We start from the raw sequence: 192756 nt of genomic DNA on the forward strand, positions 1-192756 counted from the left end.
GCGCTTCGGAGAGTCCGGCCGCCGTCCAGCGGTCGGACAGGTCGGCCCCCAGCCCTTCCATCGTGAGCATGAGCGCGTCCTCGGGGCGGTCGGCGTCCAGGACGGACGCCGGGGGCAGCAGCGGCCCCGCCGGCCCGGGGTCCTCGATGCCCTGGGCGAAGGTCGCCAGCAGTACGTCGGTGAGCCGTACGCGGGCTTCGAAGTCGGCGGCACTGACGTCCGAACGGTGCAGGGGTTCGGGGAGCGCCGGCCGCCTCGCACGGGGGGCGGCGGCGAACGCGGCGAGCCAGGCGCTCACCGCCCCGGGGTCGTCCGCCTCGACGCCGTCCGCCCGCATCAGCGAGGCGTACCAGCGGGGCCAGGTGAGTCTGCGGGGATCGCCGTGGGCCTCCGTGAACACCGGTACGGCTTCCTCCACCGCGGCGAGGACGCGCGCATGGCGCTTGGCGTTCAGGCGGCCCGCCGCGCGCACCCGGTCGGCCAGCGCCGTGAGCACCGAGGGGAGAGCGGCGGCCTCGTCGGGGCTCGCCCACAGCAGCAGCGGCAGGTCCTCGGCGAGCACCCGGCGCACCAGATCGGGCGTCGGCTCGGGCACACCCGCACGGCGGTCGGCGCCGTGCAGCGCCAGCAGGGTCAGCACCGCGTCGGCGGGGCGGGGCGGGAGGACGGTCCCCCGCTCGCTCTCCGCCCAGGCGAGGAATGCGTCGAGGCCGGTGTTCAGGACAGTGGTACGGGTCACCCGGGGAGCGTAAGGGGGTTCACCGGGACTGCGGGCCGGCTTGTGCGGAGAATGGCCCGATCGGGCGAGGGGCCGCCTCCGCCGTGACACCGCCTGCCGAGGAGGGGGACGGCCCGACCGGAGCCGGGGAAGGGCGGGGACGTCCACCGCCCCGGGGAGCACCGCCCCGGGGAGCACCGCCCCGGGGAGCACCGCCCCGGGGAGCACCGCCCCGGGAGGTGCCGCCGTGTCGGCGTGCACCTCCCGGCGACGGCTGCCGCGGACCCCGCTCGGGTCCGCGGCCCGCCGGTCGAGGGCCGTCCCCCTCTACCGGACTACCGGGGTTGTCAGGCCTGCGCGGCGATCCGCGCGAGGCGCTGGGCCTGGCTCCGGGTGGAGCGGGCGATGGCGTCCTCGTCGGCCTTCAGCAGCCGGCCGTTCTCCACGACCGGCTCACCGCCGACGAGGGAGAGCGTGACCGGGGCGGCCGCGCCGAGGACGAGGGCGGCCACCGGGTCGGCGATGGAGGCGTGGGCGAGGGTGTCCAGCTTCCAGAGGACCAGGTCGGCGAGCTTTCCCTGCTCCAGGGAGCCGATCTGCGAGGCGCGGCCGAGGACCCGGGCGCCGCCGTACGTACCCAGCCGGAGCGCCTGACGTGCGGTCAGCGCGGCTTCCCTGTGCCGGGGGTCGAGGCGGTTGACCAGCAGTGCGTTGCGCAGTTCGGTGTGCAGTTCACCGGACTCGTTGGAGGCGGTGCCGTCGACGCCGAGGCCGACCGGGACACCGGCCCTCAGCATGTCGGGGACGCGGGCGATCCCGGCGCCGAGGCGGGCGTTGGACGAGGGGCAGTGGGCGACACCGGTCCTCGTCCGGGCGAACGCCTCGACATCGGAGTCGTTCATATGGACGCAGTGCGCCATCCACACGTCCTCGCCGAGCCAGCCGGTGGACTCGAAGTACCGGGTGGGGCCCATACCGAAGAGCTCGTGGCAGAACTTCTCCTCCTCCACGGTCTCACTGCCGTGGGTGTGCAGGCGCACGCCCTTGCGGCGGGCCAGTTCGGCGCCTTGCCTGAGCAGTTCGGTGGAGACCGAGAAGGGGGAGCAGGGTGCGACGGCGATCTGCGTCATCGCGTCGAAGGAGGCGTCGTGGTGCCTGTCGATGGTCTCCTCGGTGGCGGCCAGGGCGCCGTCGAGGGTCTCGACGGCGAAGTCCGGTGGCAGGCCGCCGTCCTTCCGGCTGCGGTCCATCGAACCCCGGGCCAGTGTGAAGCGGACGCCCATCTCGGACGCGGCCCGGATGATGGCGCCGGAGAGGTCGCCTGAGCCCTTCGGGAAGACGTAGTGGTGGTCCATCGCGGTGGTGACCCCGCCGCGGGCCATCATCGCCAGTGAGCCCTGTGCCGCGGAGTACGCCATCTGCTCGTCGATGCGGGCCCAGGTCGGGTAGAGCGCGACCAGCCAGTCGAACAGGTTGTGGTCCGTGGCGAGGCCGCGGGTGATCCACTGGTAGAAGTGGTGGTGCGTGTTGACCAGGCCGGGGGTGGCGAGGTGGCCGGAGGCGTCGACGCGGCGGGCGACGTTGTCCAGGTTCCCGGGGGCCTTGCCGGGGCCGACCGACTCGATGCGGTTGCCGGTGACGACGATGTGCCCGGAGGCGTACTCGGTGTCGCCTGCGTCCACGGTCGCGATCGCGCAGTTCTCGATGACGGTGCGCGGGGCTGCTGCCGGTGCTGCCATGGCGGTGCGTCCTTTGTCTCTCAGTGGCGGTACGGGCACGGCAGGACCCTGGAGGATTTGAGTGCCACGGCCGGGGGCCGTGGGTGCCGAGAAGGTGGGCGGGCGCAGTGGACGGGCGGAGTCGGCGGACGGCGTCTGCGGGCGGGGTGGACGGCGTGTGCGGGCGGGCCCGTCCTTTGTGCACGTGTTGTCAAGGAAACCACCTGTTCCCGCGTGTCCGGCCGTGTCCCCGGCGCCCGGTCACCGGGGACGGACGGCGCCGCGGCCGGTCCGGTGGGGCGGCCCGGGGCAGGAGACCGCGGCGGCGCTCGAACGAACGGTCAGAGGTTGGTCAGATCGGCCGGGATCCGCGCCTCGGCGCCGTCCCGCAGGATCGTCGCCTCGATGAGTCCGTACGGCCGGTCGGCGGCGAGGTAGACCTCGTTGTCGTTCTTGAGCCCGAAGGGCTCGAGGTCGACGAGGAAGTGGTGCTTGTTCGGGAGGGAGAAGCGGACCTCGTCGATCTCGGTGCGGTGATTGATGATCCGCGCACCCATCTGGTAGAGGGTCTGCTGCAGCGAGAGGGAGTAGGTCTCGGCGAAGGCCTGCAGCATGTGCTTCCTGACGTGCTCGTAGGACTTCTCCCAGTGGGGCGCCCTCTGCTCGTCGTCGGTCCAGTTGAACCGCCAGCGGCCGGAGACCTCCGTGGCGAGGATGCGGTCGTGCGCCTCCCGCAGGGTGGTGTACCGGTCCTTGACGTAGCCCCAGAACTCGGAGTTGGTCGAGTTCATCACGACCAGGTCCTTCAGCCCCGAGACGACCTCCCACGACTCCCCGTCGTAGGTGATCTGGGTGAGGCGGGTCTCCTGGCCCTTGCGGACGAAGGAGTGCCTGACCTCGTCGGCGCCGATGAACCTGGAGTTGGCGTCGGAGGCCGCGATGCGCTCCCAGGCGTACTCCTCGATCCGGATGCGCGCGCGGTGGATCGGCTCCTGGGAGGTCACGAAGTGGCGGGCGAGGTGGATGCCGAACTGCTCGGCGGAGTCGATCCCGTACTCCTTGGCGAACGCGTACACCGTGTTCTTGGTGGTGTCGGTCGGCAGGACGTTGGCGTTCGAACCGGAGTAGTGGACGTCGTCCATGTCGCCCGAGAGCGCGACCGAGACGTTGAGGTCCTTGATGTGGTGGGTCTCGCCGTCCCGGGTGATCCTCACGACGCGGTTCTCGGCCTTGCCGTACTGGTTCTGTCCCAGGAGTACGGGGCGGCCGGGTCGGGATGTGGCTGTCATTGTCTGCTAGCTCCCTCGGTAAACGGAGTAGCCGAACGGGTTGAGCAGCAGCGGTACGTGGAAGTGCTCGCCCGGCACGACGGCGAACGTGATCGCCACCTCCGGGAAGAACGCACCGCTGTCCCGATTCGCGGGGGCGTCCTGCTGGGCCTCGGCTTGCTTCTTCGCGAAGTACGGCCCGGTCTCGAAGTCGAGCCGCACATGGGTGGTGCCCTCCGGCAGCGCCGGCAGGTCCTTGCACCGGCCGTCCGCGTCGGTCGCCGATCCGCCGAGCGCCGTCCACTCGCCCCCGGAACCCGCGCGGGCCGACAGGGACACGGCGACGCCCTCGGCTGGCCGGCCGGCACTGGTGTCCAGGATGTGGGTGGACACCGACGCCGTGCTCTCGCTGCTCATACGCTCTCTTCCTCCACGAGACGGGTCAGCCGGATCCGGTTGATCTTCCCCAGTTCGGTGCGGACGGTCTCCCACTCCTGCTCGGGCGAGTGGTCGATCCGCGCGCGGACGGCGTCCCTCATCTGCTCACCGGTGCGGCCGGTGGCGCAGATCAGGAACACATGGCCGAACTTCTCCTGGTAGGCCAGGTTGAGTTCGAGCATCTCGGCCTTGAGCTCATGGGAGGCACCGGCCATCCCGCTCTGCTCGCGGGAGGAGACCGGGTCCCCGGGCTTCGGCCTGCCGATCGGCGGATGCCCCGCCATCGCTTCGGCCAGGTCGCCGGCGGTCAGCTCCGCCATGGCGGCGTCGCCGGCGGCCAGAAGGGCCTCGACGGTGGCGTAGGGGCGCCGGGACAGCAGTGCGCTGCCCCACGCCCTGCTGGCGCACACCTCGTGCAGCCTGGACCGCGCCTCGCTGTCCGTCGAGGTGTTGAACCGGGTGAGGCCCGGAACGGAAGTCGAAGACACGGGATCCTCCGCGGCTGTTCTGCGTGGTGCGTCGGACGGGCTGCGGACAGCTAACGCCTTCCCACGACAACCCGTCAACAGTTTGTTGAATATTTGTGGGAGGACGGCCGCCTGCCCGGTATGCGGACAGCCCGTGGACGGGGCACGGCCCGGACCGCCCCGGACGCGCCGGGCGCGGTCGGGGAAGCCGGTCGGGCAGGGTCAGCCGGGGCGGTCACCGGCTCTCTTTCCGGATGCGTCGCTCCGCCGTGCGGGTGAACCTGGGGAAAGCCAGGCTATTGAACACAAGGGAGAACACGATGATCCAGATGTTGCACGAGAAGGGCATGCGCAGCGAGCACGCCTACACCGCGGCATTCGTCTCCATCGGCCTGTCGATACTGGCCTGGACGGCATCCCGCCGGGCCGAGCCGGGCGCCGGCGTCGACCGCGCGGACCGCTGGGGCATCTTCGTCGGCGAATGGGCGCCCACGTTCTTCGGCCTCGGCCTCGCCCTCTCCCACTACGAGCAGCACGACGGCACCCTCGTCGCCGGTGTCCACGACATCCGCAAGGCGCAGTCGTCGGCCAAGGCGAAAGCGAAGGGGAAGGAGCAGGAGGCCATGTGACCCACGCGCGCGAACGCCCGCCCCGGTCAGGGATGGCACAGGGGCGGGCGCTCCCGTGCGCACGGACGCGGTGCGCGGGTGCGGCCGGGCCGACCGGTCTCCGCGGCCCCTCCCCCGGGCGCCTTGAGCCGGTCGGGCCGCTTCCCTCCACCCTGTCCCCTTTCAGAGGCCTTTCTCACGGTTCAGATAGTTGTAGACGGTGAACCGGCTGACGCCGAGCGCCTGGGCCACGGTCTCCACCCCATGCCGTACGGAGAAGGCGCCGCGCGCCTCCAGCGTCCGCACGACCGACTGCTTCGCCCTTCGGTCGAGCGACGGCAGCGGCATGCCGTGACGCCGCTCCATCGCGGCCAGGATGTGGTCAAGCGAGTCCGAGAGCTGCGGCAGCCGCACGGCCAGCACCTCGTCCCCCTCCCAGGACAGGACGACATCGTCCGGCTGCGCCTGGTCGGGAGGGAGGATCTCCGCCCCCATCGCGTCCACCAGCGGCCTGACGGCGCCGACCAGGGGATGCTCGCCGGGCCCGGTCACCTCTCCCCCTCCCGACGCCCGCGCCCGTCCCCGCTCCCGTGCGCGTCCCCGCTCCCGTTCCCGCTCCCGTGCGCGTTTCCGCGCCCGTGCCCGTGCTCGGTGGCGACTCCCCCGCCCGCCACCGCCGCGCCGTCCGCCACGGCTCCGCCGTGGACGGCTGCCCCGGGGTCGCGCTCCCCCATCACGTTGACCTGCAGCGACACCCGGGTGGCACCCGCGCCGAGGGCTCGGCGCAGCAGCGATTCGACCGCGGCGAGCACGGCGTCCGCCCCGCCCTCGGCGGTGTTGCCGAAGGGGCCGACGTCCACGGCGTCGAGGTCGGCGGCCTGGAGGACCTCGCGGGCCACCAGCGCATGAGCCGGGGCCTCATCGAGGTCGAAGGGTTCCGTCGTGAACTCCACTCGCAATCGCATGGCCCCACGGTAAGCCCGCCGGCACGGGCGCCCGCCGGGCGGTACGGGGAAATCCGGCGCCCGCGCGGGCCTGGACCGCGCGCCTCCCACGGCGAGCCGGCCGGCGGCGGCCGGACGCCCCGCGGAGTGGCCCGGCGGCAGGACGTCCGGGTCTTGACAGCCCTCCCCCACCAGAGGCAATCTTCCATTACGCAGAAATAATTTTCCGTAATACGGAAGGTGCATTCCCTCATGGGATACCCGGACCAGCGCTTCGCTGTGAACCTCTCGATCCTCTTCACCGAGCTCCCGCTGCTGGAGCGCCCGGCGGCCGCAGCCGCGGCGGGGTTCTCCGCGGTCGAGCTGTGGTGGCCCTGGACCGACAGCCCCGAGCCCGGGCAGAGCGAGCTGGACGACCTGAGGAAGGCGCTTGGGGACTCCGGCACCCGGCTGGTGGGCCTGAACTTCTACGCCGGCCGGCTGCCGGGCCCGGACCGCGGCGCGCTCTCCGTACCCGGCGAGGAGTCGGACCGCTTCCGCGCCAACATCGACGTGGCCGCGGACTTCGCCTCATCCGTCGGCTGCAAGGCACTCAACGCCCTCTACGGAAACCGCGCCGAGGGCGTGGACCCGGCCGTACAGGACGAACTCGCCCTCCAGAACCTGGTGGCGGCGGCGCGCGCGGCCGACCGGGTGGGCGCGATCCTGCTGATCGAGGCCCTGAACGAAGCGGAGTCCCCGCTCTACCCGCTGGTGAGCGCACCCGCCGCCATCGAGGTGGTGGACAGGGTCAACGCCGTCACGGGCCTCGGCAACGCCAGGTTCCTGCTCGACATCTACCACCTGTCGATGAACGGCGAGGACATCGCCGCCGTCATCGACGCCCACACAGCGAAGACCGGACATGTGCAGATCGCGGACAACCCCGGGCGCGGCGCGCCGGGCACCGGCGCGCTGCCGCTCGAGGACCTGCTCGACCGGCTGAGGGAGGCCGGTTACGACGGCTGGATCGGCCTGGAGTACAAGCCCGGCGACCGTCCGAGTGCCCGGTCCTTCGACTGGCTCCCGGAGACCGCCCGGCCCGCGCGCTGAGGCCGGTCCCACCGTCCGCCGGCACCCCTTCGCACCACCGCTCCGAGAGAGGCAACCCCATGAGCACCCCCGCAGACTCCTCCCACACCTCCCGCGCCTCCCGCACCTCTCGCACCTCTCGCACCTCCCGCGCCGATCTGCCGACGATCGCGTGGATCGGCCTCGGCATCATGGGCTCGCCCATGTCCGAGAACCTGATCAAGGTGGGCTACCAGGTGACCGGCTACACCCTGGAGCAGGAGAAGCTGGAGCGCCTCACGGCCGCCGGCGGCACCGCCGCCGCGTCGATCGCCGAGGCCGTCACGGACGCCGATGTCGTGATCACCATGGTTCCCGCCTCACCCCAGGTGGAGGCCGTCGCATACGGGCCGGACGGCATCCTGGAGAACGCGAAGCGGGGCGCCCTGCTGATCGACATGTCCTCGATCACCCCGCACACCTCCGTCGAACTGGCGAAGAACGCCGCCGGCAAGGGGATACGCGTGCTGGACGCCCCCGTCTCCGGTGGTGAGGCCGGCGCCGTCGAAGCGGTCTTGTCGATCATGGTCGGCGGCGAGCAGGACGCCTTCGACGAGGCCGCCCCCATCCTGGAGGCACTGGGCAAGACGATCGTCCTGTGCGGCCCGCACGGCTCCGGCCAGACGGTGAAGGCCGCGAACCAGCTGATCGTCGCCGTCAACATCCAGGCCTGCGCCGAGGCCGTCGTCTTCCTCGAGAAGTCCGGTGTGGACCTGCGGGCGGCCCTGGACGTCCTCAACGGCGGACTCGCCGGCTCCACCGTCCTGACCCGCAAGAAGGGCAACTTCCTCGACCGCGACTTCAGGCCGGGCTTCCGGATCGACCTCCACCACAAGGACATGGGCATCGTCACCGACGCCGCCCGCGACGTCGGGGCCGCCCTGCCGGTCGGGGCCGTCGTCGCCCAGCTGGTCGCCTCCCTGCGCACCCAGGGCGATGGAGGCCTGGACCACTCGGCGCTGCTCCGCGCGGTCGAGCGCCTGTCCGGCTCGCCGGTCGCCTGACGCGGCCCCGCCCCCCGTCCACCGGATCGGTTCCCCCCCATCGGCGCCCGGGCCCGTGCGTACCACGCGCCCGTCCCGCAGCCGCCCCGCACCTGCACGGGTGTCCGCGGCGGGCGCCCACGGCGGACGAGCACCCCGCCCGATCCCACGGCACCCCACCCCGGGTCGCCGTCGCCCCCCAAGCGTCCGGGCCGCTGCTGCGCCGACACCTGTCCTGTCGCGCCCAGGCGCAGCCGCGGCCCGGACCCACACCCCAGACTTCAACAAACTGTTGACGATGTCTCGGGCACGTACTTACCCTCCTGACACCTCAGCAGCTCCCGCACGGAAGGCCGCTCTCCCACCCATGACGCAGCGCGTGCTTACGACCGAGTCCGGCGCCCCGGTCGCCGACAACCAGAACTCCGCCACCGCCGGCGTCGGTGGCCCTCTCCTGCTCCAGGACCAGCACCTGCTGGAGAAGCTCGCCCGGTTCAACCGCGAGCGCATCCCGGAGCGGGTCGTCCACGCGCGCGGCTCCGGCGCGTACGGCCACTTCGAGGTGACCGACGACGTCACCGGGTTCACCCGGGCCGCCTTCCTGGACACGGTGGGCAAGCGCACCGAGGTCTTCCTGCGGTTCTCCACCGTGGCGGACTCGCTCGGCGGCGCGGACGCCGTCCGCGACCCGCGGGGCTTCGCGGTGAAGTTCTACACGCAGGAGGGCAACTACGACCTCGTCGGCAACAACACCCCGGTGTTCTTCGTCAAGGACCCGATAAAGTTCCCCGACTTCATCCACTCCCAGAAGCGCGACCCGTTCACCGGCAGGCAGGAGCCGGACAACGTCTGGGACTTCTGGGCCCACGCGCCGGAGGCCACACACCAGATCACCTGGCTGATGGGCGACCGGGGCATCCCGGCCTCGTACCGCCACATGAACGGCTACGGATCCCACACCTACCAGTGGACCAACGCCGAGGGCGAGGCCTTCTTCGTCAAGTACCACTTCAAGACCAACCAGGGCATCCGCTGCCTGAGCAGCGAGCAGGCCGCGGAAGTCGCGGGCAGCGACCCCGACTCCCACCAGACGGACCTGCTGCAGGCCATCGAGCGGGGCGTCAACCCGTCCTGGACGCTCTATGTGCAGATCATGCCCGCGGCCGAGGCGGCCGACTACCGCTTCAACCCGTTCGACCTCACCAAGGTGTGGCCGCACGCCGACCACCCGCTGCGGCGCGTCGGCCGGCTGGTCCTCGACCGCAACCCCGACAACGTCTTCGCCGAGGTCGAGCAGGCGGCGTTCTCACCGAACAACTTCGTGCCGGGCATCGGGCCCTCACCGGACAAGATGCTCCAGGGCCGCCTGTTCGCCTACGCGGACGCCCACCGCTACCGTCTCGGCGTCAACCACACCCAGCTCGCGGTGAACGCGCCGAAGGCCGTCCCCGGCGGCGCCGACAACCACGGCCGCGACGGCTTGATGGCCGCCCGCAACGGCTCCCGCCACGACAAGAACTACGAGCCGAACTCGTACGGGGGCCCGGTGCAGACGAACGCCGCCCTGTCGGCGCCGCTGGCCCTGCACGGCCACACCGGCACGCACGCCGCACCGGCACACGCCAAGGACGACGACTTCCACCAGGCCGGTGAGCTCTACCGCCTGATGTCCGAGGAGGAGAAGTCGCGCCTGGTCGCGAACATCGCCGGCGGACTCTCCCAGGTCACCCGCGACGACGTGATCGAACGGAATCTCGCCCACTTCCACGCCGCCGACCCGGGCTACGGCAAGCGCGTGGAGGAGGCGGTCCGCGCCCTGCGCGAGGGCTGAGCCGGCCGGGCCCGTACACGCTGAGCGCACGGGTCACCGTGTCCCGCCGAAGCCCTCCCCCACGGTCAGGGTGACCAGGCCCTCCGGCGCGTCGGAGCTCTCCGTGACGGTGCTCCCGGGCACCCGGGAGGCGAGGGCCCTCGCCTCCCGGGCGAGCCCGGCGGGGTGGACGACCGACGTCCCCGCGCCCACCACCGCAGCGCTCCCGGTTCCGGTTCCGGTTCCGGTTCCGGTTCCGGTTCCGGTTCCGGCAATGGTGAATCCGTAAGCGGCAAGCGTTCCGGCGATCTCCTCGGCGAGGCCTGGCGTGCCGGTGCGGTCGAGCACCCGTACGCGGACGGTGCCGGCGTAGAGGGGGTTCCGGCCGGCGGCTGCGACGCTCTCCTCGCGGACCTCCCTGTCCCGGGCGAGCGACAGGAACAGTTCGGCGGCCTCCGGGTACTGCCAGACGACGTTCGCCGTGTCGGACGGCACGTCCATGCCGCGGGGGTAGTTGGGTACGGTCACCAACGTCAGCCGGCCGGGTGGGATCGCCTTGAGCCGGGACACGAGACCGTACAGGGGACGGATCCCCGCGAGTGCCTCGTCGGTGGTGAGGGACTCGGTGGCGGACTCCAGCAGTCCGTACAGCGCGCCGGGGCTGGTCAGCTTCTCCTTGGCCCGGTCGGCGAGGGCCCGCAGGAACTCCTGCTGCCGGCCGATGCGGCCGAGGTCGGAGCCGTCACCGACACCGTAGCGGGCGCGCACGTAGCCCAGAGCGCCCTCGCCCCGCACGGTCTGGCAACCGGCGGGGATGTCGAGGCGTGCCTTCTCGTCGCGGATGGCCGCCGTGGGGCACACCGTCATCCCGTCGAGGGCGTCGACCATCCTCTTGAGCCCCTGGAAGTCGACCGACAGGAAGTGGTCGATGCGCAGCCCGGTGTTGCGCTCGACCGTCTTGACCGCGCAGGCGGCGGCCTTCGCGACCTCACCGCCGGCGCCGCCGATCGCGAACGCTTCGTTGATCTTGGCGTGGTGGGGTCCGGAGACGGTGCCGTCGCCGCGCTCGCAGGCGGGCACCCGCACCCACGAGTCCCGGGGGAAGGAGACCACGGTCGCCCACTGCCGGTTCGCGGCGAGGTGAAGGACCATCAGCGTGTCGGAGTGCATGGCGGTGTGGCCGCTGCCGTACCCGGCGTTGGCCCCGGCCCGGGAGTCGGAACCCGTCACGAGGATGTTCTTCGAGCCGGGGCTCATCCTCGGCGGCCGGTCGTCGCCGATCCCGGCGTCCACGTCCGCGGCGTGGATGTTGCCCCGCAGGTCCCGGTAGACCCAGAATCCGGCGGCGGCGGCGACGGCGAGGAGCGCAGCGAGCACGGAGACGGCCCTCGGCGCCTTCCGGCCGCGCCGGGGCGGCCGGGCCCGCCCTTCGGCCACGCCCCGGGCCGGGGCCTCCTCCGGGCTCCACCGGTCCGCCACCTGGTCCGTCGGGGTTCTCGCCGGGTGCCGCGGTGCCTTCGCCGGGTGCCGTCCGGGCGCATCGCTCACGTCGAAGTTCCTCCACTGCCCGGGTGGGTCGGCGCGCGCCCCCGTCGGCGATCGCTCTCGGCGGGACGGCAGGTGCCAGCACTCTACTTCCGGGTGTGCGCCGTCGAGCCGCGACGACACCCTGACCCGCGTACCGGGGTGGAGCCCGGACGACGCGGTCTGCTTCGCCGTCAGCCCCCGCGGCGCGCTTCCCCCTCTGCCTCTCCACCGCACGCCTCCGACCTGCACATGCCCGCCCGCGGTACGGACCGGCACCCCTGCCGCGCCGTCGCCGGGAGCGGCTCGCCCGGCAGGGCGGGGCATCCTGGCGGCACCCGCGTCAAGGAGCCGTCAAGATTGCCGCAGTACGGCAATGACAGATGGGCGGCGCGGAGGGGACCATAGGGCCCTCGGGGTGGAATTCAGAGGGCAGGAGACTTGCCGGTATGGGTCTGTTTCTCGGTCTCGGCATCGCGGGCATCGTCCTGCTGGCGCTGTCACTGGTCTTCGACGGGGTACTGGAAGGCGCACTCGACGGTGTGCTGGACGGCCTGTTCGACGGCTGGCTGTCGCTTCCGGTGATCGCGGGGTTCGTCTCCATGCTCGGCTTCACCGGCGCGATCGTGCTGGGGACGACAGACCTGGGAACGACCGCGGCGACGGCGGCGGGCGTCCTCGCCGGCCTGCTCGCCGCCCGGCTGACCTGGTGGCTGAGCAGCAGTCTGATGCGGGACCGGGCCGCCACGGCTCCGCGGGACGCGGACCTCCTCGGTACCGGAGGGTCCGTGGTGACGGCGATCCCGGCCGACGGCTACGGCGAAGTGCTGCTCCGGGTGGCCGGCCAGCCCGTGAAGTACGCCGCCAGGTCCGCCACGCCCATGGAGCGGGGCGCGGAGATCTGGGTGGAGGCCGCCCTGTCCGCCACCTCCGTCCTCGTCCGGCCCGTCGAGCGCTGAAACGATTCGCCGCGACACTCTTCCACTTGATCCGCTTGATCCGCTTGATCCGCTTGATCCACTCGATCCACTCGATCTGCCGCCCCCAGGGAGGCAGGGGGGAGCACCATGAACCCAGTTGTCATCGCCGTGGTGGGAGTCGTCGTACTCCTCGTCCTGCTGGCCCTCGTCGTCGTCACGCGCTACAAGGTCGCGGGCCCCAGCGAGGCGTTCATCATCACGGGTCGGCGAGGGAAGAAGGCGACCGATCCCGACACCGGGCGGATCTTCACCGACAACAGCGGCCAGAAGGTCGTCGTCGGCGGCGGCGTGTTCGTCGTGCCGTTCGTCCAGCAGAGGTTCACGCTGGACCTCTCCAGCCGGCACATCCCCGTGGCCGTGCGGGGAGCGGTCACGCTGCGCGGCGTCAAGGCCCACCTCGAGGGCGTGGCGATCGTCAAGGTGGGCGGCACCGAGGACTCGATCCGAGCCGCCGCCCAGCGCTTCCTGGTCCAGCAGGAAGGGATCGTCGGCTTCACTCAGGAAGTGCTCTCCGGCGCGCTGCGCTCCATCGTCGGCCGGATGTCGGTCGAGGACATCATCCGGGACCGGGCCGCGTTCGCCGGCCAGGTCGCCGAGGAGGCCGAGGCCAGCCTCTCCGGACAGGGCCTGGTGCTGGACGCCTTCCAGATCCAGGACATCACCACCGAAGGCTCCTATCTCGAGGACCTGGGGCGCCCGGAGGCGGCGCGGGCGAAGCAGGAGGCGGACATCGCGGAGGCGGTGGCCCGGCGGGCGTCGGAGCAGGCGCGGCTGAAGGCCGAGGAGGAGATCGCCGTCGCGCAGCGGACGTTCGCCCTCAAGCAGGCCGAGATCAAGGCGGAGACGGACGAGGCAGCCGCGAAAGCCGCCGCCGCCGGACCGCTCGCCGAGGCCGACCGGCAGCAGGAGATCCTGAGCCAGCAGGAGAAGGTCGCGGAGCGCCGGGCGGCACTGACGGACAGGGAACTCGACACCCAGGTCCGCAAGCCCGCCGACGCGGCCCGCTACCAGGCCGAACAGGAGGCCGAGGCACGTCGCGTCGCCCTGGTGAAGCAGGCCGAGGCGGACGCCCAGCGGGCCCGGCTGACCGGTGAGGGCGAGAAGGCGCACCGTGCGGCGCTGGCCGAGGCGGTCCGTATCGAGGGCGAGGCGGATGCCGCCGCCATCGCCGCCAAGGGGGCGGCCGAGGCCGACGCCATGCACAAGAAGGCGGACGCCTTCGAGCGGTACGGCGACGCGGCGGTCCTGCAGATGCTCGTCGAGGTACTGCCGCAGGTGGTCGGCAAGGCCGCCGAACCGCTGGGCGCGATCGACAAGATGACCGTCATCTCCACCGACGGTGCCGGAAAGCTGCCGCGGGCCGTCGCGGACAACGTCGCCCAGGGGCTGGAGCTGCTGGGTTCCACGACAGGTGTGGACCTCGCCGAGGTACTGCGAGGCATCACGCAGAAGGGCGCCAAGCGGGAGGCCGGCGGCACCGCGGAGAACGGGGCGGTCGAGATCACCGGCTAGTGGTGCGCACGGCGCGCCTGCCTGGCAGGCCCGGGGAGAACCGGCAGGACTGCGCGGGGACGGGTCAAGACCGGGCAAGGCGGGCATAGGGGCCGGGCAGGACGGCAGGGCCGGGGACCGCTACGCTCCCCGGCCCTGCCCGTCGGCGGTCGAGGCCCGGGTTGGTCGTACCCGCCGGGGGATCGTTGCCCCGGTTGGTCGTGGCCCGGGTCGCGGTCTCCGTGCTGGTCGCGGTCCCGCGAACGCGACCCGCACGCGGTGGCTCGCGGGATGCGGTCCACCGGAACCACGGACGCGGGGAACACGGGTGGCGCGGCCGCGGCGATGTCCGGGGAGCCGGGCCCTCCAGGGCGACCAACCGCAGCGGGCCCGGCCCACCAGCGGTGGCACCTCCGAGCACGGCGAGCCACGGCCGCAGGACGTTCGGCTGCACGGCGTCCGGCGCCGGTGTGGCACGGACGGCTGGTACGGCTCGCACCACGCCCGGCCGCCCGCCGGCACCGCGCTCAGCCCCGAGGCGCCTGGCGGTCCACGAGCACCACGACCAACGCGCCCGCGAGCAACGCCCAGGCCACCGCTGCGGGGCCGGCGTGCCGCCAGCCGACGAGGCCGAGGGCGGCCGCCGTCATCGCTCCCGCGGTGACGGCCCGGGCGTTGGAGACGAACGCCCACCGGGCACGGGTGCCTCCAGGGTGCCGCAGCTCCGCCAGGGCGGCCCTGATCACGAGTACGGCGGCCACGATGGCGACGGTCAGGAGCGAGGCGGTGCCGTCCACACGGTCCCTCCCGGAATCTGTCCGTCCATCGGCCCGTCCATCGGTCCGTCCCTGAGCCCGTCCCTTAGCCCGTCGGTGTCGTGGAGGGACAACGTGCCGCCGGGCAGGGCCGGTTCCCGCATCCGCACCGCCCGCCCGCCCGCTGCCGCCCCTCCCGGATATCTTCCGGGCGCTTGCTACCGCGTCCGGTGCCCCAGCAGTTCGGCCAGGCCGCGGCGGGTGGCGGCGACGACCACCCGGTCTCCGGGGCGCAGCAGGTGTCCGGGGTGGAGGTCGAAGAGCAGACCGCTGGTGTGTTCCGCCCCGTCGTCGGGCGGGGCGGCGGACAGGTCCGGGCGCCGGTCGCCCGGTGCCGCCATGTCGAGGGCGAGCACCCGCCACATGCCCGGACGGAGGGCTTCGGCGATGGTGCGGCCTTCCAGTTGCGGCAGTTCGGCCACGTCGAGCGCGGCGAAGAGCAGCACCCTGCGCTCGACGGAGATGGCCCCGAGCACCTGACGGCCCATCATGGCGCTGGCGAAGGCGGGTGCGGAGAGCGAGGTCACGCTTCTGCTGCGCGTCAGCGCCCCCGGGTGCGCGGCACGCAGTGTCCGGTAGACGGCGGTGGCGAAGTCGTCGTCGTAGAGCCGGAGCGCCACGCGGAGGTGGGAGGCGACCGAGCGGGCGTAGAGGGCGGCTTCCAGGTTGGTGGTGTCGGAGCTGGTGAGGGCGAGCAGGGCGTGGGCCCGGTGGATTCTGGCCGCCTCCAGTACCCCCTCCTGGGTGACGTCACCGATGATCACGGGGACGCGCAGCCGGCGGGCGAGTGCCACTCCCCGGGCCTCGGGGTCGTTCTCGACGCAGACGACGGGGATGCCGATTTCGCGCAGCCGGCCGAGGACGCGGGTTCCGATCTTCCCCAGGCCCAGCAGGACGACATGAGCGGCCAGACCGCGTGGCGGCCGGCGCAGGGCGGTCGCGGAGCGGAAGGAGCTGAGCGCCTCCAGCACGGCGGCGACGAGCAGGGGCAGCAGGAGCAGTCCCACGAGACCCGTCAGCAACTGCAGGATCTGGCGGTCGGTTTGCCCGCCGACCTCGGGGTCGTTGATGGCGAACAGGTCGAGCAGCGTGATGTACGCGGCGTGCAGCGGGTCGCCGCCGCCGGTGAGCCAGCTCGCGACGGCCAGGGCCGCCACGGCCGTGGCCACGCCCGCGAACGACCAGCGCACACGGCGGGAGAACAGCTCCCGGAAGGGCAGCGCGGGACCGCTCAGCCGGCTGACCGGCCGCTCTTCCGGTCCGGTGACGGCTTCGAGCACGATCCGTCCCCGGCGGGACGCGGCGGCGACGGCTCGGTCGTTCGGCAGCAGGAGCGGTCCCGCGGAGCCGCTGTCCTCGGACCCCTCCACACCGCCCGGGTCACTGCTGGTGGAGGACAGCAGCGCCAGGGTGCACAGGCCCGGTTCGGCGGCCCCACCGGGCCCCGGCGGGGGCCGCTCGGCTGCGCGCAGGAGCAGCCCGTCGGCCTGGACGATCTTGCTGGTGCCGGTCACCGCGGTGGCGGCGAGCGCGGGAGCGGCGGTGTCGGCGTCCGACAGCACGGTCGTGGACGAGTCGATGTCGTCAGCCGCCATGCCGGGTACGGCGAGGACGGCGGCCTGGTCGAGCAGTTCCTCGATGTGCTGGCCGAGCTTGCGGTTGTAGAGGCGGATGACCAGGCGCAGCCGGGGGTTCAGCCGGCGGGCGGTGAGTGCGGCGCGGATGTTGGTCTCGTCGTTCTCGTGCACCAGGGCGAGTGCCTGGGCGGTCTCCACGCCCGCCTGCCGGAGGGCGTCGTCGTCCGGGTCGTCACTCTCCAGGACGGGCATCTCGTTCTGCCGTCCGTCTCCGCCGTCGGCGGCCGCGCGGCTCCCACCCGTGCGGACGATGCCTGCCGACACCCGGCCGAGGAGGGCGAGGGCCCGGCCGCCCGAGGGAGCGCCCGCGTTCGGTGGAAGGCCGGGGGACGGGCGGCTGGGCGGTACGAGGAGTGTGACCTGCTGGCGGTAGACGTCGCGGAGTTCGGCGGCGAGGCGATGGGCGAGCGCGTCGTCGCCGCTGACGAGCATGTGGCCCGCGGCGGGCCGCAGTTGCCGGGGAATGGGATGCACATGCCGTACATTGCCGTGTTCCGCCCACGCGGCGCACCTCGACCCGGCCCCGGGAGTGGCCGGTCGGCCGCCACGCCGCAGCCGTTGCGGCTGCGGCCGTCCGGCGGGGCCCGGAAGCGGCCGCTCGGCGGCCCCTCGGTGCGGCGCGGCCCGGTGAACCGGCCCGGCGGGGGCCGTCACCGCGCCGACCGGCACGGCGCCGCCCGCGCGGCGGGAACCCGCGGCCGCGCCCGGGGGAACTGCGCGGCCGTACCGGAGACTCCGTCGCCCGACGGCAGGCGGGCAGCCCGAGGACCGCTCACGCGCCCAAGCGCCCGCCGGGTAGGGGGCCCGGAAGGGCAGCCGGTGCGCGGCGGGTCTCCCCGCCGGACGCCGACGCGGGCGCGGACGCCGACGCGTGCGCCGGCGCCGACGCGGGGGTGGTTCGGCGCCGCGGCGGACCTCCCTCGCGGTGCGGAGGGGGCCGGAGAGCGGTGTCAGCTCCCGAGCGGGAGGATCGCGGTCGGTGCGTGGCCGGGCTCGGTCGCGGCCTCCTCGAACTCGGTGACGTCGCCGATGTCCGCGGTCCGGCTCATCGCGATGTTCGTGATCCGCTCCAGGATCACCTCGACGACGACCGGAACCCGGTGCTCGGCGGCGAGCCCCCGCGCCTGGTCGAAGGCCGCCCCCAGTTCGCCCGGGTCGGTGACGCGGATCGCCTTGCACCCCAGGCCCTCGGCGACCTTGACGTGGTCCACTCCGTAGATGCCCAGCTCCGGGGAGTTGAGGTTCTCGAACTCCAGGTTGACCTGGAAGTCGATGTCGAGGCCGAGCTGCGCCTGACGGATCAGGCCGAGGTAGGAGTTGTTCACGAGGACGTGGACGTACGGGATCCGGTGCTGAGCGCCGACCGCCAGTTCCTCGATCAGGAACTGGAAGTCGTAGTCGCCGGAGAGGGCGACCACCGGCGTGTCCGGATCGGCCGTGGCCGCGCCCAGCGCCGCCGGGATGGTCCAGCCGAGCGGGCCCGCCTGGCCGCAGTTGATCCAGTGGCGCGGCCGGTAGACGTGCAGCAGCTGGGCGCCGGCGATCTGGGAGAGGCCGATGGTGGTGACATAGCGCGTCTCGGGCCCGAAGGCCTTGTTCATCTCCTCGTAGACGCGCTGCGGTTTGACGGGGATGTCGTCGAAGTGCGTACGGCGCTGCAGGGTGGCCTTGCGCTGCTGTGTGGAGGCGGCCCAGGCGGATCGGTCGGGCAGCCGTCCGGCCGCCTTCAGTTCCCCGGCGACCTCGACGAAGAGCTCCAGCGCGGCCCTGGCGTCCGAGGTGATGCCGTAGTCGGGGGCGAAGATCCTGCCGATCTGGGTGGGCTCGATGTCGACGTGGACGAACTTCCGGCCGCGGGTGTAGACGTCGAGCCGGTAGCCGGTGTGGCGGTTGGCCCAGCGGTTGCCGATGCCGAGGACGAGGTCGGACTCCAGGAAGTTGGCGTTGCCGTAGCGGTGGGAGGTCTGGAGGCCGACCATGCCGGCGTTGAGTTCGTGGTCGTCCGGGATGGTGCCCCAGCCCATCAGGGTGGGGATGACCGGTGTGCCGGTGATCTCGGCGAACTCGACCAGCAGGTCGGAGGCGTCGGCGTTGACGACGCCCCCGCCGGAGACGATCAGCGGGCGTTCGGCCTCCAGGAGGAGGGAAAGGGCCTTCTCGATCTGGGCGCGGGTCGCGGTGGGCTTGAAGACCTGCAGCGGCTCGTAGGTCTCGGGGTCGAACTCGATCTCGGTGAGCTGGACGTCGACCGGCAGGTCGATGAGGACCGGGCCGGGGCGGCCGGAGCGCATCAGATGGAACGCCTGCTGGAAGACGCCGGGGAGCTGCGCGGCCTCCAGGACGGTCGTGGCGGCCTTGGTGACCGGCCTGGCGATCGAGGCGATGTCGACGGCCTGGAAGTCCTCCTTGTGGATCACGTTGGTCGGTGCCTGACCGGTGATGCACAGGATCGGAATCGAGTCACCGATGGCGGAGTACAGCCCGGTGATCATGTCGGTGCCCGCGGGGCCCGACGTGCCGACGCAGACACCGATGTTGCCCGGCTTGGCGCGGGTGTAGCCCTCGGCCATGTGGGAGGCGCCCTCGACGTGGCGGGCGAGGGTGTGGGCGATGCCGCCACCCTCCTTGAGGGCCTTGTAGAACGGGTTGATCGCCGCGCCCGGCACACCGAACGCCTGGCTGGCGCCTTCACGCTTGAGGATCTCAACAGCCGCTCGGGCGGCGGTCATACGGGGCATGGAGTGCTCCTGCTTCGGCCTGGCGGATCGGGCTCTGTCGCGCCACCTGAGAGCGTCGATTCCGTGCTGGTTCCCTGATCCTCTTCCGCAATTCCCCCAATTTTCCGCATCACGGAAGAAGTTTTCTGCTATTCGGAACGAATGTAAGTGGAGCACCGGAAGGCGTCAAGGGAGGGGCGGGCCGCCGATGGCCGAACTCCCTCCCCCAGTCGTCGCGGTTGGTGGACGATGGACGTCAGGCGCGCCCGGAAGCGCCGGAGGGGGACGGACATGACAGATCACGTACCGGTGCGCTGTCCGGTGTGCCGCCGCGCGCACACCTTCGCTTCGCCCGTCTATCCCTGTGCCTGCGGCGCACCGCTCGCCCCGCCCCTGCTCCAGGGGGCTCCCGCCGAACCGATCCGCCACCGCACCTGGACCGACGACTGGGTCACCGTGCGCTGCCCGGCGTGCGGGCGGCAGGACCAGTGGCCGCAGCCGGAGCTCGGTTGCCCCTGCGGCACGGTGCTGCGGATCCCGGTGCGGCCGGTGACCGCGATGCCGGAGACCTCGGCCGGTGCGGCGGCCCACCGGAGCACCGCCACCGCGGCGGGCGCCGAGGGCTCCCTCGCGCCCTCCGGTACCGGCCCGCCGGGCGGGGCGGGCGCACCCGGCTCGGCCCCGTTCGATCAGCGGGACCCCGGCCCGGCCGATCCGGCCGCGGCGGCGGAGGACGCCCTGCCGCTCTACGGCCCCGGCGGGCCGGAGGAGGACCGCCCCTTCTCCGTGCCGGCGCCCGCGTCCGCCCGTCCCGACTTCCGCCCGACCCCGATCCGCACGGCACGCGACGCGGTGACCGCCGCGGCGCGGTATCTGCGCTGGCTGGGCTTCCAGGAGATCGTCCAGCCCGAGGAACGGACCGCGTCCGGGGTCGATCTGCGCGCCCTGGGCCTGGTCGCCCAGGTCGACCCCACCACCCGGCCCGTCACGCTGCGCGCCGTGGAGTGCCTCTGGCTGAGCGGACTGAGTTCCTCCGCCAGCAGCGTCCTCTTCTCCCTCGCCGGCTACTCGGCCGACGCCCGTGCGCGGGCGGACGGCCTCGGGGTCCCGCTGTTCGCCATGGACCTGACGGGCGCGGTCGAGCCGGTGAACGGCCCGGCCAAGGACCTGGCCTCCACCGGCGCCTGACGCCGACGGGCACCCCGAGAGGCCTGCCATCGGCGGCGGACCCCGAGGGCCGCCCTGCGGCCGCAGGGGCCCTGTGCGGCGTGGTGCCGGACAGGGCGGCCGCGTGGCCCATGGGAGCCACGGACAGCGCGGGAAGCACCGGACGGCGGCCGTCCGGCCGGGTCGTGCGCCATACTCCCCCTATGCGCATACGGTCGGCCGAAGCATGCGAGCTGCCGCTCCTCCAGGACATCGAACGAGCCGCCGGTGAGTCCTTCCGCTCCCTCGGCATGGCCGCGGTCGCGGACGACGATCCCCCGCCGCTCGACGAACTGGAGCGGTACCGGAGGTCCGGCGGACTCTGGGTGGCGGATGCGGGTGACGGCCGGCCCGTGGCGTATCTGCTCACCGAACCCGTGGACGGCGCTGCCCACATTGAGCAGCTGTCCGTCCATCCGGACTTCGCGCGGCGGGGACTCGGCCGGGAGCTGATCGGCCATCTGGAGGCGGCGGCCAGGGCCAGGGGCCTGAGCGCGCTGACCCTGACCACGTTCACCGACGTGCCCTGGAACGCGCCCTACTACTCCCGACTCGGCTTCCGGACCCTCGGCGAGGACGAACTCACCGAGGGGCTGCGGAGCATCCTGAAGGCGGAGGCAGCACACGGGCTCGACCGCTGGCCCCGTATCTGCATGCGCTACCCGCTCTGACCCGGCCGGTCACCGCGGCCCCGGGTGACCGGCCGGCCTGCCTTCGGACGGGAAGCGGGGGTGCCGTGCCTGCGACCGGCGCCGAGCCCTCCGCGAGCACGATGCCGGGATGCGGCACGGCGGACCCCGGCGGACCCCGGCGGGCCGGGCGCCGGCCCGCCGGCCGGGAACCGCCGGGCTCAGGGCCGGAGCACCGCCTCCGGCGGCGGTGGCGTCCGGGGCGGCATCAGCCGCCACCCGTCGGGGTCAGGCGCCCCTCAGCCGACCCCCCGGTCGCTGCCGGCCCAGTACGGGTCCCTCAGCCTGAATTTCTGGATCTTGCCCGTCGCCGTCCGCGGGATCGCGTCCCGGAACTCCACACTGGTCGGCGCCTTGTACCCCGCCATCCGCTCCTTGCAGTACGCGATGATCTCCGCCTCGCTCACCACCGCGCCCTCGGCCGGCACCACCAGTGCCTTGACCGTCTCGCCCCACTTCTCATCCGGCACCCCGATGACCGCGACCTCCGCCACCGCCGGATGGCTGAAAACGGTGTCCTCCACCTCGATCGACGACACGTTCTCCCCACCGGTGATGATCACGTCCTTCTTCCTGTCGGAGATCGTCAGATGCCCGTCCCCGACATCGATCGAACCGCCGTCCCCGGTGCGGAACCAGCCGTCCTGCAGCGCCGCCGCCGTCTCCTCCGGCTTCTCCCAGTAGCCGTCCAGGACCACGTTCGACCGGGCCAGTACCTCGCCGGAGTCCGCGACGCGCAGGTTCACACCGAGCGCGGGCAGCCCCGCCCGCGACAGTCTGCGGGCCCGCTCCCCGGCCGGCAGCTCCCCGTCCTCGGGCCGTGCGCGGTTGAACGTCAGCAGCGGCGAGGTCTCCGTCAGACCGTAGATCTGCGTGAACTCCCAGCCCAGTTCCTCCTCCACCCGCTGGATCATCCGGCTGGGCGGGGGCGCGCCGGCACACACGATCCGTACACGGCCACGCCCCGGAACTCCGCCCTGCCAGTCCTTCGCCGCGTCCAGCACCGCGTTCCACACCGCAGGGGCGCCGCACATCAGCGTCACGCCGTGCTCGTCCACCCGCCGCAGGATCTCGGCTCCTTCGACCTTGCGGAGCACCACCTGCTTCACACCGAGCCCCGCCATCACGAACGGCATGCCCCAACCGTTGCAGTGGAACATCGGCAGCGTGTGCATATACACGTCCCTCTCCCACACCCGCGTGTGCAGACCGAAGGTCAGGCCGTTCACCCAGATGTTGCGGTGCGTGAGCTGGACCCCCTTGGGGCGGGCCGTCGTTCCGGAGGTGTAGTTGATCGTCGCGGTGGCGTCCTCGTCGGGATTCGACCAGGGGCGCGGCTCCACACCGAACCGCATCAGCTCGTTCTCCGTCTGCTCCCCCAGCACGAACCGGTGGTCCGTCCTGACGCACTCCGCCGGCTCCCGCACCTCGGGGTCGACCAGCAGTACCGAGGCACCGCTCTGCCGCACCACATACGCGATCTCCTCGGCCTTCAGACGGAAGTTGACGGGCACGCAGATCCGACCGCTCATCGGCACCGCGAACAGCAACTCCAGCAGACGGGCAGAGTTGTGGCTGACCACCGCCACCCGCTCGCCCTCCCCCACCCCCAGCGCGTCCAGGCCCGCCTGCCAGGCCCGTACCCGCTCGCCCAGCCGCCCGTACGTCGACACCGGTACCGGCGGCGCGGGCTGGCTCGGCTCGTCGATCACTGCGGGACTGGCGGCGAAGCCCAGCACCGCCCGGTCCAGGAAGTCCGCAATCGTCATCGGAACGCGCATCGCTCTCCCCTGCTCCTCTGTAGGACAACGTGGTGGCTACCCGCGGCTGCCGGTGCCGACCCCGACGATCCCGGCCGGGCTCCGGCGCGGCGGGAGTCCCTCGGCCCGGTCCCCGGTCGGCCGTCGAGGCCAGCCGGGCACGCAGCCTGCCGGTGCGCCTGCCCGGGATCGGCTGCCTGCCGGTGTGCATTCCCGGGATCAGCCGCCCGAAGCGGGGCGGCGGCCGCGCTTCTCACGGGGCGGGCCCTGTCCGCCGCGAAGCCGGGGTCCTCGACCGCGACGGCGGCCGTACCGCAGGGCCCTTGGCCACGGCACCCGCTCGCACACGGTGATGCCTCTTGACCCTGCTGTGAGGAGAAGCGGGTGGGGAGCCCTGGCACGAGCGCGCTCCCCTCTCGAGGCGTGGATGACCGGGAGAGACCGGAACCGCACTCTCCGCGCAGCGGGCCTGCGTACAGACCGGCACCCCGCGCGGGACCGGCCGCCTTGCGGTCGGCGGCCCCAGGCGAGACCGCGCCCTGCTGCCGGTGACACCCGCCCGGGGGCGCCTGCGGCCTCGCCGCCGTCATGCCGCCGCCGCTGAGCCCCGATATCCTGCCCGTGCCGATCCCCAGGGGATGCACACGGCGTGGACGCGGGTACAGGGATGTGCACGCGAAAGGCGCGGCGTGCGCCTCGCTCGCACGGGAGGTGACCCAGGATGCCCCGACGGAGCCGTTCCACCCCGGCCTCGAAGCGGACCTCCTGGCGCCGCCGCGTCTCCCCGCCCGCCGCGCCGCCCGGGCCTGCGGAGCCCTCGGCGCCCGCCCCGCCCGAGCAGCCCCGCACCGGGCGGGAACAGCGCAGCATCGTGCAGGCGGCGCTCTACCGCGACGGCCGCAGGGTGTCGTCGCCGGCGTCGCTCGCGGAGACCTTCCGCCTGCTCGGGGAGGATCCGGCCGGTATGGCGTGGATCGGCCTCCACCGGCCGACCGAGGCGGAGCTGCGGGCCCTGGCGGAGGAGTTCGACCTGCACCAGCTGGCCGTCGAGGACGCCATGGAGGCGCACCAGCGGTCCAAGCTGGAGCGGTACGGGGAGACCCTCTTCGTCGTGCTCCGCGCCGCCCGCTACCTCGACGCCCCGGAGGAAGTCGACTTCGGCGAGCTGCACGTCTTCGTCGGCCGCGACTTCGTGATCACGGTCCGCCATGGGGCGGCCCCCGACCTCTCGGCAGTCCGCCGCCGCATGGAGGCCGACCCCGAGCTGCTCGCCCTGGGCCCCGAGGCGGTGCTCTACGCGATCCTCGACGCGGTCGTGGACGGATACGCGCCCGTCGTCGCCGGTGTGCAGAACGACATCGACGAGATCGAGACGCAGGTCTTCGGCGGCGATCCGGCGGTGTCGCGCCGTATCTACGAACTCTCGCGGGAGATGGTCGAGTTCCAGCGCGCCACCCGGCCGCTGGTCGGCATGCTGCACGGCCTGATGGCGGGCTTCGCCAAGTACGGCACGGAGGAGGAGCTCCAGCGGTACCTCCGCGACGTCGCCGACCATGTCACCCACATCAGTGAGCGCGTCGACGGCTTCCGGCAGGCGCTGGCGGACATCCTGACGGTGAACGCGACCCTGGTGACACAGCAGCAGAACGCCGAGATGCGGGCACTGGCGGAGGCGGGCTTCGAGCAGAACGAGGAGGTCAAGAAGATCTCCGCCTGGGCTGCCATCCTCTTCGCCCCCACACTGGTGGGAACCATCTACGGCATGAACTTCGTGAACATGCCCGAGCTGCACTGGGGGTTCGGCTACCCCTTCGCGATCCTGCTGATGGCGGCGGTGTGCGTGACCCTCTACCTCGTCTTCAAGCGGCGGGGCTGGCTGTAGGGGGTCGGGCCGGACACGCCGACCGGATGCGCGTCCGCGGACGGCGCTCTCCCTACCGCGCCGCGCGCCGGCGGTTCAGCGGTCGATGGGCTGGAAGCCGCGCAGCCGGAGGCTGTTGCCCACCACGAAGACCGAGGAGAAGGCCATCGCCGCCCCCGCGACCATCGGGTTGAGCAGACCGGCCGCGGCCAGCGGCAGGGCGGCGACGTTGTAGGCGAAGGCCCAGAAGAGATTGGCCCGGATGGTGCCCAGCGTCCTGCGGGAGAGGCGGATGGCGTCCGCCGCGGCGTTCAGGTCACCGCGCACCAGCGTGAGGTCGCCGGCCTCGATCGCGGCGTCCGCGCCCGTTCCCATCGCCAGCCCCAGGTCGGCCTGGGCGAGTGCGGCGGCGTCGTTGACGCCGTCCCCGACCATGGCGACCGAACGGCCCTCCTCCTGCAGGCGCTTGACGGCATCGACCTTGTCCTGCGGCATGACCTCGGCGATCACGTACTGGGGTGCGATGCCCACCTCGGCGGCGACCGCTTCGGCGACCGCCCTGTTGTCGCCGGTCAGCAGGATCGGGGTCAGGCCGAGGGCGCGCAGGCGCCCGACCGCCTCCGGGCTGGTCTCCTTGACGGCGTCGGCGACCTCCAGGACCGCGCGGGCCTCGCCGTCCCAGGCGACGGCGATGGCGGTGCGCCCGGCCGCCTCGGCCTCGGCCTTGGCGCGCCGCAGATCCCCGGGCAGCAAGACGGCCCGTTCGGCGAGCAGCTTCTCGCGTCCGACCAGGACCGCGTGGCCCTCGACGACGCCGGTGACGCCGAGGCCGGCGATGTTCGCGAAGTCCTCGGGAGCGGGGAGCGCTCCGACGCGGGCGGCGGCGCCGGAGGCGACGGCCCGGGCGACGGGGTGCTCGGAGGAGTGCTCCAGGGCGCCCGCGAGGCGCAGGACCTCGTCCTCGCCGGTGTCATCGGCGGTGTGCACGGCGAGCAGGGCCATACGGCCGGTGGTGACCGTTCCGGTCTTGTCCAGGACGATCGTGTCGATCTTGCGCGTCGTCTCCAGGACCTCGGGGCCCTTGATCAGGATGCCGAGCTGGGCGCCGCGCCCGGTGCCGACCATGAGCGCGGTGGGGGTGGCCAGGCCCAGGGCGCACGGGCAGGCGATGATCAGCACGGCGACCGCGGCGGTGAAGGCGGCGGTCAGGCCGGCGCCGCTGCCGAGCCAGAACCCGAGGGTGCCGAGCGCCAGGGCGATCACGACCGGGACGAAGACGGCGGAGATCCTGTCGGCGAGCCGCTGGGCGGCGGCCTTGCCGTTCTGCGCGTCCTCCACCAGCTTGGCCATGCGGGCCAGCTGGGTGTCGGCTCCGACCCGGGTGGCCTCGACGACCAGACGGCCGCCGGCGTTCAGCGTGGCCCCGGTGACGGCATCCCCGGTGCCGACCTCGACCGGCACGGACTCACCGGTGAGCATGGAGGCGTCCACGGCGGACGAGCCCTCGACGACCACACCGTCGGTGGCGATCTTCTCTCCGGGGCGGACGAGGAACCGGTCGCCGGCCCTCAGGTCGCCGACGGGGACGAGCTCTTCGCGTCCGTCGTGCAGGAGGGTGACCTCCTTGGCTCCCAGCTCCAGCAGCGCCTTCAGCGCCGCTCCAGCCTTCCGCTTCGACCGGGCCTCGAAGTAGCGGCCGGCCAGGACGAAGGCGGTGACGCCCGCCGCGACCTCCAGGTAGATGTTCCCCGCGCCGTCGGCACGGGCGATGGTCAGCTCGAAGGGGTGGGTCATGCCGGGCGTTCCGGCAGTGCCGAAGAACAACGCCCACAGGGACCAGAGGAACGCCGCCGACGTGCCGACGGAGATCAGCGTGTCCATCGTGGCGGCGCCGTGCTTGGCGTTGGTCCAGGCGGCCTTGTGGAAGGGCCGGGCGGCGTACGTCACCACGGGTGCCGCAAGCGTGAGCGAGAGCCACTGCCAGTACGTGAACTGGAGCGCCGGGATCATGGCCATCGCGATGACGGGGACGGCGAGCGCGACCGCGGCGGTCAGCCGCCGGCGCAGGTGCAGCAGCTCGTCGCTCTCCTCCTGCGCGGTGCCGCTGCCGGTGTCCGGCTCGGTGCGTATGGGGAGCGGTTCGGGTTCGGGCTCGCGTGCGGTGTAGCCGGTGGCCTCGACGGTGGCTATCAGGTCGGAGACGGCGACGTCCTCGCGGAAGGCGACCCTGGCCTTCTCGGTGGCGTAGTTGACGGTGGCCTCGACCCCGTCCATGCGGTTGAGCTTCTTCTCGATCCGGGCGGCGCACGAGGCACAGGTCATGCCTCCGATGGCGAGTTCGACCTCGGCGCCGGGCGTGGTGGTGGTCATGTCTGCTCCTCGGAGCTCACGGATGCGGTCTGCGCTGGCGGAGGGGCTGGGCCGGTCGGGCGGGGCGGTTCGGCAGAGGCTTGCGCATCAGGCGGCCATGCGGCCGGTGACGTCGTATCCGGCCTCGCCGGCGGTCTCGGCCGTCAGCGCGTCGAGCGCGTCGCCGGGCTCGGCTGCGGTCGTCGCCGCAGCCGAGCCGGTGCCCCCGGCCAGGGCGCCGGCCCCGGCATCGACCGCCGCGACCCCGTCCAGGCCGCACACCAGGCCGCCCACCGCCTTGACGGCGACGCCCTGGCAGCGGGCACCGCCGACGCCACCGGCCCGGTAGGGGGTCGTGGCCTCCGCGGCGGTGTGACGGCTTCCGCCAGGGGTGCAGCAGGTCGACACGGGGGATCCTCCACAGCCGCCGATCGATACCCCTCCAGGGTATTAACAACGACTCCATGTATACCCCCTACCCGTATCCGCCGCAAGAGTGATCCGACGTGATCCACACCCCCTAGGGGTATGTTGAACTGCATCGATCACACGGCGAGCGGTCGCGAGACGAGGAGCCGGCCAGGTGCACCGGACTGCGGATCCCTCTGCGGTCATGCGGGCACGCGGTCAGGCGGTCATCCGGTCAGGCGGTCATCCGGTCATCCAGGAAGCGCGAGCAGCATCAGGGGCGTGGTGGTCGGCCGGGACGATCCGCCGTCGGGTTCGACGGTGAGTCCGAGGGCGGTGGCGTTGCCGATGTCACCCTCGATGGCCACGGCGCCGTCGTGTTCCAGCAGTCCGGCCGGGTGCATGGTGCCCTGGTCGTCGTACCAGAGCTGGTAGGTCCTCCCCGGCGCGGGCCTGGGGAGGCCGGTGCCGACGAACACCGCCCTGCCCAGCTGCCTGGACGCGACGACCGCGGTGGACGCGCCGTTCGTCGTGCGGCCCCGGACCGTGCGGGCGTCGGGGGCGGACATGACCGAGGTCAGGTCTTCGAGTTGCCGGGCTGCCTGCCGCGCCTGCCGCTGCGACTCGGTGCTCTGCCGGTACTGCCAGGCCGCGACGCCGGCGAGGGCCGCGCCGGCGACGAGGCTTGCGGCGACGAGGAGCGAGCCGCTCCTGCGGATTCGCGAGAAGATCGATGTGACGGGCCGGGCCGTCGCGGGCACGTGCGGGGGGATCTGGCGCACGGAGTCGATGCCGTGCAGCACCGATTCCCTCATGCCGCGCGGGGCGGGGGTACGCACCGCTGCGGCGAGGCGGTCGGCGGTGGCGGAGAACCCGGCCACCTCGTCCCGGCACGGCGCGCAGCGCGCGAGGTGGGCGTCGACCGCGCCGTGTTCGTCGGGTGGAAGCGCGTCGAGGGCGTAGGCGCCGGTGAGGCTGTGCAGTCCCTCGTGGGGCTCCTTGCGGAGTTCCCTGTGGAATCCCTCGCGGACCCTCATGCGGTCACCCCCATGCAGTCGCGAAGCCGGATGAGTCCGTCCCGCATGCGTGTCTTGACCGTCGGAAGCGGCGTGCCGAGGGTCTGGGCCACTTCCCGGTAGGTCAGCCCCTGGTAGTAGGCGAGCGTGACGGCCTGCCGCTGGATGTCGGTGAGCTGCTTCATACAGCGGCGCACCTGCTGGCTCTGCAGTCGGCTCTCCACGCGCTCGGCGACATCGTCGTAGGGGCGTTGCCGGTCGCGTACGGCGTGATCGTGGTCGCGGTGGGCGGCGGCTTCGGCCGAGCGGACCCGGTCCACGGCACGGCGGTGGGCGAGCATCGTGGCCCAGGCGTGGACACTGCCCTTGCCCGGGTCGTAGCGCGTAGCCCGCCGCCAGAGGTCGATCATGACCTCCTGTGCGACCTCTTCGGACTGGGCCCGATCGCGTACGATCTTGAGGACGATTCCGAACACGGTGTCGACGACGGCGTCGTAGAGGGCCGTGAAGGCTTCCTTGTCACCGCACGCGACGCGCCGCATGACCTCGTCCAGTCGCGGTTCGGCCGAGTGCGGCGTGCCGGAAGAAGCGGGTTCACTCAACGGGGTTCCCTCACATCGCTGTCGGGTTGCCTCGGGGCGGGCAACTCTCGTGTCCGGCGCCATACTTCCCCGGCACGCCGGCCCTTTGACGACACATCAGCAGGCATGCACCGCTCTCTGCGCCGTACTTCCGGGCGGCGTCGCGCCTCCTCGTCCCTCCTTCGCCACGGCCGGTTCCGCGGATGGGTGAACCCCGGCTCGGCGGGGGCAGGCCGGGTTCGGCGTACGTCCGGGCACCGGGCACCGGCCGTCGGCGGGGCCTTCGCGCTCGCGCCGGCCGGCACAGCCGTGAAGCGGTCCCCGGCCGCGGCCCGCACCGGGCGGCTGCGTGTGCCGACGGCGCCGGGGCCGGGGGCGCCGGGTCCCAGGACACCGGGCCCAAGCCGAGGGGCGAGTCGCCGCGAAGTACGGGTGTGACCGACAACCGGGCCTTCAACCGTGCCCTTCTCCTGTGCGGGGCCCTGGCGGGCGCCGGCGGCCTGCTGGCCGCGTTCTGCTCGCTGGCGGTGGCGGAAGCCGTGGCGGCGCTCACCCGGACGGAGGCCGGGCCCGTCGTCGCGGTCGGGGGAGCGTCGATCGACCTCACCCCGGCGCCTGTGAAGGACTGGGCGGTCCGCAGCTTCGGCACCAAGGACAAGCTGGTGCTGCAGGCGGGCATCCTCTCGGTGCTCGCGCTGTCCGCCGCGGCCCTCGGCCTGCTCGCCCTGCGCCGTCGGCTGGCCGGTGCGCTCGGAGTCCTGGCCTTCGGTGTGATCGGGGCGCTTGCCGCGCTCGGGCGCCCGGATTCGGCGTCGTGGACCGACGCCCTGCCGTCGGTCGCCGGGGCACTCGCGGGTGCCGCGGTGCTCTACGTCCTGGCCGGCCGCCTCCCCAGCCCCGGCAGGGCGGTGACATCGCATGGGCCGGACGGCTGGGACCGCCGCGGCTTTCTGCTCGCCGCGACGGCGGCCGCCGTCGGCTCCGCCGGAGTGGGGGCGCTGGGCCGGGGGCTGACCGCGGCCCGGACCGGTGACGCTGCCGGATCGCGCGCGGCCGTCACCCTGCCGGCTCCCGGGTCGCCGGCCCCCGCCATCGCCTCCCGTGCCGCTCTGCGCCTCCCGGGCCTGCCGCCGTTCACCACCCCGGCCAAGGACTTCTACCGTGTCGACACCGCGCTCGTGGTACCCAGGGTCGACGCCACGGCATGGCGCCTCAGGATCCACGGCGAAGGCGTCACCCGCCCGCTCACCCTCACCTTCCGGGACCTGCTGGAGGGCGATCTGATCGAGCGCGACATCACCTTGGCATGTGTGTCCAACGAGGTCGGCGGGCCCTATGTCGGCACCGGGCGCTGGATCGGCGTACGCCTGGCGGACCTGCTGCGGCGGGCAGGAGTGCGGCCACCGTCACGCGGGGGCCCTGCGGATCAGCTGGTGGCCCGGTCCGTCGACGGCATGACCCTCGGCACCCCCGTGGAGGACGTCATGGACGGCCGGGACGCCATGCTCGCCGTCGGGATGAACGGCGAACCGCTGCCCTTCGACCACGGCTTCCCGGTCCGCATGGTCGTCCCCGGCCTCTACGGGTACGTCTCCGCCTGCAAGTGGGTCGAGGACATCGAACTCACCACCTTCGACGCCTACGACGCCTACTGGGTGAAGCGGAAGTGGGCCCGCAGGGCTCCCGTCAAGACGCAGTCCCGCATCGACACCCCCAAGCCCTTCGCGCGCCCGGCACCGGGCACCGTCATGATCGCCGGGGTCGCCTGGGCCCAGCACCGGGGCATCGACCGGGTGGACGTACGAGTCGACGACGGCCCATGGCGGCCGGCCGACCTGGCGGCCGAACACACCACCGACACCTGGCGCCAGTGGTCCCTCGCCTGGGAGGCGACGCCCGGCACCCACACCCTCACCGTCCGCGCCACCGACCGCACCGGTGAGACCCAGACGGAACAGCGCGCCCGCACCGTCCCCGACGGCGCCACCGGCCGGCACAGCGTCGTCGTGACCGTCACCCGGCCTTCCGGCACACGGTGACGACGCGCCCAGCGGGGCGATCCGCACACCAGCCCTCGAACTCCCGTCGGAGCGCGCACCAAAGGGTGACTTCTCCACGGCCGCGGTCGTCCGCCAATCCGCTCGGGGCCGCGCCCCGAATCCCGAGTGTGACGATCAAACGGGCGACTTCACGAGGCGCCGGCCGATGCCCCTTCACCCGCCTCGGACGCGCCCGTGCAGGGACCCCCCGCGGACCTGACGAGTTGAACACCGCCAGGTGACCCCGGCCTCGCCTCCCCGCGCAGACCCCCCACACCACATGACCGCTACCCAGAGCAGCGGACCGAACACGATGGAGAACACGATGAACGCCTTCCGCTTCCGCCGTACCGCCGCCGCCGTCGCTGCGGCGGCCGTGCTGCCGCTGGTGCTGACCGCGTGCGGGGAAAGCGACTCCCCGACCTCGGCGGCGGGCAAGAGCACGGCCGAGCCGGCCGGCGAGCGGTCGGATCCCGCCGCGGACGACGCCGCTCCGGGCACCGGCGGGCCGTTCGGGCCGGCCTGTGCGTCGATCCCGAAGGAAGGCGCCGGCTCCTTCACCGGCATGGCGGCGGACCCGGTGGCCACCGCCGCCTCCAACAACCCGGCCCTGTCCACTCTGGTCACCGCGGTGAAGAAGGCCGGGCTGGTCGACACCCTCAACAGCGCCCAGAACATCACCGTGTTCGCGCCCACCGACGACGCCTTCGCCAAACTCCCCAAGGCCGACCTGGACAAGGTCCTCGCCGACAAGGACGCGCTGAGCGACCTCCTCACGTACCACGTGGTCGGCCGGAAGCTCACCCCGCAGCAGCTTGAGAACGGCAGCTACGAGACGCTGCAGAAGTCGAAGCTCACCACCGAGGGCTCCGGCGAGGACTACACCGTCAACAGCAGTTCGAAGGTCGTCTGCGGCAACGTCCCCACCGCCAACGCCACCGTCTACCTCGTCGACACGGTCCTGATGCCCACGTCCTGAACGGCCCGGCCGGTCCGCTGCCCGGCACGGCGGCACCCCGGTACCGGGCAGCGGACCGGCACGGCGGCCGGCACGGCGGCGGGGCGCCCCACACGAAGTGGGCCGCCCCGCCGCCGTGGGCGACGAGCACACGACGAGGAACGCCGCCCGCCCCGTGCGGACGGCACCAGCGCTCCGGGCTCAGACGCCGGTGAGGGTGATCGCCAGGTCCGTGATGTTCAGCGGGAACTGGCCGAGGGACGTGGCCTGGCCGGTGAAGACGTTGATGCTGTACAGCGAGGGAGTGGCCGCACCGTACGGGGTGAGGGTGGCGAAGGCGGTGTTGTCCACCGTCTTCCCGCCGGACAGGGTGCTGTAGATGTCCATGCCGGCGTTGATCCCGACGTCGATGCCGAGGCTGCCGGTGGCGGCGAGCGTGCCGTTGTTCGCCGGGGACTGGAGGACGACCTGGTCGCTGCTCGTGTTGATGTCGACCAGCGTGGTCCCGGTGGCCGCGTTGAGGTCGTTGTTGGTGTACGCGGCAGCCGAGACGCCCTTGGTCGTGCCCTCGACGGGCGGGGTGGTGAGGTTGACATCCTGGATGGTGCTGTGGTCGTTGAGGTTGTGCCGCAGGTTCTGGCCGTTGTCGCTGATCACGCGCAGTCGGTCGGCCGCCGGGTTGAAGTCGACACCGAAGTTGGCGCCGTGCAGCGCGTACTGGAGCTGGGACACCTTGGTGACCACGACATCCGCGGTGGCCGGCGGGGTCTTGATCGTGTAGATGCCGCCTTTGTCGCCGACGCCGTACATCAGGCCGTTCTGCACCCGGAAGTCGATCCCGATCAGGCGGGTGTCGCCGCTGAGGCCGGTGACGACCCGGACCCAGTCGAGCACTTGCGGCCGATCGGTCGTGAACGTGGCCATCAGGGTGCCGTCGCCGCTGATCCCGAAGGCGCGCAGGCCGGGCCCTGCCGTGGAGGCGGGAGCGGCCGAGCCGGCGCCCGCCGTGCCGAGGACGAACGCCGCCGACGTGACCACGGCCGCGACCGACACCATGACGCGCTTTCCCGCGCCTGTTCTCATCGGAGTCTTCCTCCCGTTGCGGAGAGCGCCGTTCAGGGCGCCTGACTGACCATCCCGTGTCCACTGCATGCGCTGATGACCGCGGTTACTCCGGGATTCGTCCGAAATGACTCGGGAGGCGGTCCTCCCGAAGTCGTTCACGCGGTTCCCATTAAGGCCGCATCACGACTTCTCCACAAGCAGAAGCGTTGACGAGTACGCCCACCCCCGGGAAGTTTGCGCACTGTCACAAAAGCCGAGACGAACACCCGCCGCCGCTTTGCGCGGAGTGATGAAGGCCGTCCGGATCCCCTCTGTCGGACCTTGGTCCCGCATGCCATGCTTGCGCCCATGGGGAGCCTCTTCGCCCATCTGGCCCGGCAGGCGCCTGCCAACGCCCGTCGTGAGGTGGAGACGTACACACGGGAGATCCCGGAGTTCCGGTTCCTCGACAAGGACCCGGAGGCGCGGTCCAGGACGCTGGAGCACGCGCTCTGGCTCCGCCAACGCACCATCGAACTGTCGCCGAACAAAACGGGGTTGACCGACGACGATCTCAGCCGCATCGCATCGATGGGGGAACTGCGGGCAGGTGCGGGGATGTCGATCGAGGCCCGGCAGAGGGTGCTCCATGTGCACACGGCCCTGATGCTGCGTGAGATCACCGAGGCGACCGAGGCCGAGCGCGGCGGAGGTGTCGAAGAACTCATCGGCGTGCTGGCCTGGTTCGCCCCGCAGAGCGAACGCGGTATCAGCGCCTACCGCCAGGGGTTCCTGCGCGTATTGCGCCGTCGGCTTCCGTATATCGAGCGGGTCGCCCTACTGGCCCGGGCACTGCTGAACGGGGACCCGATTTCGGCGGAACTCGCAGCGGCCGTCGACATGGAGCTCCCGGAACGCTGCGCCGTGACGGTGTTCCGCCTTCCCGACCCTCCCACCGCAGGCCGTTTCCCCGAAGACGAGATCGGGGTGCTGGTGAAAAACCACCGGGTGCCCGTCGTCTGGGGACCGGAGGGCCGCGACGGAGGCGGGGAGCTGGTCGCCCTGCTGCCCCTGTTCTCCGGAGCCACTGCGGGGGAGGGCGCACCCCCGCACCCGGTCCCCGGCCCTCTGCCCGATCCCGCCCCCGACCACCTGCCGGACGTCGTACAGGACTTCGCCCGCGCCCTCGGCCGCCCCTGCGCCGTCGGCACGGCCACCGCGCCACTGCCGGAGCTGTCCGACGCTCTGGACCGCGCCCGGCGGATCAGCCGGGCGGCCCCACTGCACCGGGCGCCCTCCCGGCTGCGGCCGCACACCCTGGCCGATGTCTTCGTCGAACTCGCCGTGGCGGACGTGCCGTTCGTGGACGACTGGATCCGTACGGTGGCTCGCCGGCTGGAAACCGGCCCCGACCTCCTCGGCACCCTCGACGCGTACTACGGCCACGACATGCACCGCGGCGCCACGGCGAGCGCGCTCAACGTCCACACCCGCACCCTGGACTACCGTCTGCGCCGGGTCCGCGAACTCACGGGCATCGACCCCGGCTCGACCCGTGGCGTGCGCACGCTCAGCGCCGTCGTCACCCGGCGCGTGTCGGGAGCGTGGCGCTGATCGCGGCCGGCACATGCCGGGCAGCCGGGCTATGGCGGCGACCTCGTGGACGCACCACCCGGCACAGCAGCCGCACCCCCGCGGCCGCAGCACCCTGCGCGGTCGCCATGTCCCGCTCAGTCACCGCACCCCGCAGCCGACCGCACCGGGAGCAACCGGACGCTCCATGGCCGCCGCCGGCCCACCCGCCCCCGCCGGCCGGACCGCCGGACCGCCGGGGCCGGGGCAGCCCCGGGCGCGCACGCTCCTGGGTGACCCGGTGACGCCTTCGGGTAGGCGTGCCGCATCCGTGGTCCGCGTTTCGCGGGAACATCAGGGAAGGCAGCTGAGGCAGCTCAGGCAGGCAAGACAGGGAAGGCCCCGGGGACCCGGGCAAAACGCCAGGTGACCGGCGGGAGGATGATCGCCAGTGCGCACACTGTCCCTGACCCGTTCCACCCGCCGAGCGGTCCCGTGGCGGGCGGTGATGCTGGTGCTGGCGGTCGGGCAGCTGGTGAGTCCCCTCTTCAGCCGGCTCTACGGCGGTGAGTTCACGACCGCCGGCCGTTCCGGTGAACCGCCCATCGTCCCCGTCGGCTGGGCGTTCTCCGTCTGGACCCTGGTGGAGCTGCTGTGTCTCGCCTACGCCGTCTGGGCCCTGCCCGGGCACCGCCCCGACCCGGACGTGCGGAACCGGCTGGCTGTGCCGCTGTCGGTGGTCTTCGCCGGGTTCAGCTGCTGGCTCGTCGCGGCGGAGGTCGCCCCGGTGTGGGGGACGGTGGCGGTGTTCGCCGTCATGGTCGCGGGCTTGCTCCGGGCCATGTCCGTCGCTCTGGACCACCGGAGCGGGATCGCGGGCTGGGGGCCCGTCCCGCGGGGCCTTCTCTGGTGGATGCTCGGGGTGTACGCGGGATGGTCGAGCATCGCGGTCTGGGTGAACCTCACCACCGCCGTGGCCGGATCCGGCGCCCCCGTCGACGGGGCGGCGGGGGTGGCCGGTCAGTTCGCGGTGCTCGCCGGCGCCACGGCCACGGCTGTCGCCGTCGTCCGGTGGACACAGGGGCTGCTTCCCTACGCCCTCGCCGCGGGGTGGGGTCTGCTGACCGCCGCACTGGGGGCGCTGGGTGCCGGGCAGCCCGTGCTGGCCGGCACCGCCGCCGCCGGCCTGGCCGTTGTGGCCGCGTCGACGGTGTGGACGCGCGGCCGGCGCACTCCCGTGCGCAGGTCATCAGTCGGCTGATCCGTCGGGAGTTCGCGGTGCGGGGACACCCCGGCCTGCCCGGTGCCCGTCGAAGGAAGCCGGAGCCAGGAGGACGGGGCCAGGGGGACGGGGACGGGGCCAGGGGGACGGGCCAGGGGGCCCAGCGCCCGGCCGAGAGGTCCAGGCGAACGAGTCAAGCGGCCCGGCGGTCGGGCCAGGCGCCCCGGGAGACCGGCCGGGGGCCGAGCAGGCCCGGGACCCGGCCCGTCCCCCGGGCCCGGCGCGCTCAGGTGCCCCTGTCCGGCGACCGGGGCGCCGGGGTGGCCGGTTCGCCCTCACTCCAGCGGTGTGCCCACCCGCAGCCGGTTGCCGTCGGGGTCGCGGAGTTCCACCTCGCGCGCCCGCGGCGCGGTGGTCACCGACGCCCCGAACTCGCCTGCGACGGCGTCGACGTCACCCACCCGCAGGTACACCAGCGTGCCGGGGCCGGCGTCGCCCGTGTGCTCGGAGAGGAACAGCTTCACGGGGCCCCGCGCGATCTCCGTGAAGGCCGGGAGGCCCGGCTCGGAGCGGTGCTCCCCCTGCTTGGCGAACCCGAGGCGCTCGTACCAGGAGACCGCGGCGGCGGCGTCGGCGACCCGGAGGACGGGAACCGCCTCCGCGTCCGCTTCCCCTGGCTCCCCCGCCTCCTGCGCCTTTCCGCCCGGGCCCGGCAGTGACGGCGTGCTCGCGGCGGGCCGCGCCGACGGCGCCCGCCCGGAGGAACCGCCGGACGCACTGCCGGCGGCACCGTCGGCAGCACTGTCAGCAGCGCTGTCGGCGCCGCCGGCCATCGGCCGGTCGACGGTGCGCAGCAGATATGTGTCCATGATCCACCCGTGACGGGCACGGGCTTCGGCGCGCAGTCGGCTGATGCGACCGGCGACGTCCGGCAGCGGGCCGGAGACCAGGATCTCGTCGGGCGTGCCCACATACGCGCCCCAGTAGATCCACACGCCGTCGTCGGCGACCTCGGTGAAGGCTTCGCCCGCGTCCAGCATCACGACCACGTCGGCGTCGTCGAGGCCCTCCTCGCGGAGTCTTCGCGCCGGGGTGATGCGGACAGGGCGCCCGACCTGGTTCAGCGTGATGCGGTGCCGTGCTGCCAGCGCGGACACACTGCTGACGCCGGGGACGACCTCGGTGTCGAATGCCACGGTGCCCCGCTCCTCGATCTCGGCCAGGATGCCCAGAGTGCTGTCGTACAGGGCCGGATCACCCCACACCAGGAACGCGCCGGTCCGTCCCGGCCCCAGCTCGTCCCGGATCAGCCGTTCGTACAGGTCGGCCCGCCGGCTGCGCCAGTCGTGGACCGCGGCCGTGTACCCGCTGCGGCCTTCCCTCGCCCGGTCGCGCCAGGGGTCCTCCGCCTCGACCACCCGGAAGGGCGGGCTGGCGTGCTCGTCGAGCATGCGGCGCCGCAGATCCGTGAGCGAGGACTTCTCCGGGCCCTTGCCGAGGACGAAGAAGACATCGGCGCGGCTGATGGCCTTCACCGCCGCGAGCGTCAGATGGTCCGGGTCTCCGGCGCCGATGCCGATGACGAGGAGGCGTCGGGGGTCCGTGTTCATTCGGGGTGGCCTTCTGGACGGGGGACCGGATACGGACGGCCGGGGCCCGCCCCCGCCGTCCGCGGCGGCGGGCCCCGGCCGCGACGCACTCGGTCGGCGGTGGGTGGACTTCGGTGGCCGTTTCTCCGTGCACGCGGTCGTGCCTTTCTCCGCCTTCCTTCTGCTCGGCTCCCCTCGGGGCGTCTTCGTTCCGGTTGACATCCCTCGGGTCGGCTTCGTTCGGGTCGGCGGCGGCGAACGCGGCGCGAAAGACTCGGCGCTCGAAGCGTACGCCCTGGGTGAGGGTGGTCCCGAAGGCGGATCGGCCTCTCCTGCACCACTGCTGCCGGGGCGCGAGGGGGTGGGGTCCTCACCCGTCCCCGCCCCGGGGGCCGGCCGGTCGTCACTCGAAGTGGCTCGGTCTGCCGTCGCGCCGCACCAGCCGCCCGAGTCGCTCGGCTCTGGCCCGGGGCATCAGGCTCCACGTGCCGTCCGGCCGGTGCAGGGCCGCGGAGTGCCAGGGGGTGGTCCACACGTCGGAGGCGTCCAGGAGGCGGATGCCGAACTTGGCCGCCCCGACGGCCTGGGGGTGGATGGACAGCCGTACCGAACCCGGATGGTGTTCCGCGATCAGCTCGCCCCAGGCCCGGCTGCGCTGGATGACCCCGTACGCCCGGCGGCGGCACTCGCGCTGGAGGGCGGAGCGGGTCCCGGTGAAGTCGGCCGTGTCGTCGACGAGGAAGCGTGTGATGCCCCGGTAGAGCGCGAGGGTGTGCTCGTCGGCACGGACCTCGGCCCGCAGTGCGTCGAGGCCGGGGGCATAGCGGTCGTGCACATAGGCGCGTTTCGCCGAGTGGGGCAGGTCGCCGAGTACGTCCCTGAGGTCGAAGACGGACAGGTGGTGCAGGCCGAGTTCGTCGATCAGCCGACTGAGTTCGTCCGAGTAGGCGTCTATGTGCTCGTCGGGCACACGGATGAGGTCGCCGAAGACATGGCCGTCGGAGCAGATGACGACGCGCGCTCCGGGTGCGTGGATCTCCTCGATGCGGGCGCACAGGGAGTTCAGGAATGCGAGGGAGAGCCGCTCCCCCTGGTCCGGAAGGTGGCCGAGGACCTTGTCCGGGTTCGGCGACTTGCAGGGGAAGCCGGGCAGGGTGAGGACGACGGGATCGTCGCGGCGCACGAACGCGCCGATCTGGTGGAGCTGGTGGGGAAAGGCCTCGGGGGGTGCCGCCCGGTCGTCTGCCGTGCGGTGGTGGGGCAGGAGCAGCTTGAGGACCGCGATCCCCACGGATTCGGCGGTCTCCGTGATCCGTGTGGTCCCCGTGATCCCGGCGGTCTCCGTGGTCTCCGTGGTCTCCGTGGTCTCCGTGATCCCGGCGGTCTCCGTGGTCACGACGGTCTCCGTGGTCACGACGGTCTCCGTGGTCACGACGGTCTCTGCGGTAGGGGCTTCGGCTGCTGTCGTCAGCGGCATTGGGGGCCTCCGTGGGGTCGGGCATGGCGGCATGGCGCCTCGGCGGGTGGCCGGGCGCGGATGTTCGGCCGGTATGTGTCGCTTCCACCGCGGACCGGGCGCGGACGTCCGATCGGCGGTGTATCGGTTCCGCCGTGTATCGGTTCCGCCGCGGACCCGTTCCGCCGCGGACCGGGCCCCGCCGCTCAGCCGGGCCCGGTCGGTGGTGTCAGGGGTCAGGCGCGCCGGTCGTAGCCGACGGGCAGGTGGTTGGTGCCGCGGCCGAGGACGGCCGGGATCCACTGGATGTCCTCGTCCGGAACGGCGAGGTGCAGGCCCGGCAGCCGGGTCAGGAGGGTGTCCAGGGCGATGCGCAGTTCGGCGCGGGCGAGTGCGGCACCGGGGCAGAAGTGGATGCCGTGGCCGAAGGCCAGGTGCGGGTTGGGGCTGCGTTCCAGGTCGAGTTCGTCGGGCCGCTCGAAGCGCCGGGGGTCGCGGTTGGCGGCGCACAGGGAGACGATCACGGAGTCCCCGGCCGGGACCGCGGTGCCGTGCAGTTCGCTGTCCTCGGCGAAGAAGCGCCAGGTGGTGAGTTCGAAGGCGCTGTCGTAGCGGAGGAGTTCGTCTACGGCCTGGGGCAGCAGGCCGGGTTCGTCGCGCAGCCGGTCGAGCTCGTGGGGGTGGCGGAAGAGGGCGATGAGGGCGGTGGTGATCTGGTTGGTGACCGGCTCCTGTCCGGCGACGAGGAGCTGGAAGATCATGGAGTCCAGTTCCTCCTGGGACAGCTCGCCGTCGTCGCGGGCGGCGACGAGGCGGCTGAGGAGATCGTCGTCCCGGTGGCCGCGCTTGTGGGCGACGACCTCGGCGATATAGCTCTGCAGTCCGTGCAGCCGGGCCTCGTACACGGGCCGGGCCGGGTCGGTGGGGCCGACCGGCTGGACGACCTTGCCCCAGTCGCGGTCGAAGCGGGCGGCCAGTTCGGGTGGCAGCCCGATGACTTCGGCGAGGACCCGGAAGGGGAAGTGCGCGGCGAAGCCGGCGACGAGGTCGGCAGGACCGGTCTCGGGCAGGGCGTCGACGAGGGCGTCGGCGAGTTCCCGGAGGCGTGGCAGCAGGCTCTCGACGCGGCGCGGGGCGAAGGCGTCGGTGACGTAGCGCCGCATCCGGGTGTGCTGGGGCGGGTCCTGGTGGAGGAGGTGCACCTGGAGCTGCGAGTGCTGGGGTTCGGGCATGATCGACGCCCGGGCGCGCCAGCGGTCGTTGCCCCGGTCGTGGTTCTTGCCGAGGCGTTCGTCGTTGAGCGCCTGGTGGGCGGCCTCGTAGCCGGTGACGAGCCAGGCGTGCACCCCGCTGGGGAAGACCACCCGGTGGACCGGTCCGGCCTCGCGCATCCGCTCGTAGAGCGGGTAGGGGTCGCTCTTGTACGGGCAGCCCGTCAGCGGGACCGGCTCGGGAAGGGAGTCGACGTCGTCCCCGATGGGAGGCGTCTCGTGAAGGGTCATGATGCACTCCTCAGAGGGCGAGTTCGGGGCGGTGGTGGTCCAGCCACAGGGCGAGGTCGACGACGCGTTCGAGACGGAGCCGGTGCCCCCACGGGAGCCGGTCCGGCGGGCTGTCCAGGGAGGGCTTGATGAGGGGCTCGTCCGCCAGGGCGCGGACCCGCGGGTCGGACAGCGCGTCCCGGGCCAGGTCCTGGAGCCCGCGGTTGTAGTCGGGGTGGTGGGTGGCCGGGTAGTGGTTCTTGGGCCGGTGCAGCACCGAGTCCGGGGCGAGCCCGGTTCCCGCGGCACGCAGCAGGCTCTTCTCCCGGCCGTCGAAGCTCTTCAGCGCCCAGGTGGTGTTGAAGGCGTACTCGACCAGGCGGTGGTCGCAGTACGGGACCCGGACCTCCAGCCCCCGTGCCATGCTGAGGCGGTCCTTGCGGTGCAGCAGCTGGCGCAGCCAGCGGGTCAGGGACAGGTGCTGCATCTCGCGCTGCCGGTGCTCGGTCGCGGTCTCACCGTCGGCATGCGGCACCGCCGCCAGGGCGTCGGCATAGGTGTCGTCACGGAACTCGGCTATGCGCAGGTCGAGTTCGGGATTGAGGGGCATCGCGGCCTCGTCGCCGGTGACCAGCAGCCAGGGGAAGGTCGCGGCGGCCAGGGCCTTGGGGTTGTGGAACCAGGGGTATCCGCCGAACACCTCGTCCGCGGCCTCGCCGGACAGGGCGACGGTCGAGTGCTCGCGGATCCTGCCGAACAGCAGGTACAGCGAGGTGTCCATGTCCCCGACGCCGATGGGCGAGTCCCGGGCCGCGACGACGGCCCTGCGGTGGTCGAGGTCGAGCAGCGAGCGCGGGTCGAGGACGACGGTGCTGTGGTCGGTGCCGATGTACTCCCCGGCCTCGGTGGCGAACGGGGTGTCGTGGCCGGTGCGCAGCACGTCGCCGGTGAACTGCTCGGCCTGGTCGCTGTAGTCCACCGCGTACGAGCGGATCCGCGCGTCCGGGCCCTCCCGCCTGCGGAGTTCGCCGGCGAGCAGTGCGGTGAGCACCGTGGAGTCGATCCCGCCGGACAGCAGGCTGCACAGCGGGACGTCGGCCTCCAGCTGGCTGTGCGCGGCGGTGCAGACGAGGTCGCGGACGCGTTCGGCGGTGGTGTCGCGGTCGTCGCCGTGGGGGCGGGCCGCCAGCTGCCAGTAGCGGCGTTCGCGGATGCCGGCGCGGTCCAGGGCGAGGACGCCGCCCGGCTCGACCTCGCGCACGCCCGACCACACTGTGGGGCCGGTGTTGAAGAGCAGGCTGTACGCCTCGCGCAGCCCGTCCGCGTCCACCCGGGGGCGGATCTCGGGATGCGCGAACAGCGCCTTGGGCTCCGAGGCGAAGGCCAGCCCGCCGTCGACGGCGGCCCAGTAGAGCGGCTTCACGCCGAGGCGGTCGCGGACCAGGAGGAGCCGCCGGGCACGTTCGTCCCATACCGCGAAGGCGAACATGCCGTCGAGGTGCTCCGCGACGTCCTCACCCCACTGGAGGCAGGCCCGGAGCACCACCTCGGTGTCGCTGCGGGTGCGGAAGTGGTGCCCGAGGCTCCTCAGTTCGGCGCGCAGCTCGTGGTGGTTGTAGACCTCCCCGCTGTAGCTGAGGACGGCGGCCGGCTCGTCGGGCCGGTCGGTCATCGGCTGTACTCCGCCGGCCGGGTCGATGACGGCGAGGCGGCGGTGGCCGATGGCCGCGTACTCGCCCAGCCAGACGCCGCCCGCGTCGGGGCCGCGGGGGGTGAGGGTGGCCGTCATGGCCTCGATGACGGGGGCGTGTTCGCGGGCGTCATGGTGGAAGGACACCCAGCCGGTGATTCCGCACACGGGCAGTCTCCTCGGTCAGTTGGGGGCGGCGGTGGCCGCGTTCGTCGTGGCCGCCACGTCGGCATGGCGGCGTGCGGGCAGCAGGAGCAGGGGTACGGAGAGGCAGGCGGCAGCGGCGGCCAGACCCAGGCCGGCCCGGGCGCCGTGGCCCGCTCCTGCGAGGCCCCAGACGGCGGTGGCGAGGGCGGGGCCGAGTGTGAAGCCGAGGCTGCGGGCGAGCTGGACGGTCGAGCCGACGGTCGCGACCCGCTCCGGTGGCGCCGTCCCCATCACCAGGGCCTGTGTGGGGCCGCCGTTGAGTCCCATGCCGGCGCCGGCGAGCGCCAGGCGCCAGGCCACGTCCACCGGGGACCAGTCTTCGCCGACCGGGACCAGCAGCAGCAGCCCGCAGGCGGTGACCGCTGCTCCGGCGACCGCGACCGGCCTGGCGCCGTAGCGGTCGGCGAGGCGTCCTCCGAGCGGTCCTGCCAGGCCCATGCCGAGCGGGAAGGCGAGGACGGTCAGGCCGGTGGTGGTGGCGCTGACGCCGTTGTCGCGTTGGAGGTGGAGGGCGATGACATAGGTCATCGCGGCGAAGCCGGTCGCCAGTGCCAGCACCGCCCCGTGCGCCGCCGGGAGTCCGGGCACGCGCAGCACTCCGCTCACCGGCCGGCCGCCCCCGCCGCGCAGCCACAGCCACAGCGCGGGCGCCGCGGCCGCGATGAGCACCAGCCAGCGGGAGTCGTCCGCCGCCAGGGTCAGCGCCACGAGCAGGATCGTTACGCCGGTGGCGACGAGCGAGGCGTGCAGCAGTGCCCGGGGACGGGGCAGTTGCAGCCCGCTGTCGCGGGGCATCGCCCTCCAGGCGACGACCAGCGCCAGCAGACAGAAAGGGATCTTGACGAGGAAGACGGCGCGCCAGCCCAGGCCGTCCAGCAGCAGTCCGCCGATGGCGGGCCCGGTCACGGCGCCGAGCGGGCCGAGTGTGGCGGGCACGCTCATCGCCCGGCCGCGGAGTTCGGGGCGTACCGAGCCGAGGGCGAGGACGGGCATCAGCACGAACAGGACCGCACCGAAGACGCCCTGGGCCAGCCGGGCCGTGACGAGGAGGCCGGCCCAGGGGGCCGCCGCGGCCAGGGCGCTGCACAGGGCGAACCCGGCGGTGGCGGCGAGCACCGCGGAGCGCCGGCCGGCGCCGTCCAGCCACCGGCCGGCGGGAAGCAGCAGCGCCACGACGGGAAGCTGGTAGCCCAGCACGACCCACTGGGCCGTCGCTGCGGACACCCCGAGGTCCCGGGAGATCTCCGCCAGGGCCACGTTGACGATGCTCATGTCGAGCATGGCCACGAACGACAGCAGTCCCGCCACGGCCACCAGGAGCCAGCGGTCCTGGCCGCCGGGGCGGCCGAGGCCGCCGGGTATGCGTCCGGGCCCCGGGGAGCCTCCGCTGTGGTGCGTCACCCTTCCGCCCTTCCCCTGTCGGACGGCCGCCGGACGGCGGCCTCGTCCCACATGTCGGTACCGCCGGTGGATGAGTTCCCGGCCATTTCCGGGAACCGTGTGCGGACGCCTGGGTGTTGCTCCCGGCGGCCCCGGTCCGCGCGTCAGACCTGATCACCGCCCGCCACGGCCCCGTCCCGGCCGGGACGGACCGGCCGGTCCGTCCCGGCCTGCGCGTCACCCCCGGAGCCGGGAACCCCGCGGTCCCCTGGGCCGACGACTGGGGTGACAGCTGAACATGGATGGTGCGCCCTTGCCGCGTGAGCCCTCTCCCGCGTCGGCGCTGAACATCCGCCCCCGTGCATCCGTACGCCGGTGAGAGGGTTCACCGGCATCGAGGAGTGATCATGTCCCAGAAGCACTACAACGTCACCGGTATGAGCTGCGGGCACTGCGTGGCGAGCATCACCGAGGAGGTCCGCGAGGTGGCCGGGGTGAGCGAGGTCGTGGTGGATCTCGCCGCGAACACCGTCACCGTGCACGGCACCGGCCTCGACGACGAACGGCTGCGGGCCGCCATCGTCGAGGCCGGCTACGAGGTCGGCGATCCGGTGCCCGCCTGATCCTGCGCGCGCCGCACAGACGAGGGGCGGGACGCCGGGGAACCGCCCGGCGTCCCGCCCCTCGTCTGTGCGGGCCGGACCGCCCCGCCCCTCGCCACCCGCCCGGCACGGCACCGCGGCGAGGGCAGGGGAGACAAGGCGGGAGAACGCGGGAGAAGGCAGGGGAGGGCAGGGGAGGGCAGGGGAGGGCAGGAGAAGGCAAAGGAAGGGGAGACAAGGGGAGGCAAGGGGAGGGAAGTGCGGGGGCACCGCACGGCACCGCCGCCCGGACCCCGTCATCCGGCCGGGTTGGCCTCCAGTGCGGGAGCCGTCCTGCCACCGGCCGGCGTCCGGTGGTCGAAGGCGATGAGCGGGTCGCCGGTGAGGGGGTGGTCGACCACGGCGGCCCGGACGCCGAACACCTCGGCCATCAGCTCGGGTGTGACCACCTCGCGCGGCGGCCCCGACGCCACCACGGTTCCCTCCTGCAGCACATGCAGCCGGTCGCACACGGACGCGGCGGCGTTGAGGTCGTGCAGCGACACCAGCGTGGTGCGGCGCTGCGCCCGCAGCAGGGCGAGCAGCTCCACCTGGTGCCGGACGTCGAGGTGGTTGGTCGGCTCGTCGAGCACCAGGACGTCCGGGTCCTGGGCGAACGCACGGGCCAGCAGCACCCGTTGCCGCTCGCCTCCGGACAGTGCGGTGAAGCGCCGTCCGGCGGCCTCCGCCATGCCCACGTCCGCCAGGGCGCGGGCGGCGATGTCCCGGTCGGCGGCGTTGTCCCCGGTGAACGCCCGCTTGTACGGCGTACGCCCCATCGCCACCACCTCCCGGACGGTCAGCTCGAACTCGCTTCCGCGCTCCTGCGGCAGCGCCGCCACATGGCGTGCCGAGCGGGCCGGGGACAGCTCACGGATGTCGGTCCCGGCCAGCAGCACCCGCCCCGCGACGGGACGCAGGTGCCGGTAGACGGTGCGCAGCAGGGTGGACTTCCCGCTGCCGTTCGGGCCGACCAGACCGGTGATCTCCCCTTCGGCGGCGACCAGGCAGGCACCGGAGACGACCGTCCGGCCCGCGTAGGCGATGTGCAGGTCCTCGATGTCGATCCTCAACTACCGCTCCCCAGGCGTCGGTCCAGCAGATACAGCAGTGCCGGGGCTCCGATGAGCGAGGTCACCACACCGACCGGCAGTTCCTGGGTGTCCATCGCCGTACGGCACACGATGTCCACCACCACCAGCAGCAGCGCGCCGAAGAGGGCGGAGACCGGCAGCAGCCGGCGGTGGTCGCCGCCGACGACGAGACGGCAGGCGTGCGGCACCATCAGGGCGACGAAGGCGATGGCACCGGACACGGCGACGAGCACCCCGGTGAGCACGCTGGTCACCGTGAACAGTTCCCGGCGCAGCCTCGTGACGTCGACGCCGAGCCCGGCCGCGGTCTCGTCGCCCATCAGCAGGGCGTTGAGTCCGCGGCCGCGGGCGTGGAGCCAGAGCAGCGCGGCGGGCACCGCGACGGCGGGCACCGCGAGCACCGGCCAGCTCGCCCCGCTGAGACTGCCCATGAGCCAGAACAGCACGCTGTGGGTCTGCTGTTCGTCGCCGGTCTGCAGCACCAGGTAGCTGGTGAAGCCGGACAGGAACTGCCCGATCGCCACACCGGCCAGCACCAGCCGCAGCGGCGCGAACCCGCCGCCCCGCCGGGCCACCGTCCACACCAGGGCGAACGTACCCAGTGCGCCGAGGAACGCGGCACCGGACAGCCCGAGGCCCAGCGCCCCCCCGGCGCCAAGACCCAGCACGATCGCGGCGACGGCGCCCAGCGAGGCCCCGTTGGAGATGCCCAGCAGATACGGGTCGGCCAGCGGGTTGCGGACGAGCGCCTGCACCGCCGTCCCGACGAGGCCGAGCCCGGCGCCGACGAGCGCGGCGAGCAGCGCGCGGGGCACCCGCAGCTGCCAGACGATCAGATCGTCCGTGCCGGGCCTCGGCGGCTCGCCGGTCAGCCTTCTGCCCACCACACTCCACACCTCCGAGGGCGGGATGGACGTGGAGCCCCAGGAGACGGCCGCCGTCAGGGCGGCCAGCAGTGCCAGGCCGAGGACGGCCGCGACCAGCCCTGCGGGCACGGTCCGCGCCTCGCCTGGCGTCTTCGCCGCCGCACGGCGGGGCGCGGACAGCGTGTCCAGCACGGCTACTTGACCTTGTCCGGGTGGACCGCCCTGGCGATGTCCTGGACCGTGGTGGCGTTCTCCACCCCCGCGATGGTGGTGCGCTCGGAGCCGATGCGCAGGAAGTTGCCCTCCTTCACGGCCTTCAGGCCCCTGGTGGCGGGGTTGTCCTCGAGCCATTGCTGCGCCTCGTCGAACGCCTTCTCGTCGGCGGCCTCGCTGCCCCGGTCGCGCACGCCGAGCTGGATCCAGTCCGGGTTCCTGGACACCACGTCCTCCCAGCTGACCTGCTTGAAGTCGCCGTCGCAGTCGGCGAACACATTGCGGGCGCCCGCCAGGGTGATCACCGCGTTGGCGACCTGGCGGTTGCACACGGCGATCGGCTGCTTGGTGCCCGCGTCGAAGTCGAAGAAGAAGTACGTCGGCCGGGCGTCCTCCGCGATTCCTCCGACCGCCTTCTGCACGCCGTCGACCTTCTCCTTCATCCCGGCGACGAGTTCCCGGGCCTTCGCGCTCGTGCCGGTGACGTCTCCGAGGGAGCTGATGTCGTCCTGGACGGCGGACAGGTCCGTCGACGGCCCCTTGCCCATCGGAGCGCACGCCGTGGACTTGAGGTAGACGTGCTTGATCCCGGCGGCCTCGAACTCCTCCTCGGTCGGCGCGTCGCCCATGCCGCCGCCCATGCCGGCCATCGAGGCGAAGGTGTCGATGTACAGGTCGGCGCCGGAGCCGAGGAGCTTCTCCTTGGGGATGACCGTCTTGCTGAGCACCTCGACCTGCTGCGCCCGGGCGTCCAGGTCGCCGGGCAGCGCACCCTTGGAGGGGGGGAACCCGGTGCCTATCACCTGGTCGCCCGCTCCCAGGCGGAGCAGGATCTCCAGGCTGGAGGCGTTGCTGGTGACGATCTTCCCCGGGGCCTCGGTGAAGGTGGTCCCGGCGCCCATGCAGTCGGTGACGGTCACCGGGAAGCCGCCGGAAGCCGCGGACTTCTCCGTGCCCTTGTCCTCGGTGTCCTTTCCGCCACCGCAACCGGCAGCGAGCAGGCCGAGCACCGCGGCCGCTGTACCACACCACGCACGAGAACGCATGAAAGTCTCCAGAGTTCACTTGACACAGGGGTGAGACTCCGCCACCCGGTCCACTAGTCGCGGCGGGTGCCGGATGAGTTCCCGGGGCTCCGGGGTGTTCCGTCCCGGGCGGTTGCGGGCGCCCCTCCGGCCCGCAATGCCCCGCACCCACTGCGCCGCAGCCCGCCCGGGCACGGGGACGCCCCGGCACCGCAGGATCCGCCCCCTCCGGTCCACTCGCAGGAGCCGGTTCATCCGGCTTCTACCGCCCATCTGGCACATACGGCTTGTGCGGCACATCCGGTGTATCCGGTGTATCCGATACGGGGAACCCCCCTGCGTGATCGCACACATGGACGCCCCACACCCCTGACGCCGCACGCTCCGTCTGCCCGCAGGTGCCGGTCCTGCGGGCGGACGGAGCCGCATTCCGGCAGGGCAGGCGCCCGTCGGTGTGCGCCGCGCGGTACAGCCGCCCGCACGGCGCAGACCGCGCCTCGCCGCGGCCCGCTCGCGCGCCCCCGTGGCCCCCGCGGTCCCCGGCGAGGTGCGGTGCCGGGCCCGGCTCCGGTCCCGGATCCGGTTCCGGCCGAGACCGGGTGCCGTTACGTTCGGCCAGGACCGGGACCGGGACCCGGCCGGGTCAGGCCGCCAGTGCGGGCACCGCCGGCTCCTCCGCTTCGGTCAGCAGTTCCACGAGCGTCGCGCGTGCGCGGGCCACACGGGAGCGCACCGTCCCGACCGGGCAGCCGCTCAGCTCGGCCACCTCCGCGTAGGGCAGCCCGAGCATCTGGGTGAGGACGAACGCCTCCCGCCGCTCCCGCGGCAGGCACGCCAGCAACTCGAGCAGTGCGACGCCCTCGTCGAAACCGGGCAGGTCGCTCGGCTGGGCGAGTTCGACCGCCAGTTGCCAGTCCGGTACGTCGTGCAGTCTGGGCCGCGCGGCCGCGTACCGGTAGCTGTCGATCACCGCTCGGCGAGCGATGGACAGCAGCCAGGCGCGGGCCGAGGACCGCCCCTCGAAGCGGTGCAGGCTGCCGAGCGCGCGCAGGAACGTGTCCTGTGCGAGGTCGTCGGCCGACTGCGGATCGCCGCACAGATAGGCGACATAGCGCAGGACGTCGCGGTGCAGGGCGCGGACGAAGCGCTCCTCGGCGTCGGCGTCACCGGCGCGGGCGGCAAGCGCCCAGGAAGTGATCGACTCGTCGGCCGACGGGGCCTTCGCCGTCGCGTCACCGGTAGCGGGCAGGGCAGAAGAGATCACCTGGTGTCCCTCTCGGGTCGTCCGGGACCGGACCGGGGCCCGAGGCCGCACGGTCCGCCACCCGGTGTGTGGAGGTCCGGCCGTCCGGCGCCGGCGGAAGGTACCCCCGCTCGGGCCGGTGCACGGCCGTGCCCGAGGGGCGATTCGGGCCGCCTCGGGATTCCGGCTGCCGTCAGGCGGCAGCTGACCCCACGGGCGGCCCTCGGGAGACGATCACGTACACCAGGGCGAGGAGCCGCGACATCCGGGAGGGTCGGCGCCGGCCCCGCAACCGCGGACGGTGCGGCGGCGCCGGCAACGCGAGCAGCAGTCTCAGCGGCGCGGTCAACCAGCCGGCGACCGCGCGGAGGATGCGGAACGCGGCTCGTTCGCCATGGGCGAGCCACAGGCCCGTGAGCAGTGCCGCCAGCAGATGGGCGGCGAACATGCCCAGCGAGGAGGAGTCTGCGGACAGCACATTCAGATGGTGCAGGGGCATGGTGTGGCCCATATCGGCCAGATCACCCGCGGAGGGCGCACCGACCGACGCCATATGCCCGGCAGTGCCGGCATATGCGCCGTGCCCATGGTGCATCGCCATACCGCCCATGGCGCCCGTATGGGCCTGTTCCGCAACTCCGGAACCCGCGATGTGGTGGTGGCCCGCCACGGCGGCCGTCGCCCCGGACTGGGCCAGGGAGAACACCGTGTGCAGCGCCGTCTGCACGGCGACCACCACGGCAACGACCGGCAGCAGTCCCCGCTCACGCCCTGCCAGGCCCCAGCCAAGCCCGGCGGTTGCGACGAACCCGCCGAACAGCGCCGACGACGGTACGGGCTCCCCGGACATGACGGCGTGCCCGAGGGCGGCGAGCAGCACGCACACGGCCGCGAACACCGCGGCCCGTACCGTACGAGAACACCACCCGGCAGTCATGGCGCCTCATCCTCGCATCCTGACGCTCGTCGTCGTGCATGGGTACGCATCCGACCCCGGTCACCGACTCAAACCGGATCATGTGATCCACACCACAGTCGCGTACCGGAGGCGTCGGCCGCCCACATCGACGAATACCACGGGGAGTTGGAGTCCGGGCAGACCGCCGCGCTCGCCGCTCGGCCCGCCCGCCGTCCGGCCCACCACGTGACCGCAGGCCGGAGAGCGCCGGAAAGCCGCGGGCAGGGGAGCCGGGAGCCGGGAGCGGGGGCCCCGACAAACCGTCGGCCACCCGGCAGGGCGCATCCGCACACCACCCATGCCTCGGCACCGCCGGCAACGCCGACACCGTCGGCACCGTCGGCACCGCACCACTGGCGGTCGCCTCGCACCGTGTCCTGGCGGGGTCCGGCCGGAGCCGCGTGCCGACCGCCGGAAAGGGACCGCGGAGGTCAGAGGGAGGAGGAGACCGGGCGGACCACCACGGCGACGGTGCTGACCGGCCCCCGATGCTCGAACCGCAGGGTGAACGGCACGATGTCGCCGGGCTGGAGGCCATCCTTCGGCAGCAGGGTGAGACTCACCCCGTGGGGAGACATGGACAGTTCGCCGCCTGCCGGAACAGCCGTCGACGCCACCGAGTCCCGGTACGCCCCGCCCGCCTCGGTGACGCGATGGCGGGTCAGCGTGATCTCCCCCAGGGCGGACGGCGAGGTGGCTCCGGTCAACCGGTCACCGGAACCGCCGGAGTTGGCGATGTCGAAATACGCCGCGGTCTCCCGGCCGTCCCCGTACGGCAGATAGACCCGCCCCGGCACCACGTCGATCCGGGCCGGGGAGCCGGCGTGGCCCGTGCCGACCCAGGTGGTGAGACCGCCCAGGGCGATGGCGGACGCGGCGAGCGGCGCAAGCACGGCCGGCAACGCGTCGACGAGCCGGCGCCTCCTCTTCGCCGCCTTCCCCTGCCGGGCCGCCTCCTCCTGCTGCGGAGGCGTCCCCTCCCGTGCGGCCTTGCCGCCCTCAGCCGGCTTCCCCCTCATCGCCTCGTCCACCGTGCCCACCGTCTCGTCCGCCCTGTCCGCCGCGTCGTCCACCGTCTCGTCCGCCCTGTCCGCCGCGTCCGTCATCGCCTGCGGCCCTTCGCCTTCGACGGCTGCCAGGCGCGCAGACGCAGACTGTTGCCGACCACGAGGAGCGAACTCACCGACATGGCCACCGCCGCGAGCATCGGATTGAGCAGCCCCACCAGGGCGAGTGGCACGGTCACGGCGTTGTACCCGAAGGCCCACACCAGATTGGCCCGGATCGTGCCCAGGGTGCGCCCGGCCAACCGCACGGCGTCCGCGAGGGCCTCGATGTCACCGCGCACCAGGGTCACATCGGCCGCCCCGATCGCCGCGTCGGTACCGCTTCCCATGGCGATTCCGAGGTCCGCCCCGGCCAGCGCGGCGGCGTCGTTGATCCCGTCGCCGACCACCGCGACCCGTCTGCCCTCCTCCCGCAGCCGCCGCACCAGCGCGGCCTTGCCCTCGGGGGTGCACCGGGCGTGCACGGTCTCGATGCCCAGTTCCGCCGCGACACTGCGCGCCGGCGCCTCCCGGTCGCCGGTGGCGAGCACCGGTTCCACGCCCAGCCGCCGCAGCCTCTCCACGGCACGGAAGCTCCCGGCCCGCACCACGTCACCGACCTCGACGAGGGCCTCGGGCCTTCCGTCCACGCGGACCAGGACCGGGGTGTGGGTGGTGCTCCCCGCCGTCAGCAGCGCCTCGGCCAGCGGCTCGGGCAGTTCACCGTCGGGCGCCACCACCTCGACCAGTCGGCCGTCGACCCGGCCCCGTACTCCCCGTCCGGCCACGGCCGTGAAACCGCCCACCTCGGGCAGCGGCCGTTCGGGCGCCGCCCTGCGCGCATACGAGACGACCGCCCGGCCCAGTGGATGCTCCGAGCCCTGTTCGACGGCGCCGGCCAGCCGGAGCACCTCTTCGAGCCCCAGCCCGTCCGCGGCGATCGTCACACGGGCGACGGTCATCCGCCCGGTGGTGAGCGTGCCGGTCTTGTCCAGGACGACGGTGTCGACGTGCCGCAGGCCCTCCAGCGCCCTGGGCCCGCCGACCAGGACGCCCAGTTGCGCTCCGCGGCCGGTCGCCGCCATCAGCGCGGTCGGTGTCGCGAGCCCGAGTGCGCAGGGGCAGGCCACGACGAGGACCGCCACGCTCGCGGTGACGGCGGCCTGCGGATCGGCGCCCGCCCCGAGCCAGAAGCCGAGGGCGGTGACCGCGAGGGAGAGGACGACCGGCACGAACACGCCCGACACCGAGTCGGCCAGCCGCTGCGCCCTGGCCTTGCCCGCCTGGGCGTCGGTGACCATGCGGGTGATCCTGGCGAGCCGGGTGTCGGCTCCGACGGCCGTGGCCCGCACCAGCAGCAGCCCGCCCGCGTTGACCGCGCCGCCCACCACGGGCGAGCCCGGTCCGATCTCGACCGGCTCGCTTTCCCCCGTGACAAGCGCCAGGTCCACCGCCGAGCTGCCCTCGACCACCTCGCCGTCGGTGGCGACGCGCTCCCCTGGACGCACCACGAAGACCTGTCCGACCCGCAGCTCCTCGATCGGGACCAGTCGTTCGCCGGTGCCGTCCCGGACCGAGACCTCCTTGACGGCGAGCCTGGCCAGGGACCGCAGCGCGGCTCCGGTTCCGCGACGGGCCCGCGCCTCGAGGAACCGCCCCGCCATGACGAAGAGGGGCACCCCGACGGCCGCCTCGAGATACAGGTGTGCCGTACCGTCCGAGGCCGCCGGCAGCAGGGTGAACGGCATGGTCATGCCCGGCTCTCCCGCGCCGCCGAGGAAGAGCGCGTACACCGACCACGAGAAGGACGCGACCACTCCCAGCGACACCAGGGTGTCCATGGTGGCGGCGGAGTGCCGCAGTCCGCGCAGTGCCCGGACGTGGAAGGGCCAGGCGCCCCACAGGGCGACCGGCGCCGCGAGCGCGAAGCACAGCCACTGCCAGTTGCGGAACTGCCAGGCCGGCACCATCGACAGCACGAGCACCGGCACCGCGAGGAGTGCGGTGACCACCAGTCGGTCGCGCTCCCGCCGCGTGTCCTCGCTCTCCTCGTCCGCTTCCCGCGGTTCCCCCTTCTCCTGCGGTTCGGGCGGCGCCGGGAGTGCGGCCGTGTAGCCGGCACCCTCGACCGCGGCGACCAGTTCGGCCGGCCCGACCGCGGGCGGATGGCTCACCCGGGCCGTGCCCGTGGCCAGGTTGACGGTCGCCGTGACGCCGTCGAGCCTGCCGAGGCGCTTCTCGACACGCCGTACACAGGCCGCGCAGGTCATTCCGCCCACGGTCAGATCCGTGGTGACGAGTGCCTCGGCCGCGGTGCCCATCAGTGGCCCACCCCGCCGCCGTGCCCCGTACCGCCGTGTGCCCCTTCGCCGTCGGCGCCACCACCGGACGGGGTGGCGTGCATGCCCGGGGCCACGGGACCCACGCGCTCCCCGAGCGCGTGGGAGCCCGCGAAGACCAGGGCCAGCAGCAGGAGGAAGCCGCACAGCGCGGGCGGCGGCAGCGTCTTTCGAAGCGCCGTCTTCACCCCGGGCGCTGCCTGTCGGGAGTCGTCCATCACCGGGTCCCTCTGTCGCGTACGAACGGCCTGATCGGGTGGGTACGGGGACGGTCCGGTCCACCGTACGCTCCAGGTGTCGTACCCAGGGGGGGTAGGGTTCCCGGAGCTGTCGCGTGACATGGGTCACACAGAAGACCCTCCTCCCGGATCCGATACTGACGGAACATCAGGATCTGGGCCGGGCCGGACGCGCCCGTGCCTCCCGGGGACCGGCTCAGCACCGGGCACCCCCCTTTGACCAGGCGGATTCCGGCCGTTCCCGCCTCCCGGATCCACCCACGGAGCGCAGGCGGTGGCGGCAGCTACCGGGCAGCGGCGCACCCGAATCGCGCAGCGGGCGCCGACCGCCGGTGCGGACAGGCTTCACGGGGCGCCGCACAGGGTATCCCGGGGGCAGTCCATGCGGCCGCCGGCGGGAGACCCGTCGGTGCACCGCACTCCTGGAGGTGGAAAGCATGACCGACATCAGCGGGCTGGAGCCCGTTGCGGCGTTCTGCGGGAAGTGCGACTGCGGCTGCCCCCAGCTGTTCGTCGACCCGGGCGCCCCGGTGGAGCGCCGCGTCGTGCTGACCGACGACTTCGGCCAGCGCGTGCAGATGAGCGCCGACCAGTTCTCCTCACTGGTCGACGACGCCAAGAACGGCAAACTCGACGGGATCGCCCTGTCCTGACGACCACGGCCCACCGGCCCGGAGCCCGGAGCGCGCATCGGCCCGCCCCGGGCTCCGGCCGCTCCGCCCCGCACCCGTCGCACCCGTTGCGGCCGTTGCGGCCGTTGCGGCGCCGGGTCGCGCGACCCGGCGCGGGAGCGCCGCACGGCCGGCGGCACACGCCGGAGCGGTGTCGCGCTGCCGGTGCGCTCCGCCCGCCGTCGGCGGCTCCAGGCCCTGCGGACGGCCGGGGCCGCCGGACCACCGGCCCGCCGGCACTCCGAACAGCGGGACCGCCAGACCGCCAGACCGCCGAACCGCCGAACTGCCGAACCGCCAGATCATCGAACAGCAGGACCACCGAACTACCGGACCACCGAACCCCCGTTCTGTGATGTGGCACACATCCCCTCGGCCGCCAACGACCGCCGGACACCGCGGGCGACACGGCAGGCCGTCGGCAACCGGCTGCGCACAGACCGCGGATGTCCCCGCTCCCGGCAGTGAGGAGATCGGAGCACCCGGTTCCGCACACACATGCGGTGTCGGTACCTTGTGCGGGTGCGCGGACCGGGAAGCTGGCTGAGGCGGACCGGAAGCGGTCTGCTCTGCGCCTGTGCCTCCCTCCTGGTGGGCACCGCGGCACACGCCGCGGCCGGCGGCCGGCTTCCTGACGCGGGCGCTCTGCTGGCGGTCTTCGGTGTCCTGACGGTCCTCGGCACCGCTCTCGCGGGCCCGCGGCGCAGGTTCGACGCCGCCGTGCTGTCGCTCGGCGCGGTCCAGTTCGCCCTGCACATCGTCTTCCCTCTGCTGTCCTCCCGGCCCCTCTCGCCCGCCTCGCCCGCCTCGCCCGCCCCGCACAGCCGGCACGCGGGCGCGGGCACGTTCCCCGGGGCACGCGGCATACCGCACGGCCCTGTCCCGAGCGGCGGTCCGGCAGCCGGAACGGACTCGCCCCAAGGGGCGCTCGGCAGCGGTCTCGCGTCCGCCGACGCGGCCGGTCATTCCCTCACCACCGCGATGACGGCGGGCCATGCGCTGGCGACCCTCGGCACGGCGCTGTGCCTGGTGTTCGGGGAGCGACTGCTCCGCCGGCTCCGGGCGCTGCTGTGGTCCGGGCTCCGCCACCACTGCGCGGAATCGTTTCCGCTGCCGGCTCACCCCGCCTCCCCGGTTCCGGCGGCGGACGAACACCGCCTCCGGACGGGGGCGCTCACCCGCTGCCATCCACGGCGCGGTCCTCCCCTCCTCGCTCCGGCCTGACCGCCGACGTCCCCGGCGGTCACGGCGCACCGCCCCGGGGCGGGTTCGCAAGCCTTCGGCCCACGACCCGGGTCCACAGCCCTCGGTTCGCAGCCTCCCCGTTCGCCACCGGACGCGCCGTACCCCGGCGCGCAGCACTTGGGGATCCCACACATGACATCAACCGTCCACAGACAGCCGCAGGACGACGACCAGCGGCCCGCCGCACCGGAACCGGGCGCCACCGGGCGCTCCTGGCAGGGCGTCCGCGCCCTGCTGGTCCGCATGCACTTCTACGCCGGGGTCTTCGTCGCCCCGTTCCTCTTCGTGGCCGCCCTGACGGGCCTGCTCTACACCCTCACCCCGCAGCTCGACCAGCTCGTCTACGGCGACAAACTGACCGTCGGGCAGGTCGGTGAGGCCCGGCGGCCGCTCGCCGAGCAGATCGCGGCAGCCCGGTCCGCGCACCCCGAGGGCACGCTGGCCTCGGTGACCACCCCGTCCGGGCCGGAGGACACCACCCGCGTGGTGCTGTCGGTGCCCGAGTTGGCCGACAGGCAGCGCACCGTCTTCGTGGACCCCTACACCGCGGAGGTGCAGGGCGAGCTGACCACCTGGTGGGGTTCGACTCCGCTCACGACCTGGCTCGACGACGTGCACCGCAACCTCCACCTGGGGGAGACCGGGCGCCTGTACTCGGAGATCGCCGCCAGCTGGCTGTGGGTGGTCGTCGCCGGCGGTCTCGTCCTGTGGCTGGGCCGCAGCCGGGGCCTGCGCGCGAAGTCGGTCCGCGGTGTGCTGCTGCCCGACCGGACGGCCCGGGGCGTGCGCCGCACCCGAAGCCGGCACGCGGCGGCCGGCGTGTGGCTGGCGATCGCCCTGTTCTTCCTCAGCGCCACCGGCCTGACCTGGTCCCAGTACGCGGGCGAGCGCTTCGGACGCCTCCTCGACGCGGCGAAGGGACACGCACCGGAACTCGACACCCTTCTGCCCGGCGCCACTCCGCCCGCGGAGGACGAGCACGCCGGACATGCCGGCCACGGTGGAGCCGCGGCCGGCGCCGAGGAAGCCGACGCCGACCCGGGGGACTTCGACGCGGCGCTCAGGGTGGCCCGTCAGGCGGGGCTGGGCGGCACCGTCGACATCACGCCGCCCGCGGACGCGTCCGGCGCCTGGGTGGTGGCCCAGGGCGACAACGTCTGGCCCGTCCACTACGACCAGGTCGCGGTCGACGTCGACCAGGGCGAGGTCACGGCCCAGGCCCGGTGGGGTGACTACCCGCTCCTCGCGAAGCTCAGCAAGCTGGGCGTCCAGGGACACATGGGAGTCCTCTTCGGCATCGTCAACCAGATCGTGCTCGCCGCCGTCGCGATCGGCCTGATGGTGATGATCGTCTTGGGGTACCGCATGTGGTGGCAGCGGCGCCCCACCCGGTCGGACCGCAGTGCGCCGTTCGGAAGGGCGCCCGCCCGCGGCGCCTGGCGCCGGCTTCCCCTTCCGGTGCTGATCGTCGGCGTCCCGGCCGCCGTGGCCCTCGGATGGGCGCTGCCGCTGCTGGGTGTGACGCTGCTCGGGTTCGTCGTCGTGGACATCGCGGTGGGTCTCGTGCGGAGGCGCCGGACGGCGTGACCGCCGGGGGAGGGCGGGGCGGCCGTGTCCTCCCCCGGCCGGGCCCCGCGGCCCGTGCACCCGTACTCCCGGGGCCACCCGCGCACCCGCGCACTCGGCGCCCCTCCTCGGCGCGGCACCCCTTCGCCCCGCGGAGACCGGGCGGAGCAGCCGGCCGCCGCCCCGCCCGGGAGGGCGGGGCGGCGGCCGGCGGCGCGCACGGATCAGACGAGCGCGTCGGGGGCCGGGCCCACCAGTTCCTCCAGCACGTCCTCCATGGTGACGAACCCGATGACCGTGCCCTTGGAGCCGGTGACGGCGGCGAGATGGGTGCCGGCGCCCCGCATGGCCGTCAGGGTGTCGTCCAGGGGGGAGTCGATGGCGACCTTGATGATGGGGTGGAGGGCCGTCCGCGGGAACGGCTTCGTGCGGTCGGCTGCGCCGAGGGCGTCCTTGATGTGGAGATAGCCCAGGATCGCGCCGCCCTCCGCGACCACCGGGAGACGGGAGAACCGGTTGGCGACGGAAGCCCGCTCCAGCCCCTGGGGGGTGATGCCGGCGTCGACGGTGAGCATCTTGTTGAGCGGCACCATCGCCTCGCCGACCGGCCGGGTGCCCAGCTCCAGCGCATCCTGCAGCCGCTGGCCGTCCTCCGGCTCCAGGAGTCCGGCCTCGCTGGAGTCCTTGACCAGGCGGGCCAGCTCGTCGTCGGTGAAGACCGAGGCCACCTCGTCCTTCGGCTCGACCCGCAGCAGACGGAGCAGGGTGTTGGCGAAGGCGTTGATGCCGAAGATCACCGGTCGCAGTGCCCGGGTCAGCGCCACCAGCGGCGGGCCGAGGAGCAGCGCGGTCGGCACCGGGGCGGCGAGGGCGATGTTCTTCGGCACCATCTCGCCGAGGAGCATGTGCAGATACGTCGCCAGGGTCAGCGCGATGACGAAGGCGATGGGGTGGATCAGCGCGTCGGGCACGCCGATGGCCTGGAACGGGGGTTCCAGGAGATGGGCGATCGCCGGCTCGGCGACCGCGCCGAGCACCAGCGACGACACGGTGATGCCGAGCTGGGCGGTGGCCATCATCGCGGACAGGTGCTCGATGCCCCACAGGGTGGTCCTGGCGCGGCGGTTGCCCCGTATGGCGGCCGGCTCGATCTGGCTGCGGCGCACGGAGATCAGGGCGAACTCGGCACCGACGAAGAAGGCGTTGGTGACGAGGGTGAACGCGCCGATCAGCAGTTGGAGGGTGGTCATCGGATCTCCTCCACGCTCTGGGCCGCGGCGGGGGCGGTGAGGCGGACGCGGTCGGCGCGGTGGTGCTCGGTGCGCAGCACCGCCAACTGCCAGCCGTCGATGTCGAGGTGGTCGGCGGCGGCCGGGATGCGCTCCAGTCGGGCGGCGACCAGCCCGGCCAGGGTCTCGTACGGGCCGTCGGGCGCGGTGAAGCCGATCTCCTGGAGCTGGTCGATGCGCACGCTTCCGTCGGCGTCCCATACCCGGCGGCCGTCGAGCGCGGGCTCGGCCGGCTCCAGGTCGGGCGTCTCAAGGGGGTCGTGCTCGTCGCGGACCTCGCCGACGACCTCCTCGACGATGTCCTCGACCGTGGCGACACCGGCGGTGCCCCCGTACTCGTCGATGATCACTGCCATGGTGCGCGCCTTGCGCAGCCGGCCGAGGAGCTTGTCCACGGGCAGGGAGTGCGGCACCAGCAGGGGTGCGGTGGCCAGGCCGGCTATCGGGGTGAGCGGCCGCTTGTCCTCGTCCAGGGCGAGGACGTCGCGGATGTGCACCGTGCCGATGACCTCGTCGAGGCTGTCCCGGTAGACCGGGAAGCGGGAGAGGCCGGTGGCGAGGGTGAGGTTCGCCGCGTCGGCCGCGGTGGCCCGCATCTCCAGGGCGCGCACGTCGACGCGGGGCGTCATGACGTTCTCCGCGGTCAGTTCGCCCAGGTGCAGGGTGCGCACGAACAGCTCGGCCGAGTCGGCCTCGATCGCGCCCTCGCGCGCCGAGTGCCGGGCGAGGGCGATCAGTTCCTCGGGGGTCCTGGCCGACGCCAGCTCCTCCGCGGGCTCCAGCCCGAAGCGGCGCACCATGCGGTTCGCCGTGTTGTTCAGGTGGTGGATGAGCGGTCCGAACGCGGCGGTGAAGCCGCGCTGGGGCCCGGCCACCACCCTGGCCACGGCCAGCGGGCGGGAGATCGCCCAGTTCTTCGGCACGAGTTCGCCGACCACCATCAGGACGACGGTCGAGAGCGCGACGCCGAGGAGGGTGGACACGGTCGGCACGGCGCCCGAGGGCAGTCCCGCCGACTGGAGCGGGCCGCGCAGCAGGGCGGACACCGAAGGCTCCGCGAGCATACCGATCAGCAGCGAGGTCACGGTGATGCCCAGCTGGGCACCGGACAGCTGGAGGGTGAGGCGCTTCACGGCCTTGAGGGCGCTCTCGGCGCCCCGGTCGCCGGCCCGGGCGGCACGTTCCAGCTCACCGCGTTCGACGGTGGTGAGGGAGAACTCGGCCGCGACGAAGACCGCGCAGCCGAGCGTGAGCGCCAGGGCGACGAGCAGCAGGAGCACTTCGGTCACCGTGCCACCTCCCGGCCCTCGGAGAACGGCGGGCGGGACGGGGCACGGCTGGGACTGGGAGGTTCACCCATTGCGGGTCTGCTGCTCCTTCGTGACTCGGCGGGCCGGGTCGGCCCTGGTGGCTTCTCGTGGTCGGGACGGTACCCGCCACACCATGGTAAAGGACCGGTAAAGCACCTGACCATTCCCGTGGCACTGGCCATCCATGAGGACTTTTCGGCCAATCCGGTTCGGCCGCGCTGATACGCGGCCCCCGGCAGGGGCTCCGCTCCTATGCTTCTACATGCGTGTAGACAACGCCAGGGCGGTACGGGATGTTCCCGGGCGGCGAGGGTGCTCCCGGGCCCGGACCGCCCGCACGCGCGGCTCCGCCGCTTCCCGTAGAACCTCCCCGTACATGAAGGAGTGAACGCCACGATGGTGTTCAAGCGACTGCTCGGCTCGATCGGCGTCGGCGGCCCCGCCGTGGACACGGTCCTCTCCCCCGGAGCGGTCCCGCCCGGCGGGAGCCTCACCGGCGAGGTCCGCCTCGAGGGCGGAGACGCCGCCTTCGACATCGAGCACATCACCCTGGAGTTCGTCGCCCGGGTCGAAGCCGAGACCGATGACGGGGAGCACGAGGGAGAGGTCGCCTTCGAGCGGTTCACGGTCGGTGGCGGCTTCCGGCTCGAGGCGGGGGTACAGCACACGGTCCCCTTCTCGGTGACCGTGCCCTGGGAGACGCCGGTGACCGAACTGCACGGGCAGGCCCTCGGCGTCGTCCTCGGTGTGCGCACCGGCATCGCGGTGGCCGGCGCCCGGGACAAGGGCGATCTGGATGTGCTCGCCGTACGGCCGCTCCCCGTCCAGGAAGCGATCCTGGAGGCGTTCGGACAGCTCGGCTTCGGTTTCCGGTCCGCCGACGTCGAGTACGGGCACTGCCGGGGCACGGCGCAGCAGCTGCCCTTCTACCAGGAGATCGAACTCACCCCGCCCCCGCACCACGCCCACGCGGTCAACGAGGTCGAGGTGACCTTCATCGCGGGCCCCGGCGGTATGGAGGTGCTCCTGGAGGCCGACCGCCGCGACGCGCTCTACGGTGGCGGCCATGACACGCTCACCCGCCACACCGTCACCCACGAGGAGGCCGGCCACACGGACTGGAACGCCAGGGTCGGCGCCTGGCTGAACCAGCTGCTGGAGCACGGCCCCTCCCACGCCGGGCACGGGTCCCACGGCCTCGTCGACGAGACCGGGCACGGGAGCCACCACCACGGCGGGCACCGCGGCCCCGGCGCGGGCACCGCGATCGCCGCCGGCGCGGCCGGCCTCGCCGTGGGGGTCGGCGCGGGCATCATCGGTGCGGAGATCGTGGACGAGATCGGCGACGCCTTCGAGGAGGACGAGGAGGAAGCGGGCGACGACGACTGACGTCGCCCGGCGACGGCTGGCGACGGCTGGCGACGGGCGACGAGACTGCCGGGACCTGGCGGTGACCGACCGGGGCGGGGGCTGGGGGAGCTGCCGGGGCCGCCGCGGCGGCCCCGGCCTACAGCGGCGTCGCGGCCTTCAGGACCAGGAACAGCGCCACGGCCGAGTTCGCCGACGACAGCGCCGACGCCGCGGCCCCCGCGGCGGCCGTCCACAGCGCGACGCCCGCCGCAGTGAAGGCGGGCGGCCAGGTCCGGGCGGGCGGGACGGGCCCCAGCAGGGCGGCGACGCGCCGGGGCACCGGTCCCGTGGCGAATCCGGTCGGCGCTGCGGACGGCGCGCCCCGGGAGGCCATGGCCGCCTTTCCCACCGCCCGGGCCATCACGCGGCGGCTGCCGATCGCTCCGGCGGCCTCTTCGTCCGCCCATCGCTCAGCGCAGTAGACGACGGCGGTGTCCAGGGGGCGCAGAAAGGGGTTGACGCGGGCGGCCAGCCGGGCCGCGAGGAGGTGGCGGTGGTGCCCGGCGGCGAGATGTGCGCGCTCGTGCGCGAACAGGGCCCGGCGCTCCCGGGAGTCGAGGCGGGCCAGCATGCCGGCGGATGCCACGACCCTGCCCCGCGTCGGCCCCCGGCCGCCGGGCAGGGCGTAGGCGTACGGCGCCTCGTCGGGGAGCACGACGACCGAGGACGGCGGGAGCCCCTCCAGGGCGCGTTCGGCCCGGCGGCGGACGCGGCGGTGCCGCAGCAGCGTGTGGCCGGCGGCCACGGCGACGGCGGCCAGCGCGGGGATCGCCGCCCTGCCCGCGACCCCGTCGTACGGCACCGCCTCGCGCACCTCGGGATCGGACCAGCTGTCCGGCAGCGGATTCCCGGGCAACTGGGCGGTACCCACCACCATGATCAGGGCGAGGCACAGGGTGCTGCACAGGGCCAGCAGGGCGCCGACGCCGGACAGGAGACGGGTGGCCGTTCGGGGGTGCAGATGCTGCTCGGCCAGACGCGCGATCGGCCACGCCGTCAGCGGCAGCACCAGGGGCAGGAAGACGAAGAGGCCCACCCGGTCACTCCGCTGGACCGTCGTCCGCGTGGTCGACGTCCGCGTGGTCGACGTCCGCGTGGTCGACGTTCGCGTGGTCGAGCAATTCGCGCAGCACCTGCTCGTCCTCGCGGGAGAGGGAGGTGACGAAGCTGGTGAGCACCGCTTCCCGGTCGCGCTCGCCGTCGAGGACGCGGCGCATGCGCAGGGCGGCGAGACCCGCCTGGTCCGCGGTCGCCTCCCAGGCGAACGACCGGCCGTCCCGCTGCCGCGTGACGGCGTTCTTGGCCCGCAACCGGGACAGGATGGTCATGACCGTGGTGTACGCGAGTGCCCCGGGCAGGTGCTTTTGCACCCAGGCGGCGGTGACGGGACCCGGCGCGGTCCTCAGCACGGACAGCACCTGCGCCTCCAGTTCGCCCTGTCCGCGACGGCGCCCGCCGCCCGCCGGGAGCGAGCCGGCCGTTCCCCGGTCGTCCAACTCCGCCTCCCTCCGGCGTCATCCCGCCCGCGCGGCCTCATCGTACTGACTGCGGCGAGTCGCGGCGCGGGGCCGGCAGACCGACGTCAGCGGCGTCGGCGCATCACGGGAACCGCCCGGCACCGGACATGTGAGGCCGCTCACGGCCCACGACTCACGGCCCACGACTCACGGCCCACGACTCACGGCTCACGGCGAGAACCGCCCGGGGGCACCGCCCGGGCAACGCGCGGGCACCCCGGTGGCTCCGCGGGGAACCAGCGGCTGACGCAAGCGCGGCAGCCCCAGGGGCGAACGGCCGGCGGGCACCGTTCGCCCCTGGGGTGGCACCGTGCGAAGGGGCGTGGCTCACGCGACCAGGGTGACGCCGCTGCCCTCCCCGGGCGGTGTGGCCGGGTTCGGTGCGGTGCCCTGCGCCGGGGCACCGGTGGCGGGCGCGGGCACCGGGGCCGTGACGGCCGCCTCCGCCAGAAGCGCGTCGGCCCGCTCGAGCGCGTCCCCGATGGTGCCCGTGGCCGTCATCACGCACAGCGTGTAGGTCACGTCGTCCAGAGCACGGCGGCTCTCGTCGTTCCTCGGTGCGGCAATGCGCAGGTCCGCGTAACGCGCCAGGAGGCTCCGAAGCACCTTGGGGTCCGGCATCAGCACAGCGTCCACCCTTCTTCTGATGTGCTCACCATGTGCCCCGAATCCACCACCTCATGCACGGCATTTCAGGCGTCCCTCGCACCACACCACAAGGTCGCCCGTATGTCGGTACGGTCCGGGGCACCGCGGTTCGGGGATTCCGCCGGCTCGGTCGGCTGCGCCCTGGGCGGGACCCGTCGGTGCACCCGTCACCGGGCGGATGCACCGCGATCCCGGGTGCCCGTGGCGGTAGAAAGATATGGTTGCGGTGACGGGGACGGCTTTCCTCCGGACCCGCGGCGGTGTGACGGCCCGCAAGACGAGGGCGACCGATTCGGAGTGTCGGACGGTATGGATGCGAACCAGTCTGCTTCCCGGCCTCGGCGGTACGAGGACCGGGTGGTGGGCCACGAGTTCGTCCGGCTCCTCGAGGCCCTGTGGACCCGGGGCCGCGAGGTGCCGTACGCGCCGGTCTCGGCGTCGCAGCTCCGTGTGCTCTACACCCTCGAACGCGACGAGGGGATCAACCTCCGGACCCTCGGCGAACTGCTGGAATCGGCCCCGCCCTCCGTCAGCCGGCTCTGCGACCGGCTCGAGGCGCTCGGCTTCGTCCGGCGACTGCCCAGCCAGGTGAGCAGACGCGAGCTGGAACTGCATCTGACCAGCCATGGACGGACCTATCTCCAGGAGTTGCGCGGCCGGCGGGGCACCTCGCTGCTCGAAGTGATCGAGGGGATGACACCGGCCGCGGCCAGGGCGCTGCTCGTAGGGCTCGCCGGTTTCCGCGACGCGCTCGGGGAGACGGGCAGCGCACCGGGGCTGCGACCGGCCGACGACGCCCGTTCCGCCTGACAGCCGCCGCCCCGCGCCCGCGCCCGGCGCCCGCGCCCGGCGCCCGCGCCCTGCACCCGTCCCGCCCTGCGCCCGCGCCGTCGGCCCGCGCGCGAACGGCCCCCGTGCGGCCGGGCGTTCTCCACCCCGGCCGCACCGGGTGTCCTCCTCCGGTCGGCGCCGGGATCGGCGGCCGGTGGGGTACGCGGGGAGAGGGATAGGGTGGCCCGACGAGCGCCTGGTGCCTGCGGCCCGTGCCCCGCGCCACGGCGCTGCGCCCGGGGCCAGGACCGGGCACCGGCAGAGCACGTCTGATACGGAGTGTCACGGCATGAGCACGAGTCCGGCTCCACGCTCTCGGCGATCGGCCGATGCGGCGCGGGCGGCCTGCGACGTGATCGAGCTGCTCGAGATCCTGTGGGAGCGTGGCCGGGACACCGCATCGGCCGTGTCGGCCTCCCAGCTCCGGGTGCTGTTCAGCCTGGAGCACGCCGACGGGATCAACCTCCGGGCGCTCGGGGACGTCCTGGGTTCGGCGCCGTCGTCGGTCAGCAGACTGTGCGACCGGCTGGAGGCCATGGGACTGGTCGAGCGGGCCCCCAGCCCGGTCAGCCGGAGGGAGCTGACGATCCGCCTGACCGGTCACGGCCGGGCGCACCTTTCCGAGTTGCGCTCCCAGCGCGAGGAGGTCCTGCTGGCGGCCGTCCAGGCCATGGAGCCGGCCTCCCGCGCCGCGCTGTGGGAGGGGCTCCACGGATTCCGGCAGGCCGTGGTGGCGGACGCCGCCCAGGCCCCCGGTCCGGACAGCGGCTCCGCGCGCCCCTCGTGAACCGCCCGCCGGTCCTCCTGCCGGGCCGGGGGTGGTCCGCAGCCCATCGCCGACGGCGCGCCCTGCCGCCGCATCGGGAAGGGAGGCAGCCCACGCCACCGGATCAGGGCGTCAGTGCACGCCACCGGCGTCGGGGAGCGACACGAGGGAGCCCACCGGAGTCCGCGCCGCGTCCGTACCAGTCGAGGCAGAGCACCAGTGCGTCGTCGTCGAGGCCCTTGTCCCCCCGGTGGCCCGCGAGTTCCCGCAGCACCGCTCCGGGCACCTGGGTGGGGGGAAGAAGGCTTGTGGCGAGGAGCGTACGGGACAGGGACCGTTCGCCGTACGCCTCACCGGCCGACGACAACGCCTCGTAGACGCCGTCGCTGCCGAACACCATCCGGTCGCCCGGGCGTACGGTGAAACGCTCCGGCACGTACACCGTTTCCTCGAACATGCCGAGCGGCAGTTGTGCGTCGAACGGGATCGGCTCCACCTCCCGGTCACGCAGCCGCCACAGCCGGGGCGAGCCGGCGTCGATGGCCTCCACCTCTCCGGTGGCGAGGCCGAAGCGCATCAGCAGTACCGACACATACGCCCGGCCCCGGTAGTGGGCGTAGACGGCCTGGTCGGCGAGGGCGGCCTGGTCGGCGAGGCCGAGGCCCGCACGGCGGGCGTTGCGCAGGGCGTTCACGGCGAGACTGCTGAGAAGGGCGGCCTCGGTGCCGTCGCCCATGCCGTTGGTGACGGCGACGGTCAGGTGGTCGCGGGACACGGACCAGTCGTAGTTGTCGCCGAAGATCCCGTAGGCAGGTTCCAGCTGGGCGCCGAGGGCGAACTCGTCCCGGGCGCAGGCGCGGCCGGGGAGCAGCTGCCACTGGATCTCGGCGGCGAGGGTGAGCCGAGCGGCGCGGCGGGCCAGCAGGTAGAGGTCCGTGTCGCGCTCCGCGACGAGCAGCTCGTGCCCGAGCGCCTCGCAGGCCAGGCGGAGGCCGGGGAGATCGGCCCCGGCGAAGGCGTCAGCGGCCATCCCCACGGTCAGCACTCCCAGCCGGTCGCCGCGCACGGTGACGGGCAGGTGCACGGAGACCCGGCCCCCGCCCTCCTCCGTGACGTACGGCTCCTGCGCACCGAAGGCGCGCCCCTGGGGGCTGCCGTGGATCGGCACGGGCTCGACAGCGCCGGGCTCGCTCTCCACGGCCTGCAAGGACCGCGTCCCGTAGTCGGCCAGCCGGAGTTCGACCACGGTGGTGCCGTACCGCTCGTCGAGGGCGGCGCTCATCACGTCGAGCAGCGCATGGGGGGCGGCCCCGCGCAAGGCCTGCTCAAGCGCAGCGAACTTGTCCACGTCATCCGATTCTCGTCGTGCCGGAGCCACAAGCCCAGCATGCCGTCATTGTGCACGTATCCACGGACTCCGGGGTCACGAACGCCGGGCACGAGACCATGATCCTACGAGCCGAAAGCAACATTTGTCACGCGGCAATGATGTCCGGGCGGCAACTTGACCCGAGGGGTGTGCGCGTGTCCATGCTGGGCACACGTGCTGCCGTCGGCACGTGCGCCGACCCCGCGGCGTGGTGCCCCTTGGGGCCCTCGCACCCTGCGCCACGATCCATCCGAAAAGCGGAGGCACTTCCCCATGGAACAGAACCTGGACGTCGAGGTCGAGATCCACGACCCCAGCACGGCGGTGGTGACGATCCAGGGCGAGCTGGACGTCGACACGGCGACACTGCTCCACCACCATCTGGCCAACCAGGCCCTCCACGGCCGGCGCCATCTCGTACTGGACCTGTCCGCCGTGGGGTTCATGGACTCCTCCGGGCTGAACGTGCTCATACGCGCCACCAGGGAGGCGCGGGCCCTGGGGGGAGATCTGCACCTCGCCGCTCCGGCGCCGCAGGTTGCCCGACTGTTCGACCTCACCGGGCTGAGCCTGACGAACGCCGTCCACGAGAACGTCGAAACGGCGCTCACCACCCTCGGAGGAGCGTGCGCCCCCTCGTGACGGGAACTTCCGCCCGACAGACAGACCCCCGCGCGTGACCGGCACTTCCGACGGATCCTTCCGCCGGGCCCTCCCTGCCGGGGGCACGCCCCCGCCCGACGCACGCATCCCGGCCGCACACGGGCCGACGGCGCCCCCTTCCGCCGCCGTGCCGTCGGGGCCCGCCGGCGAGCACCTCCCCCGCGGCGGACGGTGGCGCAGGCCGCCGTCCGCCGCTCTATAGGGTGGGGGCGTGGCGAGGACGAACAAGACGGGGCCGGTGGACACCGCCACCACCGCCGCAGCGACCGGCGCGGTGGCGGGACCGGCCGGGCCGGTGGGCCGCGACCTGCAAGCCTTCGCCGTGGAGCTGCGCCGGCTGAACGGCGAGATGAACCGGCTCGTCCACGGCTTCGCCGCCGCCCAGGGACTGCACGCCACCGACGTACAGGCGCTGGCCGCGATCCTGGACTCCGACACCCCGATGACACCCGGGCGGCTGCGGGAGCACCTCGGACTGACCTCCGGGGCCGTGACGGCGTGCCTCGACCGGCTGGAGCGGGCAGGCCACGTTCGCAGATCCCGCGACAGCAGGGACCGCCGGGTCGTCCATCTGCACTACGCCGCGCGCGGAAGGTCCGCCGCACGCGCACACTTCCTGCCGCTCGCCGAGGCGGCGGCCCGCGCCCAGGAAGGCTTCGACGACGGCGAACTGGCCGTCGTGCTGCGCTTTCTGACCGCGATGAACCAGGAGCTGGACCGCCTCTCCGGCCGCGGCTGACCCCCTTCCGCCGACCCGTCCGGCGGGGCCGGCGAGGCCGGCGAGGCCGGCGAGGCCGCCATGGGACCCCCTCGGGACCTTTTGGGGACCTCTTTGGGACCTTTGCGGCAACTCCCCGGGACTCGGAGCATCCGGCGGCGGCCCGCCCCCGGAAGAGGAGGCGCCGTGCCGCCCCGTGACGACCGGCCGCCCCGCCGGACCGTCCGGCCGCCGGGACCCCGGTTCGGCGCCGGGACCGGCACATGGCAAACTGCTTCAATCATCGAGATAGTCGATGACCGAAACAAATACCCCTCGCCCGTCGCGTGAAGCAACCGCACACACCCGGGAGTGCCATGTCACCCTCCTCGCGTCCGGCCCGCAGGCTGGTACCGCTCCTCCTGCTGGCCGTCTGGCTCGCCTGCGGCGCCGCCCTGGGCCCCTATGCCGGGAAGCTCGGCGAGGTCGCCACCAACGACCAGGCGGCCTTCCTGCCGCGCAGCGCCGAGTCCACCAGGGTCGCGGAGGCCCAGGAGGCCTTCCGGCAGGACGAGACGCTCCCGGCGGTCGTCGTCTGGACCCCCGAGGACGGCGCCGTGGACGCGGCGATGCAGCGGTCCGCAACCGACGCCCTGGCCTCGCTCGAGGGAGCGACAGGCATCGCGGGCGCCGCGTCCCCCGCCGTCCCCGCCGAGGACGGACGCGCCCTCCAGGGAGTCGTCCAGCTGCGGCCCGACCTGGGCGAGCAACTCCCCGACGTCCTGGCTGCGGTGCGCCAGGCCGCGGACGGGGTGCCCGGCGCGGCGGCCCGCATCGCAGGCCCCGCCGCGACCCAGGCCGATCTGTCCGACGCCTTCGCCGGGATCGACGGACTGCTGCTGGCCGTCGCCCTCGCCACCGTGCTGCTGATCCTGCTGCTGGTGTACCGCAGCGTGCTGCTGCCGCTGGTCGTGATCGCCGGTGCCGTCCTCTCACTCGCCCTGGCCTGCGCCGTGGTCTACGCACTCGCCGACCGCGACGTGGTGCGGGTCGACGGGCAGGTCCAGGGCATCCTGTCCATCCTCGTGATCGGCGCCGCGACCGACTACGCACTGCTGCTGACGGCCCGCTACCGCGAGGAACTGGCCGGGCGGACGGACCGGTTCGCGGCGATGAAGGCGGCGCTGCGCCGGTCCACCGGCCCCGTCGTGGCGAGCGCTGCCACCGTCGCCCTCGGCCTTCTCGCACTCCTGTTCAGCGATCTGACCAACAACCGGGCCCTCGGGCCGGTCGGCGCCATCGGCATCGTCTGCGCCGTGCTCAGCGCCCTCACCTTCCTGCCGGCCGTGCTCGTCCTGCTCGGGCGTGCCGCGTACTGGCCCGCCCGTCCCCGGCAGGCGGCCGGCGGCGACTGCGCGGACCGGGGCGTCTGGCCGCGCGTGGCCGCGCTGGTGGACCGCGCCCCGCGCAAGGTCTGGGCCGCCACGCTCGCCGGCCTGCTGGCCTGCGCGGCGTTCGCCCCCGGCCTGGTGTCGAAGGGAGTTCCACTGGACGAGATCTTCGTCAACGACGCACCCTCGGTCACCGCACAGGCCGTGCTCGGCGAGCACTTCCCCGGCGGCTCGGGCAACCCGGCGGTCGTGATCGCCGACGCGGGCCGCGTCACGGAGGTGACGGCGGCGGCCGCCGCGACCGAGGGAGTGGACTCCGCGGCACCGGTGACCGCGTCCGGGCGCCCCGGCGCGGGGGAACCGCTGACGGCCGGCGGCAAGGTCCGGATCGACGTCACCCTGGAGGACGCCGCGGACAGCGACGCCGCCAAGGACACGGTGGTACGCCTCCGTGCCGCGGTGCACTCGGTCTCCGGCGCGGACGCCCTGGTCGGCGGCTACACGGCGCAGCAGTACGACACCCAGCGGACCGCCGAGCGGGACCGTCTGCTGATCGTGCCCGTCGTGCTCGTGGTGATCCTGCTCATCCTGGTCGCGCTGCTCCGCTCGGTGCTGGTGCCCGTGCTGCTCGTCGCGACCGTCGCCCTCAACTTCGTCGCGACACTGGGCGTCTCGGCGCTGGTGTTCCAGGGCGTGTTCGGGTTCTCGGGCACGGACGCGTCGGTGCCGCTGTACGGGTTCGTCTTTCTGGTGGCCCTCGGCGTGGACTACAACATCTTCCTGATGTCCCGGGTCCGGGAGGAGTCACTCCTGCACGGCACGCGGGAGGGCGTCCTGCGCGGTCTCACCGCCACCGGAGGGGTCATCACCTCGGCGGGCGTGGTGCTGGCCGCCACCTTCGCCGCGCTCGCCGTCATCCCGCTGGCGTTCCTCGTCCAGATCGCCTTCATCGTCGCCTTCGGCGTCCTGCTCGACACCCTCGTCGTACGGTCCCTGCTCGTCCCCGCCCTCGTCAGGGACATCGGCCGCACCGCCTGGTGGCCCGGTCGGCTGAGCCGGGAGCCGTCGGTGGACCGGGAGCGGTCCCCTGCGGTACCCGCGGACGTCGGCTGACGTCGGCTGACGTCGGCTGACCTCGACCGCACCGGAACGCGACCGCTCCCGTTGGGCCGTCCGGGTCATGCCTCAGAGGCGGCGGCGATTACCCCTCGCCCCGGCGGGTAGCCAAATGATCACTTTCAGTGGCCGAACCGTCCCGGCGAGGGCCGAAGGAACGACCACGGCAAGGAGTGCGCGATGAAGAGCGGTTTGGAAGCGTTGCTCGAGCAGGTGCGGGAACGGGGCCACTACGGCAGGAGGCCGGAAGCCGCAAGGGCCGTCGAGAGCGTCCTCGACGTACTCGGCGCCCATCTGGTGGGGGACGACCGCAGCGATCTCGCGCGGTTGCTGCCGCAGCAGTGCGGTCCGCTGCTGACGGACGGCTCGCCGGCGAGCGAGCCCCTGACTCCCCGGGCCTTCGTCGAGGCCGTCGCGGCACGGGACCACGGCGACTTCGGCGAGGCCCGGCGCGCCGTCAGGGCCGTGCTCGGCATCGTGGCCGATGTCGCGGACGACGCCCTGCTGCGGCGGATCCTCACCCAACTGCCCCCGGGCCACGCGGGGCTGTTCGGCCGTATGGAGCCGGTATGAGCACCGGTACGGGCCGTGTGGACCGCGTCGGCGAAGCAGGCGGTCCGGGCGGTGCGGGGGCCGCAGGCGGCATGGGCGGTAGGCGCGGCAGGGGCAGCGGCATGGGCGGTGGGGACAGCGGCACAGGCGGCATGGGCGGTACGGAAGTGATCACCGCAGCCTCGCCTCAGGCGACCCCCGAAAGACGCCGGACGGATCGGTGCACAGCGGGGAATGCTCTCGGAATCCCGGGGTATGCGGACCGCGCACGGGGGATGGAGACTCGGACGACAGGGGTGGATGGCATGGCAGCCGTGACCGCAGCGGCAATCGCGGCACAGGAGACGACTTCGGCGATCGACGGGATCGGGCTCGCGCCGATCGCGGACCCGTCCAAGGTGGCTCCCCAGGATGCACGCGGCCTCTCCCGTCAGTTCTTCGCACGACTGGCACAACTCGAGGAGGGCACGCACGAGTACCAGTACGTGCGGAACACCCTCATCGAGATGAACCTCTCGCTGGTGAGGTATGCGGCGGGTCGCTTCCGCAGCCGCGGCGCGGACGAGATGGAGGACATCGTCCAGGTCGGCACGATCGGCCTGATCAAGGCCATCGACCGCTTCGACCTGTCGCGCGAGGTGGAGTTCACCACCTTCGCCGTCCCCTGCATCGTGGGGGAGATCAAGCGCTTCTTCCGGGACACCAGCTGGGCGGTGCACGTCCCCCGGCGCCTCCAGGAGGCCCGCGTCGAGCTGGCGAAGGCCACCGAGGAGCTGCGGAGCCGGCTCGGCCGGACCCCCACGGTGAGGGAGCTCTCCGAGCTGATGTCCCTGCCCGAGGCGGACGTGATCGAGGCCCGCAAGGCCTCCAACGCCTACAACTCCGCCTCGCTTGACGCCGCACTGACGGGCGACAGCGCCCAGGACGGCGAGGCGGCACTCGCCGACTTCATCGGTGCGGAGGAGGCCGCGCTCGAACTGATCGAGGACTTCCACTCCCTCGCTCCCCTGGTCGCCGAACTCGAGGAGCGCGACCGCAGGATCCTGCATCTGCGATTCGTGGAGGAACTCACCCAGGCGCAGATCGGTGAACAGCTGGACATCTCCCAGATGCACGTGTCACGGCTGCTGACCCGCATCATCAAGCGGCTGCGCTCCGGGCTGCTGGAAGCCGGCACCGCCTGAGCGGCGAGGAGTGCGTCCGCGCCCCGCACGAGTCAGGTCCCGCGGGCGCACGGCAACGGGCGAGGGACGGCCGGTGTGGCCCCACCCACGGAGGACGCTGCGGCGCGCGTCCCCGACGGGCAGGGGGCCATCGCCGTCCGCATGGGGCGGCAGCCGGCGCGGTCCTTCGCCGAGGCGGTACGACGGCGGCCTCGGCAGCCGGCCGGCACGATCGCCTCAGCCCCCGGGCGATGCCTCGGCCCCCGGACCCCTGACGCACACGCAGTCCCCCTGAACCACCGTGCCCGGCGGTGTTCCGCCGCGGGACACCCGGTGCGTGACTACCGGTGCGTGACTACCGGTGCGGTGCGGGTACGGGCATACTCCCCACCATGGACGCGAGCAGCGAAGACCAGTCCCGTGCCGGCGACGAGGCCCGGCAGGACGGACAGGGCCCGATCGGCACCCAGTACGCGGCCGGCGGCGCGTGGGTGATCACCGCGCTCGGCGAACTGGACATGAGCACACTGCCGCCGCTGGACGCCGCCCTGGCATCGGCGTCCGCGGAGCATTCACTGGTGATCCTCGACGTCTCCGGGGTGACCTTCGGCGACTCGGCCTTCCTGAACCTGCTGCTGCGTGCCCATCACAGGACGGAGCTGCGTGTGGCGAAGCCTCAGCCTCAGCTGCGCCGTCTCATGGAGATCACCGGAGCGGACAAGGTGCTGGACGTCAGGCATGATGAGGACGCCGTCCCCCGCCCCTGAGCGTCCCTCACCCCGGCAACTCCGCGCACCCGGCAGCGAGGAACGTCTCATCACCGCGGCCCGCGGTGGGGCGCCGGGCACCGGACCGGTCGGCCGACTGACGCCGGCTCGGCTGCCCGGTGCCGGCGGCTTGGGGCCGGCGGCTTGGGGCCGGCGGAGCTGATCCTCACCGCTCAGGCGCAGAAGACGCGTACCGTGACGCGCTTGCCGACCGCCTCGCGTTCGACGGTGAAGCCCTGGCACAGTGCCAGGACGATCTCCAGCCCGTGCCGGCCCACGCGCCCCGGGTCCGCCGTCCGGGCCAGCGGCAGAGCGGGGCTGCTGTCCCAGACCGCGACCTCCACGCCCGACGGCACCCGCTCGATGTCCACGGCGCAGGGGCCGTGTGCGTACTTGCAGGCGTTGGTCACCAGCTCCGACACGATCAGCTCCACCGCGCACACCGTCTCCGAGGACGGGTCAAGACCGTGCCCGTCCACCAGGAAACGCGTGGCGAAGCCCCGGGCCTCGGCGATGCTTCCAGGGCCGCCGTCGTACACCGCCCCCGCCCACGCCTCTCCGGCCCGCGCCGAGGCCGCGTCGTGGCTCGTGCCGATCACACTCGAAGTCATCTGCTGGTCGTCCCGTTCGTCCCTGCCGTCCCTGGGTCGGCGCTCTCCTACCCCGAATCGGAGCGACGGCACCTCCCGGGCCGGCGGAAAACGGACGCGGCCCGTGTCCGGGGCGGACCGACACGCGCTCCCGCGCACGGCTCGGCCGGCCAGCAGCCCCCGTTCGCCGCCCGGGGCCACCCTGTGGACCCCGGCGCCCCGTGATTCCCGGGCACCGTGGAATCCCCGGCCCCCGGGAATCCCCGATGCCCCGGGCGTGACGGTGCCCTGGAAGTCGCGCGGCACCGCGGGCTCCGGTGGTTCCGCCACCGGGCGTACGGCGACCGGTCAGGGGCGGGGCAACCGCACCACGGTGACGAAGAAGTCGTCGATCTTCCGGATCGCGGCGATGAACTGCTCCAGGTCGACCGGCTTGGTGACGTAGGCACTGGCGTGCAGCCGGTAGCTGCGCAGGATGTCCTCCTCCGCCGCGGACGTCGTCAGCACCACCACGGGGATGTGGGTGAGGTCCTCGTCCGCCTTGATGCGCTCCAGCACCTGGCGTCCGTCGTACTTGGGCAGGTTGAGGTCGAGGAGGATCAGGTCGGGACGCGGGGCGTCCCCGTGGGCGCCCTGCCGGTAGAGGAAGTCAAGCGCCTCCTGCCCGTCGCGTACCACATGGAGGCTGTTGCCGATCTTGTTGTCTGCGAACGCCTCCCTGGTCATCAGCTCGTCACCGGGATCGTCCTCGACCAGGAGCACCTCGATGGGCTTGGTGGCGTTCATCGGTGGTCTCCTGCGGTGAGGGGCGGGCCGCCGGCCGTGGGCCGGCCGGTCCCCGGGGCTTCGGGTTCCCCGCCAGGCGGTTTCCCGCCCGACGGCTCCTGGTGCGCAAACCCACCGCGCGGCGGTCCCCCGCCCGGCGAGCCACCGCCCGGCGGCTCCTGGCCCGAAGAGCCACCGCCCGGCACCTCCCGACCCGAAGAGCCACCGCCCGGCACCTCCCGACCCGAAGAGCCACCGCCCGGCACCTCCCGACCCGAAGAGTCACCGCCCGGCGGCACCCGGCCCGAAGAGTCACCGGCAGGACGCTCACCGGCCGGAGACGCAGCGCACGGGAGCTCGCCGCCCCCGGCGGCTTCTCCGGCGGAGACGGCGGGCACGGTGAAGTGGATCCGGGTGCCCGCACGCTGCGCGGTGTCGATCCAGATGTGGCCGCCGTGGTGCTCCACGATCTTCTTGCAGAGCGCCAGGCCGATGCCGGTACCGCCGTAGGCGTCCCGGCTGTGCAGCCGCTGGAAGATCACGAAGACCTTCTCGGCGAATTCCTCCGGGATGCCGATGCCGTTGTCCTCGACCCGGTAGTGCCAGACGGCGGTGCCGCCGTCGTCCTCCCGATCGGCGGTGATCCGGACGACCGGCGGGCGGTCGGGGGACCGGAATTTCACGGCGTTGCCGATCAGGTTCTGCCACAGCATCGTCAGCAGCACCGGATCGCCCGTGGTGGTGTGCGGCCCGTCTGGGCGCTCGACGACGGCTCCGGCCTCCTCGACGGCCGAGCCGAGGTTCGCCAGTGCGCCGTCGAGCGCGGCGTCCAGCGAGACCGTGCCCCGGGAGTCGCCCAGCCGGCCCACCCGGGAGTAGGTCAGCAGGTCGTTGATCAGTACCTGCATGCGTTTGGCGCCGTCCACGGCGAATCCGATGTACTGCCCGGCCCGTTCGTCGAGCCGGTCGCCGTAGCGCTTCTCCAGCAGCTGGCAGAAGGAGGCCACCTTCCGCAGCGGTTCCTGCAGATCGTGGGAGGCGACATAGGCGAACTGCTCCAGCTCGGCGTTGGACCGGCGCAGTTCGACCGCCTGCTCGTCCAGGACCGCCGTTCGCGCGGCGAGGAGTTCCTCGCGCTGCTGCGAGGCCCTCAGGGCGTCGAGCACGCGGACCCGCATCGCCTCCACGGCCGCGGCCAGGCGCCGGGTCTCGGCCGGGCCGGCCGGCTCGATCCGGTGCTCGAAGTCGCCGTCGGCGACCCGTTCGGCGGCCGTGCGCAGACGGTCCAGCGGGCGTCCGACGGCCCGCTGGAGAACGATCACCAGTGCCGCGGCGAACACGACGAAGGCCGCGAGCATGCCGCCCAGGGCCCAGTTGTGGCCGGTGCGGGCACGGTGCATCTCCGCCTTGGCGGTGGCACGTTCGTCGCCCAGCGCGGCGTTCAGCTCGTCGAACCGCACACGGAGCCGGTCGAAGGCGGCCTTGCTGCTCTGGAGTTCGACCTCGGCGGACGGAGCCAACGCGCCCTCGCGGGCCCGTTCGACGAGCGGGGCGGCATGGCCGCTCCGCCAGGCCTCGGCCGTCTCCGCCGCCCGGGAGACCGCCGCGAGCAGCGCGGTGTCGCCGGCCAGCGCCCCGCGCAGGGACCTCTCCGCGGACTCCTCCTCCTGCTGGCCCCTCGTGTACGGCTCCAGCCAGCGGACGTCCCGGCTGAGGACGAAGCCCCGTACACCGGTCTCCTGGTCGAGGAGCGCCTTCTGCAGCCGGTACGCGTCCACCTGGGCGGGCTGGATGCGGTCCACGAGGTCGTCGGACTCGGCCGCGGTCTGGGAGAGGAGCCGGGCACCGACCACCGCGATGCCCGCGACCACGACGAGGATGGCGGCCAGGACGATACCGAGCCAGATGGGGACGGTCAGGCGGGTGCGCGCGGGCGGCGCGCCGTCCGGTGTCCGCCGGTCTTCGTTACCGGTCACTTCTGCTCGTTCCATTCGAGGTGGAGAAGCGCGACGTCGTCGCTGTGTCCGCCGTGGTCGGCGGACAGGGCGCGCGTCTGCGAGATCAGGGCGGTGACGAACTCCTCGGCCGGGCGGCCGGCGTTGCGTCGCGCGAGGGCGAGCAGGCCCTCCTCGCCGAGCCGCTTCCCGTCGGCGCTGACCCGGCCTTCGAAGAGTCCGTCGGTGAACAGGGCGAGGCCGCCCGCGGGCGGCAGGTCGACGTGGTCCTCCCGCCAGTGGCGGTGGCCTTCGGGCAGCAGACCGAGCGCCGGGCCGACGGCGGTCTCCACGAGCCGGACGCCCGCGGGGTCCCGAAGCAGCAGCGGGGGGTGCCCGGCGCGGACGACCTCGGCCTTCGCCATACCGGGCGGGAGCTCGACGGTCGTGACCGTGGCGAAGATCTCGGAGCCGGTGCGCTCGGCCACCAGCACCTTCTGCATGAGTTCGCACACATCGGTGCCCGTGACCCCGGCGAGGGTGAAGGAACGCCAGGCCACGCGCAGGCAGACGCCGAGTGCGGCCTCGTCCGGGCCGTGTCCGGAGACGTCGCCGATGACGGCGTGGACCGTGCCGTCCGGGGCCTCCACCACATCGTAGAAGTCCCCACTGAGCAGGCCCAGCGCCCTACTGGGCTCGTACCGGGACACGACCTGCACCCCGGCGCCGTGCAGCAGCGGTGAGGGCAGCAGCCCCCGTTCGAGCCGGGAGTTCTCCTGGGCGCGCATCCGGCCGGCCTCCAGGGCCACGGCCGCCTGCTCGATCTGGCGGCGCTGCACCGCGTATCTGACGGAACGGGCCAGCACGGTCGGCTCGAAGACGCCCTTGATGAGGTAGTCCTGGGCGCCCGCCGCGACGGCGGCGAGCCCCACGCCCTCCTCGGCCAGTCCCGTCAGCACCACGACCGCGGCGCGGGGGGACATCTCCAGCACCTGGCCTACGGCATCCAGCCCCCGGGCGTCGGGGAGGTGGAGATCCAGCAGGACGCACTCCGCGGGCGGTCCGTGCTCGCCGCTCAGCTCCCGGCGGGCCTCGGCCAGGGAGCGGGCGCGGGTGAGCCGGACCGCGAGGCCGCTGTCCCGGAGGGTCTCCTCCACCAGCAGCGCGTCGCCGTCGTCGTCCTCGACCAGCAGGACCGCTACGCGGGAGTCGGCAGCCGCGGGATCGGCCGGTGCCACGCGGGCCGGAGGCACCTGCGGGACCAAGGTCCCGGGACCCGTCACCTCCGGATCTCGCCCACCGACAGGACTCCTCACAGCCGACCTCCCGTTTTCCCGAGCCGCACGCAGGCCGTGGGGCGCAAGCAGAATACTTGTCGTTCGCGAATAATTGCACTCGCGTGGCTCTTGCTCGACGATACCGCCACGATCAGGCCAAACAGCGCGCGGATCATGTCCGTTCACCTTCGCATGACCGCGCAGGAGGGATGGCCGCCATCCCGGGGACCGACCTCCACCGCGACTCGCCACCCTCCGCAGACCGGCTTGCGCCCGGCAACCGCCACCCTCCGCAGACGGCCTTCCACCGCTGCCGCGCGGGCTCCGGCGCCGCCTGCGGACCCCGTCCGGGCCGCCGCGGCTCCGCGGACCCGCACCACGCGGCCGGCCCCGGGGACTTCCGGAAGGGCGGCAGGGGCCACTCGGTACGGCCAGGGCATTGCCTGGTCCGGCGAGGTTCATGCACGGCGGCGGAGTGGGTCTTCTCTCACCGGCCGGCGGCGGCGAGTCCACCGCAGGGCGCAGCGCGCCGCGACCGCCGCGAGCCCGGCGGCGAGGAGCACCGCGGCGGCCAGGCGCCTGCGGCGGAGCGTCCGCCCGCCCGGCATCGGCATCCCGTCCGCGTCGGCCGCGAAGACCCGCCCCGCGCACCCCTTTTGCCCTTTTCGATCCTTACGTTCCTTCTCACCCTTTCGCGCCTTCCGTGCCTGCCGCGCCTGCCGTGCCTTCCGCGCCTGCCGCCCTTTCCGTCCCACCCGGGCCTGGTGCGCCAGGCGGTCCCATACTCCGGGCGGAGGCGGCCCGACCAGGTCCGAGGAGGTCGCCGTACGCACGGCCCCGACCAGGCGCCGCAGTTCGTCGAGTTCGTTCCGGCAGCCGGCGCAGGCGCGCAGATGCTCCCGGACAGGCGGTGGCGCCTCGTCGACCGCCCTGCCCTCCAGAGCGAGTTCGGCCAGGTCCGCCGGGTCGGGATGCTCCGTCACCGCGTACCGCGCCCACGCGCCGCGTGGATCCGGGAAGCGGTCGCGGCACCTCGGGCCCTTCCCCGCGCGGGGGCGGCGGGGGCTGCTGCGGCGGCACCTGCGGCCCCCGCCGATGCGGCGGCTCCCGCACCCGGCCCCCCGGGTACGGGAGCGCGCTCCGCCTGCCCTCGCGCGGCGGGGCAAGCGCCCCGAGCGAGCGGGGCGATGGCATCCCGCCGCCCGGACACGGCGGATGGTTCGTGGAGTTTTGTCATGGCACATCCCGTCTTAGGGTGGAACTGGCGGGTCTCACGGATCCCACCCACTCGTTCACGTCCCGGGCGGCGACCGGATGCGGGCAGGCCCCCACGGGGATCGGCCGAACCGGCGCGACCCGGCAGGTGCCCCGCGGCGGGGACCGATCCGGTCGCCGGACCGGCGGGAGCGCGAATGCGATGCAGAAACGGTGCAAGTTGTTGCCGGACATCCCGGCGGCAAATCTGGCCGTGCTGCCGCGCAAGCAAGCACGCAGCCACGGCACGCCCGACCGGTCGCCCGGAGCGGGCGGCGTGTCCGGAACCAACGCCGGGCCTCGGCCCGGCACGAGGAGCCGAAACCATGGCCCCTGTCCGACCCGCACAGCCCGACCGGTCCCCGACCGGAACCGTCCGCCCGTCGCCGCGGCCCCGCACGGCGGGCGAACTCTCCGACGACGCTTCGGTCGCGGCCGGGTTCGCAGCGGGCGACGAGAACGCGCTGGAGGTGGCATACCAGCGCTGGGGGTCCCTCGTGTACACCCTCGCCCGCCGCACCCTGGGGGACGAGCGCGAGGCGGAGGACGTGACGCAGCAGGTCTTCCTCGCCGCCTGGCGGGGACGCCGCGGCTACCGGCCGGGGCGAGGCGGCCTCGCCGGATGGCTGGTCGGCATCACCCGCCACAAGGTGGCGGACGCGCTGGCCGCCCGCACCCGGCGCACCGAACTCGTCGCCGCGGCCGCGGCGTTCCTCTCCCCCGCGACCGCGCCCGCCACCGGCCCGGGTCCTGAGCAGGCGGTCGACCGGGTGCTCGTCCTGCGCGCCCTGCAGCACCTGCCCTCCGCCCAGCAGCACGTCATACGCCTCGCCTTCTACGCCGACCTGACCCAGACCCAGATCGCCGACCGGACGGGGCTGCCCCTCGGCACCGTCAAGAGCCATATGCGGCGCGCCCTGCTGTCCCTGCGCCGCTCGCTCACCACGCAGGATTGAGGGCCGGCGAGGGAACGGAGACCGGCCGAAGGGCTACGGCGGGCGGGAGACCCGGGAACGGTGGCGCAGCGAGGACCGGTGGAGGGCCGGGACGGCCGCCGCAACACGCGCGCGCCACTGCATCCGCCCGGCCCCTTTTCGCGGAAGCATCGGCGTCACGGCCTTCCCGCCCGGGGAGAACGGCCGTCCTCCCCGCCCGGGGAGGGCCGCCGTCGTGCCGTCCAGCCGCGGGAGGGCCGCCGTGCACATCGTGGACGTCGTCATCGTCGGTGCGGGCGCGGCGGGTCTCTCGCTCGCCCGCCGGATCACCGGTGGGCGCCTTGGCGGTGGCCGGGCCCTCTCCGTCGCCCTGGTCGACGCGCCCGCGGGGCCGCTGCGGCCGCCCGCGCGCACCTGGTGCTACTGGGAGGAGTCGGGCGGCGAGTACGACGACCTGCTCGCGGCGAGCTGGGACCGGCTGCGGGTCACCGCGCCGGACGGTACGGCGGCGACCGCGCGCCCCCATCCCCTCCGGTACAAGATGATCCGCTCCACCCGCTTCGAGGAGCACGCGCGGACACTGCTCCACCGGTCCGGCTGCCGGAGGTACGAGGCGGTCGTCGACACGGTCTCGGACCTGCCGGGCGGCGGCGCGGAGGTACGCGGACGGGACGCCGCCGGTGCGGAGTTCAGGCTGCGGGCGCGATGGGCGTTCGACTCCCGTCCCGGGCGGCCGGGGCCCGCCAGGACCACGCTGCTCCAGCACTTCCGCGGCTGGTTCGTGCACACCGAACGGCCGCACTTCGAGCCGGGCGTCGCGGACCTCATGGACTTCCGTACGCCGCAGCCCGCCCGGGGACTGTCCTTCGGCTATGTGCTGCCCCTCGGCCCGCGGGAGGCGCTGGTGGAGTACACGGAGTTCTCCCCGGCCGTCCTCGGCACCGCAGCGTACGAGCGGGCCCTGCGCCACTACACCGGGGACGTACTGGGCCTCGGCCCGTTCCGCGTGACGGCGACCGAGCAAGGCGTGATCCCCATGACCGACGCGCGCTTCCCGCGCCGGACGGGAAAGGCGGTGTTCCCCATCGGCACGGCAGGAGGCGCCACCCGGCCGTCGACCGGATACACCTTCGCCGCGGCGCAGCGCCACACCCGGGCCATCGCGGACGCGCTGGCCCGGGGCCGCACACCTCTGGTCGCCGGGCCGCACCCGGCCCGGTCCCGGCTGATGGACGCGGTCCTGCTGCGGGCCCTTGACACCGGGCGGATCGACGGCGGCGCGTTCTTCAGCGGGCTGTTCCGCGAGGTGCCGTCGCACCGCCTGCTGCGCTTTCTGGACGGTGGCACCCGCTGGTGGGAGGACGTCCTGATCGGATTCCGCACGCCCGTGGGGCCGATGCTCAGGACCGTGGTCGAACTCCCCGCGGTCCGCCGCCACCCGCCGCCGCCTGCGGAGCACCGCGCCGCGGCCCGCTGAGTCCCCGTCGCCGCCCGCCTGCCCTGCCCCCTCTCTGCCCTCTGCCCCTGCCTGCCGCAGTCCGTCCCTGCCCCATCGCCGAGGAGCCGCTGATGTCCCTGCTGCACAACGCCGATCTGACGGCGGCGTTCGACCGCGCCGCCCGGTCCTACGACGGGTTGGTCGGGGCCAATCCCGGATACCACCGGCAGCTCCGACGTTCCGCGCGGCGCCTCGGGCTGCCGGGCGCGGAGCCGCCGGACGGAGCGCTGCCGGGCGCGGGGCTTCCGGGGCCAGGGCCGGCCAGGGGGCGGGGAGTGCGGCTGCTGGACCTCGGCTGCGGGACGGGCGCGTCCACCGCAGCGCTGCTCTCGGCCGCCCCGTACGCGCAGGTCACGGCAGTGGACGCCTCGGCGGGAATGCTGGAGCGGGCCCGGCGCAAGTCCTGGCCGCGGGGAGTGTCGTTCGTCCACGCCCGCGCCGAAGGGCTCGCCGAGGCCGGGGTGACAGGTCCCTTCGACGCCGTCTTCGCGGCCTACCTGTTCCGCAACGTCTCGGACCCCGACCGGGTACTGGCCCGGGTACGCGGGCTGCTGGCCCCCGGCGGGCGCATCGCCGTCCACGAGTACACGCTCAGTGGCCGCCCCGCCCACCGCGCGGTGTGGACGGCGGTGTGCCGGGGGCTGGTCCTGCCCGTGGCCCGCCGATCGGGGGACGGCGACCTGTACAGGCATCTGTGGCGCAGCGTGGTGGAGTTCGACACGGCGGAGGAGTTCGCACGGCGCCTGGAGCGGGCGGGCTTCGTGCAGGTACGGGTCCTGCCGCTGCCCGGCTGGCACACGGGCATCACCCATACGTTCGTGGCGCGGGTGCCGACGGCGGAGGAGCAGGCGTGAGCACGGGTGACGTACAAGCCGGCGTGAGCACGGGTGACGGCGGCGGCGGAGGAGGAGCAGGCGTGAGCACGAGCGGCCGAGGAACGGATGCGAGGACGGACGGCCGTCGGGCGGGTGCGAACACGACCGACCGCCCGAGGGACGCACACACGGGCGGGCCCGGCCGGTACCGCACGGACACCGGCCACACCGACACCGGCAGCACGGGCGCCGGCCACCCGGACAACGGCCGCACGGACAACGGCCGCACGGACAACGGCCGCACGGGCGCCGACGGCCCTGTCGTCGACCGCACCCGCCCCCGCGGCATCGGCCCGCACCGCACAGGCCCCCGCACAGGCCCCCGCAGCGGCGCGGGCGTCGGGCGTGGGGCCGCGTTCGACGTCCGGGACCGGAAGTCGCACGTCCTGCCCGCCCGGCCGGGCCGCGCGCGGGTGGACGGCCCCCCGCCGCACGCCGGTGTCGTCGGCGGCGGTATCGCCGGCCTCGCGGCGGCGACCGCCCTGGCCGAACGGGGCGTCCGCGTCACGCTGTACGAGCGCGAGTACGGACTGGGCGGCCGGCTGGCCGGCTGGCCCGTCGAACTGGCCGACGGCTCCGTCGCCACCATGAGCCGCGGCTTCCACGCCTTCTTCCGCCAGTACTACAACCTCCGCGAGCTGCTGCGGCGCGCCGACCCCGGGCTGCACTCACTCACCCCGCTGCCCGACTATCCGCTGCGGCACAGCGACGGCATGCTCGACAGCTTCGCCCGCGTGCCGCGGACTCCACCGCTCAGTGCACTGGGATTCGCCGCGCTCAGCCCTTCGTTCGGCTGGCGCGACCTGCTGCGGATGAACCCCGCGGCGGCGCTGCCGCTGCTGGACGTGCGCGTACCCGGGGTCTACGAGCGGCTGGACACGATCGGTGCGGCGGACTTCCTCGCCCGGATCCGCTTCCCGGAGGCCGCGCAGCACCTCGCCTTCGAGGTCTTCTCGCGCAGCTTCTTCGCCGACCCGCGGGAACTCTCGGCGGCCGAACTGGCGCTGATGTTCCACATCTACTTCCTGGGCTCCAGCGAGGGGCTGCTCTTCGACGTGCCCCGGGAGCCCTTCCCGCAGGCGCTGTGGGAACCGCTTGCGGAGTACCTCCGCGACCAGGGGGCCACGATCCGCACGGCGACGGCGGTCGACTCGGTCGAGCCCGTGCGCGGCGGAGGTCTCGCCGTGACCGCCGCGGGCGGTACGGCCGTGCACGACGCCGTGGTGCTCGCCCTGGACACGGCGGGACTGCAGCGGGTGGTCGCCGCGTCCCCCGGCATCGGTGGCGCGGCCTGGCGGGCGGGCGTCGCGGGGCTGCGTACCGCGCCGCCCTTCCTGGTGTCCCGGTTCTGGCTGGACCGGCCGGTGGCTCCGGCCAGGCCCGGTTTCCTCGGTACCAGCGGCTACGGCGACCTGGACAACATCAGCGTGCTGGACCGGTGGGAGGGCGAGGCGCACCGCTGGGCGCTGCGGACGGGCGGCTCCGTGGTGGAGTTGCACGCCTACGCCGCCCGTACCGACGGCGGACGGGCGGCCGTGCGTGACCGGCTGCTGGAACAGCTGCATCGGGTGTACCCGGAGACGCGCGACGCGGGGGTGGTCGACGAGCGCCACGAATGGCGGGACGACTGCCCGCTGTTCCCCGTGGGCGGCCATGGGTCGCGGCCGTCGGTCCGCACTCCGGACCCGGTCCTGATGGTGGCGGGCGACCTGGTCCGCACCGACCTTCCGGTGGCCCTGATGGAACGTGCCGCGACCAGTGGCTTCCTGGCCGCGAACGCCCTGCTGGCCCGCTGGGGCGTGCGCGGCCATCCGCTCCGCACGGTTCCGCCGCGCGGACGCTCGGCGCTGCTCCGGGCACTGGCGAGCCTCGGCAGGGCCTGAACCCCCGGTCCGGCAGGACCCGGTACGAGCGGACCGGGTCCTGCCTCGCGGGCCTCAGCCCGGGAAGCGGCCCGTGCTGCGCAGGTGCCAGCGGCGCTCCGCGTACGCCAGGTCGTCGCGCCAGAGGCGGGCCGCGGCCGCGCGGATCAGCGGGCGCAGCACGGGCGCGGCGGCGCGGGCGGCGGTGAAGCCCGGGCGGTCGGACGACGCGACCACCGCCTCGACGACCGCGGTGCGCGGCCCTCCGAGCGGGTCGGGACCGAGCGGGGTGGCGTGGGTCTCGACGACCGAGCCCTCCCCCTCGCCCTCGGTGATGTGCATGACGACCGTACGGGGCTCGGGCGCGGTGAAGACGGCGGTGACCGGGACGACGATCCGGCCCGCCACCTTGAACGACACCTCCACCGCGAATGCGTCGTCGGCGTCCGCCGCCTGCGCTTCCGGGCCGGCTCCGGGGGCGCCGACGACCCGGAGGTCGACGAACGAGTACGGGTGGAACCAGGCGCCGTGCCAGGGGTCGAGCCGGTTGGCCACCACGTCCTCCGGCTCGCAGACGCCGGTGCGGGTGTAGACGGATGCCACGGCGGAGGACGGCCGCGGCCGTACCGGGAGAACCGGGCGTTCCAGGGGCTCCTCGCCTCCGGCCTCGTCGAGGCGCACCCATGCGAGCACGCCGTCGTCGTACGCCGGGAACGGCTCCCACCCCGCGAACGGTCCGCCGTTCAGGGCCAGTCCGTGCCAGTGGCAGATCAGCGTCCCGCAGCGCACCCGGCTGTCGCGCAGGGGCGCGCCGAGGTGCGGGCAGGCCCCGGGGCCCGCGACCAGCCGTCCCCCGCCGTCCCGCCAGGCGACCACCTCGACTCCTGCGACGGTCCGGCCGAACGGGGCGCCCGGCCGGACGGCGCGGGAGTCCCCGAGCACGTACCAGTTGCCCGACGGGCGGGCGAGCGCGCGCTTGAGGGCTCCGTCGATGAGCGCGGGGCGGGCGTCGCGCCAGGTGGGGCTCTGGCGTTCCCAGGCGGTTGCGGACCGGCGCAGCCGCAGGGGTGTGCGGCCGCGGCGCCGACCGGGGCCGGTCCCGGTCCCGGCGCCGGGACCGCCGCCGTGGTCGTTGCGGAGCGTCATACGGCCTTCCCCTCCACGGTGTTCCCGTCCTGTGCGGTCGGCGCTCCCGCCGCGGCCGTCTGCTGCTCCCCACCGGGGCGCCGCCGCCCGGCGGGGGCGGGCCGCGGGTGCCGGGAGTCCCGCCGGGTGCGGGCCGCCGCCCTGCGGCGCGGTGCGGCGAGGCGGGCGGCCGCCACTCTGGCGAGTCCGTCCAGCGCGACCGCTGCCCGGCGCACCGGCGGGACGACCGCGCGGCGGTGCAGGCAGGCGTAGCCGTCGTCGGCGATGGCCCCCAGAATCCCGCCGTACAGGACGAAGGCGGTGCGGATGCACGGCCGGGAGACCGGGTCCAGCATGGGCAGCCCCGGCGCGGCCTCCCGGTACACGCCGCGGGTGAGACCGGCGGCGTCCACCAGGGCTGCGGTGATCCGGGGGTCGCGCCGGCCGGTGGCGCGGCTCCAGAGGAGCAGGTCGCGGTCCACGCCGTGCGCGGCGAGCAGGTCGGCGGGGAGGTAGACGCGTCCGCGGTCCAGGTCCTCGCCCACGTCGCGGAGGAAGTTGGTCAGCTGGAAGGCGATCCCGAGGGCGGCGGCGTGCGGGGCGGCCTCCTCGCGCGGGACGACCGTACCGAGCACGGGCAGCATCTGGAGTCCGATGACGGCGGCGGAACCGTGCATATAGCGGCGCAGCTCGGCGTAGTCGGCGTAGTCCGTCACCTCGAGGTCGCTGCGCATGGAGGCCAGGAAGTCCCTGAAGTGGCGGTGGTCGATGCGGTAGCGGCGGGCGGTGTGCGCGAGGGCGTGGACGACGGGTTCCGGGCTGCGGCCGAGGCGCAGCCCGGCGTCGAGGCGATCCGACAGCCGGTGCAGCGCCGTCGCGCGTTCCTCGGGAGTGGCATCGCCGTCGAGGTCGTCGACGATGTCGTCGGCCCAGCGGGCGAAGCCGTACAGCGCGTGGACGGCGGGGCGCCGCTCGACGGGCAGCAGCCGGGTGGCGAGGAAGTACGTCCTGCCGTGGCGGGCGTTGAGCCGGCGGCAGTCGGAGTAGGCGGCGCGCAGTCCGGGCTCGGTGATCCCGGCGGCGTCGAGTTCCCGGCGTGTCATGCGGTTTCGCCTTTCGGTGTGCGGAGGGTGTCGGTATGGGCCGTGCCCGGCGGGGGTGCACCGGAGCCCGCACGGGGATGTGCCGGTGGCGCGTGCCCGCCCGAGCCCCTACCGGGATCGGCCGCAGCAGGGTGCGTGCCCGAGCCCTCCCCGGGATCGGCCGCAGCCGCGGCCGGGCGGCGCGCGCCGGTGGCAGCGGCCGTGGGGGTGGGGGTGACCCTGCTGGTGGGGGCCGGAGCGGTGGGCCGGTGTGCTCCGGTGATGCGGGCGGCGGCGAGCTTCCCGGAGATCAGGACGGTGGGCACACCGACTCCGGGTGTGGTGCCGCAGCCCGCGAGAACGGCGTTCGCGGTGCCGCTGACGAGGTTGCGCGGGCGGAACGGGCCGGTCTGGGCGAAGGTGTGCGCCACCGAGAAGGGCGTGCCGGCGGCATGGCCCTGCCGGGTCCAGTCGGCGGGCGTGACCAGGCATTCCTCCTCGATGGCCGCTTCCGCACCGGAGAGTCCGCGGCGGTCGAGTTCGGCGAGCAGGTTCTCCCGGTATCGGGGGGCCAGGTCCCGCCACCCGGCCGCGTCCGGGCCGATGTCGGTGTTGGGGCAGGGCGCCAGTACGTAGTGGACGTGCCGCCCGGGGGGAGCGAGGGAGGGGTCGGTGGCGGTGGGCCGGGTGATGAGGAGGGACGGGTCCGTCATCAGGTCCCCGGTGCGCGTCAGTTCGCGGAAGGTGCTCTCCCAGGCGGTGCCGAACGAGATGGTGTGGTGGGCGAGTCCGGGCCAGGTCCGGTCGGTTCCGGCGTGCAGGACGACGGCGGACGGCGAGTGGCGCAGCGGGAGGGGCCGCCGCGGGCTGCGCCCGAGGAGCCGGTAGACGACCGGCAGGTCGGGGGTGAGGACGACGGCGTCGCACGGAAGGCGCTCCTGGCCGGTGACGACGGCGGTGACGCGATCGCCGGTGCGTTCCAGCCGCGTGACGGTCTGCCCGTAGCGGAAGACCGCTCCCGCGTCGGCCGCCGCGTCCGCCATGGCGCGCGGCACGGCGTGCACACCGCCCTTCGGGAAGTGGACCCCGGCGACGGTGTCCATGTACGCGATGACCGCGTAGGCGGCGAGGGCGCGGGACGGGGCGACGCCCGCGTAGAGCGACTGGAACGAGAAGACCCGGCGCAGCCGTTCGTCGCGGAGGAACGCCCCGATCCGGGCGTCGAGCCTGCCGAAGCCGCCGAGCGCGGCGAGCCGGGCGAGGTCGGGGGTGAGGAGTTGCAGGGGCGAGTCGAAGTTGGCGTCGATGAAGCGGCCGATCTGGGCCCGGTACAGCTTCTCCAGCCAGTGGCGCAGGTGCCGGTAGCCGAGCGCCTCGCGCGCGCCGGCGAAGCGCTCGACCTCCGCCTCCATGGCGTCGGGACCGGTGTGCACGTCCAGCGCGTTCCCGTCGGCGAACACCGCGCGGTAGGCGGGATGGAGTGGGAGGAGCTCCAGCCTGTCGGCCATCGAGTCGCCGACCGCGGCGAAGGCGTCGGCGAGGAGATCGGGCATGGTGATGACGGTGGGGCCGGTGTCGAACCGGTAGCCGCCGCGCTCGATCCGCCCGGCCCGGCCACCGGGCTGGTGGTCCCGCTCCACGACGGTGACGCTGCGTCCGGCGCCGAGGAGGTGAAGAGCGGCCGACAGACCGGCCAGCCCGGCCCCCACCACCACGACGTGGTCCGTGCGGCCCTGGACGGTCCTCATCGGCGGCTCCCGTCGACGGTGGTCCCCGACCGCCGCCGCCCGGGCGTCCCGCCCGTTGGGCGGGCGTTCCGATGCGTCGTATGGCTCGTGTGCCCCGGCGAAGCGGACGCGGCAGGCGGCGCGGGCCTCGTGGGGTCCGCGTGGGCGGGGGAACCGGCGGGGGCCGCCACCCTGGCGAGTAGCGTGCGCAGGCGGTCCGCCGCGACCGGGGACAGGGCGGCCGCGGACAACCGCCGCTCCCCGGCCGCGAGCAGCCGGCCGATACGTTCCTCCACCACCGCAAGGGCACCGGTGGCGGAAAGCACCTCCCGCACCCGCCGCAGCCGGTCCTCCGTCAGGTCCGCGTCCCCGAGGGAGCTTTCCAGGACCGACAACGCCGCGCGGTCGCCCCGGGACTCGGCCCGCGCCCGGGCGACGGCGACGAGATAGGTGAGCTTCCCGGAGCGTATGTCGTCGCCCGACGGCTTGCCCGTGAGGAGCGGATCGCCGAACACGCCCTCGATGTCGTCACGGAGCTGGAAGGCGGTACCGGCGTACCGGCCCGCCGCGCACAGGTCCCGGGTCGCCCGCGCGTCGGCGCCCGCGAGCGCCGCTCCCAGGGACAACGGCCTGGCGACCGTGTACTGGGCCGTCTTGAGGCAGGCGGTGCGGATGGCCTGGGCAACGGAACGGGCACCGGTCGCCTGGCCGTGGAGGTCCAGGTACTGGCCCGCCACCATCTCGGTACGCATGGCCCGCCAGTCCGCCAGCACCCGGTGCCGCACGGCGCCGTCGAAGTCCGTCCCGGCGACGATGTCGTCGGCCCAGGTGAGCGCGAGGTCTCCGGCCAGGACCGCGGCGGCGGCGGCGAACGGCACCGCCCCGGTGCCGGGGGACGCGGCGCCGGGGTACCGTGCGGCGAGCCCGGCGTGGAACGACGGCCCGCCCCTGCGGCGCTGCGAGCCGTCCATCACGTCGTCGTGGACGAGTGCACAGGTCTGGATCAACTCCAGCGCCGCCGCGGTGCGGAGCGCAGCCGGCGCCTCCGCCTCGGCTCCGCCGCAGGCCCGCATCGCCCACCACAGGAACTGGGAGCGCATTCGCCTGCCCCCGTCCAGGGTGAACCGTGCGAGCGGGCCGGCCACATCCGCGGTGAAGACGCCGTCGAGTGCGGCGGCTTCCGCCAGCCGGTCCTGCAGCAGGAGCTCCAGTCGGGACCCCACCGCCCGGGGGACGTCGGCGTCGGCCTCCGCACAGAGGGAGGATGGGTGACCGTATTCCCGCACGGTCGGGTTGGGCGCGGTTGCCCCGGGTCGCTGCATGCGTCCTCCGCGTCGTCGGCTGCCGTCCTTCGTCCTTCCGCGGAGAGGCGGCGTTCGGATGCGCCTGCTGTGACGCCGCGTACGACGGGTGTCCGGCGTCGACCAGTCGACCATGGCGCGGTGCGATCACCGCGGCAGACGTGCGGAAGGCGCTCGCATCCGCCCGATTGCCTCATCGCGCCGCACGCCGGACAGCGGGCGCCGGCCCTCCGCCGGACGCGGCGTCAGCAGCGCGGTCGGCAGCGGTGTGAACAGCGTTGTCAGCGTGGGCCGCAGAGCGAGCGCCGCACAGGACACAGCGCAACGCGTCCTGTGCCGCGGCCCCGGCCCGGCACACCGGGCCGCGAGCCCAGGACACCGGCCCCGCACTGCGGGCTGCGGGCCGCACAGCCCGGACAGCGCACACACCGGGCAGCACACACCGGGCAGCGCGCGCCGGGCAGCGCGCGCACCGGGCGCCGGACGACCGGGGTCCCGACGGCAGCACACAAGGGTGCGCCGCGGGCCCCGACCGCCGTGGCTCAGGGTGCCGACTTCCCGCGCCTGCGCTCCTGCTCCAGCAGTTCGGGGAGGTCGGCGAGCCGGTCGAGGTTCGCCACGGTCCGGGCCATGCGGTGGTTGCGGGACAGCCGCTCCCGGTGCCGGTTCAGGAACGCCCAGTAGCCCGCGGTGTACGGGCAGGCCCGCTCGCCCACCCGCTCGGCCGGCCGGTAGGCGCAGCCGCCGCACAGGTCGCTCATCCGGTTGATGTAGGCGCCGCCCGAGGTGTACGGCTTGGTGGTCATCAGCCCGCCGTCGGCGTACTGGGACATCCCGACGACGTTCGGCAGCATGACCCAGTCGTATCCGTCGACGAAGTTGCGGTGGAACCAGTCGGTGACCTGCGCCGGATCCCATCCGTCCTGCAGGGCGCGGCTGCCGAGGATCATCAGCCGCGGGATGTGGTGGGTCCACCCGGTGTCCCTGACCTGGGCGAGCACGGTGGACAGGCAGCGCGCGGTGACCGCTTCCGCGTCCAGGTCCGCGAACCAGTCCGGCAGCGGACGCCGGTGGCGCAGCACGTTGCGGCGCCGGTAGTCCTCGCCGAAGTGCCAGTAGAGGTGCCAGACGTACTCCCGCCAGCCGGCGATCTGCCGGACGAACCCCTCGGCCGACGCCACCGGCACCCCGCCCTCGCGCCAGGCCCGTTCGGCGCGCTCCACACACTCGGCGGGATCGAGCAGCCCCAGGTTGAGCGGTGCGGACAGCATGCTGTGGCTCATCCAGGGGTCGCCGGCGAGCACGGCGTCCTCGTACCTGCCGAAGTCGGCCAGCCGGTGCTCGGCGAAGCGGTCGAGGGCTGCCAGCGCCTCGGCGCGGGAGGCGGGGAAGAGCCGGGGCCCGTCGCGGCCGGTGAAGGAGACGTCGCCCGCGCGCTCCCAGGCGTCCAGGTCGTGCCGTACCTCTTCGTCGATCTCGTCCTCCCGTGCCGTCCACGGCGGCGGGGCGCCGAGGGTCGACCGGCCCCGCGGTGGGGGTTCGCGGTTGTCGCGGTCGAAGTTCCAGCGGCCGCCCGCCGGTTCGCCGCCGTCCATCAGCAGCTCGTGGCGACGGCGCACCCAGCGGTAGAAGTCCTCCAGCCGCAGGGTCCCGCCGCGCCGCTCCCCGGCCCAGGCGGCGAAGTCCCCGTGCGGCACGAGGAAGCCGCGCGCGGGGACGACGTCGACGTCCGGCAGGGCGGCGACGAACCGCGCGGCGGCGTGGGAGGTCGGGTGGCAGACCGTGGTGCGGCTGCCGCCCGCGGCGCCCGCCAGGCCCTCCCGGTAGGTGTCGGCCTTCACGTACCGCACCCGGTCGCCGAGTTCGGCGGCGCGGTGGCGCATGGCGGAGAGCACCAGATGGGCCTTGGCCCGGTGGAAGCTCCTCCGGCGGAACACGGCACGGGACTCGATCATGAGGATGGGAGCGTCCGCGTCGGGGCCTCCGGGGCCGCCGGATGCGTCAGGACCGCCGGCAGGACCGGGGGCCTCGGCGGCGCCGACTCCGGCACCGGGCTCGGTGAAGTGCGGGCCGAGCTGGTCCCCGAAGACCAGGTGCATACGGGGCGCGCGACGGGACATCTGCCCTCCTGTCAGCCCCGGTACAGGGCCACGATGGCGTCCACGGCGGAACCGAGTGCGTGCAGGCGCAGGGTCCCCGGATAGGCGCCGCCCGCCCAGCCGGGCCCGGCGAGGAGGAGGGAGGTGCGGTTCCTGGCGCCCTTCACTCCCCAGTGGACGCCGGAGACGATCCGCACCAGCGAACGGTCGGCGGTGGACCGGGACTGGGCCCAGAGCACCACGGCTGCGGGCCCGAGCCGGCGTACGGCCTCCTGGAGCGCGTCGGCCGGAAGCGCAGGTCCGAACATCCGGGCGGGCACTCCGCGTTCGCCGAGCGCCGCGGCCAGGGCCTCGATGGGAAGGCTGTGCTGCTCTCCGGGGACGCAGGCGAGCAGCGCCGGCGGCGCGTCCGCGCGTTCCCGTTCCACCGCCGGCCGTACCCGGCGCAACGCCGACGAGACATGCCAGGAGAGCAGGTGTTCGACCTCGACGTAACGTTCACCCGACGTCGCCCACTTGCGGCCCACGGCGTGCAGGGTCGGGACGATGACCTCCTCCCAGGCGGCGACGAGACCGTGTTCGGCGAGCGCGGCGTCCAGCAGCGCGTCGACGGCCGGGGCGTCGAGGCGGACCGCGGCGCGTGCGAGCCCCCGGCATTCCTGCCGTACGTCCCCGAGGGGCAGGGCGTTCGGACCGCCGGGCGCCCGCAGCGGAGAGGCGGCGCCCTCCCGCCGGATCTCCCCGGCCGGCCCCCGGCGCGGCGCCACCGCGGGAACGCTCATCGCCGCGCGCGCTGCCTCGGCGGGCGGGACGCCCTGTGCGGTGAGCCGGCACATCTCCTCGAGCCGGGCGATGTCCTCGGGCGTCCAACGGCGGTGCCTGCCGTCCTCACGGGTGGCGGGGCCTATCGCGTAGCGCCGTTCCCAGGAACGCAGCGTGGTGGGCGCGACGCCCAGCCTGCGGGCGACCGCACCGGTGCTGAGCGCGGCGGTCACGCCGTCCTCTGCCAAGCCCTTCGGGCGGCTGTCGGCCTCCACCCGACCCATGGTACGGCGCCCGGTCGGCGTGGACCGCCCGCCGCCGGATCGGCGCTGGTCAGCGGGCCGGCCCTGGCCCCGGCCCCGGCCCCGACATCGGCCCCGCACTCGGCCCCGGGGCGGGCGGTCCGCGCACCGGCCTCTCCGGAAACGACGGCGGTTCACCGTGCTTGCCGCCGCCTCCGGGAGCACACCCCCGCCCCTGAGACAGCGGCAGCGGCAGCGGCAGCGGCAGCCGTGCGGTCGGCCACCCGGACGGCGGTGCGAGTGGCACGGTCCGGCCAGGCACCCACGACCTTCCCGCTGCGCCCACCCCCGTGTGCGCTCGCCGCCGCCGCCGTCCGCCCCGGCGCCCGGTGCACCGGAACCGGACGCCGCAGGCGCCCTCGGCCTGGGCCGGTCAGCCGGGGCCGGTCAGCCGGCTTCACGGCCTTGCCTGAACCGTGCGAGTCCGTCGGCGAGGTCCACGATCGGATCGGGGTACTCCAGCCGGACCCGTACGGCGGAGGGGAGCTTCCACGGTTCGTGCACGGCGGGCCCTTCGACATCCTCCAGTTCGGGCACCCAGCGGCGCACATAGGCGCCGTCGGGGTCGTAGCGGTGGGCCTGGCGGACGGGGTTGAGCACCCGGTTCGGCCTGGTGTCCGTGCCGGTGCCCGCAACCCACTGCCAGTTCAGCTGATTGTCGGCCACGTCGCCGTCGACCAGGAGTTCCAGGAAGTGCCGTGCGCCGACCCGCCAGTCGACGTAGAGCGTCTTGGCCAGGAAGCTCGCCGCCAGCAGCCGACCGCGGTTGTGCATCCACCCCTCGTGGCGGAGCTGTCGCATGGCGGCGTCGACGACGGGATAGCCGGTGCGGCCGTCCTTCCACGCCCGGACGTCCGCGTCGGCCTGCCCGCCCGAACGCCACCGGTCGTGTCGGTCGCGGTAGTCGGCGTTGGCGGACGCGGGCCGGGCGGCGAGCACCTGGTGGTGGAAGTCGCGCCAGCACACCTGCCGGACGAAGGCCTCGGCGCCCGGACCACCCGCCGTGCGGGCCCGGTGGACGGCCTCGGCCGGGGAGAGTGTGCCGAAGTGGAAATGGGGCGAGAGCCGGGAGGTGGCGTCGCCCGCCAGGTCGTCGTGCCGCTCGTCGTAGTCGGCGATGCCGCCGCGCACCCAGGCGTTCAGCCGTTTGCGGGCCTCGCGCTCGCCCCCGCGGGCGAGCCCGGCCGACACTCCCCCGGCCTTCTCCACGTCCTCGCGGGACGGCACCGGCTCGGAGCGGAGGCCGTCGGGCACCCGGACCGTGCGCGGCGCCCCGAGCACTCCGCGGAGGTCCTCCTGGGACCAGCGGCGGTGGTACGGCGTGAACACGGCGAAATGGTCCGAGCCGGACGGGACGACGGCCCCGGGCGCCAGGGCCGTGACGACCGCGTCGTGGACGCGCAGCGCGCGGCCGTCCCTCTCCAGCGCGAGGCGCAGCCGTTCCTCGCGGGCATGGGCGTAGGCACTGACGCCTGCAGCCATGTGGACCTCGTCGGCCCCGGCCTCCCGCGCCACCGCGCGGACCTCCTCCACGACGTCGCCGGAGCGGACGACGAGGCGGCCGCCCCGGTCCCGCAGGCCCTCGTCGAGGTCGGCGAGGCAGTCGGCCAGGAACGCCGCCCGGTTGGACGGCGCGAAGCCCGCGGCCTCGATGCGTTCGTCGCGCACGAAGAGCGGCACCACTGCGTCGGCCGCCCCGAGCGCGGCGCGCAGCGGCGGGTGGTCGTGCAGACGCAGATCGGCGGTGAACAGGACGACCGCGGTGTTCATGGTGCTCCTGAGCGGGTGCGAGCCCCTCGGTACGGGGGCGGAACGGGGGCGGAACGGGGCGGTGGGGGCGGTGCGGTGCGGAGGCAGGACGGGCAGGACGGGCAGGACGGGCGGAACGAGGGCGGAACGGAACTTTTCGAAGGGGACGGCAGCGAGCCGCGGCAGACGGCAACGGACACGAAGGTCAGCGGGTTCGCGGGGACGGGGCCTCCTCCGGCGCCGGATCCTGGGCGCCCGGCTCCGCCGCTGCGGCCTTCTGCGCCGCCCGCGCGATGTTGCGTGCCATACCGCCGAAGACGACCGCGTGGAACGGGGAGACGCCCCACCAGTACACGTGCCCGAGCAGCCCGCGCGGATGGAACAGCGCCCGCTGCCGGTAGCGGGTGCGTCCCTCTGCGCCGTGCTCGGCGTACATCTCCAGCCAGGCCAGGCCCGGCAGTCTCATCTCGGCTCGCAGCCGTAGCAGCCGGCCCGGCTCGATCTCCTCGACCCGCCAGAAGTCCAGCGAGTCGCCGACCCTCAGCCGCGAGGCGTCGCGGCGGCCGCGGCGCAGTCCGACGCCGCCGACGAGGCGGTCGAGCCAGCCCCGTACCGCCCAGCCGAGCGGGAAGGAGTACCAGCCGTTGTCACCGCCGATCCCCTCGATGACCCGCCACAGGTCCCGGGGTGAGGCGTCGACGTCCAGCGCGCGCTGGTCGGTGTAGAGGCTGCCCCCGGCCCAGTCGGGGTCCGTGGGCAGCGGGTCGCTCGGGGCCCCGGGCGGCGCGGCGGAGGACCAGCGGGTGGCGACCTGCGCGTCGCGTACCCGCTGCAGCGCCAGCTCCAGGGCCTCGTCAAGGCCGGCCGGGCCACCGGGCGGGTCGGGCACATAGCGGGCGATGTCGTGTTCCCGGCAGACGACCTCGTGGCGGAGCGATTCGGCGAGGGGCCGGGCCAGGGCCGGCGGGACGGGCGTGACCAGCCCTATCCACAGGCTGGACAGCCGCGGTGTCAGCATCGGCACGCCCAGGATCAGACGGCGGGGCAGCCGGGCCACCTCGGCGTAGCGCCGCATCATCAGCTCGTACGTCACCACGTCCGGTCCGCCGATGTCGAAGGAGCGGTTCACGTCGGCCGGCATCGTGGCGCTGCCGACGAGGTAGCGCAGCACGTCTCCGACGGCGATGGGCTGGACACGGGTGCTCACCCAGCTCGGGGTGACCATGACCGGCAGCCGTTCGGTGAGGTAGCGCAGCATCTCGAAGGAGGCGGAACCGGAGCCGATGACGACGGCCGCGCGCAGCACGGTCGCGGGCACCGGCGCGCGGAGGAAGATCTCGCCGACCTCGGCCCGGGAGCGCAGATGGGGGGAGAGTTCGTGCCCGGGCACGGCGGCGGGTGTCAAACCGCCCAGGTAGACGATGCGCCCCACGCCCGCGGTGCTCGCCCGCTCGGCGAACGCCTCGGCCGCCTCGCGGTCGGCCTCCTCGAACGACGCCCCGGAGCTGAGCCCGTGGACGAGGTAGTACGCCACGTCCACATCGCGCAGCGGCTCTTCGAGCGAGCAGGGGTCGGTGACATCACCGTGGACGACCTCGACGTCCCGGGCCCAGGGGTGGTCGCGCAGCTTCCCCGGCGAGCGCGCCATGCAGCGGACCTCGTATCCGGCCTCCAGCAGCGCGGGCACCAGCCGGCCGCCGATATACCCGGTCGCGCCGGTCACGAGACAGCGCGGCCGCGCGGAGTCCCGGCCGACGCCCTGTCCACTCATGCGAACCTCCGACTCCCGCGGCTGCCCCGGCCGCTCGCTCTCCTGCCACCTTGCCTCGCGAAGAATGCTTCCGCTCGGCGGGGGGCGGCGGATGCGGAGCGGCCCGGGAGCCGGCCGCTGAGCCGCGGGCCGGACCCGGCAGGCGCCCCGCGCCTGCGGCCTGGCCGCGCCCGTATCGGTGCACCGGCCACCGCGGGTGCGCCGCGCCCCGCCCCCGCCGTACTACCGCCGCACCGCGACACCGCGACACCGCGACACCGCGTTGACTCGCGCCGCGTGCCGGGCGGAACCCGCTGCCCCGGCGTGTCGCGCACCCCGGCGGAACACCCCCGTAGGCGGGGTTTACCCCGGGCACCGACGGTAACGCTCAGTACCACACGGTCACTGAGAGAAACACAACCCCATACCCGGAGCCAGTCTGAGCCACTCAGTCGTCCCCGTAGAGGAGGAAGTCATGTCGATCGGTGCGCTTGCCATCCTGGGGGTGGCCGCCGTCGTGATCCTCGCACTCGTCATGGCGCGGCCCGTGCGGCGCACACCCCCCGGACGCCTCCGTCCCGAGTCCGGCCCACCTCGGCTGAGGCCCATGAGCAGCAGCGAGGCCGGCCAGTACCTCGCCCAGTGGTCCGTCATCGCGGAGCAGTTCGTGGAGTCACCCGGCGAGGCCACAGCAAGGGCCTGTCAACTCCTCGACACGGTGGCGACGGCGCGCGGCCTCCCCACCACCCCGCAGGAACTGCAGACGCGGACCCTGGGCGCCCTCTTCCCCGGCCACGCCGAGGCGGCCCGCAGACTGCGGCACGCCTGCGAACTGGCGGCGGCGGGACACGGGGACGTGGAGACCATGCGTCAGGCGATGCTGGCCGGCCGTGCGCTGCTGGCGGAACTGGTGGCCGCCCCTCCCCGCGTTCCCGACATGGCACCGGTCGCGGTCGCGCAGCGCAAAGCCCTACCGGGACGGCGGGTCCCACCGCAGCGCTCGGCGACCCTCCACCCCTGAGGCTCGAACCCCCCTGAGGCCCGAGCACCCTGGCAGGGAGGATCCGGGGCACGGAAGGCCGGGGCACCCCGCCCCCTGCGCGCTGCCGGCGTCAGCCCGGCCGCCGGCCCGTGCCCCGCCCGCGAGGGGCACGGGCCGGCGGGACCCGGGGCTCAGGTGGCGGCGTGCCGGACCGGCTGACGGCCGTGCGGGCGGGCGAGGTTGTCCGGCAGCAGAATGCACCTCAGCTGCTCCTCCGTCAGCAGACCTTTGGCGAGGACGAGTTCCTGCACACTCCGCCCGGAGTTCAGCGCCTCCTGCGCGACGGCGGTCGCCTGCTCGTAGCCGATGTGCGGGTTGAGGGCGGTCGCCAGGCCGATGGAGCGGGAGACGAGGTCCGCGAGGTGCTCCCGGTTGGCCGTGATGCCGTTGACACACCGCTCGGCGAGGGTCAGACAGCCCGCCCGCAGATGGGTCAGGCTCTTGAGCAGGCTGTGGGCGATCACCGGTTCGAAGGCGTTCAGCTGGAGTTGCCCTGCCTCGGCGGCCATGGTCACGGCCATGTCGTTGCCGACGACCTCGAAGGCGATCTGGTTGACGACCTCGGGGACGACGGGGTTCACCTTTCCGGGCATGATGCTCGAACCCGCCTGCACCGGGGGCAGATTGATCTCGGCGAACCCGGCGCGCGGCCCGCAGGACAGCAGCCGCAGATCATTGCAGGTCTTCGAGAGCTTGACCGCGATCCGCTTGAGTACACCGGACAGCTGGACGAAGGCGCCGGCGTCCTGAGTGGCCTCCACCAGGTCCTCGGCGACGGTCAGCGGCAGGCCGGTGACGGCCCGGAGGTTCCGGGCGGCCATCGCCGCGTACCGGGGGTGGGCGTTGAGCCCGGTGCCGATGGCCGTCCCGCCCAGGTTGATCTCGCGGATGAGTTCGCGGGCCTCGGTGAGTCGCTTGTGGTCCTCGCCCAGCATCACGGCGTACGTCGCGAACTCCTGGCCCAGGGTCATGGGGACCGCGTCCTGGAGCTGCGTACGGCCCATCTTGAGGACATCCGCGAACTCCTCGGCCTTCGCGTCGAAGGCCCTGCGCAGCACCTCCATGGCGTCCAGCAGCCGCTGGGCGGCGAGATCGAGGGCGATCTTCACGGCGGTGGGGTAGACGTCGTTGGTGCTCTGGCCCGCGTTGACGTCCTCCAGCGGGTGCAGCCTCGCGTACTCGCCCTTCCGGTGGCCGAGGAGTTCCAGGGCCCGGTTGGCGAGAACCTCGTTGGCGTTCATGTTCGTGGACGTGCCCGCACCGCCCTGGATCACGTCGACCACGAACTCGTGATGCAGCTCTCCGGCCCGTATCTCCTCGCAGGCGGCGACGATCGCCTCCGCCTTGGCCGTGTCGAGCAGCCCGAGTTCGCGGTTGGCGAGCGCCGCGGCCTGCTTGACGCAGGCGAGGGCGGTCACGAGGTCCGGATAGGCCGAGACCGCGGTGCCGGTGATCGGGAAGTTCTCGACGGCACGGAGGGTGTGGATGCCGTAGTAGGCACCCGCGGGGACATCGCGCTCGCCGAGCAGGTCGTGCTCGCGCCGGAACTTGCTGCCGGGGGCGTCGTCACGCGGGCTGTCGGAGGGGAGTCGGTCGTGCGTGGGCATGGCGCCGGCTTTCGTATCGGGTGACGGGTACACCGAGGGGACGCGGAGGTAGCGGACGGGCGGAGGCAGCGGACGGCGGAGGCTGACGGGCGGCGGAGGCTGACGGGCGGACGCCGCCCGACCCGGCACTAGAGGCGCGCCAGGTCTGCCGGCCTGGCGCCGGCGTCCACCGGTTCGCCCAGCGCATGGCGCAGCAACCGCTCCCCCTCGCGGGCGTCGCCGGTGGCCAGCAGCGCGCTCAGTACGGCGATCCGGGCCTGCCCGGCGCGGAGTGTTCCGGTCGGTACGGCGCCCGCGGCCACGAGGTCCACGGCCCCGCCCTGGGTGTAGATCTCGGTGACCGGGCCGGCATGCACCCGGGTGGTCAGGGCGACGAGCACGCCGCGGGAGGTGGCCGCGGCGACGGCCTCGGCGATCTCCGGGGTCGCGTTCCCGGCCCCGGTGGCCACCAGGACGACGCCCCGGGCCCCCGCGTCGAGCGCGGCGTGGAACAGCAGCGCGTCGGCATCGCAGTGGTGCATGATCATATCGACGCGCGGAGCGGTCGGCTCCGGTACGGCGGGCAGCGGAAGAGCCGCAGGGCGCAGCGGTCGGCGCAGGACGGAAACCCTGCCGAAGCCGATGTTCCCCAGAGACGCGCCGGAAGGATCGGCGAAGGCGTCGCGGGCGAGGGTCTGCGTCTTGACCGTGCCGCGGGCCGGGTGCACCTTCCCGTCGAAGACGATCACGGCGCCCAGGTTGCGGACGGTCGCCGCGGTCAGCAGGGCGTCGTGGACGTTGCCGGGTCCGTCGCCGTCCACCGCCTCGAGCGGCAGCTGCGCGCCGGTGAAGACCACCGGGCGCGGGTCGTCGTGGTGGAGGTCCACCAGGAAGGCGGACTCCTCAAGGGTGTCCGTGCCATGGGTGACGACGATCCCGTCCACTCCCGGGTCCTTGAGCACCTCGTGGACGGTGCGCAGCAGGGTCAGCTGGTGGCGGGTGGTGAGCCGGGGGCTGTTCACGCTGCAGAGGTCGACGACCTCGACACTGACGCCCTCCGGCAGCGGGGCGGTGGCCACAACCTCTCCGCCGTCGGCGGCGGCGGCGAAGCCGGCACCCTGCCGGCGGCTGGCTATCGTCCCTCCGGTGCTGATCACGACGATCCGTCCCACAGTGCGCGTTCCTCCTCGGTTCGGGGGCGTGCCCCGGGGCGGCGGTTCCCACGGGACGCGCGGCCCGACCCCGCTCATGGCTCCGGCCGGGCAGCGCCCCATGGCTGGCTCCGGCGGTGGCCGGAGCGGCGGGCGCAATCATAGAAGTTCCCGTGCGCAATTTGATCGCCAGTTCAGCCCTGCGTTCCGTAGGGGATTGGTGGATGATTGCGTCATGGACGAGATCGACCGGGCAATCTTGCGCGAGCTTCAGAACGACGGCCGGCTGAGCAACCAGGAACTGGCCCAGCGCATCGGTCTCACGCCCTCCCCTTGCCTGCGCCGCGTCCGGCAGTTGGAGCAGGACGGCGTGATCAGGGGCTACCGCGCGGTCGTCGACCCGGACGCGGTGGGCCGGGGGTTCGAGGTGCTGGTCTCCATCGAGGTGGCGCGCGACCGCGATGCGGTCGAGTCGTTCGAGGAGGCGCTTCAGGACATCCCGGACGTGGTCGAGGCGTACCGGCTCTTCGGCAGCCCGGGGTGTCTGCTGCGTATCGCCGTGAGCGACCTCCGGGCCTACGAACGGCTGTGGATCGAGCAGTTGACGGCACTGTCCGGTGTGACCGAGGTCAACTCCCAGATCATCATGAAACGGATCAAGGAACCGCGCGGGCTGCCGGTGGACGGCTGAACCGGACCGCCCGGCGCCGGTTGCCGGCGGCCGGCTGAACCGCCGCCCCGCAGAAACGCACCGCCGGGTCCGTCCCACGGCCGACACGCGCCAAGCCCCGGGACGCCCGCCGGTGCGCACCCGGCCACGGGCCACCCGACCGTAGAAGCCTGCCCCACGGCCGGCACGAAGCCCGGCACGGGCCACCGGCCGCACATACCCGGCCGTGGACCACCTGCCGTTCGGGCAGCAGGCCCTTCGGGTCGGCCCGCCGGCCCCCGGCGGGGGACGGCGCACGGGCGGCACACCGCCCTGCACCGCCGTTCGCTGCCGCCGTCGCCCGGCCCGGCAGGCCCGGGCCGCGGGATCCCTCGGGCCGTTCACTGCAGCCGTTTCCGGCCATTTCCACCCGATCCAGGAATCCCAGCGGATCCAGGTGAATCCCGGCCCGGCGCGCCCCAGCCCGGCCCGGTGCGGCCGCCATGCCCCGTGACCAGGGGACGGAAACGGCGTTAGCCGTACCGCGAACGGACGCCCACGGGTGGCAGCGGGGTACGGCACACATCAGGCTGACTACACCACATAACGCGCCATTCGTAGAAATCAACCGAAAAACCCGGCAAAGGAACGGTAATGTTCGGCCCGGTGCAGCACTGACATCCAAGGAGTTGGGCAGTGATCTCACGTGTGTCAGCGGGCATTCTGCTGATCTGCGCGGTTCTGCTGCACGTGGTGACTCCGTTGTGCGTCACCCCCGGCACCCCCCGGGCCGCGGCGGCCGTCGTCGCCGCAGAGAACAGCACCCCCCACACCGCGGTCATCGTCGCCAGCGCCGACGGCGCCGGCCTCCACCACGACGAGTACGACCCGCGCAACCACCCCTCCCGGCTCGCCCCGCTCAGCACCCATGCCCCCGCCGGCCACGGCGGTGGCGGCACCGGCCAGGGCGGCGCCCCGGACGAGGTGGCGGGCCCGCCGCCCGCCGCCTCGGCCGGCACCGCGAGACACAGCCGGAACCCGGGCGCCGCACCGGCGCCGACCCTGAGCGCCCTGCAGTCGTTCCGCTGCTGACCGGCAGGTGCGCCGCCGCTCACCGCCCTCCGAGCCCCCCGGGAAGCCCCCGGGGCGCAGGCCCGGTGCCGGTCGACGCCCTGTCACAGGGCGTCGGCACCTCGGTGGCGCACCCCTCTTCGACGAAGCAGACCCCTTTTCCATCGAAGAGACCGAGGTACCACCGTCATGCAGTCACTCATCGAGCACGCCCGCCGGTTCCCGGCACGGATCGCCGGCCAGCAGGGCGCCTACGCGGCGCTCGCGCGGGGACAGCACCCCCAGGCCCTCTTCATCACCTGTTCCGACTCCCGGGTCATCCCCTCCCTGATCACCGGCGCCCGGCCCGGCGACGTCTTCGAGGTGCGTACCGCCGGAAACATCGTTCCCCCCTGGCAGCCGCAGGCGGCCTGCGCGGTCGGGGGCAGTCTGGAGTTCGCCCTGGAGGCCCTGGAAGTGCCCGACGTCGTCGTGTGCGGGCACTCGCACTGCGGCGCGGTCAAGGGCATGCTCCGGGAGCAGGACGTCCGGAGCATGCCGCTGGTACGGGACTGGCTCACCAGGGCCGGGCACGGCACCGGCCGGGACACGCCGGCACCGGGGTCGTCCACCGACGGGGAACTGGCACCCGCCGTACAGCGGCACGTGCTCACCCAGCTGGACCATCTGCGGACCTACCCCTGCGTCACCCGGCGGCTGGAGACGGGCCGACTGCGGCTGCACGCCTGGTACTACACGGTCGAGACCGGCGAGGTCCTCGCCTGCCCACCGGACAGCCGCGAGTTCCGGCCCCTGTGATCCGGGCCGGCACCCCGGCCACCGCCACCGGCGGCGGGCCCCGGCGAGGGGCCGGCCGCACCGGCGCAGACTCCCACGACGTTCCTTCCTCATCTCCCGAGAGAACGCCATGCCCTTGATCACCGCAGAGCGCCGGCGCACCCTCCGCGCCGACGTCACCGCCTCGCTCGTCGTCTTCCTCGTCGCCCTTCCGCTGTGCGTGGGCGTGGCCGTCGCCTCCGGCGTACCGGCCGAACTCGGCCTCATCACCGGCATCGTCGGCGGTCTGGTCACCGGGCTGCTCCCCGGCAGCAGCCTTCAGGTCAGCGGCCCGGCGGCCGGGCTGACCGTCCTCGTCTTCACCGCCGTGTCCGAGTACGGGCTGCCCGCGCTCGGCGTCATCGTGCTCGGCGCGGGACTGATCCAGGTCGTACTCGGCGCCCTGCGGCTCGGCCGCTGGTTCCGCGCCATCTCGCTGGCGGTCGTCCAGGGCATGCTCGCCGGCATCGGGCTGGTCCTGATCGCCGGCCAGCTCTACGCCCTGGCGGACGCCAAGGCCCCGGGCGGCGGTTTGGCCGACCTCGCGGGTCTGCCCCGGCTGGTGCTCGCCACGCTCACGTCGCAGCACGCCCTCCTTGCCCTCGCCGTGGGTGTGGGCACGGCGCGGCTCATCGCCGTGTGGCCGCGGATCTCCGGCCGGGCCGGGGTGGTGCCGGGTGCGCTCGTCGCGGTGGGTGCCGCGACCGGGCTCACGGCGCTGCTCGACCTGCCGATCTCCCGGGTCGAGGTCCAGGGGCTGCTGCACGCGATCCAGCCGCCCGGTCTGTCCGACGCGGCGCGCCTCGCCGACATCGGACTCGCCGCCACGGTCGTGGCGTTCGCGCTGATCGCCTCGGCCGAGAGCCTGTTCAGCGCCAACGCCGTCGACCGTCTCCATTCGGGCCGCCGCACCGACTACGACAAGGAGCTGATGGCGCAGGGAGCCGGCAACACCGTCTGCGGTCTGCTGGGGTCGCTGCCGATGACCGCCGTCATCGTGCGCAGCTCGGCGAACGTCCGGGCCGGGGCGCGCACCAAGCTCTCGCGGGTGCTGCACGGCGTATGGCTCCTGCTCTTCGTCGCCCTCCTCCCCCAGGCGCTGTCCTACGTCCCGACCGCCGCGCTCGCCGGTGTCCTCATCCACGCGGGGTGGAAGCTGATCCCGGTACGGGAGATCAGGCCGCTGTGGCGCGACCACCGCGGCGAGGCCGTCGTCCTCCTCGTCACGGCGGCGGCGATCGTGACGACGAACATGTTCGAGGGTGTGCTCATCGGACTGCTGCTCGCGGTCGTCAAGACCGCGTGGGCCATGTCCCACGTCCATATCTCGGTCTCCGACAGCGGGATCGGGTCCGTCCGGGTCAGGCTCACGGGCAATGCCACGTTCCTGCGGCTGCCCCGCATCCTGGACACCCTGGAGGCACTGCCGCAGCGCCATGTGGAGCTCGACCTCTCCGGGGTGCGCCATCTGGACCACGCGTGCATGACCGCGCTGCAGGGCTGGGCGGACGAGCGCAACGCCCACGTCTCGCAGCCTGCCGCGGGGGCCGGCTCCCTCGGCGGCCCGGCAACGGCCGGTACCGCGGGCGACACGCCGAAGGACCGGGAACCGGCCGCGGTGGCGGGCGGCCCCCCGGGAGGGCCGCAGGCCGCCGGTACCGCGGTCGGTACCCCGAAGGGCCGGGAGCCGGCCACGGGCACGGGCGACACCCCGGCGGGGGATCCGGCGGCCACCGCGTCGGCCGGTGCGGCCGGTGCTGCCGGGCCGCCCCGCAGCCCGGCCTCTCCGGTCCCCAAGGGGCCGTCGGCCTAGCCCAAGGGCACGGCCCCGTCCCGGCGGCACGCAATCCCCGGGACGCCGTCGGGATCAGCTTCACCGGGATCATCTCCGAGCGGGCCACGCCCTCTTGAGGGGTGATCCCGGTGGCCCGCAGCCGGCGGGCGACGGGGCGCCGACCGCACCGGACAGCGGGCCGGACAGCGGGCCGGACTGGCTTTGGCCCAAAGCCGTGAAGTTATGGCTGTCGGATCGGTGTGGACCGCCTCCAGGACGGCATGCTGCTGCTGGCGGATGCCGGCCTGTACTCCTGGCAGCTATGGCAGCGGGCCCGCGAACGCGGCGCCCACCTGTGCTGGCGCATCGGCGCCGGCGTGGAGCTGCCCCTGGCCAGGGCGCTGGACGACGGCTCGTACCCGGCCCTGCTGTACACGCAGGGCCTGCACGCACCCACCCGCCGCGGCGCGCCCGGCTCCTTGACGGGCAGATCCCGCCTGACGCGACCGACGCGACCCTCGTCGCTTTCGAAGGCCCGCTCGGAGTCGCTGTCGCCTCACGTCCTGGCGAGGCCGTACGAAGACGCCTCTGCGCCCCGGACCCGGTCACCCGGTCCGCTCCGGCGCGAGTTCCTCGACCAGCGCCTCGACGAGCGTCCTGATCCGGTCGCGGATCGGGCGTACGGCCTCCACCCCCTGGCCCGCGGGGTCCTCAAGCGTCCAGTCCAGGTAGCGCTTGCCGGGGAAGACGGGGCAGGTGTCGCCACAGCCCATGGTGATGCAGACGTCGGACTCCTTGACCGCGGCAACGGTCAGGATCTTGGGTGTCTCGGCGGAGATGTCGATGCCGACCTCGCGCATCGCCTCGACCGCTGCCGGGTTGACCTGCCCCGCGGGAGCGGAGCCGGCGGAGCGGACCTCGATACGGTCGCCGGCCAGATGGGACAGCCATCCGGCGGCCATCTGGGAGCGGCCCGCGTTGTGGACGCAGACGAACAGGACGGAGGGCTTCTCGGCCATCGTGGGTCTCTCTCGTGTGTCGCGTACGGTGTCCTGCCGCGTCACGCGGGGGCGTGAGGACGTCTGGTGAAAGTCCCTCCCGGCCCGCGACGCACGGCACGCACTCCCCCGTCACCCGGACGGCGCGGGAGGCGCCCCGGCGCCGCGTGACCGGATGCATCCGCGTACGTCCGGTACGAGGACGGCCCTCTGGCGTGCCCCCACCGGACGCCGGGACCCCGCCCTGCGGGCGGACGGAGCGACTTTCGCCCCATGCCCTGGGAGGGAATGACATCAGTACCCCATAGCATCAGCGGCTACTGATATGACAGTATCAGCCCATGATGACGTCAGTCGACACTGATCTGATGAGGGTGCTGGCCGACCCGCTGAGGCTCCGGATCGTGACCCTCCTCGCCGGGGAGACGCTGTGCACCAGCCATCTCGTCGAGGAGACCGGCGCCAGGCAGACGAACCTCTCGAACCATCTGAAGGTGCTGCGCGAAGCGGGCGTGGTCGAGACCGAGCCGTGCGGGCGCTTCACCTACTACCGGCTCAGGCCCGACGTCATCGAGTCACTCGCCGACCGGTTCGCCGATCTGGCGAGGACCGCGCGCGCCACCGCCGAGGCCGACCGCAGGCGTTCCTGCCCCTGATCAGCGCGCCCCGCGCGCCCGCACGCATCAAGGAGTCCCGTTGAGCGCCACCGAGGCCGCCTCCGCCCGCCCGGCCGATTCCCCCTCGGCTGCGGCCGTCGCCCCGGGGCCCGCGCCGGGCGCCACACCGCCCCGCGCCCCCCTCGCCGCCCGGGCGGCGGCCGAACTGGTGGGAACCGGGGCCCTGGTGGCCGTCGTCGTCGGCTCCGGTATCCAGGCCACCGATCTCACCCGTGACGTCGGCCTCCAGCTCCTGGCGAACTCGATTGCCACGGTCTTCGGTCTGGGTGTGCTGATCGTCCTGCTCGGCCCGGTCTCCGGGGCCCACTTCAACCCCGCCGTGACACTCGCCGAAGTGTGGAACGCGCGGCGCGGACGCGGCGGCGTCACCGCACGCGAGGCCGCGGTGTACGTCCCGGCCCAGACCGCGGGCGGGATCGCGGGCGCGATCCTCGCCGGCGCGATGTTCGGCGAGCCGCTGGTGGAGTGGTCCACGCACCAGCGGTCCGCAGGCAACCTGCTGCTCGGCGAGGTCGTGGCCACCGCCGGGCTGATCCTGCTGATCTTCGGCCTGGCACGCACCGACCGGCTCCGGTTCGCGCCCGCGGCGGTCGCCTCCTATATCGGCGCCGCCTACTGGTTCACCTCATCCACGTCCTTCGCCAACCCGGCGGTGACGATCGGGCGGGCTTTCACCGACACCTTCGCCGGCATCGCCCCGTCCTCCGTGCCTGGGTTCGTCGGCGCCCAACTCGCCGGCACCGTCGTCGGACTGGCCCTGGTGGCCCTCGTCTTCGGGGCCGGCCGCCCCGCCGGGGCACATCCGGCGGCATGACCCGGCAGACGCGGGTGGCGGTGATCGGCGGTGCTCGGCTGCGGCCAGTCGGGACCGGCCGCAGCCGAGCGTCCGCGACGCCTGATCGCCGGCCATCACCCGCGGCGCCCGGACGTCGACCTCACCGCCTTCCTTGCCGGCTCCACCGCCTCACCCGTGCCCACCCGCACCCACCGGTGCTCACCGTGCTCGACGGCCAAGCGGCGCCGGGCAGGGAGCACGCCCCGGGCGTCCCGGGACCCTGAGGGGATGGCCGGGGCGGCCGGGGTCCACGGCAAGCGCGGCGGGCGGCGCCGGGGGTGGCCGCGGCCGGGCCCTTCGGCCCTTCCGGGCCGCATGCGACGGCTACAGAGCGCGCGTCAGCCGCTCGGTGAGCAGCCGGGCGAAGCGCGCCGGGTCGGACAGGTCGCCTCCTTCGGCGAGCAGCGCGCTGCCGTATACCAGTTCGGCGATCTCCGCCAGCGCGGGGTCGTCGGCGTCGGCCTCGTGTGCCGTACGCAGGGCGGTGATCAGCGGGTGTGCGGGGTTGAGTTCCAGGGTCCGCTTCACGGTGGGCAGCTGCTGTCCCATCGCCCGGTACATCTTCTCCAGGGTCGGCGTCACATCATGGGCCTCGCCGACGATGCACGCCGCCGAGGTCGTCAGGCGTGACGACAGGCGAACCTGCTTGACCTGCTCGGACAGGGTGGTGGTCAGCCACGGCAGCAGGGCTGCGAAGTCCTGCTCCCGCTTGGCCTTCTCGGCTTCGGCCTCCTGGTCGTCGCCGGGGGCCGCGTCGAGGTCGACCTGGCCCTTGGCGATGGACTGCAGCCGGTGGCCGTCGAAGGCCGGGACCCGGTCCACCCACACCTCGTCGACGGGGTCGGTGAGGATCAGGACCTCGTACCCCTTGGCGGCGAAGGCCTCCATGTGCGGGGAGTTCTCCACCATCGCGCGGGTCTCGCCGGTCAGGTAGTAGATCGCGTCCTGACCGTCCTTCATCCGCTCGACGTACTCGCGCAGCGTGGTCGTCTTCTCCGGGTCGTGCGTGGAGGCGGCCGACACCAGCTCAAGCAGGGCCTCGGTGTTGTCCGTGTCCTCGACCAGGCCCTCCTTCAGCGCCCGGCCGAACTGCTCCCACACCTTCGCGTAGCGCTCGGCGTCCTTGGACTGCATGTCCTTGATGGCGCCGAGGACCTTCTTGACCAGGCGCCGGCGTACGCCGCGGATCTGGCGGTCGTGCTGGAGGATCTCGCGGGAGACGTTCAGCGACAGGTCGTGGGCGTCCACGACGCCCTTGACGAAGCGCAGGTAGTTGGGCATGAGCGCTTCGCAGTCGTCCATGATGAACACCCGCTTGACGTACAGCTGGACGCCGCGCCTGGTCTCCTGGGAGAACAGGTCGAAGGGCGCCTGCGAGGGAACGAAGAGCAGCGCCTCGTACTCGAAGGTGCCCTCGGCCCGCATATGGATCGTCTCGGCCGGAGGCAGCCAGTCGTGGCTGATCTGCTGGTAGAACTCGTTGTACTCGTCCTCGCTCACCTCGGTGCGCGGCCGGGCCCACAGCGCCTTCATCGAGTTGAGCGTGTCGACGTCGCGGGCGGTCTCGCCCTCGGCGTCGGTGCGCTCGACGGCCATCCGGATCGGCCAGCGGATGAAGTCCGAGTACCGCTTGACGATCTGACGGATCTTCGACTCGGACAGGTAGTCGGCGAGCCCGTCCTCGCTGTCGACGGGCTTGAGGTGCAGGGTGACCGAGGTGCCCACGGGCAGGCCGTCGACCGCCTGGAGGTCGTAGGTGCCCTCTCCGTCGGACTCCCACTGGGTACCGGATTCGGTACCGGCCCGCCGGGTGCGCAGGGTGACCCTGTCGGCAACCATGAACGCCGAGTAGAAACCGACGCCGAACTGCCCGATCAGGCTCTCGGCGGTGGCGGCGTCCTTGGACTCCTTGATCTTCTCCAGCAGGCCTGCGGTGCCGGACTTGGCGATCGTGCCGATCAGTTCGACGAGATCGTCCCGGGTCATCCCGATCCCGTTGTCCCGGACGGTCAGCGTGCGGGCTTCCCGGTCGGTCTCCAGGGCGATGTGCAGGTCGGTGGTGTCGATCTCGGCGAGGCCGGAGTCGGTCAGCGATTCCAGCCTCATCTTGTCCAGTGCGTCGGAGGCGTTGGAGATCAACTCGCGAAGGAAGATGTCCTTGTTGGAGTAGATCGAGTGAATCACCAGCCGGAGCAACTGGCGGGTCTCGGCCTGGAATTCCAGCGTCTCGACACTGCTACCCATGTGGGGTCTCTTTCTGTGGGAACGTAAGAAAACTGACTTCCTGCCCCTCCTGAAGGAGGGGGGTCTGCACCCGGCGGTCTGCCGCGGCATGACGGCGGGGGACACCAGGGGGGCGGGGCGCACCAGGGGGGCGGGCGCCGAGGAAGCGGGCGAGACCGGCCCGGCCGCCGCCCGCGGCGCGGGTGGTACGGACCGGGTCGGCCTCCCGGCGGGTGGGCCGCTCACCCGGCCGCCGCGGCAGCATCAGGCAGGCCGGCGCCTGCGCGGGACCGGGGCCCTGGCAGGGGCCGGAGCAGGGGCAGGGGCCGGCGGCATCGGGGAGAGGTTCGCGGGCTTCGCCCAGGACGGCGCCCACCTCGGCAGGGGCCACCCGGGCGCCGGAGGAGGACGCCGGGCCCCGGACGCGGATACGGGGTGTGCGCGGCCGACCGACCGTGGTCACGGGCACCTCCCTCGGGCCGTCATCATATCGATGACATCACGATTGTCATCCATTGGATGACAGGCTACAGCAGTGCCGGTGAAGCGCACAGGCGGCGACTGCCCTGACCCGCCCGCTCCATGCCGCCGGTGGTCGGCGGTAGCTCCCGCGGCGGGCGATGGAGACCCGACCGGCCGCGTTCTGGGCGTTCGTGTCGACACCGCGGAGGACACACCGCGAAGGACGCACCGCGGCGTCCCGGCCGAGGCGGCCGCATGGCGGCCTTCCCCCACCGGAGCCCCGCGGACCGGGACGAAGCGGGCCGGGGACCGGAAGCAGAGCACGAGGAAGGGCGGCAGGAAGGGCGAGGGGCGTGGCGACGACTCCGCGCATCATCCCCCGCGGGCAGCCCCGGGGGGACTGCCCGCGAGGCGACTCCGACGGCTCCCCAGGGCGCAGGGCCCGGCCGTCCGGCACCTCTCCCCGCTGGATCGAAGCTCTGAACGGTGGTTCACTGGCTCCATGCCCTATCGCAAACCGCCCGCCGTCGAGACCCGTCTGGCCGCCGCCCGGGAGCACCTGGTCGAGCAGGCCACATCCGTGGTCGCCGACGCCGGGTGGGTGAACGCCTCCGTCACCGCGGTCGCCGCCGCAGCCGGCATGTCCGTCGGCTCCGTCTACCAGCACTTCCCCTCGAAGCAGGCACTGGCGGTCGAGGTGTTCCGCCGGGCGTCGGGCCACGAGGTCGACGTACTCGGCGAGGTGCTGCGAGAGGGCAGCGGTGACGCGGTGGAGCGGCTGGCCCTCGGTGTCGGTGTCTTCGCCCGCCGGGCCATGGAACGCCGCGGGCTGGCCCACGCACTGCTCGCCGCACCGGCCGAACCGGCCGTCGGCCGGGAGCGCCTGGAGTTCCGGCGCCGCTACCGCGCCCTGTTCGCCGAGATCGTCAGGGAGGGCGTCGACACCGGGCTGCTCCCCCGCCAGGACCCGGAGATCACCGCGGCCGCCCTGACCGGCGCCATCGGCGAGGTGCTGGTGGACCCGCTCGCCACGCCGGCGGAAGGCCCCGAGGCCGGCCGGCTGGTGGACGGACTGGTGGCGATGTCCCTTCGCTGCGCCGGCGCCACGCGCAGCACACCGACTGCCGTGGAGGACTCCCCATGACCGCGACCGCGGACCCGAACCCGCGCGGTGAGCCCACCGCCCCTACGCACGCGGTGACCAACCAGCCGCCGCCGCTCGTCGGCCACGACGTCGCCGACGACCCCGTCCTGCTGGAGGGACTGCGGCGCGAGGGCGGCGGATGGTACGCGGACGACCTGCACCGCCTCGGCCGGCTCGCCGGGTCGGAGCAGGTCCTGCGCTGGGCCGAGGAGGCCAATCGCCACGGGCCCGAGCTGCGTACCCACGACCGCTACGGCAACCGGATCGACGAGGTCGACTTCCACCCCTCGTACCACTCGCTGATGGAGGTGGCCATCGGCGAGGGCCTGGGCGGGGCGCCCTGGGCGGACGGCCGGCCGGGAGCGCACGTCGCCCGTGCGGCGGGCTTCATGGTGTGGAGCTCGGCCGAGCAGGGCCACGGCTGCCCGGTGTCCATGACCTACGCCGCAGTCCCGGCACTGCGGTCGGCTCCCGAACTCGCCGAGGTCTACGAGCCGCTGCTGACCAGCCGGGTGTACGACCCCGGCCTGCGGGAGCCCGGGAGCAAGCGGGGCCTGCTCGCCGGTATGGGCATGACCGAGAAGCAGGGCGGCACGGATGTGCGCGCCAACACGACGGCGGCCACCGAGCGACCGGACGGCAGCTGGCGGCTGCGCGGGCACAAGTGGTTCACCAGCGCACCGATGAACGACCTGTTCCTGGTCCTCGCCCAGGCGCCGGGAGGGCTCTCCTGCTTCCTGGTGCCCCGGGTGCTGCCGGACGGCTCGCGCAACACCTTCCGCATCCAGCGGCTGAAGGACAAGCTCGGCAACCGCAGCAACGCCAGCAGCGAGCCGGAGTTCGACGGCACCGTCGCCTGGCTGGTGGGCCGCGAGGGGCAGGGGGTCCGGACCATCATCGACATGGTCACCATGACCCGGCTCGACTGCATCCTGGGGTCGGCGTCGGGGATCCGCACGGCGCTGGCGCAGGCCGCGCACCATGTGCGCCACCGGGCCGTGTTCGGCGCCAAGCTGATCGACCAGCCGCTCATGCGGAACGTGGTCGCCGATCTGGGGCTGGAGTCGGAGGCGGCGACGACACTCGCGCTCCGGGTCGCAGGCGCGGCGGACCGGGCGCAGCGCGGTGACGCGCGGGAGCGGGCCTTCCTGCGGCTGGCCACGGCCGTCGGGAAGTACTGGGTCCCCAAGCGGCAGCCCGCAGCGGTCGCGGAAGCACTGGAGTGCCTGGGCGGCAACGGCTACGACGAGGCCTCGGGCATGCCCCGGCTCTACCGTGAGGCTCCGCTCAACGGAATCTGGGAAGGCTCGGGCAACGTCAACGCCCTCGATGTGCTGCGTGCGCTCGACCGCGAGCCGGAGTCCCTCGAAGTCTTCCGGGCGGAGGTCGAGGCGGCCGCGGGCGCTGACCGGCGGCTGGACGAGGCATGGCGCGCGCTGCGCGGCGAACTGACGTCCACCGCCGACGCCGAACTGCGTGCCCGGCGGCTGGTCGAGCGCCTCGCCCTGGTGCTGCAGGGCGCCCTCCTCGTCCGCTGCGCACCGCCCGCGGTGGCCGACGCCTTCTGCGCCTCCCGCCTGGGCGGCGACACGGGTTTCGCCTTCGGCACCCTGCCCCCGGCGGCCGATCTGACGGGGATCATCGGCCGGGTCCCGGGTGGTGCGGCGCACTGACATTCGGGCTCTGTGCGCCCGGTCCGCGAACCGGGGCACGCACCGCGGGACCGCGGGCCGAACAGCGTGGAACGCGAGTCCCGGCCTTGCTCACACCCTGGGCGCCACACGCGTCCGGCGGTGACAGGGCGGCCGGTTCGCCCGGGGTGACGGTGGGCTGTCGGTGCCTGGGGCGGGAACGCATCCCGGCGGCCGCCCCCGGCTCCCGGCCGAGCAGGACGAGAACGCCACCGGCCCAGCGGCGTCCTGCGGACCGCCGGCCGCCGTGGGGACCATCACCGCGTCGGTCGCCGCAGCGACTCCTCCGGCGGCCGCTCGCGCAGCGCACCGTACGCGAGGAAGTAGGCCGGGAGCCGGCGGAACCGGCGGGAGGTGGTCACGAACGCGGCCAGGCGCCTGGCCGGTTCCGGGTTGCCGAAGGCGGGTTCCCCGGCCAGCAGCGGCCCGATGACCCTGGCGTGGGCGACGCGCTGGAGAGCCTGCGTCCCCGCGGTGGTGGGCCATCGGCGGCGCTGGACACGGCGTACATCGGCGAGGCCCACCCGGCCCTCGCCCAGGGGACGCACAAGATGGCGGGCGGCGGCCACCGCGTCCTCGACGGCGAGGTTGATGCCGATGCCGAAGACCGGTGACATGGCATGGGCGGCGTCGCCGATGCACAGCAGCCCCGGGCGGTGCCAGCGCCGCAACCGGTCGAGCCGGACGTCGAGCAGCTTCACGTCGTCCCAGGAGGTGAGCGCGTGCGCCCGGTCGGAGAGCCATGGGGTCGCGGAGGTGAACCGGTCCATGAACCGCTCCAGGCCCTGCGCGCGGAGCCGGGCGTCGCCGCCCTTGGGGATCAGTGCGGCGATCTGCCAGTAGTCGCCGCGGTCGATCAGTGCGCTGAGGAACCTGTCGCCGACCCCTCCCACCAGCCCGCTCGGGTCGCCCTCACGCCGGGGCAACCTGAACCACCACGCGTCCATCGGGCAGTCGAAGCTCTTCAGACCGAGTTCGGGCAGCGCCCTCGCGATCGAGCCCCGGCCGTCGCATGCGACGGTGAGGGTGGCCCGCAGTTCGCCCTCGCGCCCGTCGGAGGTGCGGTACCGGACGCCGTTGACCCGTCCGCGCTCCGAGAGGAAGGACATCGCCTCCGTGTTCATCCGGACGGAAAAGGACGATTCCCGGCCGGCCTCGTCCGCGAGGAGGTCGAGCAGGTCCCACTGGGGCACCATCGCGATGTAGGCGTACCTGCCGCCGAGAGCCCCGATGTCCCCCACCGTGATCAGGGAACGGCCCGGTCCGACGGGGAGCTGCACCGTGGTCACCCGGCGCTGCGGCAGCCGGGCGAACCGCTCGGCCAGGCCCAGGTCGTCGAGCAGGGCCAGAGTGGAGGGGTGCACGGTGTCACCGCGGAAGTCACGCAGGAAGTCGCCGTGCTTCTCCAGCACGGTGACGTCCACCCCGGCCCTGGCCAGCAGCAGGCCGAGGACCATCCCCGCAGGTCCGCCGCCCACCACACAGCAGGTGGTCCGCTCCATGGCATCTGCTCCTTCCCTTGACATCCGGTGGCGGGCCGATGGGGTGGGACAGCCTTGGACGGCACACGGCGGCACACGGCGGCACACAGCGGCACACAGCGGCACTCGGCGGCCCAGGACGGCACGCAACGGTACTCCGATATCGGTGACAATGGGATATACAACCCCAGGCAGGATGTCTGCGGCACGGGGGCCCTGCCGCAACCCGGGAGGCAATATGAGCGAGCAGCCGGTCCTTCTGCCCTACACCGACCCGGCCTTCGTCGCGGATCCGTTCCCGCTCTACCGCCGGCTGCGCGAGGAGGGACCGGTGCGCCGGGCCGTGCTCGCCGGCGGCGTGGAGGCCTGGCTGGTCACCCGCCACGAAGACGGCCTCGCGGCCTTGTCGGACTCTCGGCTGAGCAGCGACGTCCGCGATGCCTCGGACCCGCGGCTGATGCGGCAACTGCCCTCGACGGAGCGCGAGTCGATGGTGAGCAACATGCTGCGCACCGACCCGCCCGACCACACCCGGCTGCGCCGGCTGGTCTCGAAGGCGTTCACCGCGCGCCGGGTGGCGCAGATGCGGCCGAGGATCCAGGAGATCGCCGACCGGCTGGTCGACGGCCTGCTGCCCGCCGGGCGGGCGGAACTCGTCGAGGACTTCGCGCTGCCGCTCCCGGTCACCGTCATCAGCGAACTCCTGGGCGTCCCGGTGGACGACCGGCACGCGTTCCAGCGGTGGACCGACGACATACTGCTGCGCCGGGCGGAGATGCCGGACCCGGCGGTGGTGGACGCGGCGTGGCAGCGCATGCGGGCCTATCTGACGGGGCTCGTCGCGCAGAAGCGTGCCCGGGCGGGGGACGATGTGCTCAGCGCGCTCATCGCCGCCCGCGACGAGGAGCAGCGGCTCGACGAGGACGAGCTCATCGCCATGGTCTTCCTGCTGCTCGTCGCCGGGTACATCACGACGGTCAATCTGATCGGCAGCGGTGTCGCGGCACTGCTCGCCCACCCTGACCAGCTGGCGCTGCTGCGGGACGACCCGGAACTGCTGCCCGGGGCGATCGAGGAGTTCCTGCGGTACGACGGGCCCGTCAGCCCCGGAATCGCGAGGTTCGCGCGCGAGGATGTCGAGATCGCGGGCGTGCCGGTGCCGCGCGGCGCGACGGTGCTGATCGCGTCTGCCATCGCCGACCGCGACCCGTCCCGTTTCCCCGACCCGGACCGGCTGGACATCGCCCGGCGTGACAACGCGCACCTCGCCTTCGGCCACGGGATCCACTACTGCCTGGGGGCGCCGCTGGCCAGGTTGGAGGGCCAGATCGCCATCGGCACCGTGCTGCGGCGCCTGCCGGACCTCGTGCTGGCCGTGCCACCGGAGGAACTCGACTGGCGACTGGGCGGGCTGCGCGGTCCCACCCGGCTGCCGGTGACGTTCACCGCCGCGGACGGACACCGCGCAGGCCCCCCTCGGGGAGGGCCTGAGGAAGGCGCTGGCGCTGCGGGAGAAGCTCAGGGCAGGGAGGCCCCCCGGTCCGCCCCTGGCGAGGTCGCGCCGTTCGGCACGGGCTGACCGGCCGACGGGCCGTGGACCCCGGTGGGAGCCCGCACCCCGGCGGCCGAGCGGTGGACCGGCGGTCACCGGCCTGGAGGGTTGGCGATCGCGCCCCGGGCTGCCCGCACACGGATCATGTCACCGGCGAACGGTGGGCCGGAGCGCACGGATGGAGGGGCGCGCCCGGGAGGCGCGGCGCCCGGCGGGCACGCGACTGCCTCAGGCCGGGATATCGATCAGTTCCATCGGCTGGCCGGTGGGCCGGGACGAGCCACCGGCGGGTTCGATCGTGATGCCGACGGCCGTCGCCCCCGAGACCGGGCCGTTGAGCATCTGCATGTCCTGCGCCTCACCCCCGCTGACCAGGCCCGCGGGCCGGTAGGAGCCGTCTTCGCTGAACCACAGGGCATAAGTCTGGCCGACCGGGAGCGGTCGCACCCCCGTTGCGCAGAACACCGCGGCGTCCTGGCTCCGGGACACGGCGATGGTGCCCGTCCCGCCGTCCGGGAGCCGCTGGGTGTGGAGTTCCACGTCCGGCGCGGCGAGCACGTCGGCCACACCCGCGTACCGCTCCTCGGCCGCGTGCAGCTGGGAGCGCGCCTCCTCGGCGGCCCGGTACTGCGACACGGCGACGCCGCCGAAGGTGACGGCCAGTGCGGCACAGGCGGCGAGCGCCACCCGCACCAGCCTGGGGACGGGTGGTCGCCGGATGCCGGACGGGACCGGCTCTGCCGCAGCGGGCCGGACGGGTGGGGCGGTCTCCGGCTCGGCGCGTTCGCGCGGGACGCGAGGCGCGTACGGGGCCTGGGAAGTGACGGCGATCCTCTGCTGCACCCGGCGCCGCAGGTGCTCGGGTGGTTCGGCCATGACCGGCTGCGCGAGGCGTGCCGCCGATTCCGTCAGCACCGCGACCTCATGTGCGCAGGCCGCGCAGGACGCGAGATGCTCCTCGAAGGCCCGCCGCTCGTCCTCGGGCAGCGCGTGCAGCACATAGGCGCCGCAGGCGGAGTGCAGCTCGCCGCCGTTCCCGTCCCTGATCTCGCTCATGGCCGCACCTCACCCTCGTACAGACAGTCACGCAACCGCATCAGCCCGTCACGCATTCTGGCCTTCACCGTGCCCAGGGGCTGCGAGAGGAACTCGGCGACCTCCCGGTAGGTGAGGCCGTGGTAGTACGCCAGCACGACCGACTCCCGCTGGAGCTCGGTCAGCGACTGCAGGCAGCGCCGGACCTGCTGCTGCTCCAGACCGGTCTCGACCTGCTCGACCACGTCGTCGAACGGCGGGGCGGTCTCCAGCAGCGCGACCCTGCGCTCCCGTTCGGTCCTGGCCTGCGACGACCGGACCCGGTCCACCGCGCGCCGATGGGCCAGGGTCAGCACCCAGGTCAGGGCGCTGCCCTGTTCGGGCCGGAAGCGGCCGGCCGTACGCCACACCTCCACGAGCACGTCCTGAGTCACCTCCTCGGACTGCGCCGGATCCCGCAGGACCCTGCGGACGAGGCCGAGTACCGGGCCGCTGACCGCCGTGTAGACGGGTACGAACGCGTCCTGGTCACCACGGCCCACGAGGACCATGAGCTCGTCCAGTCCGAGCTTGGCCCGTTGTTCGGCGGCGTCGGGATCCGCGTCAGGTGGCGACACTCGCGCCCCCTTGCTCCTCTTGGGCACCAGGGGTGCCGTGCAGGCTCGTTCGTCACCATGCCATCACCGATCGGAAGGAGCCGCACGCCTGGAGCCACGGGGAGCGTGGTTCTCGGGTGACGGTTCGCGCGTCCACCGGTCACCTCTCGTCTCTCAGCCCGGTTCCGTCCCGCTGCCCGGTCCTGTTCCGGCAGTCACCAGCATTCGCCGGTCCTCGGTGCCTTCGACCTCCTCGGCGGCGTCGGCGGCGTCGGCGGCGCCCGCGGTCGCGGCCGGTCAGCGGCGCCCACCACCGTCACGGCAGTCCCAGCGGCCCGGGACCCACTTGTCCTCCCAGCCGTCGTTGGAGTGCTTCTGCTCCCAGTGCCCCTTGCGCCATGTGCAGCGGTCCCAGTCCGGACCGCCGGATTCGCCGAGGCTGTGAGTGGCCCTTACGGAGGAGGCAGGCACCGACGAGGCCGCCGTGGCGCCCGCGGACGACACGAAGGCACCTCCGACGAGCACCCCCGAGGCGGCTGCGACGGCCACGAGTCGGCGGAAGGAAACGGCCATCTGACCCGCCTTTCTCCCAGGGCCTCCCGGACCTCCTCGCCGGGGACCTTGTCCGGAGCGCCGGACATCGCACTCGCACGTCGTCGCCGCCGTGCACACGTGACACGAGTAGTTCGAAGCCGACCCGCCTCCGGATGGGCGCAGCAGGCGACGAGCCCGGGATTCGCGACGCCGGGAGCGCTTCGGAGGTCCGCCGGGAGCCGGCCCGCGGAGGCTGCGGAGAGCGCCGCGGGATCGCGTATCGACCGGGCCGCCGCCCAACGAGTGAATAGTCGGCGTGTCGCCACCCGAAGAGCGGACGAAGTCCCTCGAATGCGACGTTCTCGGCTGGTGCGAAGCCGCAATCCGCCTGACGGTGAATTCGTCGCTGCTGCGATCCGATGAGCCGACGATGTGTCAGCCTTCGCAGTCGCGGCGAAAGGAATGGGATCTCATGCGCTCTGCCCGCACCCTGTGCGCCTCAGCCGCTATTACCGCGGTTCTGACGATTGCCGCACCTACCGCTTACGCGATGACGCTGGCCGAGGACTGGGGCCGCGACAACGGTTCCTCGTCCAGCAACCACGACGACAAGAAGGACGACCACGGCAAGGACGACCACGGCGACCACGGCAAGAAGGACCACTACAAGAAGTGGGACAAGGACGACCACGACGACTACGACGACGACGACCACGACGACGACGATGACGACGACGACGAGCCCAAGGGCGGCGTCGACACCGGCGGCGGCTTCCTGAGCCGCGCTGTGGCCGAGGAGGACGACAAGAAGGACGACCACGGCAAGGACGACCACGGCGGCCACGGCGACCACGGCAAGAAGGACCACTACAAGAAGTGGGACAAGGACGACCACGACGACGACGACGACCACGACGACGAGCCCAAGGGCGGCGTCGACGCCGGCGGCGGCTTCCTCGCATCGGTCATGAACGACGAGTGGGGCCAGGGCTCCAAGCAGGAGGAGGGCTCGGCGAAGGACGAGAACGCCTCCCAGCAGCAGGAGGGTTCGAAGACCGACGAGAACGCTTCCCAGCAGGGAGAGGACTCGAAGAAGGACGACCACGGCAAGGACGACGACAAGAAGGACTACGGCAAGGACGACCACGGCCACAAGTGGAAGCACAAGCACCACGACAAGGACGACTACGACCACGACGACGACGACGATGACTACGACGACGACGATGACGACGACGACCCCAAGGGCAGCGTCGACGCCGGCGGCGGCGGGCTCGCGATGAACAACGGCAGCCTGGCGGCCGGTTCGCTTCTCATGCTCGGCGGCATCGGCGCCGGAGCCTGGAAGCTGCGCCGTCGCGGCGTGACCGGCACCTCGGCCTGATCGAGGCCGCATCAACCGCAGTTCGCTGCGCTGTCGCGGCCGTCGTCCTCCCGGACGGCGGCCGCGGCGATGCGTTTCCCCGCCCCGATCCGCTTCTCCCGGCCGCGTCCCGGTACACGAAAGGCCTCTCGCATGAACGCCAGGCAACCGCTCGGCTCGCCGACGCCCCCAGAGCCTGCACCGCCCCGCTCACTCGGCCAGACCCTGCTATGGCCGGTCCTGGCGGCCGTGTTGGGCGGACTGCTCTGCTACAACTCGCTCGGCGGCCAGCCGGCGGAATCCTCCCAGGCCCGCCCCGCGTCGCCCGCCCCCGCCCCCAAGAGCCCGCCGAAAGCCGCTGCCGTCCATCCTCCGTTGGCGCGCTCCGCCCCGACGCGCATCGCCATCCCCGCCATCTCGGTCAACGCCCCCTTCACGGTGCTGGCGCTCAGCAAGACCGGGCAGCTGAACGCGCCGCCGCCCCACGACAAGAATCTGGTGGGCTGGTACGGGAAGGGCGCCACACCCGGCGAGAAGGGCACCTCCATTCTCGCGGGCCACCTGGACACCATGACGGGACCCGCGGTGTTCGAGTCCCTCAGCGCGCTCAAGCCGGGGAACACGATCGACATCACCCGGCAGGACCGCAAGGTGGCCACCTTCAAGGTCGACTCCGTGGAGACCTTCAGCAAGGCCGCCTTCCCCAGTGCGCGGGTCTACAACGACGCACCGGACGCACAGCTGCGCCTGATCACCTGCGGCGGGGTGTACGACAAGAAGACCAAGGACTACAAGGACAACGTCGTGGTGTTCGCCCACCTCGACTCCGTCAAGAACGGCTGAGCCCCGGCCACGTGCAGCGGCAGCGGCAGCGGCAGCGGCAGCGGCAGCGGCAGCGGCAGGGTGAGCATGGCCCCGGGGGGGCTGCCGGTCGGCTGGTCTCCTTCTCGTGACGCTGTCGACCGGCGGCTCCGGCCCAGGGGTTGACCGGAGCCGCCGGGGGCGTCCGAGGGGAGCGGACTGCCCGAACAGAACACCGTGGGGCCGACGAGGAGGAGTGTCGTCCGCAGTGCCACTCGAAGTAAATATATTTACCGCCAAGTAAGCAAGGGCATGAAAAAATTCATGCTCTTCTGGGTGCGAGAGTCCCCCTTTCCTCTCACCGGGGAGGGGTGGCCGGCGGCGGGCTCAGTCCTCGAAGAAGAAGTCGTGCTGTTCGGCGGCGTGCTCGTACCGCTCAAGTCGCCGCTGCGTGCGTTCGGGATCCGCGTCCGCCATCGCCTGGAGGATTGCGGCCGACAGCACACCGGGGGCGGAATAGGAGTCGAACACGAGCCGCGAGCCGGTACCCGCGGTGAGGGCCACATCGACCTCCTCCACGAGCGGTCCCAGCGTGAGATCCGTGATCAGGGCGGTCCGCAGTCCGGCACGGCGGGCAGCCCGCACGGCCGCCAGCGTCTCCTTGGCATGCCGGGGCATGGCGAAGGCCAGCACCCAGGTCCCACCCGCCTCGCGCGACTGCAGCAGCGCGTCGTACGCCACGCTCCCGCCACGGGACACCAGCCGTACATCCGGGTGGATCCGGCGGGCGGCATAGGCGAAGTACTCCGCCAGCGACGTGGAGATCCGCAGTCCCAGAACCGTCAAAGGCACCGACCGGGCCAGCTCGCGGCCGACCTCGAGCACCTGGCCGGTGTCGGCGAACCTCCGGCGCAGGCTCTCCAGGTTGGCGATCTCCGCGTCGACCGCCGTCTGCAACTCGTTGCGCCGGCTCTCGACCGCCTCCGGTGATCCGGCCACCGCGCTGAGCGCGATGGGCTGCAACGCCTCCCGCAGCGCCGGGTAGCCGCTGAAGCCGACCGATGCGGCGAAGCGCGTCACCGACGGCTGGCTGACGCCCACACGGTCCGCGAGATCGGTGATCGAAAGAAAGGCGGCCTCGGTGAGATGGTCCGCGATGTACTGCGCGATGCGCCGTTGGCCGGGCGACAGCCGGTGTCCGCCGAACAGCGCGCGGACCCTCTCCACAGGAGCCGGCTCCGGGTCCGGGGCCTGTCTCCCCGGCGTGATCGCAGACGCCTGTGCGCGCGCCCGCTGCCTTGATGGCACCGTGTGCCTCCCTCTCGTCCCGCTCCCGCTCAACATAGCTCACCATGTGTCGTGGCCCGGGGGACCGATCGTGCCGGCGCAAGGCCCCAGCCCGCCGGGTGGCCGGGGCGCTCGCGGCGGACAGGGGCGTCAGCCCGGGAGGCCGGGGCCGCCGCTCCGGCCCCCGGAGGCCTGTGCGGAACGCGGCGCTCCGGAGCGGTCGGTGATACCGGCCATGGCCACGCCGATGAAGACCGCCACCATGCCGGTGACGACGTTGCTGACGACGCTGCCGGTGACGGCGACGTTCCCGGCGACGATCCACGGTGAGAAGGTCACGAAGGTGCCGATCACGATGGCGCACCAGGCCATGGCGTGGGTCCGCTCGTAGGCCGAGCCGAACCCGCCCAGGCACAGGGCGAAGGCGACACCGCAGATCAGGTTGGTGACGGCCAGGGTGGTGAGGCCGTGGAAACCGACGATCCACGGCGAGGCCGCGAGGTAGAGGCCCGTGAGCAGGGCCAGCGTCTCGGTCACCTGGCCGCGTGGCGACGTGGTGGCGCGTTCGAAACGTGCGCGCATCTGGACGAGGTCGGGGTGCTGCTCGATGCCGGGCTGGTGGGTGGTCATCCGGGCCGCCTCCTTCGGAAGCGTCTGTTCGTGCCCATTCATCTGCAATGAAACGCTTCTCGGCCGATTCCCTCAATCCCCTTGCGGGCGATCCCCACTCAGACAGCCACCGGGCGGCCTGACGATCCGAACGACCCTGGACCCGCTCCCGGGCAACCCGCTCCCGGGCCATCCCCCCTCAGAGCCTTCCGGGGCGCTCCCGCGGGCCGGCGGGGCGGTGCCCGCCCGGCTCAGGGCATGGTCCCGCCCGGCTCAGGGCATGGTCTGCCCGGACTGGGGAGGCGCGGCACCGGAGGTCTTGTCGGCCGCGACGAGGGACTTCGCGAGGGGGATCCTGGCGAGGGTGAACACGCCGAAGGTGATCAGGGCGAGCCCCAGCAGTTCCGGCAGCAGCCACCAGCCGGTGCGCACATGCTCCTCGTAGAGGGTGACTCCGAACAGCAGGCTCAGGGTGGCGTCCCCGAGGGTCAGCGCGGGCTGGGAGGCGACCAGCGGGCCCGCCTGCAGGGCGTTCTCCAGCAGGAACAGCGCGGTGCCGCCGGTGACCGCGAAGGCGTACACCTCCCAGGAGGTGAAGAAGGCCGCGGCTCCCTCGTCCTCGAAGATATGGGTCGCCGACTTCATCAGCGCCGCGGTGAGGGCGTAGCTGATGGCGGTGGCCGTGCCCAGGAGGGCGGCGCGGGTGCGTCCCACGGGACGCCGCAGGGCCACGGCGGAGAGCACCACGATCGCCCCTCCGCAGAAGGCGAGCGCCGGTACCCAGCGGTCCAGGGGCACCTGCGTGCGGTTTCCGGCCGGGGACAGCGCGGCAAGGGCGACACCGAGGCCCACCACGACGAGGCCCACTGCCGCCCAGCCGGCCCGGGGAAGCCCCCGGTGCATCACCGTCGAGGCGATGATCAGCGCGAGCGGCAGTTCGAGCACGAACAGCGGTTGGACGATGGCCAGCGGCCCGGTGTTCAGCGCCAGGGCCTGGCACACCCCCGCCACGAGGACGGCGGCGATCCCGGCCAGCCAGAGGGGGCGGCGCAGCAGATCGAGCATCAGCCCCGGGCGCAGACCGCTGGAGCCGGGCACCTTGAGTGCCTCCTGGCGCTGCAGCACGGTGGCGGTGGCGTTGCTGAGCGCCGAGGCGAGGGCGAAGGCCACCGGCAGCAGGAGCGACTGCACCGTCCGATCCTCCCGCCTCCCACCCCGTGGCCGCTGTGGCTCCTGCCATCGTGAACCGGCGTGGGGCACCCCGCGATCGGGGACGCCCGACCGCGGGCCGTTCGGGGACGCCCGACCGCGGGCCGTTCGGGAACGCCCGACCGCGGGCCGGGCGAGGGCCACGCCACCGCGGACTCGCCGTCCGGGCCCCCGGACTCTGCCCCGGTGACCAGCACCGGCCGCATCGGGCACCGCCGCGGCGGCCCCACCCCTCACCGCAGCCCCGCCCCCGTTCACCCCCGGGCACGGGCGGAGGACAGGGCGGGGCGGCCGGGCTGCGCTTCCGTCAGGGCCGTCCCACAATGGGCAGCGGGTCGCTGTCCGGCCCGTCCACGCCGCCACGGCGGCGTCGGCCCGAGAGGAACGTGCTCATGCGCGCTGAGTCTTCACCGGCCGCCCGGACGGGGGCCGCCATCGCGGTCACGGACGCACTGCCCTGCATCCGGCCCGGGTTCCCCCCATCGGGCCGGGCCGTACCGGACCGGGCAGCATCGGGCCGGGCCGTACCGGACCGAGCCGGGCCAGGCCGGGGCGGGCCGGGCACCGCCGCGGGACCCGGCGCCCGCGCCCGGGCCCCCGGTGAACTCCGTCCGGCGGCGGCCCGGACCGCTCGCGGCGGGGGCCCGCCGTGAAGAGCGGCGCCGAGCGGACGGAGATCCTGCACCGGTCGCTGCGGGTGTCCCTCGCCGCGTCCGCAGGCTTCTACCCCTTCCTGTACTGGCTCGACGAGCCGGTGCTCGCGCTCTACGCGCTGTTCGCGCCGATCGCCCTCGGTCTGCTGTCCTCGATCCCCGGATCGGGTCGGCAGCGCGCCGTGGTGATGCTGAGGGCACTCCCGGTGGGTCTGCTGCTGGTGGCCCTGGGGACCCTGCTGGCGGTGCAGACGTGGGCGGCGGCGCTCGGCATGCTCGTCGTGGGCTTCCTGCTCTCCTTCGCCGCGGTCGCGGGGCCGCGCCCGGCCGGGGCGGGGCCGGGACTCCAGCTCTTCTACATCCTGGCCTGCTTCCCGCCCTACCAGCCGGAGACTCTGTGGCTACGGCTGGCCGGGCTCGTCTTCGGGGTGCTGGTGCTGGCACTGTGCGAGCTGCTCCTGCTGCCGCAGTCAGCGGGCCCGAACTACCGGACGGCTCTCGCGGGGGCCGTGGCCACGGCCGGCGACACCCTCGCGGGCCGAATCCGCCTCTCCCCCGAGGACCTGCGGGCCGCAGGTGCGCGTCTGCGGCTGTCCCAGTTCCCGCCGGCGGAGCGTCCGGCGGGTCCCGGCCGCGCGGTCCGCGGACTCTCCCACGCAGGCGGTGCGGCCCGCCGGCTGCTGGAACAACTGGCCCATCTGACCGAGTCCGGCGAACTCCGTCCGCTCGTCCCTGGGAACCCGGCCGGGGGCGGCGGGAGCGGCGGGAGCGGCACCCGGAGCAGGAGCGGGGACCGGCCCGAGAACGGCGGCGCCGGGGGCGGGAACAGCAGCGCAAGCAGCACCGGGAGCGGGAGCGGTGACGGCACCGTGAGCGGCGGCGGGGCCCCTGAAGGTGCGGACGCGGCGTCGCGCTCGCTGCTGCCGCAGATGGCGTCCCTCTGCGAGGAGACCGGGGCTGCCCTGCGGGCGGGCCGTCCCTCCTCCGGACCGGACCGGATGGACGAGGCGATCCACGATTTCCAGCAGACACGCGTACGGCAGGTGACGGGGCCCCCCGCCGACGTGCCCCCGGTACAGGTGCTGCACCGGCAGGCCGCGGTACTGGCCGTCGCCGAGTCGGTGCGGATCCTGGAGATCTCGGTACGGGTCGGCCTCGACGGGCGGCGCACCCCGCCGATCGAGCCGCGGGAGCTGTTCTGGTACGCCCATACTCCCGCCCCTCAGCTGTGGATCCGCCGCTTCACCGGCAATATGACCCTGCACTCGGTGCAGTTCCAGAACGCCGTGAGGATCGCGCTCGCCCTCGCCGCCGCTCGGCTCGTCGCCGGCTCGCTGGGCCTCAACCACGGGTTCTGGGTGCTGCTTGCGGTGCTGACGCTGAGCCGTACCACCTTCGGCCAGACCTGGGCGGCCATCCGCAGGGCGGTCGCGGGCAACCTGGTGGGCGCCGTCGCCGCGGGCGGCCTGCTCATCGGCCTGGGGCAGCACACCGACGTGTACGCCGCGCTCCTCGCTCCCGGCATGCTGCTCGCCTTCGCGCTCGGGCCGCTGCTGGGCATCGCCTGGGCGCAGGGGCTGTTCACCCTCGTGGTCGCCATCGCGTTCGCCCAGATCGCCCCGGCGACCTGGCAGCTGGCCGAGGCGCGCATCGTGGACGTGGTGACCGGGAGCGCCATCGGGCTGCTGTGCGCGCTGCTCGCCTGGCCGGCCGGCGCCCGGCGGGAGGTGCGGCGGACGATGGCGGAGCTGCTGCACGCGTGCGGCCCCCTTGTCAGGGGAACCGTCGCGGTGCTGACGGCCATGCCGCCGGGTTCGGGCACTCCCCCGCCGACGCAGCCCGCCCTGCACCGGCTGCGCCTCGCCGAGGCCGCGTACGACCAGTTCCGCAGCGAACCGGCCGGCAGCGGAACCGCCCGCGCCGACTGGCACGCCGTGCTGATCGCGGCCCGTCAGGTCCTGCTCGGCGCCCACTGGCTGCCCCGGTTCGACCTGCCCGCGGCCGCGCTTCCGGCGGACGCCGCGGACCGGGCACGGGCCGGTGCCCGCGCGGTGGCGGACACCACCGTCCGGCTCGCCTGCCTGTGCGCGGGGGACCGTCCGCCGGATCGCGCCGCGACCGGCGCCGCGACCCGGTCCGCGCCCTGTTCGCCCGCCGGGCCGCCGCTGCCCGCGCTGGTCGACCTCGAGGTGTGGCTGCGCGGCCTCGACGCCCAGTTGGCCCGGATCGAGGCCGGACTGCCGGAGACGGCCGGCCGGCACCGGGCCTGACCGCCGCCCGGAGCCCGCGAGGAGGGGGCCGCCGCGGGGTCGGCCCTGGCCGGCGGTGATGTGCCGCGTGGCCGGATACGGGGCCGCGGGCCTGCTCACCGACGGCGAGGTATCGCTGCAGCCCCGGCTGTGGACGGCGGTGGCTGTCGGCCTCGGCTGGGGAGCCGTCGCGGGACCGGTCGGAGCCCTGGCCGCGGCACCGGGGCGGCACCCGGGCGGGTGAGGGGCCGAGCCGTACGGCCGTGCCGGCGGCGCGGTCGCCGCGACCGCCCGGGCGTTCCCCGGCGAGCCCCGGAGAGCCCCGGAGAGCATTCCATGTCCCCGGGCGGCCGCGGCTCGGCCGACGGGCTCAGGATCGTCCCGGCACGCGCGGGCCGTCGTGGTGGATCGGTGTGTGGGCGCCCGTCAGCGGGGCGCCGCCGCCTCCTCGGCGGCCGGCGACGATCTCCGCCGCGATGGACACCGCGGTCTCTTCGGGCGTACGCGCCCCGAGGTCGAGGCCGATCGGCGAGCGCAGCCTGGCGAGTTCGGCTTCGCCGACGCCCGCCTCGCGCAGCCGGGCGTCGCGGTCCCGGTGGGTGCGGCGCGAGCCCATCGCCCCGATGTAGGCGACGGGCAGCCGCAGGGCCCGCTCGAGCAGGGGTACGTCGAACTTGGCGTCGTGGGTGAGGACGCAGAGCACGGTGCGGCCGTCGACCTCGGTCGATTCCAGGTAGCGGTGCGGCCATGCGACGACGATCTCGTCGGCGTCGGGGAAGCGGGCCCTCGTGGCGAACACCGGGCGGGCGTCGCACACGGTCACGTGGTAGCCGAGGAACTTGCCGACGCGGCAGAGCGCGGCGGCGAAGTCGACGGCCCCGAAGACGATCATCCGCGGGGCGGGCATGCTGGACTCGACGAGCAGGGTGAGCGGCCGGCCGCAGCGGGAGCCGTCCGCCCCGATGCCGGCAGTGCCCGTGCGCCCGGCCTCCAGCAGGGCGCGGGCCTCGGCGGCGGCGGTGCGGTCGAGTTCCGGGTGGCCGCCGAGGGTGCCTTCGCAGGAGCCGTCGGCACGGACGAGGAGTGCGCGGCCCATGAGTTCGGCGGGCCCGTCGGCGATCCGCGCGACCGCCGCCGCCTGCCCTCGTGCGGCGGCGGCAAGCGCTGCCGCGAGGACGTCGCGGCCGGGGGAGTCCGCGCGGACCGGGGTGACGAGGACGTCGATGGTCCCGCCGCAGGTCAGTCCGACCGCGAAGGCGTCGTCGTCGCTGTAGCCGAAGTGCTCCAGGACGGACCGGCCGTCCGCGAGCGCCTGCCGGCACAGGTCGTAGACGGCGCCCTCCACGCACCCTCCGGAGACCGAGCCGACGGCCGTGCCTTCGCGGTCGACGGCGAGCGCGGCACCGGGCGGGCGGGGTGCGCTGCCGCCGACGGCCACGACGGTGGCGACGGCGAAGTCGCGCCCCTGCCCGACCCACCGGTTCAGCTCGTCGGCGATGTCCAGCATGTCGGTCTCCTCGAGGTGGTGGATGCGTGGAGGGCGCGGCCGGGCCCGGTGGACCCAGCGGGCCTTCGACCGGGCTCAGCGGAGCCCCGGCCGGCCCTCGATCGGGTTCAGCGGACCCCCAGCCAGCCCTCGATCGGGTTCAGTGCGAAGAACACGAGGAAGACGGCGGTCAGGCCCCACATGAAACCGCCCACCTCCCGGGACTTGCCCTGGGCGGCCTTGATGGCGGCGTAGGAGATGACACCCGCCGCGACACCGGGGGTGATGCTGTACGTGAACGGCATCAGCACGACGGTGAGGAAGACCGGGACGGCGACGGCGCGGTCCCCCCAGTCCACGTGCCGGGCGTTCTGCATCATCATCGCACCGATGACGACCAGGGCCGCGGAGGCGACCTGGGGCGGCACGATCGCGGTGAGCGGGGTGAAGAAGAGGCAGGCGGCGAAGAACAGCCCGGTGACGACCGAGGCGAGGCCGGTCCGCGCCCCCTCGCCGACGCCGGTCGCGGACTCGACGAACACCGTCTGGCCGGAGCCGCCGGAGACACCGCCGATCGCACCGCCCGCGCCGTCGATGAAGAGGGCCTTGGACAGGCCGGGCAACCGGCCGCGCTCGTCGGTCAGCCTGGCCTCCGTGCCGACGCCGATGATGGTGGCCATCGCGTCGAAGAAGCCGGCGAGCACCAGGGTGAAGACGATGAACCCGACGGTGATCGCGCCGATGTCGCCCCAGCCGCCGAACTCGACGTGCCCGAAGAGCGAGAAGTCGGGCATGGAGACGGCGCCGCCGGCGAGCTCGGGCGGGGACATGTTCCAGGCCTTGGCGTCGAGGCCGACGATGTTGTGGACGGCGACGGCGACGACGGTGCCGGCGACGATGCCCACGAGGATGGCGCCGGGTATCGCACGGGCCTGCAGCATGAAGATCAGCAGCAGGGTGAAGCAGAAGACCAGGACCGGCCAGCCGGCGAGTTCACCGCCGGCGCCGAGGGTGACGGGCGGGCCGAACTCCGCGCCCTTGCCGACGAATCCGGCCTTGACCAGGCCGATCAGCGCGATGAACAGGCCGATGCCCATGGTGATGCCGTGCTTGAGCGCGAGCGGGATCGCGTTCATGATCAGCTCGCGCATGCCGGTGACCGCCAGCAGGCAGATCACCAGGCCGTACATCACGCACATGGCCATCGCCTGCGGCCAGGTCATCTGGGGGACGACCTGCGAGGCGAGGACGCCGGAGACGCTCAGGCCGGCCGCGAGGGCGAGCGGGACCTTGCCGACGAAGCCCATCAGCAGGGTGGTCGCCGCCGCCGCGAAGGCGGTCGCGGTGATGAGCCCCGGTTGGCTGAGGACGTTGCCCGCGACGTCCTCGCCGTTGAGGATCAGGGGGTTGAGCAGGAGGATGTACGCCATCGCCATGAAGGTGGTGATGCCGCCGCGCACCTCGCGCGCGAGAGTCGATCCTCTTTCGGAGATGTGAAAGTACCGGTCGAGCCAGGACCGTCCGGCGGGGACGCGCGAGCCGGAGCCGGCGTCCTCGGCGGCGGTTCTCGGCTCCACTGACGACTGGGTCATGGTTGCCTACTCCCAAGGTTCACAGGGGCACCCGCGGGGCAGTCGAGACCTCGCTCGAGTCGCGGGATTTGGGATCTTGCGCTGGCTGCACGACCCGGGGGACGGCCCGAGGCGAACGGTCTGCGGGGCGGGGAACCCTCGGGGTCCGGTCCGCAGTTCTTCGGGTGCTGCTGGTGCCGGGCGCCTGGTGCGCCGCCCGGCTTCCCGGGGACTGGTCCCCGGAGGTCCTTGTGCGCCCCCGTCGCGGCGGCGGGGGTTCCGGGGCGGTGGCCCCCCGGAACCCCGGCGGCTCAGGTGCCGGTGAGGTGCTCCGGCCGCACCGGCGTCCGGTTGAGCTCCAGGCCCGTCGCGTCGCGGATCGCCGCGAGGACGGCCGGGGTGGAGGACAGGGTCGGCGCCTCGCCGATGCCGCGGAGCCCGTACGGGGCGTGCTCGTCGGCGAGTTCGAGCACGTCGACCGGGATCGTCGGGGTGTCGAGGATGGTGGGGATCAGATAGTCCGTGAAGGAGGGGTTGCGCACCTTCGCGGTCCTCGGGTCGACGATGATCTCCTCCATGACGGCCACTCCCAGACCCTGGGTGGTGCCGCCCTGGATCTGCCCGACGACGGACAGCGGGTTCAGCGCCTTGCCGACGTCCTGGGCACAGGCCAGCTCGACCACCTTCACCAGGCCGAGTTCGGTGTCCACCTCCACGACGGCGCGGTGCGCCGCGAAGGAGTACTGGACGTGGCCGTTGCCCTGGCCGGTGCGCAGGTCGAAGGCCTCGGTCGGGCGGTGCCGCCACTCGGCCTCCACCTCGACGGCCTCGTCCTGAAGCACGTCCACCAGGTCGGAGAGGACCTCGCCGGCGTCGGTGACGACCTTGCCGCCTTCGAGCAGCAGCTCGGCGGTGGCCCAGGCCGGGTGGTGGGAGCCGAACCTGCGGCGGCCGATCTCCAGGACCTTGTCGCGGACCAGCTCGCAGGAGTTCTTCACCGCGCCGCCGGTGACGTACGTCTGGCGGGAGGCGGAGGTGGATCCGGCGGAGCCGACCCGGGTGTCGGCCGGGTGGATGCTCACCCGGGTGACGCCCAGCTCGGTGCGGGCGATCTGGGCGTGGACGGTGACACCGCCCTGGCCGACCTCCGCCATCGCGGTGTGCACGGTGGCGACCGGCTCGCCGCCGACGACCTCCATGCGGACCCTGGCCGTCGAGTAGTCGTCGAACCCCTCGGAGAAGCCGACGTTCTTGATGCCGACGGCGTAGCCGACGCCGCGGACGACGCCCTCGCCGTGGGTGGTGTTGGACAGTCCGCCGGGCAGGGCGCGCACATCGGCCTCGCCGCCCGCGGTCTCCCACTGGCGCTCCGGCGGCAGCGGGCGGGCCTTGACGCGGCGCAGGAGTTCCGCGACCGGCGCCGGGGAGTCCACCGGCTGCCCTGTGGGCATGATCGTGCCCTGCTCCATGGCGTTGAGCTGCCGGAACTCCACCGGGTCCATCCCCAGCTCCGCCGCGAGCCTGTCCATCTGGGCCTCGTAGGCGAAGCACGCCTGCACCGCGCCGAAGCCGCGCATCGCGCCGCAGGGCGGGTTGTTGGTGTACAGGGCGACGGCCTCGATGTCGACGTCGTCGACGGCGTACGGGCCGACCGACAGCGAGGAGGCGTTGCCGACGACCGCGGGGGAAGCCGACGCGTAGGCGCCGCCGTCCAGCACGATCCGGCACTTCAGATGGGTGAGCTTGCCGTCCCTGGTGGCGCCGTGCTCGTAGGACAGCTTCGCCGGGTGCCGGTGCACATGGCCGAAGAAGGACTCGAAGCGGTTGTAGACCATCTTCACGGGCCTGCCGGTGCGCAGCGCGAGGAGGCAGGCGTGGATCTGCATGGAGATGTCCTCGCGGCCGCCGAAGGCCCCGCCGACGCCGGAGAGCGTCATCCGCACCTTCTCCTCGGGCAGACCGAGGACCGGGGCGATCTGGCGGAGGTCGGAGTGCAGCCACTGGGTGGCGACGTACAGGTCGACACCGCCGTCCTCGCCGGGCACGGCGAGCCCGGACTCCGGGCCGAGGAAGGCCTGGTCCTGCATGCCGAAGACGTACTCGCCCTTGACGATGACGTCCGCGCGCTCGCGGGCCCGGGCCACGTCGCCGCGGACGATGGGCTGGCGGTGCACGATGTTCGGATGCGGGACGTGGCCGATGTGGTGGTCGTCGCGGCCCTCGTGGACGAGGACGGCGCCGGGGGCCGTCGCCGACGCCTCGTCGGTGATCAGCGGCAGCTCCGCGTAGTCGATCCTGATCTTGGCGGCGGCGCGGCGGGCGGTCTCCGGGTGGTCGGCGGCGACCAGGGCCACCGGCTCGCCGTGGTGGCGTACCTTCCGGTGCGCGAGGACGGGCGTGTCCTGGATCTCCAGTCCGTAGTTCCTCGTGTCCGTCGGCAGGTCGTCGTAGGTGAGGACCGCGTGGACGCCGGGCACGGCCAGCGCCTCGGAGATGTCGATGGAGCGGATCTCGGCGTGGGCGACGGTGGAGCGCAGCGTCTGGCCCCACAGCATGTCCTCGTGCCACATGTCCGAGGAGTAGGCGAACTCGCCGGTGACCTTGAGGGTGCCGTCGGGGCGGAGGGTGGACTCGCCGATGCCGCCCCTGGACTGCGAACCCTGGGTGACCTTGGTGGGGGTGCCGGCCGGGACGGCGTCGGCCCGGGTGTCGGGTGCCATGGTGTCAGACCGCCTCTCCCTGGCGGGCGGCCGCCAGGCGGACCGCGTCGAGGATCTTCTCGTAGCCGGTGCAGCGGCACAGGTTGCCGGAGAGCGCCTCACGGATGTCCGCGTCGGACGGAGAGGCGTTGCGCTCCAGCAGTTCGTCGGCGGCGACCAGCAGGCCCGGGGTGCAGAAGCCGCACTGCACGGCGCCGGCGTCGATGAACGCCTGCTGGACTGGTGACAGTTCGGCGCCCTCGCCGGTCTGCGAGTCCGTTCCGCCGGCGCTCCACCGCCGGGCCTCCTGCAGCGGCGTGCCGCAGGCGCCCGTGGCGCATCCGCCGTGTCCGTGCTCGGCGCGCTGCCGTCCCCCGTGTCCGTGCTCGGCGCGCTGCCGGGCGAAGTCCGCAAGGCCCTCGACGGTGACCACGTCTCGGCCCTCGACCTGCCCGGCCGCCACCAGGCAGGAGCACACCGGGACGCCGTCGAGGCGGACCGTGCAGGAACCGCACTCGCCCTGCTCGCAGGCGTTCTTGGAACCGGGCAGCCCCAGGCGCTCGCGGAGCACGTAGAGGAGGCTCTCGCCCTCCCAGACGTCGTCGGCTTGCTGCTGACGGCCGTTGACCGTGAAGTTCACCCGCATGGTCATGCAGCTCCCTCAAGTGTGCGGCCGCTTCGGCGGTACTGCTCCCAGGTCCAGCCGAGCGTGCGCCGGGCCATGATGCCGACCGCGTGCCTGCGGTACCGCGCGGTGCCCCGGACGTCGTCGATCGGGTTGCAGGCGCCGGAGGCGAGCTCCGCGAACCGCTTGGCGACCGAGGGGGTGATGGCCCCGCCGCTGTCCCAGCAGCCGCCCTCCTCTAGCGCGGCGCTGAGGAACTCCTCGGCCGCCTCGGCGCGCACCGGGGTGGGCGCCGCGGAGCCGATGCCGGTGCGCACCGTGCGGGTCCCGGGGTGCAGCGCGATACCGAAGGCGCACACGGCGATGACCATGGCGTTGCGGGTGCCGACCTTCGCGTACTGCTGGGGTCCGTCCGCCTTCTTGACGTGGACGGCCCTGATGAGCTCGTCCGGGGCGAGCGCGTTGCGCTTCACACCGGTGTAGAACGCGTCGATCGGGATGAGCCTGCTCCCCCGCACCGACTCCGCCTCGACCTCGGCGCCGGCGGCCAGCAGGGCCGGGTGGGCGTCACCGGCGGGGGACGCGGTGCCCAGGTTGCCGCCCACGCCGCCGCGGTTGCGGATCTGCGGTGAGGCGACGGTGTGGGAGGCGAGCGCCAGACCGGGCAGCTCGGTCCGGAGGTCTTCCATGATCCGCGTGTACGGGACGGAGGCGCCGAGCCGGACGCTTTCCCCGCCCACTTCCCACTCGCTCAGCTCGGTGATGCGGTTCAGGTCCAGGAGGTGCTCCGGCCGCCGATGGTCGAAGTTGATCTCGACCATGATGTCGGTGCCACCCGCGATGGGCACAGCGGCGGGGTGCTCGGCCTTCGCGGCGAGCGCCTCCTCCCAGCTGGCGGGGCGAAGGAAGTCCATGGCGGCTCTCTTCTCCGTGAGATAGGTCGTTCACTGGGGCCCGGGAACGGCCGGCCCTGGCGGGATGTACATGTCCTGTTAACGCGGTGCGGCCCAGTACACAAGGACCGCCCCGCCGGGTGCAGTCACCGAAACCATGAAGGAGTTGGCTGGCCTCCACCCTCGTCTTGTAGATTCGAACGAAAGGCGGAGGCCGTTGACCCGTCCGTTTTCGTCTCATGACCCCGGCCCCCTCCCCTTCTCACCACAGCCCAACGGCACGACACGACAGATCGGCGGCGACGAGATGCGGCTGCGCGCACTGCTGGAGACCGAGGCGCTGGGACTGCGGCTGCTCGGCGGCGACGACGAGCTGGACCGCACCGTCCGCGGCGTGATGACCACCGACCTGCGCGACCCGAGCCGCTACCTCTCGGGCGGTGAACTCGTGCTCACCGGGCTCGCCTGGCGGCACGGCGCCGACGATTCCGAGCCGTTCGTGCGGATTCTCGCCGGCGCGGGGGTCGTCGGACTGGCAGCGGGCGAGGCGGAGCTCGCCGGCATCCCGGACGACCTGGTCCTGGCCTGCGAGCGGCACCGGCTGCCGCTCTTCGCCGTGGACGAGGACGTCGCGTTCGCGACCATCACCGAGCATGTGGTACGCCAGGTGTCGGGAGAGCGGGCCGGTGACCTGGCCGCCGTGGTCGAACGCCACCGCCGGCTGATGACCTCGGGGCCCACGGGCGGCGGCCCCGAGGTGGTCCTCGACCTCCTCGGCTCCGACCTGGACCTCCGCGCCTGGGTCCTGTCCCCGACCGGGCGCCCGGTCGCGGGCGCCGGTGAACCGCTGCCGTCGGGGACCGGCGCCGCACTGGCCGCCGAGCATCTGGCCGCGACCCGCACGGGACGGCGCGGACCGCACCGCGCGACCGTCGGCGGCACCACGTATTCGCTGTTCCCGATCCGGAACACGGGCCGGGCCCCCGCTCCGGCCTCCCGGGACGTCCGGGAGAGCGTGCTGTCCGACTGGCTGCTGGCCGTGGAGGCCGACGCCTCCGACTGGCCCGCCGCCCGGCTCGACCTGCTGCAGGGCGTCACCCAGCTGATCGCCGTCGAACGGGACCGGCGGGACGCGGCCCGCACGGTGCGGCGCCGCCTCGCCCAGGAGGTCCTGGAACTCGTCCAGACCGGCGCCCCGCCCGCCGAGATCGCCGCCAGGCTGAGAGTCGCCGCCCCCGTACTGCTGCCGGGCCTCGGCACGGCGCCGCACTGGCAGGTCGTCGTGGCCCGCATCGACTGGGACGCACAGGGCGGCGGCTCCCCCGTGGAGGCCGGCCCGGCAGCCCAGTCGCTCCTGGAGGAGATCCTCGCGGACCCGGCGGACCCGGCCTCCGAGACCGCGGAGCGGATCGCCGTCGCCCACACCGGCACGGAGGCCGTGGCGCTCGTCCCGCTCCCGGCGGCCGGGACCGCCGGGGGGGCGCGGGCCGGCACGGCAGACGGCGAGGGGGGAGCCGGCGAGCCTGCACACGACGGCGGGGCACGCGACGGCGGGGGAGACAGTGGGGAGACAAGCAGTGGGGAGGGAGAGGCGGGAACGGGAGAAAGCGGGAAGGGGGAGAGTGGGAAGAGCGGGGAGCAAGACGGCGGGGAGTCAGGCGCCGCTGAGGCGGAGCGCGGCATGGACCGGACCGCACTGCACGCGGACGCCCTGCTCGCCACGGTCCGCGAGACGCTCTCCGCCGGGCTCGCCGACGACGGCCGCCTCACGCTCGGCGTCAGCGCCGCCGTCCACTCGGCTGAAGGGCTGCGCGGCGCCCTGGAGGAGGCCCGGCACGCCCGCCGCGTCGCGGCCGCCCGGCCGGGCCGGGTGTGCGCGGCCGGCCACCACGAGCTGGCGTCACACGTCCTGCTGCTGCCGTTCGTCCCCGACGACGTACGCAGGGCGTTCACGGCCAGGCTCCTCGACCCCCTGCGCGACTACGACCGCCGCCACCGCGCCGAGCTGGTCGAGACACTCGAGGCGTTCCTGGACTGCGACGGTTCCTGGACACGCTGCGCGAACCGGCTCCATCTGCATGTGAACACGCTGCGCTACCGGGTGGGGCGGATCGAGCAGTTGACGGGCCGGGACCTGTCGCGACTGGAGGACAAGCTGGACTTCTTCCTCGCCCTGCGGATGAGCTGAGGCAGCCCCGGGGGCCCATGCGGCGGGGCGGTCGGGGCCACCGGAGGTGGTCGGCGGAGGTGGTCGGCGGAGGTGGTCGGCGGAGGTGGTCGGCGGAGGTGGTCGGCGGAGGTGGTCGGCGGAGGTGGTCGGGGTGACCGGACGGGGGCACCGGGGCCGTCCGGCGGAAGCAGCCGACACCGGCGAGGACACGGGACCGTCCGGCAAAGGCAGCCGGGGTCACCGCGCGGAAGGGCCGGCGCCGCCCGGCGGAGACACCCGTTACCGCAGACGAACCCGGTTCCGCGAGGGAATTGACTACGTGCCCCCGCGCGGCGAGTCCCCGTCAAGCGACGTACATGCGTTCACCCGATTCGCTGCGGCGCGATCCCGAAGCCCGTATCGCACCGGAATTGCACGGCCTTCACCGATCCCGCACCCGGCGATTGTGAATTGATTCACCAGACCCCTTGGCCAGGCGACCCGATCCGTGCTCTCATTCCGTCTGACTCAACAGCACAATGGCGCGCTTGGGGAGGGCAATGTGGCGTATACCGCCATGTCTGGTTCCGGAGCCACAGCAGGTGACGATCCACTCCAGACCGCGGTATGGCGGCTGCGCTCGCGCGGCTGTTGGACGGACGCGGCAGCCCTGCTCGCTCCCCACGCGGCATCCGCCGCGCTGACCCTGCAACGCGCGTCGCTCCTCGTGGAGCGCTGCCTGTTCACCGGGTCCGGCTGGGCGGACGCGGAGGACGCCCTGCGCACTGCGGAGGCCGCGGCACGCGACGACGGAGAGCGCGGCTCCGCCGCCTGCGAGCGCGGTCAACTCGCCTACGCCTGCACCGTGCTGGGCGTCCGCGACCGGGCCGACGAGGCCCGCGCCGCCCTCGGCCGGGCGGCGGCGCTGCTCGCCCCGGACGCGGCGGGCCGACCGCTTCTCGACTTCCGACGGGGCCTGGTCGCCGAGCACCTCGCCGACTCCGCGCAGGCCGCACGAGCGGCGTACCACCGGGCCCACACCGGTGCCCTCGCCAACGGTGACACGCTGCTGCTGTCCTTCACCTGGCGCCATCTCGCCGCGCTCGCTCTGCGCGACGGCGATCTCGCCGAGGCGCGGCGGGGATTCACCGAGTCCCTGCGCATCCGCGAGGAGCTGGGCTACCTGGTCGGAACGGCCCCGGCCCTGGCGGCGCTCGCCGACACCGAGCCGGAGCCGGAGTCCTCCCGCCTGCGCGCCGAGGCGGCCCGCCTGTTCCGTCTGCTCGGCGGCGTCCCGACCTGGCTCGCGGAGCAGCTTCTCCCGCCGGCCCCCGCGGCGTGACTCCGGGCGCAGTACCGGCCGGGCCCTGCGGGGAACGCCGTCAGCCAGGCCGCACAGCGGCTCCGACAGCCCGCACCCGCACCCGCACCCCGACAACCGGGATCGCCGCTTGTCCGTCAAGGAGAGGGGCGGCGCGGCGCCCGACGCCGCTCAGCGGCCGGTGCGGCACGGCGCACGATGCCGGATCGGCTTCGCAGCCGGTCTGCCCGGTCCATTCGGCAACGCGGCGATCGCCGGCCGGACGTTCCGGATGCCGCGACCCGTGACGGGGCGACGGGGCGACGGGGCGACGGGGCGAACGTCGCCTGACGGGACGTCAGCGCATCGCTCCGTTGAAGTGCTTGCGCACCAGGGAGGCCACCACGGACAGGTCCTGCCCCATCAGCGCCTCCAGCAGCGCCGCATGCTCGGCCGCATCTGCCACCAGCTCCGCCCGACGCGGGGCGGGTGAACGTACGAGAGGCCACTGGGAGCGGCGGTGCAGGTCATCCGCGACGGCGACGAGCTGGCCGTTCCCGGCGAGCGAGAGGACGGCACCGTGGAAGGCGCGATCGGACTCCGCGTAGCCCGCCCGGTCGCCGGTCTGGGCAGCGGCCGCGGTCGCCTCGGCGAGCGGGACGAGTTCGGCCCAGCGCTCGGGTGGGACGGTGCGGGCGAGCCGCAGCATCACCGGCACCTCGATGAGGGCGCGGACCTCGGCCAGCTCGGCCAGTTCCCGGGCGGTGCGCTCCACGACGCGGAAGCCCCGGTTCGGGACCGTCTCCACCGCCCCTTCGAGAGCGAGCTGCTGCATGGCCTCGCGGACGGGCGTGGCGGAGACACCGAGCCGTTCGCCGAGCGCGGGCGCGGAGTAGATCTCGCCGGGGCACAGCTCGCCGCTGACGAGAGCGGTCCGAAGCGCGTCCAGCACCTGGCCGCGCACGGAGTGCCGGCGGACGACCGGGCCGGGTGCCGGGGTTTCGCCGTGGGTGTGCTCGCCCCGCACCCGGGCGGCGAACGCGGCATCCGCCCTCTCGTCACGCCGGCGCGGGACGGGGCCGTCGGTACCGGACGCCCCCCGGCCCGGACCCTCGCCCCTGCCGCTCCCCCACTCGCCGGAGGACGGCCGGTCGCCGGAGGCACGCCCGTCGCGGGCCTGCCCGGGAACCGGAACGGGCCCCTGCCCGGGCGGGGCCCCGGTGGCGGGACTGCGCCGGAGCCCCGGCGCCGGCCGCCCGGCCAGGACCGGAGCCGGGCGGTGCGAGGAAACCGGTCCCTGCGAGGGCATCCGGCCGGGCGCAGGACCCGGGTGCTCGGCCGGACCCGTCTCGGCCGCACCCTGCTCGTACGACCCTGCCGGCCCCTGCTCGTACGACCCGGCCGGCCCCTGCCCCCGTAGCGCGTCCGAACCCGCAAGCGGGCCGTGGCCCGCACCCGCACCCTGGCCGGGAAGCGCACCGCAGGAAGGAGCGTGCTCCGGCTCCGGGATCCGTACGGCACCCGGGGCGGGACGGGGCGGCCCCTGCTCCGTCGGCGTCTGCCCGGAAGCACACGCGGACGCGGAAGGCGGCGTTGCCGCGACGCGGACGCGCGCTCTGCCCTGCTCCACTCGGGTCCTCCTCACACTGTGTTCCGGGCCCGGTCGGCGCTGCACGGGCCCTGCGTGCACGATAGGGGGCCGGGGAGGCAGTTCACACACCGGTCACGTCGGGTAAGGTAAGGCTAACCTGTTAACGATCGCGATTCGGTGGTCCCCCGTATGACGGTCCCCGCTGTTCTCCACGACGCGCGCCCTTCCCGCCCCTCCGGGGCCAAGCCGCCCCTGGTCGGCGCGTACGCGCGAATGTCCGCGGTGCTCCCAGGCCTCGGCGTGCGGCAGCTGGGGGACGGCGAGCCGGCCCCGCGGGCGGCCGGCTGGGTGGCGGCGGAGGACCTGGCGGCCGGCGGCGCGGCTCTCGACGCGTTCCTGGCGTGGGACAGCGCACAGGTCGTCAAGGACTACGGACAGCAGGCGCGTCGGGACGTCGTGGCGAGCTTCGGGCTGCACCGCTACGCCTGGCCGGCCTGTCTGCTGATCACGGTCCCGTGGCTCCTGGAGCGACGCGTGCCGCGGCTCCCCGTGGCGGATGTCGCGTTCCAGCGGGCCAGGGGCCGGATGGCCGTCCGGGTGCGCAGCTTCGCCTGCCTGCCCGGCGATCCCGCTGCCGCACTGCCCGCCGCGCGAGTGGTCGCCGACGAGGACGCGCTGCGCGCGGAGGTGCGGGAAGCCGTCGCCGACCACATGGAGCCGATCCTCGACGGCTTCGGCCCGCGCATGCGGCGGGGGCGGCGCGCCCTGTGGGGCATGGTGACGGACGAGATCGTCGAGGGGCTCTGGCATGTGGCGCACCTCCTCGGCGAGGAGCGCCGCGCGATGGCGGAGCTGTCGGCACTGCTGCCCGGCACCACCAGGCCGTACGTCGGCACCGCAGGCTTCCGCGAACTCACCGCGCCGTCCGGAGAGCCGCTGCCCACCAGGGACCGCGCGAGCTGCTGCCTGTTCTACACACTGCGCCCCGAGGACACCTGCGTCACCTGCCCTCGCACCTGCGACGCCGACCGGGTACGGCGGCTGACCGCCCAGGACTGACCCGGCGCCACCCGGCGCCACCCGGCGCCACTCAGTACCGCTCGGTACCACTCGGTACCGGGTGACACCGCTCGGCACCCCCCGACACCGGCACCCTCCGGACAGCGGCATTCGAACCCCACCACCCTGCCCGCAGTGATGTTCGAGGCAAAAGCACCTACTCGGAGCCCCCGCACACCAGTTGGCGTCCTCTTGCCCGGAAAACCGGTGCACGTCGGGGCAGTTGGACCAAGATGACGCGCAGGGGACACCCCAGGACACACCGAGGCGGAGGGCACCGCGTCCCTCCCTCCGTCACACCGTCCTTCCGCACCGATCCTCGGCACCACCAACCCACCGCACCACCGTCCTTCCTTATCACCCATCCACCCACCCACCGCACCGTCCCGACGGAGGGCTTCCACGGCTCGCGCCGCGGGAGTCCCGACGCGTCGCCGACCGCTCCCGTTCGGGAGGACTGCTTTGACATCCTCCCCGCCCTAAAGGACGGGGATTCCTGGCTCATGTTGGCTGGGGACCAGCGGCCCGCCAGCTCTTACACGATCAGCACCAGCCGGGTTGAGACCAGCCCGGACCAGCATTACGCGGGCGGAGTTCTTATCCCGAGGGGATACGGCTCCGCACGCGGTGCAGGTGTAGGTACGTTCCGAAAGAGGAAGTGCGTGCTTGGTTCTCGCTCCGCACGCCGCGCAGTCCATCGTGGTGTGCGCGGGATGCACAAGACGGATGTCCCGTCCATGCTTGCGGCCCATCTCGGTCAGGGCCGTCTTGGTGGCGCCGATCGCCGCGTCGGCGGCTTTGCGGGCCATGGTGGTCTTGCCGGGGAACTTCGGGCGGAAATCCTCGACGGCGATCGCGTCGTGGTCGCGGACCAGGGACTTGGCCCGCGAACTGCGCCGAGGCGGGCCCTCGGACCGTCTCGCGATACACGGGCCAACGCCGCACCGGGACAACAGAACGGGCGGGGCGTCAGCCGGCCACGGACCGGGGACCGCCGTGCGGAGCCCGCGCAGCCCGGTGCTCCACCGCGCGGTCGACATCGCCTACGACTGGCTATAGTTGACCCGTTCCTGCCGCACCCACACCTCGGCACGGACCTCTATCGCCATGTTGTAGACCTTCCGCCCGCACGCGTCCGAACGTGCGCGACAGCCCGGCTGCCTGCGCATCGGTCGGTCGGAGGCGGTAACCGAAAGCCCGCTTCGTGCGAGCGGTCACCCCTCGCAAACTACCGCACCAGCTTGTGACCACCTGACGGGCTGTCGGTGGTGGACACCGAATCACCCTGGTGGCGACTCGGCTCTCCCGCCCCGCTCCGCAGGAGTCCGAATCCTCCCCCGCCCTCGGGCAGGGGACTCCCGGAGGTTCCCGATGAGACTGACCGACATATCGCTCGAATGGCTGCTCCCGGGCGGTGTGATGCTCGCCGGGGTGGTGGCGGCGGCGGTGGTGCTCACGCGAGGCAAGCGCGCCCGTGACAATGCCGCGACCGAGGACTCCTGGGAGCGCAGCGAGGAACGTCGCAGACGCAAGGAGGCCCTCTACGCCACCGCCTCCTACGTCCTCCTCTTCTGCTGCGCCGCCGTCGCCGCCGCGCTCTCGTTCCACGGCCTGGTCGGCTTCGGCCGGCAGAACCTGAACCTGTCCGGAGGCTGGGAGTACCTGGTCCCGTTCGGTCTCGACGGCGCCGCGATGTTCTGCTCGGTGCTGGCGGTGCGCGAGGCGAGCCACGGCGACGCGGCGCTCGGCTCCCGCCTACTGGTGTGGCTGTTCGCGGGCGCCGCTGCCTGGTTCAACTGGGTCCACGCGCCGCGCGGCCTCGGCCACGACGGTGCCCCGCAGTTCTTCGCCGGCATGTCGCTGTCCGCTGCGGTGCTCTTCGACCGTGCGCTGAAGCAGACCCGCAGGGCCGCGCTGCGCGAACAGGGCCTGGTCCCGAGGCCGTTGCCGCAGATCCGGGTCGTACGGTGGCTGCGAGCGCCCCGCGAGACCTTCGGCGCCTGGTCGTTGATGCTGCTGGAGGGTGTCCGCAGCCTCGACGAGGCGGTCGAGGAAGTGCGCGAGGACCGGCGGCAGAAGGAACAGGACCGCATCCGCAGGCGCGAACGGGAGAAGCTGGAGCGGGCGCGGCTGCGGGCGCTCAGCCGGCAGCATCGGGCGTGGGGGCGGCGCGGCGGCCGGCAGGTGGAGGTCACGGCCGCCTCGGGCGGAGGGCACTCGGGCTCCGCACAGGCCGTCGAGCCCGTCGCGGAGCCTGCCATAGCGGATCAGGGACAACTGCCGTCGCGCTCAAGGCTCTCCCTCGAGGCGGTCAAGGCCGGTGACCCGGTCACGGTCGACCTCACGGCCGAGGACGACACCCAGGCCCTTCCGCGTCTGGACTCCCTGGAACGCAAACTCAAGCACCTTGAGCAGCAGTTCGGCTGACACTTCTCCCTGGTGCACCAGGACCACTGACGGCGTACCCGATGACGGCGGGCGGGGCCTTCTCCAGGCCCCGCCCGCCGTCATGGTCTGGGCGGATCGGGCACCCCTCGTCAGGAGCCGAGCGGACGGGAGGCCCACCGCCGTGGGCCGAGCGGACGGGTTGCGCACCGCAACCGGCCCGCGCGTCACGCCCGCCCGCGGCCCAGCTCGAACCAGACCGCCTTGCCCAGGTCGTGCGCCCGGACCCCCCATGTGTCGGCCAGGCCCTGCACCAGCAGCAGGCCCCTGCCGTGCGTACTCTCGTCGGCCGCCGGCTCCCCCGGCGGCTCCACCGACGCGGCCGTGAAGTCCCGCACCTCGACCCGGAGTCGCGCGGGTGCCACCGTGGCCGTGACGACCGCCCCGTCCTCCGTGTGCACCAGCGCGTTCGTCACCAGCTCGCTGGTCAGCAGCTCCGCCACCTCGACCGAGCCGGGCTCGCCCCAGTGCCCCAGGAGGGCCCGTAGCGCCGCCCTCACCTCCGCCACCGCCCTGAGGTCCGCACGACCGACACTGCGCCGCAACTGTGCGACACCCGGCATGTCCTGACGTCCTGTCATACTCCCCCACCGCACGTCGGAACGGTCCCTTCCGTCGCCCGTCCCGTCCTGTGCGAACGGGCACTCCCGGAATGCATGCCCCGCAGCGGTGCCGTCACGCCTGCCGGTTTCACGCACTGTCACCGACCCGGCACTTTCCGCAGGCGCACGTGGGTCATCTGGAGAGCGTCGGAGTCAACCTTCCGCAGGGACACCCGCCTCGAGCCTGCGACGGCCGTCCCGCCCCCGCGTACGGTCGATCTCGCGCCACTCTGGCCGCAGTCCAGCCAGATTCGTGGTCAGGAAGTACACGGCGCCGCAGGTGACCAGCACGGGCACGAGGCCGACAGCGGTCACGGCTGCTCCTGCGATCAGCCCGCCCAGAGGGATACCGACCCAGGCCAGCGAGTCACCCAGCGCGTTGACCCGGCCCAGCATCCGGCGCGGCACCCGCTCGAAGAGGACGGCCCCCAGTACCGGGTTGACGAAGCCGCCGCCGAAGCCGCCGACCGCGAAGACGACCAGGATCACCCCCAAGGGGGCATCGAGGGCGAGGATCAGAAATCTCGGCGCCCCGACCAGCAGAAACCCGGTGAGAACCACCAGCCGCCGCCGCAGCCGGTGCGCGACCACCGCTGCGATCAGGCTGCCGCCGACCGCAGCAGCCCCCATCACGCCGCCCACCAGCCCAATCGCCGTTGGCCCGTGGCCCGATTCCCTGGCCCAGACGGGCACGAGCAGCGAGCTGAACGCCGCGTCCAGCAGATTGGTGATGCCGACCATGACGATGACGGTCAGCAGCAGCGGCTCGCCGCGCAGAAAGGTGAAGCCCTCACCGAACCGCCTCCAGTAGCCCGGCTCCGGTCCCCCGGCGGGCGAGGATGCCTCCTCGACCGCGTGTCCCATGCCGCGAGGCAGCGCCAGTTTGACGATCACCGATCCGAGTGCGAAGCACCCCGCGTTGACGGCGATCGCGGCCAGAGGACCGAGCAGCGCCACCAGAGCGCCACCGACCGCCAGGCCGACGGTGGAGGCGAGCCGCTCGACCACACCGGCCAGACCGGTCGCCCGCTCCAGTGGCACCCGGCCGCGCTCGGCCGCCTCCGGGACCATCACCTCCTTGGCCAGGTCGCCGGGTCCCCGGGCCGCGCCGATCAGCGCGACCAGAAGCAGCAGAAGGGGAAGAGACAGCAGATCCAGGGCGTGGAGCAGGGGAATCGCAACGGCGGGCATCGCGCTGGCCAGATCAGTGGTCCAGGAAACGACCCGGGGGCCGATCCGGTCCACCAGCGGCCCGGTGAACGCCTTGACCACCACATACGGTGCCATCTCGCAGAAGGCGACCAGTCCGGTCCGGGTGGCGCTGCCGGTGGTGACGAGGACGAACCAGGGCAGTGCCACAACGGAGATCCGCGTGCCGGCCAGCGAAACGACCATGGCCGCCAGCACCCCGCCCAGAGGCCGTAAGGACCTCTTGCCCGGTATACCGCGGGCCTCGGTGACGTCGCCGGTCATGACGTCGGGCTCCCCTCCGCTTCCGTATGGCCGCAAGGAGGCGACGGCGTGACAGGCGCATCAAGTTCCGGCAGGATCTGGGTGACGACAGCGACCCGCTCGCTCCCCTTCGGGGCACTGGGCGCCGCACCCGGGGAATCCCTCCGGTAGCGGGCGATGACGGCCCCCAACTCCTGCCGCAGGGCGGTGGCTTCCTCAGGGGTGAGCCGCAGGGCCCAGTCACTCATGTCGAAGGTGCCCCGCCACGCGTCAGGCAGCGTCTGCAGCTCGTTCAGCGTCCGCTGCGTCCACAAGGTGTAGGTGGCTGCGACGGACTGCAGATACGCCAGCGCGGCCTCGGGCTCCCGGTCGGCCAGCTCCCGGTCGTTGAGTTCCGTTGTCTGATGGACCGAACGCCACCAGCGCTCACGGGCGTTGCCACGTTCTGCGACCTCCTCGACGAAGCCCGCCGCATCGAGCTGGCGCAGGTGATAGCTCGCCGTACCGGAGTTCACACCCAGCCGCTCCGCGAGGCGGGTGGCCGTCGACGGGCCGTACTTCCGAAGCAGCCCCACCAACTGCACACGCACCGGATGTGCCAGGGCACGCAGCCCTTTGGCATCCAGAACAACCGAGTCCTGTTCCACGTTCGGGCCATCCGGCCTCCCCACTGCATCAGCCATGCGACGCACGGTAGTTCACAAAGAACTCTTCGCAAAGCCTTCTTCGCAAAGAAGTCTTCGCCGATCACCGTGGAGCCGCCGCACGCCGGCGGGGCGGGGGCGCGGGCGGGGCGCGGGCGAGGGCGGGGCGCGGGCGAGGGCGAGGAGATCGACGAGCCGGTCTGCGACGTGCTGTCCGGCCGTGGTCCCGAGCGGACACGGCTGCGGCGGTTACGCCTCCCACACGGCACAGGCCGTACGGTCGTCGGCGTAGCCCTTCACCCTCAGCTGGATGTCGGCCAGATACCCGGCGAGACCGGGCGGCTCCACATCCGCCCAGCGCTCCGCCAGCTCCGCGGCGAGTGCCGGCTCACCGCGCAACGGGTCGGCGAGACCGCCGCTGCAGAGCAGCAGGGTGTCCCCCGGCCGGGCCACCGAGGCGCGGAACCGGAACGGTTCGGCCGGAGGCGGGACGGGCGCGTCGATGTGCGGCGACGGCGGTGTGGGCACGCCCAGGTCCATGGTGAACCCGTCGCCCTCGCGGATCTCCTGGGGCGGGGAGCCGTAGCCGACGACCGGCTCACCGCGGAGGGCGTCGGGAAGAGCCGGCTCCAGGTCCTGCCAGCCGCCGTCGCGGAGGCGGAAGATGCCCCCGGCTCCGACACCGAAGAACACCCGGGTACGGCAGGCGAGGTCGGCGGGCAGCAGCAGACACCGCAGGCTCGCCGTGTACTCCTCGCACGGCACGCCCAGTTCGGCGGCACGAGCGCGGAGCCTGCCGAGGGACCGGTCGGTGAGCCGGTGGAGCCCCGACTTGAGATCGCCGCGCCGACCGGCCCTGATGTCCTCGGCCAGCCGGGCATGGCTGCTGCCGACGGCGCCGCCGATCCAGCGGCAGGCGTCGGCGGCGGCGAGGTGCGCACCCTCCGCGGCCCGCGCTCCCGTGGCCACGGCCACCAGCACGAGAGCGGCCTCACCGGCACCGAAGCGCGCGGTGAGGAGCGCATCGCGGCGGTGCTCCCCGCGGTAGCGGGCGGAGTCGCCGCGGACGGAGGCGGCCCGCAGGGTGAACGCGCCGTACCGGGCGCCGTCCAGCACGGTGTCCGCGACGAGCCCGTCGAGCTGCCGCGGGTCGGCGGCGGGCAGTGCGGTGGGCTCGGCCTCGTAGGTGGGCGGCCGGTCGCCCACGTATTCGGCCCTTCTTCGGCTCGCGCCCTCCTTGCGCCGGCCCCACGGCACGGGCGCGCGCCGTCCCGCGGTGCGGCTCTCCCGACCGGGGGGCGCGGCGGCGGGCGGCGGGGCCCCGACCCTGGGCGGAATCTCCACGGAGGGCCCAGCCGGACCGTCCCACTCGGGCGGCGCAGACGGCTCGGGTGACATGGACGGCCCTGGCGATGCCCCCGACGACACGGCCTTCGGGGAAGGCGGGGATGGTGGGGAAAGCGGGGTCGAAGGGGGTGGAGGGGTCGGAGGGGGTGGAGGTACGGCCGCTCGCGGGTCGGACGCCGACGACCCGGACCCGGCGCGGGGCACAGCAAGGCTCCCGTCGGGGTCCACAGGGGTACGCGGGGCGGCGGAAGGCTCCCCGGAGACGGCACCCGGGTGGGCCGGGCCCCGCCATGTGCCCGCCGGGCCCTCGGGACCCACGGGACCCACGGGACCCACGGGACCCACGGGACCCACGGGACCCACGGGACCCACGGGACCCACGGAACCCACGGAACCCACGGAACCCACGGAACCCACGGGACCCACGGAACTCACGGTGTCTATCGCGGAGTCGAAGCGTTCGTCGATGGTGTCGCCCGCGGCGGCGGGGCCGGTGTCCGGGGCTGACTCGCCGTACAACCGGTTCCACCAGTCGTCACCTGCGGTGGGCCTCTCCCCCTGCTGACTCATACCCTCATTGTCCACCGCAACGGCCCCACGAGAACGGCGTATTCCGCGAAACGCCGCCCGGCGGTGGGTGCTGCGGGCCGCGCCGGCGCCGCCCGGGGTGCGTCCGGCCGGGTGTCGAGGTGATCGGCACACATCGCACCTGCGTTCCGCGGACGGTACGCCGACCGGTCGGTGGCGATGGCTCCCCTGATCGGTCGCGGTTCGGAGCCGGCGGCTCTGGTGATCCGCGCGGGCGGACTGCTGGAGTCGCTGACGGGGCTGTTCGGGGCCGTGTGGCGGGAGGGCCTGCCGTTGAAGCCCGGGCGGGTGCGGCGATGCGGCGGAGCACGGGCCCGCCGGGCCGGATGCGACGGATCTGGAGATCCTGTCCCTGCTGCTCGCCGGCCTCACCGACGCGAGCGTCGCCAAGCAGCTCGAACTCGGGCTCCGCACGGTCCAGCGACGGGTGAAGGGCCTCATGGAAATGGCCGGCGTGACGACCAGGCTCCGGCTCGGGTGGCATGCGTACGACAGGGGATGGGTGCAACAGCGGGAACACCCGCAGGCGGCGGGGTTCCGGGGGCCGGGCGAAGGGCCCCCGGAACGCCCTGGAGAGGTCAGCGCAGCCGGCCGCCCCGCTTCGCCTCGCCCGCCGCACGGCCCTCCGCGTGCTTGCGCTTCCAGTCGCGGCGGATCTCCGCCCGCAGCCGGGCATCGGTCTTGGCGACGATGCGCTGGTTCTCGCGGACGAGCTTGCGGTAGCTGTCCAGCCGGCGTTCCGGCAGCGACCCGTCGGCGAGCGCAGCGAGCACGGCGCAGTCCGGCTCCGCCTCATGGGCGCAGTCGTGGAAACGGCAGTCCTGGGCCAGGCTCTCGATCTCCGAGAAGACCTCCCCCACCCCCGTGCCGGCGTCGAAGAGTCCGACGCCCCGCAGGCCCGGGGTGTCGATGAGCACACCGCCGCCGGGGAGGACGAGGAGGTTCCGGGTCGTCGTGGTGTGACGGCCCTTCCCGTCCGCGTCACGCGTGGACCGCACCTCCATGGCGTCCTCGCCGAGCAGCGTGTTCGCCAGGGTGGACTTGCCCGCTCCGGAGACGCCGAGCAGCACGCTCGTACCGCCGGAGACGACCGCCGCCAGGACCTCCGTGCCCTCCCCGGTCAGCGAGCTGACCGGCAGTACCTGGACGCCGGGCGCCGTGGTCTCCACGTCCTGCACCAGGGACGACAGGGTGGTCGGGTCCGGCACAAGATCGGCCTTGGTGAGGACGACGAGGGGCTGCGCGCCGCTCTCCCAGGCCAGTGCCAGGAAGCGTTCGATCCGCCCCAGGTCGAGGGCTACGGCGAGCGAGACCGCGATGACCGCGTGGTCGACGTTGGCGGCGAGGATCTGCCCCTCGGAGCGGCGGGACGAGGTGGAGCGGACGAAGGCGGTGCGCCGCGGCAGACAGGCCCGCACATACCGGGGGGTGCCGCCCTCCGGATCGACGGCCGCCCAGTCGCCGGTGCAGATCACGCGCAGCGGGTCGTGCGGCGTGACGAACGCCGTGTCGGCGTGCACGGTTCCGGCCTCGGTGACGACATCGCACCGGCCCCGGTCGACCCGTACGACCCGCCCTGGCACCAGGCCGCTTTGGGCGTAGGGCGTGAAAGCGGCCGCCAGGCCCTCGTCCCAGCCGTACGGGGCGAGCGGGTGCGGTGCCTCGGCGTCGGCGGATGCGCCGGACGCGCCGGGCGGGGAGAGCGCGCCGGGCGGGGAGAGCGGAGAGAGCGGGGAGAGCCGGGGCACCCCGGCGGGGGCGGCGGTGTCGTCTCGGGAGGAGCGAGGCGGGGAAGAGGAGGGTGATGCGGAGTGTGGCGACGAGGGGGACGACAAGGAGGACGACGAATGCGACGACGAGGGGAGAGACAAGGGGGAACCCTTCACACGGGTGGCCCCGGCCCCGCGTGCGCACAGGCACGCGGAGGGAAGGATCGGATCAGCCGGCGACCACGGAAACGGGAGTGATGAGCTTCTGGTCCGGGGCAGCGCCCGGCGCGGTGACCGTCATCAAGTCCTCACCTCCGTGTGTACCTCGGTACTCGTGCATGGTCCGTGCCGTGCCTCGCGCACGGCGGCGAGGCCACATTAGCCGCTTGCCCCCGGAGCGTGCCACCGCATTGAACGATGCGCTGCCGGCGTAGGTGCCGACGCACCGCCGACGCGATTTCGCGGGCCCCGGCAGGTCTGCGCCGGTCCCCCGCTGCGGTGGCGACCGACCCGATTCTGTTGAAGGGTGTCAGGAAGCGGCCGGCTGTCCCCGCCCCGCCCCGCCCCGGGATGAACACGAATGAGGTGAACGGCCTTGGCGAGCACTTCACCCGGGGTGCCGGGCACACCGTGCTGGGTGAGCCTGGCGACGCGGGACATTCGGGCCGCACAGGACTTCTACGGAGCCGTCTTCGGCTGGGTGTTCGGACCCGACAGCCGGACGGAGGGACATGTGGTCGCCCACGCGGACGGCGAACCCGTCGCCGGTCTTGTGGAGTCCGCGCAGAGCATGGGGGTGCGGCTGCCGGTCGACTGGACGGCGTACTTCGTCGCCGACGGCGCCGACGCGGCGGCGGCACGCGTGCGGGAGCGGGGCGGGACGGTCGCCGTGGGCCCGCTGGCCTTCGGCCGGGGAAGGACGGCCTGGGCCGCCGATCCGCTGGACGCGGCCTTCGGCATCTGGGAGGGGCCGACCGCACCGGGGTGGCAGGCCGGGCGGGGAACGGGTGCCGTGGCCTGGCTGGAGTTGCACACGCGGGACCCGTTCGCGTCCGCGCTGTTCTACGGCGGTGTGTTCGAGTGGGACGCCCATCCGGACGTCATCGATGTGCGCTACGAGCACGACCGGGTGATGCTGCGCTCCGGCGGCCGTACGGTGGCGGGAATGTACGGCGGTGTCCCTGACTCCGTCGATGCGGCGATCCGCCCCCAGTGGCACGTCCACTTCTGCCGGGACGACGTGGACGACGCCGCGGCCCGGGCGGCCGAAGCGTACGGAACCGTCGTGGCCCCCCCGCAGGACACTCCGCTCGGGCGGACGGCGACGATCCGTGATCCCGAAGGCGGGCTGTTCCATCTGTCCTCCATCGAGGAGGGGACTTCCTGAGCCACCCGGGCGCCGGCCGCCGGTCGCCTGCGGGCAGGTACCCCCGAACACCTGCCCCGGAACACCTGCCCCCTCCCCGGGACACCTCCACCGGCCCGCCCGGCCGTTCGCCCGGCCCGCCCGCCTCAGCCGGTCGCCCCCAGCCGCCCGCCCGGGGTCCACGCGGCGGCCCCGTCTGCCGGAAGGGCGGCGGACGGGGCCGTGCGTGGGGGCGGACGGGGGTGCCGCCCCCTTCGCGGGGGACACTCGCCGACTCCGGGTACCCGGGGTGTACGCGTTCATGCGCGGGCCACCCGGGCCCGACGCCGCACCGCGCGATCCCTCCCGCCGCCACCGGCCGGGCTCAGCGAGCACCCGGATCGGCACCCGGATCGAACGCCGTCACCACACGGTCCCGTTCCACCCAGGAGCCGCAGGGCCGGAAGCCGGCACCCCGGGCGCGGTCCCAGTGGGCCCGACGCGGTCCCCCGCCCGCTGTGCCCCCGGCCGGGCCCCCGGCCGGGCCCCCGCCGCCGGCGGCGGGGGCCCGGCCTCCGGCGGTGGGCGACGAGGGTCGGCACCGCCGTCACGGCTGCCAGTTCCTCGGTGTCCGGAGCACCCGTACGATGCGCGGATCCGCGTCCACGACGGCCTCACCAACTCACCGGGAGGGACCTCGGCCCCCGGATCAGCGCGCCCCGCTGCCAGGCGATCTCCTCCGGGGGAACCGCGAGAGCCAGCCTCGGAAAGCGCCGCAGCAGCGTCGCGAGCATCACCTCGGACTCCATCCGCGCCAGCATGGGGCCCACGCAGTGGTGCGGGCCGAACCCGAACGACAGATGCGGTACCGGGGGGCGGTCGAAGTCCAGTGTGTGGGGGTCGGGGAAGGCCTCGGGGTCCCGGTTCGCGGCCAGATACGAGCAGTAGACCGCCTCACCGGCCCTGATGTGCACGCCGCCGACCTCGACGTCCTCGGTGGCGATCCTCGGCAGGCCGACCCCGTTGCGGTGCGGGATGTACCGCAGCAGTTCCTCGACCGCCCGCGGCAGCAGCCCGGGCTCGGCGCGCAGCCGGGCCAGTTGCTCCGGACGGGTGAGAACGGCGTACACCATGTTCGCGCTGTTGTTGCGGACCGCGTGCGCCCCGCTCACCAGGATCGCCGTCGCCATCGACAGCGCCTCGTCGCCGCTGATCTCCCCGTCGGACACGGCGGCCGCCAGCACACCGGCCAGGTCGTCCGCGGGCTGCGCGCGCCTCTGGGCGAGGAGGGCTTCGACGACCTCGCGGACCGACGCCCTGCCCTGCTGGCTGCGGGCCGGGGCCGGGGCCGGCGTCATGATGACGTCCGTCCAGTGGACCATCCGGGTGCGGGCGTCCCCGGGCAGCCCCAGCAGGTCGCCGACCACGGACAGCGGGAACGGCCCGTGCAGATGGTGCACGAGATCGGCCGGCGGCCCGTGCCGCTCCATCTCGTCCAGCAGTCCGTCCGCGGTCCGCTGGGCCAGGGGCCTCAGCCGCTCCATTCCGGCGCCGGTGAAGGCGCGGGCGACGACCCGGCGCATGGTCGTCAGACGCGGCGGGTCCGTGTAGTTGAGGGAGGCGTGCAGGGCGGCGATGGCATGAGGGGAGCCGCTGGTCACGTTGCGGCCGGCGAGGGCCCGGCGGCTGAACCGGGGGTCCGAAGCGACCGATCTGACGTCGTCGTGGCGCGTCACGAGCCAGGCGGTGCCCTCACCGTACGGCAGCCTGATGCGCGCCACCGGCTCCTCTCGGAGGACCGCGGTCAGGAACGGGTCGAAGTCCAGGGCCCTCAGGTCCCGCAGATCCCAGTGGCGAACGCACTCGCCCCCCGGCGGGCCGGGTTCGGCCGCGGCGGGCGTCCCCGGTTCTGGCGGCTTCACGTGCGGCTCCCGTCGTCGGCACCCGTCGTCGGCGCCCGTCGTCGGCGCCCGTCGTCGGCGCCCGATGCCGCCGCGGCACCTGGTGACGCCGGGCGAACGGAGCGGGCGGCGTTCCGCGTCGAGGCCATCCCTTCCCTGCCTCCGTGCGATCGGGACGCCGCCGGTCCGCCGCCACCCGGGCGGACCAGCCCGTCGTCCGCGCCGCCGCAGCGCGCCGTCCGCCGCCACCCGGGCGGACGAGCCCTTCGTCCAGCGCAGCCCCGGGAGGGTGCCGGTCCGCCGCCACCCGGGCGGACCGGCCCCCGCCGTCCAGCGCACCGCCGGGAAGGCGCCCGTCCGCCGTCACCCGGACGGACCAGCCACGGGGGCTTTCCTCGGCGGGCGCGAACGGGTGACGTCCCGGATCCTTTGGGAGGGGAACGCGAGAGAAGGGCGCACCATCATGGCCACTCTGTGCCGACCGGCGGTGTCCGTACCCGAACACGTGATCACCATGGAGCAGACCCTGGACCTGGCGCGGACCGTCCACGCGGACCATCCACAACTGGACCTGGCACTGCGCCTGATCCGGAGCACCGGGGTGGAGAAGCGGCATCTGCTGCAACCGATCGAGGAGACACTGAGGCATCCCGGATTCGAACACCGCAACGCCGTCTACGAGTCCGAGGCGAAGGCCCGGGTGCCGGCCGTGGTCGAGCGTGCGCTCACCGACGCCGAGCTCAGGCCCGTCGACATCGACGTGATCATCTATGTGTCGTGCACCGGCTTCATGATGCCGTCGCTCACCGCCTGGCTGATCAATTCCATGGGCTTCCGCACGGACGCGCGCCAGGTGCCGATCGCCCAGCTCGGCTGTGCGGCCGGCGGGGCGGCGGTCAACCGGGCCCATGACTTCTGCACGGCGTACCCGGAGGCCAACGCCCTCGTGGTGGCCTGCGAGTTCTGCTCGCTGTGCTACCAGCCGACCGATCTGGACGTCGGCAACCTGCTGTCCAACGGGCTCTTCGGGGACGGGCTCGCCGCCGCAGTGGTGCGCGGCCGCGGCGGGCGCGGTGTCGTCCTGGAGCGCAACGGCTCCTATCTCGTCCGGGACACCGAGGACTGGATCGCCTACGACGTGCGCTCCACCGGCTTCCATTTCAGGCTGGACCGGCGGGTTCCCGGCACCATGGAACCGCTGGCGCCGGCGCTCAGGTCACTCGCAGCCGAACACGGCTGGGACGCCGCCGCGCTGGACTTCTACATCGTCCACGCGGGCGGTCCGCGCATCCTCGACGATCTGGGGAAGTACCTGGGGGTGCCCCGCGAGGCGTTCCGGTTCAGCCGGGCCACGCTCACCCAGTACGGGAACATAGCCAGCGCCGTCGTCCTCGACGCCCTGCGCAGGCTGTTCGACGAGGGCTCGACCCGGCACTCCGCGCGCGGCATCCTCGCCGGCTTCGGCCCCGGCATCACCGCCGAAATGAGCCTGGGCCGCTGGACCGAGGCCGATGTGCCGGCCCCCGCCGGGAGGTGCTGACCATGCGGGACGAGGCTTCCGCCAGGATGATGCGGGCACCGGCCGCGACCGGGCCGGGGCCGGCCGCGCCGGAAACAACTGCGCCGGGGACGACCGCGCCGGGAGCCGAGGGACCGAGAGCCGACGAGCAGGGGACCACCGTGCCGGGAGCCGGCGCTCCCGGAACCCGCGAGCCGAGCCCCACCGCGCCGGAGGCCGGCGCTCCGGGAACCCGCGAGCCGGGTCCCAGCACGCCGGGAACGTCCGGGCCGCTTCCCCCGGTCCGCTTCTGGCCGGTACGGGACCTGGCCGGCGTGGAGTTCGACCCGGACCTGGCGGCGCTGATGCGGGAGGGACCGGTGACCCGGATCAGGCTGCCCCACGGCGAGGGATGGGCCTGGCTGGTGTCGCGCCACGAGGACGTGCGGACGGTGACGAACGACCCGCGCCTCAGCCGCAGGGCGGTCGCCGGCAGCGATGTCACGCGGCTCGCACCGCACTTCATCCCGGTGGACGGGGCCGTCGGCTTCGAGGACCCGCCCGACCACACCCGGCTGCGCCGTGCCGTCGCCCCCGCGTTCACCGGTGGCGGCGTGGAGCGGCTGCGCGAGCGTGCCCGGGCCCTGCTCGACGCACTCGTCGACGGGGTCCTGCGCGACGGGCCGCCGGCCGATCTCGTCGCACGGGTCCTCGCGCCGTTCCCGCTGGCCGTCGTCTGCGAACTGATGGGCGTACCCGCCGATGACCGCCCGGCGGTGCACGAATGGACCTCGCTCATCCTGTCCTCTGCCGAGGGCGCCGAGCGCAGCGGGCGGGCCAGGGACGCGATGTGCGGCTACTTCGACCGGCTGCTGGCCGAGCGGCACGGCACCGGCGGCGAGGACGTGATCGGGCTGCTGTCGGCGGCCGTCGCCGACGGCGGGATCACCGGGGCCGAGGCCGTCGGACTGGCGCTGCTGATCCAGATCGGGGGTGAAGCGGTCACCAACAACACAGGGAACATGGCGTACATCCTGCTGACGAGGCCCGATCTGATGGACCGGCTGCGCAGGGAACCCGGGGTGCGGGCCACGGCCGTCGACGAACTGCTGCGCTGGATTCCGCACCGCAACGGGGTCGGGCTGTGCCGCATCGCGACGGAGGACCTGACCGTCGGCGGCCGGCGGATCCGGCGGGGCGAGGCCGTCTACGTCTCCTACCTCGCCGCCAACCGGGATCCGGAGGTCTTCGCCGACCCGGACGGGATCGTGCTGGACCGGAGCCCCAACCCCCATGTGGCGTTCGGCTACGGCCCGCACTACTGCGTCGGGGCACTGCTCGCCCGGCTGGAGACCGAGTTGCTGTTCTCCGCCCTGGTGGACCGCTTCCCGGGGATGCGCCTGGGCGTGCCGGCGGGGGAACTGCGCTGGCGGCCGGGTGCGTTGATCCGGGGGCCCGAGGGACTTCCGGTGGTCTGGTGACCTCCCACGCCACGGCGCCGGAAGGCCCGTACAGCGCGTCGGCCGAGGGGCTGCTGGTGCCCCCGGGCCACGGTCGTACGCTGCGCGCGGCGGCGCAGGAGGTCACGTTCAAGGTCACCGGTGAGCACTCCCGGGTGTCGTCCAGCTTCGAGGTGGCCGTCCCTCCCGGATTCGACGTCGGGGCGCATGTGCACGCCCGCAGCGAGGAGCTGTTCTACGTGCTCGAGGGCGAGCTGGAGATGCTCGCCTTCGAGCCCCGGGTGCGCACGGGCGGCGACTGGCGGGGCTGGGAGTCCCCGACCGGCGCACGCCCGGTGCGGGCGGGCCCGGGCACGGTCGTCGTCGTACCGCCCGGCTGCCCGCACGCGTTCGCCAACCGGACGGGCAAGCCGGCGAGGATGTTCTTCCAGGCCTCCCCGCCGCCCGGCCACGAGCGGTACTTCGAGGAGCTGATCGGCATCCTGGACAGGGCCGGCCCGCCCGACGCCGCGGCGATCGCCGAACTCCGGGCCCGCTACGACATCGAGCAGCTCACGCCCCTGCGTCACGGCCCCTGACGCTCGCGGGGCGCGGGGCCCGGGGCCCGGGGTGCCGCGGTGCCGGGCGGTTCCGTGCGGTGCAGTCCCGTCACCAGACCGAAGAGCGCCTCCTCATTGCCGGCGAGACCGGCCGCGGCGAGGGCTTCGTCCGCCTCCGCCATGGGGGCGCCGAGCAGCACGGGCGGCGGGGCACCGTCGCCCGGGGGTTCGGCGAGCGCGGCGCGTACGGCACCGAGCAGCCGCACATACGCCTGCGCGGCGGCTCGCTGACGGGGCGTCATCACTGCGGTGGCGTTCATCGGTCGGCCGTTCCTCTCGAATCGGGCGGTCCCGCATCACATATGACGGTGTGTACGCCAGCCTGCCGCACGGCACTGACACTCGGCGTCCGGAGCGGGCCTCGGGGGACCTGAGGCCGGCCGCATCGCTCACGGAGCGGAGGGCAGGGTCACCTCGAAGCGGCAGCCACCCGACACGTTGCAGACCCCGGCTCGGCCGTCGTGGGCCTCCACGATGCCCCGGACGATCGCGAGGCCGAGGCCCGCCCCCGCGGGAGGGGTGCGGGCCTCGGTCCCGCGCCAGCCGGTGTCGAAGACCCGCGGCAGGTCCTCCTCGGGGATACCGCCGCAGCCGTCGGTCACGGACAGCACGACGCAGTCCTCGCGGCGTTCGGCCGCGACCGCGACCGTCCCGTCAGCGGGGGTCCGCCGGATCGCGTTGACCAGCAGGTTGGCCAGGACGCGCGTCATCTCCTCGGCGTCGACCTCGATCGGCACCGACTCGACCCGGTCGCCGACGAGCCGCACCCCGTGCTCCCGGGCCAGCGGCCCGGCGCCGGCGAGTGCCTCGCCGACCAGGTCGTGCGCGGAGATCCTGGTGGGTGTGAGGGCGAGAGCGCCGGCGTGGATCCGGGACAGCTCGAAGAGGTCGCCGACCATCCGGTTCATCCGCTCGACCTCCGCGCGGATCTGCCGGAAGTACCGCTGGGGGTCCGCGACGACGCCGTCCTCCAGGGCCTCCGACATGGCCCGCAGCCCGGCCAGCGGGGTACGCAGATCGTGCGAGATCCAGGCGACGAGCTCCCGCCGGGAGGCCTCCAGGGCGCGTTCCCGCTCACGGGACTCGGCGAGCCTGTCGCTGGTCGCGGCGAGTTCCCGGCCCAGCTCGGCGAGTTCCGCCGTGGCCTCGCGGCCGGGGGCCGCGAAACTGCCGTCCTCCCCGAAGGTACGGGCGGCGCGGGCGAGTTCGCGGCTGCGGGCGACGACCCACCTGCCGAGCAGGAGGGCCGTGGCGAGGGACACGACCGAGGCCATCGCGACGACCGTGGTGACGACGGTCAGATCGTGCGGGGACAGGAACATGGCCCGGGCCACCGCCAGGGTCCCGGCGAGCATGGCCATGACGGTCACTCCGGCGACCACGGTCAGCGAGACGGTGACGGACCGCCGGCGCAGCATCCGCAGCAGCACGGCACCGACCAGGCCGGCCGCGGCCGCGCCGAGGAAGGATATGAGGGCGATGAGGAGCACGTCGCGCACGGCGGTCACCCGTCTTCGGCCGGGACGGCGCCCTGGTCGGGGTCGTCCCCGTGCGCTGCCCCGCCGCCCGGCCGGCCCTCCGGTCCCCGGTCGCCCGGCTTCCCGTCGCCCGGATGCCGCGGGCCCGGTCCCCGGTCGTCAGGTCCCCGGTCGTCAGGTCCCCGCTCCTGCCGCGGTGCGAGCGCGGTCCGGTCGTACGGCCGCGCCGTCAGGGCACCGTCACCGCCGGGCACCCTCCCCTCCGGCTCCGCGGGCGCGTCGAAGCGGTAGCCGACGCCCCAGACGGTGTGGATCAGGCGCGGCCTTGCCGGATCGTCCTCGATCTTGCCTCGCAGCCTTCGCACATGCACGGTGACCGTGGACAGGTCGCCGAAGTCCCAGCCCCACACCTCCCTCATCAGCCGTTCCCGGCCGATGGCCAGGCCGCGGTGGCGCATGAGGTGGAGCAGCAGGTCGAACTCCCTCAGGGTGAGGCCGACCTCGGCGCCGTTCTTGACGACCCGGCGGGCCGGGGGGTCCACGGTGATCCCGGCACAGCTCAGTACGGGCCCTCCGGCGGCGCCTGCGGCGCCCGCCCGCCCGCGGCGCAGCACGGACTCCACCCGCAGCACCAGCTCGCGCGGGCTGAACGGTTTGGTGACGTAGTCGTCCGCTCCGGTCTCCAGCCCGAGGATCCGGTCGTCCTCGTCCCCGCGGGCGGTCAGCATGACGACCGGGACCGGTCCCCGGCCGCGGAGCCTGCGGCACACCTCCAGGCCGTCCATGCCGGGAAGCATCAGATCGAGTACCACCAGGTCGGGCCACTGCTCCCCGGCGGCCTCCAGGGCTCCGGGTCCGTCCGCGGCGCGCGCCACCGCGTACCCGGCGCGTTCCAGGTATCCGGTGACGACTTCGGCGACGGTCGGATCGTCGTCGACGACCAGGATGTTCTGCATGCCCCCAGTGTCGTCCGGCGCGGCCACCGGGCGCGCCCCCGGTCCCTTACGAATCCGTGACGACGCCCGCCGTCCCGCCGCCGCCCCGGGGGGGGGCGCCGCGCCGGCGGCGGGCGGTGGTCGGCCTCCGCCGGGGCCGGGGAGGCCCGGCGACCGGCCCGCCGCCGCCCGGTGGAGCGCACCGTCCGCACCACCGTCCGCACCACCGGCACGGGCGACCGCGACTCCCGCGGCGCGGCCACCCCTCCCCGCTGCGGCTGGGCGTCCGATCCCGTGAACGCCGGTTCCGGCCCCGTCCCCTTCGGTCGCTGTCCCGTCCCGTCGCATCCGAGTCGGTCCGCGTCCGAGTCGGTCCGCGTCCGAGTCGGTCCGCGTCCCGTTCCCTCGGCGTCCGATTTCTTCAAGACACGGCCGAGCGGTTCGCCCTACGGTGTCCCCCATGACTCCACGACTCGACGCCGTCGGCCTCGTCGTCTCCGACATGGCCGCCTCACTCGCCTTCTACCGCCGGCTCGGCATGGCCATCCCCGAGGGGGCCGAGACCGCCCCGCATGTCGAGGCCGTGCTGCCCGACGGGTCGCGCGTGCTGTTCGACACCGAGGACACCGTGCGCTCCTTCGATCCGGACTGGACGCGGCCCGAGGGCAGGGGCCGGGTGGGGCTCGCCTTCCTCTGCGACAGCCCGGCCGAGGTGGACAAGACGTATGAAGAACTCGTCGGGGCAGGACACCGCGGCCACCTCGCTCCCTGGGACGCGGTGTGGGGCCAGCGCTACGCCATCGTCCTCGACCCCGACGGTGCCGAGGTGGCGCTGTTCGCGGGCCTGGACCCGGAGGTCAGCTCCGCGTAGCGGCCGAGGGTGAGTCCTGCCAGGTCCCTTGTCTCGCGCGCGAGGTGCGCCTGGTCGGAGCAGCCCGCGGCGAAGGCCGCCTCTGCGTACGGCACCCCGTCCCGGACCAGGGCCAGGGCGCGTTGCAGCCGCAGCACCCGGCCAAGCGTCTTCGGCCCGTACCCGAAGGCGTCCAGGGAACGGCGGTGCAGTCGGCGGATGCCCAGTCCGACGGCGGCGGCGGTCGACGCCACGGTCGCACCCGCGTTCAGAAGCTCCACCACGGCCCGCAGCAGCGGATCGGGGGGAGCGGTCTCCGCCGCGCGCCTCAGGGCCACGGCCTCCAGCGCGGCATCCCGGTCCGGCGCCTCGGTGACCCGTTCCGCCAGTGGCCGCACGTTCCGGGCGGGCCAGATGTCGCCGAGGTCCACGCGCAGGTCACGCAGTTCGTGCGCGGGGACGCCGAAGAAGGCGGGGCCCGCGCCCGGTGCGAACCGTACGGCGTGGTAGGCGGAGCGCGTGCCGTCGGACGGCTGCGCGTGGGTGTCCGGCCCCGCGACCAGCAGCCGGCCGCCGGCCCACATCAGGTCCATGCACCCGTCGGGCAGAACGGGCATGACGGGACCGTGGCCGGGGCCGGGCTCGGTGCGCCAGACGACGGCACCGTCCAGCAGCGAAGCCCGCTCTGCGTACACGATGCCGGGGCTAGGGCAGGCCGGAGATGTTCCGGTTCCCGCCGTCCCGCGGTCTCCCACCCCGCCGGGCCTTGTCCGGGCGGTCCTCAACCCGGCGGTCCCCCGCCGGGCGGTCCTCGACCGGGCGGTCCTGAGCCGGGCAAGCCGGGTCGTCCGTGTCCGGGTGGCTCTTGCCCAGGTCGGCCTTGCCCCCGCTCTCCCGCCTGCCCCGGTTCTCGCGCTCGTCGCGCTGCCCCTTCTCGCGGGACTCCCGGCTCCCCTGCAGCCTGGACCTCACGTCGTCCAGCGGCAGGAACTTCGACCACCGCTCGGGGAACTCCGACGGCATGTCCCCGCCCTGCCAGTCACCTCTCTCCCAGTCCTCGACCTGCCCCTCCTCGGTCTCCCAGTCCTCTGCGTCCTCGGCGTCCTCGGCGGCCCAGCCCTCGTTCCCTCCCCCCGCCGCCCGGGCGCGGGCGGCCTGCTCGGCGGCCCGGACGCGCCGGTTCGCGGCACGCGCGGCGGCCGTGGCGACGGACGGCCAGACCCGGTCGATGGCGGCGTTGACGGCGGCGCCGACGAGCACCGCGAACGCCGAGATGCCGATCCAGAGCAGCACGGCGATGGGCGCGGCGAGCGAGCCGTAGATGGTGGGCCCCTCGACGGTGCTGGTCAGATAGATACGCAGCAGGAAGCTCCCGAGCACCCACATGCCCAGGGCCACCAGCGCGCCCGGGATGTCCTCCACCCAGGGCGAACGGACCGGCACGGACACGTGGTACAGCGTGGTGAGGAAGGCGATGGACAGCAGTATCACCAGCGGCCAGTACAGGACGCTGACGAGACCGGCGCCGAACGGCACGAGTTCGACGACCCGGTCGGGGCCGACCACGGCGAGCGGCAGCACCACGGCGCCGATCAGCAGCGCGACCAGGTAGAGCAGGAACGCCAGCAGCCGGGTGGCGACGATGCCCCGATGCCCGTCCAGTCCGTACATCACGGTGATCGTGTCGATGAAGACGTTCACGGCGCGCGAGCCGGACCACAGGGCGATCGCGAACCCGAGGGAGACGACGTCGGGACGCCCTCCGCGGGTGACGTCCTCCAGCAGGGGTTTGGCGATCTCGTTGACACCGCGGTCGGACAGGACGGTGCCGGCGGCGCCGAGGATGTTCTCCTGGATGGAGGCGACGGTGGTGGTACTGGTCCAGTCGTCGACGTAACCGAGCAGGCCGAGCAGGCCGAGCATCAGCGGCGGCAGGGACAGCAGGGTGAAGAACGCGGCCTCGGCGGCGAGTCCCAGGATCCGGTACTCGATGCACGAATTGACCGTGTCCTTCAGCAGCAGCCAGGCGAGCTTCCGCATGGAGACGTTGTGGTAGAGGACTCTGGCCCGGTGGAGCCGGCCGCCGGGCCGGTCGGGTGTTTCGTTTGCTGCCTGCACCTCCATACCGTATAGGCATGGCGACCAGCACCCACACCGTGACCAACCAGCCCCCGCCCCTGGTGGCGTACAACGTGTTCACCACGGACCGTGCCCTCGCCGAGGCCCTCGAGCGGCACCTGGACGACCCCGCGGTCCGGGAAGCGGCGCGGCGGGAGCTGGCGGAGCTCGGCCGGGCCGCCGGCTCGGCCCAGGCACAGCGGTGGGCCGCGCAGGCCGACACGAACCCCCCGGTGCTGCGCACCCATGACCGCTACGGCCGCCGGATCGACGAGGTCGACTTCCATCCGGCCTGGCACCGGCTGCTGGGCAGGGCGGTCGCCGCGGGGCTGACGAACGCGTGGGGGCGGCCCGGCGGGCATGTGCGGCGCGCGGCCGGGTTCCTGGTGTGGTCGCAGGCGGAGGCCGGGCACGGCTGCCCGGTGTCGATGACCCACGCGGCGGTGCCCGCGCTGCGCGTCGACCCGGACCTCGCGGCGGAGTGGGAGCCGCGGCTGACGTCGGGGGTGTACGCGCAGGGGCTGCGCCCTGCCGAGCGGAAGCCCGGCGTGCTGTTCGGCATGGGCATGACGGAGAAGCAGGGCGGCAGCGACGTCCGCGCGACCACCACCCGCGCCGTGCCGCTTTCGGCCGCCGGGGAGTACGAGCTGACCGGGCACAAGTGGTTCTGCTCGGCGCCGATGAGCGACGCGTTCCTGGTGCTGGCCCAGGCGCCCGGCGGGCTGACCTGCTTCCTGCTGCCGCGGGTGCTGGACGACGGGACGCGGAACCCGTTCGCGATCCAGCGGCTCAAGGAGAAGCTGGGCAACCGGTCGAACGCGTCCGCCGAGGTGGAGTTCGCCGGCACCTGGGCGCGGCGGGTCGGCGAGGAGGGGCGCGGGGTGGCCACCATCATCGAGATGGTGGCGGCGACCCGGCTGGACTGCGTGCTCGGCTCGGCGGCCCTGATGCGCCAGGCGGTGGCGCAGGCCGTCCACCACGCCTCGTACCGGAAGGCCTTCGGCGGCCCGCTCGCCGACAAGCCGCTGATGCGCAACGTGCTGGCTGATCTGGCGGTGGAGTCGGAGGCGGCGACGGTGCTGGCGATGCGCCTGGCCGCCGCATACGACGCGGCGGACCGGGGTTCGGAGTCGGAGCGGGCGCTGCTGCGGCTCGCGGTGCCGGCGGCCAAGTACTGGGTCACCAAGCGGTGCACTCCGGTGGTGGCCGAGGCGCTGGAGTGCCTGGGCGGGAACGGCTACGTGGAGGAGTCGGGGATGCCGCGGCTGCTGCGCGAGTCGCCCCTCAACTCCGTGTGGGAGGGATCGGGCAACATCCAGGCGCTGGACGTGCTGCGGGCGCTGCGCGGCGCGCCCGGGGCCGCGGGGCGGAGCGGGCGGGAACCGGTGCCGCTGGACGCCTTCCTCCGGGAGGTGGGCCTGGCCCGGGGCGCCGACCACCGGCTGGACGGAGCGATCAAGGGGATGCTGGCGGAACTGGCGGAACTGGAGTCCGCCGAGGTGCGGGCGCGGCGGCTCGCCGAGCGGATGGCGCTGGTGCTCCAGGGGTCGCTGCTGGTGCGCTGGGCACCGCCGGAGGTCGCGGACGCGTTCTGCGCCTCTCGGCTGGGCGGTGACCGGGGTTCGGCGTTCGGGACGCTGCCGTACGGGCTGGACCAGGCGGCGGTGGTGGAGCGGGCGCGCGCGGAGGGATGAGAGGTGCGCCTCGCGCCGATGACCGCGTCCCCGTGACCGCGGTGGCACCTGGTAGCCCCTGGTGGCCACGGCGCCTGCCGTGACCGCGGTGGCCGTGCCGCCCCTCGCGCCCGGGGTGCCTGCCCTGACCGCGATGCCTGCGGTGGCCGAGCGCTGCGGCAGGCCGGACCCGCGCAAATCGCGGGGGTGGTGCTGCGCCGACACGGCACCACCCTCCGCTGGACGACACCTTCGCCCATCCCTCGCTCGTTGACCAGAGTTGCGGACCGTTGCAGCAGATGCCCGAACTCCGCTTCCCGGGCAGGACGCAGACGGCACGATGGATCCGGACGGTCCGCGGCGGCCCGCGCACCGAGCAGAACCGATGCGGTACGACCGGCCCGCGGCCACGGGCACCGGCCGGCCGTACCGCGCACACCACCGAACGCGCCGGTCGGCGCCGACGACGGCGGGGGCATCCGATGAGGGACACGGCTATGAACATGCCACGGCTGGGCGGAGCGGACGCCGCGCACGCGGCCCGCGTGCTGCATCAGGTGCATGCGGCGACGCTCGCGGGCCGACGCCCGCCGGTCCCGCCCCGGCCGGTCATCCACGCCTCCTGGCAGCGGATGATGCGGCTGGGGCTGGACCCCGACCGCTCCACGAGCAGCGTGCTGCTCCGGCGGGACGAGCTGGAGCACCGCAGGCGGTCCACCGTGCTCGGCGAGGTGATGGGCACACTGAGCGGCGGGCTCACATCGGTCGCCGACGCCACCCTCCAGATCATGGTGGTGACGGACTGCCAGGGGCGGGTGCTGTGGCGGGAGGGGAACGCGGGAGTGCTCCGGCAGGCCGGAGCCATCTGCCTGGAGGAGGGGGCGGCCTGGAGCGAGGACAGTACGGGCACCAACGCCATCGGCACCGCCCTCGCGGCCGGCCGGCCGGTCCAGGTCCACTCGGCCGAGCACTTCGTCCACACCCTGCACGACTGGACCTGTGCCGCCGCGCCGGTGCGGGACCCGCGCGACGGCCGGCTGCTCGGCATCGTGGACGTCAGCGGCCCGGCGTCCAGCTTCCATCCGGCCACCCTGGCGCTGGTCAGCTCGGTGGCCCGGCTGGCCGAGGCGGAGCTGCGGGAACGCCATCTCCGGCAGGTCGAGCGGCTCCGCTCCGTCGCCGCGCCCGTCCTCTGCCGGGTCGGCGGGCGGGCACTGGCCGTGGACGTGCACGGCTGGACGGCGGCCGCCACCGGTATGGCGCCGGTGGACCGCCTGCCGCTGCCCTCGTCGTTCCGCGCGGGTCGCGTGTGGCTGCCGTCGCTGGGGATGTGCACCGTCGAACCGCTGCCCGGGGGCTGGCTGGTGCGTCCCTGCGAGTCGCGGCCCGCGGAGTCCGCGAGCCGGGTCGTCCTCGACCTGAGCCGCGCCCGCCGCTGGACGGTCTCGGTCTCCGGCCCCGCCGGCGGCTGGGCCCGGGAGCTGAGCCCCCGCCACGCGGAGCTGCTGTACGTGCTGGCATCGCGTCCGCAGGGGCGCACGGCCGCGGAACTCGCGGGCGACGTGTTCGGCGACCGGACGCGCACCGTGACGGTGCGCGCCGAGATGTCGCGGGTACGGCGCTACCTGTCGGGTGTGCTGGCGCACCGCCCGTACCGCTTCTGCGACGAGGTCGAGGTGCGACTCGTGTGCCCCGCCCACCCTGCGGACCTGCTGCCGCACTCCTTTGCCCCGGCCGTGGTGGAGGCGCGGGCGGCGGCCCCGGCACCGGCCGGGGACGGGGCGGAGAGCGGGGGCGGGCCCGGGTGACGCCGCGGCCGCCGGGACACCCTCCGCGCCCCCGTTCCTCCCCGCTCCCGCCGGATGAGGGATACGTGAGGGATATGTGAGGGAGACACGGGAGGGAGATACGGGAGGGAGATACGGGAGGGAGCCGCAGCGGGACGGGGATCCGACGGGGTGCGGGGCCCTCCCTCCCGGTGCGGGGCCGCTTTGTCCCGGCGGAGTGCCCGTGGTTCCCTGGCGGCCATGAGCATCACCGTGACCACCTGGTCCCTGGAGCAGACGTCCCCGTCCGATCTGCGCCCCGCCGCCGAGCCCGCGGGAGACATACGGATCGTGCGCGCCGAGGTGCCCTCGCCGGAGTTCAGCCGGTTCCTCTACACCGCCGTGGGCGGGGACATCCGCTGGACCGACCGGCTCGGCCTCACCCACGCGCAGTGGGGGGAGGCGCTGGCCAGGCCGGGCACCGAGACATGGGTGGCGTACGAGAGGGGCACCCCGGCCGGGTACGTCGAGCTGGAGGCGCAGGACGAGGGCTCCGTCGAGATCGTGTACTTCGGCCTCATCCCGGCGTTCCGCGGCAGGCGGATCGGCGGCCATCTGCTGTCGTGCGGCACAGCCCGCGCCTGGGACCTCGCGGAGCGCTGGCCGGGACGCACCCCCACGAAGCGGGTCTGGCTCCACACCTGCTCCAAGGACGGCCCCTACGCCATGGACAACTATCTGCGCCGCGGGTTCACCCTGTTCGACACCAGGGTGGAGGAGGAACCGGAGGCCGCAGCTCCCGGCCCCTGGCCCGGCGCACACGGCTGACCGGCGGGAGGACTCCCTCCTTCCGGGCCTCGCCAGGGGCTCTCCGGGGCCTCGTCAGGCCGCCCCGGGATCGCTCCGGACCTCCCCATGGCCGCTTCGGGGGCCCCTTTCCGACCTTGCTCCGCGCGCTCTCCCCGGGGATGCCCCGGGCCCGCCGCGGCCCAGGGCTCCGGACCAGGGCTCCGGGCCAGGGCTCCGGACCAGGGCTCACGAGCCGCTTCGGTCCTCCCGAACCCTTGGGCCGCCGCCACCGGGCGGGCCTCGCCCGACGGCGCAGCAGCCCGACGGTCCGACGGCGCAGCAGCCCGGCAGCACTACCCTCCGCACCATGTGACCCACCCCACATCTTCTCGCAATACGAGACATTCTCGTCCACATTATGGATGACGGTGGACTGGCTCCGAAGTCCCGTGCCAGGCTTCCGTCATGTCTCGAGCTGGAATTGCCTTGGTGAGTCGGCGGCACGTCGACCTCGGCCGCATGTCCAGCGCCATGTGTCGCGCGAGCTGAGTGCCCCCGGGGGCCGTCAGCCCCGGCACCGATCCACCCGCGCTCCCCGAGATCCCCGACCACCGCGCATCGCGGCGCCCTCCCGTACCCGGGGGCGCCCATGTGCAGGTCAGAGCCGCCCTCCCGCAGTCCCGAAGGACGTAACCGCCATGGCCGCCACTCCCGGAAAGCCCGCCTCTGCCACGCCCCGCCGCAAGGCCGGACGCCACCGCGGCGAGGGCCAGTGGGCCGTTGGCCACCTCACACCCCTGAACGGCAACGAGCAGTTCAAGAAGGACGACGACGGTCTCAACGTGCGGACACGTATTGAGACGATCTACTCCAAGCGCGGATTCGACTCCATCGACCCCAGCGACCTGCGCGGCCGGATGCGCTGGTGGGGGCTGTACACCCAGCGCAAGCCCGGGATCGACGGCGGCAAGACCGCGGTCCTGGAGCCGGAGGAGCTGGACGACGAGTACTTCATGCTGCGGGTCCGCATCGACGGCGGACGGCTGACCACCGGTCAACTGCGGGTGATCGGCGAGATCTCGCAGGAGTTCGCGCGCGGCACCGCCGACATCACCGACCGGCAGAACGTGCAGTACCACTGGATCCGCATCGAGGACGTGCCCGAGATCTGGAACCGGCTGGAAGCCGTCGGCCTTTCCACCACCGAGGCGTGCGGCGACACCCCCCGCGTCATCCTCGGCTCCCCGGTGGCCGGTATCGCCGAGGACGAGATTGTCGACGGCACTCCCGCCATCGAGGAGATCCACCGGCGCATCGTGGGCGAGAAGGCCTTCTCCAACCTCCCCCGCAAGTTCAAGTCGGCGGTCTCCGGTTCACCGCTGCTGGACGTGGCACACGAGATCAACGACGTCGCCTTCGTCGGGGTGAACCACCCGGAGCACGGCCCCGGCTTCGACCTGTGGGTCGGCGGCGGGCTCTCCACCAACCCGAAGATCGGTGTCCGGCTCGGCGCCTGGGTGCCGCTGGAGGAGGTCCCGGACGTCTACGAGGGCGTGATCTCGATCTTCCGCGACTACGGCTACCGCCGGCTGCGCACCCGCGCCCGGCTGAAGTTCCTGGTCGCCGACTGGGGTGCGGAGAGGTTCCGCCGGGTGCTTGAGGAGGAGTACCTGAGGCGCCCGCTGGTCGACGGCCCGGCGCCCGAGCAGCCCGTACAGCGGTGGCGCGACCACGTCGGGGTGCACCGGCAGAAGGACGGCCGCTACTACGTCGGCTTCGCGCCGCGCGTCGGCCGCGTCGACGGCGCCACCCTCACCAAGATCGCCGAGGTGGCGGAGGCGCACGGCTCGGGGCGGGTCACCACCACCGCCGAGCAGAAGATGATCGTCCTCGATGTCGAGGAGTCGCAGGTCGAGTCGCTGGTGTCGGCACTCGAGTCGCTGGACCTGCGGGTCGGCCCGTCGCCCTTCCGGCGCGGCACGATGGCCTGCACCGGCATCGAGTTCTGCAAGCTGGCCATCGTCGAGACCAAGGCCCGGGGCGCCTCGCTGATCGACGAACTGGAGCGCCGCCTGCCCGGGTTCGACGAGCCGATCACCATCAACATCAACGGGTGCCCCAACGCCTGCGCCCGCATCCAGGTGGCGGACATCGGTCTCAAGGGCCAGCTGGTGCTGGACGAGAGCGGCGAGCAGGTGGAGGGCTTCCAGGTGCACCTGGGCGGTGCCCTGGGACTGGAGGCCGGCTTCGGCCGCAAGGTCCGCGGGCTGAAGGTCACCTCCGCCGAGCTGCCCGACTACGTCGAGCGCGTCCTCAGGCGCTTCCAGGCGGAGCGCGAGGACGGCGAGCGCTTCGCCGCCTGGGCTGCGCGGGCAGACGAGGAGGCCCTGTCGTGAGCGGCGCGCAGGCGGCCCCCGGGCCGCACCCCGCGACCGGCCCGGCACCCCTGCGCCGCGCGGGCGGAGAAGCGGAGGGGGAACGATGAGCGAGCGGGCCGCCCCCTTCTACTGCCCCTACTGCGGCGACGAGGATCTGCGTCCGAGTGAGCAGGGCCACGGCGCCTGGGAGTGCGCGTCCTGCAACCGGGCCTTCCGGCTGAAGTTCCTCGGGCTCCTCGCCCGCGGTGTCCGGCACAACGACGGCGGAGGGGAAGCGATATGACGGCGGTGAGGTCACCGCGGACCGGGGACGAGCTGAAGCCGCTGGCCGAGCGGGCCGGACGGGACCTCGAGGAGGCGTCCGCCCTCTCCATCCTGACCTGGGCGGCAAAGACCTTCGGCGCCCGCTTCTGCGTCACCTCGTCGATGGAGGACGCCGTGGTCGCCCATCTGGCCTCCCGGGCCTTCCCGGGGGTCGACGTGGTCTTCCTGGACACCGGCTACCACTTCCCCGAGACCCTCGGCACCCGGGACGCGGTCGCGGCCGTGATGGACGTCAACCTCCTCACGCTCACCCCGCGCCGGTCGGTGGAGGAGCAGGACGCCGAGTACGGCCCGCGCCTGCACGACCGCGACCCCGACCTGTGCTGCGCGCTCCGCAAGGTCAGACCGCTCGAGGAAGGGCTCACCGGCTACGACGCGTGGGCGACCGGTCTGCGCCGCGACGAGTCCCCGACACGGGCGGACACCCCGGTCGTCGGCTGGGACGAGAAGCGGCGGAAGGTCAAGGTCTCGCCGATCGCGCGCTGGACGCAGGCCGATGTGGACGCCTATGTCGCCGAGCACGGCGTCCTCACCAACCCGCTGCTGATGGACGGGTACGCGTCGGTGGGCTGCGCTCCCTGCACCAGGCGGGTGCAGGACGGCGAGGGCACCCGGGCAGGCCGCTGGGCGGGCCGGGCCAAGACCGAGTGCGGACTGCACGGCTGATGACGACACCCGCCGACCACGCGGCAGCCCGGACCGCACCCGCCGGGGCGGCCCGCCCCGCGGGAACCGCCGGACCGGGCAGACCCGACCCGGGCAGACCCGACCCGGCGGCCCGGCCCGCCGAGGGGGCAACCCGCCGGCCCGCGGCCCGACCCGGCGCGGCAACCGGACCCGCCCACAAGACGAGCGGACCCGTCCGGGCGGCCCGCCCGGCCGGACGCAGCGAACCGACCCCCACCCGACGGGAGAAGCACGTGACTGGGGCCACCATCTGGCTCACGGGGCTGCCGAGCGCGGGCAAGACCACCATCGCGTACGAGCTGGCCGGCCGGCTGCGCGGCGAGGGCCACCGTGTGGAGGTGCTCGACGGGGACGAGATCCGCGAGTTCCTGTCCGCGGGCCTCGGCTTCAGCCGCGAGGACCGGCACACCAACGTCCGGCGGATCGGCTTCGTCGCCGAACTGCTGGCGTCCAACGGCGTGAAGGTGGTCGTGCCGGTGATCGCGCCGTACGCCGACAGCCGCGAGGCGGTCCGCGAGCGGCACGGCGCCGAGGGCACCCCGTATCTGGAGGTGCATATCGCCACTCCGGTCGAGGTGTGCGCCGAACGCGACGTCAAGGGCCTGTACGCCAGACAGGCGGCCGGCGAGATCAGCGGGCTGACCGGAGTGGACGACCCGTACGAGGAGCCGAAGGCCCCCGATCTGCGGATCGAGTCGCACACCCAGACCGTGCAGGAGTCGGCCCAGGCGCTGTATGCGCTGCTCACCGGAAGGGGACTGGCATGACGACCGGCATCGGCACCGCGGCGGGGAGCACCGACAGCCCGTACGCGCTGACGCACCTCGACGCTCTGGAGTCCGAGGCGGTGCACATCTTCCGCGAGGTGGCGGGCGAGTTCGAGCGGCCGGTGGTGCTCTTCTCCGGCGGCAAGGACTCCATCGTCATGCTGCATCTGGCGCTGAAGGCGTTCGCCCCGGCTGCGGTGCCGTTCTCCCTGCTGCATGTGGACACGGGCCACAACTTCCCCGAGGTCATCGAGTACCGCGACCGTGTGGTGGCACGCCACGGCCTGCGGCTCCATGTGGCCTCCGTACAGGACTACATCGACCGCGGAGTGCTCCGCGAACGCCCCGACGGCACCCGCAACCCGCTGCAGACCGTGCCGCTGACGGAGGCCATCCAGCGGCACCGCTTCGACGCCGTGTTCGGCGGCGGGCGCCGCGACGAGGAGAAGGCCCGGGCCAAGGAACGGGTGTTCTCGCTGCGCGACGAGTTCTCCCAGTGGGATCCGCGCCGCCAGCGCCCCGAACTGTGGCAGCTCTACAACGGCCGCCACGCGCCCGGGGAGCACGTCCGGGTGTTCCCCCTGTCCAACTGGACCGAACTGGACGTCTGGCAGTACATCCAGCGCGAGCGGATCGAGCTGCCGGAGATCTACTTCGCCCACCAGCGGGAGGTCTTCGCCCGCGACGGCATGTGGCTGACCGCCGGGGACTGGGGCGGTCCGCAGCGGGGCGAGCAGGTGGAGAAGCGGCTGATCCGCTACCGCACCGTCGGGGACATGTCCTGCACGGGCGCCGTCGACTCCGACGCGACCACGCTCGACGCCGTGATCGCCGAGATCGCCGCCTCCCGGCTCACCGAGCGGGGGGCGACCCGCGCCGACGACAAGCTGTCCGAAGCCGCGATGGAAGACCGCAAGCGCGAAGGGTACTTCTAGGGATGACCGGTTCCACCGAGCAGCAGGCCGAGCAGCCGAACGAGCAGCTGTCGGCCACCACCCTGCTGCGTTTCGCCACCGCAGGTTCGGTCGACGACGGCAAGTCCACCCTGGTGGGCCGGCTGCTGCACGACTCCAAGTCGGTGCTCGCCGACCAGCTGGAGGCGGTCGAGCACGCCTCCCGCTCCCGCGGCCAGGCGGCGCCCGACCTGGCGCTGCTCACCGACGGCCTGCGGGCCGAGCGCGAGCAGGGCATCACCATCGACGTGGCGTACCGCTACTTCGCCACGCCCCGGCGGCGGTTCATCCTCGCCGACACCCCCGGGCATGTGCAGTACACCCGGAACATGGTCACCGGCGCCTCGACGGCCGAGCTGACGGTGGTCCTGGTCGACGCCCGCAACGGCGTGGTCGAGCAGACCCGCCGGCACGCGGCGATCGCCGCGCTGCTGCGCGTCCCGCACGTCGTCCTCGCCGTGAACAAGATGGACCTGGTGGGCTACCGGGAGGCGGTCTTCGCCGCCATCGCCGAGGAGTTCACGGCCTACGCGAGCGAGCTGGGCGTCCCGGAGATCACCGCGATCCCGATCTCGGCGCTCGCCGGCGACAACGTCGTGGACGCCTCCGCGCACATGGACTGGTACGGCGGCCCCACGGTGCTGGAGCACCTGGAGACCGTGCCGGTCAGCCATGACCTGGCGACCTGCCACGCGCGCCTCCCGGTGCAGTACGTGATCCGCCCGCAGACCGCCGACCACCCGGACTACCGCGGATACGCGGGCCAGATCGCGGCCGGAACGTTCCGCGTCGGCGAGGAGGTCACCGTCCTGCCGTCGGGCCGGACGTCGCGGATCGCGGGCATCGACCTGCTCGGCGAGCCGGTGGACGTGGCCTGGACCCCGCAGTCGGTGACGCTGCTGCTGGAGGACGACATCGACGTCTCCCGCGGCGACCTCCTCGTGCCGAGCACGGACGCGCCCGCCACGACGCAGGACGTCGAGGCCACGGTCTGCCATGTCGCCGACACCCCCCTCGCGGTGGGCGCGCGGGTGCTGCTGAAGCACACGACCCGCACGGTGAAGGCGATCGTCAGGGAGATCCCGTCTCGGCTGACGCTCGACGACCTGTCCCCGCACCCGTCCCCCGGGCAGCTGGTGGCCAACGACATCGGCCGGGTCAGGATCCGCACCGCCGAGCCGCTGGCGCTCGACTCCTACGCGGACTCCCGCCGCACCGGGTCCTTCCTGCTGATCGACCCGGCGGACGGCACGACCCTGGCGGCCGGCATGGCGGGCGGGTCCTTCGCCGCCGCCGGGGCCGCGCCCGCCCGGGACGGCGAGGGGTGGGACTTCTGATGGCTGCCGACGCGTACGCGACCTTCGCCAAGGAGGGCGGCCGGGTGGGCAGCGGTGTGCTCGGCGCGGGATCGGGGGGTGTCACGCGATGTGCCCGATGACCGGCGCGGCCCCCCGGCCGCCCGGCAGACGAAGACACCGACCCGCCGAACCCCCGGCCGCGTCCCCCACCATCCGGCACCGCCGAAGGACGTGAGAACCGGGCCCCCGAGAGGAACGCCTCCCGTGCCTGCATCCCGTACGAGCCTGCGCCGCGGACTCGCCGCTGCCGCCGCCCTCCCCCTGCTGGCCCTGGCCGCCACCGCCTGCGGCTACGGCTCCCAGGCCAGGGAGGACAGGACGGCCGGGGTGGCAGCGGTGGGCAGGAAGCTCTCCGCCGGCACCGTCCGCATCGGCTACCTGCCGAACCTGACCCATGCCACCGCGCTCGTCGGCATCCGGGAAGGTCTGATCCAGAAGGAACTCGGCGGCACCGCGATCAAGCCGCAGACCTTCAACGCCGGTCCGTCCGCGATCGAGGCACTCAACGGCGGTTCGCTGGACATCGGTTTCATCGGCCCGTCGCCCGCGGTGAACGCGTACGTGAAGTCGCATGGCCGGAATCTGCGGATCGTCTCCGGTTCGGCCTCCGGCGGCGTGAAGTTCGTCGTCAACCCGGACCGGATCACCTCCCAGGACGACGTCAGGGGCAAGCGGATCGCCACCCCCCAGAAGGGGAACACCCAGGACGTCGCCCTCCTCGACTGGATCGCAGGGAAGGGCTGGAAGGTCGACGCGGAGAGCGGCAAGGGCGACGTCTCGGTGGTCCGCACGGACTCCGGGGTCACCCCCGCCGCCTACAAGTCCGGCTCCATCGACGGCGCCTGGGTGCCGGAGCCGACCGCGTCCACGCTGGTCGCCGAGGGCGCGAAGGTCCTCCTGGAGGAGGCCGCGCTCTGGCCCGGCGGGAAGTTCGCGATCACCAACGTGGTCGTGTCGGGGACGTTCCTGAAGGAGCATCCGGACGTCGTCGAGGCGGTGCTCCGCGGCACCGTGCGGACGAACGCCTGGATCACCGCCCATCCGGAGCAGGCCAAGGCCGCGGCCAACGCGGCGCTGAAGGCGGAGACCGGCAGGGAACTCCCCCCGGAGGTCGTCGACCGGGCCTGGCCGGGCATCCGGGTCACGGACGATCCGCTGGCCGCCACGCTCAGGACGCAGTCCGAGTGGGCGGCGCGGGCCGGGCTCGTCGACGAGCCGGACCTGGCCGGGATCTACGACCTGAGGCCGCTGAACAAGGTGCTGAGAGCCGAGGGCAGGCCCGAGGTCTCCGACGCCGGCCTCGGCACCCCCTGACACCCGCAGTCCGTCCGGTAACACTCCCAGGAGGTGACGACCATGGCCACCACGTTCGCCGAGGCCGCCGAGGACACCACCGTACTGTCGCACGCCGCCAGGATCGAGCACGTCTCGAAGTCGTTCCGCGGTCCCGCCGGATCGCAGCTCGTCCTGGACGACATCAGTCTGGACGTCGCCCCCGGCGAGTTCGTCACCATCCTCGGGGCGTCGGGATGCGGCAAGTCCACCCTGCTCAACCTGGTCGCGGGGCTGGACCGGCCGACCACCGGGTCCATCGAGACGCCCGGCGGGCGGCCCGCCCTGATGTTCCAGGAGCACGCCCTCTTCCCGTGGCTGACCGCGGGCAGGAACATCGAACTGGCGCTGCGGCTGCGCGGTGTCCCCAGGGCCGGGCGCCGCGAGGAGGCGGAGCGGCTGCTGGAACTGGTCCGGCTCGGCGGCGCGCACGGCAAGCGCGTCCACGAGCTGTCCGGCGGCATGCGCCAGCGGGTCGCCATGGCCCGGGCCCTCGCGCAGGACAGCGATCTGCTGCTGATGGACGAGCCGTTCGCGGCGCTCGACGCCATCACCCGCGACGTACTGCACGACGAGCTGACGCGGATCTGGCGCGAGACGAACGTGTCGGTGCTCTTCGTCACGCACAACGTCAGGGAGGCGGTCCGGCTCGCCCAGCGGGTGGTCCTGCTGTCGTCGCGGCCAGGCCGGGTGGCCCGCGAGTGGGCCGTGGACATCCCGCAGCCGCGCCGCATCGAGGACGCCGCCGTGGCGGACCTGTCCGTCGAGATCACCGAACGACTGCGGGGGGAGATCCGCCGACATGGCCAGCAGTGAAGCCCGGGCCGGCGTCACGAAGGCGGGCGGATCGCCCGCCGGGCCGGACGACCTCGCCGGTGTCGAGGCCGGTCTGGACGCCCTCGACGCCGTCGAGGTCCGCCGCACACCCCTGCGCGAGGTCCTCCTGAAGAAGGCCGTACCACCGCTCGTGGCGGTCGCCCTCGTGCTGGCGGTGTGGCAGCTCCTCGTCTCGGCCCGGGTCACCACCGAGGACAAGCTGCCGGCGCCGTCCGCGGTGTGGGCGGGCCTGTCCGACATGTGGCTGCAGGGCACCCTGTTCGACGTGATCTGGACCAGCGTGTCGCGCGGACTGTTCGGCTTCCTGCTGGCCCTGGCCATCGGCACCCCGCTGGGTCTGCTGGTGGCGCGGGTCGGCTTCGTCCGTGCCGCGATCGGCCCGATCCTCTCCGGCCTGCAGTCGCTGCCGTCGGTGGCGTGGGTGCCGCCTGCCGTCATCTGGCTCGGCCTGAACGACTCGATGATGTACGCGGTCATCCTGCTCGGCGCGGTGCCGTCGATCGCCAACGGGCTGGTGTCCGGGGTCACCCAGGTGCCTCCGCTGTTCCTGCGGGCCGGGCGGACACTCGGCGCCACCGGCCTGAGGGGCACCTGGCATATCGTCATGCCGGCCGCGCTGCCGGGCTATCTGGGCGGCCTGAAGCAGGGCTGGGCCTTCTCCTGGCGCTCGCTGATGGCGGCCGAGATCATCGCCTCCTCTCCCGACCTGGGCCTCGGCCTGGGACAGCTGCTGGAGAACGGCCGCAACAACATCGACATGCCCGGCGTGTTCCTGGCGATCGTCCTCATCCTGGTCGTCGGTATCGCCGTCGACCTGCTCGTCTTCAGCCCGCTGGAGCGCCGGGTGCTCCGCAGCCGCGGTCTCCTCGCCGGGAGTTGAGCCGATCCCGTGTACGGCCCCGCCCACCCCGCGCTTCTCGTCGTCGCCCACGGCAGCCGCGATCCGCGCCATGCCGCGACCGTGCACGCCCTGGTACGGCAGGTGCGGTCGCAGCGGCCCGGGGTGCGGGTCGGCACGGCGTTCCTGGACTTCAACGCGCCCGCCGTGCCCCGGGTGCTGGAGCGGATGGCGAACGACGCGGTGGCACAGGTGGTCGCACTGCCGCTGCTGCTGGCCCGGGCCTTCCATGCGAAGTCGGACATCCCGTCCGTGCTGGACGAGGCCCGGGCGCGGCACCCGCGGCTCCGGATCACCCAGGCAGGGGTACTCGGCCCGTCCCGGCTGCTGCTGGACACGGTCGAACAGCGTCTGTACGAGGCCGGGTTGACACCCGCCGACAAGGGCTCGACGGGAGTCGTCCTGGCCTCGGCCGGCTCCTCCGACCCGGAGGCCGCCTCCGGGCTCGCCGAGGTGGCGCGGGACCTGCGGCACAGCGGATGGCGCACGGTGCGGCCCGCGTTCGCCTCCGCCGTCACCGCGGCGGGGCCGCCCGCCCCCGGGGACGCGGTGCGGGCGCTGCGCGCCGCGGGAGCCGAGGGAGCCGGCGGCTCCGAGCCCCTGAAACGGGTCGCGGTGGCACCGTATGTCATCGCCCCCGGCCGGCTGCCGGACCGGATCGCGGACGGCGCGCGGGCCGCAGGGGCGGACGTCCTGGCCGATGTGCTCGGACCGTCACCCGCACTGGCCCGGCTGGTGCTGCGGCGGTACGACGAGGCCCTGGCCGTGCAGCGCCTCGCCGCCGCGGGCTGAGCACCCCGTCCGAGCGGGCCGACGGGCGCCCCGCCAGGCCGTGCACCACCTCACCACCGCACGCCGAACACCCCCCCACCCCGACCGGCGCCGCACCACGGCAGGCGCCGCACCACGGCAGGCCGCGCACCACGGCAGGCCCTGCCGTTCAGCCTCCGGGATGGGGCGGACGCACCTCGACGAACCGGCGGCGGCTCCGACCGCGGTACACCAGGGCGTCCCAGCCGAGGCGCCCCAGTATCCGGGCGCAGTCGGCGAGGGCGCGTTCCTCCTCCCCGGCGGCGCCACTGCCGTGCGGTCCGAGCCATTCGACCCTGACCATGCCCGGTTCGTCCGGTACTCCCGCCACGCGGTATCCGGTGGCCACCCGGCGCCCCGAGTCGGCGTCGACGGCGGAGGGCGCGATACCGGCCGCCTCCAGCGCGAGCGCCACGGCGCGAACCATCCGCCCCCGTTCCCAAGGGGCGGGCACCGCTTCGGGGCCGGCGGCGGCGCCGGGGCCGGCACCGGTGAGCCGACGGATCTGCAGCATGCCCTCGAACGCCACGCGCACCTCGGCGGCCCGCGCCCGCGCCTCGCGCTCGCCGCCCGGGCGCGGAGGCCCGTCACCGTCGTCGTACATGGAACCGACGATAGGGTGCGGCACCGACAACCGCCCCGGGGCCGGTCACCGCTGCCGCGGCCACTCGGCAGGGCGGCCACGCCACCCGGCCGCGACCGGGTACACGGCCGTGCGGAGAGACAGGGCTCCTGCCCCGCGGTGACACGATCGTGGCACCGTCGTGACGGACCCGCCGGGCCGGCCCGCGCATGATGTCCGCGAGGAGGCTGACATGTCGCTGCACTACCACAGGCGGATCACACTCATCCCGAGGCTGCTGCACCTGAACGTCGGTACACACGGCTGGTCCCTGAGCCTCGGCACTCGCCGGGCCCACATCACCCGGGGCAGCGGCGGCCGCGGCAGGGCATCGGTCCGGCTGCCCGGCGGATTCAGCTGGCACCGCAGTTTCCGGCGGCGCTGACGAGCCCTCACACACGCTGTCGGCGCGCGCCGAAGAACACCGACAGGCATCAGCAAGCACGGCCAAGCCCCGACAAGCACTGACAAGCCCAGACAAGCACCGAGAAGCACCGAGAAGCACCGAGAAGCACCGAGAAGCACCGACAGGCGCTATGGGTTCCGGCAAGCGCCGGCAGGGCTCGGGGTGCGGCCGGGAGCGGCCGGTGCGGTCGGCCCGTACCACATGCGCCGGACCCCGGCCCGCCGCTCCCGGCCGCGCGGGCGAGAGCGATGCCGGGGCCGATGGCCCCGGCCCGCCTCCGCTCAGACTGGTTCGCCGGCCGTCATCTCCGCGAGCCTGTCCACCGTGTTCCAGTTGCGGGTCGTGGCGACGAGGCCCTTCTTCACGCTCGCCCGTGCCAGCGCGTCGGCCAGCCTGGAGCGGCCGATTCCCCCCGGGGTGTACAGGTACAGCGCGCGGTCCCCGAGCCGGAAGTCCTCGGGCAGATGGGCGTCCCGGTCCACACCGGCGAACCGCTCCGGTTCGACGCGCTCCGAGAAATAGGTGACATGCAGTTGCCTGCCCTCGAGCCGTCCGGCCGGGAAGGGGCAGTCGCCGACGACCGAGGCGAGGTACGGCCCGCCGCGCACGAGGCAGTCCACGGTGAAGCCGAAGCGCTCCTCGACGGCGCGTTCGATGCCGCGCGCGAGCCCGTCCTCGTCATCCGTCTCGCTGGTGAACACGGCGTTGCCGCTCTGGAGGTAGGTGCGCACATGGCCATGGCCGAGGTCCGTCACCAGGCTGTGCAGGTCGGCCATCGGAACCTTGCGGTGGCCGCCGACATTGATGCCGCGCAGCAGCGCGGCGTACGCGTGGGTCTTCGCCATTGGTAGTCAGGGATGCGGTGCTCCTTCGAGCCCGCTTCCCCGTTCCCCTTTCCGTCCGTGCGTGCGTGCGGGGCTCGGCTTCTCCGCGGTGACGAGGCTGCGAGGTTCGCTCCACACTGCGGCCCGCGTGCTTGCTGCCTCCGCAGGGGCTCCCGGCATCCCGCGCAGACCGCAGCTTCTCCGCGGCGGACCGGGAGCTGCCACCGGGCTCGGGTGTGCGGCCGGGCGGGCTGCCGCCCCCGAGCCTGGACCAGCTGTCAGGACACACCATGCCGCCCACCATAGGACGGCCGCCGTGCCCCGTGAGGGAGGGCACGACGGCCATCGGATCCCTCCTGCCGGCCGGGCCGGTTACCCGGCGGTCTGCGGCAGTTCGGCCTCGATGAGATCGGCGGCCCGGCGCGTACCGCCCTCCAGGCGCATCGAGCGGCGGATCTCCTCCAGCCGGACGGCCACCTCGGGGTCGGCCGACAGCGTGAGCACGGCATCCCGGAGATGGTCCGCGGTGGCCTCCCCCATCGGCAGATGGCGGGCCACGCCGAGCGAGGCGAGCATGTCGGCGTTGCCGAACTGGTCGACCGCCTGCGGGACCGCGACCATGGGTGTGGCGGTGGCCAGCCCCTCCTGGCTTCCGCCGGCGCCGGCATGTGTGATGAAGGCGTCGGCCTGCCCGAGTACCGCCCGCTGCGGTACCCACTCGTGCACCTCGATGTTCGCGGGCACACGGCCGAGTTCCGCCGGATCCACGAACCTGCCGATCTGCAGCACGACGTGCCAACCTGGCAGTTCGCCGAAGGCCTTCACACACTCGCGGTAGAAGGCGGGCTGCCTGGTGAACGCCGAGCCGAGGGAGACCAGCAGCACCTTGCCCGCGCCTGCGGGCCGTCGCCACTGCCCTTCCTGCGTGCGGTCGCCCTGGCAGGTGCCGACGAAGGAGTGGACGCGCTCGTCGACCCGGTCGGCGTTGGGCTGGAGCGCCCTGGGGATCAGCACCAGGGAGCGGGCCGGGCGGCGGACGAACGGGTCGGGGTGGACACCGATCCCGTTCTCCGACAGCCAGGACTCGAAGCGGGCGTAGTAGGCCCTGCCCCGCTCGGTCGCCCTGATGGCGGCGGTCATCGGCTCGCCGACCTCCTCCTCGTAGCCTTCCCAGGCAACGAGGTTCGGCGAGAGGGAAATCGCCGGCACGCCCCAGCGATGGGCGAGGACGCGCGCGGGGTAGGAGGTGATGTCGTGCAGGACAAGGTCCGGTTCGTCCCCCGCGAACGCCTCGGCGAGCTGCGGCAGCGCCTGGACCGCGTCGTCGAGGAACGGCTCGATGTGGTCGATCGGTTCGGTGCCCCAGGCGTCCGGGGCGTCCGGCAGGGTGGAGTTCCAGGGCACCGGTTCCGCGCCGGTCGCGGCGACCTTCCCGGCGAAGGACGGCGGGATCGCGTAACTGACGCGGTGCCCGCGGGCCACGAGTTCCCGGATCACTTCGATGCTCGGGTTCACATGCCCGTGGGCGGCGATGGAGAACATGGCGATATGGGCCCGCTGTGGTTCGGTCATCCCATGAGACTAAACGAAACGATACGTCTCGTTCTACAGGATAACCGGACCGTTGCCTGATGCGGCATCGGCCACCCCGACGGCGGGCGGGGACCGGATCGCCGTCCTCGGCCGGCCCCCTCGCCGACCCGCCGGCTCTCCCTCCCCCTCCCCCCTCCTCCCTCCTCCCCCTCCCCCCTCCTCCCCCTCCTTCCTCCCCTCCCCCGTCTTCCTCCCCACCTTCCCGGAGCCGGTCCAGCTGCGGATGCGACAATCCGCGCCATGGACGAGACGCACGCCCGGGAGGTGCTCGCGGCGGCCGGACTGCCGCGGAACGGCGAGCTGCTGGCGCTCGGCGAGAACGCGGTGTTCGCGATCGGCGACATCGTGGTGAGGATCGGACGGGGCGCCGATCTGCTGGAGCGCGCACGGCGGGAGCTGGTGGTGTCCGAGTGGCTGGAAGCCGCCGGCGTCCCGGCGGTACGGGCCGCTGAGCCTCGGGCTCGGCTGGTCGAGGGTCATCCGGTGACGGTGTGGCACCGGCTGCCGAAGGCCGTGCGCCCCGCGGAGGCACGGGATCTGGCCCCGCTGCTGCGGCTGGTGCACAGGCTGCCGGCGGCGCCGTTCGCGCTGCCGGGGCGGGAACTGCTCGGGGGTGTGGAACGCTGGCTGCGGCTGGCGGGCGAATCGATCGACCCTGGGGACGCGGCCTATCTGCGGGAGCGCCGGGACGGCTTCACCACAGCGGTCGCCGGGCTGGCACCGCAGCTGCCGCGCGGGCCGATCCACGGCGACGCGCTCCCGCGCAACGTTCTCGTCGGACCCGGTGGCCCGGTACTGGTCGACCTGGAGACCTTCTCCTGCGATCTGCGCGAGCACGACCTGGTCGTCCTGGCCCTCTCCCGCGACCGCTACGGGCTCGCCCCGGCGGCGTACGACGCGTTCACCCGCGCCTACGGGTGGGACGTGCGCGAGTGGGACGGCTGCGCGGTGCTGCGTGGCGCCCGGGAGACGGCGAGCTGCGCCTGGGTGGCTCAGCACGCGCCCGCGAACCCCCGCGCCCTGGCCGAGTTCCGCCGCCGCGTCGCGTCCCTGCGCGCGGGCGACACCGGGGCCCGCTGGCACCCGTTCTGAAGAGCCCCGCCCCGGAGCCGATCGGCCGCGCCCCCGGGCACCCCCGCTGGAGTACTGGCGCGGGCCCCGGGGCAGCGTTCCGCACCGGCTTCCGCCCGCCATCGCGGTCCGCCTGATCGGCCGTGGGGCCGCGGCAGCGCCGTTGCCTCCCTCCGGCGGTCCGGAACGCCGGGCGGCGCACCCCGGCAAGTGCCCCGGATCGCCGACAGGACGACCGCGCGGCGGGATCAGCCGGGTACCGAGGCCGGGGCGCGCAGGGGCCAGCCGCCGTCGACGACCGCGTCCTTCTCGCCCTTGCGGCGGAGGAAGGACTGGAAGTCCGCGGCCCATTCCGCGTACCAGCGGATCTGGCGGGCATGGAGGTCGGACGGGCTCAGCGCGGCGACCGACGGGTGCCGGTCGGCTATCGCGCGGGCGACCAGGACGGCCGCCAGGGCGTCCGCCGATGCCTCGTGCGCGTCGTCGAGAACGACTCCGTACTCCGCGCAGACCGCCTCCAGCGTGCGCTTCCCGCGCCGGTAACGGTCGACCGCCCGGTCGATGGTGTAGGGGTCGGCGACCGGGGCGGGGTCCCGGAGCGGCGGCAGTCCGTGCCGTCGCAGCTCGGCGGCGAGCAGGGTCAGGTCGAACGCCGCGTTGTACGCCACGACCGGTATCCCCCGCGCCCAGTGCGCGGCCAGCTCCACCGCCGCCTCAGCGGCCACCTCCCCCGCGGGGCGGCCCTCCGCCGCAGCCCGTTCGCTGCTGATCCCGTGGATCGCCGTCGCCTGGGCCGGGATGCGGACGCCGGGGTCCGCCAGCCAGGTACGCCGCTGCACGGTACCGTCGCCGTCGACCGTGACGACCGCCGCCGTCACGATCCGTGCCGAGAGCGGGTCCGTGCCCGTCGTCTCCAGGTCGAAGCCCACCAGCGGCTCGTGGTGCCAGGTCATCCATCCCCCCTTGTCGGTCCTGCTGACGAAGAACTCTCGCATGCGGCACTGACACTTCCACCACGGGCCGTCCGCTCCGCGCACCCCCCGGGCGTCCTGCCCGGCCCGGCGGGCGCACCCGGCCGGGTCGGGGGCGCGCCCGGTCCAGGGCCGGTTCAGGCCCCCGTCTGCCCCGGCCCCGGTCTGCCCCGGCCCCGGTCTGCCCAGGGCCACGGGCGGCTCACATCACCGGCCCGCCCGATCCCGACCAGCGGCCGGCCCCGGGGCCGGCCGGTCGACGGCACCCGGCGGTTCACGACACCGGCGGGCCACGGCACCAGGCGGTTCACGACACCGGGCGGGAGTCGCCCCATACCGACTCGAACTCCTCGCGGTAGGTCTGGAACAGCCCGTGCTCGGCGTCCTCGCCCGCTCTCACCACCGTCCGGCCGCCGCCGCGCAGGACCAGCACCGGCGCCTCCATGCCGCGCGCCCGGCGGAGGTAGGACTGGACGACGGCGAGCCCGTCCGACCCGTCGCCGTCGACGAGATAGGCGGTGAAGCGCGGCGTCTCGTCGAAGACGTGGATCTCGAACGCGCCCTGGTCTCGGAGCCGTGACCGAACCCGCCGCATGTGCAGGATGTTCATCTCCACCGCGCGGCTCAGCTCCCCCTTCCGCAGACCGAGTTCACGCTCGCGACGCTTGACCGCGCTGCTGGCCGGGTTGAGGAAGAGCAGCCGGACCCGGCAGCCGGACTCCGCCAGCCGCACCAGCCGCCTTCCGGAGAAGTTCTGCACCAGGAGATTGAGGCCTATGCCGACGGCGTCGATGCGCCGGGCGCCCCCGAACAGGTCCTCCGCAGGAAGCTGCCGCTGCAGCCGCACCCGGTCGGGGTGGATCGAGACCACGTCCGCGTAGCGGTCTCCCACGAGGTCCTCGACCGCGTCCACCGGGAGCCGGTCGGCGGACGGAACGCCGGCGCCGCTGCCGAGGATCTCCAGCAGCCGCACCGAGGCCCGTTCCGCCTGGGCCAGCACCGTCTCGTTGAGTGCCCGGTTGCGGGAGACGACGTTGCGCGCGACCTCCAGTTCGTCCAGCGTCAGCTCCACGTCGCGCCGGTCGTCGAAGTACGGTTCGAAGCACGGCCAGTGCTGGACCATCAACTCCCTCAGCTGGGGCAGGGTGAGGAAGCTGAGGACGTTGTCGTCGGCGGGGTCCAGGAGGTAGCCCTTGCGGCGGCTGACCTCCCGCACCGCGACGGCCCGCTGCACCCACTCCTGACCGGCCGGGCCGGCCGCGGCGACGACCCACTCCTCGCCGTGCACGGGTTCGTAGACGGGTCTCAGCACCGCGGCCACGACGGCACGCAAACGCTGTTCGACCAGATTCAGCCAGACGTACGCGCGCCCCGCCCGCTGGGCGCGGGTGCGCACCTCGCTCCAGGCGTCCGCGCTCCAGGCCAGTTCGGGCCCGATCTCGGACCCCGTGTCCACCGGCCGGGCGAGGGAAACCGCGCCCGGCTGCGCATCGGAGGAGTCCCCTTCGTGACCTGTGTCACCTGGGGGTAGCTCAAGTCCTCCGGAGCTCACCCGTGCACCGCCTTCTGCTCCCGCACACCGTCTTCAACGATCAAGGAAGGGTACTCCGGGAGCGGGACACGGTGCAGCAGGATCCACCGGCTCCTCGTCCAACTCCCGCACATCGGAGCACCGTTCCGGTCGGCGGGAGCCGCCCGGACGAGCGGCTTCATCGCCGCGACGCCCCTGGCTGGGAGCGGAAGGCCCTGCCCATGGACGGCCGGCGGATGCCGTCCGCCGGCCCTCTTCCCGTGCGACGCGGTGGAAGCGGACGGGGGCCCGCCCGTCCGGGTAAACAAGCGGCTCGTCGTTGACGGGCGCGCCGCGGGGGTCGGAGACATGCGGTCCCCGGCCGGGGTGCCGCGTCATGGCGAACAGCTCGCAGGCGCGGTTCCCGGCCTTCCCCGACCTCCCGGCCTTCCCCGGCCTCCCGATGGTGCGATCGGCGGCGGCACCGGCGCGGCCCGGTCCCCACCTCGGCCCCGTAACGGCACGGCCGCGTGACGCGAGGGCACGGAAGGCTCCCGCCGGGCCGGGCTTCCGCCGCATCGTGGCCCCGCAGAGGCGGGCAGCCCGCGCCGGATCGGTCACGGGACGGTCCGGCCGCCGCCGGACCGTCCCGGTCACCGCAATGGCGGCACCCCCCGGCGGCCTCCCCGCGGGCGGCGCATGCGCGCCCGAAGCACCCACGCCCCTTCCGTCCCGGTTGGATCCGCTTTCGACGCCCCGCGGAACCCTCACCGTCCTTTTACGGGCCCTTGCCGCTCCATGCCGGCCCGCGCCCCCGCCACCCCCGCCACCCGCCCCTTACCGCCTTGCACCGTCCGCTACCGGCCCGCGCCTCCCCCCTTACCGGCCGCGGTCACCCGGTAGGACGGCGGTGAGTCCTAGGAGGTTGCGCGACTTTCGGGGAGGATCTGGCCGAAGAGGTCCCCCGAACCCGGATCAGAAGTGGAAGAGTCTTATCTATGCAGGTCTGGCCGGGACAGGCGTATCCACTCGGTGCCACATACGACGGCGCCGGCACCAACTTCGCGGTCTACTCAGAGGCCGCCCACCGAATCGAGCTGTGTCTGCTCCACGACGACGGCTCCGAGACCGCGGTCGAGCTCCGCGAGACCGACGCGTTCGTGCGCCACGCCTACCTGCCGGGCGTGATGCCCGGACAGCGGTACGGCTTCCGGGTGCACGGCCCGTACGAGCCCGAGCACGGGCAGCGGTGCAACTCCGCGAAACTGCTCCTCGACCCGTACGCACGGGCGATGAGCGGACGTATCGACTGGGGGGAGGCGGTCTACGGCTACCACTTCGGCAGACCGGACTCGCGCAACGACCTGGACTCCGCGCCGCACACGATGGCCTCGGTCGTCGTCAACCCGTACTTCGACTGGGGTGATGACCGCCCGCCGCGCACCGACTACCACCGCACGGTCATCTACGAGGCCCATGTCAAGGGCCTGACGATGCTCCACCCCGCGCTGCCGGAGGAACTGCGCGGGACCTACGCGGGGCTCGCCCACCCCGAGGTGATCTCGCACCTTTCGGAACTGGGCGTCACAGCGCTGGAGTTGATGCCGGTGCACCAGTTCGTCAGCGACCACCGGCTGGTCGACGCGGGCCTGGACAACTACTGGGGCTACAACACCATCGGGTTCTTCGCCCCGCACAACAGCTACGCCTCCTGGGGCGACCGGGGCCAGCAGGTCCTGGAGTTCAAGTCCGCCGTGCGGGCGCTGCACGAGGCGGGCATCGAGGTCATCCTCGACGTCGTCTACAACCACACCGCCGAGGGGAACCATCTCGGCCCGACGCTCTCGTTCCGCGGTATCGACAACGCGTCGTACTACCGGCTCACCGAGGACCGCCGGTATTACATGGACACGACCGGCACCGGCAACTCGATGCTGATGCGCTCACCCCACGTGCTCCAGCTGATCATGGACTCGCTGCGGTACTGGGTGACCGAGATGCACGTCGACGGCTTCCGCTTCGACCTCGCGGCGACGCTCGCACGGCAGTTCCACGAGGTGGACCGGCTGTCGTCGTTCTTCGACCTGGTCCAGCAGGACCCCGTGGTCAGCCAGGTCAAGCTGATCGCCGAGCCGTGGGACGTCGGCGAGGGCGGCTACCAGGTCGGCAAGTTCCCACCGCTGTGGACCGAGTGGAACGGCAAGTACCGGGACACCGTTCGGGATCTGTGGCGCGGGGAGCCGCGCACCCTCGCCGAGTTCGCGTCCCGGCTCACCGGCTCCTCCGACCTGTACCAGGACGACGGCCGGCGCCCTCTCGCCTCCGTCAACTTCGTCACCTGCCACGACGGTTTCACCCTGCACGACCTGGTCTCGTACAACGAGAAGCACAACGAGGCCAACGGAGAGGGCAACCGGGACGGGGAGAGCCACAACCGCTCCTGGAACTGCGGCGCGGAAGGCGAGGCGGAGGACGGTGGGGTCCGGGAGCTGCGCAACCGCCAGATGCGCAACTTCATCGCGACGCTGATGCTGTCCCAGGGCGTGCCGATGCTCAGCCACGGCGACGAGTTCGCCCGCACCCAGCGGGGCAACAACAACGCGTACTGCCAGGACAACGAGCTGACGTGGGTGCGCTGGCCGGAGTCGACGGCCGACCAGGACGGCACACTGCTCGCGTTCACCCGGGCGATGGTGCGGCTGCGCCGTGACCACCAGGTGTTCCGGCGGCGGCGCTTCTTCCACGGCAGGCCGGTGGAGGGCACGCACGACGAACTCTCCGACATCGCCTGGTTCACACCGGAGGGCGGGGAGATGACGTCCCGGGACTGGCAGGCCGCCCATGCCAGAACCCTGACCGTCTTCCTCAACGGCCACGCCATCTCCGAGCCGGGGCCGCGCGGCGAGCGGATCTCCGACGACTCGTTCCTGCTGATGTTCAACGCGAGCGACGAGGACCTGGACTTCGCCGTTCCGGTCGACCACGGACTGCAGTGGCAGGTCGTGGTCGACACCGCCCGGCCCGAGGGCGTCCCCCCGGGGCAGGGGCCGAAGGTGGACGCGGGCGAGCGGATCAGGATGGTCAGCCGCAGCCTGACGGTGCTGCGCCGGCCCGCGTAGGGCACGGGTCCGGCGCATGCACCGGCCGCCCGCGGGCCGCGGTGCGCGGCGGGCGGCAGGCAGCAGGCGGCGGGCGGCAGGCGGCCGTCTGCGGACCTCGTGATGCGCCGCTACCCGGGAGTCCCGGATCGTCCCGAGCGGACGGCCCCACGGAGCACGTCCCGCCCCGGCCCCTCCCCCGGCCCGGACCGCCTTCGCCGTATCAGGTGAACGTTCGGCCGGTGGCCGCCGCCGGTACGGCGGCCGATGAAGCAGAGGGCGCCGATCCGGGTACGTACGTTCGCATGACGCCCACCGCCACATACCGGCTCCAGCTGCAACCGGACTTCCCCTTCCGGGCCGCCGAGGAGGCGGTCCCCTACCTCGCCGGCCTCGGTGTCTCCCATCTGCACCTCTCCCCCGTCCTGGAGGCGGTGCCCGGCTCCGCGCACGGGTACGACGTCGTCGACCACGACCGGGTGCGGGAGGAGCTCGGCGGCGAGGAGGGACTCCGGGCGCTGGCCCGTACCGCGCACGGGCACGGCCTCGGTCTGGTGCTCGACATCGTGCCCAACCACATGGCCGCGGCCCCCCGGTACAACCGGGCCCTCCGGGAGGTGCTGCGGGAGGGGCCCGGGTCGCCGTTCGCCCGCTGGTTCGACATCGACTGGGACGCGGGCGGCGGCAAGGTGCTGATGCCCGTGCTCGGCGACCGGCTGGGCGAGGAGCTCGGCGTGCTGCGGGTGGCGGGGCGGACGCTCCGCTACGGCGACCATGTGTTCCCGCTGCGGGAGGGGACGGAGGAGCTGCCGCTGCCCGAGCTGCTGGACGCCCAGTGGTACCGGCTCGGCTGGTGGCGGCTGGCCCGTACCGAGCTGAACTACCGCCGGTTCTTCACCATCTCCGATCTGATCGGCCTCCGGGTGGAGGACCCGGAGGTCTTCAGCGCCACCCATGCCAAGATCCTGGAGCTGGTACGGGACGGAGTCGTCGAGGGCCTGCGGATCGACCACCCGGACGGACTGGCCGACCCGGAGGGCTATCTGCTGCGGCTGAACGAGGCGACCGGCGGCTGCTGGACCGTCGTGGAGAAGATCCTCACCGGCGACGAGCGGCTGCCGGCCTCCTGGCCGGTGGCCGGCACCACCGGCTACGACGCGCTGTACCGGATCGACGGGCTGTTCACCGACCCGGACGGGGCCGGTGAGCTGCTGCGGCAGTACCGGGGCCACGCCGCCCCCGCGGGGGACCGCGGCGGCTCCTGGGGGGCGACGGTACGGCGCGCCGCCCGCACGGTGGTGACGCAGGAGCTGGCGGCCGAGACCGAGGCCCTGGCTCGGCTGGCCGGACGGGTCTGCGCCGGTGACCCGGCGCTGCGCGACCACGCTCCCTGGGCGCTGCGCACCGCGATCCGCGAACTGCTGGTGCGGGTGCCCGTCTACCGGCCCTACCGCACGGGCGGTGAGTCGGTGGTGACCGCGGACGCGGCGCTGCGGGCGAGGGCGGCGTTCGCGGTGGCCCGCGAGGGCGACGCGGTCGACGTGGTCCGGGACCTGGCGCTCGGCCGGCTCGGGGACGGCCCGGAGCAGCGGGCGTTCCGGGCGCGGTTCGCGCAGACGTCGTCGGCGCTGCGGGCGAAGTCGGTGGAGGACACGGCCTTCTACCGCTATGTGCCGCTGCTGTCGGCCAACGAGGTGGGCGGCGAACCGGGCCGGCCCGCGGTGGCCCCGGAGGAGTTCCACGCCTACTGCGGCAGGATCGCCCGGGACTGGCCGGCCACGGGCACGGTGCTCTCCACGCACGACACCAAGCGCAGCGCGGACGTCCGGGCGCGGATCGCGGTGCTGTCCCAGTGCCCGGAGCGGTGGGAGCGGCTGCTGACGCGTCTGGACGGGGCCCCGGCGCAGGACCGCCACTTCGCCTGGACGGCATGGCAGACGGCGACGGGTTTCGGCGTGCCCGATCCGCGGCGGCTGGGTCCTGCGCTGCTGAAGTCGGCGCGGGAGGCGGGGCTGAACACCGGCTGGACCGAGCCGGACGAGGGGTACGAGCGGGCCGTGCGGGAGTTCGTGGAGGCGGGGCCCGCCGGGGACGCCGTGCACCGGGTGGCCCTGTTCACCCGGGAGCTCGCCCCCTATGCGCGGGCCAACTCGCTCGGCGCCGCGCTCGTCCATCTGACGATGCCCGGGGTGCCCGACCTGTACCAGGGTACGGAGGGCGAGTACCTCGCGCTGGTCGACCCGGACAACCGGCGGCCGTTCCGGGAGCGGGGCGAGGACCGGAAGACGGTGCTCACGAGGGCGGCACTGGGCCTGCGCCGACGGCGCCCGGAGGTCTTCGGCGAGGCGGGTGCCTACGCTCCACTGGCGGCGGAGGGGCCCGCGGCCGGGCACTGCCTGGCGTTCGCCCGCTCGGGCGAGGTGATCACGGCGGTGACCCGGCTGGCACTGCGGCTGGAGGAGTCGGGCGGCTGGCGGGACACCTCACTGCCGCTCCCGGCCGGGCGGTGGACGGATCTGCTCGCTCCGGGCCGTGCGTTCGCGGGCGGCGGGCCCGTGCCCCTGGTGGAGCTGTTCGCCGCGGGCCCGGTGGCGCTGCTGGAGCGCGCGGACGGCGGCTGACGACGAGCGTGAGCAGGATGAGCGGTGCCGCGAGGGGTGCGCCGAGGCGATGAAGAGCGGCGTGGGTCAGGCGTCCGCGCCGTCGTCGGCGACCGGAACGGACAGCGCCCGGTCGGCCGGGCGGCGGCCCGCCGGCTGCTGCGGCTCGGGCAGCGCCGGCAGCGGTGGGACGGGGAGTTCCGCGGGCGGCCCGGCGGAGAGCCCCACCGGCTCGCCGTGGTGCAGGATCTGCAGCGGCTCGCCCTCCTCCAGGGTGTAGCGGACGGTGTGCGGGCGGATGTCCACCCGCAGCCGGCGCCCTCGTACCAGCACGGTGAACCGCAGGCCGGACAGCGCCTCGGGCAGCCTGGGGGCGAAGCCCAGCCGGCGCACCCCGTCCTCGTCCTCGTGCTGGCGCATACCGCCGAGCCCGGCGACCAGGGCCATCCAGGTGCCGGCGAGGGAGGCGATGTGCAGGCCGTCGCGGGTGTTGTGCTCCAGGTTCGCCAGGTCCATCAGCGCCGCCTCGCCCAGATAGGCGTAGGCGAGCCGCATATGCCCGGTCTCCGCGGCCATGACGGCCTGGCAGCACGCCGACAGTGACGAGTCGCGCACCGTCAGCGCCTCGTAGTAGGCGAAGTTGCGGGCCTTCTCCTCCGCCGTGAAGTCGTCCGGGCAGGTCACCATGGCGAGGACCAGGTCGGCCTGTTTGACGACCTGCTTGCGGTAGAGGTCGAAGTAGGGGAAGTGCAGCAGCAGCGGGTACCGGTCGGCCGGGGTGCTCGCGAAGTCCCAGTGCTGGAAGGTGGTGAACCCGGCCGACTGCTCGTGCACGCCGAGGTCCTCGTTGTACGGCACGGCCGTCCGGGCGGCGGCGTCCCGCCACGCCGCGGCCTCCTCCTCCCCGACGCCGAGTTCCTCGGCCCGGTCGGGATGCCGGGCCACCGCCTCCGCCGCGGCCATCAGGTTCCACCGCGCCATCAGGTTGGTGTAGAGGTTGTCGCGGGCGATGGCGCTGTACTCGTCGGGGCCGGTCACCCCGTCGATATGGAAGACGCCCTGCGGGTCGTGGTGGCCGAGCGAACGCCACAGCCGTGCCGTGTGCACCAGCAGTTCCAGTCCCGGCCCTCGCTCGAACTCCTCGTCCCCGGTGGCCGCCACATAGCGCGCCACGGCCCGCGCGATGTCCGCGTTGACGTGGAAGGCGGCCGTCCCGGCGGGCCAGTAGGCGGAGCACTCGGCTCCGCTGATGGTCCGCCAGGGGAAGGCCGCTCCGGCCAGCCCCAGCGTGTGGGCCCGGTCGCGTGCCGCGGGCAGGGTCGCGTGCCGCCAGCGCAGCACCGGGGCGACGGCCCGGGGGGCGGTGAAGGTCAGCATCGGCAGCACGAACGACTCCACGTCCCAGAACGAGTGCCCGTCGTAGCCGGTGCCGGTCAGCCCCTTGGCGGGAATGGCCCGCTCCTCGCTGCGGGCGGCCGCCTGGAGCACATGGAAGAGGGAGAAGCGCACCGCCTGCTGGATCTGCGCGTCGCCTTCCACCTCGACGTCGGCACAGGACCAGAAGTGGTCGAGGAACGTCTTCTGTTCGGCGAGCAGCCCCTTCCATCCCGTGCTGCGGGCGGCGGCGATCGCAGCGTCGGCCTGGTCGTGCATGGCCGGCAGCGACCTCTCGGCCGACCACCCGTACCCGACGAACTTCACCAGTCTCAGCCGTTCGCCCCGCTTCAGCGTCGCGGTGACGGTGAGCCGGCTGACGTCCGGTTCGCTCTCCGCGGACCAGTCCGTCCCCTCCGGGCCCTCGACGACGTGGTCGGCCGCGGCCGCCACCCGCTGGCCGCTGCGCCGGGTGCGGTGCACCAGCCGCAGCCCGGTGCCCCGGGCGGAGTGCTCCTCCGGCTCCAGCGGCGTGTCGACGGCAGCGGCGACCCGCGGGTCGCCGGGTTCGTGCGGCATCTGCTCGTTGGCGACCAGCTCGGACTGGACGGCCACATGGGCGGGCCCGTCCAGCGGCTCGACCTCGTAGGCGATCGCGGCGATGGCGCGCTGGGTGAGCGACACGAGCCGTTCGGAGGTGATGCGGACGGTGCGGCCGCCCGGGGAGGTCCACTCCGCCGTGCGGTGCAGCACACCGGTACGGAAGTCCAGTACCCGCTCGTGGCAGCCGAGTTCGCCGTAGCGCAGGTCGAAGGGGTGGTCGTCCACCAGCAGCCGGATGATCTTGCCGTCGGTGACGTTGATCATCGTCTCGCCGGACTCCGGGTAGCCGTATCCGGCTTCGGCGTACGGCAGCGGATGGAGTTCGTGGACGCCGTTGAGGTAGGAGCCGGGCAGCCCGTGCGGCTCGCCCTCGTCGAGGTTGCCGCGCCAGCCGATGTGCCCGTTGGCGAGGGCGAAGACCGACTCGCTCTGGGCGAGGACATCGAGGTCGAGCCCGGTCTCGCGCAGGCGCCACGGTTCGACCGTATAGGCGGATTGGCTGATCATCGCGACTCCATCAGTTCGGCCAGGTCGTCCACCACCACGTCCGCCCCGTGCCGCCGCAGTTCCCCCGCCTGCCCGGTGCGGTCGACGCCCACGACCAGGCCGAAGTTCCCGGCGCGGCCCGCCTCCACCCCGGCGAGCGCGTCCTCGAACACGGCCGCCTCCCCGGGCGGGACGCCGAGGGCGCGGGCCGCGGCCAGATAGGTGTCGGGCGCGGGCTTGCCGTGGAGCCGCTGCTCCCGGGCGACGACCCCGTCGACCCGTTCGTCGAACAGGTCCTCGATACCGGCGGCGGCGAGCACGTCCCGGCAGTTGGCGCTGGAGGAGACGACGGCGGTGCGCAGCCCCGCCTCGCGGACGGCGTGCACATAGGCGACGGAGCCCTCGTACGCCTCCACGCCGTCCTCCCTGATCCGGCGCAGCACCAGGGCGTTCTTGCGGCCGCCCAGGCCGCCCACCGTCTCCCGCTCCGGCGGGTCGCCGGGCGCCCCGTCGGGCAGTTCGACACCGCGGGAGGCGAGGAAGGTGCGGACGCCGTCCTCGCGCGGCCGGCCGTCGACGTACTCGTCGTAGTCGCGGACGGCGTCGAACGGCACGAACTCGGTGCCTTCGCGGTCGGCGCGCCCGCGCAGGAAGTCGTCGAACATCTCCTTCCAGGCCGCGGCGTGGACCTCCGCCGTACGGGTGAGGACGCCGTCGAGGTCGAACAGACAGGTGCGCACATGATCGGGTAGCCCCAGCATGCGGTCGAGGCTAGGAGGCGCCGGGGGCCGCGGAGGCGGGCGCGTACGCCCGCCGCACGCGCGTACCCCGTGGGGATGACGCGCCGGGTGCCATCCGGAGCAGCCCGCGGGCCGGGGTACCTGCCCGGCACCCGCGGAGCGGGCCGGGACCCTGGCGCCCGGCTCCCGCGGGACCGGGCCGGGCCCCCCGGGATCACCCCCCGCCCCGGGGCCGGCACCCGCGGGACCCCCGGCCTCCCGGGAAGATCCGGGCACGGTCGGGCGGCCGCGTCCCCCGGGAGCGGACACGGGCCGCGGTCCTGCGGCCTCCGGCCACCGGCCACCGGCCTCCGTCCACGTCATCCGCCGTCCGGCAGGCTCCAGCGGTACGGGGCGACTAGGCGGCCGATGCTCTGCGGCCCCCAGGAGCCGGGCGCGTAGGGCTCCACCGGCGGCGGGTTCTCCAGCAGCGGGGTGGACACCTCCCAGAGCCGTTCGATGCCGTCGGAGCGGGTGAACAGGGACTGGTCGCCGAGCATCGCGTCCAGGATCAGGCGCTCGTACCCCTCCAGCGCGTACATGGTGTTGAAGGACTCGGCGTAGCTGAAGACCATCTCGGCCTCGCTCAGCCGCATCGCGGGCCCGGGCTCCTTGACCAGCAGGCGGGCGGCGATCCTGCCCGGGTCGGCGAAGTCGATCACCAGCTCGTCGGTGCGGTGGCGGTGCGGCGAGGGCAGCGCGAACATCCGCAGGGCGGGCTCCCGGAAGCCGAGCGTCACCACGTGCCGCCCCTCCGCGAGCGACTTGCCGGAGCGCAGATAGAACGGCACGCCCGCCCAGCGCCAGTTGTCGAGTTCGACGCGCAGCGCGACGAAGGTCTCGGTGTCCGAACGGGGGTCGACGCCCGGTTCGCCGCGGTAGCCCTCGTACTGGCCGCGCACCACGTGCGCCGGGTCCAGCGGCCGCACGGACTGGAACACCTTCTCCTTCTCGTCGCGCAGGCGCTTGGCGGCGAGCGCGGTGGGCGGTTCCATCGCCACGAAGGCCAGCAGCTGGAAGAGATGGGTGACGATCATGTCCCGGAAGGTGCCGGTGCCCTCGAAGAACCGGGCGCGGCCCTCGATACCGATCTTCTCCGGCACGTCGATCTGCACATGGCTGATGTGCTCGCGGTTCCACACCGGCTCCAGCAGGCCGTTGGCGAACCTGAGCGCCAGGATGTTGTCGACCGACTCCTTGCCGAGGAAGTGGTCGATGCGGAAGACCCGCGACTCGTCGAAGACGGCGTGGAGGGTCGCGTTGAGGGCCCGCGCGGAGGACAGGTCCGTGCCGAACGGCTTCTCCACGATGACGCGCGCGCCCTCGGCGAGACCCGTCGCGCCGAGCATCTCGATGACGGACGCGAAGGCCTTCGGCGGCACGGCGAGGTGGAACAGCCGGCGCACCCCGCCGCCCACGGCCCGCTCGGCGTCGCGCACCGCCGCCAGCAGGGGCCCGGGGTCCTCGGGGTCGGCGGCGCCGAAGGACAGCGCCTCCTCGAACGTCTGCCATGCCCTGCCCTCGGGCCCGGACCTGCCGAACTCGGCGACCGACTCCCGCGCACGTTCGCGGAACGCGTCGTCGCCGAGCGCCTCACGGGCGGGGGCGGAGCCGACGATCCGGTAGCGGCCGGGCAGCAGCCCGGCCTTGGCGAGGTGGAAGAGCCCCGGCAGCAGTTTGCGCCGGGCGAGGTCTCCGGTGGCGCCGAACAGCACGATGACGTGGTCGTCCGGGACGGCGCCGCGGTGTGCCGGGCGGACTGCGCGGGTCACGGGTCACCCCGCCTTCTCGGCGTGCCCGCCGAACTCGCCGCGCATCGCGGACAGCACCTGGCCGGTGAACCGCCCCAGCTCGCGCGACTGGTAGCGCTCGAAGAGGGCGCTGGTGATGACGGGCGCCGGCACGCTCTCGTCGACCGCCGCCAGGACCGTCCAGCGGCCCTCGCCGGAGTCGGAGACCCGCCCCGTGTAGGCGTCGAGCCCGGGCGAGCGGGCGAGGGCGTCGGCGACGAGGTCGACCAGCCAGGAGCCGACGACCGAGCCGCGCCGCCACACCTCGGCGACCTCGGCCACGTCGATCTCGTACTGGTACGCCTCCGGCTCGCGCAGCGGAGCCGTCTCGGCGTCGACCGTGCGGGAACGCAGCCCGGCGTCGGCGTGCTTGATGATGCCGAGCCCTTCGCCGATGGCCGCCATCATCCCGTACTCGACACCGTTGTGGACCATCTTCACGAAGTGGCCGGCCCCGCTGGGTCCGCAGTGCAGATAGCCCTCGGGCGCTGTCCCGTCGGTGCGGGTCCTGCCGGGGGTGGGGGCCGCGTCGCCGGTGCCCGGGGCGATGCTGCGGAAGATCGGGTCCAGCCGCGCCACGGGCTCGTCCTCGCCGCCGATCATCAGGCAGTAGCCGCGTTCGAGGCCCCACACTCCGCCGGAGGTGCCGCAGTCGACGTAGTGGATGCCGGCGGGGGCGAGCTGCCCGGCGCGGGCGATGTCGTCGCGGTAGTAGGAGTTCCCGCCGTCGACGACGGCGTCGCCGGCCGCGAGCAGGGTGGCCAGCTGGTCCAGGGTCGGCTGGACGACGCCGGCGGGCAGCATCAGCCAGACGTTCCTCGGCTGTTCCAGCCGGTCGGCCAGGTCGTGGAGCGAGGAGGCGGCGGTCGCCCCTTCCTGCTCCATCTCGTCGACGGCGTCGGTGTCCAGGTCGTAGACGACGCAGCGGTGGCCGTCGCGCATCAGCCGGCGCACCAGGTTGGCGCCCATCCGGCCGAGTCCGACCATGCCGAGCTGCATGGGCGTGTCCGTGGTCATGGTCGATCTCCCCGTTCTCGGTGGGTGCGGAGGGTCTGCGGGACTGCCCCGCGGCGGCCCCTCACGGCGCCGCCCCCGGTCCGGCCGCCAGCACTCCCCGGGCCGCCTCCGCAACCCGCTGGGCGGTGAACCCGAACTTTCCGAGCAGCTGCTTCAGCGGCGCGGAAGCACCAAACGTGTGCATACCGACCAGAGCCCCCCGGTCGTCGACATACCGGTCCCAGCGGGACTGCCCCGCGGCGGCCCCTCACGGCGCCGCCCCCGGTCCGGCCGCCAGCACTCCCCGGGCCGCCTCCGCAACCCGCTGGGCGGTGAACCCGAACTTTCCGAGCAGCTGCTTCAGCGGCGCG

At 73.5% G+C, this 192756-nt stretch carries 156 protein-coding genes and 6 pseudogenes (1 of these 162 cut by a window edge); 72 read left to right on the forward strand and 90 right to left on the reverse strand.

All coding sequences use genetic code 11. The annotated features are described in order from the left end of the window. The 5 genes from SCWH03_RS17555 to uraD all read right to left on the reverse strand — a co-directional run. A protein-coding gene (locus SCWH03_RS17555) for a hypothetical protein (protein WP_173265209.1) crosses the window boundary here: on the reverse strand, positions 1-739 show its 5' end (the start). Its footprint begins 1475 nt before the window's first position; the window shows 739 of its 2214 coding nt (coding positions 1-739); it begins with the start codon at positions 737-739; the stop codon falls past the left edge of the window. Between the two features lie 326 nt (positions 740-1065). Further along, complete coding sequence (locus tag SCWH03_RS17560; RefSeq protein ID WP_173265210.1) at positions 1066-2457, reverse strand: 8-oxoguanine deaminase; 1392 nt, start codon at positions 2455-2457, stop codon at positions 1066-1068. A gap of 320 nt (positions 2458-2777) precedes the next feature. Further along, the gene (pucL, locus tag SCWH03_RS17565; protein WP_173265211.1) at positions 2778-3725 is read right to left on the reverse strand and encodes a factor-independent urate hydroxylase; all 948 of its coding nucleotides are present in this window, start codon (positions 3723-3725) and stop codon (positions 2778-2780) included. 6 nt (positions 3726-3731) lie between these two features. Continuing rightward, complete coding sequence (gene uraH, locus SCWH03_RS17570) at positions 3732-4121, reverse strand: hydroxyisourate hydrolase (protein WP_173265212.1); 390 nt, start codon at positions 4119-4121, stop codon at positions 3732-3734. Then, a complete protein-coding gene (gene uraD / locus SCWH03_RS17575) occupies positions 4118-4630 on the reverse strand; it encodes a 2-oxo-4-hydroxy-4-carboxy-5-ureidoimidazoline decarboxylase (protein WP_173265213.1) in 513 nt (170 codons plus the stop codon). The genes uraH and uraD overlap by 4 nt, the downstream gene beginning before the upstream one ends. 299 nt (positions 4631-4929) lie before the next feature. Here uraD and SCWH03_RS17580 point away from each other — a divergent pair, with 299 nt between their 5' ends. Next, entirely contained in the window at positions 4930-5238 is a 309-nt protein-coding gene (locus SCWH03_RS17580) for a hypothetical protein (RefSeq protein WP_173265214.1), read from the forward strand. Positions 5239-5400: 162 nt separating this feature from the next. Here the strand turns inward: SCWH03_RS17580 and SCWH03_RS17585 are convergent, their stop codons facing one another. Further along, positions 5401-5712, reverse strand: a complete 312-nt coding sequence (locus SCWH03_RS17585) for a helix-turn-helix domain-containing protein (protein WP_254076832.1) — start codon at positions 5710-5712, stop codon at positions 5401-5403. A gap of 230 nt (positions 5713-5942) precedes the next feature. Further along, positions 5943-6182, reverse strand: a pseudogene (locus tag SCWH03_RS29160) (YkoF family thiamine-binding protein); the annotation flags it as partial. Positions 6183-6413: 231 nt separating this feature from the next. On the opposite strand from SCWH03_RS29160, the gene SCWH03_RS17595 reads away from it, so the two are divergent. From SCWH03_RS17595 to SCWH03_RS17605, 3 genes are all read left to right on the forward strand, one after another. Then, positions 6414-7253: a TIM barrel protein gene (locus SCWH03_RS17595; RefSeq protein ID WP_173265216.1), complete on the forward strand. Its 840-nt coding sequence runs from the start codon at positions 6414-6416 to the stop codon at positions 7251-7253. A 59-nt stretch (positions 7254-7312) separates the two neighbouring features. Then, positions 7313-8275: a 2-hydroxy-3-oxopropionate reductase gene (locus tag SCWH03_RS17600; RefSeq protein ID WP_272491076.1), complete on the forward strand. Its 963-nt coding sequence runs from the start codon at positions 7313-7315 to the stop codon at positions 8273-8275. Between the two features lie 346 nt (positions 8276-8621). Then, positions 8622-10085: a catalase gene (locus tag SCWH03_RS17605; RefSeq protein ID WP_173265217.1), complete on the forward strand. Its 1464-nt coding sequence runs from the start codon at positions 8622-8624 to the stop codon at positions 10083-10085. Positions 10086-10118: 33 nt separating this feature from the next. Here SCWH03_RS17605 and SCWH03_RS17610 read toward each other — a convergent pair whose 3' ends face one another. Further along, the gene (locus SCWH03_RS17610) at positions 10119-11612 is read right to left on the reverse strand and encodes an LCP family protein (protein ID WP_443098663.1); all 1494 of its coding nucleotides are present in this window, start codon (positions 11610-11612) and stop codon (positions 10119-10121) included. 425 nt (positions 11613-12037) lie between these two features. Here SCWH03_RS17610 and SCWH03_RS17615 point away from each other — a divergent pair, with 425 nt between their 5' ends. Both SCWH03_RS17615 and SCWH03_RS17620 read left to right on the forward strand, forming a co-directional pair. Next, positions 12038-12547 carry an NfeD C-terminal domain-containing protein gene (locus SCWH03_RS17615; protein ID WP_173265218.1) on the forward strand — a complete coding sequence of 170 codons (510 nt, stop codon included), beginning with the start codon at positions 12038-12040 and terminating at the stop codon, positions 12545-12547. Between the two features lie 108 nt (positions 12548-12655). After that, positions 12656-14080, forward strand: coding sequence for a flotillin family protein (locus tag SCWH03_RS17620; RefSeq protein ID WP_173265219.1), 1425 nt, complete (start codon positions 12656-12658; stop codon positions 14078-14080). Positions 14081-14586: 506 nt separating this feature from the next. Here SCWH03_RS17620 and SCWH03_RS17625 read toward each other — a convergent pair. The 3 genes from SCWH03_RS17625 to gcl all read right to left on the reverse strand — a co-directional run bounded on the left by SCWH03_RS17625 (position 14587) and on the right by gcl (position 19249). Continuing rightward, a complete protein-coding gene (locus SCWH03_RS17625; protein ID WP_173265220.1) occupies positions 14587-14856 on the reverse strand; it encodes a hypothetical protein in 270 nt (89 codons plus the stop codon). A 176-nt stretch (positions 14857-15032) separates the two neighbouring features. Beyond that, a complete protein-coding gene (locus tag SCWH03_RS17630; RefSeq protein ID WP_173265342.1) occupies positions 15033-16943 on the reverse strand; it encodes an NAD-binding protein in 1911 nt (636 codons plus the stop codon). Positions 16944-17461: 518 nt separating this feature from the next. Then, a complete protein-coding gene (gene gcl / locus SCWH03_RS17635) occupies positions 17462-19249 on the reverse strand; it encodes a glyoxylate carboligase (protein WP_173265221.1) in 1788 nt (595 codons plus the stop codon). A gap of 270 nt (positions 19250-19519) precedes the next feature. On the opposite strand from gcl, the gene SCWH03_RS17640 reads away from it, so the two are divergent. Together SCWH03_RS17640 and SCWH03_RS17645 are read left to right on the forward strand one after the other, a co-directional pair. Then, complete coding sequence (locus SCWH03_RS17640; RefSeq protein WP_173265222.1) at positions 19520-20416, forward strand: hypothetical protein; 897 nt, start codon at positions 19520-19522, stop codon at positions 20414-20416. Positions 20417-20598: 182 nt separating this feature from the next. Further along, positions 20599-21105, forward strand: coding sequence for a GNAT family N-acetyltransferase (locus tag SCWH03_RS17645; RefSeq protein ID WP_173265223.1), 507 nt, complete (start codon positions 20599-20601; stop codon positions 21103-21105). Between the two features lie 257 nt (positions 21106-21362). On the opposite strand, the gene SCWH03_RS17650 is transcribed toward SCWH03_RS17645, so the two are convergent. Continuing rightward, positions 21363-22904 (reverse strand): AMP-binding protein, encoded by a 1542-nt coding sequence (locus SCWH03_RS17650; RefSeq protein WP_173265224.1) that lies wholly within the window; start codon positions 22902-22904, stop codon positions 21363-21365. A 700-nt stretch (positions 22905-23604) separates the two neighbouring features. Between SCWH03_RS17650 and SCWH03_RS17655 the strand changes: the two genes are divergently transcribed. Then, the gene (locus SCWH03_RS17655; RefSeq protein WP_173265225.1) at positions 23605-24765 is read left to right on the forward strand and encodes a magnesium and cobalt transport protein CorA; all 1161 of its coding nucleotides are present in this window, start codon (positions 23605-23607) and stop codon (positions 24763-24765) included. A gap of 75 nt (positions 24766-24840) precedes the next feature. Here SCWH03_RS17655 and SCWH03_RS17660 read toward each other — a convergent pair whose 3' ends face one another. The 4 genes from SCWH03_RS17660 to sigK (SCWH03_RS17675) form a co-directional block, all read right to left on the reverse strand. Then, positions 24841-27114: a heavy metal translocating P-type ATPase gene (locus SCWH03_RS17660; protein ID WP_173265226.1), complete on the reverse strand. Its 2274-nt coding sequence runs from the start codon at positions 27112-27114 to the stop codon at positions 24841-24843. Between the two features lie 87 nt (positions 27115-27201). Beyond that, a complete protein-coding gene (locus tag SCWH03_RS17665) occupies positions 27202-27501 on the reverse strand; it encodes a copper chaperone (RefSeq protein WP_173265227.1) in 300 nt (99 codons plus the stop codon). Positions 27502-27752: 251 nt separating this feature from the next. After that, positions 27753-28538, reverse strand: coding sequence for an anti-sigma factor (locus SCWH03_RS17670; RefSeq protein WP_173265228.1), 786 nt, complete (start codon positions 28536-28538; stop codon positions 27753-27755). Next, positions 28535-29119, reverse strand: a complete 585-nt coding sequence (sigK, locus tag SCWH03_RS17675; protein ID WP_272491077.1) for an ECF RNA polymerase sigma factor SigK — start codon at positions 29117-29119, stop codon at positions 28535-28537. Before sigK (SCWH03_RS17675) ends, SCWH03_RS17670 begins: the two co-directional genes overlap by 4 nt. Positions 29120-29532: 413 nt before the next feature. Here sigK (SCWH03_RS17675) and SCWH03_RS17680 point away from each other — a divergent pair, with 413 nt between their 5' ends. After that, the gene (locus tag SCWH03_RS17680; RefSeq protein ID WP_254076817.1) at positions 29533-31137 is read left to right on the forward strand and encodes a molybdopterin-dependent oxidoreductase; all 1605 of its coding nucleotides are present in this window, start codon (positions 29533-29535) and stop codon (positions 31135-31137) included. 325 nt (positions 31138-31462) lie between these two features. Beyond that, positions 31463-32116, forward strand: a complete 654-nt coding sequence (locus SCWH03_RS17685) for a fasciclin domain-containing protein (RefSeq protein ID WP_173265343.1) — start codon at positions 31463-31465, stop codon at positions 32114-32116. Positions 32117-32296: 180 nt separating this feature from the next. Here the strand turns inward: SCWH03_RS17685 and SCWH03_RS17690 are convergent, their stop codons facing one another. Then, the gene (locus SCWH03_RS17690; RefSeq protein ID WP_173265344.1) at positions 32297-33151 is read right to left on the reverse strand and encodes a DUF4394 domain-containing protein; all 855 of its coding nucleotides are present in this window, start codon (positions 33149-33151) and stop codon (positions 32297-32299) included. A gap of 357 nt (positions 33152-33508) precedes the next feature. On the opposite strand from SCWH03_RS17690, the gene SCWH03_RS17695 reads away from it, so the two are divergent. Further along, a complete protein-coding gene (locus tag SCWH03_RS17695) occupies positions 33509-34753 on the forward strand; it encodes a PucR family transcriptional regulator (protein WP_173265231.1) in 1245 nt (414 codons plus the stop codon). 409 nt (positions 34754-35162) lie between these two features. Beyond that, on the forward strand, positions 35163-35972 hold the full coding sequence (locus SCWH03_RS17700; protein WP_173265232.1) for a TspO-related membrane protein: 810 nt from the start codon (positions 35163-35165) through the stop codon (positions 35970-35972). 296 nt (positions 35973-36268) lie between these two features. On the opposite strand, the gene SCWH03_RS29165 is transcribed toward SCWH03_RS17700, so the two are convergent. The 6 genes and pseudogenes from SCWH03_RS29165 to SCWH03_RS17730 all read right to left on the reverse strand — a co-directional run bounded on the left by SCWH03_RS29165 (position 36269) and on the right by SCWH03_RS17730 (position 43757). Beyond that, entirely contained in the window at positions 36269-36766 is a 498-nt protein-coding gene (locus tag SCWH03_RS29165; RefSeq protein WP_254076836.1) for a glyoxalase superfamily protein, read from the reverse strand. Beyond that, positions 36752-37543 (reverse strand): annotated as a pseudogene (gene cobF, locus SCWH03_RS17710) (precorrin-6A synthase (deacetylating)); the annotation flags it as partial. The gene SCWH03_RS29165 and the pseudogene cobF, both read right to left, overlap by 15 nt. Positions 37544-37925: 382 nt before the next feature. Then, positions 37926-38999 carry an L-tyrosine/L-tryptophan isonitrile synthase family protein gene (locus tag SCWH03_RS17715; RefSeq protein WP_216854765.1) on the reverse strand — a complete coding sequence of 358 codons (1074 nt, stop codon included), beginning with the start codon at positions 38997-38999 and terminating at the stop codon, positions 37926-37928. Positions 39000-39214: 215 nt separating this feature from the next. Then, the gene (locus SCWH03_RS17720; RefSeq protein ID WP_173265233.1) at positions 39215-40480 is read right to left on the reverse strand and encodes a cytochrome P450 family protein; all 1266 of its coding nucleotides are present in this window, start codon (positions 40478-40480) and stop codon (positions 39215-39217) included. A 10-nt stretch (positions 40481-40490) separates the two neighbouring features. Continuing rightward, the gene (asnB, locus tag SCWH03_RS17725) at positions 40491-42317 is read right to left on the reverse strand and encodes an asparagine synthase (glutamine-hydrolyzing) (RefSeq protein WP_173265234.1); all 1827 of its coding nucleotides are present in this window, start codon (positions 42315-42317) and stop codon (positions 40491-40493) included. A gap of 15 nt (positions 42318-42332) precedes the next feature. Then, positions 42333-43757, reverse strand: a complete 1425-nt coding sequence (locus tag SCWH03_RS17730; protein WP_254076818.1) for an MFS transporter — start codon at positions 43755-43757, stop codon at positions 42333-42335. Positions 43758-44143: 386 nt separating this feature from the next. Here SCWH03_RS17730 and SCWH03_RS17735 point away from each other — a divergent pair, with 386 nt between their 5' ends. Then, positions 44144-44359 carry a heavy-metal-associated domain-containing protein gene (locus SCWH03_RS17735; protein WP_173265235.1) on the forward strand — a complete coding sequence of 72 codons (216 nt, stop codon included), beginning with the start codon at positions 44144-44146 and terminating at the stop codon, positions 44357-44359. Positions 44360-44634: 275 nt separating this feature from the next. Here SCWH03_RS17735 and SCWH03_RS17740 read toward each other — a convergent pair whose 3' ends face one another. From SCWH03_RS17740 to SCWH03_RS17775, 8 genes are all read right to left on the reverse strand, one after another. After that, on the reverse strand, positions 44635-45450 hold the full coding sequence (locus SCWH03_RS17740) for an ABC transporter ATP-binding protein (protein ID WP_173265236.1): 816 nt from the start codon (positions 45448-45450) through the stop codon (positions 44635-44637). Continuing rightward, positions 45447-46529: a FecCD family ABC transporter permease gene (locus SCWH03_RS17745; protein ID WP_173265237.1), complete on the reverse strand. Its 1083-nt coding sequence runs from the start codon at positions 46527-46529 to the stop codon at positions 45447-45449. The genes SCWH03_RS17740 and SCWH03_RS17745 overlap by 4 nt, the downstream gene beginning before the upstream one ends. A 2-nt stretch (positions 46530-46531) precedes the next feature. Further along, on the reverse strand, positions 46532-47596 hold the full coding sequence (locus SCWH03_RS17750) for an ABC transporter substrate-binding protein (RefSeq protein WP_173265238.1): 1065 nt from the start codon (positions 47594-47596) through the stop codon (positions 46532-46534). A gap of 622 nt (positions 47597-48218) precedes the next feature. Then, a complete protein-coding gene (locus SCWH03_RS17755; protein ID WP_173265239.1) occupies positions 48219-48839 on the reverse strand; it encodes a sigma-70 family RNA polymerase sigma factor in 621 nt (206 codons plus the stop codon). Positions 48840-49011: 172 nt separating this feature from the next. Beyond that, the gene (locus SCWH03_RS17760) at positions 49012-49755 is read right to left on the reverse strand and encodes a hypothetical protein (protein ID WP_173265240.1); all 744 of its coding nucleotides are present in this window, start codon (positions 49753-49755) and stop codon (positions 49012-49014) included. 452 nt (positions 49756-50207) lie between these two features. Continuing rightward, positions 50208-50882, reverse strand: coding sequence for a copper chaperone PCu(A)C (locus tag SCWH03_RS17765; protein ID WP_173265241.1), 675 nt, complete (start codon positions 50880-50882; stop codon positions 50208-50210). Continuing rightward, positions 50879-53143 (reverse strand): heavy metal translocating P-type ATPase, encoded by a 2265-nt coding sequence (locus SCWH03_RS17770; RefSeq protein ID WP_173265242.1) that lies wholly within the window; start codon positions 53141-53143, stop codon positions 50879-50881. Before SCWH03_RS17770 ends, SCWH03_RS17765 begins: the two co-directional genes overlap by 4 nt. Beyond that, positions 53143-53379 carry a hypothetical protein gene (locus SCWH03_RS17775; protein ID WP_173265243.1) on the reverse strand — a complete coding sequence of 79 codons (237 nt, stop codon included), beginning with the start codon at positions 53377-53379 and terminating at the stop codon, positions 53143-53145. Before SCWH03_RS17775 ends, SCWH03_RS17770 begins: the two co-directional genes overlap by 1 nt. Positions 53380-53837: 458 nt before the next feature. Here SCWH03_RS17775 and SCWH03_RS17780 point away from each other — a divergent pair, with 458 nt between their 5' ends. From SCWH03_RS17780 to SCWH03_RS17790, 3 genes are all read left to right on the forward strand, one after another. Next, on the forward strand, positions 53838-54053 hold the full coding sequence (locus SCWH03_RS17780) for a hypothetical protein (RefSeq protein ID WP_173265244.1): 216 nt from the start codon (positions 53838-53840) through the stop codon (positions 54051-54053). A gap of 540 nt (positions 54054-54593) precedes the next feature. Further along, positions 54594-55295, forward strand: coding sequence for a hypothetical protein (locus SCWH03_RS17785; protein ID WP_254076819.1), 702 nt, complete (start codon positions 54594-54596; stop codon positions 55293-55295). A gap of 153 nt (positions 55296-55448) precedes the next feature. After that, positions 55449-56903, forward strand: a complete 1455-nt coding sequence (locus SCWH03_RS17790; protein WP_173265245.1) for a PepSY-associated TM helix domain-containing protein — start codon at positions 55449-55451, stop codon at positions 56901-56903. 203 nt (positions 56904-57106) lie between these two features. Here the strand turns inward: SCWH03_RS17790 and SCWH03_RS17795 are convergent, their stop codons facing one another. Both SCWH03_RS17795 and SCWH03_RS17800 read right to left on the reverse strand, forming a co-directional pair. Next, entirely contained in the window at positions 57107-58132 is a 1026-nt protein-coding gene (locus SCWH03_RS17795; protein WP_173265246.1) for a hemolysin family protein, read from the reverse strand. Continuing rightward, complete coding sequence (locus tag SCWH03_RS17800; RefSeq protein ID WP_173265247.1) at positions 58129-59460, reverse strand: hemolysin family protein; 1332 nt, start codon at positions 59458-59460, stop codon at positions 58129-58131. The genes SCWH03_RS17795 and SCWH03_RS17800 overlap by 4 nt, the downstream gene beginning before the upstream one ends. A 417-nt stretch (positions 59461-59877) precedes the next feature. Between SCWH03_RS17800 and SCWH03_RS17805 the strand changes: the two genes are divergently transcribed. After that, positions 59878-60870, forward strand: coding sequence for a sporulation protein (locus tag SCWH03_RS17805; RefSeq protein WP_173265248.1), 993 nt, complete (start codon positions 59878-59880; stop codon positions 60868-60870). Positions 60871-60988: 118 nt separating this feature from the next. Here SCWH03_RS17805 and SCWH03_RS17810 read toward each other — a convergent pair whose 3' ends face one another. From SCWH03_RS17810 to SCWH03_RS17820, 3 genes are all read right to left on the reverse strand, one after another. Further along, on the reverse strand, positions 60989-61927 hold the full coding sequence (locus SCWH03_RS17810; protein ID WP_173265249.1) for a M56 family metallopeptidase: 939 nt from the start codon (positions 61925-61927) through the stop codon (positions 60989-60991). A 4-nt stretch (positions 61928-61931) separates the two neighbouring features. Continuing rightward, positions 61932-62387, reverse strand: a complete 456-nt coding sequence (locus SCWH03_RS17815; protein WP_173265250.1) for a BlaI/MecI/CopY family transcriptional regulator — start codon at positions 62385-62387, stop codon at positions 61932-61934. A gap of 348 nt (positions 62388-62735) precedes the next feature. Next, entirely contained in the window at positions 62736-63029 is a 294-nt protein-coding gene (locus SCWH03_RS17820; RefSeq protein WP_254076820.1) for a DUF5133 domain-containing protein, read from the reverse strand. 336 nt (positions 63030-63365) lie between these two features. On the opposite strand from SCWH03_RS17820, the gene SCWH03_RS17825 reads away from it, so the two are divergent. Both SCWH03_RS17825 and SCWH03_RS17830 read left to right on the forward strand, forming a co-directional pair. Then, positions 63366-63866, forward strand: a complete 501-nt coding sequence (locus SCWH03_RS17825) for a MarR family transcriptional regulator (protein ID WP_173265251.1) — start codon at positions 63366-63368, stop codon at positions 63864-63866. A 310-nt stretch (positions 63867-64176) separates the two neighbouring features. Further along, entirely contained in the window at positions 64177-64674 is a 498-nt protein-coding gene (locus SCWH03_RS17830) for a MarR family winged helix-turn-helix transcriptional regulator (protein ID WP_173265252.1), read from the forward strand. Positions 64675-64777: 103 nt separating this feature from the next. Here the strand turns inward: SCWH03_RS17830 and SCWH03_RS17835 are convergent, their stop codons facing one another. After that, positions 64778-65935 (reverse strand): PP2C family protein-serine/threonine phosphatase, encoded by a 1158-nt coding sequence (locus tag SCWH03_RS17835; RefSeq protein WP_371872710.1) that lies wholly within the window; start codon positions 65933-65935, stop codon positions 64778-64780. A 360-nt stretch (positions 65936-66295) separates the two neighbouring features. Here SCWH03_RS17835 and SCWH03_RS17840 point away from each other — a divergent pair, with 360 nt between their 5' ends. The 6 genes from SCWH03_RS17840 to SCWH03_RS17865 all read left to right on the forward strand — a co-directional run bounded on the left by SCWH03_RS17840 (position 66296) and on the right by SCWH03_RS17865 (position 72371). Continuing rightward, complete coding sequence (locus tag SCWH03_RS17840; protein ID WP_173265254.1) at positions 66296-66664, forward strand: STAS domain-containing protein; 369 nt, start codon at positions 66296-66298, stop codon at positions 66662-66664. 295 nt (positions 66665-66959) lie between these two features. Then, positions 66960-67424 (forward strand): MarR family transcriptional regulator, encoded by a 465-nt coding sequence (locus SCWH03_RS17845; protein WP_254076838.1) that lies wholly within the window; start codon positions 66960-66962, stop codon positions 67422-67424. Between the two features lie 335 nt (positions 67425-67759). Beyond that, complete coding sequence (locus SCWH03_RS17850; protein ID WP_173265255.1) at positions 67760-69886, forward strand: MMPL family transporter; 2127 nt, start codon at positions 67760-67762, stop codon at positions 69884-69886. 183 nt (positions 69887-70069) lie between these two features. Beyond that, positions 70070-70462, forward strand: a complete 393-nt coding sequence (locus tag SCWH03_RS17855; protein ID WP_173265256.1) for a DUF2267 domain-containing protein — start codon at positions 70070-70072, stop codon at positions 70460-70462. 284 nt (positions 70463-70746) lie between these two features. After that, on the forward strand, positions 70747-71625 hold the full coding sequence (locus tag SCWH03_RS17860) for an RNA polymerase sigma factor SigF (protein ID WP_254076821.1): 879 nt from the start codon (positions 70747-70749) through the stop codon (positions 71623-71625). Positions 71626-71996: 371 nt separating this feature from the next. Further along, a complete protein-coding gene (locus tag SCWH03_RS17865) occupies positions 71997-72371 on the forward strand; it encodes an STAS domain-containing protein (RefSeq protein WP_173265257.1) in 375 nt (124 codons plus the stop codon). A 173-nt stretch (positions 72372-72544) separates the two neighbouring features. Here the strand turns inward: SCWH03_RS17865 and SCWH03_RS17870 are convergent, their stop codons facing one another. The 5 genes from SCWH03_RS17870 to SCWH03_RS17890 all read right to left on the reverse strand — a co-directional run bounded on the left by SCWH03_RS17870 (position 72545) and on the right by SCWH03_RS17890 (position 77920). Beyond that, positions 72545-72982 (reverse strand): ATP-binding protein, encoded by a 438-nt coding sequence (locus tag SCWH03_RS17870; protein WP_371872701.1) that lies wholly within the window; start codon positions 72980-72982, stop codon positions 72545-72547. Between the two features lie 327 nt (positions 72983-73309). Further along, on the reverse strand, positions 73310-73747 hold the full coding sequence (locus SCWH03_RS17875) for a response regulator (RefSeq protein WP_173265258.1): 438 nt from the start codon (positions 73745-73747) through the stop codon (positions 73310-73312). After that, complete coding sequence (locus SCWH03_RS17880) at positions 73744-75702, reverse strand: sensor histidine kinase (RefSeq protein WP_173265259.1); 1959 nt, start codon at positions 75700-75702, stop codon at positions 73744-73746. The genes SCWH03_RS17875 and SCWH03_RS17880 overlap by 4 nt, the downstream gene beginning before the upstream one ends. Further along, a complete protein-coding gene (locus tag SCWH03_RS17885) occupies positions 75699-76943 on the reverse strand; it encodes a PP2C family protein-serine/threonine phosphatase (protein ID WP_173265260.1) in 1245 nt (414 codons plus the stop codon). Before SCWH03_RS17885 ends, SCWH03_RS17880 begins: the two co-directional genes overlap by 4 nt. 452 nt (positions 76944-77395) lie before the next feature. After that, complete coding sequence (locus SCWH03_RS17890) at positions 77396-77920, reverse strand: hypothetical protein (RefSeq protein ID WP_173265261.1); 525 nt, start codon at positions 77918-77920, stop codon at positions 77396-77398. Between the two features lie 597 nt (positions 77921-78517). Here SCWH03_RS17890 and SCWH03_RS17895 point away from each other — a divergent pair. The 4 genes from SCWH03_RS17895 (at position 78518) to SCWH03_RS17910 (ending at position 83382) form a co-directional block, all read left to right on the forward strand. Next, positions 78518-79147: an RNA polymerase sigma factor gene (locus SCWH03_RS17895; RefSeq protein ID WP_173265262.1), complete on the forward strand. Its 630-nt coding sequence runs from the start codon at positions 78518-78520 to the stop codon at positions 79145-79147. Between the two features lie 241 nt (positions 79148-79388). Continuing rightward, positions 79389-80603: a lycopene cyclase family protein gene (locus tag SCWH03_RS17900; RefSeq protein WP_173265352.1), complete on the forward strand. Its 1215-nt coding sequence runs from the start codon at positions 79389-79391 to the stop codon at positions 80601-80603. Between the two features lie 92 nt (positions 80604-80695). After that, positions 80696-81478 carry a methyltransferase domain-containing protein gene (locus SCWH03_RS17905; RefSeq protein ID WP_173265263.1) on the forward strand — a complete coding sequence of 261 codons (783 nt, stop codon included), beginning with the start codon at positions 80696-80698 and terminating at the stop codon, positions 81476-81478. Positions 81479-81786: 308 nt separating this feature from the next. Next, a complete protein-coding gene (locus SCWH03_RS17910) occupies positions 81787-83382 on the forward strand; it encodes an FAD-dependent oxidoreductase (protein WP_371872712.1) in 1596 nt (531 codons plus the stop codon). 54 nt (positions 83383-83436) lie between these two features. Here the strand turns inward: SCWH03_RS17910 and SCWH03_RS17915 are convergent, their stop codons facing one another. The 8 genes from SCWH03_RS17915 to SCWH03_RS17950 form a co-directional block, all read right to left on the reverse strand. Beyond that, entirely contained in the window at positions 83437-84507 is a 1071-nt protein-coding gene (locus tag SCWH03_RS17915; protein ID WP_173265264.1) for a Rieske (2Fe-2S) protein, read from the reverse strand. After that, complete coding sequence (locus SCWH03_RS17920; protein WP_254076823.1) at positions 84504-85589, reverse strand: phytoene/squalene synthase family protein; 1086 nt, start codon at positions 85587-85589, stop codon at positions 84504-84506. Before SCWH03_RS17920 ends, SCWH03_RS17915 begins: the two co-directional genes overlap by 4 nt. Next, positions 85586-87316, reverse strand: a complete 1731-nt coding sequence (locus tag SCWH03_RS17925; RefSeq protein WP_173265265.1) for a phytoene desaturase — start codon at positions 87314-87316, stop codon at positions 85586-85588. Before SCWH03_RS17925 ends, SCWH03_RS17920 begins: the two co-directional genes overlap by 4 nt. After that, positions 87313-88617 carry a polyprenyl synthetase family protein gene (locus tag SCWH03_RS17930; RefSeq protein ID WP_173265266.1) on the reverse strand — a complete coding sequence of 435 codons (1305 nt, stop codon included), beginning with the start codon at positions 88615-88617 and terminating at the stop codon, positions 87313-87315. The genes SCWH03_RS17925 and SCWH03_RS17930 overlap by 4 nt, the downstream gene beginning before the upstream one ends. Before the next feature lie 521 nt (positions 88618-89138). Next, on the reverse strand, positions 89139-90716 hold the full coding sequence (locus SCWH03_RS17935) for a cryptochrome/photolyase family protein (protein WP_173265267.1): 1578 nt from the start codon (positions 90714-90716) through the stop codon (positions 89139-89141). An 11-nt stretch (positions 90717-90727) separates the two neighbouring features. After that, a complete protein-coding gene (locus SCWH03_RS17940; protein WP_371872702.1) occupies positions 90728-91741 on the reverse strand; it encodes a MerR family transcriptional regulator in 1014 nt (337 codons plus the stop codon). 405 nt (positions 91742-92146) lie between these two features. Further along, positions 92147-93529, reverse strand: coding sequence for a cryptochrome/photolyase family protein (locus tag SCWH03_RS17945; protein ID WP_173265269.1), 1383 nt, complete (start codon positions 93527-93529; stop codon positions 92147-92149). A 184-nt stretch (positions 93530-93713) separates the two neighbouring features. Next, positions 93714-95279 (reverse strand): SDR family oxidoreductase, encoded by a 1566-nt coding sequence (locus SCWH03_RS17950; protein WP_173265270.1) that lies wholly within the window; start codon positions 95277-95279, stop codon positions 93714-93716. 454 nt (positions 95280-95733) lie between these two features. Here SCWH03_RS17950 and SCWH03_RS17955 point away from each other — a divergent pair, with 454 nt between their 5' ends. Then, complete coding sequence (locus SCWH03_RS17955) at positions 95734-96279, forward strand: hypothetical protein (RefSeq protein WP_173265271.1); 546 nt, start codon at positions 95734-95736, stop codon at positions 96277-96279. 152 nt (positions 96280-96431) lie between these two features. On the opposite strand, the gene aspA is transcribed toward SCWH03_RS17955, so the two are convergent. Further along, entirely contained in the window at positions 96432-97907 is a 1476-nt protein-coding gene (gene aspA, locus SCWH03_RS17960) for an aspartate ammonia-lyase (RefSeq protein WP_173265272.1), read from the reverse strand. Positions 97908-98035: 128 nt separating this feature from the next. Then, a complete protein-coding gene (locus SCWH03_RS17965) occupies positions 98036-99058 on the reverse strand; it encodes an asparaginase (protein ID WP_173265273.1) in 1023 nt (340 codons plus the stop codon). Between the two features lie 214 nt (positions 99059-99272). On the opposite strand from SCWH03_RS17965, the gene SCWH03_RS17970 reads away from it, so the two are divergent. The 4 genes from SCWH03_RS17970 (at position 99273) to SCWH03_RS17985 (ending at position 103386) form a co-directional block, all read left to right on the forward strand. Then, positions 99273-99728: an Lrp/AsnC family transcriptional regulator gene (locus SCWH03_RS17970; protein WP_173265274.1), complete on the forward strand. Its 456-nt coding sequence runs from the start codon at positions 99273-99275 to the stop codon at positions 99726-99728. 654 nt (positions 99729-100382) lie between these two features. Further along, positions 100383-100778 carry a hypothetical protein gene (locus SCWH03_RS17975; RefSeq protein WP_254076824.1) on the forward strand — a complete coding sequence of 132 codons (396 nt, stop codon included), beginning with the start codon at positions 100383-100385 and terminating at the stop codon, positions 100776-100778. 168 nt (positions 100779-100946) lie between these two features. After that, positions 100947-101555, forward strand: a complete 609-nt coding sequence (locus tag SCWH03_RS17980) for a carbonic anhydrase (protein WP_173265275.1) — start codon at positions 100947-100949, stop codon at positions 101553-101555. 109 nt (positions 101556-101664) lie between these two features. Further along, positions 101665-103386 (forward strand): SulP family inorganic anion transporter, encoded by a 1722-nt coding sequence (locus tag SCWH03_RS17985; protein ID WP_254076825.1) that lies wholly within the window; start codon positions 101665-101667, stop codon positions 103384-103386. 566 nt (positions 103387-103952) lie between these two features. Here SCWH03_RS17985 and SCWH03_RS17990 read toward each other — a convergent pair. Further along, a complete protein-coding gene (locus SCWH03_RS17990; RefSeq protein ID WP_173265276.1) occupies positions 103953-104366 on the reverse strand; it encodes an arsenate reductase ArsC in 414 nt (137 codons plus the stop codon). A 320-nt stretch (positions 104367-104686) separates the two neighbouring features. Here SCWH03_RS17990 and SCWH03_RS17995 point away from each other — a divergent pair, with 320 nt between their 5' ends. Together SCWH03_RS17995 and SCWH03_RS18000 are read left to right on the forward strand one after the other, a co-directional pair. Continuing rightward, on the forward strand, positions 104687-105001 hold the full coding sequence (locus SCWH03_RS17995; protein WP_173265277.1) for an ArsR/SmtB family transcription factor: 315 nt from the start codon (positions 104687-104689) through the stop codon (positions 104999-105001). 40 nt (positions 105002-105041) lie between these two features. Beyond that, positions 105042-105836, forward strand: a complete 795-nt coding sequence (locus SCWH03_RS18000; protein WP_173265278.1) for an aquaporin — start codon at positions 105042-105044, stop codon at positions 105834-105836. A 345-nt stretch (positions 105837-106181) separates the two neighbouring features. Here the strand turns inward: SCWH03_RS18000 and htpG are convergent, their stop codons facing one another. Next, positions 106182-108101: a molecular chaperone HtpG gene (gene htpG / locus SCWH03_RS18005; RefSeq protein ID WP_173265279.1), complete on the reverse strand. Its 1920-nt coding sequence runs from the start codon at positions 108099-108101 to the stop codon at positions 106182-106184. Positions 108102-109044: 943 nt separating this feature from the next. Here htpG and SCWH03_RS18010 point away from each other — a divergent pair. Continuing rightward, positions 109045-109686, forward strand: a complete 642-nt coding sequence (locus SCWH03_RS18010) for a TetR/AcrR family transcriptional regulator (protein ID WP_173265280.1) — start codon at positions 109045-109047, stop codon at positions 109684-109686. Next, complete coding sequence (locus tag SCWH03_RS18015) at positions 109683-111359, forward strand: acyl-CoA dehydrogenase family protein (protein WP_173265281.1); 1677 nt, start codon at positions 109683-109685, stop codon at positions 111357-111359. Before SCWH03_RS18010 ends, SCWH03_RS18015 begins: the two co-directional genes overlap by 4 nt. A 275-nt stretch (positions 111360-111634) precedes the next feature. On the opposite strand, the gene SCWH03_RS18020 is transcribed toward SCWH03_RS18015, so the two are convergent. After that, positions 111635-112879: an FAD-dependent oxidoreductase gene (locus SCWH03_RS18020; RefSeq protein WP_173265282.1), complete on the reverse strand. Its 1245-nt coding sequence runs from the start codon at positions 112877-112879 to the stop codon at positions 111635-111637. Between the two features lie 217 nt (positions 112880-113096). Here SCWH03_RS18020 and SCWH03_RS18025 point away from each other — a divergent pair, with 217 nt between their 5' ends. After that, positions 113097-114437: a cytochrome P450 family protein gene (locus SCWH03_RS18025; RefSeq protein ID WP_173265283.1), complete on the forward strand. Its 1341-nt coding sequence runs from the start codon at positions 113097-113099 to the stop codon at positions 114435-114437. Positions 114438-114638: 201 nt separating this feature from the next. On the opposite strand, the gene SCWH03_RS18030 is transcribed toward SCWH03_RS18025, so the two are convergent. The 3 genes from SCWH03_RS18030 to SCWH03_RS29170 form a co-directional block, all read right to left on the reverse strand. Beyond that, a complete protein-coding gene (locus SCWH03_RS18030) occupies positions 114639-115466 on the reverse strand; it encodes an anti-sigma factor (protein ID WP_173265284.1) in 828 nt (275 codons plus the stop codon). Beyond that, a complete protein-coding gene (gene sigK / locus SCWH03_RS18035; RefSeq protein WP_173265285.1) occupies positions 115463-116062 on the reverse strand; it encodes an ECF RNA polymerase sigma factor SigK in 600 nt (199 codons plus the stop codon). Before sigK (SCWH03_RS18035) ends, SCWH03_RS18030 begins: the two co-directional genes overlap by 4 nt. A 276-nt stretch (positions 116063-116338) precedes the next feature. Further along, positions 116339-116614, reverse strand: coding sequence for a hypothetical protein (locus tag SCWH03_RS29170; RefSeq protein ID WP_254076826.1), 276 nt, complete (start codon positions 116612-116614; stop codon positions 116339-116341). Between the two features lie 511 nt (positions 116615-117125). Between SCWH03_RS29170 and SCWH03_RS18045 the strand changes: the two genes are divergently transcribed. Both SCWH03_RS18045 and SCWH03_RS18050 read left to right on the forward strand, forming a co-directional pair. Then, the gene (locus tag SCWH03_RS18045; protein ID WP_173265286.1) at positions 117126-117959 is read left to right on the forward strand and encodes a hypothetical protein; all 834 of its coding nucleotides are present in this window, start codon (positions 117126-117128) and stop codon (positions 117957-117959) included. 132 nt (positions 117960-118091) lie between these two features. Continuing rightward, a complete protein-coding gene (locus SCWH03_RS18050; protein ID WP_173265287.1) occupies positions 118092-118781 on the forward strand; it encodes a class F sortase in 690 nt (229 codons plus the stop codon). A 345-nt stretch (positions 118782-119126) separates the two neighbouring features. Here SCWH03_RS18050 and SCWH03_RS18055 read toward each other — a convergent pair whose 3' ends face one another. From SCWH03_RS18055 to SCWH03_RS18065, 3 genes are all read right to left on the reverse strand, one after another. After that, positions 119127-120047, reverse strand: a complete 921-nt coding sequence (locus tag SCWH03_RS18055) for a MurR/RpiR family transcriptional regulator (RefSeq protein WP_173265288.1) — start codon at positions 120045-120047, stop codon at positions 119127-119129. A 129-nt stretch (positions 120048-120176) separates the two neighbouring features. After that, positions 120177-120656 carry an SPW repeat protein gene (locus SCWH03_RS18060; protein WP_173265289.1) on the reverse strand — a complete coding sequence of 160 codons (480 nt, stop codon included), beginning with the start codon at positions 120654-120656 and terminating at the stop codon, positions 120177-120179. 252 nt (positions 120657-120908) lie between these two features. After that, positions 120909-121826 (reverse strand): DMT family transporter, encoded by a 918-nt coding sequence (locus tag SCWH03_RS18065; RefSeq protein ID WP_173265290.1) that lies wholly within the window; start codon positions 121824-121826, stop codon positions 120909-120911. Between the two features lie 667 nt (positions 121827-122493). On the opposite strand from SCWH03_RS18065, the gene SCWH03_RS18070 reads away from it, so the two are divergent. Next, entirely contained in the window at positions 122494-124767 is a 2274-nt protein-coding gene (locus tag SCWH03_RS18070; protein WP_173265291.1) for an FUSC family protein, read from the forward strand. 67 nt (positions 124768-124834) lie between these two features. Further along, positions 124835-124990, forward strand: a complete 156-nt coding sequence (locus tag SCWH03_RS18075) for a hypothetical protein (protein ID WP_173265169.1) — start codon at positions 124835-124837, stop codon at positions 124988-124990. Between the two features lie 126 nt (positions 124991-125116). Here SCWH03_RS18075 and SCWH03_RS18080 read toward each other — a convergent pair whose 3' ends face one another. From SCWH03_RS18080 to SCWH03_RS18100, 5 genes are all read right to left on the reverse strand, one after another. Continuing rightward, entirely contained in the window at positions 125117-126253 is a 1137-nt protein-coding gene (locus SCWH03_RS18080) for an XdhC family protein (RefSeq protein WP_173265292.1), read from the reverse strand. A 107-nt stretch (positions 126254-126360) separates the two neighbouring features. Then, complete coding sequence (locus SCWH03_RS18085; protein ID WP_173265293.1) at positions 126361-127824, reverse strand: NCS2 family permease; 1464 nt, start codon at positions 127822-127824, stop codon at positions 126361-126363. A 290-nt stretch (positions 127825-128114) separates the two neighbouring features. Beyond that, positions 128115-130523, reverse strand: a complete 2409-nt coding sequence (locus SCWH03_RS18090) for a xanthine dehydrogenase family protein molybdopterin-binding subunit (RefSeq protein ID WP_173265294.1) — start codon at positions 130521-130523, stop codon at positions 128115-128117. A gap of 4 nt (positions 130524-130527) precedes the next feature. Then, complete coding sequence (locus SCWH03_RS18095; protein WP_173265355.1) at positions 130528-131148, reverse strand: (2Fe-2S)-binding protein; 621 nt, start codon at positions 131146-131148, stop codon at positions 130528-130530. 2 nt (positions 131149-131150) lie between these two features. Beyond that, positions 131151-132041 (reverse strand): FAD binding domain-containing protein, encoded by an 891-nt coding sequence (locus SCWH03_RS18100; protein ID WP_173265295.1) that lies wholly within the window; start codon positions 132039-132041, stop codon positions 131151-131153. 286 nt (positions 132042-132327) lie between these two features. Here SCWH03_RS18100 and SCWH03_RS18105 point away from each other — a divergent pair, with 286 nt between their 5' ends. Further along, the gene (locus tag SCWH03_RS18105; RefSeq protein ID WP_173265356.1) at positions 132328-134208 is read left to right on the forward strand and encodes a PucR family transcriptional regulator ligand-binding domain-containing protein; all 1881 of its coding nucleotides are present in this window, start codon (positions 132328-132330) and stop codon (positions 134206-134208) included. 538 nt (positions 134209-134746) lie between these two features. Beyond that, a complete protein-coding gene (locus SCWH03_RS18110; RefSeq protein ID WP_173265296.1) occupies positions 134747-135511 on the forward strand; it encodes a hypothetical protein in 765 nt (254 codons plus the stop codon). Between the two features lie 316 nt (positions 135512-135827). On the opposite strand, the gene SCWH03_RS18115 is transcribed toward SCWH03_RS18110, so the two are convergent. Beyond that, positions 135828-136778, reverse strand: coding sequence for a GntR family transcriptional regulator (locus SCWH03_RS18115; protein WP_254076827.1), 951 nt, complete (start codon positions 136776-136778; stop codon positions 135828-135830). A 471-nt stretch (positions 136779-137249) separates the two neighbouring features. On the opposite strand from SCWH03_RS18115, the gene SCWH03_RS18120 reads away from it, so the two are divergent. Then, positions 137250-138119 carry a (2Fe-2S)-binding protein gene (locus SCWH03_RS18120; RefSeq protein WP_173265298.1) on the forward strand — a complete coding sequence of 290 codons (870 nt, stop codon included), beginning with the start codon at positions 137250-137252 and terminating at the stop codon, positions 138117-138119. Positions 138120-138598: 479 nt separating this feature from the next. Here the strand turns inward: SCWH03_RS18120 and SCWH03_RS18125 are convergent. Beyond that, positions 138599-139003, reverse strand: a pseudogene (locus SCWH03_RS18125) (zinc ribbon domain-containing protein); the annotation flags it as partial. 162 nt (positions 139004-139165) lie between these two features. After that, positions 139166-139337, reverse strand: a pseudogene (locus SCWH03_RS18130) (helix-turn-helix domain-containing protein); the annotation flags it as partial. Between the two features lie 153 nt (positions 139338-139490). Here SCWH03_RS18130 and SCWH03_RS18135 point away from each other — a divergent pair. Next, positions 139491-140546 (forward strand): DUF2637 domain-containing protein, encoded by a 1056-nt coding sequence (locus SCWH03_RS18135; protein ID WP_173265299.1) that lies wholly within the window; start codon positions 139491-139493, stop codon positions 140544-140546. 185 nt (positions 140547-140731) lie between these two features. On the opposite strand, the gene SCWH03_RS18140 is transcribed toward SCWH03_RS18135, so the two are convergent. The 4 genes from SCWH03_RS18140 to SCWH03_RS18155 form a co-directional block, all read right to left on the reverse strand. After that, positions 140732-141145, reverse strand: a complete 414-nt coding sequence (locus tag SCWH03_RS18140) for an ATP-binding protein (RefSeq protein WP_173265300.1) — start codon at positions 141143-141145, stop codon at positions 140732-140734. A 174-nt stretch (positions 141146-141319) separates the two neighbouring features. Continuing rightward, on the reverse strand, positions 141320-142639 hold the full coding sequence (locus SCWH03_RS18145) for an MFS transporter (RefSeq protein ID WP_173265301.1): 1320 nt from the start codon (positions 142637-142639) through the stop codon (positions 141320-141322). Beyond that, a complete protein-coding gene (locus SCWH03_RS18150) occupies positions 142636-143301 on the reverse strand; it encodes an ArsR/SmtB family transcription factor (protein ID WP_173265302.1) in 666 nt (221 codons plus the stop codon). Before SCWH03_RS18150 ends, SCWH03_RS18145 begins: the two co-directional genes overlap by 4 nt. A 210-nt stretch (positions 143302-143511) precedes the next feature. Beyond that, positions 143512-145179, reverse strand: a complete 1668-nt coding sequence (locus SCWH03_RS18155) for a protein phosphatase 2C domain-containing protein (RefSeq protein WP_173265303.1) — start codon at positions 145177-145179, stop codon at positions 143512-143514. A 159-nt stretch (positions 145180-145338) separates the two neighbouring features. Between SCWH03_RS18155 and SCWH03_RS29175 the strand changes: the two are divergent. After that, positions 145339-145702: pseudogene (locus SCWH03_RS29175) on the forward strand (helix-turn-helix transcriptional regulator); the annotation flags it as partial. Positions 145703-145775: 73 nt separating this feature from the next. Here the strand turns inward: SCWH03_RS29175 and rsgA are convergent. Beyond that, positions 145776-146819, reverse strand: coding sequence for a ribosome small subunit-dependent GTPase A (gene rsgA / locus SCWH03_RS18160; protein ID WP_254076840.1), 1044 nt, complete (start codon positions 146817-146819; stop codon positions 145776-145778). A 703-nt stretch (positions 146820-147522) separates the two neighbouring features. On the opposite strand from rsgA, the gene SCWH03_RS18165 reads away from it, so the two are divergent. Continuing rightward, complete coding sequence (locus SCWH03_RS18165; RefSeq protein WP_173265358.1) at positions 147523-148293, forward strand: VOC family protein; 771 nt, start codon at positions 147523-147525, stop codon at positions 148291-148293. 632 nt (positions 148294-148925) lie between these two features. Here SCWH03_RS18165 and SCWH03_RS18170 read toward each other — a convergent pair. Then, positions 148926-150173, reverse strand: coding sequence for a cytochrome P450 (locus SCWH03_RS18170; RefSeq protein ID WP_173265304.1), 1248 nt, complete (start codon positions 150171-150173; stop codon positions 148926-148928). Between the two features lie 442 nt (positions 150174-150615). On the opposite strand from SCWH03_RS18170, the gene SCWH03_RS18175 reads away from it, so the two are divergent. The 3 genes from SCWH03_RS18175 to SCWH03_RS18185 are packed head-to-tail and all read left to right on the forward strand — an operon-like array spanning position 150616 to position 153688. Next, positions 150616-151692 carry a type III polyketide synthase gene (locus tag SCWH03_RS18175; protein WP_173265305.1) on the forward strand — a complete coding sequence of 359 codons (1077 nt, stop codon included), beginning with the start codon at positions 150616-150618 and terminating at the stop codon, positions 151690-151692. Then, complete coding sequence (locus SCWH03_RS18180; protein WP_371872705.1) at positions 151686-153131, forward strand: cytochrome P450; 1446 nt, start codon at positions 151686-151688, stop codon at positions 153129-153131. Before SCWH03_RS18175 ends, SCWH03_RS18180 begins: the two co-directional genes overlap by 7 nt. After that, the gene (locus SCWH03_RS18185; RefSeq protein WP_173265306.1) at positions 153128-153688 is read left to right on the forward strand and encodes a cupin domain-containing protein; all 561 of its coding nucleotides are present in this window, start codon (positions 153128-153130) and stop codon (positions 153686-153688) included. The genes SCWH03_RS18180 and SCWH03_RS18185 overlap by 4 nt, the downstream gene beginning before the upstream one ends. Here the strand turns inward: SCWH03_RS18185 and SCWH03_RS18190 are convergent. The 3 genes from SCWH03_RS18190 to SCWH03_RS18200 form a co-directional block, all read right to left on the reverse strand. Next, the gene (locus tag SCWH03_RS18190; RefSeq protein WP_254076828.1) at positions 153676-153969 is read right to left on the reverse strand and encodes a hypothetical protein; all 294 of its coding nucleotides are present in this window, start codon (positions 153967-153969) and stop codon (positions 153676-153678) included. The two genes, SCWH03_RS18185 and SCWH03_RS18190, sit on opposite strands and share 13 nt — an antisense overlap. A 129-nt stretch (positions 153970-154098) precedes the next feature. Further along, positions 154099-155208, reverse strand: a complete 1110-nt coding sequence (locus SCWH03_RS18195) for a sensor histidine kinase (RefSeq protein WP_173265307.1) — start codon at positions 155206-155208, stop codon at positions 154099-154101. A 5-nt stretch (positions 155209-155213) separates the two neighbouring features. Next, positions 155214-156134 carry a response regulator transcription factor gene (locus tag SCWH03_RS18200; RefSeq protein WP_371872713.1) on the reverse strand — a complete coding sequence of 307 codons (921 nt, stop codon included), beginning with the start codon at positions 156132-156134 and terminating at the stop codon, positions 155214-155216. A 448-nt stretch (positions 156135-156582) separates the two neighbouring features. Between SCWH03_RS18200 and SCWH03_RS18205 the strand changes: the two genes are divergently transcribed. After that, entirely contained in the window at positions 156583-156993 is a 411-nt protein-coding gene (locus SCWH03_RS18205) for a VOC family protein (RefSeq protein ID WP_173265309.1), read from the forward strand. On the opposite strand, the gene SCWH03_RS18210 is transcribed toward SCWH03_RS18205, so the two are convergent. Further along, positions 156915-157667 carry a helix-turn-helix domain-containing protein gene (locus tag SCWH03_RS18210; RefSeq protein ID WP_173265310.1) on the reverse strand — a complete coding sequence of 251 codons (753 nt, stop codon included), beginning with the start codon at positions 157665-157667 and terminating at the stop codon, positions 156915-156917. The genes SCWH03_RS18205 and SCWH03_RS18210 overlap by 79 nt on opposite strands. 10 nt (positions 157668-157677) lie before the next feature. Beyond that, a complete protein-coding gene (locus SCWH03_RS18215; RefSeq protein ID WP_254076829.1) occupies positions 157678-159090 on the reverse strand; it encodes a YihY/virulence factor BrkB family protein in 1413 nt (470 codons plus the stop codon). 17 nt (positions 159091-159107) lie between these two features. On the opposite strand from SCWH03_RS18215, the gene SCWH03_RS18220 reads away from it, so the two are divergent. The 14 genes from SCWH03_RS18220 (at position 159108) to SCWH03_RS18280 (ending at position 173644) form a co-directional block, all read left to right on the forward strand. Then, positions 159108-160784 (forward strand): acyl-CoA dehydrogenase family protein, encoded by a 1677-nt coding sequence (locus tag SCWH03_RS18220; RefSeq protein WP_173265311.1) that lies wholly within the window; start codon positions 159108-159110, stop codon positions 160782-160784. Between the two features lie 476 nt (positions 160785-161260). Further along, positions 161261-162571 (forward strand): helix-turn-helix domain-containing protein, encoded by a 1311-nt coding sequence (locus tag SCWH03_RS18225; RefSeq protein WP_371872706.1) that lies wholly within the window; start codon positions 161261-161263, stop codon positions 162569-162571. A gap of 219 nt (positions 162572-162790) precedes the next feature. Further along, entirely contained in the window at positions 162791-163357 is a 567-nt protein-coding gene (locus SCWH03_RS18230) for a GNAT family N-acetyltransferase (protein ID WP_173265313.1), read from the forward strand. A gap of 426 nt (positions 163358-163783) precedes the next feature. Then, positions 163784-163867 carry a putative leader peptide gene (locus SCWH03_RS29920; RefSeq protein WP_371872714.1) on the forward strand — a complete coding sequence of 28 codons (84 nt, stop codon included), beginning with the start codon at positions 163784-163786 and terminating at the stop codon, positions 163865-163867. Positions 163868-164016: 149 nt separating this feature from the next. Beyond that, positions 164017-165714 (forward strand): nitrite/sulfite reductase, encoded by a 1698-nt coding sequence (locus SCWH03_RS18235; protein ID WP_173265314.1) that lies wholly within the window; start codon positions 164017-164019, stop codon positions 165712-165714. 85 nt (positions 165715-165799) lie between these two features. After that, on the forward strand, positions 165800-165979 hold the full coding sequence (locus SCWH03_RS18240) for a hypothetical protein (protein ID WP_173265315.1): 180 nt from the start codon (positions 165800-165802) through the stop codon (positions 165977-165979). Next, positions 165976-166686, forward strand: a complete 711-nt coding sequence (locus tag SCWH03_RS18245) for a phosphoadenylyl-sulfate reductase (protein ID WP_173265316.1) — start codon at positions 165976-165978, stop codon at positions 166684-166686. The genes SCWH03_RS18240 and SCWH03_RS18245 overlap by 4 nt, the downstream gene beginning before the upstream one ends. 254 nt (positions 166687-166940) lie before the next feature. Next, positions 166941-167474, forward strand: a complete 534-nt coding sequence (gene cysC / locus SCWH03_RS18250) for an adenylyl-sulfate kinase (RefSeq protein WP_173265317.1) — start codon at positions 166941-166943, stop codon at positions 167472-167474. Further along, positions 167471-168409 (forward strand): sulfate adenylyltransferase subunit CysD, encoded by a 939-nt coding sequence (gene cysD / locus SCWH03_RS18255; RefSeq protein WP_173265318.1) that lies wholly within the window; start codon positions 167471-167473, stop codon positions 168407-168409. The genes cysC and cysD overlap by 4 nt, the downstream gene beginning before the upstream one ends. A 2-nt stretch (positions 168410-168411) precedes the next feature. After that, on the forward strand, positions 168412-169764 hold the full coding sequence (locus SCWH03_RS18260) for a sulfate adenylyltransferase subunit 1 (protein WP_173265319.1): 1353 nt from the start codon (positions 168412-168414) through the stop codon (positions 169762-169764). A 225-nt stretch (positions 169765-169989) separates the two neighbouring features. Beyond that, positions 169990-171099 (forward strand): aliphatic sulfonate ABC transporter substrate-binding protein, encoded by a 1110-nt coding sequence (locus SCWH03_RS18265; protein WP_173265320.1) that lies wholly within the window; start codon positions 169990-169992, stop codon positions 171097-171099. A gap of 42 nt (positions 171100-171141) precedes the next feature. Beyond that, complete coding sequence (locus SCWH03_RS18270; protein ID WP_173265321.1) at positions 171142-171933, forward strand: ABC transporter ATP-binding protein; 792 nt, start codon at positions 171142-171144, stop codon at positions 171931-171933. Then, complete coding sequence (locus tag SCWH03_RS18275) at positions 171920-172834, forward strand: ABC transporter permease (protein ID WP_173265322.1); 915 nt, start codon at positions 171920-171922, stop codon at positions 172832-172834. Before SCWH03_RS18270 ends, SCWH03_RS18275 begins: the two co-directional genes overlap by 14 nt. Before the next feature lie 9 nt (positions 172835-172843). Next, on the forward strand, positions 172844-173644 hold the full coding sequence (locus tag SCWH03_RS18280; protein WP_173265323.1) for a sirohydrochlorin chelatase: 801 nt from the start codon (positions 172844-172846) through the stop codon (positions 173642-173644). A 148-nt stretch (positions 173645-173792) separates the two neighbouring features. Here the strand turns inward: SCWH03_RS18280 and SCWH03_RS18285 are convergent, their stop codons facing one another. Then, positions 173793-174266: a hypothetical protein gene (locus tag SCWH03_RS18285; RefSeq protein WP_173265324.1), complete on the reverse strand. Its 474-nt coding sequence runs from the start codon at positions 174264-174266 to the stop codon at positions 173793-173795. Between the two features lie 211 nt (positions 174267-174477). Between SCWH03_RS18285 and SCWH03_RS18290 the strand changes: the two genes are divergently transcribed. Next, the gene (locus SCWH03_RS18290; protein WP_173265325.1) at positions 174478-174669 is read left to right on the forward strand and encodes a DUF4236 domain-containing protein; all 192 of its coding nucleotides are present in this window, start codon (positions 174478-174480) and stop codon (positions 174667-174669) included. Positions 174670-174971: 302 nt separating this feature from the next. Here the strand turns inward: SCWH03_RS18290 and SCWH03_RS18295 are convergent, their stop codons facing one another. Both SCWH03_RS18295 and mgt read right to left on the reverse strand, forming a co-directional pair. Beyond that, positions 174972-175535 carry a DUF1697 domain-containing protein gene (locus SCWH03_RS18295; protein ID WP_173265326.1) on the reverse strand — a complete coding sequence of 188 codons (564 nt, stop codon included), beginning with the start codon at positions 175533-175535 and terminating at the stop codon, positions 174972-174974. A 351-nt stretch (positions 175536-175886) separates the two neighbouring features. Beyond that, positions 175887-177086: a macrolide-inactivating glycosyltransferase gene (mgt, locus tag SCWH03_RS18300; protein ID WP_173265327.1), complete on the reverse strand. Its 1200-nt coding sequence runs from the start codon at positions 177084-177086 to the stop codon at positions 175887-175889. Positions 177087-177347: 261 nt separating this feature from the next. On the opposite strand from mgt, the gene SCWH03_RS18305 reads away from it, so the two are divergent. Then, positions 177348-178199: a phosphotransferase enzyme family protein gene (locus SCWH03_RS18305; protein WP_173265328.1), complete on the forward strand. Its 852-nt coding sequence runs from the start codon at positions 177348-177350 to the stop codon at positions 178197-178199. 227 nt (positions 178200-178426) lie between these two features. Here the strand turns inward: SCWH03_RS18305 and SCWH03_RS18310 are convergent, their stop codons facing one another. Next, entirely contained in the window at positions 178427-179131 is a 705-nt protein-coding gene (locus SCWH03_RS18310; protein WP_173265329.1) for a 3'-5' exonuclease, read from the reverse strand. A gap of 325 nt (positions 179132-179456) precedes the next feature. After that, positions 179457-180701 (reverse strand): DUF5919 domain-containing protein, encoded by a 1245-nt coding sequence (locus SCWH03_RS18315; protein WP_173265330.1) that lies wholly within the window; start codon positions 180699-180701, stop codon positions 179457-179459. 956 nt (positions 180702-181657) lie between these two features. On the opposite strand from SCWH03_RS18315, the gene glgX reads away from it, so the two are divergent. Then, positions 181658-183778, forward strand: a complete 2121-nt coding sequence (gene glgX, locus SCWH03_RS18320) for a glycogen debranching protein GlgX (RefSeq protein ID WP_173265331.1) — start codon at positions 181658-181660, stop codon at positions 183776-183778. Positions 183779-184062: 284 nt separating this feature from the next. Beyond that, the gene (gene treY / locus SCWH03_RS18325; protein ID WP_173265332.1) at positions 184063-186378 is read left to right on the forward strand and encodes a malto-oligosyltrehalose synthase; all 2316 of its coding nucleotides are present in this window, start codon (positions 184063-184065) and stop codon (positions 186376-186378) included. Positions 186379-186444: 66 nt separating this feature from the next. On the opposite strand, the gene SCWH03_RS18330 is transcribed toward treY, so the two are convergent. The 5 genes and pseudogenes from SCWH03_RS18330 to SCWH03_RS29925 all read right to left on the reverse strand — a co-directional run. Beyond that, positions 186445-188841, reverse strand: coding sequence for a glycoside hydrolase family 65 protein (locus tag SCWH03_RS18330; RefSeq protein ID WP_173265333.1), 2397 nt, complete (start codon positions 188839-188841; stop codon positions 186445-186447). Then, on the reverse strand, positions 188838-189581 hold the full coding sequence (locus SCWH03_RS18335) for an HAD family hydrolase (RefSeq protein WP_173265334.1): 744 nt from the start codon (positions 189579-189581) through the stop codon (positions 188838-188840). Before SCWH03_RS18335 ends, SCWH03_RS18330 begins: the two co-directional genes overlap by 4 nt. A gap of 338 nt (positions 189582-189919) precedes the next feature. Continuing rightward, on the reverse strand, positions 189920-191371 hold the full coding sequence (gene zwf, locus SCWH03_RS18340) for a glucose-6-phosphate dehydrogenase (RefSeq protein WP_173265335.1): 1452 nt from the start codon (positions 191369-191371) through the stop codon (positions 189920-189922). A gap of 3 nt (positions 191372-191374) precedes the next feature. Next, complete coding sequence (gene gnd / locus SCWH03_RS18345; RefSeq protein ID WP_173265336.1) at positions 191375-192406, reverse strand: phosphogluconate dehydrogenase (NAD(+)-dependent, decarboxylating); 1032 nt, start codon at positions 192404-192406, stop codon at positions 191375-191377. Positions 192407-192467: 61 nt separating this feature from the next. Further along, positions 192468-192629, reverse strand: a pseudogene (locus SCWH03_RS29925) (transketolase-like TK C-terminal-containing protein); the annotation flags it as partial. Positions 192630-192756: the final 127 nt, after the last annotated feature.

The organism is Streptomyces pacificus, assembly GCF_011766325.1.
Classification (GTDB): domain Bacteria; phylum Actinomycetota; class Actinomycetes; order Streptomycetales; family Streptomycetaceae; genus Streptomyces; species Streptomyces pacificus.

Coding starts and splice junctions, on each gene's coding strand:
- SCWH03_RS18015 (WP_173265281.1), top strand. CDS start 109,683: ATGACCGCGACCGCGGACCCGAACCCGCGCGGTGAGCCCACCGCCCCT.
- SCWH03_RS18310 (WP_173265329.1), bottom strand. CDS start 179,131: ATGACCTGGCACCACGAGCCGCTGGTGGGCTTCGACCTGGAGACGACG.
- SCWH03_RS18085 (WP_173265293.1), bottom strand. CDS start 127,824: ATGACCCAGTCGTCAGTGGAGCCGAGAACCGCCGCCGAGGACGCCGGC.
- SCWH03_RS18150 (WP_173265302.1), bottom strand. CDS start 143,301: ATGGCTGATGCAGTGGGGAGGCCGGATGGCCCGAACGTGGAACAGGAC.
- SCWH03_RS17865 (WP_173265257.1), top strand. CDS start 71,997: ATGGACGCGAGCAGCGAAGACCAGTCCCGTGCCGGCGACGAGGCCCGG.
- SCWH03_RS17940 (WP_371872702.1), bottom strand. CDS start 91,741: ATGGGTCGGGTGGAGGCCGACAGCCGCCCGAAGGGCTTGGCAGAGGAC.
- SCWH03_RS18230 (WP_173265313.1), top strand. CDS start 162,791: ATGAGCATCACCGTGACCACCTGGTCCCTGGAGCAGACGTCCCCGTCC.
- SCWH03_RS17955 (WP_173265271.1), top strand. CDS start 95,734: ATGTCGATCGGTGCGCTTGCCATCCTGGGGGTGGCCGCCGTCGTGATC.
- SCWH03_RS18025 (WP_173265283.1), top strand. CDS start 113,097: ATGAGCGAGCAGCCGGTCCTTCTGCCCTACACCGACCCGGCCTTCGTC.
- SCWH03_RS18225 (WP_371872706.1), top strand. CDS start 161,261: ATGAACATGCCACGGCTGGGCGGAGCGGACGCCGCGCACGCGGCCCGC.
- SCWH03_RS18010 (WP_173265280.1), top strand. CDS start 109,045: ATGCCCTATCGCAAACCGCCCGCCGTCGAGACCCGTCTGGCCGCCGCC.
- SCWH03_RS18245 (WP_173265316.1), top strand. CDS start 165,976: ATGACGGCGGTGAGGTCACCGCGGACCGGGGACGAGCTGAAGCCGCTG.
- SCWH03_RS17925 (WP_173265265.1), bottom strand. CDS start 87,316: ATGAGGACCGTCCAGGGCCGCACGGACCACGTCGTGGTGGTGGGGGCC.
- SCWH03_RS17780 (WP_173265244.1), top strand. CDS start 53,838: ATGACCGACATCAGCGGGCTGGAGCCCGTTGCGGCGTTCTGCGGGAAG.
- SCWH03_RS18110 (WP_173265296.1), top strand. CDS start 134,747: ATGTCTGGTTCCGGAGCCACAGCAGGTGACGATCCACTCCAGACCGCG.
- SCWH03_RS18050 (WP_173265287.1), top strand. CDS start 118,092: ATGAACGCCAGGCAACCGCTCGGCTCGCCGACGCCCCCAGAGCCTGCA.
- SCWH03_RS17855 (WP_173265256.1), top strand. CDS start 70,070: ATGAAGAGCGGTTTGGAAGCGTTGCTCGAGCAGGTGCGGGAACGGGGC.
- SCWH03_RS17950 (WP_173265270.1), bottom strand. CDS start 95,279: ATGAGTGGACAGGGCGTCGGCCGGGACTCCGCGCGGCCGCGCTGTCTC.
- SCWH03_RS17595 (WP_173265216.1), top strand. CDS start 6,414: ATGGGATACCCGGACCAGCGCTTCGCTGTGAACCTCTCGATCCTCTTC.
- SCWH03_RS17860 (WP_254076821.1), top strand. CDS start 70,747: ATGGCAGCCGTGACCGCAGCGGCAATCGCGGCACAGGAGACGACTTCG.
- pucL (WP_173265211.1), bottom strand. CDS start 3,725: ATGACAGCCACATCCCGACCCGGCCGCCCCGTACTCCTGGGACAGAAC.
- SCWH03_RS18330 (WP_173265333.1), bottom strand. CDS start 188,841: ATGATCAGCCAATCCGCCTATACGGTCGAACCGTGGCGCCTGCGCGAG.
- SCWH03_RS18275 (WP_173265322.1), top strand. CDS start 171,920: ATGGCCAGCAGTGAAGCCCGGGCCGGCGTCACGAAGGCGGGCGGATCG.
- SCWH03_RS17770 (WP_173265242.1), bottom strand. CDS start 53,143: ATGGGCACCGCGGCCGAGGCACTCGTCACCACGGATCTGACCGTGGGC.
- cysD (WP_173265318.1), top strand. CDS start 167,471: ATGACGACCGGCATCGGCACCGCGGCGGGGAGCACCGACAGCCCGTAC.
- SCWH03_RS18190 (WP_254076828.1), bottom strand. CDS start 153,969: ATGAACGCCACCGCAGTGATGACGCCCCGTCAGCGAGCCGCCGCGCAG.
- SCWH03_RS17640 (WP_173265222.1), top strand. CDS start 19,520: ATGACAGATCACGTACCGGTGCGCTGTCCGGTGTGCCGCCGCGCGCAC.
- aspA (WP_173265272.1), bottom strand. CDS start 97,907: ATGCCCACGCACGACCGACTCCCCTCCGACAGCCCGCGTGACGACGCC.
- SCWH03_RS17765 (WP_173265241.1), bottom strand. CDS start 50,882: ATGACGGACGCGGCGGACAGGGCGGACGAGACGGTGGACGACGCGGCG.
- glgX (WP_173265331.1), top strand. CDS start 181,658: ATGCAGGTCTGGCCGGGACAGGCGTATCCACTCGGTGCCACATACGAC.
- SCWH03_RS17685 (WP_173265343.1), top strand. CDS start 31,463: ATGAACGCCTTCCGCTTCCGCCGTACCGCCGCCGCCGTCGCTGCGGCG.
- SCWH03_RS18080 (WP_173265292.1), bottom strand. CDS start 126,253: ATGCTGGACATCGCCGACGAGCTGAACCGGTGGGTCGGGCAGGGGCGC.
- SCWH03_RS18175 (WP_173265305.1), top strand. CDS start 150,616: ATGGCCACTCTGTGCCGACCGGCGGTGTCCGTACCCGAACACGTGATC.
- SCWH03_RS17830 (WP_173265252.1), top strand. CDS start 64,177: ATGAGCACGAGTCCGGCTCCACGCTCTCGGCGATCGGCCGATGCGGCG.
- SCWH03_RS17825 (WP_173265251.1), top strand. CDS start 63,366: ATGGATGCGAACCAGTCTGCTTCCCGGCCTCGGCGGTACGAGGACCGG.
- SCWH03_RS17605 (WP_173265217.1), top strand. CDS start 8,622: ATGACGCAGCGCGTGCTTACGACCGAGTCCGGCGCCCCGGTCGCCGAC.
- SCWH03_RS17820 (WP_254076820.1), bottom strand. CDS start 63,029: ATGCCGGACCCCAAGGTGCTTCGGAGCCTCCTGGCGCGTTACGCGGAC.
- SCWH03_RS17695 (WP_173265231.1), top strand. CDS start 33,509: ATGGGGAGCCTCTTCGCCCATCTGGCCCGGCAGGCGCCTGCCAACGCC.
- SCWH03_RS18235 (WP_173265314.1), top strand. CDS start 164,017: ATGGCCGCCACTCCCGGAAAGCCCGCCTCTGCCACGCCCCGCCGCAAG.
- treY (WP_173265332.1), top strand. CDS start 184,063: ATGACGCCCACCGCCACATACCGGCTCCAGCTGCAACCGGACTTCCCC.
- SCWH03_RS17760 (WP_173265240.1), bottom strand. CDS start 49,755: ATGACTGCCGGGTGGTGTTCTCGTACGGTACGGGCCGCGGTGTTCGCG.
- SCWH03_RS17580 (WP_173265214.1), top strand. CDS start 4,930: ATGATCCAGATGTTGCACGAGAAGGGCATGCGCAGCGAGCACGCCTAC.
- SCWH03_RS17850 (WP_173265255.1), top strand. CDS start 67,760: ATGTCACCCTCCTCGCGTCCGGCCCGCAGGCTGGTACCGCTCCTCCTG.
- SCWH03_RS17775 (WP_173265243.1), bottom strand. CDS start 53,379: ATGGACGACTCCCGACAGGCAGCGCCCGGGGTGAAGACGGCGCTTCGA.
- SCWH03_RS17915 (WP_173265264.1), bottom strand. CDS start 84,507: ATGACGCTCCGCAACGACCACGGCGGCGGTCCCGGCGCCGGGACCGGG.
- mgt (WP_173265327.1), bottom strand. CDS start 177,086: ATGACCGAACCACAGCGGGCCCATATCGCCATGTTCTCCATCGCCGCC.
- SCWH03_RS18105 (WP_173265356.1), top strand. CDS start 132,328: ATGCGGCTGCGCGCACTGCTGGAGACCGAGGCGCTGGGACTGCGGCTG.
- SCWH03_RS17650 (WP_173265224.1), bottom strand. CDS start 22,904: ATGCGCGTTCCGATGACGATTGCGGACTTCCTGGACCGGGCGGTGCTG.
- SCWH03_RS29170 (WP_254076826.1), bottom strand. CDS start 116,614: ATGGCCGTTTCCTTCCGCCGACTCGTGGCCGTCGCAGCCGCCTCGGGG.
- SCWH03_RS17895 (WP_173265262.1), top strand. CDS start 78,518: ATGGCCCCTGTCCGACCCGCACAGCCCGACCGGTCCCCGACCGGAACC.
- SCWH03_RS18295 (WP_173265326.1), bottom strand. CDS start 175,535: ATGGCGAAGACCCACGCGTACGCCGCGCTGCTGCGCGGCATCAATGTC.
- SCWH03_RS17840 (WP_173265254.1), top strand. CDS start 66,296: ATGGAACAGAACCTGGACGTCGAGGTCGAGATCCACGACCCCAGCACG.
- SCWH03_RS18335 (WP_173265334.1), bottom strand. CDS start 189,581: ATGCTGGGGCTACCCGATCATGTGCGCACCTGTCTGTTCGACCTCGAC.
- SCWH03_RS18140 (WP_173265300.1), bottom strand. CDS start 141,145: ATGACAGGACGTCAGGACATGCCGGGTGTCGCACAGTTGCGGCGCAGT.
- SCWH03_RS18100 (WP_173265295.1), bottom strand. CDS start 132,041: ATGGACTTCCTTCGCCCCGCCAGCTGGGAGGAGGCGCTCGCCGCGAAG.
- SCWH03_RS17560 (WP_173265210.1), bottom strand. CDS start 2,457: ATGGCAGCACCGGCAGCAGCCCCGCGCACCGTCATCGAGAACTGCGCG.
- SCWH03_RS18270 (WP_173265321.1), top strand. CDS start 171,142: ATGGCCACCACGTTCGCCGAGGCCGCCGAGGACACCACCGTACTGTCG.
- SCWH03_RS17790 (WP_173265245.1), top strand. CDS start 55,449: ATGACATCAACCGTCCACAGACAGCCGCAGGACGACGACCAGCGGCCC.
- SCWH03_RS17630 (WP_173265342.1), bottom strand. CDS start 16,943: ATGCTCGTCAGCGGCGACGACGCGCTCGCCCATCGCCTCGCCGCCGAA.
- SCWH03_RS18260 (WP_173265319.1), top strand. CDS start 168,412: ATGACCGGTTCCACCGAGCAGCAGGCCGAGCAGCCGAACGAGCAGCTG.
- SCWH03_RS17585 (WP_254076832.1), bottom strand. CDS start 5,712: ATGGGGGCGGAGATCCTCCCTCCCGACCAGGCGCAGCCGGACGATGTC.
- SCWH03_RS29165 (WP_254076836.1), bottom strand. CDS start 36,766: ATGGCCGGCGGCGCCGACAGCGCTGCTGACAGTGCTGCCGACGGTGCC.
- SCWH03_RS17720 (WP_173265233.1), bottom strand. CDS start 40,480: ATGACCCTTCACGAGACGCCTCCCATCGGGGACGACGTCGACTCCCTT.
- SCWH03_RS17660 (WP_173265226.1), bottom strand. CDS start 27,114: ATGACCACCACCACGCCCGGCGCCGAGGTCGAACTCGCCATCGGAGGC.
- SCWH03_RS18305 (WP_173265328.1), top strand. CDS start 177,348: ATGGACGAGACGCACGCCCGGGAGGTGCTCGCGGCGGCCGGACTGCCG.
- SCWH03_RS17690 (WP_173265344.1), bottom strand. CDS start 33,151: ATGGTGTCGGTCGCGGCCGTGGTCACGTCGGCGGCGTTCGTCCTCGGC.
- SCWH03_RS18115 (WP_254076827.1), bottom strand. CDS start 136,778: ATGCCCTCGCAGGGACCGGTTTCCTCGCACCGCCCGGCTCCGGTCCTG.
- SCWH03_RS17990 (WP_173265276.1), bottom strand. CDS start 104,366: ATGGCCGAGAAGCCCTCCGTCCTGTTCGTCTGCGTCCACAACGCGGGC.
- SCWH03_RS17735 (WP_173265235.1), top strand. CDS start 44,144: ATGTCCCAGAAGCACTACAACGTCACCGGTATGAGCTGCGGGCACTGC.
- SCWH03_RS17995 (WP_173265277.1), top strand. CDS start 104,687: ATGATGACGTCAGTCGACACTGATCTGATGAGGGTGCTGGCCGACCCG.
- SCWH03_RS17655 (WP_173265225.1), top strand. CDS start 23,605: ATGCCCCGACGGAGCCGTTCCACCCCGGCCTCGAAGCGGACCTCCTGG.
- SCWH03_RS17905 (WP_173265263.1), top strand. CDS start 80,696: ATGTCCCTGCTGCACAACGCCGATCTGACGGCGGCGTTCGACCGCGCC.
- htpG (WP_173265279.1), bottom strand. CDS start 108,101: ATGGGTAGCAGTGTCGAGACGCTGGAATTCCAGGCCGAGACCCGCCAG.
- SCWH03_RS18090 (WP_173265294.1), bottom strand. CDS start 130,523: ATGGCACCCGACACCCGGGCCGACGCCGTCCCGGCCGGCACCCCCACC.
- SCWH03_RS17835 (WP_371872710.1), bottom strand. CDS start 65,935: ATGAGCGCCGCCCTCGACGAGCGGTACGGCACCACCGTGGTCGAACTC.
- SCWH03_RS17920 (WP_254076823.1), bottom strand. CDS start 85,589: ATGACACGCCGGGAACTCGACGCCGCCGGGATCACCGAGCCCGGACTG.
- SCWH03_RS17870 (WP_371872701.1), bottom strand. CDS start 72,982: ATGACTTCGAGTGTGATCGGCACGAGCCACGACGCGGCCTCGGCGCGG.
- SCWH03_RS17645 (WP_173265223.1), top strand. CDS start 20,599: ATGCGCATACGGTCGGCCGAAGCATGCGAGCTGCCGCTCCTCCAGGAC.
- SCWH03_RS18135 (WP_173265299.1), top strand. CDS start 139,491: ATGAGACTGACCGACATATCGCTCGAATGGCTGCTCCCGGGCGGTGTG.
- SCWH03_RS18220 (WP_173265311.1), top strand. CDS start 159,108: ATGGCGACCAGCACCCACACCGTGACCAACCAGCCCCCGCCCCTGGTG.
- SCWH03_RS17795 (WP_173265246.1), bottom strand. CDS start 58,132: ATGACCACCCTCCAACTGCTGATCGGCGCGTTCACCCTCGTCACCAAC.
- SCWH03_RS17615 (WP_173265218.1), top strand. CDS start 12,038: ATGGGTCTGTTTCTCGGTCTCGGCATCGCGGGCATCGTCCTGCTGGCG.
- SCWH03_RS18155 (WP_173265303.1), bottom strand. CDS start 145,179: ATGAGTCAGCAGGGGGAGAGGCCCACCGCAGGTGACGACTGGTGGAAC.
- SCWH03_RS17980 (WP_173265275.1), top strand. CDS start 100,947: ATGCAGTCACTCATCGAGCACGCCCGCCGGTTCCCGGCACGGATCGCC.
- SCWH03_RS18030 (WP_173265284.1), bottom strand. CDS start 115,466: ATGAGCGAGATCAGGGACGGGAACGGCGGCGAGCTGCACTCCGCCTGC.
- SCWH03_RS17985 (WP_254076825.1), top strand. CDS start 101,665: ATGCCCTTGATCACCGCAGAGCGCCGGCGCACCCTCCGCGCCGACGTC.
- SCWH03_RS17715 (WP_216854765.1), bottom strand. CDS start 38,999: ATGCCGCTGACGACAGCAGCCGAAGCCCCTACCGCAGAGACCGTCGTG.
- SCWH03_RS17750 (WP_173265238.1), bottom strand. CDS start 47,596: ATGCGTTCTCGTGCGTGGTGTGGTACAGCGGCCGCGGTGCTCGGCCTG.
- SCWH03_RS18120 (WP_173265298.1), top strand. CDS start 137,250: ATGACGGTCCCCGCTGTTCTCCACGACGCGCGCCCTTCCCGCCCCTCC.
- SCWH03_RS17805 (WP_173265248.1), top strand. CDS start 59,878: ATGGTGTTCAAGCGACTGCTCGGCTCGATCGGCGTCGGCGGCCCCGCC.
- SCWH03_RS17600 (WP_272491076.1), top strand. CDS start 7,313: ATGAGCACCCCCGCAGACTCCTCCCACACCTCCCGCGCCTCCCGCACC.
- SCWH03_RS18290 (WP_173265325.1), top strand. CDS start 174,478: ATGTCGCTGCACTACCACAGGCGGATCACACTCATCCCGAGGCTGCTG.
- SCWH03_RS18060 (WP_173265289.1), bottom strand. CDS start 120,656: ATGACCACCCACCAGCCCGGCATCGAGCAGCACCCCGACCTCGTCCAG.
- gnd (WP_173265336.1), bottom strand. CDS start 192,406: ATGACCACGGACACGCCCATGCAGCTCGGCATGGTCGGACTCGGCCGG.
- SCWH03_RS17670 (WP_173265228.1), bottom strand. CDS start 28,538: ATGAGGGTCCGCGAGGGATTCCACAGGGAACTCCGCAAGGAGCCCCAC.
- SCWH03_RS18020 (WP_173265282.1), bottom strand. CDS start 112,879: ATGGAGCGGACCACCTGCTGTGTGGTGGGCGGCGGACCTGCGGGGATG.
- SCWH03_RS17875 (WP_173265258.1), bottom strand. CDS start 73,747: ATGAACGCCACCAAGCCCATCGAGGTGCTCCTGGTCGAGGACGATCCC.
- SCWH03_RS17970 (WP_173265274.1), top strand. CDS start 99,273: ATGGACGAGATCGACCGGGCAATCTTGCGCGAGCTTCAGAACGACGGC.
- SCWH03_RS18145 (WP_173265301.1), bottom strand. CDS start 142,639: ATGACCGGCGACGTCACCGAGGCCCGCGGTATACCGGGCAAGAGGTCC.
- SCWH03_RS17930 (WP_173265266.1), bottom strand. CDS start 88,617: ATGCAGCGACCCGGGGCAACCGCGCCCAACCCGACCGTGCGGGAATAC.
- SCWH03_RS18045 (WP_173265286.1), top strand. CDS start 117,126: ATGACGCTGGCCGAGGACTGGGGCCGCGACAACGGTTCCTCGTCCAGC.
- SCWH03_RS17945 (WP_173265269.1), bottom strand. CDS start 93,529: ATGAACACCGCGGTCGTCCTGTTCACCGCCGATCTGCGTCTGCACGAC.
- SCWH03_RS18205 (WP_173265309.1), top strand. CDS start 156,583: ATGACTCCACGACTCGACGCCGTCGGCCTCGTCGTCTCCGACATGGCC.
- gcl (WP_173265221.1), bottom strand. CDS start 19,249: ATGCCCCGTATGACCGCCGCCCGAGCGGCTGTTGAGATCCTCAAGCGT.
- SCWH03_RS17620 (WP_173265219.1), top strand. CDS start 12,656: ATGAACCCAGTTGTCATCGCCGTGGTGGGAGTCGTCGTACTCCTCGTC.
- SCWH03_RS17935 (WP_173265267.1), bottom strand. CDS start 90,716: ATGTCCCGTCGCGCGCCCCGTATGCACCTGGTCTTCGGGGACCAGCTC.
- SCWH03_RS18285 (WP_173265324.1), bottom strand. CDS start 174,266: ATGTACGACGACGGTGACGGGCCTCCGCGCCCGGGCGGCGAGCGCGAG.
- uraH (WP_173265212.1), bottom strand. CDS start 4,121: ATGAGCAGCGAGAGCACGGCGTCGGTGTCCACCCACATCCTGGACACC.
- SCWH03_RS29920 (WP_371872714.1), top strand. CDS start 163,784: ATGTCTCGAGCTGGAATTGCCTTGGTGAGTCGGCGGCACGTCGACCTC.
- SCWH03_RS18095 (WP_173265355.1), bottom strand. CDS start 131,148: ATGCGGGTGAACTTCACGGTCAACGGCCGTCAGCAGCAAGCCGACGAC.
- SCWH03_RS18240 (WP_173265315.1), top strand. CDS start 165,800: ATGAGCGAGCGGGCCGCCCCCTTCTACTGCCCCTACTGCGGCGACGAG.